Annotated in this window: 204 protein-coding genes and 5 tRNA genes (2 of these 209 only partly in view); 126 read left to right on the top strand and 83 right to left on the bottom strand. The window is 47.7% G+C overall.

From position 1 onward, the window contains the following. From DS731_RS10695 to DS731_RS10705, 3 genes are all read left to right on the top strand, one after another. On the top strand, positions 1 to 1,248 hold the 3' portion of the coding sequence (locus DS731_RS10695; RefSeq protein ID WP_119501316.1) for a fumarate hydratase. The gene continues 282 nt to the left of window position 1, outside the view; the window shows 1,248 of its 1,530 coding nt (coding positions 283-1,530); its start codon lies beyond the left edge, outside the window; it ends in the stop codon at positions 1,246 to 1,248. A 92-nt stretch (positions 1,249 to 1,340) separates the two neighbouring features. Continuing rightward, positions 1,341 to 2,774, top strand: a complete 1,434-nt coding sequence (gene rmuC, locus DS731_RS10700; protein WP_119501317.1) for a DNA recombination protein RmuC — start codon at positions 1,341 to 1,343, stop codon at positions 2,772 to 2,774. 242 nt (positions 2,775 to 3,016) lie between these two features. Further along, positions 3,017 to 3,394 (top strand): hypothetical protein, encoded by a 378-nt coding sequence (locus DS731_RS10705; protein WP_119501318.1) that lies wholly within the window; start codon positions 3,017 to 3,019, stop codon positions 3,392 to 3,394. 423 nt (positions 3,395 to 3,817) lie between these two features. Here the strand turns inward: DS731_RS10705 and DS731_RS10710 are convergent, their stop codons facing one another. Beyond that, the gene (locus DS731_RS10710; RefSeq protein ID WP_119501319.1) at positions 3,818 to 4,972 is read right to left on the bottom strand and encodes an IS110 family transposase; all 1,155 of its coding nucleotides are present in this window, start codon (positions 4,970 to 4,972) and stop codon (positions 3,818 to 3,820) included. A 247-nt stretch (positions 4,973 to 5,219) separates the two neighbouring features. On the opposite strand from DS731_RS10710, the gene DS731_RS10715 reads away from it, so the two are divergent. The 15 genes from DS731_RS10715 (at position 5,220) to DS731_RS10785 (ending at position 14,164) form a co-directional block, all read left to right on the top strand. Then, complete coding sequence (locus DS731_RS10715) at positions 5,220 to 5,882, top strand: hypothetical protein (protein ID WP_150154275.1); 663 nt, start codon at positions 5,220 to 5,222, stop codon at positions 5,880 to 5,882. A gap of 212 nt (positions 5,883 to 6,094) precedes the next feature. After that, positions 6,095 to 6,544, top strand: a complete 450-nt coding sequence (locus tag DS731_RS10720) for a hypothetical protein (protein WP_119501321.1) — start codon at positions 6,095 to 6,097, stop codon at positions 6,542 to 6,544. Positions 6,545 to 6,742: 198 nt separating this feature from the next. After that, complete coding sequence (locus DS731_RS10725; RefSeq protein ID WP_119501322.1) at positions 6,743 to 7,180, top strand: GNAT family N-acetyltransferase; 438 nt, start codon at positions 6,743 to 6,745, stop codon at positions 7,178 to 7,180. A gap of 276 nt (positions 7,181 to 7,456) precedes the next feature. Continuing rightward, positions 7,457 to 7,648, top strand: a complete 192-nt coding sequence (locus DS731_RS22155; RefSeq protein ID WP_202980720.1) for a hypothetical protein — start codon at positions 7,457 to 7,459, stop codon at positions 7,646 to 7,648. A 211-nt stretch (positions 7,649 to 7,859) separates the two neighbouring features. Next, positions 7,860 to 8,147 (top strand): hypothetical protein, encoded by a 288-nt coding sequence (locus DS731_RS10735; protein ID WP_119501323.1) that lies wholly within the window; start codon positions 7,860 to 7,862, stop codon positions 8,145 to 8,147. A gap of 91 nt (positions 8,148 to 8,238) precedes the next feature. After that, the gene (locus tag DS731_RS10740; RefSeq protein ID WP_119501324.1) at positions 8,239 to 8,772 is read left to right on the top strand and encodes a hypothetical protein; all 534 of its coding nucleotides are present in this window, start codon (positions 8,239 to 8,241) and stop codon (positions 8,770 to 8,772) included. Positions 8,773 to 8,856: 84 nt separating this feature from the next. Next, on the top strand, positions 8,857 to 9,237 hold the full coding sequence (locus DS731_RS10745) for a VOC family protein (RefSeq protein ID WP_119501325.1): 381 nt from the start codon (positions 8,857 to 8,859) through the stop codon (positions 9,235 to 9,237). 124 nt (positions 9,238 to 9,361) lie between these two features. After that, a complete protein-coding gene (locus DS731_RS10750) occupies positions 9,362 to 10,066 on the top strand; it encodes a hypothetical protein (RefSeq protein ID WP_119501326.1) in 705 nt (234 codons plus the stop codon). Positions 10,067 to 10,213: 147 nt separating this feature from the next. Then, positions 10,214 to 10,411 (top strand): hypothetical protein, encoded by a 198-nt coding sequence (locus DS731_RS10755; protein WP_119501327.1) that lies wholly within the window; start codon positions 10,214 to 10,216, stop codon positions 10,409 to 10,411. 130 nt (positions 10,412 to 10,541) lie between these two features. Then, positions 10,542 to 10,976 carry a GNAT family N-acetyltransferase gene (locus DS731_RS10760; protein WP_119501328.1) on the top strand — a complete coding sequence of 145 codons (435 nt, stop codon included), beginning with the start codon at positions 10,542 to 10,544 and terminating at the stop codon, positions 10,974 to 10,976. A gap of 161 nt (positions 10,977 to 11,137) precedes the next feature. Further along, the gene (locus DS731_RS10765) at positions 11,138 to 11,476 is read left to right on the top strand and encodes a hypothetical protein (protein ID WP_119501329.1); all 339 of its coding nucleotides are present in this window, start codon (positions 11,138 to 11,140) and stop codon (positions 11,474 to 11,476) included. Between the two features lie 70 nt (positions 11,477 to 11,546). Further along, a complete protein-coding gene (locus DS731_RS10770; protein WP_119501330.1) occupies positions 11,547 to 11,948 on the top strand; it encodes a GFA family protein in 402 nt (133 codons plus the stop codon). Between the two features lie 103 nt (positions 11,949 to 12,051). Beyond that, entirely contained in the window at positions 12,052 to 13,011 is a 960-nt protein-coding gene (locus tag DS731_RS10775; protein ID WP_232373525.1) for an acyl-CoA thioester hydrolase/BAAT C-terminal domain-containing protein, read from the top strand. A gap of 45 nt (positions 13,012 to 13,056) precedes the next feature. Further along, positions 13,057 to 13,494, top strand: a complete 438-nt coding sequence (locus DS731_RS10780) for an energy transducer TonB (RefSeq protein ID WP_119501332.1) — start codon at positions 13,057 to 13,059, stop codon at positions 13,492 to 13,494. Positions 13,495 to 13,525: 31 nt separating this feature from the next. Further along, positions 13,526 to 14,164, top strand: a complete 639-nt coding sequence (locus DS731_RS10785; protein ID WP_119501333.1) for a Vat family streptogramin A O-acetyltransferase — start codon at positions 13,526 to 13,528, stop codon at positions 14,162 to 14,164. Here DS731_RS10785 and DS731_RS10790 read toward each other — a convergent pair. From DS731_RS10790 to DS731_RS10805, 4 genes are all read right to left on the bottom strand, one after another. Further along, positions 14,159 to 15,349, bottom strand: a complete 1,191-nt coding sequence (locus DS731_RS10790; RefSeq protein ID WP_232373558.1) for an NRAMP family divalent metal transporter — start codon at positions 15,347 to 15,349, stop codon at positions 14,159 to 14,161. The genes DS731_RS10785 and DS731_RS10790 overlap by 6 nt on opposite strands. A 145-nt stretch (positions 15,350 to 15,494) precedes the next feature. Next, entirely contained in the window at positions 15,495 to 15,968 is a 474-nt protein-coding gene (locus DS731_RS10795) for a hypothetical protein (RefSeq protein ID WP_119501335.1), read from the bottom strand. A gap of 1 nt (position 15,969) precedes the next feature. After that, positions 15,970 to 17,121: a PepSY-associated TM helix domain-containing protein gene (locus DS731_RS10800; protein WP_119501336.1), complete on the bottom strand. Its 1,152-nt coding sequence runs from the start codon at positions 17,119 to 17,121 to the stop codon at positions 15,970 to 15,972. 86 nt (positions 17,122 to 17,207) lie between these two features. Beyond that, positions 17,208 to 21,284, bottom strand: a complete 4,077-nt coding sequence (locus tag DS731_RS10805; RefSeq protein ID WP_119501337.1) for a S8 family serine peptidase — start codon at positions 21,282 to 21,284, stop codon at positions 17,208 to 17,210. 385 nt (positions 21,285 to 21,669) lie between these two features. On the opposite strand from DS731_RS10805, the gene DS731_RS10810 reads away from it, so the two are divergent. The 7 genes from DS731_RS10810 (at position 21,670) to DS731_RS10840 (ending at position 30,737) form a co-directional block, all read left to right on the top strand. Beyond that, positions 21,670 to 22,857, top strand: coding sequence for a thiamine pyrophosphate-dependent dehydrogenase E1 component subunit alpha (locus DS731_RS10810; protein ID WP_119501339.1), 1,188 nt, complete (start codon positions 21,670 to 21,672; stop codon positions 22,855 to 22,857). Continuing rightward, positions 22,857 to 23,834, top strand: coding sequence for an alpha-ketoacid dehydrogenase subunit beta (locus DS731_RS10815; RefSeq protein ID WP_119501340.1), 978 nt, complete (start codon positions 22,857 to 22,859; stop codon positions 23,832 to 23,834). The genes DS731_RS10810 and DS731_RS10815 overlap by 1 nt, the downstream gene beginning before the upstream one ends. A 12-nt stretch (positions 23,835 to 23,846) precedes the next feature. Next, the gene (locus tag DS731_RS10820; protein ID WP_119501341.1) at positions 23,847 to 25,472 is read left to right on the top strand and encodes a dihydrolipoyllysine-residue acetyltransferase; all 1,626 of its coding nucleotides are present in this window, start codon (positions 23,847 to 23,849) and stop codon (positions 25,470 to 25,472) included. Positions 25,473 to 25,567: 95 nt separating this feature from the next. Continuing rightward, positions 25,568 to 26,425: a 23S rRNA (adenine(2030)-N(6))-methyltransferase RlmJ gene (locus DS731_RS10825; RefSeq protein WP_119501342.1), complete on the top strand. Its 858-nt coding sequence runs from the start codon at positions 25,568 to 25,570 to the stop codon at positions 26,423 to 26,425. Next, a complete protein-coding gene (locus DS731_RS10830; protein ID WP_119501343.1) occupies positions 26,422 to 28,278 on the top strand; it encodes a protein kinase domain-containing protein in 1,857 nt (618 codons plus the stop codon). The genes DS731_RS10825 and DS731_RS10830 overlap by 4 nt, the downstream gene beginning before the upstream one ends. Further along, the gene (locus DS731_RS10835) at positions 28,271 to 29,131 is read left to right on the top strand and encodes an acyl-CoA thioesterase (protein WP_119501344.1); all 861 of its coding nucleotides are present in this window, start codon (positions 28,271 to 28,273) and stop codon (positions 29,129 to 29,131) included. The genes DS731_RS10830 and DS731_RS10835 overlap by 8 nt, the downstream gene beginning before the upstream one ends. A 484-nt stretch (positions 29,132 to 29,615) precedes the next feature. Continuing rightward, positions 29,616 to 30,737 carry a pyridoxal-phosphate-dependent aminotransferase family protein gene (locus DS731_RS10840; RefSeq protein ID WP_232373526.1) on the top strand — a complete coding sequence of 374 codons (1,122 nt, stop codon included), beginning with the start codon at positions 29,616 to 29,618 and terminating at the stop codon, positions 30,735 to 30,737. Positions 30,738 to 30,764: 27 nt separating this feature from the next. Here DS731_RS10840 and DS731_RS10845 read toward each other — a convergent pair whose 3' ends face one another. Further along, complete coding sequence (locus tag DS731_RS10845) at positions 30,765 to 31,502, bottom strand: DUF3307 domain-containing protein (protein ID WP_119501345.1); 738 nt, start codon at positions 31,500 to 31,502, stop codon at positions 30,765 to 30,767. Beyond that, positions 31,499 to 32,125 (bottom strand): hypothetical protein, encoded by a 627-nt coding sequence (locus DS731_RS10850; RefSeq protein WP_119501346.1) that lies wholly within the window; start codon positions 32,123 to 32,125, stop codon positions 31,499 to 31,501. The genes DS731_RS10845 and DS731_RS10850 overlap by 4 nt, the downstream gene beginning before the upstream one ends. A gap of 242 nt (positions 32,126 to 32,367) precedes the next feature. Between DS731_RS10850 and DS731_RS10855 the strand changes: the two genes are divergently transcribed. The 21 genes from DS731_RS10855 (at position 32,368) to rmf (ending at position 63,371) form a co-directional block, all read left to right on the top strand. Beyond that, a complete protein-coding gene (locus DS731_RS10855) occupies positions 32,368 to 33,597 on the top strand; it encodes a nucleoside recognition domain-containing protein (RefSeq protein WP_119501347.1) in 1,230 nt (409 codons plus the stop codon). 69 nt (positions 33,598 to 33,666) lie between these two features. Beyond that, positions 33,667 to 34,356 carry an SIMPL domain-containing protein gene (locus tag DS731_RS10860; protein WP_119501348.1) on the top strand — a complete coding sequence of 230 codons (690 nt, stop codon included), beginning with the start codon at positions 33,667 to 33,669 and terminating at the stop codon, positions 34,354 to 34,356. Next, positions 34,349 to 34,825, top strand: a complete 477-nt coding sequence (locus DS731_RS10865) for a GAF domain-containing protein (RefSeq protein WP_119501349.1) — start codon at positions 34,349 to 34,351, stop codon at positions 34,823 to 34,825. Before DS731_RS10860 ends, DS731_RS10865 begins: the two co-directional genes overlap by 8 nt. Then, positions 34,822 to 35,112 carry a hypothetical protein gene (locus DS731_RS10870; RefSeq protein WP_119501350.1) on the top strand — a complete coding sequence of 97 codons (291 nt, stop codon included), beginning with the start codon at positions 34,822 to 34,824 and terminating at the stop codon, positions 35,110 to 35,112. The genes DS731_RS10865 and DS731_RS10870 overlap by 4 nt, the downstream gene beginning before the upstream one ends. 17 nt (positions 35,113 to 35,129) lie before the next feature. Then, entirely contained in the window at positions 35,130 to 35,789 is a 660-nt protein-coding gene (gene proQ / locus DS731_RS10875; protein ID WP_119501351.1) for an RNA chaperone ProQ, read from the top strand. 1 nt (position 35,790) lies between these two features. Next, the gene (gene prc, locus DS731_RS10880; protein WP_119501352.1) at positions 35,791 to 37,830 is read left to right on the top strand and encodes a carboxy terminal-processing peptidase; all 2,040 of its coding nucleotides are present in this window, start codon (positions 35,791 to 35,793) and stop codon (positions 37,828 to 37,830) included. 104 nt (positions 37,831 to 37,934) lie between these two features. After that, complete coding sequence (locus DS731_RS10885; RefSeq protein WP_119501353.1) at positions 37,935 to 39,269, top strand: sodium-dependent transporter; 1,335 nt, start codon at positions 37,935 to 37,937, stop codon at positions 39,267 to 39,269. Positions 39,270 to 39,283: 14 nt separating this feature from the next. Beyond that, the gene (gene nhaC / locus DS731_RS10890) at positions 39,284 to 40,759 is read left to right on the top strand and encodes a Na+/H+ antiporter NhaC (RefSeq protein WP_119501354.1); all 1,476 of its coding nucleotides are present in this window, start codon (positions 39,284 to 39,286) and stop codon (positions 40,757 to 40,759) included. 22 nt (positions 40,760 to 40,781) lie between these two features. Then, on the top strand, positions 40,782 to 43,376 hold the full coding sequence (gene pepN, locus DS731_RS10895) for an aminopeptidase N (protein WP_119501355.1): 2,595 nt from the start codon (positions 40,782 to 40,784) through the stop codon (positions 43,374 to 43,376). After that, positions 43,369 to 43,596, top strand: coding sequence for a DUF2835 family protein (locus DS731_RS10900; RefSeq protein ID WP_119501356.1), 228 nt, complete (start codon positions 43,369 to 43,371; stop codon positions 43,594 to 43,596). Before pepN ends, DS731_RS10900 begins: the two co-directional genes overlap by 8 nt. A gap of 202 nt (positions 43,597 to 43,798) precedes the next feature. Further along, on the top strand, positions 43,799 to 45,859 hold the full coding sequence (locus tag DS731_RS10905; protein ID WP_119501357.1) for a DUF1302 domain-containing protein: 2,061 nt from the start codon (positions 43,799 to 43,801) through the stop codon (positions 45,857 to 45,859). A 10-nt stretch (positions 45,860 to 45,869) separates the two neighbouring features. Beyond that, a complete protein-coding gene (locus DS731_RS10910; protein ID WP_119501358.1) occupies positions 45,870 to 47,231 on the top strand; it encodes a DUF1329 domain-containing protein in 1,362 nt (453 codons plus the stop codon). A gap of 72 nt (positions 47,232 to 47,303) precedes the next feature. After that, a complete protein-coding gene (locus tag DS731_RS10915; RefSeq protein WP_119501359.1) occupies positions 47,304 to 48,335 on the top strand; it encodes a WD40/YVTN/BNR-like repeat-containing protein in 1,032 nt (343 codons plus the stop codon). Positions 48,336 to 48,344: 9 nt separating this feature from the next. Then, the gene (locus DS731_RS10920) at positions 48,345 to 50,672 is read left to right on the top strand and encodes an efflux RND transporter permease subunit (protein WP_119501360.1); all 2,328 of its coding nucleotides are present in this window, start codon (positions 48,345 to 48,347) and stop codon (positions 50,670 to 50,672) included. 174 nt (positions 50,673 to 50,846) lie between these two features. Further along, complete coding sequence (locus tag DS731_RS10925; protein WP_119501361.1) at positions 50,847 to 55,685, top strand: NAD-glutamate dehydrogenase; 4,839 nt, start codon at positions 50,847 to 50,849, stop codon at positions 55,683 to 55,685. A 62-nt stretch (positions 55,686 to 55,747) separates the two neighbouring features. Then, positions 55,748 to 56,755, top strand: coding sequence for a quinone-dependent dihydroorotate dehydrogenase (gene pyrD / locus DS731_RS10930; RefSeq protein WP_119501362.1), 1,008 nt, complete (start codon positions 55,748 to 55,750; stop codon positions 56,753 to 56,755). Positions 56,756 to 56,824: 69 nt separating this feature from the next. Continuing rightward, positions 56,825 to 58,924 carry a bifunctional 23S rRNA (guanine(2069)-N(7))-methyltransferase RlmK/23S rRNA (guanine(2445)-N(2))-methyltransferase RlmL gene (gene rlmKL, locus DS731_RS10935; protein WP_119503390.1) on the top strand — a complete coding sequence of 700 codons (2,100 nt, stop codon included), beginning with the start codon at positions 56,825 to 56,827 and terminating at the stop codon, positions 58,922 to 58,924. After that, a complete protein-coding gene (locus DS731_RS10940; protein WP_119503391.1) occupies positions 58,921 to 59,154 on the top strand; it encodes a glutaredoxin family protein in 234 nt (77 codons plus the stop codon). The genes rlmKL and DS731_RS10940 overlap by 4 nt, the downstream gene beginning before the upstream one ends. After that, positions 59,151 to 61,076 carry an ATP-binding cassette ATPase Uup gene (uup, locus tag DS731_RS10945; protein WP_119501363.1) on the top strand — a complete coding sequence of 642 codons (1,926 nt, stop codon included), beginning with the start codon at positions 59,151 to 59,153 and terminating at the stop codon, positions 61,074 to 61,076. The genes DS731_RS10940 and uup overlap by 4 nt, the downstream gene beginning before the upstream one ends. Before the next feature lie 12 nt (positions 61,077 to 61,088). Next, entirely contained in the window at positions 61,089 to 62,849 is a 1,761-nt protein-coding gene (locus tag DS731_RS10950; protein ID WP_119501364.1) for a DUF3466 family protein, read from the top strand. A 345-nt stretch (positions 62,850 to 63,194) separates the two neighbouring features. Continuing rightward, positions 63,195 to 63,371, top strand: a complete 177-nt coding sequence (gene rmf / locus DS731_RS10955) for a ribosome modulation factor (protein WP_070124638.1) — start codon at positions 63,195 to 63,197, stop codon at positions 63,369 to 63,371. 60 nt (positions 63,372 to 63,431) lie between these two features. Here the strand turns inward: rmf and fabA are convergent, their stop codons facing one another. Beyond that, on the bottom strand, positions 63,432 to 63,950 hold the full coding sequence (gene fabA / locus DS731_RS10960) for a 3-hydroxyacyl-[acyl-carrier-protein] dehydratase FabA (RefSeq protein ID WP_119501365.1): 519 nt from the start codon (positions 63,948 to 63,950) through the stop codon (positions 63,432 to 63,434). Between the two features lie 131 nt (positions 63,951 to 64,081). Between fabA and DS731_RS10965 the strand changes: the two genes are divergently transcribed. After that, positions 64,082 to 64,342 carry a hypothetical protein gene (locus DS731_RS10965; RefSeq protein ID WP_119501366.1) on the top strand — a complete coding sequence of 87 codons (261 nt, stop codon included), beginning with the start codon at positions 64,082 to 64,084 and terminating at the stop codon, positions 64,340 to 64,342. Here the strand turns inward: DS731_RS10965 and DS731_RS10970 are convergent. Further along, positions 64,323 to 65,864 (bottom strand): cryptochrome/deoxyribodipyrimidine photo-lyase family protein, encoded by a 1,542-nt coding sequence (locus DS731_RS10970; RefSeq protein WP_119501367.1) that lies wholly within the window; start codon positions 65,862 to 65,864, stop codon positions 64,323 to 64,325. The two genes, DS731_RS10965 and DS731_RS10970, sit on opposite strands and share 20 nt — an antisense overlap. Continuing rightward, entirely contained in the window at positions 65,852 to 67,150 is a 1,299-nt protein-coding gene (locus DS731_RS10975; protein ID WP_119501368.1) for a DASH family cryptochrome, read from the bottom strand. Before DS731_RS10975 ends, DS731_RS10970 begins: the two co-directional genes overlap by 13 nt. Positions 67,151 to 67,237: 87 nt before the next feature. Between DS731_RS10975 and DS731_RS10980 the strand changes: the two genes are divergently transcribed. Genes DS731_RS10980 through DS731_RS10990 form a run of 3 tightly spaced genes read left to right on the top strand, consistent with a single transcriptional unit; the run spans position 67,238 to position 70,339 of the window. After that, a complete protein-coding gene (locus tag DS731_RS10980; RefSeq protein ID WP_119501369.1) occupies positions 67,238 to 68,662 on the top strand; it encodes a cryptochrome/photolyase family protein in 1,425 nt (474 codons plus the stop codon). Positions 68,663 to 68,664: 2 nt separating this feature from the next. Continuing rightward, complete coding sequence (locus DS731_RS10985; protein WP_119501370.1) at positions 68,665 to 70,206, top strand: cryptochrome/photolyase family protein; 1,542 nt, start codon at positions 68,665 to 68,667, stop codon at positions 70,204 to 70,206. Further along, positions 70,193 to 70,339, top strand: coding sequence for a DUF2256 domain-containing protein (locus DS731_RS10990; RefSeq protein WP_119501371.1), 147 nt, complete (start codon positions 70,193 to 70,195; stop codon positions 70,337 to 70,339). The genes DS731_RS10985 and DS731_RS10990 overlap by 14 nt, the downstream gene beginning before the upstream one ends. 2 nt (positions 70,340 to 70,341) lie before the next feature. Here DS731_RS10990 and DS731_RS10995 read toward each other — a convergent pair whose 3' ends face one another. Beyond that, positions 70,342 to 70,692 (bottom strand): DUF4870 family protein, encoded by a 351-nt coding sequence (locus DS731_RS10995; protein WP_119501372.1) that lies wholly within the window; start codon positions 70,690 to 70,692, stop codon positions 70,342 to 70,344. 262 nt (positions 70,693 to 70,954) lie between these two features. Between DS731_RS10995 and DS731_RS11000 the strand changes: the two genes are divergently transcribed. The 4 genes from DS731_RS11000 to DS731_RS11015 all read left to right on the top strand — a co-directional run bounded on the left by DS731_RS11000 (position 70,955) and on the right by DS731_RS11015 (position 77,585). Beyond that, complete coding sequence (locus DS731_RS11000) at positions 70,955 to 71,749, top strand: 3-keto-disaccharide hydrolase (RefSeq protein WP_119503392.1); 795 nt, start codon at positions 70,955 to 70,957, stop codon at positions 71,747 to 71,749. Between the two features lie 240 nt (positions 71,750 to 71,989). After that, positions 71,990 to 74,689: a TonB-dependent receptor gene (locus tag DS731_RS11005; protein WP_119501373.1), complete on the top strand. Its 2,700-nt coding sequence runs from the start codon at positions 71,990 to 71,992 to the stop codon at positions 74,687 to 74,689. Between the two features lie 78 nt (positions 74,690 to 74,767). Continuing rightward, the gene (locus DS731_RS11010) at positions 74,768 to 77,182 is read left to right on the top strand and encodes a glycosyl hydrolase 115 family protein (protein ID WP_119501374.1); all 2,415 of its coding nucleotides are present in this window, start codon (positions 74,768 to 74,770) and stop codon (positions 77,180 to 77,182) included. Between the two features lie 49 nt (positions 77,183 to 77,231). Further along, on the top strand, positions 77,232 to 77,585 hold the full coding sequence (locus tag DS731_RS11015) for a HopJ type III effector protein (protein WP_119501375.1): 354 nt from the start codon (positions 77,232 to 77,234) through the stop codon (positions 77,583 to 77,585). A 14-nt stretch (positions 77,586 to 77,599) separates the two neighbouring features. On the opposite strand, the gene DS731_RS11020 is transcribed toward DS731_RS11015, so the two are convergent. Together DS731_RS11020 and DS731_RS11025 are read right to left on the bottom strand one after the other, a co-directional pair. Further along, positions 77,600 to 78,661: a tyrosine-type recombinase/integrase gene (locus tag DS731_RS11020; RefSeq protein WP_119501376.1), complete on the bottom strand. Its 1,062-nt coding sequence runs from the start codon at positions 78,659 to 78,661 to the stop codon at positions 77,600 to 77,602. Between the two features lie 148 nt (positions 78,662 to 78,809). Next, on the bottom strand, positions 78,810 to 81,617 hold the full coding sequence (locus DS731_RS11025) for a glycine betaine ABC transporter substrate-binding protein (RefSeq protein ID WP_150154277.1): 2,808 nt from the start codon (positions 81,615 to 81,617) through the stop codon (positions 78,810 to 78,812). A 1,963-nt stretch (positions 81,618 to 83,580) separates the two neighbouring features. On the opposite strand from DS731_RS11025, the gene DS731_RS11030 reads away from it, so the two are divergent. The 5 genes from DS731_RS11030 to DS731_RS11050 all read left to right on the top strand — a co-directional run bounded on the left by DS731_RS11030 (position 83,581) and on the right by DS731_RS11050 (position 88,507). Further along, the gene (locus DS731_RS11030; protein ID WP_119501379.1) at positions 83,581 to 83,835 is read left to right on the top strand and encodes an AbrB/MazE/SpoVT family DNA-binding domain-containing protein; all 255 of its coding nucleotides are present in this window, start codon (positions 83,581 to 83,583) and stop codon (positions 83,833 to 83,835) included. Beyond that, positions 83,835 to 84,188: a type II toxin-antitoxin system PemK/MazF family toxin gene (locus DS731_RS11035; protein WP_119501380.1), complete on the top strand. Its 354-nt coding sequence runs from the start codon at positions 83,835 to 83,837 to the stop codon at positions 84,186 to 84,188. The genes DS731_RS11030 and DS731_RS11035 overlap by 1 nt, the downstream gene beginning before the upstream one ends. A gap of 127 nt (positions 84,189 to 84,315) precedes the next feature. Beyond that, positions 84,316 to 86,382: a S9 family peptidase gene (locus DS731_RS11040; protein ID WP_119501381.1), complete on the top strand. Its 2,067-nt coding sequence runs from the start codon at positions 84,316 to 84,318 to the stop codon at positions 86,380 to 86,382. Between the two features lie 119 nt (positions 86,383 to 86,501). Next, positions 86,502 to 86,870, top strand: a complete 369-nt coding sequence (locus DS731_RS11045) for a hypothetical protein (protein ID WP_119501382.1) — start codon at positions 86,502 to 86,504, stop codon at positions 86,868 to 86,870. Between the two features lie 122 nt (positions 86,871 to 86,992). Next, on the top strand, positions 86,993 to 88,507 hold the full coding sequence (locus tag DS731_RS11050; RefSeq protein WP_119501383.1) for a M20/M25/M40 family metallo-hydrolase: 1,515 nt from the start codon (positions 86,993 to 86,995) through the stop codon (positions 88,505 to 88,507). A 63-nt stretch (positions 88,508 to 88,570) separates the two neighbouring features. Here DS731_RS11050 and DS731_RS11055 read toward each other — a convergent pair whose 3' ends face one another. Then, on the bottom strand, positions 88,571 to 91,555 hold the full coding sequence (locus DS731_RS11055; protein WP_119501384.1) for a TonB-dependent receptor: 2,985 nt from the start codon (positions 91,553 to 91,555) through the stop codon (positions 88,571 to 88,573). 472 nt (positions 91,556 to 92,027) lie between these two features. Between DS731_RS11055 and DS731_RS11060 the strand changes: the two genes are divergently transcribed. Then, positions 92,028 to 92,384 (top strand): hypothetical protein, encoded by a 357-nt coding sequence (locus DS731_RS11060; protein ID WP_119501385.1) that lies wholly within the window; start codon positions 92,028 to 92,030, stop codon positions 92,382 to 92,384. A gap of 20 nt (positions 92,385 to 92,404) precedes the next feature. On the opposite strand, the gene DS731_RS11065 is transcribed toward DS731_RS11060, so the two are convergent. Together DS731_RS11065 and DS731_RS11070 are read right to left on the bottom strand one after the other, a co-directional pair. Then, entirely contained in the window at positions 92,405 to 92,827 is a 423-nt protein-coding gene (locus DS731_RS11065; protein ID WP_119501386.1) for a universal stress protein, read from the bottom strand. Between the two features lie 65 nt (positions 92,828 to 92,892). Continuing rightward, complete coding sequence (locus DS731_RS11070; protein WP_119501387.1) at positions 92,893 to 94,521, bottom strand: FMN-binding glutamate synthase family protein; 1,629 nt, start codon at positions 94,519 to 94,521, stop codon at positions 92,893 to 92,895. Between the two features lie 247 nt (positions 94,522 to 94,768). Here DS731_RS11070 and DS731_RS11075 point away from each other — a divergent pair, with 247 nt between their 5' ends. From DS731_RS11075 to bfr (DS731_RS11085), 3 genes are all read left to right on the top strand, one after another. Then, a complete protein-coding gene (locus DS731_RS11075; protein ID WP_119501388.1) occupies positions 94,769 to 96,346 on the top strand; it encodes a cation:proton antiporter family protein in 1,578 nt (525 codons plus the stop codon). Between the two features lie 128 nt (positions 96,347 to 96,474). Continuing rightward, positions 96,475 to 96,951, top strand: coding sequence for a bacterioferritin (gene bfr / locus DS731_RS11080; RefSeq protein WP_119501389.1), 477 nt, complete (start codon positions 96,475 to 96,477; stop codon positions 96,949 to 96,951). Beyond that, a complete protein-coding gene (bfr, locus tag DS731_RS11085; RefSeq protein WP_119501390.1) occupies positions 96,951 to 97,418 on the top strand; it encodes a bacterioferritin in 468 nt (155 codons plus the stop codon). The genes bfr (DS731_RS11080) and bfr (DS731_RS11085) overlap by 1 nt, the downstream gene beginning before the upstream one ends. 32 nt (positions 97,419 to 97,450) lie before the next feature. Here the strand turns inward: bfr (DS731_RS11085) and DS731_RS11090 are convergent, their stop codons facing one another. Then, positions 97,451 to 97,903: a hypothetical protein gene (locus DS731_RS11090; protein ID WP_119501391.1), complete on the bottom strand. Its 453-nt coding sequence runs from the start codon at positions 97,901 to 97,903 to the stop codon at positions 97,451 to 97,453. 230 nt (positions 97,904 to 98,133) lie between these two features. Between DS731_RS11090 and ccoN the strand changes: the two genes are divergently transcribed. The 12 genes from ccoN (at position 98,134) to rssA (ending at position 108,950) form a co-directional block, all read left to right on the top strand. Next, positions 98,134 to 99,567 (top strand): cytochrome-c oxidase, cbb3-type subunit I, encoded by a 1,434-nt coding sequence (gene ccoN, locus DS731_RS11095; protein ID WP_119503393.1) that lies wholly within the window; start codon positions 98,134 to 98,136, stop codon positions 99,565 to 99,567. A 12-nt stretch (positions 99,568 to 99,579) separates the two neighbouring features. After that, positions 99,580 to 100,185, top strand: a complete 606-nt coding sequence (gene ccoO, locus DS731_RS11100) for a cytochrome-c oxidase, cbb3-type subunit II (RefSeq protein ID WP_119501392.1) — start codon at positions 99,580 to 99,582, stop codon at positions 100,183 to 100,185. A gap of 1 nt (position 100,186) precedes the next feature. Beyond that, positions 100,187 to 100,360, top strand: a complete 174-nt coding sequence (locus DS731_RS11105) for a cbb3-type cytochrome oxidase subunit 3 (protein ID WP_119501393.1) — start codon at positions 100,187 to 100,189, stop codon at positions 100,358 to 100,360. A 4-nt stretch (positions 100,361 to 100,364) separates the two neighbouring features. Continuing rightward, on the top strand, positions 100,365 to 101,324 hold the full coding sequence (ccoP, locus tag DS731_RS11110) for a cytochrome-c oxidase, cbb3-type subunit III (protein WP_119501394.1): 960 nt from the start codon (positions 100,365 to 100,367) through the stop codon (positions 101,322 to 101,324). A 153-nt stretch (positions 101,325 to 101,477) separates the two neighbouring features. Further along, positions 101,478 to 101,957, top strand: coding sequence for a FixH family protein (locus DS731_RS11115; RefSeq protein ID WP_119501395.1), 480 nt, complete (start codon positions 101,478 to 101,480; stop codon positions 101,955 to 101,957). Further along, on the top strand, positions 101,954 to 104,335 hold the full coding sequence (locus DS731_RS11120) for a heavy metal translocating P-type ATPase (protein ID WP_119501396.1): 2,382 nt from the start codon (positions 101,954 to 101,956) through the stop codon (positions 104,333 to 104,335). The genes DS731_RS11115 and DS731_RS11120 overlap by 4 nt, the downstream gene beginning before the upstream one ends. Before the next feature lie 4 nt (positions 104,336 to 104,339). Then, positions 104,340 to 104,531 (top strand): cbb3-type cytochrome oxidase assembly protein CcoS, encoded by a 192-nt coding sequence (ccoS, locus tag DS731_RS11125; RefSeq protein ID WP_119501397.1) that lies wholly within the window; start codon positions 104,340 to 104,342, stop codon positions 104,529 to 104,531. Beyond that, positions 104,524 to 105,192 carry a sulfite exporter TauE/SafE family protein gene (locus DS731_RS11130; protein WP_119501398.1) on the top strand — a complete coding sequence of 223 codons (669 nt, stop codon included), beginning with the start codon at positions 104,524 to 104,526 and terminating at the stop codon, positions 105,190 to 105,192. The genes ccoS and DS731_RS11130 overlap by 8 nt, the downstream gene beginning before the upstream one ends. A gap of 27 nt (positions 105,193 to 105,219) precedes the next feature. Beyond that, the gene (gene fnr, locus DS731_RS11135; RefSeq protein ID WP_119501399.1) at positions 105,220 to 105,957 is read left to right on the top strand and encodes a fumarate/nitrate reduction transcriptional regulator Fnr; all 738 of its coding nucleotides are present in this window, start codon (positions 105,220 to 105,222) and stop codon (positions 105,955 to 105,957) included. A gap of 103 nt (positions 105,958 to 106,060) precedes the next feature. Continuing rightward, complete coding sequence (gene uspE / locus DS731_RS11140; RefSeq protein ID WP_119501400.1) at positions 106,061 to 106,981, top strand: universal stress protein UspE; 921 nt, start codon at positions 106,061 to 106,063, stop codon at positions 106,979 to 106,981. Positions 106,982 to 107,072: 91 nt separating this feature from the next. Further along, entirely contained in the window at positions 107,073 to 108,011 is a 939-nt protein-coding gene (gene ttcA / locus DS731_RS11145) for a tRNA 2-thiocytidine(32) synthetase TtcA (protein WP_119501401.1), read from the top strand. Between the two features lie 3 nt (positions 108,012 to 108,014). Further along, a complete protein-coding gene (gene rssA, locus DS731_RS11150) occupies positions 108,015 to 108,950 on the top strand; it encodes a patatin-like phospholipase RssA (RefSeq protein WP_119501402.1) in 936 nt (311 codons plus the stop codon). Between the two features lie 33 nt (positions 108,951 to 108,983). On the opposite strand, the gene DS731_RS11155 is transcribed toward rssA, so the two are convergent. From DS731_RS11155 to DS731_RS11235, 17 genes are all read right to left on the bottom strand, one after another. Beyond that, positions 108,984 to 109,622: a DUF2987 domain-containing protein gene (locus DS731_RS11155; protein WP_232373347.1), complete on the bottom strand. Its 639-nt coding sequence runs from the start codon at positions 109,620 to 109,622 to the stop codon at positions 108,984 to 108,986. Then, entirely contained in the window at positions 109,622 to 110,407 is a 786-nt protein-coding gene (locus tag DS731_RS11160) for a glucosaminidase domain-containing protein (RefSeq protein WP_119501403.1), read from the bottom strand. Before DS731_RS11160 ends, DS731_RS11155 begins: the two co-directional genes overlap by 1 nt. Next, positions 110,400 to 111,149, bottom strand: a complete 750-nt coding sequence (locus tag DS731_RS11165) for a hypothetical protein (RefSeq protein ID WP_119501404.1) — start codon at positions 111,147 to 111,149, stop codon at positions 110,400 to 110,402. The genes DS731_RS11160 and DS731_RS11165 overlap by 8 nt, the downstream gene beginning before the upstream one ends. Positions 111,150 to 111,210: 61 nt before the next feature. Further along, positions 111,211 to 111,846, bottom strand: coding sequence for a LysE family translocator (locus DS731_RS11170; RefSeq protein ID WP_119501405.1), 636 nt, complete (start codon positions 111,844 to 111,846; stop codon positions 111,211 to 111,213). Beyond that, the gene (gene cobB / locus DS731_RS11175) at positions 111,847 to 112,581 is read right to left on the bottom strand and encodes a Sir2 family NAD+-dependent deacetylase (RefSeq protein ID WP_119501406.1); all 735 of its coding nucleotides are present in this window, start codon (positions 112,579 to 112,581) and stop codon (positions 111,847 to 111,849) included. Next, positions 112,578 to 113,411 carry a sulfurtransferase gene (locus tag DS731_RS11180; protein ID WP_119501407.1) on the bottom strand — a complete coding sequence of 278 codons (834 nt, stop codon included), beginning with the start codon at positions 113,409 to 113,411 and terminating at the stop codon, positions 112,578 to 112,580. Before DS731_RS11180 ends, cobB begins: the two co-directional genes overlap by 4 nt. Before the next feature lie 154 nt (positions 113,412 to 113,565). After that, a tRNA-Leu gene (locus tag DS731_RS11185) sits at positions 113,566 to 113,652 on the bottom strand. Positions 113,653 to 113,706: 54 nt separating this feature from the next. Continuing rightward, positions 113,707 to 113,780, bottom strand: a tRNA-Cys gene (locus DS731_RS11190). A gap of 4 nt (positions 113,781 to 113,784) precedes the next feature. Then, positions 113,785 to 113,860: transfer RNA gene (locus DS731_RS11195), tRNA-Gly, on the bottom strand. A 166-nt stretch (positions 113,861 to 114,026) separates the two neighbouring features. Then, complete coding sequence (gene pgsA, locus DS731_RS11200) at positions 114,027 to 114,599, bottom strand: CDP-diacylglycerol--glycerol-3-phosphate 3-phosphatidyltransferase (protein WP_119501408.1); 573 nt, start codon at positions 114,597 to 114,599, stop codon at positions 114,027 to 114,029. A 74-nt stretch (positions 114,600 to 114,673) separates the two neighbouring features. Beyond that, the gene (gene uvrC, locus DS731_RS11205) at positions 114,674 to 116,491 is read right to left on the bottom strand and encodes an excinuclease ABC subunit UvrC (protein ID WP_119501409.1); all 1,818 of its coding nucleotides are present in this window, start codon (positions 116,489 to 116,491) and stop codon (positions 114,674 to 114,676) included. A gap of 5 nt (positions 116,492 to 116,496) precedes the next feature. Continuing rightward, complete coding sequence (uvrY, locus tag DS731_RS11210; RefSeq protein ID WP_119501410.1) at positions 116,497 to 117,141, bottom strand: UvrY/SirA/GacA family response regulator transcription factor; 645 nt, start codon at positions 117,139 to 117,141, stop codon at positions 116,497 to 116,499. A 115-nt stretch (positions 117,142 to 117,256) separates the two neighbouring features. Continuing rightward, a complete protein-coding gene (locus tag DS731_RS11215) occupies positions 117,257 to 117,949 on the bottom strand; it encodes a pirin family protein (RefSeq protein ID WP_119501411.1) in 693 nt (230 codons plus the stop codon). An 82-nt stretch (positions 117,950 to 118,031) separates the two neighbouring features. Next, positions 118,032 to 119,171: an aminotransferase class I/II-fold pyridoxal phosphate-dependent enzyme gene (locus tag DS731_RS11220; RefSeq protein ID WP_119501412.1), complete on the bottom strand. Its 1,140-nt coding sequence runs from the start codon at positions 119,169 to 119,171 to the stop codon at positions 118,032 to 118,034. Then, a complete protein-coding gene (ovoA, locus tag DS731_RS11225; protein WP_119501413.1) occupies positions 119,171 to 121,270 on the bottom strand; it encodes a 5-histidylcysteine sulfoxide synthase in 2,100 nt (699 codons plus the stop codon). The genes DS731_RS11220 and ovoA overlap by 1 nt, the downstream gene beginning before the upstream one ends. A gap of 276 nt (positions 121,271 to 121,546) precedes the next feature. Then, positions 121,547 to 121,638, bottom strand: a tRNA-Ser gene (locus tag DS731_RS11230). A gap of 227 nt (positions 121,639 to 121,865) precedes the next feature. Continuing rightward, positions 121,866 to 121,957, bottom strand: a tRNA-Ser gene (locus tag DS731_RS11235). Positions 121,958 to 122,208: 251 nt separating this feature from the next. On the opposite strand from DS731_RS11235, the gene DS731_RS11240 reads away from it, so the two are divergent. From DS731_RS11240 to DS731_RS11260, 5 genes are read left to right on the top strand one after another with little or no spacing between them, the layout of a single operon-like run. Continuing rightward, positions 122,209 to 122,874 (top strand): Bax inhibitor-1/YccA family protein, encoded by a 666-nt coding sequence (locus DS731_RS11240; RefSeq protein ID WP_119501414.1) that lies wholly within the window; start codon positions 122,209 to 122,211, stop codon positions 122,872 to 122,874. A gap of 55 nt (positions 122,875 to 122,929) precedes the next feature. Beyond that, the gene (tusD, locus tag DS731_RS11245) at positions 122,930 to 123,286 is read left to right on the top strand and encodes a sulfurtransferase complex subunit TusD (protein ID WP_119501415.1); all 357 of its coding nucleotides are present in this window, start codon (positions 122,930 to 122,932) and stop codon (positions 123,284 to 123,286) included. Continuing rightward, positions 123,286 to 123,639, top strand: a complete 354-nt coding sequence (locus tag DS731_RS11250) for a DsrE family protein (RefSeq protein ID WP_119501416.1) — start codon at positions 123,286 to 123,288, stop codon at positions 123,637 to 123,639. The genes tusD and DS731_RS11250 overlap by 1 nt, the downstream gene beginning before the upstream one ends. After that, positions 123,639 to 123,899 (top strand): hypothetical protein, encoded by a 261-nt coding sequence (locus DS731_RS11255; RefSeq protein ID WP_119501417.1) that lies wholly within the window; start codon positions 123,639 to 123,641, stop codon positions 123,897 to 123,899. The genes DS731_RS11250 and DS731_RS11255 overlap by 1 nt, the downstream gene beginning before the upstream one ends. Beyond that, positions 123,899 to 124,243 (top strand): TusE/DsrC/DsvC family sulfur relay protein, encoded by a 345-nt coding sequence (locus DS731_RS11260; RefSeq protein WP_119501418.1) that lies wholly within the window; start codon positions 123,899 to 123,901, stop codon positions 124,241 to 124,243. Before DS731_RS11255 ends, DS731_RS11260 begins: the two co-directional genes overlap by 1 nt. 50 nt (positions 124,244 to 124,293) lie before the next feature. Here the strand turns inward: DS731_RS11260 and serS are convergent, their stop codons facing one another. From serS to lrp, 6 genes are all read right to left on the bottom strand, one after another. Further along, complete coding sequence (gene serS, locus DS731_RS11265; protein WP_119501419.1) at positions 124,294 to 125,589, bottom strand: serine--tRNA ligase; 1,296 nt, start codon at positions 125,587 to 125,589, stop codon at positions 124,294 to 124,296. A 10-nt stretch (positions 125,590 to 125,599) separates the two neighbouring features. Next, on the bottom strand, positions 125,600 to 125,983 hold the full coding sequence (gene crcB / locus DS731_RS11270; RefSeq protein WP_119501420.1) for a fluoride efflux transporter CrcB: 384 nt from the start codon (positions 125,981 to 125,983) through the stop codon (positions 125,600 to 125,602). Between the two features lie 2 nt (positions 125,984 to 125,985). After that, a complete protein-coding gene (locus DS731_RS11275) occupies positions 125,986 to 127,254 on the bottom strand; it encodes a replication-associated recombination protein A (protein WP_119503395.1) in 1,269 nt (422 codons plus the stop codon). Between the two features lie 41 nt (positions 127,255 to 127,295). Then, a complete protein-coding gene (gene lolA / locus DS731_RS11280) occupies positions 127,296 to 127,916 on the bottom strand; it encodes an outer membrane lipoprotein chaperone LolA (protein ID WP_161599146.1) in 621 nt (206 codons plus the stop codon). Positions 127,917 to 127,920: 4 nt separating this feature from the next. Continuing rightward, a complete protein-coding gene (locus DS731_RS11285) occupies positions 127,921 to 130,542 on the bottom strand; it encodes a DNA translocase FtsK (protein ID WP_119501422.1) in 2,622 nt (873 codons plus the stop codon). Between the two features lie 264 nt (positions 130,543 to 130,806). Beyond that, positions 130,807 to 131,292, bottom strand: coding sequence for a leucine-responsive transcriptional regulator Lrp (gene lrp, locus DS731_RS11290; protein ID WP_119501423.1), 486 nt, complete (start codon positions 131,290 to 131,292; stop codon positions 130,807 to 130,809). A gap of 135 nt (positions 131,293 to 131,427) precedes the next feature. On the opposite strand from lrp, the gene ald reads away from it, so the two are divergent. Continuing rightward, positions 131,428 to 132,555: an alanine dehydrogenase gene (gene ald, locus DS731_RS11295; RefSeq protein ID WP_119501424.1), complete on the top strand. Its 1,128-nt coding sequence runs from the start codon at positions 131,428 to 131,430 to the stop codon at positions 132,553 to 132,555. A 65-nt stretch (positions 132,556 to 132,620) separates the two neighbouring features. On the opposite strand, the gene pyrF is transcribed toward ald, so the two are convergent. From pyrF to gyrA, 10 genes are all read right to left on the bottom strand, one after another. Next, on the bottom strand, positions 132,621 to 133,313 hold the full coding sequence (gene pyrF / locus DS731_RS11300; protein ID WP_119501425.1) for an orotidine-5'-phosphate decarboxylase: 693 nt from the start codon (positions 133,311 to 133,313) through the stop codon (positions 132,621 to 132,623). Positions 133,314 to 133,320: 7 nt separating this feature from the next. Then, the gene (lapB, locus tag DS731_RS11305) at positions 133,321 to 134,490 is read right to left on the bottom strand and encodes a lipopolysaccharide assembly protein LapB (RefSeq protein WP_119501426.1); all 1,170 of its coding nucleotides are present in this window, start codon (positions 134,488 to 134,490) and stop codon (positions 133,321 to 133,323) included. Positions 134,491 to 134,493: 3 nt separating this feature from the next. Continuing rightward, positions 134,494 to 134,751, bottom strand: coding sequence for a lipopolysaccharide assembly protein LapA domain-containing protein (locus tag DS731_RS11310; RefSeq protein ID WP_232373348.1), 258 nt, complete (start codon positions 134,749 to 134,751; stop codon positions 134,494 to 134,496). Between the two features lie 80 nt (positions 134,752 to 134,831). Then, a complete protein-coding gene (locus DS731_RS11315; protein ID WP_119501428.1) occupies positions 134,832 to 137,171 on the bottom strand; it encodes a PilZ domain-containing protein in 2,340 nt (779 codons plus the stop codon). Between the two features lie 177 nt (positions 137,172 to 137,348). Then, a complete protein-coding gene (ihfB, locus tag DS731_RS11320; protein ID WP_119501429.1) occupies positions 137,349 to 137,636 on the bottom strand; it encodes an integration host factor subunit beta in 288 nt (95 codons plus the stop codon). Positions 137,637 to 137,712: 76 nt separating this feature from the next. Then, positions 137,713 to 139,383 (bottom strand): 30S ribosomal protein S1, encoded by a 1,671-nt coding sequence (gene rpsA, locus DS731_RS11325; protein WP_119501430.1) that lies wholly within the window; start codon positions 139,381 to 139,383, stop codon positions 137,713 to 137,715. 128 nt (positions 139,384 to 139,511) lie between these two features. Then, on the bottom strand, positions 139,512 to 140,186 hold the full coding sequence (gene cmk, locus DS731_RS11330; protein ID WP_119501431.1) for a (d)CMP kinase: 675 nt from the start codon (positions 140,184 to 140,186) through the stop codon (positions 139,512 to 139,514). Positions 140,187 to 140,324: 138 nt separating this feature from the next. Continuing rightward, a complete protein-coding gene (gene aroA / locus DS731_RS11335; RefSeq protein WP_119503396.1) occupies positions 140,325 to 141,605 on the bottom strand; it encodes a 3-phosphoshikimate 1-carboxyvinyltransferase in 1,281 nt (426 codons plus the stop codon). Between the two features lie 4 nt (positions 141,606 to 141,609). Then, positions 141,610 to 142,695 carry a 3-phosphoserine/phosphohydroxythreonine transaminase gene (serC, locus tag DS731_RS11340; protein ID WP_119501432.1) on the bottom strand — a complete coding sequence of 362 codons (1,086 nt, stop codon included), beginning with the start codon at positions 142,693 to 142,695 and terminating at the stop codon, positions 141,610 to 141,612. Positions 142,696 to 142,785: 90 nt separating this feature from the next. Then, positions 142,786 to 145,479, bottom strand: a complete 2,694-nt coding sequence (gene gyrA, locus DS731_RS11345; RefSeq protein ID WP_119501433.1) for a DNA topoisomerase (ATP-hydrolyzing) subunit A — start codon at positions 145,477 to 145,479, stop codon at positions 142,786 to 142,788. Between the two features lie 290 nt (positions 145,480 to 145,769). On the opposite strand from gyrA, the gene ubiG reads away from it, so the two are divergent. The 4 genes from ubiG to yfaE all read left to right on the top strand — a co-directional run bounded on the left by ubiG (position 145,770) and on the right by yfaE (position 150,719). Beyond that, positions 145,770 to 146,474 (top strand): bifunctional 2-polyprenyl-6-hydroxyphenol methylase/3-demethylubiquinol 3-O-methyltransferase UbiG, encoded by a 705-nt coding sequence (ubiG, locus tag DS731_RS11350; RefSeq protein WP_119501434.1) that lies wholly within the window; start codon positions 145,770 to 145,772, stop codon positions 146,472 to 146,474. 424 nt (positions 146,475 to 146,898) lie between these two features. Then, positions 146,899 to 149,226 (top strand): class 1a ribonucleoside-diphosphate reductase subunit alpha, encoded by a 2,328-nt coding sequence (nrdA, locus tag DS731_RS11355; RefSeq protein ID WP_119501435.1) that lies wholly within the window; start codon positions 146,899 to 146,901, stop codon positions 149,224 to 149,226. A 71-nt stretch (positions 149,227 to 149,297) separates the two neighbouring features. Further along, positions 149,298 to 150,428, top strand: a complete 1,131-nt coding sequence (gene nrdB / locus DS731_RS11360; RefSeq protein WP_119503397.1) for a class Ia ribonucleoside-diphosphate reductase subunit beta — start codon at positions 149,298 to 149,300, stop codon at positions 150,426 to 150,428. 18 nt (positions 150,429 to 150,446) lie between these two features. Continuing rightward, positions 150,447 to 150,719 (top strand): class I ribonucleotide reductase maintenance protein YfaE, encoded by a 273-nt coding sequence (gene yfaE, locus DS731_RS11365; RefSeq protein ID WP_119501436.1) that lies wholly within the window; start codon positions 150,447 to 150,449, stop codon positions 150,717 to 150,719. 35 nt (positions 150,720 to 150,754) lie between these two features. On the opposite strand, the gene DS731_RS11370 is transcribed toward yfaE, so the two are convergent. Both DS731_RS11370 and efpL read right to left on the bottom strand, forming a co-directional pair. Beyond that, positions 150,755 to 151,090: a YtxH domain-containing protein gene (locus DS731_RS11370; RefSeq protein WP_119501437.1), complete on the bottom strand. Its 336-nt coding sequence runs from the start codon at positions 151,088 to 151,090 to the stop codon at positions 150,755 to 150,757. Between the two features lie 141 nt (positions 151,091 to 151,231). Then, positions 151,232 to 151,807 carry an elongation factor P-like protein EfpL gene (efpL, locus tag DS731_RS11375; protein ID WP_119501438.1) on the bottom strand — a complete coding sequence of 192 codons (576 nt, stop codon included), beginning with the start codon at positions 151,805 to 151,807 and terminating at the stop codon, positions 151,232 to 151,234. 291 nt (positions 151,808 to 152,098) lie between these two features. On the opposite strand from efpL, the gene DS731_RS22360 reads away from it, so the two are divergent. Beyond that, a complete protein-coding gene (locus DS731_RS22360; RefSeq protein ID WP_181013626.1) occupies positions 152,099 to 152,650 on the top strand; it encodes a type II secretion system protein in 552 nt (183 codons plus the stop codon). 10 nt (positions 152,651 to 152,660) lie between these two features. On the opposite strand, the gene DS731_RS11385 is transcribed toward DS731_RS22360, so the two are convergent. From DS731_RS11385 to dapA, 4 genes are all read right to left on the bottom strand, one after another. After that, positions 152,661 to 153,506, bottom strand: coding sequence for a DMT family transporter (locus tag DS731_RS11385; RefSeq protein WP_119501439.1), 846 nt, complete (start codon positions 153,504 to 153,506; stop codon positions 152,661 to 152,663). A 137-nt stretch (positions 153,507 to 153,643) separates the two neighbouring features. Beyond that, positions 153,644 to 154,360, bottom strand: a complete 717-nt coding sequence (purC, locus tag DS731_RS11390) for a phosphoribosylaminoimidazolesuccinocarboxamide synthase (RefSeq protein ID WP_119503399.1) — start codon at positions 154,358 to 154,360, stop codon at positions 153,644 to 153,646. 15 nt (positions 154,361 to 154,375) lie between these two features. Continuing rightward, positions 154,376 to 155,491, bottom strand: a complete 1,116-nt coding sequence (bamC, locus tag DS731_RS11395; RefSeq protein ID WP_119501440.1) for an outer membrane protein assembly factor BamC — start codon at positions 155,489 to 155,491, stop codon at positions 154,376 to 154,378. A gap of 12 nt (positions 155,492 to 155,503) precedes the next feature. Further along, positions 155,504 to 156,388, bottom strand: a complete 885-nt coding sequence (gene dapA, locus DS731_RS11400) for a 4-hydroxy-tetrahydrodipicolinate synthase (protein ID WP_119501441.1) — start codon at positions 156,386 to 156,388, stop codon at positions 155,504 to 155,506. A gap of 260 nt (positions 156,389 to 156,648) precedes the next feature. Here dapA and DS731_RS11405 point away from each other — a divergent pair, with 260 nt between their 5' ends. Beyond that, a complete protein-coding gene (locus DS731_RS11405; protein ID WP_119501442.1) occupies positions 156,649 to 157,188 on the top strand; it encodes a glycine cleavage system protein R in 540 nt (179 codons plus the stop codon). Continuing rightward, complete coding sequence (gene bcp, locus DS731_RS11410; protein WP_119501443.1) at positions 157,185 to 157,655, top strand: thioredoxin-dependent thiol peroxidase; 471 nt, start codon at positions 157,185 to 157,187, stop codon at positions 157,653 to 157,655. Before DS731_RS11405 ends, bcp begins: the two co-directional genes overlap by 4 nt. An 84-nt stretch (positions 157,656 to 157,739) precedes the next feature. Here the strand turns inward: bcp and DS731_RS11415 are convergent, their stop codons facing one another. Continuing rightward, complete coding sequence (locus DS731_RS11415) at positions 157,740 to 158,819, bottom strand: AI-2E family transporter (protein WP_119501444.1); 1,080 nt, start codon at positions 158,817 to 158,819, stop codon at positions 157,740 to 157,742. A 247-nt stretch (positions 158,820 to 159,066) separates the two neighbouring features. On the opposite strand from DS731_RS11415, the gene DS731_RS11420 reads away from it, so the two are divergent. Further along, entirely contained in the window at positions 159,067 to 160,530 is a 1,464-nt protein-coding gene (locus tag DS731_RS11420) for a M48 family metalloprotease (protein ID WP_119501445.1), read from the top strand. A 22-nt stretch (positions 160,531 to 160,552) separates the two neighbouring features. Here DS731_RS11420 and DS731_RS11425 read toward each other — a convergent pair whose 3' ends face one another. After that, entirely contained in the window at positions 160,553 to 161,038 is a 486-nt protein-coding gene (locus tag DS731_RS11425; protein WP_119501446.1) for a TlpA family protein disulfide reductase, read from the bottom strand. A gap of 89 nt (positions 161,039 to 161,127) precedes the next feature. On the opposite strand from DS731_RS11425, the gene arsC reads away from it, so the two are divergent. The 3 genes from arsC to DS731_RS11440 are packed head-to-tail and all read left to right on the top strand — an operon-like array spanning position 161,128 to position 162,499. After that, complete coding sequence (gene arsC, locus DS731_RS11430; protein WP_119501447.1) at positions 161,128 to 161,481, top strand: arsenate reductase (glutaredoxin); 354 nt, start codon at positions 161,128 to 161,130, stop codon at positions 161,479 to 161,481. Then, positions 161,481 to 162,074 carry an NAD(P)H:quinone oxidoreductase gene (gene wrbA, locus DS731_RS11435; protein WP_119501448.1) on the top strand — a complete coding sequence of 198 codons (594 nt, stop codon included), beginning with the start codon at positions 161,481 to 161,483 and terminating at the stop codon, positions 162,072 to 162,074. Before arsC ends, wrbA begins: the two co-directional genes overlap by 1 nt. 5 nt (positions 162,075 to 162,079) lie before the next feature. Further along, entirely contained in the window at positions 162,080 to 162,499 is a 420-nt protein-coding gene (locus DS731_RS11440; RefSeq protein WP_119503400.1) for a DUF2069 domain-containing protein, read from the top strand. Between the two features lie 23 nt (positions 162,500 to 162,522). Here the strand turns inward: DS731_RS11440 and hda are convergent, their stop codons facing one another. Together hda and DS731_RS11450 are read right to left on the bottom strand one after the other, a co-directional pair. After that, positions 162,523 to 163,260 carry a DnaA regulatory inactivator Hda gene (gene hda / locus DS731_RS11445; RefSeq protein WP_119501449.1) on the bottom strand — a complete coding sequence of 246 codons (738 nt, stop codon included), beginning with the start codon at positions 163,258 to 163,260 and terminating at the stop codon, positions 162,523 to 162,525. A gap of 10 nt (positions 163,261 to 163,270) precedes the next feature. Next, positions 163,271 to 164,542, bottom strand: a complete 1,272-nt coding sequence (locus tag DS731_RS11450; RefSeq protein WP_119501450.1) for a DUF2066 domain-containing protein — start codon at positions 164,540 to 164,542, stop codon at positions 163,271 to 163,273. A 207-nt stretch (positions 164,543 to 164,749) separates the two neighbouring features. Between DS731_RS11450 and purM the strand changes: the two genes are divergently transcribed. The 4 genes from purM to fadE all read left to right on the top strand — a co-directional run bounded on the left by purM (position 164,750) and on the right by fadE (position 169,714). Next, a complete protein-coding gene (purM, locus tag DS731_RS11455) occupies positions 164,750 to 165,790 on the top strand; it encodes a phosphoribosylformylglycinamidine cyclo-ligase (protein WP_119501451.1) in 1,041 nt (346 codons plus the stop codon). Further along, positions 165,790 to 166,440 (top strand): phosphoribosylglycinamide formyltransferase, encoded by a 651-nt coding sequence (purN, locus tag DS731_RS11460; protein WP_119501452.1) that lies wholly within the window; start codon positions 165,790 to 165,792, stop codon positions 166,438 to 166,440. Before purM ends, purN begins: the two co-directional genes overlap by 1 nt. Continuing rightward, positions 166,400 to 167,143 carry a DUF3108 domain-containing protein gene (locus DS731_RS11465; RefSeq protein WP_119501453.1) on the top strand — a complete coding sequence of 248 codons (744 nt, stop codon included), beginning with the start codon at positions 166,400 to 166,402 and terminating at the stop codon, positions 167,141 to 167,143. Before purN ends, DS731_RS11465 begins: the two co-directional genes overlap by 41 nt. Before the next feature lie 138 nt (positions 167,144 to 167,281). After that, the gene (gene fadE, locus DS731_RS11470; protein WP_119501454.1) at positions 167,282 to 169,714 is read left to right on the top strand and encodes an acyl-CoA dehydrogenase FadE; all 2,433 of its coding nucleotides are present in this window, start codon (positions 167,282 to 167,284) and stop codon (positions 169,712 to 169,714) included. Between the two features lie 62 nt (positions 169,715 to 169,776). On the opposite strand, the gene DS731_RS11475 is transcribed toward fadE, so the two are convergent. Then, a complete protein-coding gene (locus DS731_RS11475) occupies positions 169,777 to 170,412 on the bottom strand; it encodes a response regulator transcription factor (RefSeq protein WP_119501455.1) in 636 nt (211 codons plus the stop codon). Between the two features lie 183 nt (positions 170,413 to 170,595). Here DS731_RS11475 and cmoA point away from each other — a divergent pair, with 183 nt between their 5' ends. The 8 genes from cmoA (at position 170,596) to DS731_RS11515 (ending at position 179,881) form a co-directional block, all read left to right on the top strand. Continuing rightward, positions 170,596 to 171,342 (top strand): carboxy-S-adenosyl-L-methionine synthase CmoA, encoded by a 747-nt coding sequence (gene cmoA / locus DS731_RS11480; RefSeq protein WP_119501456.1) that lies wholly within the window; start codon positions 170,596 to 170,598, stop codon positions 171,340 to 171,342. Positions 171,343 to 171,350: 8 nt separating this feature from the next. Continuing rightward, positions 171,351 to 172,325: a tRNA 5-methoxyuridine(34)/uridine 5-oxyacetic acid(34) synthase CmoB gene (gene cmoB / locus DS731_RS11485; protein WP_181013671.1), complete on the top strand. Its 975-nt coding sequence runs from the start codon at positions 171,351 to 171,353 to the stop codon at positions 172,323 to 172,325. Between the two features lie 137 nt (positions 172,326 to 172,462). Further along, the gene (locus DS731_RS11490; RefSeq protein WP_119501458.1) at positions 172,463 to 173,332 is read left to right on the top strand and encodes a kinase; all 870 of its coding nucleotides are present in this window, start codon (positions 172,463 to 172,465) and stop codon (positions 173,330 to 173,332) included. 2 nt (positions 173,333 to 173,334) lie between these two features. Next, positions 173,335 to 174,150: an HAD-IIB family hydrolase gene (locus DS731_RS11495; protein ID WP_119501459.1), complete on the top strand. Its 816-nt coding sequence runs from the start codon at positions 173,335 to 173,337 to the stop codon at positions 174,148 to 174,150. Positions 174,151 to 174,167: 17 nt separating this feature from the next. After that, positions 174,168 to 175,391 (top strand): glycosyl transferase, encoded by a 1,224-nt coding sequence (locus tag DS731_RS11500; RefSeq protein ID WP_119501460.1) that lies wholly within the window; start codon positions 174,168 to 174,170, stop codon positions 175,389 to 175,391. Positions 175,392 to 175,394: 3 nt separating this feature from the next. After that, the gene (locus DS731_RS11505) at positions 175,395 to 177,155 is read left to right on the top strand and encodes a sugar phosphorylase (RefSeq protein WP_119501461.1); all 1,761 of its coding nucleotides are present in this window, start codon (positions 175,395 to 175,397) and stop codon (positions 177,153 to 177,155) included. 97 nt (positions 177,156 to 177,252) lie between these two features. Beyond that, positions 177,253 to 178,500 carry a molybdopterin molybdotransferase MoeA gene (gene moeA, locus DS731_RS11510; RefSeq protein WP_119503401.1) on the top strand — a complete coding sequence of 416 codons (1,248 nt, stop codon included), beginning with the start codon at positions 177,253 to 177,255 and terminating at the stop codon, positions 178,498 to 178,500. A gap of 7 nt (positions 178,501 to 178,507) precedes the next feature. Continuing rightward, positions 178,508 to 179,881 carry an MATE family efflux transporter gene (locus DS731_RS11515; protein WP_119501462.1) on the top strand — a complete coding sequence of 458 codons (1,374 nt, stop codon included), beginning with the start codon at positions 178,508 to 178,510 and terminating at the stop codon, positions 179,879 to 179,881. Here DS731_RS11515 and DS731_RS11520 read toward each other — a convergent pair. Genes DS731_RS11520 through DS731_RS11530 form a run of 3 tightly spaced genes read right to left on the bottom strand, consistent with a single transcriptional unit; the run spans position 179,847 to position 182,177 of the window. Beyond that, positions 179,847 to 180,539, bottom strand: coding sequence for a rhomboid family intramembrane serine protease (locus tag DS731_RS11520; RefSeq protein WP_119501463.1), 693 nt, complete (start codon positions 180,537 to 180,539; stop codon positions 179,847 to 179,849). The two genes, DS731_RS11515 and DS731_RS11520, sit on opposite strands and share 35 nt — an antisense overlap. Before the next feature lie 43 nt (positions 180,540 to 180,582). Beyond that, positions 180,583 to 181,206, bottom strand: coding sequence for a nucleotidyltransferase family protein (locus tag DS731_RS11525; protein ID WP_119501464.1), 624 nt, complete (start codon positions 181,204 to 181,206; stop codon positions 180,583 to 180,585). Next, positions 181,191 to 182,177, bottom strand: coding sequence for an XdhC family protein (locus DS731_RS11530; RefSeq protein WP_119501465.1), 987 nt, complete (start codon positions 182,175 to 182,177; stop codon positions 181,191 to 181,193). Before DS731_RS11530 ends, DS731_RS11525 begins: the two co-directional genes overlap by 16 nt. A 395-nt stretch (positions 182,178 to 182,572) precedes the next feature. Between DS731_RS11530 and cysK the strand changes: the two genes are divergently transcribed. Next, the gene (cysK, locus tag DS731_RS11535) at positions 182,573 to 183,538 is read left to right on the top strand and encodes a cysteine synthase A (protein WP_119501466.1); all 966 of its coding nucleotides are present in this window, start codon (positions 182,573 to 182,575) and stop codon (positions 183,536 to 183,538) included. A 105-nt stretch (positions 183,539 to 183,643) separates the two neighbouring features. Continuing rightward, a complete protein-coding gene (locus tag DS731_RS11540) occupies positions 183,644 to 184,108 on the top strand; it encodes a hypothetical protein (RefSeq protein ID WP_119501467.1) in 465 nt (154 codons plus the stop codon). Between the two features lie 17 nt (positions 184,109 to 184,125). On the opposite strand, the gene ggt is transcribed toward DS731_RS11540, so the two are convergent. Both ggt and DS731_RS11550 read right to left on the bottom strand, forming a co-directional pair. Then, entirely contained in the window at positions 184,126 to 185,856 is a 1,731-nt protein-coding gene (ggt, locus tag DS731_RS11545; RefSeq protein WP_442858462.1) for a gamma-glutamyltransferase, read from the bottom strand. A gap of 39 nt (positions 185,857 to 185,895) precedes the next feature. After that, on the bottom strand, positions 185,896 to 186,660 hold the full coding sequence (locus DS731_RS11550; RefSeq protein ID WP_119501468.1) for an enoyl-CoA hydratase: 765 nt from the start codon (positions 186,658 to 186,660) through the stop codon (positions 185,896 to 185,898). 83 nt (positions 186,661 to 186,743) lie between these two features. Here DS731_RS11550 and rrtA point away from each other — a divergent pair, with 83 nt between their 5' ends. Next, positions 186,744 to 187,349, top strand: a complete 606-nt coding sequence (gene rrtA / locus DS731_RS11555; RefSeq protein ID WP_119501469.1) for a rhombosortase — start codon at positions 186,744 to 186,746, stop codon at positions 187,347 to 187,349. A gap of 20 nt (positions 187,350 to 187,369) precedes the next feature. Here the strand turns inward: rrtA and DS731_RS11560 are convergent, their stop codons facing one another. The 4 genes from DS731_RS11560 to DS731_RS11575 all read right to left on the bottom strand — a co-directional run bounded on the left by DS731_RS11560 (position 187,370) and on the right by DS731_RS11575 (position 193,089). After that, positions 187,370 to 188,125 (bottom strand): gluconate 2-dehydrogenase subunit 3 family protein, encoded by a 756-nt coding sequence (locus DS731_RS11560; RefSeq protein ID WP_119501470.1) that lies wholly within the window; start codon positions 188,123 to 188,125, stop codon positions 187,370 to 187,372. Positions 188,126 to 188,127: 2 nt separating this feature from the next. Then, a complete protein-coding gene (locus DS731_RS11565; protein WP_119501471.1) occupies positions 188,128 to 189,807 on the bottom strand; it encodes a GMC family oxidoreductase in 1,680 nt (559 codons plus the stop codon). Between the two features lies 1 nt (position 189,808). After that, the gene (locus DS731_RS11570; RefSeq protein ID WP_119501472.1) at positions 189,809 to 190,507 is read right to left on the bottom strand and encodes a 3-keto-disaccharide hydrolase; all 699 of its coding nucleotides are present in this window, start codon (positions 190,505 to 190,507) and stop codon (positions 189,809 to 189,811) included. A 92-nt stretch (positions 190,508 to 190,599) separates the two neighbouring features. After that, on the bottom strand, positions 190,600 to 193,089 hold the full coding sequence (locus tag DS731_RS11575; protein WP_119501473.1) for a prolyl oligopeptidase family serine peptidase: 2,490 nt from the start codon (positions 193,087 to 193,089) through the stop codon (positions 190,600 to 190,602). Between the two features lie 201 nt (positions 193,090 to 193,290). Between DS731_RS11575 and DS731_RS11580 the strand changes: the two genes are divergently transcribed. Next, a complete protein-coding gene (locus tag DS731_RS11580) occupies positions 193,291 to 193,830 on the top strand; it encodes a glutathione peroxidase (protein WP_119501474.1) in 540 nt (179 codons plus the stop codon). A 441-nt stretch (positions 193,831 to 194,271) separates the two neighbouring features. Here the strand turns inward: DS731_RS11580 and DS731_RS11585 are convergent, their stop codons facing one another. Beyond that, complete coding sequence (locus tag DS731_RS11585; protein ID WP_119503403.1) at positions 194,272 to 195,516, bottom strand: cystathionine gamma-synthase family protein; 1,245 nt, start codon at positions 195,514 to 195,516, stop codon at positions 194,272 to 194,274. Between the two features lie 348 nt (positions 195,517 to 195,864). Here DS731_RS11585 and DS731_RS11590 point away from each other — a divergent pair, with 348 nt between their 5' ends. After that, positions 195,865 to 197,055 (top strand): amino acid aminotransferase, encoded by a 1,191-nt coding sequence (locus DS731_RS11590; protein ID WP_119501476.1) that lies wholly within the window; start codon positions 195,865 to 195,867, stop codon positions 197,053 to 197,055. Positions 197,056 to 197,104: 49 nt separating this feature from the next. Here the strand turns inward: DS731_RS11590 and DS731_RS11595 are convergent, their stop codons facing one another. From DS731_RS11595 to DS731_RS11610, 4 genes are all read right to left on the bottom strand, one after another. After that, a complete protein-coding gene (locus tag DS731_RS11595; RefSeq protein WP_161599147.1) occupies positions 197,105 to 198,268 on the bottom strand; it encodes a response regulator in 1,164 nt (387 codons plus the stop codon). Between the two features lie 180 nt (positions 198,269 to 198,448). After that, positions 198,449 to 198,826 carry a hypothetical protein gene (locus tag DS731_RS11600; protein WP_119501478.1) on the bottom strand — a complete coding sequence of 126 codons (378 nt, stop codon included), beginning with the start codon at positions 198,824 to 198,826 and terminating at the stop codon, positions 198,449 to 198,451. Between the two features lie 95 nt (positions 198,827 to 198,921). Next, positions 198,922 to 202,077, bottom strand: a complete 3,156-nt coding sequence (locus tag DS731_RS11605) for an efflux RND transporter permease subunit (RefSeq protein WP_119501479.1) — start codon at positions 202,075 to 202,077, stop codon at positions 198,922 to 198,924. Next, a complete protein-coding gene (locus tag DS731_RS11610) occupies positions 202,070 to 203,290 on the bottom strand; it encodes an efflux RND transporter periplasmic adaptor subunit (protein ID WP_119501480.1) in 1,221 nt (406 codons plus the stop codon). The genes DS731_RS11605 and DS731_RS11610 overlap by 8 nt, the downstream gene beginning before the upstream one ends. Before the next feature lie 299 nt (positions 203,291 to 203,589). On the opposite strand from DS731_RS11610, the gene DS731_RS11615 reads away from it, so the two are divergent. Further along, positions 203,590 to 203,898, top strand: coding sequence for an isoamylase early set domain-containing protein (locus tag DS731_RS11615; RefSeq protein WP_119501481.1), 309 nt, complete (start codon positions 203,590 to 203,592; stop codon positions 203,896 to 203,898). 44 nt (positions 203,899 to 203,942) lie between these two features. Here DS731_RS11615 and DS731_RS11620 read toward each other — a convergent pair whose 3' ends face one another. Both DS731_RS11620 and DS731_RS11625 read right to left on the bottom strand, forming a co-directional pair. Further along, positions 203,943 to 204,869, bottom strand: a complete 927-nt coding sequence (locus tag DS731_RS11620) for an electron transfer flavoprotein subunit alpha/FixB family protein (protein ID WP_119501482.1) — start codon at positions 204,867 to 204,869, stop codon at positions 203,943 to 203,945. Continuing rightward, positions 204,866 to 205,618, bottom strand: a complete 753-nt coding sequence (locus DS731_RS11625) for an electron transfer flavoprotein subunit beta/FixA family protein (protein ID WP_119501483.1) — start codon at positions 205,616 to 205,618, stop codon at positions 204,866 to 204,868. The genes DS731_RS11620 and DS731_RS11625 overlap by 4 nt, the downstream gene beginning before the upstream one ends. 249 nt (positions 205,619 to 205,867) lie before the next feature. On the opposite strand from DS731_RS11625, the gene DS731_RS11630 reads away from it, so the two are divergent. The 5 genes from DS731_RS11630 (at position 205,868) to fldA (ending at position 209,733) form a co-directional block, all read left to right on the top strand. Then, complete coding sequence (locus DS731_RS11630; protein ID WP_119501484.1) at positions 205,868 to 207,511, top strand: electron transfer flavoprotein-ubiquinone oxidoreductase; 1,644 nt, start codon at positions 205,868 to 205,870, stop codon at positions 207,509 to 207,511. Between the two features lie 128 nt (positions 207,512 to 207,639). Beyond that, positions 207,640 to 208,032: an H-NS histone family protein gene (locus DS731_RS11635; protein ID WP_119501485.1), complete on the top strand. Its 393-nt coding sequence runs from the start codon at positions 207,640 to 207,642 to the stop codon at positions 208,030 to 208,032. 48 nt (positions 208,033 to 208,080) lie between these two features. Next, entirely contained in the window at positions 208,081 to 208,872 is a 792-nt protein-coding gene (locus DS731_RS11640; protein WP_119501486.1) for an alpha/beta fold hydrolase, read from the top strand. Between the two features lie 86 nt (positions 208,873 to 208,958). Next, positions 208,959 to 209,177, top strand: coding sequence for a DUF2788 domain-containing protein (locus DS731_RS11645; protein WP_119501487.1), 219 nt, complete (start codon positions 208,959 to 208,961; stop codon positions 209,175 to 209,177). Between the two features lie 31 nt (positions 209,178 to 209,208). Continuing rightward, positions 209,209 to 209,733, top strand: coding sequence for a flavodoxin FldA (gene fldA / locus DS731_RS11650; protein WP_119501488.1), 525 nt, complete (start codon positions 209,209 to 209,211; stop codon positions 209,731 to 209,733). 37 nt (positions 209,734 to 209,770) lie between these two features. Here the strand turns inward: fldA and DS731_RS11655 are convergent, their stop codons facing one another. Further along, on the bottom strand, positions 209,771 to 211,777 hold the full coding sequence (locus tag DS731_RS11655; RefSeq protein WP_119501489.1) for a HAMP domain-containing methyl-accepting chemotaxis protein: 2,007 nt from the start codon (positions 211,775 to 211,777) through the stop codon (positions 209,771 to 209,773). A 443-nt stretch (positions 211,778 to 212,220) separates the two neighbouring features. On the opposite strand from DS731_RS11655, the gene fur reads away from it, so the two are divergent. Next, positions 212,221 to 212,649 (top strand): ferric iron uptake transcriptional regulator, encoded by a 429-nt coding sequence (gene fur, locus DS731_RS11660; RefSeq protein ID WP_119501490.1) that lies wholly within the window; start codon positions 212,221 to 212,223, stop codon positions 212,647 to 212,649. Between the two features lie 48 nt (positions 212,650 to 212,697). On the opposite strand, the gene DS731_RS11665 is transcribed toward fur, so the two are convergent. Genes DS731_RS11665 through DS731_RS11680 form a run of 4 tightly spaced genes read right to left on the bottom strand, consistent with a single transcriptional unit; the run spans position 212,698 to position 215,925 of the window. Continuing rightward, a complete protein-coding gene (locus tag DS731_RS11665; protein WP_119501491.1) occupies positions 212,698 to 213,564 on the bottom strand; it encodes a D-amino acid aminotransferase in 867 nt (288 codons plus the stop codon). A 6-nt stretch (positions 213,565 to 213,570) separates the two neighbouring features. Further along, positions 213,571 to 214,512, bottom strand: coding sequence for a biotin-dependent carboxyltransferase family protein (locus DS731_RS11670; RefSeq protein ID WP_119501492.1), 942 nt, complete (start codon positions 214,510 to 214,512; stop codon positions 213,571 to 213,573). Beyond that, complete coding sequence (gene pxpB, locus DS731_RS11675) at positions 214,509 to 215,198, bottom strand: 5-oxoprolinase subunit PxpB (RefSeq protein WP_119501493.1); 690 nt, start codon at positions 215,196 to 215,198, stop codon at positions 214,509 to 214,511. Before pxpB ends, DS731_RS11670 begins: the two co-directional genes overlap by 4 nt. Further along, positions 215,185 to 215,925 (bottom strand): 5-oxoprolinase subunit PxpA, encoded by a 741-nt coding sequence (locus tag DS731_RS11680; RefSeq protein ID WP_119501494.1) that lies wholly within the window; start codon positions 215,923 to 215,925, stop codon positions 215,185 to 215,187. The genes pxpB and DS731_RS11680 overlap by 14 nt, the downstream gene beginning before the upstream one ends. Positions 215,926 to 215,991: 66 nt before the next feature. On the opposite strand from DS731_RS11680, the gene DS731_RS11685 reads away from it, so the two are divergent. From DS731_RS11685 to DS731_RS11710, 6 genes are all read left to right on the top strand, one after another. Then, positions 215,992 to 216,837: a CvfB family protein gene (locus DS731_RS11685; RefSeq protein WP_119501495.1), complete on the top strand. Its 846-nt coding sequence runs from the start codon at positions 215,992 to 215,994 to the stop codon at positions 216,835 to 216,837. A 10-nt stretch (positions 216,838 to 216,847) separates the two neighbouring features. Beyond that, on the top strand, positions 216,848 to 217,240 hold the full coding sequence (locus DS731_RS11690; RefSeq protein ID WP_119501496.1) for an OsmC family protein: 393 nt from the start codon (positions 216,848 to 216,850) through the stop codon (positions 217,238 to 217,240). Next, the gene (locus DS731_RS11695) at positions 217,237 to 218,112 is read left to right on the top strand and encodes an EamA family transporter (RefSeq protein ID WP_119501497.1); all 876 of its coding nucleotides are present in this window, start codon (positions 217,237 to 217,239) and stop codon (positions 218,110 to 218,112) included. The genes DS731_RS11690 and DS731_RS11695 overlap by 4 nt, the downstream gene beginning before the upstream one ends. A gap of 257 nt (positions 218,113 to 218,369) precedes the next feature. Then, complete coding sequence (locus tag DS731_RS11700; protein WP_119501498.1) at positions 218,370 to 219,437, top strand: efflux RND transporter periplasmic adaptor subunit; 1,068 nt, start codon at positions 218,370 to 218,372, stop codon at positions 219,435 to 219,437. Between the two features lie 23 nt (positions 219,438 to 219,460). Further along, the gene (locus DS731_RS11705; RefSeq protein WP_119501499.1) at positions 219,461 to 222,757 is read left to right on the top strand and encodes an efflux RND transporter permease subunit; all 3,297 of its coding nucleotides are present in this window, start codon (positions 219,461 to 219,463) and stop codon (positions 222,755 to 222,757) included. Next, complete coding sequence (locus DS731_RS11710; RefSeq protein ID WP_119501500.1) at positions 222,750 to 225,824, top strand: efflux RND transporter permease subunit; 3,075 nt, start codon at positions 222,750 to 222,752, stop codon at positions 225,822 to 225,824. The genes DS731_RS11705 and DS731_RS11710 overlap by 8 nt, the downstream gene beginning before the upstream one ends. Positions 225,825 to 225,897: 73 nt before the next feature. Here the strand turns inward: DS731_RS11710 and DS731_RS11715 are convergent, their stop codons facing one another. Beyond that, the gene (locus DS731_RS11715; RefSeq protein WP_119501501.1) at positions 225,898 to 226,218 is read right to left on the bottom strand and encodes a DUF3718 domain-containing protein; all 321 of its coding nucleotides are present in this window, start codon (positions 226,216 to 226,218) and stop codon (positions 225,898 to 225,900) included. Positions 226,219 to 226,927: 709 nt separating this feature from the next. Here DS731_RS11715 and DS731_RS11720 point away from each other — a divergent pair. The 4 genes from DS731_RS11720 to msrP all read left to right on the top strand — a co-directional run. Continuing rightward, entirely contained in the window at positions 226,928 to 228,160 is a 1,233-nt protein-coding gene (locus DS731_RS11720; protein WP_119501502.1) for a pyridoxal phosphate-dependent aminotransferase, read from the top strand. Beyond that, positions 228,160 to 228,765, top strand: a complete 606-nt coding sequence (yfbR, locus tag DS731_RS11725) for a 5'-deoxynucleotidase (RefSeq protein ID WP_119501503.1) — start codon at positions 228,160 to 228,162, stop codon at positions 228,763 to 228,765. Before DS731_RS11720 ends, yfbR begins: the two co-directional genes overlap by 1 nt. A gap of 85 nt (positions 228,766 to 228,850) precedes the next feature. Then, positions 228,851 to 230,191 (top strand): anti-phage deoxyguanosine triphosphatase, encoded by a 1,341-nt coding sequence (locus DS731_RS11730; RefSeq protein ID WP_119501504.1) that lies wholly within the window; start codon positions 228,851 to 228,853, stop codon positions 230,189 to 230,191. Between the two features lie 107 nt (positions 230,192 to 230,298). Beyond that, positions 230,299 to 230,686 carry the 5' portion of a protein-methionine-sulfoxide reductase catalytic subunit MsrP gene (gene msrP / locus DS731_RS11735; RefSeq protein WP_119501505.1) on the top strand. 620 nt of this gene lie beyond the right edge of the window, so only the first 388 of its 1,008 coding nucleotides appear in the window; the start codon lies at positions 230,299 to 230,301; the stop codon falls past the right edge of the window.

Here is a 230,686-nt window from a genome sequence, read left to right on the forward strand (position 1 = left end):
GTTGATGAAGGCACACGCCGTGCGTATACCAATCCGGATAACCCACTGCGGGCATCTATTGTTGCAGACCCGGCCGGTGCACGTAAAAACACCAAAGACAACACGCCGTCTGTAGTGCATATCGATATGGTGCCCGGTGAGAAAATCGAAGTGATGATTGCCGCAAAAGGTGGTGGCTCCGAGAACAAATCTAAGATGGTCATGTTAAACCCGTCTGACGATATCGTAGAGTGGGTTGTTAAGACGCTGCCAACCATGGGGGCAGGCTGGTGTCCGCCCGGTATGCTGGGTCTGGGTATTGGCGGTACGGCTGAGAAAGCCGCAGTACTGGCAAAAGAAAGTTTAATGGACCCTGTAGATATTCAGGAACTCATCGAACGCGGTCCTGAAACCACTGACGAGAAACTGCGTGTTGATATTTTCAATGCAGTGAACAAGTTAGGTATCGGCGCACAGGGCCTCGGCGGTTTAACCACGGTTGTTGATGTGAAAATCAAATCAGTAGCCACCCACGCCGCCTCCAAGCCGGTTGCCATGATCCCTAACTGTGCGGCTACCCGTCACGCGCACTTCTACCTTGATGGCAGCGGTCCTGCTGATCTGAAGGCACCTAAGCTGGAAGAGTGGCCGGAAGTGACCTGGGAAGTGGGTGAGAATACCCGCCGTGTGAACATGGATGAAGTCACCAAAGAAGACATTCAGGAATGGAAAGTTGGCGAGACTGTTTTGCTGTCAGGCAAAATGCTGACAGGCCGTGATGCGGCGCACAAGCGCATTCAAACCATGCTCGAGAACGGTGAAGGTTTACCGGAAGGCGTTGATTTAAATGGTAAGTTCATTTATTACGTAGGTCCGGTTGATGCGGTAGGTGATGAAGTGGTAGGCCCTGCTGGCCCGACTACCGCTACCCGTATGGATAAATTCACCGATATGATGCTGGAAAAAACCGGTATTGCCGGCATGATTGGTAAAGCTGAGCGTGGCCCTGCAACTGTAGACTCCATTGCCAAACACAAATCAGTGTATCTGATGGCTGTTGGCGGCGCGGCCTACCTGGTTTCCAAAGCTATTAAGAAAGCCCGTGTAGTTGCTTTCGAAGACTTGGGGATGGAAGCGATTTACGAATTTGAAGTTGAAGATATGCCGGTTACCGTTGCTGTAGACAGCACCGGTGCAAACGCGCACAAAACGGGTCCGGCGATCTGGAAAGCGAAAATTGAAGAGCTGGACAAAGAACTGGCTAAATAAACAGTATTTTTTACTGTAAACGGGTACCTTCGGGTACCCGTTTTTGTTTGTGAGTGGCACAATAGACATTCAATAAAAATGAGAATGACACTATGGACGCGCTACTTTCCTCAACCTACTTCCCCGTTTTTGCTGCCGTAATCGCTGCGGGTATTACCTGGCTCCTGGCGGCTATGCGCTCAAACCAGCGCCGGTTACAGGATGATCTTCAGATTAAGCAACTGCAGGACAAACTGGAAGAAAAGCAGCAACAGTGTGAGCAACTTGATGACGAGCTGGCTGAATACCGTGAAAGGCTGTTTAATAATCAGGCGCAACTGGGGGAGCTTAGTCAGAAGGCAGCACTGCTGGCACCTTTGAGAGATGAAATTAGTGAACTTAAGTTGCAGTGCCGTGAAGAACAGCGAACCAATGCCGCGCTGACAGCGCAATTGCAATCACAGCAGGCACAGTTTGATGAGGCCAGTAAAGCCAGTACAGAAAAATTAGCTTTAATGGAAGCGGCAGAGAAAAGACTGCAGGCGCAATTCGAAAATTTAGCCAACCGTATCTTCGAACAAAAAAGTGAGCGTTTTACACAAATTAACCAGACCGGCATGAATGCGCTACTGGAACCTCTGAAGCAGCAAATCGATACGTTCCGCAAGCAGATGGGCGAACAGCACAGCCGTGAAGGGCAGGAGAGAGCATCCCTTAAAACTGAAATTCTCACACTGAAAGAACTGAACAAGCGCATTACTGAAGAAGCGGCAGCGCTGACCAAAGCGCTGAAAGGTGACAATAAGCAGCAGGGAAACTGGGGTGAGGTGGTACTGGAACGTATCTTAAAGGAATCCGGTTTACGTGAGGGCCATGAGTTTGAAACTCAGGTGTCGGCAAAGGATGCGAATGGCAAATTGCAGCAGCCGGACGTTGTGGTGCATTTACCGAATGAAAAAGATGTCATCATCGATTCCAAAGTGAGCCTGCGCGCCTACGAGCAATTTTTCAACTGTGATGACGAAGTACTGCGGGCACGCTTTCTTACTGAGCACGTGAATTCACTGAAATCTCACATTAAAGGCCTGGGGAATAAGCGCTATCAGGATTTAAAGTCGTTGCGCACGCTGGATTACGTGCTCATGTTTATTCCTGTTGAGCCTGCATTTTTACTTGCCGTTCAGGAAGACCCGTCACTGGTGTCGCTGGCACTGGACAATAACATACTATTAGTCAGCCCCACCAATCTGCTGGTGGCGCTGAGGACTATCAACAACATCTGGCAATACGAATACCAGCATCAGAATGCTCAGCACATTGCCGAACATGCGGGTAAGCTGTACGACAAATTCGTCGGCTTTACGGGTGATCTGGAAAAAATTGGTAAAAGTGTCGAGAGCACCCAAAAGGCCTACGAATCGGCGATGAATAAACTCACCGAAGGGCGGGGCAATCTGGTACGTCAGGTAGAATACTTCAGAGAACTCGGCGTACAGCCTCAGAAGAAGCTGTCTGCCGGGTTAATGGCTGATGGTGAAAGTGAATAATTTTTTTATTTTTTGCTTTTGAGCAGTGATATTAGCGGGTGAAATACACCATTTTTGAGACCGGGCCGAATTGTCGATTTTTATCCACGCTCATAAACCCGGATAACGACTAACAGATGGATTTGGTTGAATTTTTGGCTTAGTCTTGGTGTTATAGAACGCAAAAAATACCCCAAACTGGTGTGTTTAAAACAGACTGTTTGGGATCTAAATAGTAGTTATGTACTCAAAGGAATTGAACCATGGTTTACAAGCTTGAACTGCCTATTAAGTTAATCAGTCTACTTGCACCATTTGTAGTTTTCTTATTTCCGTCAGGCCCATTTAATTCTGAAAGCCCTTTAGCTCTTTTAGTATGCGCTTTTCCTTACTTAGTTATCTTTGCGTTTACCCATTTCGTCAAACAAAAAAGCCGTAAATTATTGATTGCCACCGCAACACTACTAGTACTTCTAGTACTTTCTAGCCTTTCAATGATTTTCGGAACAGGATCCGATCCTCAGTCATCTATCGGTCTGTTCTTTGTCTACATCGCACAAGTTTTGGCAGCGCTTCTATTTGTTAGTGTATTCTCAGTTATTCGCGCAATTAAAGGCAACGTACATAACAAACCGCTATAGTCGCTCGCAGGCTCGCAGGCTCGCAGGCTCGCTGGGACAGTAACACGTGGGCTCTGTCGCTTCGCTCGGATTTTAGCCCACGTGTTACTGCCCCTTATGTGGGTGTTGGTATGACTCCCTTTGTCAACCCCGAACGAGCGCTTCCCTGACACTCTTTCAGTCCATAAGCAGTTGTATTTCTCATTAAAATTAAATGAGCTAACGCACCGGATGAGGCAGTAAATTCGTCGGTTGGTATGCTGGTATTCGTAGGTTACTTATTCGAGGAATAAGCAGAGCTGACCTTACTCAATCCGCCGTGGCACCTTCTCATCAGTCTATGCGCGTGGGTCAATCACGGCTAAGTGATTGCCATCATAACACCCTCGTAGGTTGTGCCACTTTCCGCGGCCCGATCCGAATGCGTTAGCTCAAACTCGTTTATCATGTGGGTACTCTGCTTAATCTGAGTTTTGGATTAACCGGTGTGAGTACCACTTCTTTTGCGATTGCCCAGATGTAGGCAGCCATTTCTCTGGCTATCGCGGTAATAATCAGATTGTAGTGTTTGCCTCTTTTAATCATGCGCTGGTAGCGTTTGCACAGGCGAAGCTGGGCCTTCCAGGCAATATCAACGATGTCTTTGGGTAAGCCTTCCTGCCTTAATTGTAATTCGGTGGAGATGTTCGCTGGGTATCGGTAACTGTGTGCACCTTCAATCAACAGGCGTCTGGCCCTGCCATTCCCGGCTTTCGTAATGGCCCCCAGGCGACGCTTGCCCCCGGAGGATTGTTCACCGGGGACTAACCCCAAATACGCCATGAGTTTTCTGGGATGATCGAAGCGTTGTAAATCGCCAAGTTCTGCTACCACGCCCACCGCCACCAACAACCTGACACCCCGCATGGCCTGAATAGCTTTCACTACCGGATAGTAACGCCACTGGTGAACGTGATGGGTCAATTCATTATCCAGCCTTTCTAACCGTCGAATGCGTTCGTCAATGGTCTGAAGTTGTTCCTGCAAAACTATCTGCTGGGCCGGATGGGGTAATATCAGTTCGGTCAGCCAGCGTAAGTGTTTCTTAGACCAGTTGGCCGTTCCTTCATAACGAATATTGTTGCGAAGTAGCAAGGCTTTCAGCTGATATTTAGCTTCTTTTAAATCTTTCATTGCTGCTTCGCGGGCGCGGGCTAAATCACGAATTGCTTCATCTTCCGGTTCAGGCACATAGACAGGGGTGAGATCTTCAGACTTTAGTGACCTGACAAGTTTAAGCGCATCCCGACGGTCAGTTTTAATATGCTCACCGGGTTTCTTAGGAATGAGGGAAGGGGCGACAACATAGCAGCAATGACCCAGACTGGTGATGAGACGGTAAATCCAGTAACCACAGGGACCGGCTTCATAAACAACGTGAAGTGTGGCACCGGGGTATTTCGATTCGAACTGACGGAGCAGCTTCTTAACGCTAACTTTGGAAGAGGGTATGCGGCCAAAGTGAACAGGACTCGCCCCGCGTTGTTCTTCACAATAAGCTACTTCATGGAATTCTTTGTGCGTATCCAAGCCGATAAAAATCATGCTATGTTTATTCATGCTAGCCTCCAAATGAATTAGTCTTAAGCAAACTAATTATGGCACTGGCTTTCAGCTAACCCACGAAAATGCGGAGGCTAGCATTTCACAGGGAGTCATTGTGTCTATGCGCCATTTCCGCTGCCACTGAGACTCGCGGCTTGGTCGATTATTGACATGGAGTCACTTATTTGTGAATAGGAATTCGAAAAAGTTGTCGTCCTCTGAATCTAAGTTCTACTTACCGTTCTCACTTTTCATAACTATCGTGGTTATCGGTGGTTTTGCTCTTAATTGGAGCGTTAATCCGTCCAGTTTGGATAGAGTCACAATTTGGATAGGTTTACATGGAGCCTTTAGTACTGCATGGTATTTGTTGCTTATCAATCAAATTAGATTATCGAATATCGGCAAGTATTCTACCCATAAAACATTAGGGAAACTTAGCGTTTTTATTGTTATCGGAATTCTTGTCACAGGTTCTGTAATGGTTTTCGAATTCTATCATCGTATGGCAGGATTCGGCGTGTTCAATCCCGAGGATGCCGAAGCAAGGATTCGTGCAGGTAGTTTCCTTGGCGGCGTTTTTCTTCAATGGTTAATTTTTTCGACCCTTTATATTTTGGGCATTTTAAATATAAAGAACCAAGCGCACCATAAACGATTCATGATAGCGGCAGCGATTCAAATGATGCCTGAAGGGCTTAATCGGGCTGTGCACATTTTAACTCTACCAAGTTATTCTATGTACATTTTCATATCTTTCGTTTACGCCGTACTAATTTTATATGATTGGAAAACTAAAAAACGTTTATACATAAGTACATTTTCGTCCGTCGCATTGTTTTGCGTGTTGGTCGTGGCTATGAATACTCTTTTTAAATCGCAAGCCTGGGGAGATTTTGCTGTAAAGTTAATCAGTACTTTATAGTGAATGGCGCATAACAATCACATTAAGTCGCCCGCAGGCTCCCTGGGACAGTAACACGTGGGCTCTGTCGCTTCGCCCGGATTTTAGCCCATATGGTGTCGCCTTTAATGTGGGAGCTATTTCGCGAAGGTACATTCCGGCAATTTCTTCACGCTTGAAAATTAATCAATAGACCGCATTAATGACTCAACGTTTATTTCAAGGAAGAAGAAATGTCTCAGGCAAACAGTGTGTTTAAAGAGAAATCTGTAGTCATAGTTCTGGCCTTATGCGTTTTCACTTTTGGGCTTTACGTCATTTTTCGTCTGTGGCAACTGACTAAAATATTCAATTCAAAAACGGAAAGTTATATTTCAAAGGCTTTCACAACAACTGCAATTTCTATTTATTTAGTTTCTCTACTTGGTCTCATCTACTATTTTCTTTTCCCTGCACCAGTAGCACTATTGATTACGGCTAAACTTCTTCATCTGCTGTCGGCAATATTTCATATCGTATGGATTATCAAAGTCAGAAATAGGATCAACAGAATAAATAACGTCTCAAAAGGCAATGCGTTGTGGCTGGGCCCTTTCCTTAGCAGCTTCTTTCATGTCATTTACTTTCAACACAAAATAAACCAATCTATAGGTTCTGAGGCTGCTGACAAACTCGCGATATAACAATCACGCAGCCAAACTCCGGGCCTCACGTTACTCATTTTTGAAGAAGTTGTGGGGAAATTAGGGAAGAATTATCCATATAAATACTTAGTCGCTCGCGGGCCCGCCGGGACACAAACATGGCGGCTGTGTCACGCCGTTCCGGTTATAGCCGCCATGTTTGCGGCCCTGAACAGGGCGTCATAATTCAGGATGAACATGCAAATTTCATTGGAAGAAATAAACAAGAATAATTATGAGACAGTGTGTGACCTCGATGTCACTGAAGCACAGGAAGGCTATGTCGCGTGCAACATGTGGTCATTAGTTGAGTCATTTTATAACGAAGGTCATACTTGTAAGGCTATCTGTTTCGACAGCAAACCCGTCGGTTTCTTCATGTGGGTTAAAGAATCAGTGTCAAAAGTTTCAATTTGGCGTTTTATGGTTGATAAAAACTATCAAAACCAGGGAATAGGAAGAGTAGCTTTAACGTTGGCACTCGAATCCATAAAAGAAACACCGGACATCCGGGAAATCGAAATATGCTATAACCCAGGAAACCCGGTAGCCAGGGATTTTTATTCAAGCTTCGGGTTTCAAGAAATAGGCATGGATGAAGATGGTGACGACATGCTGGCTCTTATTAAGCTGTGAATTATAGCGATCTGGTGTAGTAGCAAGCAGGGCCGCCAGGACGTTTACGCATGACCTGCGTCACTTCGCTCCTGATTGTAGCCCATGTGTTATCGCCCCTTAGTGGGGATTAACCACCTAGGATAGTCAAAATTTTTAAAATTTCTTTGGCACGCTGGTGCCGCGATATTTTGGGCAGGGTTAATTCTTTCCAAACCTTTTTGGTTACTTGGATATCTAGTGGCAAGTGGCTGCTCGTTTGACGAATACGAAGAACTATATTCCCCTGATCAAACTATGCGCGCTGTAGTTGTAAACGCTGATTGCGGAGCAACAACAAACTGGCAAACTCAAGTATATGTTGAAAAAGTCGATGGAAGTCGGAAAACTGATATTTTAATTCGTTTAGATGGTCCCCCCGGGGATATGAAATACAAAATATCCTGGCTAAATGACGACGAGTTTTTAATTTCAGAGTTTGATTTTTGATAAGATGCTGGGGTTTAACAATCAAAGCTGGGGAGCAGATTTTGTTCGTGTCCGCTTTAAGGTAAGAGGTAGCTAACAAGTGCATGAACACTCGCTGCGCTCGCCGGGACTCTAACGCCTCGAACCCATGCGCTTCGCTTGATATTGTAGTCCAAATGTTTTGCACGCTTTGTGTCGGTCATAATCTAGCAGAAATTTAAGGACTAATTGAATGGAAAGTTCAGAGATAAAGGACTACGTCAAAGCCAAAAAAGGCGTGGCAATTGCTAAAATCACATCATTATTTTTATTGCTTTTCGTTTTTGCATTCCCTTTTTATGACGGCCTGGGGATTACAAACTATTTACCATATCTTGCACCGGTATTTGCCATGACGTTGGTAGGGTATATATGGTTCGGGTTTTTTGGTGTCTCTGAGCAGGCGTTGCTAAACATAATCGAGCGTCAAATTGCAAAAGACCCGGAAGCTATTCAGAAGTTGTTAAATCATGAAGCATGACAAATGAGTGACCACTCTGTATGTATTACCCATATTTCAATGTTATGTTTTCCGAAAGTTAAACAAAGATTTTAAAAGGGATTTTAGTTGTATGAAGTTTCTAAAATATTCAGCGCTAATATTGGTTTTTTTAATTATCGGCGCAGCAATTTTTCATCAGAAAATTATTTCGGGCATATTAATACCACAATATGTTGACTGGGCTTATGAAACAGAAAAAAGAGGCTTAGAGTCAGGAGCTCCGTTGAATTTACGGGAGTTAGCTTTGGCAGCCGAAATAGGAATTCAAAAACCAGAGAAAGTCAGGATTGTACATGTTGATGAAGTTCCGTTTCCATACGAAAATTTCGCTTTAAAAACACTTGGTGAAGCATTAGGCTTTATCGGCGAAGGCATCACCAATAATGCTCAGGCCTTCGGCTATTCCATTTATGTTCGTAATGGATATGAACTTAACAGACCAAAATTGGCTCACGAATTGGTTCATGTACTTCAAATCGAAAGAACTAGTCTTGATCACGTGATAACTCAGCACTTCTCTGACATAGCTGAATTTGGCTATGATAAAGCACCTTTAGAAATCGAGGCTTTCAAAGCAAATAAACACTATGCAGATGCCTGGTAACTAATCGTAATTTTTTCAAAAATAAAGAATCGTATTGGAACGCTCGCAGGCACTTTATGTGGTTGTTATATTTCCGGAGTTTAAATGGAACTTAATCAAATTACTTTACCAGTAAAAGATATGGATGCTGCCGTTAACTTTTATCTGAAGCTCGGTTTTACTCAAATTGTCGATACACCGCATTATTCCAGATTTTCTTGCCCGGAAGGTAACTCGACTTTCTCCTTATCACTCGAAACTGAAGAGTTTGAAAACAGATCTGTAATCTACTTCGAGCACGAAGAACTTGATGAACTGTGTGCTGATTTGTCCCGGAGAGGTATTCAATTTGAACAACTACCAACAGAACAAAGGTACCTATGGAAAGAGGCTATTCTTAAAGATCCTTCTGGTAATAAAATCAAACTTTACCGGGCAGGTAAGAACCGTTTAAATCCTCCCTGGAAAGTTGAAAAACGCTTATAATAAGCCACTCAATACATTCACAGGTTTACCGGAACAGTACTACCCTGGCAGAGTCACTTCGTTCCACATTTTAGCCCATGCAATCCGCCATTAAGTGAGGCGTTAAATCACACAAGGAAGTAGCATGTTTAAACAATTATGGTCTTTCATTTTAATCATTCCTATATCATGCGTGTCAGCACAAGGTGATGATACAACAGTTTCATTGCATGAAAACGCGGTAATATATCGCGGTAAGTTATCGCCATCAGCGAATCAGAAGCTGCTTTCAATACTTAAAAACGGCGAGAGTAAAATTGAATGGCTGTCGATAACGTCTGAAGGGGGCGAAATCAATCATGGTATGGATCTTGGTGATATCGTTCATGACTATGATTTGAAGATTGAGGTAAATGACTATTGTCTTTCTTCATGCGCTAACTACGTTTTTTCTGCTGCAAAACATCACAGAATATCGAATCACGCAGTAATTGGATTCCACGGCGGAACAACCGGGATGGAGAAAGAAATAACCTCGTTTATCAAGGCTCTTCCTGAGAAGGAACAGGAATCAACAAAGCAAAATTTAGAAAAGTATATGAAGTCAGCTGTGATACGCGAGCGTGAGTTCTTCGAAAAAATTGGTGTGGATCAGCAAATAACAACACTTGGACAATCTTCCGAATACAAAGCGATTGGCGGGAAAGAAGAGTTTACCGGCTGGTACTATTCGCTCGAAGGGCTTGCGAAACTTGGCGTATCCAACGTTGAAGTAGTTGATCCTCCCTGGGTTTATCAACATTTGAGTGACAAAACTAAGTTCTTCAAAGTCAGAGTAGACGGTGTCTGACAATGACGCCAAGTCTCTCCTTAACTCACAAATAGGCTGCGTCGTTCTTCAACTATTTTTAGCCTGTGTGTTTATGCCCCTAAGTGTAGTGTTCATAAAAACAGCACGATAAACAGTGATTCGATATGAATAAACAAGGAAAGTTTAATGCGAAAAATAGTGCACTTTTCAAAGAAGAAGAACTGGTTTCTTACGGAGCCAGATTTAGATTTATTAAACCAACAAATCGCAGAAATTGAAGGTGATGGCTGGAACATTATATCCGTTCAGTCTAACTGTAATTTTGCCGGCGTTGTCAGCTCTTATACACTTTTGATTGAGCATGAGGCAGAAAGTGCGATCTAAAAACGGCATTATTATTCGCAACTACAGGGAACAAAAACATCCGGGTACTTTGTGCCTCGCCTGTCACTGTCACAGGGGTATATTTGCAGCGTCGTGCGGTTTTTTTTACTCTTCAAAGGAATTCATTCAGTTGAACAGATTTAAAATTTCTACGAACTTTGAAGACCTTGATATTAATCTCGTATATTCATTTATCTCCAATTCATATTGGGCTAAAAATATTCCATTTGAGGTTTTTGAAAGGTCTCTCAAAAATTCACTCGTGTTTGGTGCTTATGGCAGTAATGATGAACAAGCAGGTTTTGCCCGTGTTATTACTGATAAAGCCACATTTGCATATTTGAGCGACGTTTTCGTGCTTGAAAACTATCGTGGGCTTGGCACCAGTAAACTGCTTATGGAAGCAATATGTCAACACGGGGACCTTCAGGGTTTACGGCGCTTTATGCTGGCAACCAGCGATGCGCATGGCTTGTACGCAAAATTTGGCTTTGAGTCAGTTGCCAATCCGGAAATTTTGATGCAGGTATGGCAACCCTCTGTCTACGAACAGACATGTAAATAACAATTTATTCAAGGATTTCGTATCGCTCGCGGGGACCATAACGCATAAGCTCTGACGTTTTCACGAGCACATGGCTGACAGGCCTGCGGTTTTTAAGCTAAAACTTAATGCTCCTATTGCCGGGGCTATGTAGTTGAAGAAACTTTATCCAGGGAGGATTTTTGGAAAAATTTATAAAGCAGGCATGCCTTATTGCCCCATTCATATTTATCATTCTGCTTTCCCCGTCGAGGGGGGATCTGGCAGGGTTAGTTCTTATTTTTATTCCTTATGTGATCGTATTCCTGCTCGTTCACTTCGTCAAAAACAAAAGCCGGACATTCCTCATCGCGAATACGGGACTGGTGTTGCTCCTCATGCTGTCCAGCATGGTGATGTTTTTTGGCGTGGGATCAGATCCACAATCAGCAGTCGGTGTTTTTATTGTCTTTGTCGCACAGGTTCTTCTAAGTGCATTGTTTGTAAGCGTTTATTTTGTCATTCGCGCTTTTAAAAATTAACGCAGTGAAAATCAAATGCATTAGCATGGGATTACGAACCCGTGATATTAAGGCAATAAGAGGAGACTTTATGACTAAGTATTATGGTTCTTGTTTGTGCGGCACCGTAAAATTCGAGGTGCAAGGGGATTTTGATTGCTTTTATTTGTGTCACTGCCAGTATTGCCAAAAAGACACGGGCTCTGCTCATGCGGCAAATCTTTTCTCAAGCTCAGCTAAATTAGTCTGGCTGTCCGGTCCGGATGTGGTCACTACCTTTACGCTGCCGGGCACTCGTCACAGCAAAAGCTTTTGTATGCGGTGTGGCTCGGCATTACCTAACACTCAGATAGCAGACTTACTTGTTGTTCCGGCAGGGTGTCTGGATACTGATATATCTATATTACCAACTGCACACATCTTCATATCCGGCAAAGCTGCGTGGAATAAGACGTTAGAAGACGTACCAAAGTTCGGTGGCCTGCCAGAGTGATACACGAACCATACGATCCCACAAACCCGCTCGCGACCCGCTATAGCGCAGCAAATCAGCTGTGCTCTGAGATATTTGTTACCTCACAAAGGAGTGTTTTTTAGTGAAATTTAAAAGAAGCGTGTTGTTACTTTTTTTGTCATGTTGTTTTCATGCTCTCGCATCAGGGACTGACGTTCAAAAACTCAACATTGAAGAAAATGGCTTTGTCGGACACTACTATGAGCCTTCAGTCAGTTCTGCCGGTTCAGCCAGACAGCCTGTTATTGTGTTGGGTGGCTCAGAAGGCGGTATTCCTTCCAGACTTGCAGACGTTATAGCCGCTGATGGGTTTCCTGTTCTGGCTGTTGCTTATTTTAAGGAAGAATCACTGCCTGATGAACTGGAAAAAATACCGTTAGAGTATTTTGAGAAAGCTAAAAAATGGCTCCTTCATAAGCATCCTGAAAACGAGAACCTGACCGTGGCCGGATGGTCGAAAGGGGCTGAATTATCGCTGTTGCTGGCTTCAAAAGATGCCACATTTAACCGTGTTATCGCGATTGCACCAAGTGCGGTAGTTTGGGCTGGTATTCTGAATAACTGGCAAAAAACACCCGGTTCAAGCTGGACCTCCGGGCAAAAGGAGCTGGATTACGTCCAATTTAATCCGACGGGGGCCGTCAGTGGTTTACTCGATCTTTATTCCCAGTCATTAGCCAACAGACAAGATGGTGGTAAAGCGTCAATCAAAGCAGAAGAAATACTAGGAAGCGTGTATTTGTTTTCCGGTGGAAAAGATGAAATCTGGCCATCTGTTTCAATGGCTAAAAGTATTTGTGAAAGGATGAGGCAAAATGAATCATCCTCGTGTACACACTTTTCTTATCCGGAACTGGATCATTTGTTGGACTATAAAATGCTGGACGCTTCTGAAGAACTGAATCGTGTGTTTTTAGATAGTGTCAGTGTTCCGCCAGATCTTGAGAAAATTAACTTATCGATACTTCTGAGACTGGACAGTACTGAAGATTTCGTACCCATTTTTGAGGATGCTGCCCTCGACATCAAGCGTGACGATTAAGAGGCTATTTTTACCGCTTGTTTTTCATTCACAAAGGGAAGGTTTATGAAATACAGAAATATATTTTTAGCACTGCAGTTCTTGCTACCCGCCGCCGGGGTGGCCGCGGCCAATTATGCGTCAGTGGAATTAACGCACATTGAACCAATAAAGACGGAGGCCACCTGGCTGAGGGATAAGCAATTTATGCCTCGTTATCCCATTGAAATGGCAATGGAAGGGCTTGCCGGCTGCGGAATATTTAAAGTCAGTGTTGATAAAAACGGTACAACTAACAGTATCACGCTTGTCAGTTCAGTACCCGAGAAAGGTATTGCCGGGCCGGCAACCGGAGTTATAAAAGAGTGGAACTGGACCCTGGCAAACGGTAAGTCGCCGGCTGGTGAAGAAAAGTTGATAAGGCTGGATTTCTGCATGGGAGGAAGCTCTCAGGACGAATCTGTTTCAAAGTGCCAGCAGCAGGCATCCATGTTGTGTGAATAACCTCCGGTTTTCATCGAATGAAGGACAAGCAATGAACGGCCCCAATCCTGACAACAAAGCGCCCATGGCGGGGTTCCCGCAAGTGGGATATTTGAAGAACTTTATTACTTCTGAAAATATTATTGTAGGCGATTATACCTACTATGATGACCCGGACGGTCCTGAGCGCTTTGAGAGTAATGTGCTTTACCATTTTCCCTTTATTGGCGATAAGCTGATTATCGGAAAATTTTGTGCCATTGCCAAAGACGTGAAATTCATTATGAACGGAGCCAATCATAAAATTTCAGGCTTCTCTACGTATCCGTTTCAAATTTTTGGAAACGGATGGGAGAGAGTGATGCCAGGCGATGGAGAGCTACCCTATAAGGGGGACACTGAAATTGGCAATGACGTATGGATTGGTTACGAGGCTTTGGTAATGCCCGGGGTAAAAATAGGTAACGGGGCAGTCATTGCCAGCAAATCCGTTGTCACTGCAGATGTGCCTGCTTACAGCGTGGTGGGGGGCAATCCTGCGAAAGTCATTAAATACCGTTTTGAGGAAAGTATTATCGAAACATTGGAGTCTGTTGCCTGGTGGAACTGGAGTGCAGAGAAAATCACCGCCAATCTGGAAGCGATAGTGGGGGCGGACATTCATGCACTCCGCACAGCCGGCGGTTTATAAAAACCATTTCCATGCAATGAACAACGCCAGGAACCCGAACAGATAAATCAGACCACCATAACTTAACAGCGTTACCAGCGGGCTGGCTTTTACGTCGTCATTTAGTGCAGCCTGTTTTACCAGTTTATGGTTTAACAGAGCAAACATCGGCGTGGTCATGAAGGCCAGTGTCATAGCAAATCCAAGCATGGCGAGCAGGGCAGATTTAAAGAACAACACAATAGCAAAACTGATTACAGCAACAGCACTCAGCACGACAATAAAGATACTTTCCGGCGTATCTTTTTGCCCTTTAAGCAGCATGGCGGCCTCTGCTACAGCCCGCGAATAGCCGTCGTATACCGTAAGGGCGGAGCCGAAAATACACAAAAATGCCACTACGGCTATTAACCAGCGGGCCCACTCACCGATAGTACCGGCATATAAATCCACCAGTTGCTTTGAAAAGCCAATACCTCCAGAGGCCAGCGTGTTGTCAGCGCCGTGTAACACCAGGGCACCCAGTGCCAGAAACACCAGCGCCAGTAACATAGTAGTAAAATAGCCCAGATTAAAATCGAACAGCGCAGACTGCGGGGTGACTGATTGCTCCTGCTTTTGTTTTTTAAGCCACAGCGATGTGATACCGGAGATCTCTATAGGGGCAGGCATCCATCCCATGGTCACTACCAGAAATCCGACTGCTGCCATTGTCCAGGGCGAAGGGGAAACAAAATCATCAGGCGCCACAGTACCATTTTGCCAGGCCATAAAGGTGGCACCCAGCGTGGCTATCACCAGTGTCACCATAATGACTTTGGAAACTTTGTCTAAGGCTGAATAATGTCCGGCAATCAATATGAACAATATGGCAGCCAGAACAATACCACTTAACACAGGAATACTGGTTGTAAAGGGTACAAAGTAGCCGAGCAGGCTGGCTGCAAACATCAGCAGAGCAGCGGCATTCACAACCGATGAAATGACATTCAGTAACAGGGCGGTGATCAGATAGCCTTTGCCCATTTGCAGGTAGCCATGTTGCAGGGTTTCACCGGTACTGATGGTATAGCTGACCCCGGCCCTGAAAAAAGGATATTTGAGTATGTTGACTGCCAGCACCAGCAGTGCTAGTTGCCAGCCGTAATTTGCACCGGCCTGTGTGGATGCAACGAGGTGGCTGCCACCTATGGCAGCGGTTGCCATCAGTACGCCGGGGCCGAGAAGCTGTGTAAGATGCCGCAAACCGGCAAGGGAAAAGGTGGAATGTGCCAACTCTGTGTTCCTGCTACAGAAGAATTAATTCAGATGAGTTGGCACAGTGTACAACAAACTGCTTTGAGATCAGAGATTAAACGTCACTGATAAGATGTGCGGGGATCTCCCATGAGCCCTGATGAATTTCACCATCCCAGGTTTGCAGTGTTACCCAAATTTTCTGGCCGGAAGTGATGCGTTCCTGAGCCAGACCGTGCACATGCTGTCCGTGTCGTGTGCCATGTAAAATACCGAGTTCATGCTGCTGTGCTTCTTCAATTGACAATGGTTTGTCACCGATATTTAAAAAGCCCTGTCTGATTTCATCAACACCACCGTCCTGAAACATCACCAGAAAATCTTTCACGTAGAGACCGTCATGCTGGTAGGGTTTGTCCTCATCATAAGGCATTGCCGTCAGCGTGAAATCACCGGCTTGGGTTTCGGGCAGACTGGCGGGAAATTCAGGATTAAATGACTGATAGATAAACACGACCGGCAATATCAGCAACAGTGCATTTAACCAGTAGCGTTTTGACGCCGTTTTTTTATTCTTTAAGCGGGCCATGTTAAGCCTCCTGTAAACGTGCAGCTGTTGCTTTCCGGCTGGCTGTTCGTGCTTTTGCCAGACGTAAATACCACATAATGAAACCCGAAACAGACATACCGGAGAGGATTAGACCGAAAACAAACCACAGCAGTTTTGTCCATATTCCGCCGATAGTCCCGAAATGCAACGGGTCAGCGATGTGCATAATGGTTTGCAGGGCATCCATATTTTGCGGGGTAATGGTTTGTGTGATCTCGCCGTTCCACGGGTTAACTGCCAGTTGGAAACTGGCACCATCGTAAAAGGGGTTATTGCCGCCCCCGTACAATTTGTAGGTGTCGCGGTTATGTTCCGGCATCATGATATAACTGGTCTGAAAATTGTCGAAGGTATTCTCTGCCTTTGTAATGGCCTGAGCCAGAGATACCGGCATTGTTGGCGTATTCTGAGAGGATACCGGAAGCGATTGTGCGTCAAGCTGCGCCGGCCAGGGATCCACTTCAATATCTGCATGCCACATGACAGACTGAATAAGATACCAAAGTCCAGTTGCGCTCATGATCACCATGAACCAGATGGACCATACTCCGGCAAGTTTGTGTAAGTCTGCGGTCAGTGTACGCGGTCCCTGATGGCTGCGAATTTTGGGGTTACGGTATGCCTGCCAGAATTTCTTGAAGACGAGTAATCCGGTTATCAACGCCCCGAGCATGACCACAGACATTAAAGAAACCAGATAGTAGCCAAGACTGTAACTGCCATGCCACGGGAAATACAGCCATCCGTGCAACGTACGCATGAAACCGATAAAGGTGACACCATCGTTTACTTCCTGGATAGCACCGCTGTAAGGATTAACATATGCAATGGCAAAGGGTTTGCCTGTAGCGGTAAACATGACTTCGTGAGCCATGTAGCTTTCCCGTACGCTGACGCCGGTAACATCTGCATCCGGAAAGGTCTTTTTGACGGTGGTGACAGACTCTGCAACAGGTTGTGCCGGTCGGTTATCAGGGTTTACTGCACGGATATTTTCGTTTGTCAGCCAGGCAAATTCATGGCTCATGACCGCCACAGTACCTGTCAGGCATACAAAACTGAATAACACCCAAACGGGGAGTGAAAACCAGCCGTGGAGTTGAAAGAGAAAGCGATTAGACACACGCGCCATGCAAAACCTGTCCGAAAGTATAATTTCATTACCGGTTGCAGATTCTAGCGAATATCGCTTTCAATAGAAATGATATTAATTCTTTTTTACATACGCCGCCACCTGCGGAATACGATAACCGGCACCAGCAGCAGAGCCAGAATTCCGGTACTGCCGCCGCCACCTGAGCTTTGACGTTCAGTCACGGCAACACTCACGGCAACACTCACGGTATTGATGCCATCACTCACGGTTACGGTGTAAGAGACTGACGATCCTGCTGCAGAATCCGGGGCCTGAGTACTGTAAACGGAACCTGCTACACCATCTATGGTAAATGAGAGTGTGTCGTTTTCCGGATCGGTAGCGGTTGCCCTGATGGTGATTGTGCTGCCAGCACTGACACTGGCAGGAGATGTAACAGATAAAACCGGGGGCTGATTCGGCGAAATGGTGACGGTGACAGATGCCACAGACTGATTGCCTGAAGGATCAGTTGCGGTTACCTGCAGTACAGCGGTTGTGTCACTTTGTACGGAAGGCGCAGAAATCGTTACTGTCGCAGTATTCGTACCGTTTAAAGTTAATGCCGGACCGGATAACTGCTCCCACGACCAGGTTACCGCATCGCCATTAGGCTCGTCAGCTTCTGCTGTTACAGACAGGCTGTTGCCTGATGACACGACTGCTGTGGCTGTTGAACCGCCGGCAATCGTGACTACCGGTGCGCCTTCGACCTGTACGTCACTGAATACGGCTGCATTCTCAGAGCCTGCGCCCGGTATATTTGTTACCACTGAGGATGCCTGCAGAGATAGCGGACCTGTAGATGCACTGTCTTCCACTGTGACCGCAAACGATAAGGTTGCAGCAGCTGATGTTTGTGCATCAGCGCCGGTGCTTTCGCTGTCTGGTTGAGTGACTTCCCAGTACACACGGTTACCGGTGACACTGCCATTATCAGATACGGAACCGGCAACCAGTGAAACCGTATCAGGCAGGGTAACGCCTACGGTGTAATCACGAGCTTCTCCGGTTGTATTGCTGATAATATTTACGTTGAAGGTCTGCTGGCCACCTTTATTCACACGGCCATCATCAGGCGCCGACATATAGACATCATTTTCTTCCCGCTCTATGACAACATGGGTTACGCCAACATTACTGTTTTCGCTGCTGCTGGTACCCAGCGCGAAAGCACCAAAGAATTTATCTCCTTCGCTGCTGTCTCCAAGATCCCATAAAATACGTAAATCAAAGGGCGAGAGGGCCGCATTAGTTTGCGGACCGGAAACGGTGAGGTTGCCTTCGTCATCAGCATCCACCAGCACATAATCCATCATATAACTGTCGGAGGAGGCTGAAGAGCCTTCCCAGTTCTGTACCACGATAAACCAGGTGCCGGCTTCAGGATTCAGCCGGTCGACGACTTCATCGGCTTCAAGAGAACTGCTTTCTTCGCGGATCTCATCATCTGAAGGGTTGCCATCGCCATCAGCGTCATAAACAAGGAACAAATCCAGGTCACTGGCGGTGGCATCATAAATTTCTGCATATAAACGTAGCGCACCTTCTTCTACGTTGATTTCTGTGATCACAGTACCGCTGGCAGAATCAAACAGTTCGTCAGGTGTCGGATCTTCACTGACTGTCTCAACCACGGTGGTTACCTGTGTTAATCCGTAAGACTCAAAGTTAAAAGACTCAATTTCTGCTGTCGTAACATCCTTAAGTAAACGGCTGTCTTCATTCCGGTGGGCTGTCAGATCAACAAATTGAGGAATACTGCCATTTGAAGCGTACACTGCAACGGGGATGTGTAAATCAGGTGAGGTACTGCTGGTGAGATTTACACTGCCATATGCCCAGGCGTAGTTAGTGGTTCCGAGGGTATCCATGGTAAACGTGAGGGTCTGCGACTGTCCGCTTGCCAGCGAGAAAGAGGAGGGCGAAACCGTTGTGCTTAATCCGGACGTCACTGCTGTTGCAGTCACTTGCCAGCTTCCTGACCGTGTTGCCGTAACTGTACGGGTCCAGCTGCATGAGGTGACGCAATTTTCATCCACTACGGCGGGCACGTTAAGAGAACGCGGTTCGCCGCCTTCCTGCGGATTAGCAGCGGAATAGTTCGCCGCGGTTTCCTGCATGATAAGCCCGGTTTGCGTGGCCGCGTCTACCTGCAGACGACCAGCGCCCATTTCAAACCAGTTGGCCGCAACATCTGTGCCTGAAAGCGCCACACCGGTATTGGCAGTCATCATCATGGCTGAGCGGATGTTATCAGGTGTCCAGGACGGATGATCCTGCTTGAGCAGTAAAGCCGCGCCCGCCACATGGGGACTTGCCATCGATGTACCTGATGAGTACGCATAGTCTGCTGGGGCCGGTCCGGACTCTTCATGGCCATAGTGTTCATCTGCCCACGCAGCATAAATTTCTACGCCGGGAGCAGAAATTACAGGCGACAATGTACTGATTGAACTGTTCGGTCCCCTGGAAGAGAAGTCAGCCAGTTTATCTGCGGTTGTTTCATCAGTGACAACCTCAGCGGTTGCCTCAGTGATGGTGACACGGTGGCCGGAACCGGAAGCCAGCCATTGTTTCAGTGCATCGCCGGCATCAGCATCTATATGAATACCCGGCACTACGTAGGCATCGTTAGCCAGAAAGTTTTCACCGCTCTGCACATTAGCCAGCACGAAACCTGCGGCACCGCCTTCAACAACGTTCTTTGCTTTCTGGATCCGCGCAATATCACCACGGTCACAAACGACAATTTGTCCGCTGAATGTACCGGCAGGATAGGGCTCCAGACACTGACCGGGATCGCCGGATGGATCGTTGCCGTTGGGGAAGTCGCCGGCGTACACGATGTCAGCGGTAATTGAACCGGTGTTACTGAAACCCTGCATTGCGGCAGGGGTGTAACTGCCACCGGAAAAGTTTGTGATGGATTTTTCATACGACACTGAGATGCCGTGGGAAGTAGCAGCAACAGCGGTCATCCAGGGGGCATGCTTGTCGGTCGTTGCATCATCGGGGCCGTCATTGCCCGCAGACTGGGCAACAAAAATTCCGGCATTATGGGCATTCAGCCACGCACGGTTTAATGGTCCGTCCCAGGGGAAGTCGCCACCGGAAATCGACATGTTCACGGCATCCACAATACCGCTGTCAATAATGTCTTCAACGGCATCCAGCATGACAGATTCAAGACAGCCGGTATAAGTGTCGTCATCTTCACCGGGATAGCATACCTGATAAGAAATAATATTCGCATGAGGTGCAACGCCGGAGACTTCTTCAAAAATATAACCGGTCTCCACACCGTCACTGACAGTTTGATCGTAGTCGGGGATCACTTCCGCAACATTATAAAGAATATTCCCTGCAGCGGTTGCTGCTACATGAGAGCCGTGACCGTTGTAATCTTCACCGTTTTCGGGGAGGCCTGAAGGAAAAATATCAGTGTCGGAATAGGCATTAACAATCGCCGGATAACTGTATACGCCGATGAGCTTGTCGTTACACAAAGCAGGATAGCTTCCTGCACAGTCTCCGAGGTAATTTCCGCTACCCAGCGGATTGGTGTGAGCATAACCATCGTCACCGGTGGCCGCAAAAGACGGGTGATCTGTGTTGATGCCGGTATCCAGAACCGCAACCACCATGCCTTCACCTAACACATCAGAGCCGGACGAGGTTTCTGTACCGTCCCACATCTGCGGGGCGCCGATAGTGGCCGGTCCCACATAGGCATTCAGTTTGTGTAACGTGTCACGGCGTACTTTTTTAACCCCTTCTGTTTGTGACAAGGTTTTCGCCTGCGCCGGGGTGAGCTTTGCAGCAAAACCGTTAAAGGCCAGTTGATACTGTGCAAGGGCTTTTGGTGTGTCTGTGCCATCAGCGATGGCTGACAATACAGTTGACTGGCGGTTCTTAAGGTGACGGCGGTACTGAACGACTGCATCAGAGCGTGTATTTAACTTATTGCGTCTTTTTTCTGATGACGTCGCGGTAAAACCTTGCACACCTCCTTCATAGGTGGCCACAGGACTTTCATCCAGTTCAACAATATAAACGGATTTACCGGATTTATGTTTTGCCGTATCCGCCATCAGCGGTGATGAAATAATGCTGCTACTCAGCGCAAATGAAACCGCTAAGGCGATTCGACAATTCATACACTTCTCCCGTTGCCGCGCGCGTTTTTACTTTTTCAGTTAAAAGCTTATACCAGATTTTATAAATCACAGGCGAGTTTTACACTCAGGCTGCCTGAACATCAGTACGTAAAAGTATACCTTCTTAAATATGAACGGCTTATGAACCATTGTATTTCATTAAACTTTTTATACGGGATGGCTTATGTAAAGTTAAGTGTGACCTTATTTTAAATCAATGTTAAAACCGTAGGATGAAATGACCACATGAAACCTGTTGAGGCGGATAACCATTTTCCCTTATTGATGTGGCCACCTGTATTTAGCAACACGTATTTTGAGATTTCACACTAGCATTATCACTATCGATATTGCCGTTGTGGCACCACTCAATGAGGGCTTAGTTGTGCAGGACAGAAATCATCTCGCCAGCGTGAAAACCACCCGTCAGGTAAAAATAATAGAAAATGGCCTGATAGACATCCCTATGCTGCAAATTCTGCAGCTGGACGGTACGGTACACCCGGACGCTGAAGAACCGGACATCACCCGTGATACCGCAGAAAAAATGCTGGAAGTGATGCAGTTTATCCGCATTCTTGATGAACGGATGGTGGCGGCGCAGCGTCAGGGCAGAATCAGTTTTTATCTGGCTTCTACCGGTGAAGAAGCGGCTGCTGTTGCCAGCGCAGCAGCATTAACTAATGATGACATGATCATGTCGCAGTACCGCGAACAGGGCGCACTGGCATGGCGGGGATATAAAACTGAGCAGTTTATGAATCAAATGTTCAGTAATGAAAAGGATCCGAATAAAGGGCGTCAGATGCCCATCCATTATGGTGATAAAGCGCTTAATTTTATGACCATCTCTTCTCCCTTAGGTACACAGATCCCCCAGGCATCAGGCTATGCCTATGGCCAGAAAATGGCCGGCAAAAAGGCGCTGACGATTTGCTATTTTGGTGAAGGGGCGGCATCAGAAGGTGATTTTCATGCCGGCCTGAATATGGCTGCGGTACTGCGCTGTCCGGTAATCTTCTTTTGCCGTAATAACGGCTATGCCATTTCAACCCCCGCTGAAGAGCAGTTCGCCGGTGACGGTATTGCCAGCCGGGGTATCGGCTACGGGGTGAAAACAATCCGGGTGGACGGTAATGATCCCTTGGCTGTCTATGCCGCCACCAGACAAGCAAAGGAAATTGCGCTTAAAGAAGCGTGTCCTGTGCTAATTGAAGCGATGACTTACCGTCTGGCTGCTCATTCCACCTCCGATGATCCCAGTGGTTACCGGTCTAAAGATGAAGAAGAAAAATGGCGTCAGAAGGATCCGGTATTGCGTTTAAGTGAGTGGCTCAAATCAAAAGGGTGGTTTGACGCGGAAGCTGCAGAAAAGCGTAAAACAGCGACCCGCGAGTCGGTGTTAGCGGCCCTTAAAGAAGCCGAAAAAGTACCGGTCAACCCCATCGACGATATTGTGACAGATGTATACGACCACGTTCCCCGGCATCTCAACGATCAGCTTCAGGCACTTAAGCAACACATCGCCCGTTATCCGCAGGCGTATCCGAAAACAGCAGGGAGAATAAAATAATGGCAAAAATGAATCTGCTGCAGGCAATTAACAATGCGCTTATCACTGTCATGACAGAAGACGAGCGTGTGATGGTATTCGGTGAAGATGTGGGTCACTTTGGCGGTGTATTCCGTGCCACCAGTCATTTACAGGAGAAATTTGGTAAAGGCCGCTGTTTTAATACGCCGCTTACGGAGCAGGGCATAATCGGCTTTGCCAACGGTCTTGCTGCGCAGGGTTCAGTGCCGGTAGCTGAAATCCAGTTTGGTGATTACATTTTTCCGGCCTTTGACCAGATTGTTAACGAGACGGCGAAATTCCGTTACCGCTCCGGCGGACAATTTAGTTGCGGCACACTGACCATCCGCACACCGTACGGCGGCGGCATTGCCGGCGGACACTATCACAGCCAGTCTCCGGAAGCCTTCTTTGCCCATTGTCCGGGCCTTCGGATTGTGGTGCCGCGTAACCCATATCAGGCAAAAGGCTTGCTGCTGGCCTCTATCCGCGACGACAACCCGGTGTTATTCATGGAGCCGAAACGCCTTTACCGGGCATCAGTAAGCGATGTGCCTGAAGAGGACTATGAATTGCCGCTGGGAAAAGCGGATGTCGTGCAGGAAGGAAAAGATATCACCCTGGTCGGCTGGGGTGCCCAGATTGAAATTCTGCAAAAGGCCGCCGAAAAAGCGCTGGATGATGGCATTAACTGCGAAATTATTGATTTGCGCAGTATTGCCCCCTGGGATGCGCAAACAGTCGCTGAGTCCGTGATGAAAACAGGCCGCTTACTTATCAATCATGAAGCGCCGCTGACCGGGGGCTTTGCCAGTGAGATTGCAGCAACTATTCAGGAGCAGTGTTTCCTGTACCTGGAAGCGCCGGTTGCCAGAGTTTGCGGTCTGGATACGCCGTATCCGCTTTCTCATGAAAAAGAGTACATGCCGGATGAACTTAAAACTTACGAAGCCATTCTCCGTACAATGCATTACTAAGGGCAAACGACAATGACGACAGAATTTATATTGCCTGATATCGGCGAAGGTATCGTGGAATGTGAGCTCCTTGAGTGGCTGGTAGCCGAAGGGGACGTGATAGAAGAAGATCAGCCCGTTGCTGAGGTGATGACAGACAAAGCCACTGTACAAATTCCTGCCATGCATGCAGGTAGGGTAATGAAACTGCACTATCAACCGGGTGACATCGCTAAAGTGCATGTGCCCCTGTTCGCCATGGCTACGTCAGAACAGGTTACAAAGCAGGAACCTGAAGCTGAAAGTGTTGCTTCACAAGATCATCCGGCCAGTACAAGTACCACTACTACTACCAGCGCCGGCGCAGGTGAAGACTTTTTACTGCCGGATATTGGTGAAGGCATTGTTGAATGTGAGATTGTGAAATGGCAGGTCACTGAGGGTCAGTCTGTTGAAGAAGACCAGGTGGTCGTTGAAGTCATGACTGATAAAGCCGTGGTGGAAATCCCCGCCAAACACGCCGGCGTGATCACAAAGCTTTATTACGGTGAAGGTGATATTGCAAAAGTGCATGCACCTTTGTTTGCTCTGGATCATAACGATAGTGCCGGTACGTCTTCGCAAAGCGGGCCCGCTCATACACAGGCTGAAGCCACGGCTTCTCAAACAGCAACTTCTGAAGCGGCAATCTCTGAGAGCGCCGCACGGGAAGGCAGTTTTGAGCCGCCGGTGGCTATTCCCGGAAAAGTACTGGCCAGTCCGGCCGTCCGCCGTATCGCCAGAGAGCACAATATCGATCTCAAATCGGTGCAGGCTTCGGGTAAAAAAGGCAGAGTACTGAAACAGGATGTCTATCGTGCAGCAGAGTCGTTAACTACAAATAATGAACTTAACGATGCCTCAAAGCAGACAAAAACGGCATCAGAAGATACCAGACGACCTGTTGAGTCCGGTGGCAAACGTACAGAGAAGGTACGGGGATTACAGGCTGCGATGGCAAAACAAATGCAATTGTCAGTGCAAACTATTCCGCATTTCACGGTAAGTGATGAACTGATGATGGATAAGCTCATTGCACTGCGTGCTGAGCTTAAACCTGCCTTCGAAGCGAAAGGCGTTAAACTCAGTTTTATGCCGTTTTTCATTAAAGCACTGTCTCTTGCATTAAAAGAATTTCCGGTGATCAACAGCCAGATGTCTGATGATGGTGAATATTTGCATTATTTTGACGATCATAACGTCGGCTTTGCCGTAGACAGTAAAATTGGCCTGCTGGTGCCGAATATTAAACGGGTTCAGGATTTAAGCCTGTTTGATATAGCTTCACAGATGCAAACCATCATTGAGCAGGCCAGAGAAGGTAAGGTGCCGGCAAGTGCATTGAAGGGCGGTACCGTGTCGGTTTCCAATATTGGTGCACTGGGTGGTATCACTGCCACGCCGGTAATCAATAAACCGGAAGCGGCTATCGTTGCGCTGGGTAAAACGCAAAAACTGCCCCGGTTCGATGATAACGGGAATGTGACGGCGCAGCATATCATGCATGTAAACTGGTCCGGCGACCACCGCATTATAGATGGTGCAACCATGGTGAAGTTTAATAACCTGTGGTGCCATTATTTGCAGAACCCGTCAGCTATGCTGATGCATCTGGCCTGATAAACGGATGTGGAGTAAAGAGCCGGCTTATGGCTCTTTCTCTGCAAAATAACGTGTTACAATAACGTTCTTAATTCATGCGGAACGGATTGTTTGTGTTAAGTTATAAACATGCCTTTCATGCCGGTAACCATGCGGATGTGATCAAACATTTGTGCTGGACCGGTGTCATTCAATACCTGAAGAAAAAAGAGAAGCCTTTCACGCTTTTCGATACCCATGCCGGGGCCGGTTGCTACCCTTTGAACAGTGAGCAAACTCAGAAAAACCGTGAGTTTGAGTCTGGTTTTGACCCGTTGTCCGGTGTCAGTGCAACATCGCCGTTGCTTGCATCTTACTTAAGTGCCATGAACGTTTACTGGCAACAACAACAGTATCCGGGGTCGCCGCTCATTGCTGCCAGAGGCTTACGTTTGCAGGATACCGCGCACCTTATGGAACTGCATCCGGCAGAGGCGGGGATTTTGTCTGAGGTTATCAGAGGCGTGGGTGCCGGTAATGCCCATGTGCATCACCGTGACGGGCTGGAAGGACTGATAGCGATGACGCCGCCGAACCCTAACCGTGGTGCGGTGCTTATTGATCCACCTTATGAACGCTTTGAAGAATATGCGGATGTTACACGCACGGTAACTAAACTGTTCCGTCGCTGGCAGAATGCGCAGGTTGTTCTGTGGTATCCGTTGTTATCGGCACGGGCGGGTAAAAAGTCCGGTGCCAGCGAGAACATGGTCGATGACTTAAAAGACATTGCAAAAACCGCTTTTGTGGCAGAACTGCATGTAGCGTCGCCCGATGACGATACCGGTATGTACGGTTCCGGCGTACTGGTGATGAATCCTCCCTGGCAACTGGATGAACAACTCCGTGAAGCGCTGGATGAAGTGTGTTCTCACCTCGGCGCTGACAGTCATGCCAGTGTGACCTGGCTTAAACAGGAAGCTGACGATTGACACAACCCCGCGGGCTTAAACATTTTTATATTCCGGAAGATCAGTCTGTCTATCTTCTGGCACATAAAGATGCCGTCAAGCTCAGGAACTGGGTTGAGTTATGTAATCAGCAGCTACGGCAACTGGGTTACACGCAAACGGGACTGATCGGTAAAGGTGCATTCGGCTTTGTATTCGCCGGCGTGTCACCCGGCGGTGAGCATCGTGTTTTCAAATTCTCACGGATCAACCTGCCACAGCATGTTCAGGACCGGCTGGAGGAAGAAGCCTTCATGCTGGCGCAGATCAAGCATCCTCTGGTTCCCGCATTATGTGAATTCCAGCAAATAGGTAAACAGGCCATTCTGGTCATGCAGCGTGCTGCCGGTGCCGATATGGAACAGGTGAGTTTACGAAAAGGTATGTTACCGCCACGGTTGATAGTGCGTCTGGCGGTACAGATGGGGGAAGTGCTGCTGGCGCTTCGCCGTCATCAGGTAAATCACGCTCCCCGTCCCGTGGTGCACGGCGACATTAAGCCATCGAATCTGGTGTGGGAAGACGACACTGAAACCGCCCGTTTAATTGACTGGGGTTCATCAGTGTTTGCCCAGCTGGATGAAAATGGTCAGCATACCGGCAACAATGTGATGGATTTGATGTCCGGTGATATGCAGCAAACGAATGCACGTCTGGGTGATGTGTACTTTATCGGTGATGAACAGCTGAACGGGGCATTATCATCTCCGCGTTTTGACGAACAGGGCCTTGCCAGCACGTTGTATGCGCTGGCTTCAGGTCAGTCAAGCCGTTATGGCCGCAAGGTGATTACGCCGCTGTCGCTGGGTTTACCCAAAATGCTGGCAAACATTTTAGATTACATGCTGAGTGATGATTTAGCTAAACAACGTCAGGGCGGTGATTACTTCTTTAATCACCTGCATGTACTTCGCAGCATGGTATTCACAGAAGATAAACCGGCGGAATACAAAGCCATGATCCCGTGCTGGTGCGCCCCGCAGGAGAAAGACATTGAAACGGTAGTGTACAGCTCCCGTAAATCATTTCTCCGTGAAGCGGCGCTGGTGAATGATGCTGAACTGAAATACATCAACGATGCTCAGTTTGACCGCTATTACAAAAACTATCTTCAGGGGATGGGGGAAACTGAAAAAGGTTTCATCTCTGCTGTCAGCCGGCTGGGCCGTTTTCCGGTAGTGGGTGGTATAGCAATCCGCTGGATGCCCGACGGCATTTATGTGGATTCAAGTCTGAATCTGTACGATGAAAGTCTGAAAGTCTCCTTTGAACAGTCGGTGAACAACGTGATCACGCTGGCAAGAGCTATCCACCGTAAAGGGATATTCAAGTGCTGTCTGTTTAATGCCAAAGACACCCTGCACATTGAAAGGCAGGATGAGTCAGAGCCTTTTATTCCCGGCAGTGAGTGCGTGATCCCTTTTGAGCTGTCCAGAGCGCCTGTTGTGCAGGATAACAGCCGGACGCACTCTTATTTTGAAGACGGTGATGACCCGGATGAACTATTACGTCTGCCAGCCAGTATTATGTCGGTACTGGAAGAACTGAACACAATTCACCATACCGGATGCGTGATATTTGAAGCATTGCCGGCGCATCTGAAAATCCACAGTTACTATACGCTGCTTGATCACAGTCAGCGGGAACGCTTCACTGCGTTACTGGCGGCGCTGGTTCAGGCAGTACCTGATATCAGGGGGATAGGCATTTCCGGCTTTATGAAATTGCCGTATAAAGATACCCGTTACTTTGAGCATTGTGCTCAGTTGCCTGAAAAGTATTACCCCCGTAACCCGAAACAAGCGAATATGGAGACAATAAACGCACATGGCTGAAGTTAAACTCGCTTCACTGATGGAGCTGGAGACTATCGAGCAGGGGATCTACCGCGCACAAAGCTGGGATCTCGGATTTCGTGCACTGTTTGGTGGTCAGGTGTTAGGTCAGGCCCTCTCGGCGGCCTACAAGACCGTAGACGGCGGATTTACTGCCCATTCATTCCACAGCTATTTTCTGTTACCCGGCGATGCCAAAAAGCCGGTCATGTATGATGTGGAAATTGTCCGCGACGGTCGCAGTTTCTGTACCCGTCGGGTGAAAGCCATTCAGGAAGGACGAAATATTTTTTATATGACGGCGTCTTTTCAGTTACCCGAAGACGGGATGGAGCATCAGTTTGCCGTCATGCCCGACGTACCACCGCCGCAGGATATCACGCCCGATATCGCTTTCTATGAAGCCAATTACGAAAAGCTTGCCCGTCCGATGCAGGAAGCACTGAGTTATCATAAGCCGGTTGATATCCGTACGGTTGACGCAGTGAATTCATTTTCTGCAAAGAAACGTGATCCGCTACGTTATATCTGGTTGCGTGCGCAGGAAGAAATGGGCACTGATGCACAAATTAATCAGGCGTCGCTGGCCTATGCGTCTGACTATCATTTTTTAAGTACAGCATTGCAACCCCACGGTGTCTCTATGGCCGACCGTGCATTGCGTATTGCCACTATTGACCATGCTATGTGGTTCCACAAACCGGTGAATTTTAATGAATGGCTGTTATATGTGGCAGAAAGCCCGTTTAGCGGTAATGCCCGTGGCATTGTGAAAGGCCAGATATTCAATCGCCAGGGTGAGCTGGTGGCTTCCACCATGCAGGAAGGATTGATGCGTAAAATTGACCGGTAGGGTGAATAACTGTGCCGGCTATTCTTTGGCGGTAACTGGCAGGTGAATACTTTTTTCGCAGAATAAAAAATGCCCGGAATTTTCATCCGGGCCTAGGGGAATGGCTCATTGCTGAGCCGTGCGCTAACTTTTACAAGGGAGAAGTTTTGTGAACTTATTCACAACGGATCGTAACTATAGAACAAAACCGCTCACTTTATAAACAAATTTTTGAAAAAATTTATCGATACATTATCAGAGACTTATTCTCAGTTCCATCCCTGTTTAAAAAACAACAGCTTATTTCTGCTCTGACCAGCCACCAGGTTGAACAAAAATTACCCACAGGTTGGTCACATTTTATTCAGCAAAACAAATCTAAATCCCGGTGAATGATTAACCGCCATAGCCATTCATCTTATTTATACCGGGAATGTGCAATTGTCCGTAAGCGTTGATAGTGCCACAATAGTTTTACATTTAAATTGCAGTCTGAGGCACGATTATGACAACACCATCAACTTTTATTCCGCCAGAGCGTACCTTAATGGGGCCTGGTCCTTCTGATGTTTCTCCCCGTGTACTTAATGCGATGTGCCGGTCTACCCTGGGGCACCTTGATCCGCTGTTTGTTCAGCTTATGGATGAAACAAAGGCGTTACTTCAATTTGCATTTAAAACGACCAATGCGCTGACCATGCCGGTTTCTGCACCGGGGTCGGCGGGTATGGAAGCCTGCTTTGTTAACCTGGTAGAACCTGGCGATAAAGTCATCGTCTGCATTAATGGCGTATTTGGTAACCGCATGGTGGAGAACGTAGTCCGCTGTGGTGGTGAGGCCATTAAGGTTGAAGATGAATGGGGACATCAGTCTGATCTCAACAAAGTAGAATCAGCACTGAAAGCCCATCCTGATGCCAAAATTCTGGCTTTCGTGCATGCAGAAACCTCTACCGGCGTGCGTAACGACGCTCAGGCCCTGTGTAAACTGGCACAGCAATACGATTGCCTGACCATTGTGGATGCCGTTACCTCGCTGGGCGGTATTGAAGTTGATGTGGACGGCTGGGGCATAGATGCCATTTATTCCGGTTCGCAAAAATGTTTAAGTTGCGTGCCGGGTTTATCTCCTGTGTCTTTCAGCGACCGTGCAGTTGACGTTATCAAAGGCCGTACCACGCCGGTTCAGAGCTGGTTCCTCGATATGAATCTTATCGTCGGATACTGGGGGCAGGGCGGCAAACGGGCTTATCATCATACCGCGCCGGTTAACAGTATTTATGCCCTGCACGAATCACTGGTAATGCTGAAAGAAGAAGGTCTTGAGCAGGCATGGCAACGCCATGAGCAGGGTCATGCAAAGCTGGTGGCTGGTCTTGATAAACTGGGTCTGTCTATGGCTGTGGATGAGGCATACCGGTTGCCTCAGCTGAATGCTGTTGTTATTCCTGACGGTGTGGACGATGCACAGGTGCGTAGTCAGTTGCTGAATGATTTTAATCTGGAAATCGGTGCCGGTCTTGGTGCGCTGGCCGGAAAAGTCTGGCGTATCGGTCTTATGGGATATGCGTGTAAAGATCGCAATATCGACCATTGTCTGGCCAGCCTTGAAAAGGCGATCCGCTAGTAAGAATCACTGAGCCGGATATCCGGCTCAGGGTTTTAATGCCAGTACCAGCCAGCCCGTTATCAGCGCTATGGCAAAACTCATCAGCGTGCCCAGCATCATGTATTCTGTCAGTCTCATATCCCGCTCCCGGGAAAGATCACCTACGCGGAACACGGTTTTAGTTGCCACCAGAAAACCCAGCCCTGTGTATTCATCGACAAGAATAAAAGACAGCGCCAGTAATCTTTCAACATAACCAATCCAGCGCCCGGCATTGCCCAGGCTTTTTCCTTCTTCTTCACCCTGCGTTTTCTTCAGTTGTTCAGCATGTTGTGACAACAGTTGCCCGATAAGAATACTGGCCGGTTTAAAAATAATGATGTAACCGGTGAGGTAGAGCAGGTTTTCACGGGTCAGCCAGATGTTTTTACTGGTCAGCAGCGAAGCAATATCGATTTTGGTGAATGACAGGGCGACCAGCGCAGTAACGAGAAAGTGAGCAAGCTGGTCCAGTGCAAAGGCAAGATGACTTTTGTGTCCTGCTTTCGCCCAGTCGATGAGAAAATGACTGACAGTAATGACGCCGGCTGCTGCCAGTCCCTGCCATAATCCCGCATCAGCCAGCCACAGCGCCACAAGGGCAAGGACCGCATGTACACCGGCATGAAGAAACAGTGACGGTGATTGCAACCCTTTATCGTGACGGCACTGGATCCATTTAGCCGGTTGCAGGTAAAAATCGCCGATAAAATGGGCGCTCAGCAAAAGCAGAAAGAGTGTCATCCGGCATCGTCCTTTAAGTTGGTGACATAATCGATAAATGGCTCCAGTAAATCCCCGCCGGCCGCTTTTAAGCGTTCGCTGATATTTTGCCGTGAGGTTTGCTGTTGTTCTGCCAGAACCTGGTGTAACGGAAACCCCAGATGAATGTAATGGTACAGCAAATCAGCCTGTTTTTTACTGAGCCGGTTCAGTATGTAGCTTAACTGTGTGCAGATGATACCGGTAGCTATTTGCTGTTCTGCCAGCGGAGTGCGTACAACGATTTCTCCGCTGCGGGCTTCGTCCAGTGCGCGGCCTGATTCAACAAATACCTTGCCGGAAGATGTACCGGGCGTGGCTTTTATCACGGCATCACTGCCCGTTGCCAGCGCCTGGGTGCAATTTACCTGCAACCCGTCTATCTGACTGTTGAGATAGAGCTTGAGTTCAAGCATGGCGGTAACGGCGTCCACCGGTTTTTCGAAAACAAACTGAAAGCCGTCGCCGCGGAATATTTCGAATAAACAGCCTGTACGCGCTTTTATTGCCTCACACTGGCGGGTGAGCGCCGACATGGTGTGCTGGTAATCAGAGGACGTTAAGGCGGTGGATTTGACCAGATCGCCGGTAAGGACCGCAGCCATAGTGGGTTATCCCTGGTTATTGAGTTACTAAGCAAGACTAAATCCTTGCTTTTTGATATGCAAGCCCTGAGTCTTGCTTTTCCTTTTGCAAGGACAGGATATTGCATTGGAAATGACGCTGAATACCAAATGCTATCACCGGCTTTATCGTACAGAGTTCTCCGTTTGTCATAAATAACATGCGGGCAGAAATAAATCCGGTAGACTACGACGCATAACAATAACAGAGAAAATAACGGATTATGCTGCATCGTATTTGGTTATCATTCATTGTTCTCGCCTTTCTGGCCACCGTCTGGCAGGCCTTCTTTGGCGCCTCACCGGGTGGCTTTCAGGATGTGATGCAATCTGTCACCAGCATGGCACAACTCAGCGTGGATATCGCTATTGGTCTGATAGGGGTACTGGCATTCTGGCTGGGTATATTCGAAGTTGCCGAAAAATCAGGCATGATAGAAAAGTTTTCAAGGGTACTGGCACCATTTCTGTGCCGGATCATGCCCGATATTCCCCGCAATCATCCTGCACTTGGCAGCATTACCATGAATATGTCGGCGAACGTACTCGGGCTGGATAACGCTGCTACGCCTTTCGGCATAAAAGCGATGCAGGATATGCAAACTCTGGCAACAGATAAAGAAACCCTCACCAACAGTCAGATCCTGTTTCTGGTACTGAACACGTCTTCAGTGACATTGTTTCCCATTGCGGTTTTTCTCTACCGGGCAGAGCAGGGCGCGGCACAGCCTACTGACGTATTTATTCCTATCTTACTGGCAACCAGCGCTTCTACCATGGCGGGGCTCATCATTACCTGTCTGGTGCAGAGGGTGAACCTGTTTAACCGTGTGGTGGTTTTGTATCTGGCCGGTATTTTTGGTCTGCTGGGTGCAGTGATTGTGTATTTTTCCCATCTGGCAGCAAAAGAGCTGGCAGAGCAGTCTGCCATTGTGGCGAACTTTTTGTTGTTCTCGTTTATTGTTGCGGTACTCGTCACCGGCTGGCGGCGAAAACTCGACACCTATGAATTATTTATAGACGGCGCTAAGAAAGGCTTTAATGTGGCGGTTTCGCTGATCCCGTTTTTATTAGCCATGCTGGTTGCTATTGGGATGCTGAGAGCCAGTGGCATTATGGATATGGTGGTTAACGGCATCGGCTACCTGGTGACCGCTGCAGGCGGCGATCCCCGGTTTGTGGACGGCTTACCTACCGCTATTATGAAACCTCTCAGTGGCAGCGGCGCCAGAGCACTTATGATAGAAACGATGCAACATCACGGCGCAGACTCTTTCGCCGGCAGACTGGCCTCGGTCCTTCAGGGATCGACAGAAACCACGTTCTACGTTATTGCCGTTTATCTCGGGGCCGTGGGGATCAAGCACTCCCGTTATGCCGTAGCATGTTGTCTGGCGGCAGACTTTGCAGGAATTTTTGCTGCAATTTTAGTCAGTTACTGGTTTTTTGGTTAAGTCTTTGTTCACCTGCCGTTCAGTTGACGTAAGCATAATCAGGTCTGACATTTAAATAAGGTGACAGAAATGAATTTAAAACAAATCAGTGCCGCAGTAATCTTCGCAGCGATGCCCGTTCTGGCCAGTGCCCAGGCCATGGAACCGGTTATTCAGGTGAGTGGCAAAGGCTCTTTCTCCGTTGTACCCGATGCCTATACGCTGACATTTGTGATGGAAGAAAAAGGCGAAACTGTGTCAAAACTGAATACACAGATGCAGTCAGACATGAAGTCTGTGCTTAAATTTCTGCTCGACAACGGTATTGAAGAAAAGCACGTGCAGTCCATGCAGGTGAATTTAAACCCGTATTACGAATCTACTCCTCAGGGCCGTGAACAACGGGGATTTGTACTCAGCAGAGAAATTCAGGTAACGGATACGGATATAAATAACTATGACCGTATCATTGACGGCGCTTTATCCCGCGGTATAGATCGTATACAAGGGTTTCAGTTTATTGCCAGTGAGCAGAATAATGCTTACGAAAAGGCCTTGATAAATGCAGTTAAAGACGCCAAATTACGCGCCGGACTGTTAGCAGAAGAACTGGGCGTAAAAACAGGTAAGGTAATTGCAGTGTCAGAGAGCGGCAACAGTTACCCCATGCCGGTGATGAGAATGGAAATGTCCGCGAAGGCTGACAGCTTTTCATCAGCCATGCCCGGTGAACAAGTCGTGGAAGCACGGGTGAACGTCAGCTTCGCGATAGATGAATGAGATTGAGGGTAAGTTGAAAAACGAGTTTTACAAAGATTTACTGACGCAGGCGAAGGGTTTAATGAGCGGTGAGAGCGATCTCATCGCCAACATGGCGAACCTGAGCGCGTTAATGTTTAACCGCATGGAAAAGGTAAACTGGGCCGGATTCTATTTATATAAAGAGGATCAACTTGTGCTCGGGCCTTTTCAGGGCCAGCCCGCCTGCATTCGCATTCCGGTGGGCCGCGGTGTATGCGGCACTGCGGCACAAAGCCTGCAAACTCAACTGGTAGAAGATGTCCACGCGTTTGAAGGCCACATTGCCTGTGACGCCGCATCCAATTCTGAGATCGTTATTCCGCTGGTACTGAACGGCAAATTACTGGGCGTACTGGACATCGACAGTCCCGAATACAGCCGGTTTGACGAAGAAGATAAGGCCGGTCTGGAAGCGCTGGCAGAGGCTTTACTGGATTCTCAGCGATGAAAGAATATGTTGATATCCATGTTGTGCTGGCAACACCGGCCGACATGGAAGACAATTTTGACGAACCCGAAGAGGCAGCAGAGCGGATAAATTTCATTCTGCATTGCATTTACGACAGAGCCGATGAAGATGCAGATACGCACTGGCTTGAGCGTTTATTGCACTATACCTGGGAAACATGGCATCAAACACGCAATTTATTGGACATAGACGACGATGAATTGCTTGATTGGGTTGACCACACGCTGGCAACTTGGGATGATGCTGACAATGAAGATTATTATTAACCACACGTAAAGTATAGATGGAATCACCAGAGAAGTTTTCAAACAGTAAAGAAGTCATCGCCTTTTTGGCAGAAACCTTTCCAAACTGTTTTTCCACCGAGGGCGAAGCACAGCCTCTGAAAATTGGCATTTTTCAGGATCTGGCTCAGCGTTTAGAAAATGAAGAACGGGTTAGCAAAACCTTACTGCGTTCAACATTAAGACATTACACCAACAGCTGGCGTTACCTGCACAGCATCAAAGAAGGCGCTCACCGCGTTGACTTAGATGGTAATCAGGATGCTCAAATTGAAAAAGAGCATGCTGACCACGCAAAGCAGCAGTTGGATGAAAGCAAAGCGAAAGCGGCTGAAAAGCGCAAAGCGAAGCAAAAGACCACTGGCGAAAAGCGTCCCCCCCAACGCAAACCACGCAGCGAAAATGGTGAAAAACCTCAGCAGCGCGGGAAAAAGGGAACTAAATTTAATTCTGAAAGACCAAATAAAACACCACCGGCCAAACTTACCGATGCCGATTGCCAGCCAGGCACATCCGTCACAGTGAAGTTGGGTAAAGCCCCGATGCATGCGGTTATTACTGAAGTCGCTAAAGACGGTATTCACGTGCAACTTGATTCGGGCATGGTGGTAAAAGTCAACGCAGACGCTTTACGTTTGGCGAATTCCAAGAGGTCGTAATATGAAAGAAATCCTTCGCATTTCCATTGCCAGTGCATTTTTAACCGTTGGCATTGGCGCCGGTGCAACTACTACCACTGAACAGGTAGAAGATTTACCCGTTCTGCAGCAGGAAACACAACACAGTGTGGCTGCAAAAAGGGTAAGTGCTTTGTTCACCAGAGCGCACTACAAGGAAATTGCGTTGGATGACGCGTTGTCGGAAAAAATCTACGACCGTTTTCTCCGCTCTCTCGATAACAACAAACAGGTTTTGTTGAAGTCAGATGTGGATGGTTTCGAAAAGTACCGTGATTCTTTTGATGAAGCGTTAAGTCGCGGCAACTTGTCTATCGCTTATGATATGTATAATCAAAGTGCAAAACGTCGTGTTGAGCGCTTTGAGTTTGCGTTAAGCCTGTTAGACAAGCCTTTCAATTTTGAAAAAGCTGACGACAAATTCTACTACGATCGTGAAGACGCAGCATGGCCAACCACAGAAGCAGAGCTGGATGAATTGTGGCGTCAGCGGGTTAAATACGATGCGCTTAATCTGATTATGGCGGATAAAACCTGGGAAGAAGCAAAAGACTTACTGACCAAGCGTTATACCCGTGCCATTAAGCGACTGAAGCAAGCTGAGAGTGAAGACGTTTTCCAGACGGTTATGAACTCTTTTGCCCGCAGCGTTGAAGCGCATACCAGTTACCTGTCTCCCCGAAATGCCGACCGTTTCCAGATGGAAATGAACCTGTCATTTGAAGGCATTGGTGCTGTACTGCAAGCTGAAGATGACTTCACCGTAATCAAAAGTATTGTACCGGGCGGTCCTGCTGATAAATCCAATGCGCTGAAACCGGAAGATAAAATTATTGGTGTGGCGCAGGACGATGAAGAGTTCGTGGATGTTGTAGGCTGGCGTCTGGATGAGGTTGTTGATCTCATTAAAGGACCCAAAGGCAGTACCGTACGCTTACAGGTACAAAAAGGCACGTCAGATACCAAAGCCATGTCTGTGGTCAGTCTGACCCGTGACAAAATCAAGCTGGAAGACCGCGCCGCGAAATCTGAGGTTTATGAGCCGGAAACCGGCCCGTATGCCGGTGAGAAATTAGGCGTTATCACAATTCCCAGTTTCTATAACAACCTGCATGCTGACGTGAAAAAAGAACTGGATTCACTGAAAGCTCAGGACGTCAAAGGCATCATTGTGGATTTACGTGGTAACGGCGGTGGTTCGCTGACAGAAGCGACGTTGCTCACCGGACTGTTCATTGAAAAAGGTCCGGTAGTACAAATTCGCTATGGCGAAGGCAAGGTGAGTGTTAACCGTGATACTGACGGTGTAGTGACTTACGATGGTCCGTTAACAGTACTGGTTGACCGTTACAGTGCGTCTGCATCTGAAATCTTTGCGGCTGCGATGCAGGATTACAGCCGTGCTTTGATTGTGGGTGAGCAAACCTTTGGTAAAGGTACCGTTCAACAGCACCGCGGACTTGGCCGGATTTACGACCTGTATGACAACCCGCTGGGCAGTGTGCAGTTTACCATTGCGAAATTCTACCGTATCGACGGTGGCAGCACCCAGCACAAAGGTGTCGTACCGGACATTAAGTATCCGTCGCCCATTGATCCGGCAGACTGGGGTGAAAGCCAGGAAGAAAATGCATTACCCTGGGACAGCATTGATCGTGCAAACTACACCACTTTTGGTGACAGTCAGAGTGCACTGGATGTGCTGGCAGCCAAGCACAATGCCCGGGTATTGAAAGATCCTGAGTTTATGTATCTCGCCGAAGATATTGACGAGTACAAAAAGAATAAAGACAAAAAATATGTGTCACTGGTGAAATCAGAACGGGAATCAAAGAAAGAAGAATCCCGCGAGAATGATCTGAAACGGGCCAATGAGCGCCTGGCACGTATGGGCAAGGAGCCGGTTGAATCGCTTGACGATTTACCGGATGAGCTTGAAGAGCTGGATCCTTTCCTGGATGAAGCGGCTAACATCACTTTCGACATGTTAGACACCGGTAAATACGCAATACATCAACAATAAAATAAATACTACAGGGGCTGGTGCCGGGCCAGCCCCTTTTTTGTACCTATAATAAAAATCACACGACAACAAACGATTAAAACAATAATAAAGGGAATACATCCATGGCAATGCGAGGTGAATTTTCATCACGGATCGGATTCATACTGGCTGCTGCCGGTTCCGCCGTCGGTCTCGGAAATATCTGGGGCTTTCCCACGCAGGTCGCCACAAACGGCGGCGCAGCATTTGTACTTGTTTATCTTCTTTTAGCGTTCGTACTGGCTTACCCGGTATTGATGGCTGAACTCATTATTGGCCGTTCTAACCGTGCGAACATGGTGGACGCGCTGACGAATATCTCAGGTAATGTTTCCGGTACGCTTACCGGCCTCTGGGGCTGTGTCACTGTATCCATGATTCTGGCGTTCTACGGCATAGTCGGTGGCTGGATGCTGGCTTATTTCGCTGATGGCATTGTGCAAACCGCTGGTCTTGAAGAGACTTCAGCCTGGCTGATGGGGTTCTCAGACAGCCGCAATATGATTTTTTGCGGCCTGTTTATGTTACTGACCGCTTCTATTGTACTGGGCGGGGTAAAGTCAGGTATCGAAAAATGGTCAGTGCGTTTAATGCCGACATTGGTTGTGATCATCCTGGCATTGATTGTCTATGTAAGCTTTCAACCCGGGGCCGGTGAAGGCTGGGCAGCCTATCTCTTACCTGATTTCTCACGCATTCTCGATCCGGACTTATTAATCAGCGCCATGGGGCAGGCCTTTTTCTCTATGTCTTTAGGGGTCGGTACAATGCTGGTTTACGGTTCTTATCTGTCTAAGCAGGAAAATCTGCCCTCAATAGGTGCATGGGTTGCACTGGTTGATATCGGTGTAGCAATTATTGCCGGTATGCTCATCATTCCCGCTATGTATGTGGCGCTGAATAATGGCGTAGAAATTTTTACTGAAACCGGTGCGTTAATGGACGGGGACCAATTGATATTCAATGTATTGCCGGCCCTGTTTGAGTCTATCGGCCCTGTCGGTGTACTGGTGTCCGTGGCGTTCTTTGCTCTGATGGTTATTGCTTCTGTGACGTCTTCAATTTCTATGCTGGAAGTACCTGTTGCTTATCTGGTTGAGAACCGCAAACAGCCCCGAAGCCGTGCTGTATGGATCATGGCTGCACTGATTTTTGCTGCCAGTTGTATCATCATTCTTAATTTTGAAAGTCTGTTTGGCCTGGTCATTGCTGCGACTACCCAGTACAGTCAGCCTCTACTCGGATTTGCATTGTGTCTGTTTGCCGGATGGGTCTGGCGCAGAGATGCAATTCTGGCGGAACTGAAAGAAGGTTTTGCTGATGCAGAACACAGTCTGTTCTGGAAAATCTGGCCCTGGTATGTGAAATTTGTTTGTCCGGTAGTCATCCTGCTGATGTTCGTCCGTTCTGTCTTATAAGAGTAATAACTACAATGAATAAAACGATTAAAGACCCGTCACTGACGGATGCGCTTATTCCTATTGTTGCACTGGTCATTATGATGGGCAGTGCGGTTTATCTGTTCTCCGACAATTCATCTTTTGGTCCTAACCAGATTGCTCTGTTACTGGGTACCGGCCTTGCTGCTATCATCGGCATGAAAAATGGCCATAGCTGGAAGGAAATCGAAGCAGGCATCGTTAAAGGGATCTCCATGTCACTGGGCGCCTGCCTGATTTTGCTGGCAGTAGGCTCGCTGATCGGCACCTGGATGCTGGCCGGTACCGTTCCCACACTCATTTATTACGGGCTTGAGTTACTTAACCCGTCTTTCTTCTATGCAGCAAGCTGTCTGATTTGTGCTGTAGTGGCAATGAGTATCGGCAGTTCGTGGACCACAGCGGCCACCGTCGGTGTTGCCCTGATGGGGGTGGCATCCGGAATGGATATGTCGGCAGCAATTACAGCAGGCGCTGTTGTTTCCGGCGCGTATTTTGGCGATAAAATTTCACCTCTTTCAGAAACAACGAATCTGGCACCGGCAGTGGCGGGCACGGATTTATTTGAACATATCCGCTACATGCTCTGGACAACGATCCCCAGCTTTATTATTGCTTTAATCCTGTTTGTTATTCTTGGCTTCAGTGAGTCCGATGCAGCTTCTCTTGAGCGCATCGAGCAAATGCAGACATTACTGGGTGAATCATTCTCTCTGGGCTGGTATCTGCTCATTCCGCTGGTCGTGTTACTGACGCTGGCGGTGAAGAAAATGCCGGCATTTCCGGCGGTATCCATCGGTGCGCTGCTTGGTGGTATCTGGGCCGTGGTGTTTCAGGGCGATGTGGTCGCCGGCATGGCGGACGCGCAGGATTCTCCGGCCATCGGTACGCTGAAAGTGGTGTGGACTGCATTGTTCGACGGCGTCAGTTTTTCCACGCCGGATGAAAACTTAAATGCACTGCTAAGCCGCGGTGGTATGTCATCAATGCTGAATACTATCTGGCTGATTATCTGCGCGATGTCATTTGGTGCCGTACTTGAGCGGGTTGGCCTGCTTAAGCGGGCAGTGAGTGCAATTCTTCATGGTGCGAAGTCTGCCGGTGACATGATCAGCCGGACGATTCTTACCTGCCTGGGTACAAATCTGGTAACGGCTGATCAGTATATGTCGATTGTTATGCCCGGCCGTATGTACAAACAGGAATTTGAAAAGCGCGGACTGAACCAGCTTAACCTGTCCCGCAGCCTTGAAGACGGCGGCACACTGACCTCACCGTTAATTCCCTGGAACACCTGTGGTGCTTATATGCAGGGCGTATTAATGGTGCATCCGTTTGAATACATCTTCTATACTTTCTTTAACGTAATTAATCCTGTCCTCGCGATTATTTATGCGTATCTGGGCATCAAAATTCTTCGCCTGGACCCTCCCTTCGAGCGCAAAGAGGACGACGGGGAGCGCGCATAACTTTCTTTTTTAAGGAGTACTTATGAGCGTCAATGCAAAACGCCGGCTGGACTACCAGCCGCCGCTTTTTACCATTTCACGGGTAATCATGGATGTAAAACTGCATCCGGTCGCCACACGTATTACAACGAAATCCACAGTAGAAAGAGCAGGGAATCACAATGAACCTCTGTTCCTTGATGGCGAAAAACTCACTTTACATTCTGTAAGCGTCAACGGGCAGCCTTATACCGCCTATGATTTACAGGATGCCGGATTACTACTGAAAGACGTACCTGACAGTTTTGAACTGGTCATCGAGACAGAAACAGACCCGCAAAACAATCAGGCACTGGAAGGCCTGTATCTTTCTGATGGCGTATTTTGTACACAGTGCGAGGCAGAAGGCTTCCGCCGCATTACTTATTTCACTGACCGCCCCGATGTACTGGCGAAATATACCGTCACTGTCAGCGGCGATAAAAAGCAATATCCCACGTTACTGGCAAATGGTAATCCTGTGGATTCAGGGGAAGAAGCCGACGGGACTCACTGGGTTACCTGGGAAGATCCTCATCCTAAACCCAGCTATCTGTTTGCGTTAGTTGCCGGTGATTTTGATTTGCTGGAAGACACTTACCGGACCACCAGCGGCCGCGACGTTAAGCTTGAGCTGTATGTGGATAAAGGTAAGCGTGAACGGGGTCATTTTGCTCTGGAATCTCTGAAACGGGCTATGAAGTGGGACGAAGACACGTTTGGTCTGGAATACGATCTCGATATCTACATGATTGTCGCCGTGGATTTCTTCAATATGGGCGCCATGGAAAACAAAGGCCTGAATATCTTCAACAGCAAATTTGTACTGGCGGATCAGGACAGTGCCACTGATGACGACTTTTTCAACGTAGAATCCGTCATCGCCCACGAGTATTTCCACAACTGGACCGGCAACCGCGTTACCTGCCGCGACTGGTTCCAGCTGAGCCTGAAAGAAGGTCTCACTGTTTTCCGTGATCAGCAATTCAGCGCCGACATGACTTCAGCGCTAAGCAACCGGATAAAGCATGTACGTGTGATGCGGGAACATCAGTTTGCTGAAGATGCCAGTGCGATGAGCCATCCTATCCGTCCTGATGAAGTGATTGAAATGAATAACTTCTACACAGTGACGGTATACGATAAAGGTGCTGAAGTGATCCGCATGTTCCATACGCTTCTCGGCCCTGAGGGCTTCCGCAGAGGCATGGATGAGTATTTCCGGCGTCACGATGGTCAGGCAGTTACCTGCGACGATTTTGTTGCGGCTATGCAGACCGCAACAGAAAAAGATCTCAGTCATTTCGCCCGCTGGTACAGTCAGTCCGGTACACCGGTACTGGCCGTTGAAAGGGTTTATGACAAACAGAAACGTACTTTGCACATTACGCTGTCACAGCACACACCGCCGACGGCAGATCAGGCAGAAAAACAGCCCCTGTATATTCCTGTGGCGTTTGAATGTATTGACGACAATGGTCATCACTACAGCGATGATGAAAGCCTGGTACAGAATGGCCTGGTGATCGTGGACAAGCCATCAGTGTCTCTGACTTTTTCGGATGTTCCTGAGTCCTGTTTACCCGTTGTGCTGGGGAATTTCTCAGCGCCTGTGCGGGTAGATAACCCTTTATCTGCCAGAGAATTACTGCAAATTTTCCGTTTTGCTGATGATCCGTTTAATCGCTGGGATGCCATGCAGTCGCTTTACGACTGGTGTATCGGTGAAATAGAGCAGGGCGCAGCCATCCCCGATACGGTTTGGGATTATCTGCGTGAAGTGTTACATGACGAAAAAGCTAATCATGAGCTGCTTGGCGAGTGTTTATCGGTGCCCAGCTTTGAAACCTTGTGTCAGAGCCGCAGCCAGATAAACGTTAAGGCACTGTGTGCAGCCAGAGAAGCATTCTGCCAGCAGTTTGCTGACGCGTTACATGACGGACTGATTGCTGTGTGGCAGGCTATCGAAACCACGGACTACATCTACGATCAGCGTAATGTGAATGCCCGCCGTTGCAAGAATGTAGTACTCGGCCATCTTGCCCGCACATCTCATGGCACTTCGCTTATACGGGCACAATACGACAGTGCCGACAATATGACTGATGCTCTGGCATCGTTAAAGGCTGCGCAAATCTGTGACAGGGAACTCTTCAGTGACTTAATGACCCGGTTCGGTCAGCGCTGGGAGAAAGAACCTCTGGTGTTGGACAAATGGTTCGCTTTGCACGCTACCACTGAGCGGGAAGATATTCTGGCACACATCACCATGCTGAAGTCGCACCCTCAGTTCAGTATCGGTAATCCGAACCGGGTGCGTGCGCTTATCGGTAGTTTTGCTTTTTACAATTCCACCGGTTTTCACGCTGAAGACGGCAGCGGTTATGAATACGTAACCAGTTATCTGATTGAACTTGATAAACAGAACCCTCAGGTGGCTTCACGCATCGTTACACCACTTACACAGTGGCAAAATTATGCGCCGGTGCACCAGCAACTCATGAAAGCCCAGTTGCAACGGTTGCTGAACCATGAAGGTTTAAGTAAAGACGTGTTTGAAAAAGTCAGTAAGAGTCTGGCCTACGAAAAACGTGACTGATACTACCTATTTTTTTACTCTCTCCTTATCTTACAGCCGGTGTCAGGCGCTTTATGAAAGCGCCGGCGCCTCTGCTGTACTCACTTCAGAATCCGGCAAAAGGGTACAAATACCTGTAAGCCGGCTTCGTCCCTTCGTTGACAGCCGCGGTCTTACCGGCCGGTTTCGGCTCCTCGTCAGCCCCGAAAATAAAATAAAATCCTTCGAGCGATTAAGATAATTTCAGCTAAAAACTGGCGATTTTGCCACTTTTGTTCAATAACTAGTTGAAAGGAAAAATGTTATTACTAGTGTTAACTGGTACGATTAGTTCTTGCGAAACAGGGAAAATGATGTAATCATTTTGTTAACTACCTTGGTTGGTCACACGTCTGCGCGTCGCTACCTGTTATCGTATGCGCTGGATCAGGAGAATAAAAACTATGACAATTAGGCATAGCACATTTAAAAAGACACCAGTTGCCGCTGGTATCATTGCCTTACTTGGTGCCGCCTCTCCGGCTTTAGCCGCAAACTGGCAATTTGGAGATGTTTCAGTATCACTGGATTCCACGTTTACGCTGGCGACCAGTATCCGTGCTGAAGACAGAGACTATAAATTAATCGGTAACAGCAACCATCCCCAGTTTGACTGGTCCGGTTATAACGCTGCAACGAATGTGATTTATCAGCCTGCTGATGTCTGGGCGCAGGCGAACGGTGATTATTCATCAAATAATGACCAGGGAGATTTGTCCTGGGATCCGGGTAAAGCCTTTTCTACCCAGATCTCCGGTAACCACGATTTAGACATTAACATGGGTGACTGGGGTTTCTTTACCCGTGCTTTCTGGTTCTATGACTTTGTTCAGAACGATAACGACAACGTCGCCGCGAACCCCATCACCGGCAGAACACCCGATTTATGTGCAGCCCCGGAAGCTGATGATTTACTGTGTAAAGATTTCCGTATTTTGGATGCGTATTTCTACGGTGATTTCTGGATTGATGATAAACCATTCTCTATCCGTGTAGGTGATCAGGTGATCAGCTGGGGTGAGAGTACGTTTATCCAGCACGGTATCAATACCACTAACCCTGTGGATGTAAACCGTGCCCGTGCTCCGGGTGCTGAATTAAAAGAAGTGTTTATTCCTGTGGGTATGGTGTATGCCTCTCTGGGTTTGACTGACACGGTCAGTTTGTCGGCCTATTACCAGTATCGCTGGGAGCGTAGCTGGTTACCGGTTGCCGGCAGCTATTTCGCAACAAACGATTTTGCCGGTGAGGGTGGTCAGGCAAACAATATTCAGCTCGGCTTTACCGGTAACCCTGATATAGACCTGGATTTCCTGTTGAGCTCATTAAACGGCCTGGGTTCTGCTTTACGTGCAGGTGCTGATGCTTCAACAATCGGGCAGGCATATCTGGCTTATCCCACAAAAGTGGCGGTTCGCGGTTATTCAGACGCTGCTCATGAAGATGCAGATGATCAGGGCCAATACGGTATTCGTCTGACTTGGTTCTCAGAACTGCTGAACGACAGTGAACTCAGTTTCTACCACATTAATTATCACAGTCAGCGTCCGCTGATTTCCGGTATTACGTCTGATTTCTCGCAGGAAGGTATTGCGTCAGATCTGGCTATGCTGGCGACCACAGAAATCACTAAAGATAACATTACTCAGCTGGAAGCGTTCACTGAAGCGAAGTTCTATTATCCCGAAGACATTCAATTGTACGGCTTCAGCTTCAACACCAACATTGAGAGCTGGGCTCTGGCCGGTGAATTTGCTTACCGTGTTGATGAACCGTTACAAATCGACGATGTTGAATTGCTCTACATGGGTATGCCGGAACAGCTTGCTAACACAGGCTACCGTCCTGATTTATCCGGTATTTCTCAGTTAAACAATATCGGCCGGGCAGTGGGACCGGGTGAAACAGCAGAAGGTTTCGTATTTTCAGATACCTGGCAGGCTCAGTTTACCTTGTCTCAGGTATTTGGTCCGGCACTGGGTACAGATAACCTGATTGTTCTGGGTGAAGTTGGCTATGTAAATATCGTCGATTTTCCGGACCCTTCAGTATTGCGTCTGAACGCTCCGGGTACTGGCAGAACGCCGTCTCTTGAACCTACGGAAGACGGCAATCCACGTGTTGGTTTACACACAGGTTTGTCAAACGGACCTGAAACAAATCCGTTTGCTACAGATGATGCCTGGGGCTACCGTTTACTGGCCGTTGCTGATTTCAACAACGTGTTCTCAGGCGTAAATATGCAAACCCGTGCAACGTTCTCACATGATGTGAAAGGGACAACACCCGATCCGTTGTATGTTTTCCTCGAAGATTCAAAATCAGCCAGTCTGGCATTTACCTTTAATTATCTGAGCAGCTGGTCAGCCACTGCATCTTACAGTGCATTCTGGGGTGGCGTGGGTACAACAAACCAGCTGTCAGATCGTGATTTTGTATCTTTCAACATCAAGTATTCGATTTAAGGGGTATCGTATGTTAAGAAAAGCAGGTCTTATTGCTGCTGCGTTATCGGTAGCGCTGTCATCTACAGCCATGGCGGCAGTGTCTCAGGCAGAAGCCGATAAATTGGGTAACAGCCTGACACCACTGGGTGGTGAGGCTGCTGCCAATGCTGATGGCAGCATTCCGGCTTATACCGGCGGGATAACATCCGCACCGGCCGGTTACTCTGCTGGTGACCATCATCCGGACCCTTATCCGGGTGATCAGGTCTTGTTTGAGATCACAGGTCAAAATTATAAAGAGTATGCGGACTTTCTGTCTGACGGTCAGAAAAAGCTGTTCGAAACCTATCCGGATACATATCGTATGCCGGTTTATGAAAGCCGCCGCTCAGCGTCTAACCCTCAGTTTGTTTATGATGCGACCAAAGCAAACGCAACCCGTGCATCACTGATTGAATCCGGAAACGGTATCAAAGGTGCGGCAACGGGCATTCCGTTCCCTGTACCGCAAAATGGTCTGGAAGCAATCTGGAATCACATTCTGCGTTATCGCGGTCAGGCTGTTCAGCGTTTTGGCGGTCAGGCTGCTGTAACGTCATCCGGTGATTACAATCTCATTGGTTTTGACGAGAAACTGCTGATCAAGTATTCCAATGAGAATGCGAAGCCGGAAGAACTTGAAGAAGATAACATTCTTTTCTTCTTCAAACAGAAAATCACTGAGCCAGCCCGCCTTGCCGGCGATATTCTTCTGGTTAAGGAAACCGTTGACCAGGTGAAAGAGCCCCGTGAAGCGTGGAAGTATAATACGGGTCGTAAACGTCTGAACCGTGTTCCGCAAATTGCTTATGACACACCGGGAACCGAGGCCGATGGTCTGCGTACTACAGACGACTTCGATATGTACAATGGTTCTCCTGACCGTTACAACTGGGAGCTGAAAGGCAAAAAAGAAATGTATGTTGCCTACAACAACTACAAGTTGCACAGCGACCAGGTGAAGTATGAAGACATTCTGCAACCTAATCACATCAATCCGGATCTGACCCGCTGGGAAAAGCACCGTGTATGGGTGGTTGAGGCAACCTTAAAAGAGGGCTTGCGTCACATTTACCAGAAACGTGTTTTCTTCCTTGATGAAGACAGCTGGCAGATTCAGGAAGCAGACATGTACGACAAGAATGGTGAGTTGTACCGCGTCGCTATGACGTACGGTGTGAACTACTATGATGTGCCGACCCAATGGTCTACACTGGATGTGTATCATGATTTGAATTCCCGTCGTTACCTGGCAATTGGTCTGGATAACGAAGAAAAAATGTATGATTTCACTATCCAGCCACGTGAAGCCGAATTCACATCTCAGGCTCTCAGACGGGAAGGCCGTTAATTCTACAGAATCAAACGGTTGGCAGTGCCAACCGTTTTTGTATTGTTCTGCGCTATTAGGATAATAAGACTTATGAAAAGCACTCTGGCGGCGATTATCGCGTTGTCGGCACTGTTTTCTGTCCATGCTCAGGAAGCTTATCAGGCTCCGCTGGTAACGAAATCAGTACTGCTCGATATCGATACCGCAGACTACGTTGTTGTGGCCGGGGAAAGAGGCCATGTTCTGACGTCATCAGACGGCGAGAACTTTGTTCAGCAGGCCGTACCTGTCAATGCCACCCTGACAGCGGTGGATATTGTTGGCGACGATGTATGGGTGGCCGGGCATGATGCAACCATATTGCATTCATCCGACCGTGGCACTACGTGGACAGTGCAAATGTCTGCCCCTGAACTGGAAAAGCCCTTTCTCGATATACTCTTTTTTGATCATCAGCATGGCGTCGCTGCGGGGGCTTACGGTTTATTCTTCCGCACCCGTGATGGCGGTAAAACCTGGAACCGGGAGCTGCACGCTACTTTACTCAATCCCTACGATCAGGAATATCTTGATGAAGTAAAGCGTGATACACCGGAATACTACGAAGAGGAACTCCGCGCCATTTTGCCTCACCTGAATAAACTGGAGCAGGTGGGAGAAACCCTTTACCTGGTCGGTGAAGCAGGTCTGGTCGCCATGAGTGACAATATGGGAGAAACATGGACCCGTATGGATACCACCTATGAAGGGTCTTTTCTGGACGTTGCTGAGACAGCAGATGACACCATCGTCATCGCCGGCCTGCGGGGACACACCTTTGTCCGTCGCGGGACAGGTGAGTGGGAAAACGTACCGACCTGTCTGTCAGGCTCGCTGAATAAGATTTTACCGGCCGGTGATCGTGTACGCCTGTTCGGCAATAACGGGATGATGATTTCAGTACCGGCATCGCTGGAAACAAGCGAGTTCGATCCCTGGGGTCCTGCAGACAGTTGTGAGCCGGTTGACGGTCTCAGCCGCGAACAACTTAAGGACAAAGCCAGTATCGTCAGCGTTGCACGATTTAACGGTCATCTTATCGCTGTCACGGCGAATGGTATCAAACAACTGGATATGGATTAAAACACTGACATGGCAAGTTTTACCTCGCTTTTAGAAAGACTAATTTTCGGATACCGGAAAGTTGTAGTCGGGCTCTTTCTGCTGGCCACAGTGTACCTTGGCTATCAGGCGTCGATGATGCATCTGGACGCCGGTTTCGAAAAAAATGTGCCGCTTAATCATGAATACATGAAAACCTACATGGCTCACCGTAGTGATTTTGGCGGAGCCAACAGCGTACTGGTTTCTGTGTGTGATACCAGCGGGAATATTTATAACCAGCAGTTTATGGACACATTGCAACAAGTCCATGATGCGTTGTTTTTTATCAACGGTGTGGACCGTTCGCTGGTTGTCAGCCTGTTTGCCCCGTCTACCCGTTTTACCGAAATCGTAGAAGGGGGCTTTTCCGGCGGACCGGTTATCCCTGCGGATTTCGACTCATCACGGCCGGCAGCACTGGAGCAGGTCGCTACCAATGTGGAAAAGGCTAAAATTGTTGGCCGCCAGGTATCCAACGATTACAGTTGTGCCATGGTGACTGCGCAGTTACTTGATCTCGACCCGAAAACCGGCGCTCCGCTGGATATGCTCAAAGTCGCAGATGACCTGGAACAACAGGTCAGAGGCCAGTTTGAATCGGATAAGGTCAGCATCCATATCATCGGCTTCTCGAAAATGATTGGTGATGTGGCAAATGGCGCAAAAGACGTGGTGCTTTTCTTCGCCATAGCCCTGGCTATCACTGCTGTAATGGTTTACTTCTTCTCCCGCAGTATCATGATGACGTTGTTGCCCTTAATTTGCTCTGTAGTCGCTGTTGTCTGGCAGTTGGGCTTACTGACGGTGCTGGGATTCGGTCTTGACCCTATGTCAATTCTGGTGCCTTTCCTGGTATTTGCCATTGGTGTCAGTCACGGCGTGCAGATGATTAACGCTGTTGAGAAAAAGGTGGTTGCGGGCATGGGCGCGCAACATGCAGCCATGAGTGCGTTCCGTGCTTTACTCGTGCCCGGCGGCATTGCTCTGCTTTCCGATACAGTCGGTTTCATGACTTTACTGGTTATTGATATCGGTATTATCCGGGAACTGGCCATTACTGCCAGCATGGGTGTCGCCGTTATAATCCTGACCAACCTCATTTTGCTGCCGGTACTGATGAGCTTCCTGAAGCTGGATGACAAATATGTTCAGCAGTTCAATAAAAAAGAACAACGGAACACTGCTTTCTGGAATGCGATTGCAGCTTGCACTCACAAAAAACCGGCCATTATCATCATGGCTGTCACGACTGCCTTATTTATTTTCGGCTTGATACAATCCCAGCAAATGAAGATAGGTGATTTACATGCCGGTGCGCCGTCTTTACAGGAGAGTTCCCGCTATAACCAGGACACTTTCCTGATCACCGACAAATACTCGGTGACCGTGGACTATCTGTCGGTGGTAGTAGAAACCACGGCGGAAGCCTGCACATCGTACGGTGTCATGCGTGCAATGGACGACTTTCAGTGGAAGATGACTAACGTTGAGGGTGTGCAATCGGCTGTCTCGCTGGCGTCAGTGGCAAAAGGCGTCAATGCCGGTTACAACGAGGGCAATATCAAATGGCAGGTGCTGCCACGGAATCAGCAGACTCTGGCGCAGGATATTTCGCTGGTACCCACTTCGTCCGGTTTATTAAACGGAGACTGTTCGGTAATGCCGGTCATTTTGTTTATGGAAGATCACAAAGCTGAGACCATTTCCCATGTGGTTGATGCTGTGAAAGCATTCCGTAAAGAATATGAAACCGACGACATGAAGTTCAAACTGGCCTCCGGACCTGTGGGCGTAATGGCGGCGACCAATGAAGCCGTGGAAGCGGCCCAGGGCCCGATGATGGTATACGTGTTTGGTGCGGTCATTGTACTTTGTCTTATCAGCTTCCGTTCTGTCAGAGCGACTTTGTCAGTCGTACTGCCACTTTATGTGGTGTCGGTGCTGGCACAGGCGCTGATGACTTTTCTGCAAATCGGGCTGACCGTGTCTACACTACCAGTAATCGCACTGGGTGTTGGCATTGGCGTAGATTATGGTATCTACATACTTTCTACCATGAGTCATAAACTCAAATCCGGTGAGACAGTGCAACAGGCTTACCTGGATGCATTGAAAGAGCGGGGAAGTGCAGTACTCTTCACCGGGATCACACTGGCAGTTGGTGTGAGCACCTGGGTGTTTTCCTCACTGAAATTCCAGATGGATATGGGTATTTTGCTGACATTTATGTTCCTTGTGAACATGCTGGGCGCGATTATTGTGCTGCCGGCACTGTCCAGATTCCTCTGGTTAAGTAAAAACGACCCTGATGCATAAAATATTTTTGCATAAGTAACTACAAAAAAGGGCCGTTTGGCCCTTTTTTTTATGCGTTTTCTGCATAGTTATCTATGCTGTTAATAAAGCGTTAAAACTCCTCTTTCAATAAGGCCGGAGATTAGCGAAAATAGGTAAGGATTCTGTGTACTTACGACTAATAAAGGTTCAACCATGACAGTCACCTCACAGCGGCAGTCGGTGCTGCTTGATAATGTTTTCTCACTCATCGAAAAGAAAGTCGATGCGCAGCAAAATGCGCTGGTTAAACAATTCGGCCAACATCTTTTCCAGACAATTTCTAATGATGACCTGGAAGATCGCAATGACAGCGACCTCTACGGGGCAACATTAAGTTTGTGGAACGAGTTTTCCTCGTTCGATCCGTCGTCACCGTATATCCGGGTTTTCAATCCTGAAATCGCCAAACATGGCTGGCATTCAAGCCATACCATCGTTGAAATTATCGTGCGGGACATGCCTTTCCTGGTTGATTCCGTGCGCATGTCGCTGAACCGCCTGAATATTACTTCTCATCTCATGTTGCACAGCCCCATCTGGCTGAAACGTGGTGATAAAGGGCAGGTGGAAGCCTTTTACGAAAGCGGCAGGAAAACCAAAGCGGCCGTCAAAGAAACCGTACTGCTGATTGAAATCGACAGACAGACCGCGAAAAAAGATATTGATAAACTTACCAAAGAACTTCGTTCAGTAGTTGACGAAGTCTCCCTTGCGGTTGAAGACTGGCAGTCCATGTCGGGTAAGCTGGAAACCGTTATTAAAGATGCTGACAAACACAACTGGCCGGTAGATGCCGATAAGAAAGCCCAGACTCTGCAGTTTTTAAGCTGGCTGGCTGATCATAATTTCACCATGATGGGCTACCGTTATTACGACGCCCGTGCCATTGAAGGTGATTACCGCTGGATCCCTGATAATGACAGCAGCCTGGGGCTGATGAAAAAGTCTGTCAGCGATCGTGAGCGTCTGATTTCTAATTTACCGTCGTCTGCGCGGGCTGAAGCTCTGAGTCAGAATCCGCTGATGTTGACTAAAACCAATTCACGCTCACGGGTACACCGTCCTGCCTATATGGACTATGTGGGTGTGAAGGTATTCAACAGCGATGGTGCTGTTGTCGGCGAACACCGTTTCCTGGGTCTGTTCAGTGCTTCTTTCTACAACTCAAGTGCCACTGAAGTGCCGGTGCTGGCGTCAAAAATTAAAGAAATCTGTACGTTATCCGGCTATGAGCCGGGTACCCACGCGTACAAAGCGTTCGTGAATATTATTGAAACTTATCCACGGGATGAGTTGTTGCAAACACCTGCTGCGGAAATGGCTCAAATCATCATGGGTATTTTCCAGATGCAGGAGCGGGGCATTACCCGGTTGTTCGTTCGCAAGGATGTATTTGGCCGCTTTATTTCCTGTATGGTGTTTGTGCCCAGAGAGCGCTACAACACCCAGTTGCGTAAAGATACCCAGAACCTGCTGCAGCGCTCATTTGGTACTGATGAAGAAATCGAATTTACGACGTTCTTCTCTGAATCTGTGTATGCAAGAACGCACTATATCGCCCGCGTCAAAAACAACAATGTGGAATACGATGTGAAGGAAATCGAGCAAAACATCATTGAGCTCACCAAAACCTGGAATGACCGTCTGGCATCTGCCATAAAGGCAGCCCATGGTGAAGCATCAGGAAAAGCACTGGAACGTAAGTATACCAACGCTTTTTCCCGCAGTTATATGGAGCAGAACCTGCCCAGCGCTGCCCTGATTGATATGGAAAAGCTCGAATTACTGAGTGATGATCATACGCTGGATATGTTGTTTTACCGTCCGCAGGAAGAAAGTGCTGACAGTCAGGTTGTTAAACTGAAACTGTTCCACCGTGCAGAGCCTATTCACCTTTCTGACGTGTTACCTATGCTGGAAAACTTCGGCTTGCGCGTTATCGATGAAAGTCCGTACAAAGTCAATTGCGCCGATTCGTCGCTGAACTGGGTAATGGACTTCACCATGCTTCATAAGTCCGGTAAAGACCTGGACATGGAGCAGGCACAGGCGCTGTTTCAGGATGCGTTTGCCAAAGTGTGGGCAAACACACTGGAAGATGATGCCTTTAACCGCCTGATCCTGGGTGCCGGCATGACCGGTCGTAAAGTGACCATTCTCCGTGCCTACGCAAAATATATGCGTCAGACAGGCAGCTCTTTCAGCCGCGATTACATTGCCAATACGCTGTCTGCCTATCCTGACATTGCCAAGAAACTGGTGGAATTTTTCGACTTACGTTTCGACCCGTTTAAAAAGCGCAGCAAGAAAAAAGAAGATGCGCTGCTTGATTCAATCAAAGTAGCGCTGGATAACGTCAGCAACCTGGACGACGACCGGATCATCCGCCGTTATCTGGATATGATGCTGGCGACACTGCGCACCAACTTCTACCAGAGCGACGATGCCGGCAACGAAAAGCCATATGTATCGTTCAAGATGATGCCGGAAATGATTCCGGAAATGCCGCTGCCATTGCCTAAATTTGAAATCTTTGTGTACAGCCCCCGTGTGGAAGGTGTGCATTTACGTGGCGGCAAAGTGGCGCGGGGTGGTCTGCGTTGGTCTGACCGTCAGGAAGATTTCCGCACTGAGATCCTTGGCCTGGTGAAAGCTCAGCAAGTTAAAAATACTGTTATTGTGCCTGTAGGTGCAAAAGGTGGTTTTGTCTGCAAAAAACTGCCAACAACAGGCGGAAGAGCGGCATTCCAGGCAGAAGGTCAGGCGTGCTACCGTACGTTTATCCGCAGCCTGCTGGATATCACAGATAACATTGTAAATGGCGAAGTTGTGCCACCAAAAGATGTGGTACGCCTGGACGAAGACGATCCGTATCTGGTTGTTGCTGCAGATAAAGGCACGGCCACGTTCTCAGACATCGCAAACGGCATTTCTGAAGAATATAACTTCTGGCTGGGTGACGCTTTTGCTTCCGGTGGCAGCGTGGGCTACGACCATAAGAAAATGGGGATTACGGCCCGTGGTGCATGGGAATCGGTTAAGCGCCATTTCCGTGAAGTGGGTATCGACTGTCAGACGACAGATTTCACTGCGGTGGGTGTAGGTGATATGGCCGGTGATGTTTTCGGTAACGGTATGTTGCTGTCAAAACACACCCGGTTAATTGCTGCGTTTAACCACCTGCACATTTTCTTCGATCCTGATCCGGATGCAGCTTCAACCTGGGAAGAGCGTAAGCGCCTGTTTGAAAACCCGGGATTAAGCTGGGAAGACTATGACAGTAAGCTGATTTCTAAAGGCGGTGGTATTTTCAGCCGTGCGAGTAAGTCCATTAAGCTTACACCGGAAATGAAAAAATGGCTGGGTACCCGTCAGGTGACGATGACGCCGAACGAGCTTATTCATAATATCCTCAAAATGCCTGTCGATTTGATCTGGAACGGTGGTATCGGTACTTATATTAAAAGTACTAAAGAGTCTCATGCTGAAGTGGGCGACCGCGCCAATGATGATTTACGTGTTAACGGTAAAGACGTTAAGGCGAAAATTGTGGGTGAGGGCGGTAACCTGGGTCTTACGCAGCTTGGCCGTGTGGAATATGCCGCAAACGGCGGCCGCGTAAATACCGACTTTATTGATAACGTGGGCGGTGTGGACTGCTCGGACAATGAAGTTAACATTAAAATTCTGCTTAACAGCCTGGTGAGTAACGGTGATTTAACCGTTAAACAGCGAAACAAATTGCTGTACGACATGACCGATGATGTGGCCAAAATCGTGCTGGAAGATTGCTACCGTCAGACCCAGTCGATTTCCATTACAGAACGGGCAGGTGTATCGCAACTTAAAGAACAGCTGCGGTTCATCCATGGTCTGGAGCGTGAAGGACGTCTTAACCGGGAACTGGAATTTATTCCTACCGATGATGAAATTTCAGATCGCGTGGCGAAAGACCGGGGACTTACCCGTCCGGAACTGAGTGTGCTGATTGCTTACGGCAAAATGGTACTCAAAGACGCATTTAATATTCCGGAGATCACAGAGAATCCGTATCACGGTAAACTGCTGGTCAATGCTTTCCCGCCGGTACTGCGTGACAAGTATCCGGAGCAGATGGAACAGCATCCGCTGCGTGGCGAAATTATCGCAACCAAGTTAACCAATAACATTGTTAACGATATGGGCCTGAATTTCGTGTTCCGTATGCAGGAAGAAACCGGTGCAACGGTGGATGAAATCGCTGATGCTTACGCGGTGGTGAAAGGTATTTTCAATATCGATCCGCTCTGGCGCAAAGTTGAAGCGCTGGACAATGTCATCGACGCTGATCTGCAACTGAGAATTCTGGAGAGTGCCCGTCGTATTATGCGCCGCACTGCGCGCTGGTATATCCGTCACGGCAATAAATCTCTGGGTATTCATTCTGCGATTGAAGCTTACCGCGCTACCTTTGATAACCTTGCCAGTAACATGCAAAATTATCTGGTCGCTGATGAATATGCTTCCTTGCAGAAAGAGGCGGCGAAACTGGTTGATAAAGGTGTACCGGAAGATATTGCCACACAAGTGTCCAGTTTCTCGAATCTGTTCTCCAGTCTCGACCTGGCGCAAATTGATGAAACAGACAGCCATGATACGTCTGTCATCGCCAAGCTGTACTTCCAGTTGGGCGCGAAACTGGAACTGCACTGGTTCCTGGCGCAAATAACCAACCAGAACGTCAGTAACCACTGGCAGGCCCTTGCAAGAGCGTCCTACCGTGAAGAGCTTGACTGGCAACAGCGCTCCATTACGCTGAACTTGTTACAGTCGCGCCCTGACAGCAAAGATGCCGACGAAATTCTGCAAAGCTGGATGGACAATAATCAGGCTCTGCTGAAACGCTGGTACCACATGATGTCAGAGTTCAAAACCAGCTCTACACATGAATTTGCGAAATTTTCTGTGGCTTTACGTGAATTGATGCTTTTAAGCGCCAAGTCTAGCCATTAGAATACGCCTATTCAGAAACGACGAAGCCCTGTTTTGACAGGGCTTTTTCTTAGAGAAAGACCATGCAATCCATCGCCCAGAAAATTTTGCTCCAGTGCGAGCCCGAAAAAAGCCACGATTTTGCCATCAAGTGGCTGCACAGAACCCAGCATACGCCGCTGAAATTACTGTACAGTAATGAAACTATCAGTAAGCCGGTAAAAGTTGCCGGGATCACATTTCCAAATGCGGTAGGTCTGGCTGCCGGTCTGGATAAAAACGGCGAATGTATTGATGCCTTTGGCAGCATGGGCTTCGGATTCGTAGAAGTCGGTACAGTAACACCCCGTCCCCAACCGGGTAACCCCAAGCCCCGTATTTTCCGCCTGCCGGAAAAGCACGCTATCATTAACCGCATGGGTTTTAATAATCACGGTGTGGATCATCTGGTCAGTCAGGTAAAAGCGTCCCGTTTCGAAGGGCCGGTGGGAATTAACATCGGTAAAAACAAGGATACTGAAGAAGCTAACGCCATTGATGATTACCTCATTTGTCTGAACAAAGTGTATCCTTACGCCAGCTACGTGACAGTGAATATTTCATCTCCCAATACGCCGGGACTGCGTAATCTTCAGTATGGTGAAGCACTGGATAAACTGCTTAACGGTCTGAAAGATGCACAGGAAAAACTGTGTCAGTCACACGGTAAATATGTGCCCCTGTTCATTAAAATCGCGCCGGATTTGGCGGATAATGAAATTGAAAGCATCGCCCGTTCACTGATCAACAGTAAAATGGACGGAGTGATTGCTACAAATACCACGCTAAGCCGTGACAGTGTTCAGGGACTGAAACACGCTGATGAAGCCGGCGGTTTAAGTGGCGATGTTCTGACGGAAATGAGTCTGGATGTGACACGCAAATTGTCTGCTGCACTGGATCGTGCAATTCCAATCATCGGCGTGGGTGGTATTCATGACGCGCAGACTGCAAAAGACCGGCTCGCCGCCGGCGCTTCACTGGTACAGGTATATTCGGCGTTTATCTATCAGGGGCCGTCACTAGTGAAAAACATCGTAAAGGCGCTGTAAAAGCCCTTTTACTTCGATTATTTTTAATCACTGCGCGGGTGCAGAACGTGTGCAGTTTCTATGAGTGTTATGAATCAAATTATTGTTACAACCAGCCGTGGTCTGGATGAGCTGTTAAAAGCTGAAATTGAAGCGCTTTGTCCTGATACTGCTTGTCGCTTATCGCCCGGCACAGTAACGTTTACCGGCACCCTTGAACAGGCCTATACCGTTTGTTTATGGTCCAGGCTGGCGAACCGTGTTATCTGGGTGCTGGCCGAAGGAAAGTGTGACACAGCAGAATCGTTGTACGATACCGCTTCATCCGTTGACTGGCAGCAACACCTGCGGGCCAGTGACACGTTGAGTGTACAGTTCAACGGCACCAACCATGCCATTAAAAATTCTCAGTTCGGTGCTGTGCGGATAAAAGACGCCATTGTTGATCAGTTTATGGAAGAGTTAGATCAACGGCCGTCTGTAGAAAAGAAATTTTCAGATTTTCCTATCTGGGCCCGAGTACACCGGGACAATGTGGTTATCGGCCTGGATATGTCCGGAAACAGTCTTCACCAGAGAGCTTACCGTTCGAAAACCGGTGAGGCACCGTTAAAAGAACACGTGGCATGCGCCATGCTAATCCGCTCAGGCTGGACAGCAAATACAGATAAACCACTCACGGATCTGTTCTGCGGTTCGGGCACCATCGCTATTGAAGCCGCGTACATTGCCAGAAATATTGCTCCCGGCATCAAACGCAGTTACTGGGGCTTCAGTCGCTGGTTGCAACATAACCAGCCGCTGTGGGACAAGATTAACGATGATGCTCTGGCAGCACAAAAGCCCTGTGATATTCGTATCACAGCTACAGATATTGACCGGAAGCTCATCAATATTGCACGGACGAATGCCGATCAGGCCGGTGTATTTAAAGACATTCATTTTGATAGCTGCGATGCGCTGAAAGCTGAACCTCAGGTTAAAGAAGCCGGTTATCTGGTCAGTAACCCGCCTTATGGCGAGCGGCTCGGCGAACTCACCGACCTTATCCCGACCTTTTCAGAACTGGGTAAGCAGTTAAAAGCGGCCTGGTCAGGCTGGCATGTATCTCTGCTCAGCAGTAACCGCGATTTATTGCGAATGATGAAACTGCGCTCGTCAAAAGACTACGGCATGAATAACGGTAAGCTGGAATGCCGGCTGGTTAATTATGTCATGGACGAAGACAACTGCCGGCAATTTGGCTCAGACGGGGTGAATCACGAATTCGCTAACCGGCTGAAGAAGAATCTTAAAAAGCTGAAAAGCTGGGTAAAACAACAGGACACCAACTGTTACCGTATTTATGACGCCGATTTGCCTGATTACAATGTGGCTATTGATGTGTATGGTGACTGGCTTGTTGTGCAGGAATATGCGCCACCGAAAACCATTTCTGAAGACAAAGCGCGTCGCCGCTTACAGGAAGTGCTGTTGCATTTGCCGGCAGTAACCGGCACAAACCCGAAGCAAATTGCGTTAAAAGTGCGCAGCCAGCAAAAGGGTAAAAACCAGTACGAAAAAATGGATCAGAAAGGTGATCGGCTGACTGTTTACGAAAACGGTGCGAAACTGCTGGTTAACCTGACAGATTATCTTGATACAGGATTATTTCTCGATCACCGTGACACCCGTAAACTGGTGTCACAACGGGTGAAAAATAAAGATGTTCTGAACCTGTTTTCATATACTGGCAGTGTCTCTGTGCACGCTGCATTGGGTGGTGCCCGTTCTGTGACTACTGTCGATATGTCGAAAACCTATCTGGACTGGGCGAAAGACAACATGACACTGAATAAAGTGAAAGGCGCCAATGCCTTTATTCAGGCTGATTGTACGACGTGGCTAAAAACGCACCCAGGCAAATACGATTTTATTTTTATCGACCCGCCGTCGTTTTCAAATTCAAAACGTATGCAGGACACCTTTGATGTTCAGCGTGACCACGTTGCTTTGCTGAAAGATGCGTTCCGTTGTCTGAATGACGGCGGCGAAGTGATGTTTTCGAATAACCGCCGGGGCTTCAAGCTTGATGCTGATGCGTTAGCCGGAGCCGGATATAAAGACATTGAAGATATTACCGCAAAAACTATTCCGGAAGATTTCGCCCGGCATGCAAATATTCACCAATGCTGGACGTTGAAGAAGTGAAATTAGCGTTTTATACAGGACCGGGTTGTCATTTATGTGATCTTGCCAGTGATGTGCTGGCACAAACTCACCAGGCGCCGTTGCTGGACATTACAAAATGTAACATCCGCGACGACGCAAACCTGTATCATCTGTATGCAGTCCGTATTCCTGTGATCAAACGCATGGATACCGGTGCCGAACTTGGCTGGCCTTTTGACGTAGAACAGGCAGAATCCTTTTTATCATGAGTGTAATTCAGTTAAAAAACATCACCGTTATCTACGGTAATCCGCCATTACTTGATGGCGTTGAATTAGTGGTTCAACCCGGTGAACGGGTGTGCCTGGTCGGACGAAATGGCAGTGGAAAATCCACGCTTATGAAAGTGCTGGCCGGAGACATTATCGCTGACGACGGGCAGCGTATTATCGACAGTAAAACCATTGTTGCGAGACTGGAACAGGATCCTCCGCAAACTGTTGATATCTCACTGTTTGACTATGTGGCCGAAGGGCTTGCCGATGTGGGCGATATTCTTAAGCAGTATTTTCATCAGACCCGTAAGGTGTCGGAAGATCCTTCCGAAGCCAACCTGAATAAACTGCAACACCTGCAGGAAGCGCTTGAGAGCCGCGATGCATGGCAGTTCGAGCAGCAAATAGAACAAACCCTTACCATGCTGAAACTGGATGCGGACATGTCTTTGTCCACGCTGTCCGGTGGCTGGAGAAGAAAAGCGGCACTGGCCAGAGCGCTGGTGCGTCAGCCCGACTTATTACTTCTTGATGAGCCGACTAACCACCTTGATATTGAAATGATTCGCTGGCTGGAACAAAGCTTAACGGCGTTCCGCGGTGCAATCGTTTTTATCAGTCACGACCGTGCATTCATTCGCAACATGGCAACCCGTATTGTGGATCTCGACCGTGGTTCGCTGACCAGTTACCCCGGTAACTACGCCACCTACCTGGAAAAGAAACAACAGGATCTGGATATCGAGGCTGCCCAGAATGCAGAGTTTGATAAGAAACTGGCTCAGGAAGAAGTGTGGATCCGTCAGGGCATTAAAGCCCGCAGGACCCGTAATGAGGGCAGGGTAAGGGCACTTAAAAAGCTTCGTGAAACCCGCAAAGCCCGTCGCGAAACCCAGGGCAATGCCGTTGTGGCACAACATGCCGGCTCCCGCTCAGGTAAAATGGTGTTTGAGGTAACTGATGCCAGTTACAGCTACGGCGAGAAAGCCATTGTGAAACACCTTAACCTTAACCTGTTAAGGGGCGATAAACTTGCGCTCATCGGCCCGAACGGTAGCGGTAAATCTACCCTTATCAAGTTATTACTGGGTGAACTGGCTCCGCAATCCGGTAACGTCCGCCAGGGCGTTAATCTGGAAGTCGCGTATTTTGATCAGCATCGCCACGGCCTGGAACTTGAGAAGTCAGTCATTGACGCTGTCGGTGACGGAAAGCGTGATTTGATGGTAAATGGCCACCCCAGACATGTGATCAGTTATCTGCAGGACTATTTATTTACCCCGGAGCGTGTGAATGCCCCGGTAAAATCCCTGTCAGGTGGTGAGAAAAACCGTCTGATGCTGGCAAAGCTGATGCTGAAACCCAGCAACTTACTGGTGCTCGACGAACCGACCAACGACCTGGACGTTGAGACGCTGGAAATGCTGGAAACCTTGCTGAATGAATATGAAGGCACGGTATTACTTGTCAGCCACGACCGTGAGTTTGTGGATAACGTCGCTAACAGTTGCCTGGTGTTTGAAGGCGAGGGTGAGCTCAAAGAATTTATCGGCGGCTTCACAGATGTGGAGAGCTGGTATAAGCAAAATGCAGCACAGAAAACTGCAGAGGCAAAGGTAAAAGATGAAACTAAACTGGTTTCTGACAGTCCTAAGCCAAAGTCTTCAGTACGCAAGACGAAAAAGTTATCATATAAAGATCAACGTGAACTGGATTCTCTGCCTGCAGAGATAGAAACGCTGGAAACCGCGTTAGCAGAATTACAGGAACAAGTGAATGATCCTGAGTTTTTTAAACAAACTGCCGACAGCACAGCCGCAACTCTGGCCACGTTATCAGAAACAGAAGAAACCCTATCCCGGAAATATGCGCGCTGGGATGAACTGGAAAGCATGCTGGAAGACACTCAGCAGTAATTAGGATTATAAATGAAATTAACACAGCTTGCCGCTGCCATGGCAATGACCACTGCGTCAGCTTCTGCCCTGGCCGCCACCTATACAGTCACACCTGTACCAGTCAGGGATATCAGTATTAACAATTTTGCCCAGTCTATCGACGAGTCCGGCTTCACGGTGACGATGACATCAGCAGAATTTAATCCACCCATCGACCTCGATTTTCTGGAAGAATCCGGATTTATCGACAACAACGCATCGACTTTCGAAAGTGAAGACGACGTCAGACAGGGCATTTTCTCAGATGTGGATTACACCACGATTGTTACCGGTTTACTGTCTCACAGCACGACTGCCCGGAATGCATTTGTTTACCAGCATCTGACGCCTTACCGCTCGTATATCACTGATACGACAGATGCCGATCTCATCCCAGGTCTGGATGCGTGGTCGGAACTGTTTGATGATTACGCCCATGCGGTTACAACCTATGCACGTGACAGTCTGAACGGTGATTATGTTACCGGCTCAACTGAAGGCCCGTACTACGAGCTGGATTATGAAGATGAAGACGGCAACGATACCACTTATGTACTTAACGACATCAAGTCTACGGCCTTTGTCAGTGTAAATGGTGAAACCAAACTGCTGGCTTCTGAAGACGATACGTTAAACGGTCTCAGTCAGGCGTTTGCCATTAACAATAATCTTCAGGTTGTGGGCAACAGCATGGTTGACCACATTGAAGGCATTGATGACGCCATTGAAGCCTGTGAAGAAGAAGAAACCCGTGGTGACATTCCTGTAGAATATTGCTACCGCAGTATCCGTGTAGACGCATCTTCAGATACATCCACCTACGGCTTCCGTTTACCGGCTGTGGGCGACCGTTCAACGCCGGGTGTGCACATCCGTGCCACTGTCTGGCAGTTAGATGCTAACGGCAACACGATTACTACCGATACTTATCCGCTGGTGTTTGAACCTGATGCCGATGATGAGTCTGCATACTGGTCGCTGGCGCAGGATATTAATGATCAGGGTATCGCTGTAGGTGCGTCATCTCTTGACGAAATTGCTTACATCCGCCGTCCTTCCGGTTATAGCTATGAACGCCTGAATGTTGCAGTGAGTTATGCAGAGGGCGAAACAACCGAAATGTTACCCCGTGACGAAAATATCATGTCCGAAGCAGTTGCCATCAACAATGACAACTGGGTAACAGGTTACGTACTACGTGCCCCTAACGATACTGCCCGTAATCGTGTGTTCGTTTACAACCTGGACACAGGTGAAGCACTGTATCCGGAAGGCTTCTTTACCAATGCCGGCGCAGAAGGTAAGGGCATCAACAATAACAACATTGTGGTTGGCTCGTCAGAATACGACTCCACTGTTGATACAAACCGTGAAACCCACGGCTTCATGTACGACATTGAAGCGAAAGAAATGACGGATCTGAACGATCTGTTACCTTGTGACAGTGTTTACACCATTGTCGATGCCATTGATATCAATGACAGCAATGAGATTATTGCAAATGCCCGCTACCGTACCGGTGAACGTTATGTAACGGGTGTGGAAGTGATTGACGATGAAGGTGAAACGCCCATCGACGATACCATTATTGCAGTGAAACTCACGCCGCTGGAAAACGGAGAAGTGGAGACCTGTGACATTCCTGAAGATGAAATTGACGATGTGGCTTACGAGCGTAAAGGTGCGGCAATTTCTCCATGGTGGCTGTTATTAACAGGCGGCTTACTCGCGTTCAGACGACGTAAACAGTAATGTGAAATGAGCACTGTTTAGCCGCTGAAGAGCACGTAAACTGTGCTAAATATGTACAGCGAGTCTATCAAAAACCGCACCAATGTGCGGTTTTTTTGTACATATAGTTTGACGTTTTAAAAAACGTAATATTTATGACAAAAAAATGTAACATTAAATTAGACAAATTTTCATTAACTTACTATTTGTCAATACCAAAAAAAATTTAATTAAGTTGAACCAAGCCTGCCTCTGCACTATCACATATGTGTGCGTGAAAAAACTTGAAGGCGCCATCAACCCATACTGACAGGAGAGCCCGATAGTCAATCACGGCACAGTTAAATAATCAAAAGAGGCTTATCAATGAAACGACAAAAAAGAGATAAATTGACGCGTGCACACGCAAAAGGGTATCAAGCTGGTATCAGCGGTCGTTCAAAGGAGAACTGTCCATTTCAGGCTTTTGACGCCAGGTCACAATGGCTCGGAGGCTGGAGGGAAGCCGTTGAAGACAGACAATTAGGATTCAACGTGCGTTAAGCATCTCTTTCAGTATAGGTAAGCCCCGATTTCACGGGGCTTTTTTATACCTGAAATAAATCAGAATTTAGACGTGTCCTGGAACAGACCGACTTTCAAATCTTTTGCGGTATAAATAACACGGCCGTCTACTTCAACCTGGCCATCAGCCAGACCCATAAACAGTTTACGTTTAACTACACGCTTCATGTTGATGCGGTAGGTTACTTTTTTAGCCGTAGGCAAAATTTGACCGGTAAATTTCACTTCACCTACGCCAAGAGCACGACCTTTACCGGGGCCACCGCTCCAGCCAAGGAAGAAACCCACCAGCTGCCACATGGCATCCAGACCCAGACAGCCGGGCATTACAGGGTCACCCGGGAAGTGGCAGTCAAAGAACCACAGATCAGGCGTGATATCCAGTTCGGCAATAATTTCGCCTTTATCGTACTCACCGCCTTCTTCACTGATATGACTGATACGGTCCATCATCAGCATATTAGGAGCCGGTAATTGACTATTACCCGGCCCGAACATTTCACCGCGGCTACAGGCCAGCAAGTCTTCACGGTTAAAACTATTTTGTTTGTCGGACATGATATCCCTTTGTTGTTAGATTTTCAGCGTGGTAATTTAGCGAACACTTGTACGCTAAACAACTCTGAACAGTCATTTATTGTGAAAATTTACATGTTACACTGTGCACGTAACCACGAGATGACAACGGTATGACTGAAAAGAAAAAAGCCAATCCTTCCGCCAATGCTGAAAAACAGCGTCGTTTCCGCGAAAGACAAAAAGCAGCAGGAAAAAAAATGGTTCGTGGCTATGTCAGCCCCGAAGCCATGCAGTGCTATAAAGAAATCAGCGATAAAACCGGATGGAGTGACAGTGAAGTACTGTCCAATGCGTTACGCATAACCTATGCAGCCTACAAGTGTGGTCAAATCCGTCTTTTGAATCAGTGGCTTAAAGATCAGAAGCGCTAGCCTTGGATTTTAACCAGCGCCGGGAAGGACTCGCGGATGTCGTGTGCTTTCTGACGATCCGGGCTGACTCTCTGAGCACCTCTTCTCTTTCCCTGTAAGACCACAGCCGCTCTGCGGTTTGTTTATTGTGCTGTCTGATATCAATCACCGGCAGCATGTAATCCCGTTGTATATCAAAATCCAGCATCGCTGCTTCCAGCGGCGGAATATCTGCCGGATTATGACACAGCGCTGCCGGCAGATTTTTTAGTTCCGGTACCCATTTTTTTATAAACACGGCTTCAGGATCGAGCCTGGCCGACTGGGTTGCAGGATTATATAACCTGACGGTGTGTATACCGGTAATACTGGCCTGCATCTGAATCTGCGGAAAATGAATACCGGGCTCAAAATCAAGAAAAGCACGGGCAAGGTATTCTGCCGCGTGCCGCCAGTGCACGTTCATATGGTGACAAAGGAAACTGGTTACCATGGCACGCATGCGGAAATTGAGGTAGCCGGTGGCGGCGAGCGCCCGCATACAGGCATCCACCAGCGGGTAACCTGTTTTCCCGTTTATCCAAAACCAGGTGCGTCTGCTGGCCTCCGGTCCGTCGATGTAAGGAAAGCTTGCATATCCCGCATTTTGTGCCCGCCACTCCATTTCATGTTCGCTTTCAAATTTCTGAATAAAATGGCAGTGCCAGTGGATACGGGACATCAGTGCATTCAAAGCCTTTTTCCAGAGCGCTCCGTTGATGCCTCGCTGATGAATGAGTTCAGGCTTACGGTATTCAATATACTGAAAGACCTGTTTCACTGACAGATTACCCCATGCAAGATAAGGACTGAGCCGTGAGCAGGTGATACGTGCATCCGCCGGCCTGGATATGCCCTGATGGTATCGCTTGCCACGATCTGCAAGAAAGTGTTTTAAAACCTGCCATCCACGACGTTCGCCGCCGGGTTGCATGAGTGCACAATGCGGATAAGAGGGCGAGCCTGCGATACTTTCCAGCGGTGATTTCGTCCATTGCCACCAGTTCACTGTGGTTAAGGCAATGTCGTCAACGGGCTGTGACATTACCGTTTTCCAGTGCCTTTCCCAGTTCCGGCGGTTTATCAGTCCCCGGCTCACAGCGCCGCTGGCAAATTCAATATGGCGTATTTGCCGTGCCTGAAACCAGGTCTGCATGTGCAAGTCACGATCGAAGGTAATTTTAATCCCGGTTTCCTGATAGCTGTACACTTCCCGGACTGTACAGTGCGTTGCTATTTCGCTGAACGTCGCTTCAACTGTACGGGTTGTAGTCAGCACTGCGGCAGAGCCCGGCAACTGGTCGTTTATATCGGTGATACTCTGACAGATGAAGCGCCAGTGTCTGTCGCTCATGTGCGGATCCTGCATGAGTTCCGGCTCATAACAGAATACTAACAGCACCGGCAAGCCGCTCCGGGCGGCTTCTTTCAGGGGGGCATGATCGCGCAGACGTAAATCCCGCTTGAGCCATACCACCGCAATATCGGGCTTCAGCTCAGCCATTTGTTGATAAATGTCCGGTCCGGATCATACATATTCGTCTGCTTTTCAAGGTCAAACTGGCGGTGGCCACGGGGATCATGACCCACTCCGCCAAGGTAGAGCCAGTTACCCCAGTTACTGCCGGGGTCGTAATCTACCAGACATTGTTCAAACCAGGCCGCCCCGTATTGCCAGTTTTGTCCCAGTTCATGGACCAGACAACTGGCAACCAGTTGTCTGCCCCGGTTAGACATGAAACCGGTTTGTTTAAGTTGCCGCATGCAGGCATCTACAATCAGATAGCCGGTTCTTCCTTGTTGCCAACGGATTATTTTGTCCGCATCGTAGTGACATGGACGTTTTTTATCCCGCAGTCCTGCTTGCAGATACCATTTTTTTCCGGGCCTGAGCTGGGCAAAATGAAAAAACTCCCGCCACAATAATTCAAAATAAACCCAGTATGTGGACTCATTGGCTTCCACTTCATCTTCAAAACGCCTGAGCTCAAGATATACACGCCGGGGAGACAAGGCGCCTGCCGCAAGCCAGGGTGAGAAACGTGTACTGGCCGTATCGTCATCCAGCGCATTTCTGGTTTCTTTATAGCGCAGCACATGCCGGTGTTTGAAAAAGTACTCATTCAGCCGTTCCAGCGCAGCACTTTCTCCGTCACGAAAAAGAGGAGGTGTTTTGCTTTTCTCATGTACAGCCGTCACAGATTGCACTTCGGTGGCGAAGGGCGGTGGGTATGATACCGGAGGATCTAATGGTAACTCCGGTATTGTGTTCCTCTCTGCTTGCTTGCGGAATTGTGTAAATTGCCCGGGCATTTCGTTAAGAGAAAAGGGGAGCGAAGACTGATTAAACAGGGAGCCGGCTTCTTTATACACCGTATTAATACCGTCACAGGCATCAACCACATGTTGCCAGTCCTGCAATTCGTAAAAACCCGGATTCACATGTGCGCCAAGCCAGCTTACATCGTATTTTTTTATCAGTTTTGCAATGATAACAGCCGGGTTACCTTCAAGGATAAGTAACCTCTGGCCGAGAGGTACCAGGGCATCATCCAGTTCATCCAGACATTCAGCGATAAACTGTTCCCTGATTGCGCCGGTGCGTTGCGTGCCGAAAGGTGTGGTTTCTGACAGCCGGCTATCTCTGACATACACCAGCAGCAACTCCGTGACGTTCTGACACATCGCTTCCAGTGCCGGCATATCGTCAAGCCGTAAATCCTGACGGAACCAGAAAATGCCCCTCACACGGGCCGGATATCTGCTTTTTGTATAGTGCGATGTTTTCATTACAAAACCTTAATTTTCACCCGTTTGTAATCAGATTTATTACAATGCCGTATCTATTGCATCATTCTGAATAAAAAGGATAACAACGTGCCGGTACCCGTCAGCATTATGTGGTTCCGCCAGGACTTGCGCGTGAAAGATAATCCCGCGCTGAACGCCGCCTGCGACCTTGGTAAAATCATCCCTGTATACATTGCAGATACGTCTGTACCGGAAAAACGACTCCCCGGTAGTGTAACTAAATGGTGGTTACATCAATCATTAAACTCCCTTAATGATCGCCTTAACGGCCATTTGCAGGTATTCAGCGGCGATCCGGCAGACCTCATTCCTGAACTCATGGCACGGTTTGATGTGCAGCATATTTTCTGGAACCGGTTGTATGAGCCATGGCATGTGGCCAGAGACAAAAAACTGAAGCAGGCCCTGAAAGATGACGGCAAAACGGTGAAGAGTTTCAATGGTTCGTTGTTGTGGGAGCCCTGGGACATTGAGAATAAATCAGGTTCACCCTATAAGGTATTTACGCCGTTTTACCGTAAAGGCTGCTTACAGGCTGCTGAGCCACGTTTTCCCCAGGCGCCGGTAGCCAGAATCACTTACGCGGATGTGGACAATGCAGGTATGTCAATTGATGATCTCGGGTTGATGCCTAATATTCAGTGGTACGATGGCATCGAAAAAATGTGGACACCGGGAGAAGACGGAGCAGCAGACCGGCTTGCTACCTTCATAGACGAAGCCGCAGCGAATTATAAAACCGACCGGGATATTCCGGCTGTGCAGGGTACATCGTTGCTCAGCCCGCATCTTCATGCCGGAGAAATATCTCCTAATCAAATCTGGTATGCCATTAAGGATGCGTTTGGCAACAGTGATGATAAGAATATCGATACCTATCTGAGTGAACTGGGATGGCGGGAATTTGCCCATCACCTTATCTATCATTTTCCTGACTTCCCCGATAAGAACTTCAATGAGAAGTTTGATAAATTTCCATGGCGCCGGAGCCAGAAAGATTTGCAAGCCTGGCAGAAGGGCCGCACGGGTATCCCTATTGTCGATGCAGGCATGCGGGAATTATGGCACACCGGCTATATGCACAACCGCGTACGGATGATTACCGGTTCATTTCTGGTGAAGAACTTACTTACCGACTGGCGTGAGGGAGAAGCCTGGTTCTGGGATTGTCTGGTTGACGCTGACGGTGCGAATAATACCGCCGGATGGCAGTGGGTGGCGGGGTCGGGTGCCGACGCCGCGCCTTATTTTCGGGTATTTAACCCGGTGTTGCAAGGGGAGAAATTCGACAAGCAGGGCGAATACGTACGTACCTGGTGTCCCGAACTGAAAAAATTGCCCAACAAATATATTCATAAGCCCTGGGAGGCGGACAAAGCAACGCTCAAACAGGCTGGTATCGTGCTCGGAGAGCAATATCCTGAACCTCTGGTGGATCTAAAAGCGTCACGACAACGGGCACTGGACGCCTTTAATGAAATTAAGGGGTAACCATGGGCTGTACTCTGCGATTGATACTTGGCGACCAGCTCACCGCCACTTTACCGGTGATCACTGACGCGGTGAAAACCCGCGATATTTTGTTGATGGCAGAGGTGAAAGAAGAAGCCACTTATGTGAAGCACCATAAGAAGAAGATTGCATTTCTATTTTCAGCTATGCGGCATTTCGCAGAAGAACTGAAAGACGACGGCTTCAAAGTAAATTACAGAAAGTACGATGACCCTGACAATCAGGGTAGCTTGCTGAATGAAGTAAAAGCGCTGGTGAGCACACACGATGTTGATAATATCGTTGTCACTGAACCGGGTGAATACCGTTTACTGAAGAGTATGCAGCAATGGGAAAGTCAGCTCGGTGTGCCTGTGGATCTGTTACCCGACGAACGGTTCTATGCCAGTAAAGCCAGGTTTGCTGAATGGGCTGAAGGACGGAAAACCCTTCGTATGGAATTCTGGTACCGGGAAATGCGCAAAGAAACCGGCATTCTTATGGAAAATGGTGCGCCGGCGGGGGGAGACTGGAACTACGATGCGAAAAACCGTGAGTCCATGCCCGCCAGTGTCACTCCACCACCACCGGTAAAATTTGAGCCCGATGAGATAACCCGGGACGTGATCAGTCTGGTTGAAAAAGAGTTCGGTGATCACTTCGGTGAATTAGATGATTTTCATTATGCTATCGATCGTGCCGGTGCACTTGAGGTATTAAACCGCTTTATTGACGAACGGCTACCGGACTTTGGCCGCTATCAGGACGCCATGCGTCATAACATGCCCTGGTTGTTTCATTCCCATCTGTCCTTTTACATCAATTGTGGTTTGCTCAGTCCCCGGGAGGTGGTTCAGCAGGCAGAAGCCGCCTGGCATGCCGGTGAAGCACCACTGAATTCCGTAGAAGGTTTCATCCGGCAGATCATTGGCTGGCGTGAATTTGTGCGGGGATTTTACTGGCATTACATGCCGGGGTTACAGACAGATAATTATTTCAATGCAAAAAGAACCTTGCCGGACTTTTTCTGGGACGGCTACACCAATATGAATTGTCTGCGTCAGTGCATTACTGACACTAAAAAACATGCCTACGCACACCATATTCAGCGTTTGATGGTGTTAGGTAATTTTTCATTATTGTGTGAGTTATCTCCCGCTGAAGTGCAGGAGTGGTACCTGCTGGTGTACGCAGACGCCTACGAGTGGGTCGAATTACCTAATGTCTCGGGCATGATTTTATTCGCCGACGGCGGCAATCTCGCTAGCAAACCCTACGTAGCAAGTGGCAGCTACATCAATAAGATGTCTGATTACTGCAAGCATTGTGGTTACAGTGTATCGAAAAAAAGCGGAGAAGGAGCCTGTCCGTTCAACTACCTGTACTGGCGCTTCCTCGATGCCCATCAGGACAAGTTACGGAAGAACCCGAGAATGGCGCTTGTCTATAAAAGCTACGACAGAATGGCGGAAGAGAAAATCGCAGCGATGCGGGAAGACGGTCAGCGTTTTCTGACAAAACTGAGTAAAAATGAAGAAGTCTGACTTACCGCAGAAGATGTGTCCGGTTTGCCAGCGGCCATTTACATGGCGCAAAAAGTGGGAACGGAACTGGGAAGCGGTAAAATATTGCTCTAAGAGATGTGCCGGCAATAAACAAAGCCGGCACGACCGTTGATATCAGAACATCCAGCCCGCAGGATCCGGGTGGGCTTGATTGTTATCAAGATACTTCATGCCTTTCACACAACGAACAATCAGCCAGACAACCCAGAACAGAATAACCAGCCAGCCTATCAGCACAATTGACAGAATAGAGCCGATCACCAGGTAGAGGAAACCTATCCAGAAAGTACGGATTTGGAAACGGTAGTGGCTTTGCAGCCATTCCGGTGCATCTGATTTATTTATGTAGGCCATCACAACCCCCACAAGGCCGGTGATACCAAATAATATGCCTACCAGATACAGGATATAGACAATCTTCGCAGTGCTGCCTGATGCATTGGTGTTCGCGGGAATTTCGCTCATTTTATTTATCCTTTTTAAAGTTATTTTTCCATACTATTTTCAGTCGGTTAGAAAGGCGGCTTGATAAATAGTCATGAAATAGTGCGATGAAACCGGACAAAATGCAATGCTCTGAAGAGATTGATGGCAAGCTCCTGTGATTAAGTTTTGCTTTTGTTGAGTTTTACAATTGAAACTTATTACAGAAAAACTGCGGTTTAGATTGGCTGTGTACCGGGACAGTGATAGACAAGTCAGTTCAACCGACAATACTGATATCCCTATGATTACAAAACTATCCGTTTCTCATTTTGCTATTTTGCTTAGTAGCTTGCTGACGCTTTCTGCCTGCTCAACGACTCAAAACAACGATGATGGCTGGCAAAATTTACTGTCTCCGGCAGAACAGAAAAACTGGACTGCAAAAATTAATCATCATCCTTCCGGGCAAAACTTTGCCAACACATTCCGGTTCTCAGAAGATATACTGCTTGTACGTTATGATGGTTATGATGACTTCAACGAACAATTCGGCCATCTTTTCTATGAAGCTGAATTAACCAACTTTCATCTCAAATTTGAGTACCGCTTTACCGGAGACTTTCTTGAAAGCGCCCCGCGCTACGCACGATTAAACAGTGGTGTAATGTTTGCCAGTCAGTCTGCTGATTCCATCCTCACGGATCAAAACTGGCCGGTTTCGGTGGAAATGCAGCTGTTGGCTGAGCGTGAAGCCGGTGTAGCAAGACCTACAGGAAATATGTGTTCGCCCGGTACTGAAATTTACTATCAGGGTGACATTTATCCTGAGCACTGCCTTAACTCGTCATCGCCAACGTTCCCCGCCGGTGAATGGGTGAGGGGCGAACTGATCGTTAAAGACGGACACGTTACTCAACTTATCAATAATGATGTGGTCCTTGAATATGATTTAGCTCTCGCTAAAAAGGACGATCTGGTCACCGGTGAAAACCCGGCGACATGGGAACAGATGAAAAACCTGAAGTCAGGTTATATTGCATTTCAAAGTGAAGGGCAGCCCATTGATTTTAAAAATGTTTACTTAAAAATACTGTGAATGGTCAGCCTCTTCGAAGCAGAGTTTCCCCGGTCACTACCTGAAGCGCTTCCTCTGTTGTAAAAAGTTTTGTCACCGGGAAATTATCCATAATTGAAACCCGGTGACACAAAATGACGCCATATAATTGATTTTGATTGACCCTGAATATCTTCAAATTTAACGTGAATTTATTGTAAATAAATGGTGAAAAGTCATGCGGTTTGAATGCGTGACGTTTCACTCTTCAAAGGATCCGTTATGAAATTGAAGAAACTGTCACTCTCCATTATTACCGTATTGCATGCCGGCTTAACTACAAATGCGCTCGCTCAGGACAACACACAGGAGAGCGCTACCGGTGATCAGTTGGAAGTTATCGAAGTAAAAGGCTTTCGAAGCTCACTGAACAAATCCCTGCTGACAAAACGCGCTAACGTGAATTCCATGGAGTCCATATCCGCCGAAGATATTGGTAAGTTTCCAGATCTAAACTTAGCTGAATCGCTACAACGTATTTCAGGTGTCTCAATCAGCCGCGAAGGCGGCGAGGGCAGACGTATCACACTGCGGGGCCTCGGCCCGGATTTTACCCGTGCAACACTGAACGGTATGGAAATACCGGCGGAAACCGATCAACTGGACTCGTCAATTTCCGCTCTGAGCGGCGGGCGTGCATTTGACTTCAATGTATTTGCGTCTGAATTATTTAATCGTGTGGACGTACAAAAATCTCCAACGGCATCAATGGAAGAAGGTGGTATCGCGGGTTCTGTTAATCTGTATACCGCCAAGCCTTTTGATAATCCCGGGTTTCATTATGCCGGTTCAGCGCAGGCGAACTACAACGATGTCTCTGAGGAGACCAACCCCCGCACGGCGGTAATGGTGAGCAATACCTTTGACGATGATAAGTTTGGTGTCCTTTTCTCACTGGCTTATTCGACCCGGAACGTTAACCAGCAAGGCTTCGGAACCGTAGGCTGGCAAACGCCGGTTAACAATAATATGACTTACGCGGATACCAGCAGTACAAACGTTACCGGGTCGCCGTCCGGTGCTGATTGTCAGTTAAATGGTGCAGATGTTGACGCCATCAATTGTTTATATGCCCCCCGGATCCCGCGGCCGGATTATTTCGGTAACGAACAGACCCGCCTGGGTATTACTTCTTCATTTCAGTATGCGCCGTCTGATAATGTGTTACTTACCTTCGACTACTTACATTCACAACTGGAAAATGAACGCTCGTACTATCACATGTACGCTATGTTCAGAAATTACTTCAATCAAATCACACCAACATCGGTTACTGTAGCGCCCAATGGCCAGCAAATTATTGCCGGCGAATTTGATGGCATAACTAACCGGGTTGAGAGCCGTGAGACCACCAGTGATACGGCATTTAACCAGTATGTGTTATCGGGAGAGTTTGGCTTAACAGACCGTCTCATCGTGGATGCCATGGTGGGGTATGCAGAAATCGATTTTTCCCGTGATGAATTTCGTCACATTATGGACAGTACAGAACCGCATAGTTTCGGTTTCGATTTTACGGGTAACCCCAATGCTGCGTTGCTCGACTTCCAGTTCGATTATAACGATCCTGCCTTGTACAACTTGTCCTCTTATGATTTACAGGATCAGACTGATAAAGAAAACCTGACCGCTAAATTTGATGGAAAATATGTGGCGGATATGGTCGAAGTTAAGGCCGGTGTGGCGTACAACAACCGCAAAGTCTCCCGCCAATATTTCGGTCTGCCAACCTTTTCTACGGGATCCGCAGAAGGCTTAACGGAAATGTTGCCTATCAGTAATTTTGGCGACGGTTTTGACGGTAATTTGTTTCCTTTTGTAGTGGCTGATTTTGATGCAGTAAAAGACGCTATCGGCCCCCTAAACTGGCAATCTCAGGATCAGAAAAACACGCAGGTAGAAGAAGAGACCATGGCCGTTTATCTGGAGTTTAATACGGACTTCGATATCGCTGATATGATTTTGCGTACCAACTTTGGTATGCGTTATGTGGATACCACCGCCACGTCAACGGGATATATCCGGCTGGAAAATTCTGTAGAAACCATCGTGGCTGAACATGATTATAAGAACTTTTTACCGGCTCTGAACCTGGCACTGGAGCCTGCAGATGATCTCATCGTGCGTTTAGGACTGACGCGGTCAATGACACGCCCCAGCTTAAATACGCTGAACCCGGGCAATCCTGCTTTTCGCTACATCGAAGGATTCGTGACGGTGGGTAATCCGTACCTTGACCCCTATGTGTCTAACAATGTGGACTTTGGCGTAGAGTGGTATTTTGACGAAGAGTCGTTATTGTCTGCCACACTGTTTTATAAAGACATAGAAACCTACATTCGCAGCACACAGGAAGAAAAACTGGTCGACAGTATTTATTACACGGCAATCAATAACGACCCGGTTTATGATCCCGCGATAACGGTTAATCCGTTCAGCGAACCTTATACCCATTATTCCTATGACAATGGCGACGGTACAACCATAAACGGCTTTGAAATCAGCTACCAGCAGCCATTTAACTTCCTGCCCGCGCCGTTTGATAATTTTGGGACAGTGGCAAACTACACCCGGGTCAGTTCCGGGGAAATCGTGGGTGTTTCCGAGAATTCTTATAACTTCACCTTGTACTACGAAACAGAAAAGTATGGTGCCCGCCTGTCGGCAAACAGCAGGGATGACTACTTTATCGAAGTCCCCGGCATCACCGGCAATGCGGAAAATGGAGTGACGGGTCCCACTAATATCGACTTTTCCTCATTCTATAACTGGTCGGATAATTTGACGTTCTCCTTTGAAGTCATCAACCTGACTGATGAGTATTCACGGCTTTTCGTCACCGGCGACGGTTCGCTGGACATGGTGCGGGAATATAACAACACAGGAAGACAGTTCTTCCTTGGCGTGCGCTATCACAACTAGGCAGCTTTACGTTACAGGGTCATAAGTTCTTATGACCCTGTCCTTATCCCGCAACACTTTATTCAGGCCAGGCTCACTATGCTCACACGTTGCTTTCTCTTCGCTGTTCTGTTGTCTGCATCACACGCCGTATTTTCTTCCGGAGAGCGATTCACTATTTCGGTCGATGAACCGTCTGTGCGTTTTATTGTTGTACAAAGCCGTGATCCGCTCATTGAATGGGCCGCCAAAGATGTGGCGGATGATTTATCTGCCCGCACCGGTTCGACTTTTGTTGTGGTCAAAAGCGATGACGAGGCAGCTTCAACACCATTTATTCACATAAACGTTGATGGCTCATTACCGCTACTCAATGCCAGTGCATTTCCTCATGGAAATCATGAAGCATTTGCTATTCATACAAGGCAGGACACTCTGGTGATCACCGGTGCTGATGTTAGGGGCACAGTATACGGGCTTTTTACGTTAGCCGAAAAAATGGGCATTTCACCTTGGCAATGGTGGGCGGATGTGCCGGTGAAAAAAGCCAGCGTGCCGCTAACGCTGGACAAGTTACCGGTTGTTGAAGGTCCTGCTGTGAAGTACCGCGGTATTTTCATTAACGATGAAGACTGGGGCTTGCTTCCCTGGGCGTCTCATACATTCGAGCCGGATACTGCCAATATAGGGCCCCGGACTTATGAAAAAATTTTTCAGTTACTGCTCAGATTAAAAGCCAACACCATCTGGCCTGCTATGCATCCGGGTACCCGTGCTTTCTTCACTGTGCCGGGCAACAAGGAGATGGCGCACCGCTACCACATTCATGTGGGCAGTTCTCATGCCGAACCCATGTTGAGAAACAATGTGGATGAATGGGACAAGCAGCAATCGGGTGATTTCAATTACACGAATAATGCCGCCAGGGTAAATGAATACTGGCGAAACCGTGTTGAACAGGTCAGTGATATGTCTGATCTGGCGATGTTTACCCTGGGTATGCGCGGCATTCATGACAGCGGAATGGAAGGTATACATTCCCAGCAGCAAGCCAAAGACACTTTACAGCAGGCTATCAATACCCAGCGTGCACAACTTGAAGCGGTTTTTGGAAAGCCCGCAGAAACGCTTACGCAAATGTTTACACCCTATAAAGAAGTACTCTCACTGTACGAAATGGGATTGTCTGTGCCTGACGATGTCACACTGGTGTGGCCTGATGATAACTACGGTTATATCCGCCGGCACAGTAATCGTGCTGAACAAAAACGGTCAGGCGGAGCAGGGGTGTATTATCATTTAAGCTACTGGGGCAGACCCCATGATTACCTGTGGCTGAGCAGTACCCACCCCGCGTTAATACAGTTTGAAATGCAACGTGCATTTGAAAATGGTGCTGACCGTATCTGGATAGCCAATGTGGGTGACATCAAACCCCTTGAATACAATATGGAATGGTTCTTACATCTCGGGTGGTACGGGCCGGATAAAGTGTCTGACGCAAAGACGTTCGCAACTTATCAATTGGATAGAGATTTTGCGATTTCTGACCCACAAAGCGCTGCAGATCTGTTATTTGACTATTACCATCTGGCTTTTATCCGTCGCCCGGAATTCATGGGGTGGAGTCAAACTGAGCCAACGACACAAACCCGGTTAGCCGGCTGGAACGGCGAAACCATTGAAAACCGTCTTCAGCAATACCAAAAGCTTGAGACATCCATTTTTGAACTTAGTAAAGGCATTCAACCAAAAGAGCAATCAGCCTGGTTTCAACTTATGAGCTATCCGGTGCAGGCGTCCTCAGAAATGAATAAAAAGTGGCTGTTCAGGCACAAAGCTGCTTTTGCAGTTTCACATTCAGTAGCTGATAAGCTGATGGAAAAGGCACTGGATGCACATAACACTATCAACGGGCTAACTCAGCAATATAACGGATTATCTGAAGGCAAATGGGCCGGCATGATGGATGCTGCACCGCGCAAGCTGCCGGTTTTTAACAAGCCGGCAATGATTACATTGACGGATGACGAAAAGCAAAAGCGTAATAGAGTTAACGACGGGGCCCAAAGTAAGCAAATTAAACCGGCATCAGTAAAGTTCATTTCACCTGAGGGTTACAGCTGGCAGGAAGTGAGAGACCTGGGCTATTCTGGCAAAGCATTAACACTTTATCCGCTGAAGCTACAATACTTCTCAGAAAAGGCCGCTGTTACCTACCAGTTTACTCTTGATGTTGCTCAGCATGTAACGTTAAACGTTGCCACGTTACCTGTGCATTCCAATGATTTTTCTCATGAGATCGCAATATCTCTGGCACAAAAACCAATCACAATATTTACGCTAAACACCAAAGGACGAAGCGAGCAATGGAAGCAGGGCGTATTGAATAACCGCATTCACAATAGTGTAGATCTGGGAAGGCTGAGTAAGGGAACACACAATGTGACCCTTTCAGTAAATCAAAACGGTATTGTCATTGATGAGGTCTGGCTGTCTGAACATGGTTCTTAGCAAGAGAATAGGGCACAATGCCGGCTGTTTTATAGATAACGGAGTTCTTATGTCTTTCAGTAATGTTGAAGCGTTAACCTCTCAACTGGCAAGCGCCCCGGATGAAATTGTATTCAGCGATGTGATTTCATTTGTTGACGATAACTACATTTTTACGCCTTCCGCTTTCAGCAATGGCGCAGTAAACAATGAGGCGAATCAAAATAACGGGTCTTGTAAACTGTTGGCCCTCGGCCAGCTACTAGGGTTAACACAGGCGCAGACACTCGCACTTTTTGGCAGTTATTACCGTGATGATGTGCTTAAGCATCCTGAAGGAACCGATCATGCAAATATTCGCAATTTCATGGTCTCAGGATTCGACGGTTTGCAGTTTGATACGTTTCCCTTAGCGGAAAAATAAAGCGCCTGTTTTATTTAACCCCGGCGCTTTTGTCCCTTGGTTAATCTGGCCATGCCGCCTTGTTTAACAGCCGCCTGCTGGCCATAGTGACCGGGCATTTCCGGAGAGCGCCAGCCTCCGGCAAGCTGCATTTCAGGTAGCGTGGCGCCATTTTCTGCCAGTGAAACAGTCGCCCCCACACGACCGCTGTGAGGGGTGATATTTTCCTGAATACCAGCAAGTGCAGCAATGCGTTTCCAGGTGCGATAAATGCTCGAGTATTCCAGCTTCGGGGCCTGTTTGAAATTCGCACTTTCATCATAAGGCAACAGAGCGTGGCCTCTGTTTGAGACGCGGCGGAACAGCACGCCTTTGTTTATCCTTCGCGGATCATCTTCACTTCGCTCAACTTTTTGTTGAGGGTCGTAATTCGCTTCAGCAACATACTCGTCAATCATATCCAGCGTATTGGGAGAAATGTACCTGTACTGGCCTTTGCCGGTCTGGTCACTTTTTGATGTTAAGACGAGCAGGGCGTTAGTGCGTTTATTAATGTCAGACAAACAAACTCGTACTACTTCGTCGGCTCTGAGCAGCGCGTCGAACATCAGATTAATCATGGCGAGGTCGCGCATTTCCAGCAGCGTGTCTGGGATCACACGCTCATTAATTTTTTCCAGTAAATCCAGTGTCAGCGGTACTGCCTGATGATGACTGAACTGGTATTTTTCATTCTCAGCCAGCGATAGCCGGATGAAGTCTTTAAGATAGACAGACTGCACAATGGGGTTCGGCAATTTGGCAATACCCAGGAATTTACTCAACGCGCTGAGCCTGCGTTTGATGGTGCGGTAAGCCAGAGGCGATTGACATAACATCTCTACATAACGTTTGACACAGAGTTCGTTATTTTCAAATGAGGCATTGAATCCGCTCAATCCGGATTGCTCGCAGAATATAACAAACTCGTTGAAATCGCTGATGTAGGCACGCTGCGTGTTACGGGGTAATCGTGAGAAAATATCATTGAAGTACTGATTCACCGCATCGCGGTAACAGTCTGTAAACTGTAACTGCTGAGATGCCGGCAACTTCATGTCAGATCCTTAGAAAATACAGGTATTCAAACGGGTGTCACGCATGAAGGGGAAAGCCGGCATACGTGGGAGTACGATGCCGGCAGTATATCTAAATTGACATTGACTGTATATAAATACAGTTGTTGTGTATGTCGGGCAGGGAAGCCTATTCAGTATTATCCCGTAAAGTAAAACCCGTCAGCCATTCAAGGATCAAATCTTTATGGTTGTCTGCCCATTGTTGAGACACGGTTTCAATATCCTCACCATTTTCTACTGCGGAGAGCATTGCTACCAGTTCTGCGTCATCAATCACAAACCGGTTTAACAGCTTCAGCAACTCGGGGGAACGCGCTTCCAGTTGCGAACGGAAACCCAGTTTGATTTCACTTTGCGGCCAGGAGGTACCTGTGCTGAGTTTATTGAGTCCCTGAGCTTTGAAAATGGCTTGCCATATTGCGGCGTCATGTGCAGGCTCTTCAACGAAATGCACATGGCGGTTTCCAAACAATGCATCAGGGTAATAGCAGAAGAATAAGCCAGGCTGTTCATTCTGATTGTTGCGGTTAATCAGTTGCTCCAGCAAGTCCAGGTCAAACACGTGATAGTCATAATACGCATCCAGACCATAGGCGTTAAGACGTCGCTTCTCAATTGCCACTGATGCCCAGCCTTTGGCACCAACCCAAATATCACCACGACCATTACCGGACATGTCAAAACGAGATGCATTTTCCGGAGTAACCAGATCGTTTACTGCTAACGTCGCCGGCGCTGTAAAATCGGTATAACAGAGACCTTGTTTTCCCGTACCGGCGCTTTCACCCAACTTAACTGTTTCGAACGCCCGCACATACCGGCGGATCAAGTCAGCATTGTTAGCCAGCCAGATATCCGGATGCACATCAATGTCGCCGTCGTGCTGGCCCATCTGTTTGAAGGCTTGCTCATGAGTAACGTTGACGAGCTGTGCCCGCGACTCTGTGTGTTCATTAATTATCGTGGCAAGAATATGCGCCTTTATTTGAGCGGTCGGCCAGTCCAGTAAGGCAATATTCAGTTCGGCATTATTTAAATCACGCTTCGACAGAATGGGCGCTGACTCATCCCGCTTCACATCATCCAGCGTTTCATATAAAAAGCCGTAGCCGAACCCACAAAATAAAAACACAAAAATACTGAAAATCCAGTAACTGTGACTCACGGTTTCGGGTCCGACCGTTTTCAGGCTCAGGCTACGCTCAACAGCGTCATACTGTCCGACAAAATCTTGCGAGCCTGATTTCTGCTTAAATTCGTCTGCATATTCCAGTAAGTCACGGCACACCAGCGCGTGATCGTGGCGGATCTGGATATACTGATTCCGTTCATTAATAACCAGAATGAGAAATATAACCGAAGTAGCCAGAATGAGCGCAAACAAGGCCGTGGAGAAACTTTCAGGACGGAAAATGAGTGAGAAGAAAACGTTCGTTGCGCCAAGCAAGATGAGAATGACCAGTTCTTCCGGTGGAATTCTGTCACTTTCCATGGTCATCAGTTTTTGACCCACCTGGAAATTATCCAGCAAACGCTCTCGATATATCGGAGTATTTTCAGTACCGGCAATCAGCACTTTCTTAATGTCCTGAATTTCCAGCTGAGCATTGCGCATATCCTTTGCGCCGTTAAAAGCCCGTAAGAACACGTATAAATGTTTAACGATATAATTATTTATCAGTGCTTTGTACTTCTCAGCAGATACGCCGCCGGCCGGTGCAGAGGAGGGGAGTTGCATCACCGAATCATTAAACTCTACCAGCAAACGTTCCCGTTCCCGGTTAAGGGATGTTGTCCGCTCAAGAGCAAAGGTACCCAACAGGACAAAAAAGACCGTGGATACAGCGAGCAAATCGTAATACGAGTCAATGGGATAAGTTGGCGCGAATAACACCCATATCCCCACCATACATACGGTACTGAAAAGAATGAGCAGCGATGAACGCAGAGGAAAGCGCAGCCCGAGAAAAATATTGGCCGACACAATAAGAACGGATGCAACCGCTTCATATTGATTGAGTAATCTGCCCTGTAACAGAGCGAGGATCACTACCGCGCCGACAGGCATGAAATACCAGAACACGCTGACAGACGCATTCGTCGCTGAAAATACGGATAAATCGTAGAGCAAACTTCCCAGCGCCAGAATAGCGATACCGGCAAAGGCCACCAGCGCATAATCCATATAATCAAACTGATTTGCTGTATCGCCAAACAAAAACAGGATGGCGAGCATACCGGGAGCAGCCACACAACGAACACCTGATTCCGTCAGTAAAGCTTTATTCAATGAGCTGAGGTTGAGAGCATTTTTATCTGAGATAGCAGACCAGGCATCCATGCATTTCATGCGCATATAGCAATTAATTGCCATAGCAAGCCCGCCTGATGCCGCCAGCAAAATGGTATTTATCATCGGACTTTCCAGCAGCAGCCAGTCTGCAATATCCAGATTCGGGCTCATCAAAACGATGAAGCCGGCAAACGCTGCTGCGGAGAAAATATAATCGTTCGCCGTGGTAGTTCTGTGCTTTTTACGCAATGTGCTGTCTATGTAGAAAAATACAATCGGCCAGGCTTCGAATATGAGAATGGCAATAACATCAAATTCCTGCGACATGTTCAGTGCAGCATACAAAAGCAGATGGTTTGCGCAGATAAGGGCACCGGAAAACAGCGTGGGGACAAGCAGCGCCGGTGTTTTGAAATGGGCTGCGATACCGGAGAAAAAGGCTTGTTGCCGCTTTGCAAACATGACCATGACGACTACAAGCGTAGAAATAGCAGCCAGCGTATGCGAAGTAGCAGCGACAAAGATTGGACTGGAGCGGTCTATCAGGTAGTTAACCACCGGCGGATAAAGCATCCACAACAGAATAGAGGCGCACATTAACACTATGGGTGAACGCATAAATTGAATGACGAGATGCTGCAAGAAGATAGCTCCTTTATCCTGTATTTTAGCGGCGGGAGATAGACGTTTATCTACTCAATGACCTTTTAATCTGTTGAATAGTATCATGTTTTGCTTTTGTTTATTTTCTAATTTCTTTGAGTTGGAGGTATATGTGTATGCTCAAAACGGGGCTAAGGACTTTATGGATTCACAGAACTAAAACTCACTGGATCAGAGAACTAACGTACTTGGCACAATTTAAACAAAGCATGCTGGAATATTATAACTAACTGAATATCACATACATTTTCATTAATCACGCATGATAACTGGAATTATCATGCGTGATGAATTCATAGATGAAGTATCTGTTTGCAAGGCGCCTGTATATCTATCCAGTGTCGCGGAAATATTTGAATATCTCTAACTTCAGGCTTCGTAAAAACGTTCATGTGTCTGGAGAATGATTCAATAAAGAACTTCTGAAACAAGTAAATCAGGCCATCATACGCAAAACATCAGCTTTACAGTAATTTCCTCATAACACCATTTTGCCGATATAAAGACGCAGCTACAGTTTATCGTTTTGGTCAGATTCGCATATATGGGGTTTTCTGTGTATGAGTCCGGTAATGCCCGGAAAGCTCTTATAAGCATTAACCAGGTACAACTTTTAAATTCAGCTAAGAAGATTCTGACAAGCTGTTGGAAATATATCCTTCAAAAGTCATGTTTAACGCCTGAAAACTAATCGTGCGCTACGTGAAATCTGCAAGGTCAGAGGTCACAATTTTTCTCAGATTTTACGTAGCGTCGCGTAATAATCTGGCACCTTGATAACCAAAATCCAAATATGCGGAGAGTATCAATTTAGATAAGCTGCATGCTGAATAATAGAAGGATTTCAGTGAATCAAAAGAACGCTGATGTCTGGTGTCAGATGTTTCATTTATCGTGGACAACGGTTACGGCAATGGTAATGGAACTAAGCCACTGTAAGTCGCTAGTACAAGCGAAAGGAACATGTGGAGCATTCATTCCACATGTTTTTTGCTGGCGTGCATGATTCCGGCAGATATATGAACCGCATCGAAAGGCCAACGAGCTCAGAGCTACAAAACTGTGTATTAGCGAATATCTCAACAGCCGGAAGCGACACAGTGACGCCACAATCCTTATTAATACTTAATTGCGCATAATGTATATTATGTTAAATTAAGTGTGGAAATACTATTGTTAATCAATCCCTTTTGAATACTGCCACATATAATGAGATTTTCTGCCAGCGTGAGATTTTTGTGTGACTACCACATGCCTTACTTGTGTTTTTTAAGCATTGTCATCGTCACCTTAATAAGAATTCTTACTGCGACCTGTTGTTCTATCAGAAGTATCTAGAAGCAAATCCTATAGCCGGAACATCAGGCTGTGAAAAATAAATCTCGTTTTGAGTGACAGTGAATTTCCAGAGAATTTATAACTCATTGATGCGTTGAAGTTGTCGCTGGCAGAGATTCTCAAATTAAGCGGCAGCCGCCACTTGTGTTGTGTCGTATCCATTGCCGTTATTGAATAGCTTTCCAACAAACCTGGAATTACTAGTTATTTTAGAGCTGCGCTATTGCCTACTTTCTGTGTGCCCGGAAAACATAAGTCCCTAGTAGATAGTTGTTTTGCGTTTCTCAGCGACCAGTTCATGGACATAGAATTCGCCGCCGTTTATCCACTGGTTTAACCCTTTAATGGTCAAGATACTTTTACAGCATGCCTGGCCACATTGGCTGCGCTGGAAATTTGCACGTATCAGGTACAGTTTATTATTACGCTCTACCAGGCTTACAATCACTCTCGTACTTTGCTTACCCTTTCAAGTGCCAACTTCCCGGCCCCCGTATCGATGATTCGTGTCGTGTCTCTGGTTAGTTATAACAAAGTTGACACTAAAGGAAGGTGGCGTACAATAAAAAATGTTATAACAATGTACCTACACTAGAGGTAGAACATGCGCACTCAAGTTCGAAAAATTGGTAATAGTTTGGGCAATATAATCCCTGCCGCTTTCATCAAGCAACTCGGCTTAGTCGAAGGGTCTGACATTGAGGTCAAAGCTGATGGAAATAAAATCATCATAGAACCAATCAAACGTCAGAAAAATCGCTTTCCGTTCAGTGAAAGAGAGCTATTAAATGGTTTGGATGCTCATACTTCTCATGCAGACGAACTGGCTTCAGTATCGGGTAAAGAGTTGGGTGAGTAATGGCTCAATATGTACCTGAACGCAACGAAATTATTTGGCTGGATTTTGAGCCGGTTAAAGGTAAAGAAATCGGAAAGTATCGCCCTGCATTAGTCCTATCAAGCAAAGAATACAATCAGCAAACGGGATTGCTGATTTGCTGCCCGGTTAGTACCAGTATTAGAGGTCAAGCGACCGAAGTTCCGGTAAATAACCTCGATAAACCAAGTGTTGTAGCTTCAAGTTTGATCCAAACTCTTTCGTGGAAAGACCGCAGTGCGAAGAAAATTACCACTGCTGAACATGGTGTAATGGAAGATGTTTTACTACGGGTTGTTCCGTTGATTGGAGCTGAATCGTTATTCGACGAATAATAATGGCCATCTGACTTCTGCCATTTATCCTGTTTAACCGGTGATGATCGTAAAGCCGCTGATGCCTTTGCTGCTTTGCGTTACAAAAGCGATACAGCTAACAAATAATAAAAGGCACACAACAACAATGAAACTTCGCCACCTCTGTTCTCTTGTCAGTTTACTCAGTTGCAGCGCATTAGCAGCCGGCACCACTGAGTCTGCCAAACCTGCATTTTCGGATATGGATGTTTTCGAGCTTGAATGGGCTTCTGCACCTGAGATATCGCCTGACGGCAAGCATATCGTTTACCGCCGTAATGGTATGGATGTAATGTCCGATGCACGTACCGGTAATCTGTGGATGATGAATGCTGACGGCTCTGAGCACATGAAGCTGACAACGGATGATATCAGTGAAGGTAATGCAGTATGGTCGCCTGATGGCTCACGGATTGCGTACACCAGAAAAGGTCAAAACGGCGCTGAGATTTTTGTTTATCGCGTCAGGGATGGCAAAGTTGCAAGATTAACCGAACTTGAGCGTGCCCCGTCCGGTTTAAGCTGGTCTCCGGACGGTAAAACGATTGCGTTTTCGATGCTGGTGCCGTCTGCACCGCCGGTCATGGTTAAAATGCCGGCCAAACCTGAAGGTGCCAAATGGGCGGCTAATCCGCGTATTACTGACCGTCTGAAGTACGAACAGGACGGTCGGGGTTACATTGAGCCCGGATTTTCACATTTATTTGTGGTGCCGGCTGATGGTGGCACTCCAAGGCAAATCACCTCCGGCGATTTTCAGCATCGTGGTCAGCCTCAATGGACGCCTGATGGTCGGACTCTGGTTTTCTCAGCAAACAGACAACCGGATGCAGAGCATAATTTCCGCAATACCGATATCTATTCTGTAGAAATAGAGAGCGGCACTATAAAGCAGCTAACCACACAAACCGGTCCAGATCACCACCCTGTCCTTTCGCCTGACGGCAAAAAAATTGCCTGGCTTGGCTATCCTGATAAATTGATGGCTTATCAGACAACCCGTTTATACGTAATGGATGTTGACGGTTCTGATAAAAAAGAAATTGATTTAAAGCTGGATCGCTCTGTCAGCAATCCGGTCTGGAATAAGCAAGGGATCTATTTTCAGTATGATGATCATGGCAACACGAAAATTGCTGTTACCGGATTAAACGGCAAAGTTAAAAAACTGGCTGACAATGTGGGTGGAACCACCGTGGCAAGACCATATGGCGGCGGCAGTTTTAGCGTAAATAACAAGGGTGTCATTGCCTATACCCACACTACCCCTTACCGTCCTGCTGATGTTGCCGTGCTGGCTAAGAACGATGCAAAGCCTGAACTGGTGACCGGATTAAATGAAGATATTCTGGCCTACCGTAATCTGGGCCGCACAGAAACCGTATGGTACAAGTCTACCGCCGATGGCCGTGACATTCAGGGATGGGTGACGTTTCCGCCTGACTATGAAGAAGGTAAAACCTATCCGTTGATTGTTGAAAATCACGGTGGCCCTATCTCAAATTACGGTGATCGTTTTTCTCCGGAAATTCAGCTCTATGCGTCAGCAGGCTACGTCGTGTTTTATCCGAATCCCCGTGGCAGCACCAGCTATGGTGAAGAGTTCGGAAACCTGCTGTTTAATAACTATCCCGGTGAAGATTATCAGGATGTCATGGACGGCGTTGATGAAATGATTAAGCGCGGTTATACCAGTGAAGATCAGTTGTACGTTACCGGAGGCAGTGCCGGTGGCATTATGTCAGCCTGGATGATTGGTAAGAATAACCGCTTTGAAGCTGCTGCAGTCGTGAAGCCGGTGATGAACTGGATAAGTAAGTTGCTCACGGCAGATAACTATTATGGTTATGCTGATTACCGCTATCCGGGTCAGGTGTGGGAAAATCCCGAAACTTACTGGAAGTTCTCGCCGGTTTCTCTGGTCGGAAATATTCAGACACCGACGCTGGTAATGGTTGGTGATGCGGATATGCGTACACCGTTGTCTGAAGCTAAACAGTTATACAGCGCCCTGATTTTACGGAAGATTGATACCGCGCTGGTTGAAATGCCGGGGGCTTATCACTTCATTTCAAACCGTCCGAGTCAGATGATCAGTAAAGTAAAACATGTACTGGCCTGGTTCGAAAAATACCCCGCGGAAGCGGAGGCACCTGTTAAGCAGGAAAAATAATCCTAAATTGTTCCATTAACAGGCCGTTTGCTTCAGAGGCGCGGCCTTTTTCTTATTCTGCATTGACTCCCCGCTGACTTCTTCGCATTATAGCCGCCTGATTGTCCATTGATGTTGCTATGAAAAAGTTTCTTTCTCTGTTAACGCCTGTTTTTTTATTTGCCTGCCAGCCTGAAAATAATATGGCCGGTTTAGACCGCGTTTATGTTACGCCAGTCACACTGTCCTGTGTGGCGGAAACCATTCAAAGTGAACCTTTTGTATCCGGGTTTAAAGCCACTGATGATGTGTTCCATTTTAATATTGATGGCTACGAAACCCGTATGCTGAATAAAACGCTGGGCGGCAAAATTTCCGGCTATGCCATGACAATAAATGGCATGCACAAGGGAGACGAACCCAATGCGTTCTATAAAATAGTGCGGGAATTTGAAACGCAAATCTATACCCATATTACAGAGCGTTGTTACGGAAAATCAAAGTCGTAAGGTTAGGATAAATATCCTTTTTATAGCCAAAAACACAGATAATCCGGTCAGGATACCTTTTAACATGGTGTAATTCTGTTCAGAATGGTATTTCACACACGCATTCAACCCGGAATTTCATCATGGACAGACCTTTTTCTTTTCTGCGTAAGTCGCTGCTCAGTGCGGCCATTGTCAGTATTTTCTCAGCGCCGGTATCTGCCGGCACCGAAGATGCTGTAAAACACATTCTTCCTGAATACCTTAAATACCTGACATTACCCAATGTAGCGAAAGAATCGCCGTCTGATATTAAAGCGGTGGCTGAATGGACCCGCGATACTTACCGGAAACACGGACTGAATGCCAAGCTTCTTCCTGATGGCCAGACACCTATGGTATATGCCGAATACATGGAAGCAGGTGAAGATGCGCCGGTCGTCCTGTTCTATGCACATATGGACGGACAGCCGGTAAATCCGGAACAATGGGACCAGGAAAGTCCGTGGCGGCCAGTGCTTAAAACCCTTGAAGGTGACAGCTGGCAAAGTAAACCTATGACTGCCCTCACCTTCACAACGGATCCTGAGTGGCGTATTTTTGCCCGTTCAGCCTCTGACGATAAAGCGCCCATCATGATGTTGCTGGCTGCTATTGATACATTGAAAGCGGAAAACAAAAAGCCGGCTGTGAATATCAAAGTGCTGCTTGATTCACATGAAGAAGGCGGGCCTCCTACCCTAATCGACGTGATTAACCGCAATAAAAACCAGCTTCAGGCCGATGGAGTCGTTATGCTGGACGGACCGATGCATCCGTCAAACAAACCTACACTGGTTTTTGGTCACCGTGGTGCATCTATGGTGAGACTGACTGTATTTGGTCCGGCATCCGACAGCCATAGCGGCCATTATGGTAACTACGCTGCCAATCCGGCTTTCCTGCTGGCTGATTTGCTTGGCAGGATGAAAGATGATGATGGCCGGGTGACGATTCCCGGCTACTATGATGCAGTTAAATTTGATGATGATTATGCCACCGCACTGGATGCCGTACCCGCAGATGAAGCGGCTTTAATGAAGCGGTTGGGCATTGCAACAACAGAGAAAGTGGCCGGAAACTACCAGCGGGCAATTAACTACCCGTCTTTAAATATTAACGGGCTTTCTGCTGCCAGCACGGAAGCGACCCGTACCATTATTCCCGCTACAGCAACGGTGACAATGGATATCCGCACAACAAAAACGGCGACAGCTGAACGTCAGATAAAACTGGTTAAAGATTTTGTCATTGCACAGGGCTATCATCTGGTTGAAGATGCGCCTACAGCTAAAGAACGGGCGGAATATCCCCGTATAGCCCGCTTTATCTCGCATACCGGCACGGCTGCATTGCAAACGCCCCTGGATGAACCATTGGGACAATGGGCATTAACAGCCTTGTCTCATGTCAGTGATTCTGAACCGGTTATTATTCCCATGATGGGAGGCACTGTACCTACCTCACCGCTGGTATCCGGCTTGCAAAAACCGGTCATTCTGCTTCCCCTTGTGAATGCAGACAACAACCAGCATGCACCGAATGAAAACCTCAGGCTGGGCAACTTCTTCAGCGGCACCGAAACTCTGTATCAAATGTTCACAACGCCGTTGACGTAGGATTAACAGATAAAAAAAGACCGCCTTCCGGCGGTCTTACTTTCTGTCGTTGTTAACGGTAGATCAGAATTGCACGGTGACTGACAATTGCAGTCTGCGCGGATTGTAATAGTCTCTTGGCTGACCGAACTCCTCAGACGTTACGTACGGGTTATAGTTGTAACCGGTTTGCTTATTAAACACGTTGAACAGATCTGCACGGAACTTCACGGTATAGTCGCTCACATCCCAGTTTTGTGTATAGTTCATATCCAGCTGCCAGTGGCTTGCACCACGGCGGCTTCCCGCAGGTTCTGCATAACGGCTGACCCCTGATGTATAACCGTAAGGTGTGCCATCCCATGCTGTCCAGGCTTCACCGGACTGGAAGATAAAGTAAGCACCGATATTGGCATCCCAGTCAGTGGTGTAATAACCGAACACTTTTACTTTATGGGGTTTGTCGCCTATCAGCTTACCGTAGCGGTTGTCCCATGGCATACGGCCTACACCGTCACCGTAGTACGAAGAACCGATGAAGTTGTTCGCATCGTTAGTCGTTGTGGTGCTGTCCTGGTCGAAGTTACCATAGTAATGACTCCAGGTATAAGACGCATTCAGGTAAGTACGTTCACCGTACCATTCCGCTTCAGTACTCCATTCCCAGTATTTTGTCTGGCCACCGTCTACTTCAGCTACCACATAAGAAGAGCCGCCGACTTCTGCACGCAACTCATCCAGATTGTCGATATAAAGCCCTTTCGCGGCGATATCCTCAGGTACCGCGCCACCTTCATATTCACCAAACAGGCGGGCATTGTTGGGCATGTCTTCCCAGAAATGGCTGCCGTAACGGAAACGTACGTGTGAACGCAACATCAGATTATTGCTCACAGCACGGGTCGTTCCCACGGTGTACTCATCAATTCTGCGGGGACGCATGTTATCGGCAAAGAACTTACCGGATGAGCCGGCTTTGTTACCTGATGTCAGATAATCGCCATTTTCATCAAACTGAACCTCAACCGTTGCACGGGAATTTCTGTCCCAGGACGCGGCACGGGCCAGGGAGCTGGCATTGGGGTTATAACTGGCGTAGTTGGCGAAAACCGTGCTTTCATCTTCGTACTCCCAGGTTACGCCTAACCGGGGCTGCACCATGTCTTTCCAGTCTACAGTGTACATTTTATAAGGGTTTCCGGGCGCAACTTCATATCCGGAAATACTCTCACTGTTTTCAGCCAGGCCCTGTCCGTACAGTACATCTTTTGACACCAGTAAGCCCACGTTATACGTAAAATCACCGTGTTCAATGGTATCGTTGATCTCAAAATTGAAGGACTCTGCTGAAGACAGAATTGACGGTGTAACGGAACCATCTACCGCAAGACTCATCTGCTGAACCTGCGCAACGTAGTAGGCGCCGGGATACTCGGCATCTATACCGCCAACGTACTCTATGAAACCCCAGCCATTAGATAACCTTGCCAGATCTTCGGAAATTTCTTCCCATTTAAAGCCGGCATGAATGGTGTGATAAGTGTTTCCGAACATGCTCTCAGTATCGAAAGCAAGCTCAAAACTTTCACGTTCGAAAGACTGCCGGTTATACTGTGAATAGGCACCGACACCGCCGCCACCTGTCATTTCACCATCGTCGCCCACGTAGCCGTATTGTTGCACCAGTGGTAACGCACCAGTATTAAACTGAATATCATCAGCAGTCAGGTCGCCAGTCCGGATACTGGGTACGCTGAAATACCCCATTTCATCCAGTGCACTAATATCAATAGAGTCGCCGATAACCGGTGTAACTCCGGTTAGTTCTGTGTCCGGCGTGTCGATGAAGTCTTCTTTATATTTACCGTATTTAAAGGAAATGCTGGAATCACCAATCAGCCAGGAGCCGTCCAGCGAGTAGATACTCAGGTTAGAGTCTGAACCCACAGATACGCTGTCTGCTTCGAACTCACCAATTGACGAGCCGGACACGTTCCTTTCAGAATCACGGATACTGGCATTTAACAGCACATCCGCGGTAGGTGCCCAGGTGAGCTTACCAAAATATTCATTCCGCTCACTTTTATAATCTTTTGTGGCGCCGTAGGCTGTTTCTTTGCTGCTGCCGTCGACAACCGGACGGTAAAAAGAACCGTAGAAATATAACTCATCTTCAATCAGCGGTCCGCTCACAGAAGCAACAATCCAGCTGCTGTCCGTGTCTTCAATAACACCGTCTTTGGGCGTTGCTGAAAACGAAGAAGGCTGAATCCGGTATTCCACACTGCCGTGAAATTCGTTTGTCCCTGATTTGGATACCGAGTTAACTGCGAAACCGCCTGAACGGTTAAAGCCGACAGCTTTTGCGCCCCCGCGATCTACCGATACGCTGGCAATATCATGGGTTGAAGGTTCTGACGACAAGTTCCCGAACATGGGCATTGAAAGGTCGACACCATCAAAGCCATAACTGTTATCAACACCGGAGCCACCCGCAGACGGACCGAGGGTACCGTTTTCAGAATACTCCACGCCGGGCAGAATTTTCAACATGTCACGGTATGTCTGACCGGTAGGCAGAGACTGAATGACTTCTGCACCAAAGGAGTTGGTGAGGGATGAATCGCCGGTAGTCACAAAGGGACTGCCGGTAATGGTGATCACCTCTGTGTTGTCCGGCGAATAAACGAAGTTGATTGCTGAAGCCTGCTCAAGCAAAACCCTGGTGCTGAACTGCCGGGTATCGCCATTGGGAAGCGTAAATGTGACTTCGTACTCTCCCGGTACAAGAAATGGCATCGTAAATGTACCGTCTTCCCGCGTTGTGGCAGAGCGGTCTTTTGGCATGACGGGGCTGCTGGCTACTACCTGAATACCCGCGACGCTGGTACTGCCGTCGCCGGCGGTCACCTGCCCCTTAATGCTACCTGTTTGTTGTTGCGCTAAAGCGGGTGAAGATACGGCGGCTACAGCAAGACATAAAGGCGCGGCGAAAGATGCGGTCTTCCATGTTTGCCGGATTTGTCTGGTGAGATAGCGTGCCGCGAAACGTGCTTTTTCCTTTTTCATAGTGACACCTGTTGTAATGTGTGAATTATTATTACCGGAACGTTACGTTTTTATTATGACTGAACATTTAACAGACAGGATTGCGCCCAGTCAAGAATACTTTGTTCAGAAATATTTATTATGCAGTAATAATTTATCACGATAATTCAAATGTCAGATATGAAACGAAGGGCAAGAAAAATCAGAAGCCGCCGGCATATCCATAGCCAACACGCCATTTTAAGGCTGTTTAAGCATTAAACAGCGTTTTAGGTAATGAAAGAAGCCGGTCATGAATCATAACCTGAGGTTATAGACTTTAGAATGAAATGAATATCTGTATAAATGGGAAGTACGCTGGTATTTTTTTATTCCTTAAGTCCGGCAATATTCATAACGTAATTATTCAAAGAGAATAGCAAATGCAGCAAGAAATCAATCTGTTTTCGTTATCATGCCGTAGCAAAAGTAACTGCAAACAGGAGCTATTACTATGTCATCGGAAATCAAAGAAAAACACGCTAAGTTGCTTGCTGAAGTCATTACTCAGTCGTCACACTGGAAGCTTCAACCTGAGAAAAAGTCCCCTTTCCATTCTGCTGAGGAGGCATTCAAGTACATTGAATCCCATAATGAACCGCTCTACGTCGTAGTGCCGGTGAACGGTGACGATAATGACGTACTGGTAAAAGTGTCGAGTGAAGAAGACGATGTGGTGTTTGAGACCGTGTCTAATGAAGACAAAAAGCAGGCGAAAGTGCATCACTCCCATCTTAAGCTTATTGAAAGCACAGTTACAGAACTGGTTAACAGCCAGTTGGAAGAAGGAAAGAAGGCGGCGTCAATGTGACACCGCCCGGTGTCCTGACGTTAAACTTTAACAGCCAGCACATCTGTTTTCACGCCGTGCAACACCGCATTCGCGGTGGATCCCAACAGTAACCGCATGCCGCTGCGACCGTGGGTACCGATGACAATTAAGTCACTTCCCAGTTTCTCCGCTGCGGCATGAATTTCATCGGCTGCAGCCCCTACAACCACATGAGTGTGAGAAACCGGAATGTTGTGCCGGTGCGCGATCCCTTCAAGTTTCTCTTTTGCCTGCTGGCAGATCTCATCAGAAAAATCACTTTCGAGAAACAGCCCGTAAGGCTCGATACTGGTTTGGGGATAGACAACATAAAGCAGGTTCAGCTTCACGTTGTTACCCGCCAGTTGCATAGCCCGGTGAACCACGCCTTCATAATCAGAATAAATATCGATAGCAACAAGTATTGAGTCGTAAGCAGCCATAAATGTCTCCGGTTTTTCTTTCACTATAGAGCATAGTCAGACAACAATCTTGATACGCATCAATTTTAAACCGCTTTGGTGTCTTCTTCTATTTTTGCCAGATGACTCACAGGCATAAAACTCATAGGGCTGGCTTCTGCCACATGCAGTTTGAATGCATCAGCAATTTTATCCGTTAAAAAACTGCCCCGTTTTACCAGCGGAAAAATCTCGTCGTAACGCATAACTTGTGTCTGGTTAACCCTGCGGAAAATATGCGTGCGGTTCAACGACGAATGAGACTGATGACCGGTGGAAGACAGAATATCCATAAAAGCAGTAACCGTCTTTTTATGAAAGCGGTACACGCGCTCGTATTTGTCTTCAACAACCAGCCCTCTTGCCAGTTTCGGATCCTGTGTGGCTACGCCGGTAGGACACTTATTCGTATTACAGGACAAACTTTGCACACAACCAAGAGACAACATCATTCCACGGGCACTGTTACATAAATCTGCTCCCAGGCTCAGGTTTTTGACCAAATCAAATGCAGTAATTATTTTCCCTGAGGCAATGAGTTTAATTTCCCGTCTTAAATCAAATCCGGTGAGACAGTCATCCACGAATGCCAGTGCTTCACGCAGCGGAAAGCCGATAGAGTTGGCATATTCCAGCGGCGCTGCACCCGTCCCGCCTTCACCGCCGTCTACAGTGATAAAATCCGGACATATACCGGTTTCCACCATAGCCTTACAAATGGCGATAAACTCGCTCTTTCGTCCCAGTGACAGCTTAAACCCCACCGGCTTACCCTCTGACATATCCCGTAAATCGCGGATAAAATGCATCATTTCAAGAGGGGTTGAGAATGCGGTATGTCTTGGCGGCGAGTCTACCTGAGTGCCGGGTTCAACACCTCTGACTCGGGCAATTTCCGGAGTATTCTTATGTGCAGGCAATATTCCGCCATGGCCCGGTTTAGCCCCCTGAGACAGTTTTATTTCTATCATTTTTACATTCGGGTGACGGGCTTTCTCTTCAAATAATTTCGCATTAAAGGAACCGTCGTCATTACGGCAACCAAAATATCCTGTACCGATTTGCCATACCACATCACCACCATTGTCCAGATGGTACGGTGTCAGACCGCCCTCACCTGTGTTATGGCTGAAACCACCTTTGGCCGCACCTTTGTTCAGCGCCTGCACGGCGTTCGCACTGAGTGCGCCAAAACTCATGGCTGAAATATTCAGCACACTGGATGCATAGGGTTGTTTACAGGCTGAAGAGCCGATTGTTACCCTGGGATCCTCTTCCATTTCATCAATTTCCATTGCTGAAAGAGAATGCCCAATCCATTCATACCCATTTTCATAAGTGTCCAGCTGGGTACCGAATGGCGAACTGTCTGTAGCATTCTTTGCCCGCTGATACACAATTGAGCGGTGCATGCGACTGATGGGCGTACCGTCAGTTTCAGACTCAAGCAAATATTGCTGGATGAAGGGACGTAAGCCTTCTACCAGCCAGCGGCCTCTGCCGATAAAAGGAAAATTCCGCAAAATTGAATGGTGATTCTGCGTAAGGTCATAAAGTGCAATGAGAAGACAAAGTCCGGTGAGAGGAAGCAACCACAAGAGATAATGCCAGACCACTGCCAGAGCGGCATTTATCAAAAAGATAAGGGTTAAACTTACAATAATTCGTTTGTGCATAGTGCTTGTTCCGGTAATAACTGCGCCGTATTACGCTTTTAAGCGTAAGACCATAACAAAGATCATGAAAAGAAAGGCATTTTTTCGCTCACAGGGTATTTCTGATATGTCGCCATCTTAACGTAAAGAACCCTCGTTATTGTTGAGACAGATCAGATAAATAAGCACAATCAAAGATTTACAAAATGATGCTGTTATCGCATCCTTTTATCAGGCTTTTTTAAACCGGAATAGATCAGCGGGTTTCATGGAATATACATTTCTTCTCTTTGCTTTCGTGTGTGGACTCTCAGTGAAAATGATAGGCATACCACCTCTGGTAGGATATCTGGTTGCCGGTTTCGCGCTGAATGCTGCAGGACAACAAATGACCGGTGAGCTGCAACATATTGCAGATCTCGGGATCACCATCATGTTGTTTACCATTGGCCTGAAGCTTAATGTCCGCGATCTCAGCAAACGTGAAGTCTGGGCCGGTAGTATCGCCCATACCCTTATCTGGGTTGGTATTGTTGCCGGAGCGCTCTACATACTGGCTGCTGTTGCAGCATTCTGGTTTGGTGACATATCTTTTGAATCAGCTCTACTGATTGCCTTTGCGTTAAGTTTCAGCAGTACCGTTTGTGTGATAAAAGTCCTGGAAGAAAGCGGAGAAAGCAAAACCCGCCACGGAAAACTGGCCATCGGCATACTGGTTATGCAGGATGTGTTTGCAGTGGTGTTCCTTGTCGCTGCAACGGGTAAACTGCCGTCTGTTTATGCGCTGGGCTTGCTGGCTGTATTCCCGCTGATGCCGCTGCTTAACCGTATTATCGATAAATCAGGTCACGGCGAGTTACTGCCTCTTACCGGGTTTGTGCTCGCGCTGGGCGGATACCACCTGTTTGACCTGGTGAATATTAAAGGTGATCTCGGCGCCCTGCTCACCGGAATCATTCTGGCTAAACACCCCAAAGCCACAGAGCTGTCTAAATCATTGCTGGCTTTTAAGGATTTATTTCTCATCGGCTTCTTTCTGTCTATCGGCCTGACAGCCCTGCCGGATTTCAATATGATCATGGCTGCACTTATTCTGTGTGTATTCCTTGCCGTTAAAGCCACGCTTTTCTTCGGTTTATTCACCTGGCTGCGCTTACGGGCGAGAACCAGCTATCTCACTTCACTGGTGCTGGGGAACTACAGTGAATTCGGCCTCATAGTCGCCGCATTAGCAGTAAGTCTGGGAATGCTGAGCGAAAGCTGGCTGGTCATTATTGCGCTGGCCGTTTCTATTTCATTTGTAATTACCAGCATCATGTACCGGAACAGTCACGGCCGTTATCTGCGTATCAAAAACGGCATTCAGAAATTCGAAAGTCCTGTCCGCCTCAAAGAAGACATTTATCCGGTGGTCACCAATGCCGAGTTCCTTGTTATCGGGATGGGCCGTGTAGGTCTGGGTGCATTTAACTCTCTGCATAAACTGGCCGACTCTGCTGTATGGGGAATGGATGCCGACAGAGTAAAAATAAACCGCCTGCAACAGGAAGGACTCAATGTTATCTGCGGAGACGGTGAAGACGTGGACTTGTGGGAAAACCTCGATACCTCCAACGTAAAACTGATCCTGCTTGCTTTACCCTCTATTGAGGACGCGGTGAATATTACCCGACAGCTTCAGTTCTCGGGATACACTGGCAAGATCGCTGCCATCGCCCGCTATGAAGATGAGGTGGAAACCTTATTAAGTAAAGGTGTAGACAAGGTATTTAACTTTTTCACCGAGGCAGGCCTGGGTTTTGCTGAAGAATCATTGGCTTATGTTAATGATTCATCTGCTAAATAGAGGACTAATAAGAACACAGGACGACATGGAAATTGTTATCATTTACATATCATTGATTTATAAAGATTTTTTTGATTTAACGCAAAGGTTGCCATATACTGTGTGCAGTTAATTTAAGGAATACCGTTATGAAAGGCGATAAACAAGTCATCGCGAAACTCAACGAAGTATTGACCAGTGAACTGACGTCCATTAATCAGTATTTTCTGCATGCACGGATGTTTAAAAACTGGGGCTTCGGCGAGCTCAACGAAAAGAATTACAAGAAGTCCATCAAAGACATGAAGCAGGCCGATGCTATCATCGAGCGTGTTCTGTTTTTAGAAGGACTTCCGAACCTGCAGGCACTGGGCAAGCTGTATATCGGTGAAGACACCGTAGAGATGCTTAAGTGTGACAGCCGTTTTCAGTTGGAACAAATTCCCCTGCTGAAAGACGCCATCAAGCTTTGCGAAGAAAAGCAGGATTACGTAAGCCGTGACCTGCTGGAAGATATTCTGGAGTACGAAGAAGAGCATCTCGACTGGATTGAAACCCAGGAATATCAGATTGATGCAATGGGTCTTGAAACGTACCTGCTAAAACAGATTGAGGGAGATGACTAATGAAAGGTAACGCGAAAATCAATGACGCGCTGAATGAGCTGTTGTCTTATGAACTGGCAGCAATGGATCAGTATTTCATTCACTCTCAGATGTATCTGGACTGGGGCCTGAACAAGCTTTACGAGCGCATCAACCATGAGTTTGATGACGAAAAAGGCCATGCCACAAAACTGATTGAACGCATGCTGTTTTTAGAAGGCACGCCTGACATGGTTACCCGTACCGGCTATAAGGTTGGTCACGACGTACCGTCAATGCTGGAAAGTGACTTACGCGTTGAATACGAAGTCGATGCTAAACTGAAAGAAGTTATCGCCTTGTGTGAACAGGAAAATGACTACGTTACCCGTGATATCCTGGTTGAATTACTTGACGACACGGAAGTAGATCACGCTCACTGGCTGGAACAGCAACTGGGCCTGATTAAGCGCCTGGGTCTGCAGCTTTACATGCACTCACAGATGTAAGCCGGATTGTTTCGATAAATGCCCTGACCTGTTCAGGGCATTTTTGTTTCGAAGAACATCACGTAGGGGTCCGGTTTATCTTTTACATGGATCAACATTTTCCAGCGCATTTGTGGCTCAGAACAACTCCCCAGCATAAACCATCCGGACCAGCTGCCTTCTTTTATCCGTTCTGCCAGCACCGGCACCTTGCCCATATACATGTTTACCCCTTCAATCCAAACACTCTCAATTTGTTGAGAAAAGGGTAAAGAAAAGTTAACTGTTATCGATTCTTCTGCCTCCGGTATACTTTCAAACGTGGCAGAAACCTTATTTTGTTCATGGCCAATTTCACAGGTCAAATTGACAAATGTACACGGATTGCCTAAACCGTTATCTATGTCAGTTGTTGTTACCTGTTGCTTTGAAAGATACACACCCAGCGCCAAGATCAGAATGAGTGTGGGAATGATGAATTTTTGCGCTTTTTTTGTTGTTTTCATGTGAAAATTATACTGTAAATAGCGACGGTTTATTACTACCTTTGACGGAGATCAACCCCGACTAGTTTATGGTATCTTTTTGTAAATAAAAATCTTATTATCCGCGTACCAGCTGACCTGTCTATAATTACAACAGAATTAAAAAGGTCAAGCGTTAAGCCTGCAACTTGCGCAAAACCGGAATCCGGCAGTTGGAAACCCATTTACCATTGAAGTGGAATATCAATCAAATGAGTGAAATAAGCCAAGCACAACCTGATTACAACTATAAAGTAGTCAGGCAATTTACCATCATGACAATCGTCTGGGGTATTATCGGCATGGGGCTGGGAGTATTTATTGCTGCGCAATTGTTTGCTCCTGCACTTAACTTCGATACACCCTGGCTGACGTTTTCCCGATTAAGACCGTTACATACCAACGCAGTCATTTTCGCTTTCGGCGGATGTGCACTGTTTGCAACGTCTTATTATATTGTTCAGCGTACCAGTCAGGTACGTTTATTCAGCGACAAACTTGCTGCCTTTACCTTTTGGGGCTGGCAGGCCGTTATCGTTCTTGCTGTTGTCACTTTGCCCTTCGGCATTACTTCCAGCAAGGAATACGCTGAACTTGAATGGCCTATCGATATCCTTATCGCGCTGGTCTGGATTGCTTACATCATAAATTTTTTCGGTACCATCATCATTCGTAAGGTATCGCACATTTATGTAGCAAACTGGTTCCTCGGCGCGTTTATGCTTACCGTAGCAGTGCTCCACATCGGTAACAGTATGGCGATTCCGGTTTCCTTCACGAAATCTTATTCACTGTATGCAGGTGCGGTGGATGCCATGATGCAGTGGTGGTATGGACACAATGCGGTTGGCTTTTTCCTGACAGCGGGTTTCCTTGGCATGATGTACTACTTCGTGCCTAAACAGGCGGGACGCCCGGTGTACTCTTACCGCTTATCCATTATTCACTTCTGGGCTCTGATTTCACTATACATCTGGGCCGGTCCTCACCACCTTCACTTCACGGCGCTGCCAGACTGGACGCAGTCCCTGGGTATGGTGATGTCGGTTATTCTGTTCGTGCCCTCCTGGGGCGGCATGATCAACGGGATCATGACATTGTCAGGTGCATGGCACAAGCTGCGTACGGACCCGGTGCTGCGTTTCCTGATTGTTTCATTGTCTTTCTACGGCATGTCGACCTTTGAAGGCCCGATGATGGCCATCAAAACCGTCAATGCGCTGTCTCACTACACCGACTGGACTATCGGTCACGTTCACTCAGGCGCACTGGGCTGGGTAGCCATGGTGTCCATCGGCTCTGTATATCACCTCATTCCTGTATTGTTCGGACAACGTGCAATGTACTCCACCAAACTGGTGAACGTGCACTTCTGGCTGGCTACTATTGGAGTGGTGCTTTACATCGTTGCCATGTGGATGTCCGGTGTACTGCAAGGTCTCATGTGGCGAGCAGTGAACGCCGACGGAACGCTGACCTACAGCTTCGTTGAGTCACTGGAAGCCTCCAAACCCTTCTATGTTGTGCGCTTTATCGGTGGTGTGTTTGTGGTTGCCGGCATGCTGGTGATGGCCTACAACACCTGGAAAACTGTACGTGCGCCCAAGGGCAGCATTGCAGCTGAACCCGCCGCGCAGGCAGCATAAGGAGTCGTTGTTGTGAAGAATCCACATGAAATAATTGAGAAAAACATTGGCCTGATGACTGTGCTTATTCTGATTGCTATCAGTTTTGGTGCTTTAGTTCAAATTTTGCCGCTGATGTTTCAGCAACAGGTACTTGAACCGGTTAAGGGATTAAAACCCTATACAGCACTGCAACTGGAAGGTCGCGATATCTACATCCGTGAAGGGTGTGTTGGCTGTCACAGCCAGATGATTCGTCCGTTCCGTGCCGAAACAGAACGTTACGGCCACTATTCAGTTGCCGGTGAGTCGGTATGGGAGCATCCCTTCCTGTGGGGGTCAAAACGTACCGGTCCTGACCTGGCGCGTGTTGGTGGCCGCTACAGTGACGAATGGCACCGTGTTCACCTGATTAATCCCCGCAACGTGGTACCGGAGTCTAACATGCCCGGTTTCCCGTGGCTGGCAGAGAATACGCTCAGCGGTGAAGATACCGCGAAGAAAATGGAAGTGTTCCGCGGCTTTGGTGTGCCTTACACCGATGATGATATCGCCGGTGCACAGGCGGCAGTAAAGGGTAAAACAGAAATGCAGGCCCTGATTGCTTACCTTCAATCCCTCGGCACATATCTGAACTGATATGGATCAGGGAATAGCGGGCAGCATTTTTACTGTCGTAGTGTTTGTTTGCTTCATTGGTGTGGTCTGGTGGGCGTTCAGCGGTCGCAATAAAAAGCGATTCGACGAAGCGGCCAACCTGCCCTTTGCCGACGAAGTGAAAGAGAAATCTCAAAAGAATAAGCAGGAGTCTTGAACTCATGAGCACGTTTTGGACAATTTGGATCTCAGTGATCACGCTGGGTACCATTATCGGCTGCTTCATCCTGTTACGCTGGGCACTGGCTAATAAAACCGGTGTAGCAGAAGGTGAAGGCATGGGGCACGTCTTCGATGGTATCGAAGAAATTAATAACCAGTTACCCCGCTGGTGGACTATTTTATTTTACGTTTGTATCGTCTGGGGCTTTGTGTACCTCGCTTTGTTCCCGGGATTAGGTGCATGGCAGGGTTTCCTTGGCTGGAAAAGTTCGAACCAGAACATCCAGTCACTGGAAGAATCTGCTCAGGCCCGTGCTGATGCGAAAGAGAACGGATTACTGGTTAAGTACGACCGCGAGCTGGATCAGGCTGCGGAATTGTATGACCCGATTTTCAAAAAATACGCGGCAGTACCGGTTGAAGAACTGGCCAATGATCCTGAAGCAGTCAAAGTAGGACAACGTTTGTTTTTACAAAACTGTTCCCAGTGTCACGGTTCTGATGCAAGAGGCGCCAATGTGGGCTTCCCTAACCTCACCGACGACGACTGGCTTTACGGAGGCAGCGGCGCAAAAATTGTTGAAACCCTTACTCTGGGTCGTCAGGCCGCTATGCCTGCATGGATTGCTTCCATGGGTGAGCAAGGTATCAAAGAGACGGTTGCCTATGTACTCAGTTTGAGTGGCCGGGAACAGGGGCCTGAAATGACTGCGCTGATTGATGACGGAAAAGCCCGCTTTATGGTGTGTGCTGCCTGTCACGGCATGGACGGTAAAGGTAACCAGTTACTCGGGGCGCCGAATCTGACTGATAATATCTGGCTGTACGGTTCTTCTGAACAATCGGTCACTGAAACGCTCACTTACGGCCGGAATGGCGTGATGCCTTCATTCAAGAAAACCCTGGGTGATGACAAAATTCACGTTGTGGCCGCCTACGTGTACAGCCTGTCTAACTGACCCCGGTTAATTACACTGCTGTCATTCAAAAAGCCCTGTTTTCAGGGCTTTTTTGTGTGAAAATACAAACAGAACTTGATGGAAATCATCATAGTAAGTTTCATTTCCTGTAATCTTGCACCTTCAGTTGTGCGCAGTTAAATAAGTGGTGATATGCAGACGCCCTGGTATAAACAATTCTGGCCCTGGTTCCTGATCACGGTACCTGTGCTGACAGTCATTATGAGTGGTTTTCTCATCCATTTTGCCACTTCCGGTGAAGACAGCCTGGTCATTGACGACTATTACAAAGAAGGAAAAGCCATCAATGTGCGTCTGGACAAAGTCGAACGGGCGAAAAAGCTGAATATCACCACCGATCTCACCATTGAAGGAAACCGCGTTGCGCTGAAGTTTCATTCCGGCATTCCCCAATCCGGTGCCGCACTGAAACTGACCTTTTTCCACGTAACCCTGGAATCACTGGATACCGAATTATTACTTACCCGCGATGCCGGTGGTGTGTACCGCGGCACAACAGATACCGTTTTGTCGGGTAAGTGGCGCGTTTCACTCACGCCGCTGGATGAAGAGTGGAAAATCCAGAATACACTCCAATTACCGGCCTCCGGTATCATTAAGTTTAATCCGTGAGCGACGACTTTCTTTGTTACCACTGTGGCGAGCCTAATATACCCGGCAAGCCATTTACTGCATTCGTACTGGAGCAGGAACGCCATTTTTGCTGTCCGGGATGTCAGGCCGTGGCTCAGGCCATTACCGGAAACGGACTGGAAGACTATTACCGCTTCCGCACTGAACCGGCCTCTAAAGGTGATTCAGCATTAAGCGAAACACTGGATAAACTGTCTGTCTATGACGAGCCTGCCTTACAGGAAGAGTTCGTCGTTGATAACGGTAATAACAAGCATATTGAGCTAACCCTTGAAGGCATTACCTGTGCGGCCTGCGGCTGGCTGATTGAAAAGCAATTGTCGCGGATCACCGGTGTCAGCCAGATTGCGGTGAATGTAGCACAGCGACGCGCAGTGGTTATATGGCAACCTGAGGCAGTATCGCTCAGTAGCATCATGGCTACGCTACGGCGTATTGGCTACCCGGCGCTGCCGTTTCAACCGGATCAACATGAAGCATCATACAAAGCGGAAGATAAGCGCTTTTTGAAAAAACTCGGCCTTGCAGGTTTGATGACCATGCAGGTCATGATGCTGGCGGCAGCCCTGTATTTTGATTTGTTCGATGCGATGGATGCACATACACGGTCTTATTTTCACTGGATAGCGCTGGTTCTGACCACACCGGTGGTGCTGTATTCCGGCAGTACGTTTTACGTTGGCGCGCTAAAGGCTTTGTCGACCCGGACCGTGAATATGGATGTACCGGTGAGTATTGCGGTGTTGGGCACCTGGCTGTCCGGTCTGTTTGCAACGGTTACCGGTCGCGGCGAAGTGTATTTTGAATCAGTTTGCATGTTTATTTTCCTGCTTTTACTGAGTCGTTTTCTCGAACACCGGAGCAGGCACCGCGCCGCGCAGATCTCAGCGAATATGTTGCAATATATACCGGTAACCGCTAATCAGGTGGCTGCAGATAACACCGTTACCCAGGTGCTGGCAAAATCGCTCAAAACCGGTGATGCTGTTGTGGTCAAAGCCGGAGAGACCATTCCCGTAGACGGCATTGTGACTGAAGGTGCCAGTGAAACCGATGAATCGATGCTTACCGGCGAGTTTAATCCGGTGCGCAAACAAACCGGCGATACGGTATTCGGGGGTACGGTAAACCGTACCGGCGTAATAACGGTAACTGTCACCAGGGCGTTAAAATTTGCGCTGGTAAATCAGATCATTCGTTTGCAATCCACCGCTATGGCTGCAAAGCCCCGGGTCGCTCTAATGGCTGACCGCTTTTCCAGTTATTTTGTCGCCGTAGTACTGATTACGGCTGCATCCTCATGGGCTTACTGGCACTGGCAGGGTAATGACAATGCATTTTGGATTAGCATCGCGGTACTGGTAGCAACCTGTCCCTGTGCGCTGGGGCTGGCTACGCCATCTGCCCTCACCTGCGCAATGGCAAACCTTAACCGGCATGGCATTTTATTGAAAAGAGCCGATGCACTGGAGCAAATCAACCACGTAGATACCCTGGTGCTGGATAAAACCGGAACGCTGACCGAAGGAAAGTTTGCTCAGATAAACAGCTGGTTTGCTGATCCGGCACGGGAAAGTGAAATCCGGGCTTTAATGGGGGCAATAGAGTCCCGTTCAGAACATCCGGTTGCCGCAGCCTTTGTTTCTGATAACAATCATGCATTAATTCTGAGCCATGTTGACGTTGTGGCAGGTATGGGGATCGGCGCACAATGCAATGGCCGCAGTTATAAAGCCGGTTCAGCGTCTTTCACCGGTATAAATGCCGGCATATCGCCCTTTCCCGCTAACGTGTTTCTCACCGAAAACGATGTGCCCGTAGCCGCTTTTCGTGTAGCAGATAAAATTAAAGCGGATGCCGCAGACAGTCTGAGCAAACTGTCGCAACTGGAGCGGATAATTCTGAGTGGCGATATTCAGCAAAATGTTGACGACATTGCAGCGAATTTACCCGTAGACAAAGCCACAGGCGGGAACAGCCCTGAAGATAAATTAAACGCTGTGACAGCCCTTCAGCGGCAGGGCCGTCATGTCATGATGCTGGGTGATGGGATTAACGACGCACCGGTGATGGCAGCGGCTGATGTTGGCATTGCAGTGGGTAATGCCACGGATATCGCAAAAAGTGCCGCGGATGTGATTTTATTAAATGATAAGCTGGCTGTACTCGGGCACCTCACTCATATGGCCAGAAGAGTAAAAGCGACTGTCAGGCAGAATATGGGATGGGCCATAGGCTACAATCTGGTTATCCTGCCGTTTGCAGTGTCCGGCATTTTGACGCCGTGGATGGCGGTGATAGGTATGAGCCTGAGTAGTATTCTGGTAGTCACTAATTCGACGAGACTGTTAAAGTAACGCTATGAGTATAATTTACGTCCTTATTCCCCTTGCTGTGATCATTGTGGCCATTGCCATCGGCGTATTTTTTTGGGCAGTAAAATCGAACCAGTTTGAAGACCTGGATCGCCAGGGCTACAGTATTCTTTTCGATGATGATTTATCTCCTGAAGAAAAAAAGCTGGCCGAAGAACGAAAAAAACTCAATGAGTGATCTGTCGTTTTTATCTGCCTTGCTGGTCGGGCTGGGCGGAGGCGTTCATTGTGTGGGAATGTGCGGCGGCGTATCGCTGGCACTGTCTGCCGCCACGCCGGCAGGATCATCCCCTTTACCCTATACGCTTAGCTACAACTTTGGTCGTATATTCAGCTACATAGTTGCCGGCGCTGTTACCGGCGGCATCGGGCAGATAGCAAAAGATGCTGTACCGGTGACCGGCCCCGTACTCGCCGTCTTCAGTGGCATCATGCTGATTGCCATGGCCTGTTATCTGGGTAACTGGTGGCGTGGCCTGACCGCTGTTGAAGCTCTCGGCAGTAAACTCTGGCAGAGAATTCAGCCGCTGTCGAAACGGTTTTTACCTTTCAGGTCTCCTATTAGCGCCTTTCCCTATGGTATGATTTGGGGATGGTTGCCCTGTGGACTGGTTTATTCCACCCTGACGTGGGCACTGGCTTCAGGGACGGCAATATCCGGTGCAGTAATCATGGCCGGTTTTGGTTTAGGAACGCTACCGGCGTTGCTGGCTGTCCGGGCTGGTGCAGACTGGCTTTCCTCAGGTTTCAGACAACCCGTAGTTCGTCAGATCATTGCTTTGAGTTTGCTGTTTTACGCATTATTGCTGTTGTGGCGGGCTTTAAGTACTATACAGTAGAATTATCGCAAACAGCGGAAAGTGAGCATGCAAAAACGTTCGGATTTTTCTATACACTGCCAGAATTGCAGTTTCAGCCATCTGTGTCTGCCCTTGGCTCTCAACAAAACTGAGATTGAGTCACTGGATGACATCATTGAACGCAAAAAGCCTTTGCATAAACACGATACCCTGGTAGAAGCCGGTGATAAATTTACCTCTCTGTACGCTGTACGGGCAGGTTCATTTAAGTCTTTTGTCACCGATAAAGAAGGTGAAGAGCAAATTATCAGTTTCCACTTCCCGGGCGATATTATCGGTTTTGACGGTTTACGTGACGACACTCACCAGAGTTACACTCAGGCGCTGGAAACGGCCATGGTGTGTGAACTTCCCTACTCCACTCTTGAAAAAATGTCTGAGCAATTCCCGAAATTGCGCCATCAGATCATGCGCTTTATGAGTGCTGAAATTAAGCAGGATCACGAAATGATGATGCTGCTGAATAAACGGACGGCAGAAGAACGTCTGATTTATTTTATCGCCCATCTGTCCGGTCGGTTTGAAGAACGAGGTTTTTCTCACCGTCAGTTCAATCTGAGTATGACCCGCAACGAAATCGGTAATTATCTCGGTTTAACGGTAGAAACGATCAGCCGCTTGCTGACCCGCTTCCAGAAAGAAGGCATTATCAAAGTAGACGGGAAACTCATTACTGTTCTGGATTTTGCGGCTATGGATAAAAAGCTGCACTCTATGGACATTCCTACCCTTTGCGTGGATTAAGATCCCGTTGAAATATTGATCTGAAACAACGTCTCTCCTGCTGTAAGTCTTATACTAAAGATGAAGGCAGTATTTATTGTCTGCATCAATAAGGAGAGACGCCATGATCACCTGCAAACGTATTCTCGCCGTCGTTCAGGCTGACAAGCCTGAACAACCTGCCCTTTCAAGAGCCATCGAAATTGCCCGTAAAACCGGTGCAGAGGTACACGCACTGCTTGTTGTATACGACTTTTCTTATGACATGACAACAATGCTCACCCGCAGTGAGCGTGAAGCCATGCGTGATGCGGTAACCAAAGACCGCATTGCCTGGGCAGAAAAAAACCTGACCCGCTACGATGATTATGATGTAAAGGTTGCTGTTGAGTGGAGTGATAAACGTTACGAAGCCATTACCCGCTACACCATTAACCGTCAGATTGACCTGGTCGTTAAAGCTACCCGCAAACACGATGATTTTGCATCAGTGCTCTTTACACCAACAGACTGGCACTTACTGAGAAAATGTCCGGCTCCGGTTTTACTTGTCAAAGCCCATGCCTGGCCTGAACACGGTAATATTGTTGCGGCAGTCAATGTGGGTACAGAAGACAAAGAACATGCACAACTGAATGACAAGTTGACCGGTATTGCAAAGGATTATGCAGAGTTACTGAGTGGTCAGGTACATCTGGTTAATGCCTATCCTTCTGCACCACTGAATATTGCCATTGAGATCCCCGATTTCAATCCTGAGACGTATCATAACGCTGTGCGAAACCATCATGTTCAGGAAATGGAAAACCACAGCGCTAAATTTGGGATCGGCGTAGCAAATTGCCATGTTGTTGAGGGATTACCCGATATAGCCATCCCGAAAGTGACTGAACAGCTGGATGCAGAACTCGTCGTAATCGGTACTGTGGGACGTACAGGCTTATCAGCCGCCTTTTTGGGCAATACTGCAGAGCATGTTATTGATAACCTGAATTGCGATGTGCTGGCGGTTAAACCTGACGGGTTTACGTCTCCGGTTAAGTAAATGGGCGATAACGGAATGCTGCTTGTGTAGCAGCATTCCGTCTGCTTTTGTATAATGTTACTTTTATTTTTCCAGCCAATTCTGAAGTGCCATGAATCAAGTAACATCTACGCCATCTGACAACGCCAGTCACAGTGCGCAAAGTAAACAAAAATACAACTTTAACAAGTTGCAGAAAAGACTGCGCAGACATGTTGGCAAAGCCATCGAAGACTTCAATATGATTGAAGACGGCGACAAGGTCATGGTGTGCTTATCCGGCGGAAAAGACAGCTATACGCTGCTGGATATCCTGCTATTTTTACGCAAAATTGCACCGGTCAATTTTGATATCGTCGCGGTTAACCTCGATCAGAAGCAGCCGGGTTTTCCGGAACATGTGTTGCCTGAATACCTGGATTCACTGGGTATTGACTACAAAATTGTGGAAGAAGATACCTATTCCATCGTTAAAGATAAAATCCCTGAAGGGAAAACCACCTGTTCACTGTGTTCCAGATTAAGACGCGGGATCCTGTACCGTACGGCAAAGGAACTCGGCGCAACAAAAATAGCCCTCGGTCATCATCGTGATGATATGCTGGAAACATTGTTTCTGAACATGTTCCATGGCGGAAAACTAAAAGCTATGCCGCCCAAACTGGTAAGTGATAACGGTGAACACATTGTTATTCGCCCGCTGGCTTATTGCAGTGAGAAAGACATTCAGAAATACGCTGACGCCACTGAATTCCCGATCATCCCCTGTAATCTTTGCGGTTCTCAGGAGAATCTGCAGAGGCAGAATATTAAAATGATGCTGCAGGACTGGAATAAGCGTTTTCCGGGTCGCATTGAGTCTATGTTCCGTGCAATTCAGAACGTTGCCCCATCACACCTCGCTGATGGCAATTTGTATGACTTTAAACAAATCAAGGCCACAGGCGCACCGGTAGAAGACGGTGATACAGCCTTCGACAAGCCGGATTTTACCAGTGCGGTCAGTGATGATGCACAATCCCCTGTTCAAATTGTTAATCTGACGGAATAGACCATGAAAATCGGACTCGCACTCGGTGCCGGCGCTGCAAGGGGCTGGACTCATATTGGCATCATTGAAGCACTTGAACGGCTGGGCGTTAAGATAGATGTAGTCGCGGGTTGTTCGATTGGTGCTTACGTGGGCGCTGCCTATGCAAGTGGTAAGCTTGAGCCCCTCAAAGAGTGGGCTTGTTCGTTAACAGAATGGCAAATCCTGTCTTTAATGGGTGTTGGCATCCGCAAAGGTGGCATTGCCAGCGGACAAAAAGTATTTACCAAACTGGCGGAAGAATTTTGCGCCCCGTCTTTTGAAGAGATGAATAAACCCTTTGCTGTGGTTGCCACGGATTTATACTCCGGCCGCGAAGTCATGTTCAACCAGGGGCCCGTTGATAATTGTATTCAGGCATCCTGCGCAATTCCTGCCCTGTTCAGTCCGGTTGAATATAATGGCCGGTGGCTGGTGGATGGTGCTGTCGTCAATCCTGTACCTGTAAACCTTTGCCGTCAACTGGGCGCAGATTTTGTGATTGCGGTGAACCTCAACGCTGATTTCAAGCCTCAGCGCCTGGAAAGACCAGCCGCAGAACATGAAAAAATCCAGAAAAAAACCGACGACTTTTTCTCTAAAGGTTCAAATATTGTCAGGCAGTGGTTTTCACCGGAATCCAGGTCTGACAAACCGGAACCGCCCGGGATCCTGAGTGTCATGAGTAGTTCTCTGGAAATACTGCAAGCCCGCGTGACCCGCTCCAGACTGGCCGGAGATCCGCCTGACGTACTGATAGAACCTCATCTGTCAGATGTAGGACTGATGGAATTTCACCGTGCAGGTGAATTATGTCTGGAAGGGGAAAAAACAGTTAACCGGCTGGCGGAAGAAATTAAATATCAGTTGGTTATTGAAGATAATATCGAAGAAAACACGACAATCGGTACCGCTTCATAGGAAGCGGCTCCTTTACTTTTTCTGCTTTCCGGCTCAGCGCACGGCTTTTGCTGTAATCCGCATTGGCACATCCGGCAAAGTCAGTCCTTTACTTTGTTCTATCCAGTCAGCAGGTAATGTCACGATGCCCATATTGATTGAAGGCGCATCTTTAAGAGGCATGCTGATGTTATCATCGGCAAACTGAATATTCAGGCCGTCGACGGTAGGCATCATGAATGACAGAAAACTGCCCATAGCATTGAAGAATGACTTGTATTGCTCGAGCAGAAATACCAGTTCTTCTTTCGTGTAGGTTTTAGAAAGATAAGCCGGCTTCGTCTCGAGCTGAACAGACATATCACACAGGTTCGCCGCTTCCGCCAAATCAATTTCAACCACTGCTTCTGCCATTTTCAGGATCTTGTCATCAGGGACGGTGAACCGGTTTTCCGGCGAAACAGTGAGTGGCATCACCTGTTTTTCTGTGATGATTTTCGCATCGTTAATACCACACAGATACCCTTCCCCTACACGCACAAAACCAAATGCAAACTGCAGAGCTTGCGTATCTTCACCATCGAGCTTTTTAACATGACTATAGAAACGGCTGTACTCCACCTGAATGGTTTCAGCCGACACCTGAAACATGTTCAGACAAAGAAAGCTTGCTGCCAGTAAAGCCTTTTTCACTACATATAATCCTTGTTATAACGGATCATCGCCTGTAATTCCTCAACATAAGCGACCCCGCGTTCCGAGTAATTCATCAGTCCTTCAGCCAGCGCAACGCCGGTAACAGGAAGCTGATTGCTGCGCAGTGTATTTCGAATATCGCGCAGTTCTTTGTAGGCATAGTGGCGGTTTATATTTCGCATATAGGTATAAGTGGCTTTCGACAGATTCGGGAACCTGGCCACTTCATGATCGAGTCCGTCACTCCGCCGTGACGGGACAAAACCGCATCCTTTTCTGAAACACCACAGTCCGAAGAAGTTATATCCTTCTGTAGCAAAGCGGCTGGTTCCCCATGCAGATTCATTTGCTGCCTGAGCAAGAACCAGTGACACCGGTAAAATATCTACACGACGCATCAGTACCTGAAGTTGATCTGTTAAATCTGCGCCTTCGTCCACTTTATACTCATTGACCAGCCATGCTATACGGTTGGTGTCGTCTTCACTTAACGTTTCACCTAACGATAACTGTCGCTGCAATGTTTGAATATAATGTCGCAAAGATAAAAGATATTCGTTTTGCTTCTCGACTTCAGGCTTGAGATACGAGAAGAATGCTTCCTTTTTTTCCTGAACATTTTCAATCTCTTTGAAGTCCGGTACCGGCTTTCTTGCCTGTTCTGTCACCGGAATGTCCAGAATATCCGGCTCCCGTGAGGACATGATCCAGGCATTGATAACAATTACCAGTAATACGGCAACTGTGATCAGTACAATTTTCATGGTTTCTCTTTTATGCATCGAACGTCGACTCCTGTCCCGCTGATTCGTTAACCTGATGATTTTCCGTAGTATCAAACAGTGTGGTATACAGCATACCAGTCACCACAAAATATAGCGGCATAATCACTAAAAAGGCTAACCCGAATGTAAAAATGCTTAACAGGAACAGTACGAGAAAAATAACAAAAAGAACAATAAACGATAGTATAAATTGATTCACTGCTTTGCAGGATGTGATGATGGCCTGCAATACCCCCAGCTTCTTATCTGCAATCAGAGGTAAGGTAAATGTAGTGGCTACGAAGAGGTACAAACCGGGCAGGATAAGCACTGTCAGTCCTATTTGTACCAGAATTGTGACCAGCAGCTGTGCCAGAGCCAGCGGCAAAACCCAGGATAAATAACGAAATACATCACTGGTTTTAATTCTGTTACCCCTGGCGATATTAACTCCCATCAGTGACAACCCGGCTGACAACGGCGCAACAATCAGGATCATCGCGATATCAAGAATACCCTGTTGTTCAGCGGGCATTGCAGTAAGTTGCTCTATGGGATAGATGCCGGAGATCACCATGGCAAACGCAAACACGACCAGTATGATAAGCGCGCACGCCTGAAAAATCGGCCAGAAGTTACTTTTCAGCAGGTTTACTGATATGGAGGCCAGCTTTCTGAAATCAAATAACCCTTTGCCGTTCAACAGGTTAAAACGGTCATTGTACAAGGCTTTTTTGTTGTCAGGTTGCATATCAGGCACTCAGATACTTCTTTAATTCAATAAGTTGTGGCGATTATACCCCAATGGGCCAGATTGCCTACTACGCTAAGACTAACTTCACAGCCAGCCCGATGAGTAAAACGCCCATGGCCCGGTCGAGCCAGTAGCCTTTTGACCGGATAGCACCTGCAACACGACTGGTGCTGAGCAAATAGGAAAGCAGACAAAACCACACCCCCGTCGCGAACGACAGGTAAAGCCCGTACATTAACCGGATATCTGAAGGCGTTTGTGAGTCAATGATGACAGTAAACAGTGACAGGAAAAATAAAGTGGCCTTAGGGTTAAGGCCATTGGTAAGAAATCCCTGAATGAACGCTTTTTTAGCACTGATAGCCGGCTGTTTAGCGGCGATTTCAGCACCTGCTTCATTGTTTGTCTGTGCAGGACCGCTTCTTAGCGCTCCCGAAGCGAGATATAACAGGTAGGCTGCGGCAATATAGGTAAACGCGGTATACAGCCAGGGGGTGGTTTTCAGAAGTACGCTAATTCCGACGAGTGAGTAAGCCACATGGACCAGAATTGCCAGGCCAATCCCCACACTGGTGAACATGGCTGTCCTGCGACCGTAAGCAACACTGTTACGTACCACTACAGCAAAATCAGGCCCCGGGCTGGCTACTGCCAGCAGGTGTACCAGAGCGATAGTAATAAATTCATCGAAATACGGCGACATTTACAACGTGGCGGTCAGTGATAACTCTTCAAGCAGACTGTCGACAAAGTTAGGAACAACTTTAGACGCCGGGCCGTGGTAAGACTCATCGAACATGTCGCAGCGATCACTGGGTTGAAGATTCAGCTCCACAGTTCTGGCTCCGCTGTCCTTCGCAACCTGCACAAAGCCGGCTGCCGGATAAACCTGACCTGATGTCCCCACTGAGATAAACAAATCCGCTTTAGTCAAAGCCAGGATTATATCGTCCATTTGCAGCGGCATCTCACCAAACCACACAATGTCAGGACGAAGACCTGCAGCAGGTGTGCAACACGGGCAAGGAGTTTGATCATCAAAAGACTCATCCCAGGAGTGAGACTGGCCGGAAACAGTGCAACGGGCTGAGAGTAACTTTCCGTGCATGTGAATCATGCGCTGACTGCCGGCACGCTCGTGAAGGTCGTCCACGTTCTGGGTTACAAGCAGAAAGTCTTTACCAAGCTGCTTTTCAAGCCTGGCCAGTGCACTGTGTGCCGCATTGGGTAACACACCGGGTTCCTGCAGTTGTGCCCGCCGTGCATTATAAAAGCGGTAAACCAGTTCAGGATTTGCGGCAAATGCCTCAGGCGTCGCAACATCCTCAACTTTATGGTTTTCCCATAAGCCATTGCTGTCGCGGAATGTCTTCAAACCGGATTCCGCTGAAATACCTGCCCCGGTTAACACGACGACACGTGGTTTATTGCTCATCATTTAACCTCCACAGGAAAGTGTGAATTTGCTCCCCACTCTGCCCATGCGCCATCATAAACGGATACGTCAGTGGCACCACATAACAGAGCGGCCATGCCGGTAATACATGCTGTAACTCCAGAGCCACAACTGCAGATGATTGGTTTATCAAGGTCGATCCCTTTGTCTGCAAAAATCTGTCTGATTGCTTCCGGTGATTTAAAACGTCCGTTGTCTAATACACATTGAAAAGGCAAATTAAACGCGCCGGGCATGTGACCCCGACGTAGTCCTTGTCTGGGCTCTTCTACTTCGCCATAAAAGCGGGCTTCGCTTCTGGCGTCGATAATCTGGATATCTTGTGAAAGTGCGTTGCTGACTTCTTCAGCATTAACAAACCATTTGCGGGAAGGTGAAGACGGATTGTAAAGTGCATTCCCGCTGTGCGGAGCCGCTCCGGAATCGGGATAGCCCGCTGCTTGCCAGGCTGGCCAGCCGCCGTCTAATACAGTCACTTTATCATGGCCGGCTGCTTTTAGCATCCACCAAAGCCGTGGTGCCGTAAACATGCCACGATTATCATAAACCACAACATCACTATTTTCGGTAATGCCTAAGCTTCCCAGTAATACCGCCAGCGCATCAGGAGAGAGATTTGTATGCGGCAAATCTCCTGTATGGTCACTGCCTTCTTCATCAAGATTAATATCAAGGGCGCCGGGTATAATTTGTGAACCGGTAATATCAGCAGTACCGTTTACAGGATCCGACATAATGGCACGGAGTACGCAAATGGCATTTTCATCAAGAGTTTGCCGAAGTGTACCGGCTGAGATTAAGAATCGATTCATTACGTCCCTGCTTAGAACGGCTGTAAATAAAACTGCACGATTGAATCACTATACGAAGATTCATCCTAAAAATACAGCCAATTATCGTCACAAATTTGAAAATTTACGGATTTAAACTAAGGATGATTGCTAAGAATATGAAGTCATTAAAAAATGGTGCCCGGGGCCGGACTTGAACCGGCACGCTGTTACCAGCGAGGGATTTTAAATCCCTTGTGTCTACCAATTTCACCACCCGGGCCTGGGTTGTCTTTCGACTGGTACAGGTTGGAACCTGCTATCGCTAATGCGATGATGGAGGCGGAACCCGGAGTCGAACCGAGATCCACGGATTTGCAATCCGCTGCATAGCCATTCTGCCATTCCGCCAATTTGGAGCGGGAAACGAGATTCGAACTCGCGACCCCGACCTTGGCAAGGTCGTGCTCTACCAACTGAGCTATTCCCGCATTTTTGCTACAGTTTCAGTTCGCTGCTGCTCTCTGAAACGTGGGGTGCATTCTACCTGCACGGACAAAACTGTCAACAGCAAAAACCATCAAAATACACCTAAATACTTAATTTGCTGTCTGTTTGCTTTTTTTTTATTCGTATTGCACAACATCCAGCCAACCCTTATGGCTTATGACGTCCGGAGAGATGCTTCCAGGCCGCGCCGGTATATACAAGCATGGACCAGACAGACAAAACTGCCGCTATATAAAGCAGAATATGCCCCAGTGTTACCCAATAAATGGGGAAGCCCATAAACGTTTCCAGGCCTGATAACAATCCGATTAATGCCAGCATCTGCGCCATGGTTTTCGCTTTACCGATAAAGCTGACCTTTACCGTATCGCTGTATCCCCGCTGTGCCATCCATTCACGTAACGCAGAAATATAAATTTCGCGCACCATCAAAGCGATAGCCGGCAACGTGATCCACAAAGAACCATAGGTATGGGTAATCATGATCAATGCCGTTGCAACAATGAGCTTATCTGCCACAGGGTCAAGGAAAGCACCGAACGGTGTTGACTGTTTCAGCTTTCTTGCCAGATAACCGTCAAACCAGTCAGTTATGGCCGCGAGCCAGAATACAAATGCACCGGCTTCTTTTGCCCAGCGCCAGTCAAGAAAATACACCACCACGAATACAGGAATAAGCACAACACGAAAAAGCGTGATGATATTTGGTACAGTCCACATATTATTACTTCTCAATTTTCATCAATGACATCACACAGGTAAGCATGGTAACACGTCCCTGATTATTCACCTGCTTAAAGATGCAGATGATCGTAAATGGTTTCCGCCAGCTCAGCACTGATCCCGGGGACGTTTGCAATCTCGTCTTTGCTGGCTTTTTTCAAACCCTGCAGACCGCCCATGTATTTAAGCAGGCTTTGTCTGCGCCTCGCTCCGATACCGGGAATCGATTCAAGACTGGAGGTCGTTTTAACTTTTTGCCGGCGGTTTCTGTGCCCGGTAATGGCAAACCGGTGAGACTCATCCCTGATGTGCTGTATAAGATGCAGCGCAGGTGAGTGACTTTCCATAGGAATGGTTTCATGAGAACCGGCCAGGATAAGCGTCTCCAGTCCGGGTTTCCGGGTTGTGCCTTTCGCCACACCGATAAGCATGGGCTTTTTATCTTCAGGCCAGTCTCCAAAAAATGACTCAGCCTGTGCCAGTTGCCCTTTACCGCCATCAATAAAAAGGATGTCAGGAATTTTACTGACTTCTTTGACGTTCTTATAGCGGCGTCTCAGCGCCTGAGCCATCGCAGCGTAATCGTCACCCGGCGTTATACCTTCAATATTGTACCGGCGATAGTCGCTTTTATGGGGCCCTTCACGGTTAAACACCACACAGGACGCCACGGTTTGCTGACCGGATGTATGACTGATGTCGAAACATTCCATACGCTGTACCGGCGTATCAAGTTCAAGAATATCCTCCAGGTCCAGGTACCTGGCATGCACAGACTTCTGCTGACTGTACTGGGCATCCAGTGCGTTTACTGCATTGGTTTGAGCCAGTTTCAGATACCGGCGCTTTTCTTCCCGTGCACCTTTAAATATCTTAACTTTGCGTTTTGCTTCTTCGCATAACACATCAAGAATACTGTCTTCTTCGGTTAATGCACGTGGCAACACAATTTGTTTAGGAATAATTTTATTGCCTGAAAGATAAAACTGCAGAAAGAAGGACTCAAAGATTTCATCTTCACTGGCAGATGCAGGCACTTTAGGGAAATAGGCTTTCGAGCCCAGCAACTGACTGTCGCGGATAAACATAACCTGAATGCACGCCATATTCCCCCGCACTGCGAAGCCGAAAACATCCATTTCATCCTGTGTACCGGACACCCATTGCTGTTCCTGCACTTTACGCAGTACATTTATCTGGTCACGGTAACGTGCAGCAGCTTCGAAATTCAGTTGCTCACTGGCCTTTTCCATTTTATCAACCAGCGTGCCGATGACCTGCTGATTTTTCCCGTTCAGAAATAAGCGCGCAAGCTGGACCTGCTCCTGATATTCCTCATCACTGACATAGCCTTCCACACAAGGGGCGCTGCAACGCTGCATTTGATATTGCAGGCAGGGACGGCTGCGGGAACGGTAATAACTGTCTTCGCACTGTCTTACCGGGAAAATCTTTTGCATGGTACGCAGGCTTTCGCGAACAGCCCATGCACTGGGATAAGGGCCGAAATATTCACCTTTCTTTTTTTGCGGGCCCCGGTGAAAAGACAACCTGGGATGCTCGTGGGCAGAGAGGAAAATAAACGGATAAGACTTATCATCCCGCATGACCACGTTATAACGGGGTTTGTACTTCTTAATGAAGTTATTTTCCAGCAGAAACGCTTCGGTTTCACTGTTCACCACAGTGACGTCCATTGAGGCAATGTTCGCCACCAGAGAACGGGTTTTAGCGTTATCTACGTTTTTGCGGAAATAACTGGATACGCGGTTTTTAAGATTCTTTGCTTTACCGACATAAATCACATCGCCCAGCTCGTTGTACATCCGGTAGACACCGGGCTGACTGGTCAGGTTTTTAAGAAACGCGTTGTGATCAAATGCCGGCATTGAAATTAAAGCAAATTAGAATCGATGAGTTTGTGTCGTAGCGCCAGGTGAGTCAGTTCCACATCAGTAGATACCCCCAGCTTTTCAAACATCCGGTAGCGGTAACTGTTAACAGTTTTCGGGTTAATACAAAGTTCGCTGGCGATTTCAGGTACCTTCTGACCTTTGGTCAGACGCATAGCAATATTCAGCTCACGGGTAGAAAGCGAATCGAAAGGATTGTCGCTTTCCGGAGTAATACGCCGCATAGCAATACTTTCAGCGATGTCCGCAGGCAGATACTTCTGACCGGAATGTACCTTGTAGATAGCCCGGATCATCTCTTCCGGATCAGCGTCTTTGGTTAAAAATCCGAATGCACCAAGTTGCATAACCTGCGTGGGAATGGGGTGTTCTGTATGCATAGACAAACAAATCACCCGCGTATTCTCAGACATTCGTACAATTTTTTTAGTGGCTTCCAGTCCGCCCATGCCGGGCATATTGACGTCCATCAGGACAATGTCGGGCGCATCAGTTCTGCAATGTTTAACAGCGTCTTCCCCGTTTTTCGACTCGGCTACGACTTTAAAGTCGGATACATCGTCCAGAATACGTCGAATCCCTGTTCTGACCAGTTCATGGTCATCTGCCAGGATAATCTTAATCACGTTTTTTTGCTCACTGAATCATCGTTATTATTGATTTGATTAGCGGTCTGTTTACCACCACGGGCATAATAACATGATATCTGCGGCTGTGAACATGCTGCCGTCAGAAAGGCGATCAAAGCTGTGGTAAATCAAACCACAATGCTTCTGTGTCAGTCCCGGCAGTGAGTTTAAGCATGTCATTCTGATAGACGCCGATGCCGTCACCGGCTGAAAATTCATCACCTTCCAGTGTCAGGTCACCTTTAATCAGATGCAGATAGCCAAGCCGGCTGCCTGTTGACAATGTAATGCCCTCACCTTCTTTTAATATTAAGCGGTGTAACGACATGTCCTGATGTACCTTTACTGTACCGTCAGCACCGTCCGGTGTCACCAGAGCTGTGAGCGCCCCTTCCTGAGCGATGGTTTTCTGTTCATAACCCGGCGCGATACCTGTTTCTGCAGGCTGCACCCAAATTTGTAAAAAGTGTACCGGGTCAGTTTGCGACGCATTGTATTCGGAATGCCGGATCCCTGTACCGGCAGACATGCGTTGAATGTCTCCGGCCGGAATCGTATCACTGTTCCCTGTACTGTCTTTATGTGCCAGCGCACCACGGGTTACATAAGAAATAATTTCCATATCGCGGTGACCATGTGTATCGAAACCGCGTCCCGGCGCGACGCTATCGTCATTAATGACTCTGAGTACCGAAATTCCCATGTGCTCAGCATCATAGTAGCGGCCAAAGGAAAAGGTATGTTTTGATTGCAGCCAGCCAAAATCAGCTTTGCCTCTGGCATCTGCTCTGCGAATGTAACGCATACTAATACTCCGGAAAAATTGGACAGGCCTAGTGTAGTCCTGTTAACCGGGATTAATACTCCATTATCTACAACGAAATGTTCTATTTATTAGAACTAATAGTGAGCAGCAATTCGCCAACATGCTTTATCACCTCGCCTGAGGTGGCAAAATTAAGCCGGACAAAACCGGGAGAACGAAAGTCGGCCCCGTCATTGGCAGCAATGCCGGTACGTTTGAACAGGTAGTCAGCGGCAACGCCCGGAGCAACATGATTCAGATAATCGCGAAGATCCAGCCAAAGAAAAAAGGTCGACTGAGGTATGCAGGCGAGTAACGATGAGTTGTGCAGTAGTCTGGTCAGAAGAGCGCGGTTTTCACTGATCTTTTCTTCCATAGTCTGCAGCCACAAATCGTTAAGCTCGTCGTATGCCAGAATTAGTGCCTGTCTTGCCAGTGCGCCTGCAAACAAGTGGGAACGGGTGATCGATGCGCGGATCGTATCCCGCCATTGCTGATTAACAATGATGGCGTAGGCTGCCGCCGGAACATGGGCGAGATTGTAGGATTTAGATGGCGATTGCAGCACAATGATATTGTTTTGAAATGCTTCCCCGATACTGGCCAGAGAAACAAATTCGTTTCCTTCAGCAATAAAACCGCGGTGCACCTCGTCACAAATTAGCGGAATGTTTCTTTGAGTACACCACTCAGCCAGCGCCTCCAGTTCGTCCCGTTGCCAGAGCCGGCCGGTTGGATTATGGGGATTACAGAACAATACAGCAGATAAGTCATCCGGTAGTGACGATAAATCCATGTGAACATTGCCGTCGCTGATATCCAACGTCAGCGGGCAAATTTTGCGTTGTGTTTTTTCTGTCACGGCGAAAAACGGCCCGTAAGAGGGTATGAATATACCTACCTTATCGCCGGGCCGCGTCAGAGATTCCAGTGCAATACCCATTGCAGCGATAATACTGCAGCAATCGACAATGGAAGATTCATCTATATATTCCCCTCTCCGCCAGTGCCACTGACTGACAGCAGCAGTAACAGCAAGTTGCTGATAACCAAAATGTGACGACAGGAAGTGGGAAAGGCCATGGTTTACCATCTCCGGTGGCGGAAAATCCGTATCCGCCACCCACATGGGAAATACCGGTCTATCAGACGCGCCATAACGGTTTGTCACATCATCAAATTTAAGCGAACCACTGTTAAACCGCTGCTGAAATTCCTGCACTATCTTATCCGTTCAAAGACATTAAATTCAGATAATGAATGCTGGTATTTTCTCTTTGTTTCTCTTATCACAAAGGGAATATCCTGCGGGGCAGCCACACGACGGAAATCATCACCTAAGGCTTGCTCCAGTGCCATCGTCGACGTGAGTGTTTCACCATTCGCGTCTTTATAGCCACCGAGCCAGTTTTCTCTTGCAGTGTATTCTTCTAACCAGGTAAACGGCGATGCAATGATCAGCAATCCTCCCGGGTTTAACCGTTCACGAATGCTTTCGAGTAACCGGGCCGGTTCGTAAACACGGTCAATAAGATTGCTCATAAGGATAAGATCATAACCGGTAAACTGAGGCTTCAGGTTACAGGCATCGCCCTGTGCAAAATGCACTCTGTCTTTATTTTCGGCGAGGCCCAGGTCTGCCAGTTTTGCCACTTTAAATTCAGTCAACTCGCCTTCTTCAATCAGGTTGTAACGGATCTCACCGTGTTCCTGCATGGCAAAAGCGGTCTTAATAAAGCGTGCAGAAAAATCGATACCGTCAACATGATCGAAGTACTTAGCCAGCTCAAATGAAGCGCGGCCTGTTGCACATCCCAAATCTAACGCTCTGGCTTTGGGTTTTGCACCGGTAAACTGCATGGCAAAAGCTACAGATGCGGCACCAAAATTTGGTACACCGTAATACGTACTGCCATAGTGGAATTCACTGTACTGTGATACCTGCGTGTCACTCTCGTAATCGAGATCGTTCACTTTACTTACCTCGGTAGATTCAACATAACGGAAACCCGCGTGCTGGAAAAAATGGCGACGGAAGGCATAACGACTGTGTGCCATGGCTTCATTTCCCGTCGAAATCCATGAACCACCTTTAAATAAATTGTGTTTATTGTCAAAAGTCGGCGTGGTGAAATCATCATACAGAGGATGCACCTTAAAACCGTCGAAGGGATAGATGGGCGTTTCTGTCCACTGCCACACATTGCCCGCTATATCGTAAAAACCACCCAGTGAGAACAGGTTCACCGGTGTTGATGATGCACCATGATGCAGACCTGTGTTCCACTCTTCGCGCCATAATGACTCTTTCATCCCTGCGTGTTCGCATAAACGCAGCCACTCATCTTCTACCGGTAACTGAATATGCTTGCCTGTGCGCTTTGACAGCCAGTTACAAAAGGCCTTAGCCTCATGGTAATTAACGTCTACAGGCCAGTCTTCCGGCAACGGAATTTCTGTTGCCAGCGTGCGGTAAACATAGCTATTTCCCTGTTCCCGCCAGAATACAGGGTGTCTGGCGCCAGTATAGGACAGCCATTGCCTGCCTTCCTCTTCCCACAATTGGGGCTGAGCGTAACCACCATCTTTCACAAACGCGAGAAATTCACCGTTACTGACCAGATACTGTGACGCAGAAAAAGGTTTTACTTCTGCACTGTGCTCACCGTATTCGTTGTCCCAGCCATAGTAGTCTGCGTTAAATGGTTTACCTGCTGAGACGTTTCCGCCGGGCACGGGAAGCAAAGTATTCTCAGGAGCTTCACCGGACTCCGGATACGGTGCCCATTCCGGTTGGGGTTGTACGAATCGCAGGGGTAACTGGCGAATGAGAACAGAAGACGTTTCAAGGTGAATGCCTTCATGCTCAATGCCCATCAGTACAGGCCACATGGGGCTTTCCCAGTCTATGGGTAATGAAAAATCCATCGTCAGAATCAAGTCGCTGACCAGGCGTCTTACCTGAGCGCGGTAGGCAGTGACTTCTTCAACGGCAGGCCAGTCGTAATGAGCGTCATTGAGGTCATCCCAACTCATCTCATCGACACCGATGGCGAACAAAGATTCAAAATCAGGATTGATACGGTCATTAATAAGTTTCGCCAGTACCAGTTTATTAATGAAAAACGTGGCAGTATGACCGTAATAGAAAATAAGCGGGTGACGTAATTTTTCCGGCCGCTGATAGTAAGCGTCGTCTGATTTTAATAACGAGAAAAGACTTTCGTAACGGTCAAAAGACTGTTGAAAATAAGCCAAGATTTCTTTTCTTTTTTCTTCAACAGTTCCCTGTTTCAGATGTGGTGTATGAAGAGCGTTCATGAAAACCCCGGATGGTGAATTTTTATTAGGTGTATCTCTGTTATGATTTCTTTGTTTAGCATCGAGGCCGGTACCTGACAACACTGGCGGGAGCCATCTGATCTTTTGTACAGAAAACAGTAACAGAATTCCAGACCTTACCGTGGGAATACGGAAAGAGCACCACTGAGATCAATGAATTAAATGTAATGGAATTGTGTGACCGGAAAGTTGCAACCGTTTAAACAGTGCGAAAAGTAAAAAGGCCCGCTTAAATTAGCGGGCCTTTTTGGAATGTGGCGGAGAGAGAGGGATTCGAACCCCCGGAAGGTTTGACCCTTCGCCTGATTTCAAGTCAGGTGCATTCAGCCGGACTCTGCCATCTCTCCGTTAAGTGGTGCGTATCATAATGATTTTATCGTGATTGAAAAGCACTATTTCAAATAAAATCAATCAAGTGCGCAATATGCAAACAATCTGCTCAGAATTTGACATCACTCTGGCTAAAGCGATTATTTCCTGAACAGGCTGATATCTTTATGCGATTGCACATGGAACAATGACCGCCATTTAAAAGCAAAAAAGCCCGCTTAGATAAGCGGGCTTTTTCTGAATATGGCGGAGAGAGAGGGATTCGAACCCCCGGAAGGTTTGACCCTTCGCCTGATTTCAAGTCAGGTGCATTCAGCCGGACTCTGCCATCTCTCCGAGAAGTGATGCGTATCTTAATGATATTTTTTTGCCTGTAAAGCGTTAATTTTAAAAAAGCCTTTAACCGGTTAGCTTTTAATCAACATATTAATAAATAACAGGCTGTTGATGATTAATGCAGCACAGTGACATGTCTGTTTACAGTTTGGGTTTGAAAGCACTTGAAAAATGGAACCAAAACCCATACAAATGACCTAAGATAATGTTACCAGGCTTTTCTGGTGTTTACAGTCCTATTGGAGGAAACAATGGATCAACGTTCGATGTATGCAGGTGCATCTCAACAGTCAGTACTGCAAACAAATAAGGTATTGCGCAATACTTATATGTTGCTGGCTATGACACTGGCATTTAGTGCAGTGTGTGCCGGTATCGCTATGGCGGTTGGCATCTCTCCTATGATGTCGTTAGTCATGACCATCGGTGCGTTTATTACCTTATTCGTGGTTCAGCGTAAGGCTGAATCTGCATCCGGTATCTACTGGGTGTTTGCTTTTACCGGTTTGATGGGTGCATCACTGGGTTATACTCTTAACTTTTATTTAGGTGTAGCGGGTCCCGGCCTTATTATGCAGGCATTAGGTGCAACAGCTCTGGTATTCTTTGCATTGTCAGGTTATGCACTTACCACTAAGAAAGATTTTTCTTTCCTTGGCGGATTCCTGCTGGTAGGTCTGGTGGTTGCTGTAGTCGCCGGTATTGCGAATATCTTCTTCATGGTACCTGCGGTATCACTGGCAATCAGTGCTGCTATCGTGTTCATCATGTCTGGTTTCATCCTGTTTGATACCAGCCGCATTGTTAACGGTGGTGAGACAAACTACATCCGAGCAACCGTTGCAATGTACCTGAACATCTACAACCTGTTCACTTCTATCCTGCACTTACTGGGTGCGTTTGGTGGTGATGATTAATTAAAAGGCTTATTGCCTGAGGAAAACACCCCGCAAGGGGTGTTTTTTTATTTCTATGTCCCGTTATTCAGTACTTGTCACATCACCGCCCTACGACAACGACAGAGCCTCACGCGCTCTGGCCTTCTGCCATCACTTACTTGCTGACGGTCAGGAAATTGAACAGATATTTTTTTATCAGGCCGGCATTTATAATGCGATGCCGCAAATGAACCCGCCTAATGACGAAGTGAATATCTATCAGGCATGGTGTGATTTGAAATTAAAAGCACAAACTTCACTACGGGTTTGCATGACCGCGGGAGACAAACGGGGTGTAACCGGCACCGGCGAAGATAAGGCTTTCGAACATACCGGCCTCAGTGATTTTTTCACTTCACTTCATCAGTGTGAGCACCTGGTACAATTCTGATGGCACATTTACTTATTCGTTTTACAACCGCCCCCTACTCTGTCAGTCAGGCATCCGACGGGCTGGACTTTGCCATGGCAGCAACGAACTACGGCCACGAAGTATCAATTTTGTTTGAAGGTGACGGCATTTACCAGTTAACAGAACAGGCCCCGCAACAGCAAGGGGTGAAAAATCACTTTAAAAGGCTTAAAGCGCTGCCATTCTTTGACATTGAAGACTGTTACTACGTGCAGTCCGATTATGCTACCAGAAGAATTACCGGGCGGGATGTATTAAAAACTGTTAAGGCGTTAACTGATGATGAGGTGCCGGCGCTGATTGAACGGGTTGATCATGTGGTGACGTTCTGATGATAATATTTATTACTACCTCAAAGAGTAATGATGTGCAGCAACGCTATCTCCGGAATGCTGAAACCTTGAACATACCCGTCATTCTTCGGGGAAACGGCGTCTATCAATATAGTGAACTGCAAAATGGTGATTTTCCGCTTTACGTACTCGCTGACGATGCTGTATGCCGCGGAGTAAACTGTGACGAGAGTGACCTTATCTCACACATCGACGTTATTCGTTTTACACAACAATATGGTAAGTGGATAGTATTATAATGGCCGGCAATACAAGCTTTGAATGGCAAGGCAAAGAGATAGAAACTGATAAGAACGGTTACCTGCTGGATTACACGCAGTGGGACGAGAGCATGGTGCCTGTACTGGCGGAGCAGGAAAACATTTCGCTGACAGAAGAACATTGGGAAGTGGTTCGTTTTGTCAGAAATTTTTATCTGGAATATGAAACCAGTCCTGCGGTACGGGCACTGGTGAAAGCAATGGCGGCCGAATACGGTCCGGAAAAAGGTAACAGCCGTTATCTTCAGCGGTTATTTAAAAAAGGGCCGGCCAAACAGGCAACAAAACTGGCGGGATTGCCTAAACCCGCTAAGTGTCTGTAATACAAAAATGGCGTCTGATGAAGACGCCATTTTAGTGTATACCGGTGTGATTAAGCCGGTTTAATTTCAGTCACACCACCCATGTAACTTACCAGCGCTTCCGGCACTTTTACGCTGCCATCAGCCTGCTGATAATTTTCAAGAATAGCCACTAAAGTACGGCCTACAGCCAGACCTGAACCATTCAGCGTGTGTAATAATTCAGGTTTATTCGTTTCCGGGTTACGGTAACGGGCCTGCATCCGGCGCGCCTGGAAATCAAGCATGTTAGAACATGAAGAAATTTCCCGGTAAGTATTTTGCGCCGGTAACCAGACTTCCAAATCGTATGTTTTACAGGAACCAAAGCCCATATCACCGGTACACAGCAACATTTTGCGGTAAGGTAAGTTCAGCTTCTGTAAGATCACTTCCGCATGACCGGTCAGTGCTTCCAGCGCATCAAAGGAATCTTCAGGTTTAACCAGCTGAACCAGCTCAACTTTATCAAACTGATGCTGACGGATAAGACCCCGGGTATCACGACCGTAAGAACCCGCTTCACTCCGGAAGCAAGGTGTATGGGAAGTCATTTTCACCGGCAGGGATTTGGCATCAAAAATCTCGTCACGAGCCAGGTTGGTCAGCGGAACTTCAGCAGTTGGGATCAGCGATAACCCCTGACCTTCTTCGGTGGCAGGCTGAGTATGGAACAGATCTTCACCGAACTTAGGCAACTGACCGGTACCATACAGGCTGTCATGATTGACCAGATAAGGTACGTACATTTCCTGGTAACCGTGTTCTGCAGTATGCACATCCAGCATGAACTGAGCGAGTGCACGGTGCATGCGGGCAATGTGGCCGCGCATTACAACGAAACGACTACCGGTTAACTTCGTCGCAGCAGCGAAATCCAGCCCTTTATCTAAAGCTTCAGCAACATCTACGTGATCTTTTACTTCGAAATCAAATTCAGCAGGTGTGCCCCACTTACTGATTTCCACATTCTGGTTTTCGTCTTCACCCACCGGCACAGATTCGTGGGGAAGATTCGGGATCCCCTGAGTAAGTGCAGTGATTTCAGCCAGCAATGCATCAAGTTCATTTTTTGCTGCGTCAAGATCGTCGCCAAGCTGGCCAACCTCGGCCAGTAATGGCGCAATGTCCTGGCCCTGCGCTTTTGCTTTACCAATGGACTTACTACGGACATTACGTTCATTCTGTAATTCCTGCGTTTTTGTCTGCAGGGATTTGCGCTTTTCTTCCAGCGCATTAAAAGCGTCTGCATCCAGTGTAAAGCCCCGGTCGGCAAGGCGTTTAGCAGTGTTCTCAATGTCTGCCCGAAGTAACTTTGGATCTAACATGTAATTCTTTTTATCCTTTCATCATTGCTATTGCTGCCCATCCTGCCAGCAGGCACAGGCACACATTTAATAACACATTGGCTATGGCTTTCATTATCAGGCCATTTTCCAGTAATGTCAGTGTTTCGATAGAGAACGTGGAAAAGGTGGTAAAAGCCCCTAAAAGGCCGACACCTATCAGAGCACGATAGGGAGAATCCATCAATTCATGCCGCTCTATGAATCCGTATAACAGTGCAAGGCTGAACGAGCCTAATACGTTCACTGTCAGTGTACCAAAGGGCAGCGCTTTTCCAAACCAGGAATCGATATTTGATGTGACAAAAAAGCGCAGACACGCGCCTATTGCGCCGCCTGCTGCGATATAACAGTACAAGACAATTCCTGTTGGCATGACTATCCCTTTTTATCCATAGCCTGTTGATTTAGTGTGTCGAGAAAATCCCGTTTTGCTTTGAGTTTTTGTTCCAGTCCGCGTTCTGTGGGCTCATAAAAGCGGGTACCGGCAATCTCTGGCGGCAGATACACCTCGCCCGCTGCAAAAGCATGGGGCTCGTTATGAGCATAACGGTATTCATCGCCGTGCCCGAGCTCTTTAAGTAGCGCCGTCGGGGCGTTCCTTAAATGCACCGGAACGGGATAATCCGGCGCTTTAGCTGCCATCTGTTTTGCCTGACTGAAGGCCATATAAACGGCATTACTTTTTGGCGCAAGTGCACAATATACAGCCGCTTGCGCAATGGCCCTTTCCCCTTCTGCCGGTCCGACACGATGATAACAATCCCAGGCGTTCACACTCAGTTGCATGGCTCTGGGATCGGCATTGCCAATGTCTTCAGACGCGATGGCCAGCAGACGTCTGGCTACGTACAGCGCATCACCACCGCCGTTCAGTATTCTTGCATACCAATAAAGCGCCGCGTCAGGATCTGAACCACGCACTGACTTGTGAAAAGCGGAAATTAAATCGTAAAACGTATCGCCACGTTTGTCATAAGCAGCCACTTTTTCACCGGTTGCCTGCTCAACATCGCTGAGTGTAATGACGTCGCCCTCAGCGAAATCCCCGGCCAGTTCGAGATAAGTCAATAACCTGCGGGCATCACCGGCACACAAGCCAAGAAGCGCCTTTCTGGCATCATCTTTCAGCTCAAAACCCCGTTTGCCAAGCCCTTTATCTTTATCTGATAACGCCCTGTTCAGCACTCCGTTAAGCGCATTGTCGTCCAGCGACTGCAACACATAAACCCTGACCCGAGACAGCAATGCATTATTAAGCTCAAAAGAGGGGTTTTCTGTGGTGGCACCGATAAAGGTAACCGTACCGGATTCCACAAAGGGCAAGAATGCATCCTGCTGACTTTTATTAAACCGGTGAACCTCATCAACAAACAATAGTGTACGCTGACCATGACGCTGATCTATTTCAGCCTGCTCCATCGCAGCCCGGACGTCTTTTACACCGGCGGTGACTGCGGACAGACGCACTACCTTTGCCTGCGTATACGCAGCAATCATTTCTGCCAGTGTGGTTTTGCCTGTACCGGGAGGTCCCCACAAAATCATTGAATGGCAATGACCGGCTTCCAGCATTTTTCTTAATGGCTTCCCTTCGCCCAGTAAATGAGTCTGACCGGCATAATCATCGATATCGGCCGGCCGCATACGGGCAGCCAGCGGGGCGTAATCGTCCTGCGAAAACAAACTCACCGCTGATCGTCTACCATAAATTGATCAGAAATATCTGCCTGAAATGTATCAGCAGCCATAGGAAAGCGGGTACTGCTTTGAGAGAACAGAATGGTGCTGGTTTGTTCCTGTGCATCCAGTGTAGACAAACCTGTAAGGCTGTTGCCATTAAACAACAGGGTCAGTTCACGGATCTGACCTTCACCGTTTTTAGGGGTAACGATATATTCAGATGCATTGTCGTCAGCAGCACGGATAACGAATTTCGACCAGACAGAATCATCATCAGAGGTTAGTAACATGAACGGATTATCTTTTACCTGACCTTTCTGATCCATCACGGTAACCTGCATGGCAAAGGGGTCGATATTCCAGACCGTTTCGCCATCAGCAATAAGCACGTTGTCATCCGGTGCGTAAGTTTCCCAGCGCAGCTTGTCCGGACGGGCCAACACCACTTCGCCTTTGGTTTCGTGAACAATATTATTACCGCTATCAGTAATAACCTGCGCATACTGCGCTTTGAACTGATTAATAACGGACAACAAAGATTTTAACTTTGCACCGGCGGCGTCATCCGCCTGCGCGGAAAATGCGAAAATACCGGATAAAACGATGGCGTAAATAAAGCGGTTCAATGTACTACTCCTTGGGTACAGGGGGCGCAAGCACTTCCCTGTTACCGTTATGGCCTGGTGAAGATACGACACCGTTTGCTTCCATTTGTTCTACCAGTCTGGCCGCACGATTGTAACCAATTCTGAATTTACGCTGCACGGAAGATACACTGGCCCGTCGCGTTTCAGTTACAAATGCCACGGCCTCATCGAAGAAGGCATCATATTCCTCGTCACCGTTTTCTGCTGCTTCTCCCGGCAGTAAGACTTCTGCAGTGGCTTCACCGTTAAGAATTTCATCAATGTAATCAGGCTTGCCCCGTTTCTGCCAGTCACTAACTACCGCATGCACTTCATGGTCATCCACAAAGGCACCGTGTACGCGCGTCGGTACCGGACTGCCGGGCGGCAAATACAGCATATCACCCATACCAAGCAGCGCTTCTGCGCCCTGTTGATCCAATATTGTTCTGGAATCGATTTTACTGGATACCTGGAAAGCGATACGGGTGGGTATGTTGGCTTTGATCAGACCGGTGATAACATCTACAGACGGGCGCTGCGTGGCCAGAATAAGATGGATACCGGCGGCACGGGCCTTTTGCGCAATCCGTGCTATCAATTCTTCTACTTTCTTACCCACAATCATCATCATGTCGGCAAATTCGTCAACAACCACAACGATGGCCGGTAATTTTTGTAAGTCCGGCGCTTCTTCTTCCATGCTGTCTTCAGTGCGCCACAACGGGTCTTTAATCGGCTCGCCGTCTTCGATGGCCTGTAACACCTTGGCATTATAGCCTTTCAGGTTTCTGACCCCGAGAGCAGACATTAATTTATAGCGGCGTTCCATTTCACCTACACACCAACGCAGCGCGTTAGCGGCTTCCTTCATATCGGTGACTACTTCTGCCAGCAAATGAGGGATCCCTTCATATACTGAAAGTTCCAGCATTTTCGGGTCGATCATGATCATGCGGACATCTTCCGGCTTGGACTTATACAGCAAGCTCAATATCATGACATTCACCCCGACAGATTTACCGGCACCGGTAGTACCGGCCACCAGTAGGTGAGGCATTTTGGCAAGATCAACCACTACCGGTTTACCGCTGATATCTGCTCCTAATACCATGGTCAGAGCAGACTTGTTGCTCTGAAAGGCGTCACAGGTGATCACTTCACTCAGACGAACCATTTCACGTTTTTTGTTAGGCAGCTCAAGACCAATGACAGACTTGCCGGGAATAACTTCCACAACACGCACTGACATTGCAGACATAGCACGGGCTAAATCTTTTGAAAGACCGGTAATTTTGCTTACCTTCACGCCGGGCGCCAGATCAAGCTCGAAGCGGGTGATAACGGGACCGGGATAGACGCCTACCACACTGGCTTCAATGTTAAAATCTGCCAGTTTGTCTTCCACCAGGCGGGACACCATATCCATCTCTTCCTGAGTGATAGGGTTTTCTTTACGGTCGGGGCGTTCCAGCAAGTCGAAGGATGGCATTGGGCCTAATGCTGCAATTTCGGCCTTCTCAGCCTCTTTTGCAGCCACCGCTTCAGCCAGAGTTGTCGGCGCTTTTGGTTTTGCAGCGGGTTGTGACGGCGGCTTCGCAGCCACAGGCTGTTCTGTAACCGCTGAAGTTTCAATGCTTTGTGGTTCGTCATCCGGATCATCTGATGCATCATCCGTACTGAAAACCGGTTCAGATTTTTCAGCCGGTGCCGCATCTTTATCTTTAGACGGCATCACTTTTTCTTTAAAGCTACTGAAAGAGAACCCGGACTTCTTGTCCGCTTCAATGGTTACCGGTTCATCAACTTCAAAAGGTGGTTCATCATCGTCATTGCCGAATACTTCATCAGGAATACCAAATGAAGGCTCGTCCCGCTGACTCCCTGACCAGGGAGAAGACGTTGTTTTATTATTCTGGGGCGGTGCATCTTCAGGTGGTGGCGCAGCTCTCAGTGTCGTTACCTCTACGGTATCGCCACTCCCCTGCCCTGCAGATTTTTCTGAAGATAAAGCCAGCTTTGGCATATCAAGACCGATAAGCTGTTGCGGGACCGAAATGGTTTTTCGGCCGAACCAGATGGTTGCACTGCCCATACTGTCGATAATATCCAGCCAGCTGATACCGGTAAGTAATGTAAAACCGGTGCAGGAAAAACAGAGCAACAACAGAATTGTGCCGGCAGTATTAAAATAAGGAATGAGTGCAGAACTGATTACATCACCGACAAAACCGCCTGCGGAAAAATTATACAAATCGTTAAAATTGATACTTGCGATGCCGGTAACACCCAGCGCAATCAGTAATCCGCCGATGATTCTCAGGCCGATAGTCAGATAATCAAATTCATCGAGATCTTTGACGTGCTGAAATAAGAACCAGCCAATAAAGGCAAAGCAAAACGGTAAAAGATAGGCCAGCCAGCCAAAACTGAAAAGTAATAAGTCTGCGACCCAGGCGCCTGTTGCCCCCACCCAGTTATGCACATCGAGTTGTAAGCCTGCCTGGCTCCACCCGGGATCACCGGGATGAAAAGAAGCCAGTGCCAGTAAAATAAAGAATGCGAAAACACAGGCGACCATCATGCCTGCTTCAAGTAATCGCTGGATACCTGTTAAACGCGCCATAAACCCTTAATCATCTTTATCCGTCACCGTAAGTGCAGAAGCCTTTCCATGCACACAGAAAACAACGGTGACTTGTTTTAACACACTTTTATTATTTTAATATTTCTACAGCCGTGATGAATACTGGCTGAACAGCGACTGAAAATACAGAAACTGTAATATTAAAGACTACCACAAAGGGAAAACGGATACCTAGTTTAATATACAGTGGTTTTAACCGTTTCCACCCTTCTGCAGCACTGGCAACCACGCCAGTTTTAGCCGTCATTTCATATTGATGCGTACTGCCGTGGTACTTTTTACTTCTTCCATCACCACATAGGTTCTCGATTCACTCACACCGGGTAAACGGAGTAAGGTATCTCCCAGTAATTTCCGGTAGCTGGACATATCCGCCACTCTTGCCTTCAGCAGAAAATCGAAATCTCCGGACACGAGGTGACATTCCTGAATATCTTCCTGATCCTGCACTGCAGCAGAAAATTCTGCGAAGATATCCACCGATGTTTTCGTTAATGTAATTTCAACGAAAACCAGCATGGCAGCGCCCAGTTTCTCGGGATCAAGTGTAGCATGATATCCGGTAACATAACCCTGAGCCTCGAGGCGCTTGACTCTTTCAAGACAGGGACTGGGACTCAACCCCACTGCTTTAGCCAATTCAACATTCGATATCCGCCCGTCTTTTTGCAGTTGTGTGAGGATATTTCTGTCTATCCGGTCAAGGTGTTTTGGTGTTTTTACCAGCATATTAAATTCTGCACTTTCTTGGTTTTACAAAATATAGCACGGCATCCTGAAAATCTTCAGCACATACTTCGTTTTTTTCTCACGTATACTGCCGCCATCTGAAACAAACAAAAAACAACAATTATTGAGGGTTCTATGTTAGTTGGTGTACCAAAAGAGATTAAAAACCATGAATACCGCGTTGGTCTGACGCCTGCAGCAGTTAAAGAATTTGTTACCCATGGTCACGATGTGGTTGTGGAAACTCATGCAGGGACTGCCATTGGCTTCACTGATGACATGTATGTGTCTGCAGGTGCCCGCATCTCACAAACGGCTGAGCAGATTTTTGCTGAAGCGGACATGATTGTTAAAGTAAAAGAGCCTCAGCCCAATGAATGCAAAATGCTGAGAAAAGGTCAGACACTGTACACGTATCTGCACCTTGCTCCGGACCCTGTCCAGACTGAATTGCTTATCGCATCAGGCGCCACTTGTATTGCTTATGAAACGGTAACAGACGACCGTGGTGGCTTACCTCTGCTTGCTCCGATGAGCGAAGTTGCCGGACGCATGTCAGTTCAGGCCGGCGCACACTATCTTGAAAAAGCCCACGGCGGCAGCGGCACTCTGCTTGGTGGCGTACCGGGTGTAGCACCGGGTAAAGTACTGGTAATTGGTGGCGGTGTTGTAGGTATCAACGCGGCTAAAATGGCTGTTGGTATGGGTGCTGATGTAACCATTCTTGATCGCTCTCTGCCACGTCTTCGTCAGATTGATGATATCTTCAATGGTCAGGTTAAAACAGTATTCTCAACGGTAGATGCTATTGAACAGTATTCATCAAAAGCAGATCTGGTTGTCGGTGCGGTCCTTATTCCCGGTGCGGCAGCGCCGAAACTGTTGAACGAAGACCACATTAAAGCGATGAAGCCGGGTTCAGTTGTGGTGGATGTGGCTATTGACCAGGGCGGTTGTTTTGCTACTTCAAAAGCGACAACTCACCAGGATCCTGTTTATATTATTGATGACGTGGTTCACTACTGTGTTGCCAATATGCCGGGCGGTGTTGCACGCACCTCTACCATGGCACTGAACAATGCAACATTACCATTTGGTCTGGCGCTGGCTAATAAAGGCCCGAAACAGGCTATGCTTGATGACAAACACCTGCTGAACGGTCTTAACGTTCACGAAGGAAAAGTAACATATAAAGCGGTAGTCGATGCACTTGGTGAAAAACTGGGTCTGACGTATACACCGGCTGAAGAAGCACTGAAGTAATCAGTAAAGATAATAAAAAGCCCCGTTCTGTTCATACAGGACGGGGCTTTTTTGTATAACTTACCTCACAGAGAGGCATTCACTTCTTTGAGGACGCTGAGCGGATCAGCAGCCTGCGTAATGGGGCGCCCCATTACCAGATAGCTGACGCCGGCGTTCATCGCATCGACCGGTGTCATCACACGCTTCTGATCTCCAACGTCACTGCCCGCCGGACGAATACCCGGTGTCACCAGCAAGAATGGCGCCTTCATGGTTTTACGAAGCAATACCGCTTCCTGCGCTGAACATACAACACCGTCCAAACCAGCTTCAAAAGTCAATGCAGCCAGCTTCTCTACCTGTTGCGCCGGCGTCACACCGGGAACAACCCGTTGTAACTGAGCTTCGTCCATGCTGGTCAGCACGGTAACGGCAATCAGCTTTGTTTCCGGATGTGAACTGGACTCAATAGCCAGTTTCGCTGCCTTCATCATTTCTGCGCCGCCGGAAGCATGAACGTTCACCATCCACACACCCAGCTCAGCAGCCGCTTTACAGGCTTTCGCTACGGTATTGGGTATATCGTGAAACTTGAGGTCGAGAAAAATATCAAACCCCATATTAACCAGTGTCTTAACAAACTCAGGCCCGAACAGGGTGAACATTTCTTTTCCGACTTTCAGGCGGCATATTGCAGGGTCTAGCTGCGAAACAAACGCCAGAGCGGTGTCTTTGTTATCGTAATCCAGGGCAACAATGACTTTAGGATCTTGCATGAGGAATTTATTCTCCGTCTAAGCCTTTAATGGGTTTAACAACATTCCATTTTTTACAGGATGGACATAGCCAGTACAGTTTTCTTCCGGAAAACCCGCAACTGGTACAACGGTATTTCGGACGCTGCTTCATTTGCTCTTCAACAAGTCCTTTCAGTAACCGCAGACTGTTTGCAGATGCTTCATCGTTAAGCTGGTCAATGTACAAGCCCATGAGCGTCTTAAAGCCTTTCATGGTCGGGCGTTTGCGCAACTGATCGAGCAGGTAATCGGCAGCTTCCGTAGTTTTTCCCTGATGAATTTTTATATCTACCATAGCAAGATACGATGTGGCGCACTCCTGCCAGTGAGAAGACAACGCTTCTTCAAAGCCGTCCCAGTCTCCGGTTTCCTGTGCAATTGCTTCAAGTGCGGGGACCGCTTCACTGAACCAGTTGAGGTCGTGCTCTGCCACCTGTACAAAATACGCTTTCGCATCACCGAATCGCTTCTGGTCAAAAGCAATATGGCCAAGCATTAACCACGGGCGGACAGCATGCTCATCGGCATTAACCGCTTTTTGCAACAGAATGAGTGCTTCACCCTGCTGTCCGTTATCCTGCTCCAGTTGGGCCTGTTCACAGTAAAAATGAGCCAGACGCTCGCTAACATCATCGCTGTCACCATGACATTCAACCATCTTTTCAGCCAGTTCGATGGCCCGTTCCCACTCTTTCGTGGTTTGATAGATGCTGAACAACTGTTGCTGGGCAACGAGATAATGCCTGTCACTGTTCATCAATTGCAAATAGGCACCTTCAGCCCGCTCCAGAAACCCTGCCTGCATATAATCGCGCCCGAGTTCTTTTAAGGCGTTTTCCTGCTGGTTAGATTGAATTTCCTCTCTGGAAACCAGGTTCTGGTGGATCTTGATAGCGCGGTCAATTTCTCCCCGGTGGCGGAAGAAATTCCCCATGGCAATATGGGTTTCAACCGTATCACTGTTCAGATTAATCATCTTAATCAGTGTATCAACGGCTTTATCAGGTTGATCGCTTAACAGGAAGTTAAGGCCGCGGTAATAGTGCCTGGACAGAATACTCGATTGTTTCCGTTGTGCCTGACGCACACTGTTACGGCCCATTATCCAGCCGTATCCGGCTGCCACAGGCAAAAGTAGAAACAACAGTTCGAGCATAAATTATTCTTTGATGGCTTTGCGTAAACGACTGCGGGTTGCAACCAGCTGTACGCGCAGACTTAACCAGCTCAACAACATGATGAGCAATCCGATGATAATACCGATACAGAGCGTAACAGCAATCAACGTAGACATGCGTATTTCTGCCTGTGCAATCAGGTAATTTACTGTCACTGATGCATCATTCTGCGACCCGATAGCAAAAGCCAGTACGAGGAGAAACACAATAACAAGTAAGGTAACTATTCCTTTCAACACAAAGACCTTTGTTCTTTAACTCTCTGAGAGGATAGCAAATTGTGTGAAAACATTACATCAGAATCAGCAAAAAAGCCTTATCAGGCTGATTCGGCCTGGCTGGCCTTTGCTGTTTGTGGTTTTACCGGCCTGAGCCGGGCTCTCAGCACCGTCTGTTGCAGGACAGACTCACTGGTGAGATATAACACATGAGAATACGATGATTGCATGACATTAAAACGGTCATACATGGGTTTATCAATGCGCGATAGTTGTGCCAGACGCTTTTTCGTCATTGGTGATGACTCTGACTGACAACGGACAACATCAATTTTGGTTACGCATAACTCAACTTTATCTTCCTGAATATGGTTATGCACATGCTTACGCATTGTTCCGTATAAGAAATCCGTTTCCGGAAGGTAAACGAGTTTGTTGTCTGACTTACGTACACAATGGACAACCGATACACCGGTAACAGCACCATGAAACATATCAACCAGCAATTTCGACTTCGGTTTTTGCGCATCTTTGTCGGCAAAGAAACCATGCATCGGGACCACATTTTCAATAGATGAAAACGGGTAGAGATCATCGCAGGCCGGGGTCTGATAAACCGTCTTTAACCGGTTAAGTAAATATCGGTTAGTAATACACAAAATACTCGCTGAAGGATGATGCCGCACCGCCAGTTCCCACAAGAACCGGTGAGTATTACGGTGTAAAAGATTGGTGTCTTTGTTTTTGAACCAGGCATAATTTTTATGCACAAATTGCAAAATGCCCGCTGCAATCGCATCCCGTTTTGAAGGCAACCGCAGTCTTACCTCTCTGGTCGCAGCAGAATATCCCACAATGTCATATTTTTGATTTTTAATCTTCAGCTCGGGGACAGAAACTTTAATTTCTTTTTCCGGCTTACTGAAAGGCTCAGACAAAACTATACGCATCCCCCTGGAAGAAATATCTTTCACCAGCACGGGACTTGAACTCAGCAAGCCACTTTTTACCGCCCCTTCTTTGTCGATAATATACCGTGCCTCGCTTCTGCGGTTCATGTCTTCATCAAATACCAGACTGAAGGAGTATTGGGCAGTATCTTCAAGTAATTCTTCAGGAATCGCCGGCATCGGACGTCTTTCCGTTACGGCAAGACCATGCAGTGAGGCGGACACATTCTTGCAAAAAAGAATGTGAGAAATGCCGTCGAGTTCTTCGTAATCAGTCTGGATGAGGTCGTGAATGGCATAAGCCTTTTGCCTGTCATCGCGGGCGACTTCTGACAAGCGGCATTGCAGACAAAACAAACTTTCGTTTTTATTGAGCAAGTGAATGACCGGTGCCAGTAAATCGGCTGATTCAAGCTCTCTTAACGTAGCCAGAATTCTGAACTCGCCCTTTTTCGTTTCAATAACGCCTGAAACAACAAAGGTTTCTTTGTATTTAAACAATTCTTTTAATACGCGCGGAAACAGCTTCATGCTGGTCAACTGACGGATATTGGCAATACCGCCTGAATTTGATTCATTCACAGCGGTAAACAAGGCTGACTGCGGCTTAACGCCGTTATCGACCTTTTGAATAAACAAAGGTACCCAGGGACTGTTGTCAAGAACCCTGTCCCGTTCAAGATCCTGCATGGCTCTTTCACTTTCCAGTTCCCGCTGTAAAGGCTGCTGGAAAGATGCCATATCGATGTATTTCTGCAGGATTTTCGCTAAACGGGGATCGGTAGAAGGATGGAGCCTGAATTGTGTTTCGTATTTTTCAGTTTGCTTATTAAATTTGATGCCGCTGACAACGTATTTGATTGCCATGCCTTTGGGTAGCCCGGGCACTTCCGGAAACTGAAAATTAAACACTTCCTTTGCTGAGACTTTTGGGGGCCGCTTACTTTCCAGCGACATTGACTTATAACCCAAAGAAGAAATAGTACAGGTTTTGCCCTTTTCGAACTCCAGAGACGAGACCGGGAAATTGGGTGCGATAGCTAAATCATTACCAAAATGAATATCGTCAAGAGACTGGGTTTCTACCGTAAATGCATCAACAATCTTTTTATAGTTTTCTTTCTTTAAATGGGCCTGGTAGAAATCAGAATTCGTGATGGTTTCAAATACACCAACAGTATATCTGTCCTGATAAAGCTGGGATTCAGTTTGCAGAATCCGTGCGCCAACTTTATCCAGACGCATTTCAACACCGAAATGAGAAAATTTGAAAACAGGGAATTCTGCGAAGGCGGAGTTATCAGCGGGCGCATCAGTGATGCACGTAAGCCTCATGACTTCGTCCTTGATGATCTTCCTGACATTGCCGGGCACCCTGCCCGTGAACTTGTTTAACCCTTCAAGCAAGCGGTTATCCTGCTCGTAAGGGATCAAAGCCCGTATCAATGGTTGATATTGTTTTATTATTTGTTGTTCTGTCGAGGCTGACATGATCTCAGCACATAGTATTAGTTAGCGCTTCACTAATATATAGGATATGTAAAGATGGTCAAGAATTAATCTCAGTGATTGGACTTCTTAGAATTTATGGTCTACGGGCTGTAAAATTGAGGGTGAAAAAGCAGTAAATGCGGACAGAAAAAAAGCCGCTGATGCGGCTTTTTAAAATTAGTTTACGGCGCTGTCTACCCTTTCCCGTAATTCTTTACCGGGCTTAAAGTGAGGGACGTATTTACCGTCCAGCTTCACAGTATCACCTGTCTTGGGATTACGCCCGACACGTGGTGCACGGTAGTGAAGAGAAAAGCTACCAAAACCCCGGATTTCAATACGTTCACCCTTTTGAAGGGTTTGCGCCATCTGTTCCAGGATTTCCTTTATCGCCAGCTCAAGATCTTTTGCCGGGATATGTCGCGCCTGATCCGCGAGCCGTTCAATTAGTTCCGACTTGGTCATTTAAAACCTCTCTCGTAAAAACGTTATTTTACAGCTACTACGGAACGGGTGTGGGTTTAGCACACCCGTATTTGCATTATTCGCCTTTAGCAGCTTTAAATGCTTCTGCCATCGCGTTAGCGAAGCCAGCGTCTTCCTGCTGGTTAACTTTGTCGATAGCTTCTTTTTCGTCAGCCTGATCTTTCGCTTTAACAGACAGGTTAACAGTGCGATTCTTACGGTCTACGCCCATAAATTTCGCTTCGATGCTTTCGCCAACGTTAACAACTTCAGAAGCGTCTTCTACGCGGTCACGTGACAAGTCAGCAACGCGGATGTAGCCTTCAACTTCTTCAGCCAGGTTAACAGTAACGCCTTTTGCGTCAACAGCAGTAACTGTACCGTTAACGATAGCACCTTTCTTGTTATCTGTCAGATACTTGTTGAAAGGATCTTCTTCGATTTGCTTAACGCCAAGAGAGATACGCTCACGCTCAGGGTCGACTTGCAGAACAACGGCAGAGATTTCGTCACCTTTTTTGTAGTCACGAACTGCGTCTTCGCCAGTTTTGTTCCAGCTGATGTCAGACAGGTGAACCAGACCGTCGATGCCACCGTCAAGGCCGATGAAGATACCGAAGTCAGTGATTGACTTGATCTTACCAGATACTTTGTCGCCTTTTTCGTGTGACTTCGCGAACTCTTCCCAAGGATTAGCAATGCACTGCTTCAGACCCAGAGAAATACGACGACGTTCTTCGTCGATTTCCAGAACCATAACTTCAACAGTGTCACCTAAGCTAACAACTTTAGATGGGTGGATGTTCTTGTTAGTCCAGTCCATTTCAGAAACGTGTACCAGACCTTCAACGCCGTCTTCGATTTCAACGAAGCAACCGTAGTCTGTCAGGTTAGTTACCTGACCAGAGATCTTAGTACCTTCAGGGTAACGCTGGGAAATGTCATGCCATGGATCGTTGCCCATTTGCTTCATGCCCAGAGAAACACGCTGCTTGTCTTTGTCGAACTTCAGAACTTTAACGTTGATTTCGTCACCAACATTAACGATTTCGCTTGGGTGCTTAACGCGCTTCCAGGCCATATCAGTGATGTGCAGAAGACCGTCTACGCCACCCAGATCAACGAACGCACCGTAATCAGTCAGGTTCTTAACGATACCCTTGATTTCGTGGCCTTCTTCCAGGTTAGCCAGCAGAGTTTCACGTTCTGCACTGCTTTCGGCTTCGATAACCGCACGACGTGAAACAACAACGTTGTTACGCTTAGCATCCAGCTTGATTACTTTAAACTCAAGCTCTTTGCCTTCCAGGTGCGTAGTGTCGCGTACTGGACGTACGTCAACCAGAGAACCTGGCAGGAACGCGCGTACACTGTTAACTTCAACAGTGAAACCGCCTTTAACTTTACCGTTGATAACGCCTTTGATAGTGACTTTATCTTCGTAAGCTTTTTCCAGCTCAACCCATGCTTCGTGGCGCTTAGCTTTTTCACGTGACAGGATAGTTTCACCGAAACCATCTTCAACAGCGTCAAGTGCTACGTCTACAGAGTCGCCAACAGCGATTTCTAATTCGCCTTCAGCATTTTTGAATTGATCAGCTGGGATAGCACTTTCTGATTTCAAGCCTGCATCAACAAGAACGATGTCTTTGTCGATAGAAACAACGGTACCTTTTACAATTGAACCAGGGCGTGTTTCCAGTTCTTGTAAGCTTTCTTCAAAAAGTTGTGCAAAATTTTCAGTCATAAGTTCAGTAAATTTTAAAAGTTGACATCCACATTACAGTCCGGCTAACGTGGGGTTGCTAACAAAAGTCGTCACGTCCTGTGTCGACATATCAAAATAATGGAACGAAAAAAGAGGCTGCGCTTAAATCAGCGAACCTTCGATCTCACAACTTCCATCGCTTTTTCAAACACCTGCGTAATATCCAGGTGAGTAGAATCTATTACTACCGCATCTTCAGCCGGTACCAGAGGGGCAACTGCCCGCTGCGTATCACGTTCATCACGTGCTTTGATATCGGTTAAAAGGCGCGCAATATTAACATCCATGCCCTTCTCTTTCAACTGGGCATATCGCCGTTCAGCTCTGGCTTCAGCGCTGGCTGTTAAAAACAGTTTTACAACCGCATCAGGAAACACCACCGTGCCCATGTCGCGGCCGTCAGCAACCAGGCCGGGCGCCTGCTGAAAGGCTCGCTGGCGACGCAATAATGCTTCACGGACCCTGGGTAACGCGGCTACCTGTGAGGCTACAGCGCCTACCTGTTCAGTGCGGATGTCATCAGTCACATCTTCGCCTTCCAGAATAATGCGGTTAGCTTCGCCGTTTGTTTCAAAGCTGACATCCAGACCAGTTGCCAGCGGCACAACAGAGGCTTCATCATCCACGGGTAAATCGTGGTGTAATGCTGCAACAGCCAGGACGCGGTATATTGCGCCACTATCCAGAAAATGCCATTGAAGTTCTTTTGCAAGTAAACTGCTCAGGGTTCCTTTACCAGCTCCACTTGGTCCGTCAACCGTGACGACGGGGATCAGTTGCATACCTGCTCCACTTGTTAAAAGGTTATTAAATCGCGCGCAATTATACGCACCTTGGCATGATAAGCAATGCTGCCTGTAAGAACAGGCAGCATTGTTTTCACTTAGAAAGCTGTCATTTTCCTGACAGTTAGCGACAAATTAGTGACAGATTGTCGCGAAACGGGTGAAGTAGTCCGGGAAGGTTTTGGCTGTACAGCGTGGATCGTTAATAGTGACAGGCGTATCGCTAAGTGCGATAAGGGAGAAGCACATTGCTACACGGTGATCATTATACGTATCGATTTCAGCATGCTTCAGTGATTTCAAAGGTTGCACGGTGATGTAATCGTGTCCTTCGTCCACTTCGGCGCCCAATTTGCGTAACTCGGTAGCCATTGCATGCAGGCGATCCGTTTCTTTAACCCGCCAGTTGTAGATATTCCGGATAGACGTCGGCCCTTCAGCAAACAGCGCCGTGGTAGCAATAGTCATGGCCGCATCAGGAATATGATTCATATCCATATCCACACCTTTTAACGGTGCACCGGTAACGGTCACTGACTCATCCGCCCATTCAACTTTCGCACCCATCGCTTCAAGTACATCAGCAAAACGTACGTCACCCTGAATACTTTTACTACCGATGCCGGTAACCTTCACCGTGCCGCCTTTAATTGCAGCAGCAGCCAGGAAGTAAGAGGCCGAAGACGCATCACCTTCAACCATGAAACGACCCGGAGAAGTGTAAGTTTGATTTCCCCTAACCTCGAAGCTGGCGTAATCATTGTTGGTGACGACAATACCGAATTTGGCCATGGTATCCAGCGTAATATCGATATAGGGTTTAGAAACCAGCTCACCCTTGATTTTTATCAGCGTATCAGAAGCGAATAACGGCGCAGCCATTAATATTGCGGTCAGGAACTGACTGGATACGCTCCCATCCACGTTAACTTCTTTTGCCGACAACGGTTTACCGGCAATTTTAAGCGGCGGATAACCGGCATTTTTAAGATAGGTGACATCAGCACCGGCTTCCAGCAAGGCATCAACCAGATCGCCGATTGGACGCTCTTCCATACGTGGTTCGCCGGTCAGTGTAACCAGCACATCACTGGCAGCAAGGACAGCACACAACGGGCGCATTGCCGTTCCTGCATTGCCAAGAAATAATTCGGTTTCACCGGCAACGTTGAATTTTCCGCCAATACCGGTAACCGTACATTCAGTTTTATCTTCACTCAGCGTGTAAGTCACACCCAGCTTTTCAAGGGCTACCAGCATGTGGCGGATATCATCACTGTCCAGCAAATTGGTCAGTGTTGTCTCACCTTTTGCCAGCGCTGCAAGTAACAGAGCACGGTTAGATAAACTCTTAGATCCCGGTACGTTGACTTCTCCGTCTACACGGGAAATTGGTTGTAATGTTAACTGCTCCACTGACTCACCCGTTTTGCTTTTCAAATTGCTGCATAAATTCAACCAGTGCCACAACACCTTCAACCGGCATTGCATTGTAGATACTGGCGCGCATCCCGCCCACAGAGCGGTGCCCTTTCAACGCTTTCAGTCCGGCAGCTTCAGCCTGTTCTAAAAATGCCTGATTCAAGCCGTCATCTGCCAGATGAAAAGGCACATTCATTTTAGAACGGTTGTCAGGATGCACCGGGTTTGAGTAGAAATCACTGTTATCGATAGCACTGTACAGTAACGCCGCTTTCTCATCGTTGCGTTTTTGCATGGCGCTCAGGCCACCATTGTTCTTCAGCCATTTGAACACGAGACCCGCCAGATACCATGAGAAAGTGGGCGGAGTGTTATACATTGAATCGTGATTAGCCATCAATTCAAAATCGAAAATGGACGGGGTTTCTTTACGCGCTTTACCGATAAGGTCGTCACGAACAATTAATACCGATAAACCGGAAGGACCGATATTTTTCTGTGCGCCGGCATAAATGATGCCGTGTGCCGCCACATCCAGTGGTTGCGACAAAATACAAGAAGACATATCAGATACCAGCGGTACCTTACCAGCCTCTGGTAACCAGTCAAAAGCAATACCATCAACGGTTTCATTAGGGCAAAAATGCAGGTAAGCCGCATTCTGGTCAACATCGCCGGCATTGACTCTTGCGACTGATTTCAGTCCGTCAATGTCAATGGTTTCACCAATCACTTTGGCATTATTGTATTTAGATGCCTCAGCAACGGCCCCTTTCGACCAGGAGCCGGTAACCATGTGCAAAGATATGTCACCGGTTTGAGAGATGTTCAGCGGCACAGAAGCAAACTGTCCGCGGCCACCACCATGGGCAAAAAGCACTTTGTAATTGTCCGGTACGGCCAGTAAGTCGCGCAGGTCCTGCTCTGCTGTAGCGGCAACTTCAATAAAATCTTTGCCACGATGGCTGACTTCCATGACAGAGCAGCCTGAATCACGCCAGTTCAGAAATTCCGCCTGTGCCTGCTGCATGACCTCTGCAGGTAACATTGCAGGTCCTGCACTGAAGTTAAATACATTACTCATAGATTATTTCAACACCTGTAAACACAACAAGCGGCAAAAGCCGCTTGTTGAATAAGAGTTAAAACGCGCTGCAGTTAACAGCGCGCCGGCTTATTCTTCTGTCGTTGGCTTATCGCTGTCTGAGACAGCGGCATCATTGTTAGCAGATACTTCTTCAGCGGTGTTTTCCCCGCCTTCTTCCAGTTCAAGTTCTTCGTCGATCACTTCTTCGATACGTTGAAGACCTACTACTTTCTCATCATCAGCAGTTCTGATAAGACGTACACCCTGGGTGTTACGGCCAACCGTAGACACTTCACCGACACGGGTACGTACAAGTGTGCCCATGTTGCTGATAAGCATGATTTCATCGGTTTCATCAACCTGTACAGCGCCGACAACTTTACCGTTACGTTCTGACACTTTGATAGACACCACGCCCTGAGTCGCACGACTCTTAGCCGGGTAATCTTCAAGCGGCGTACGTTTACCATAACCATTTTCAGTCGCAGTAAGGATGGCGCCGTCACCACGGGGAACAATCAGAGATACTACACGCTGACCTTCCTGCAGTTTAATACCGCGAACACCCGTTGCTGTTCTGCCCATAGGACGCAGAGCCTGCAACTCTTCGCCGGTTTCCGGATCACGTTTCACTTCACCTGTTTCTGAGTCGCGCAGTTTTTCGTTAAAACGAACCACTTTACCTTCGTCAGAGAACAGCATGATGTCGTCATCACCGTGGGTGATTGATACGCCAATCAGTTCATCGCCTTCATTAAGGTTGACGGCAATAATACCACTGGAGCGCGGTCTGGAGTACAGACTCAAATCAGTCTTTTTCACCGTACCGTTGGCTGTCGCCATGAGTACAAACTTGCCTTCTTCAAATTCTTTGATAGGTAGAATGGCAGTGATCCGCTCATCATTTTCCAGCGGCAGAATATTCACAATAGGTTTACCACGGGCGTTCCGGCTGGCAAATGGTAACTGATAAACCTTCAACCAGTACAGACGGCCACGGGTAGAGAAACACAGGATGTGGTCATGGGTATTCGCAACCAGCAGACGCTCAATGAAATCTTCATCTTTCATCTTCGTCGCTGACTTACCTTTACCACCACGGCGCTGTGCTTCATATTCAGTCAGTTTCTGATATTTCACATAGCCTTCGCGGGACAGCGTCACAACAACGTCTTCCTGCTCAATCAAATCTTCAATATCAATGTCATGACTTGCAGCCGTGATTTCTGTGCGACGTTCATCACCAAATTCATCACGCACTTTTTCGAGCTCTTCGCGAATCACTTCCATCAGACGCTCAGGGCTACGCAGAATGTGCAGTAACTCAGCGATGATGGCCAGTAGCTCTTTGTACTCATCAAGGATCTTTTCGTGCTCAAGACCTGTCAGTTTATGAAGACGCAGATCAAGGATGGCCTGTGCCTGTTGTTCTGTCAGGTAGTACTTGCCGTCACGGATACCAAATTCCGGCGTCAGCCAGTCCGGACGGGCTGCATCATCACCGGCACGCTCAAGCATGTCAGCAACATCACCCAGGTTCCAGCCCTGAGCAACCAAAGCTTTCTTAGCTTCAGAAGGACTCGGCGAAGCTTTAATAAGCTCAATGATAGGATCGATGTTGGTCAGTGCAATGGCAAGACCTTCAAGGATATGGGCACGGTCCCGCGCTTTACGCAGTTCGTATACCGTACGGCGGGTAACCACTTCACGACGGTGAAGGATAAACGCCTCTAGCATTTCCTTGAGGTTAAATACTTTAGGCTGACCGTTATCCAGTGCCACCATATTAATACCGAATACTGTTTGTAGCTGGGTATTGGCATACAGGTGGTTAAGCAGTACTTCCGCCGACTCGTTGCGTTTTACTTCAACAACAATGCGCATACCGTCTTTGTCAGACTCATCACGCAGGGCAGAAATACCTTCGATACGTTTTTCTTTTACCAGTTCAGCGATCTTTTCAATCAGGCGGGCTTTGTTTACCTGATAAGGGATCTCGTTAACAATAATGGTTTCTTTACCATTACTGTCAGTTTCGATTTCCGCCTTGGCACGCAGATAGATTTTGCCACGACCGGTACGGTAAGCATCATCAATACCCTTACGTCCACTGATCATCGCCGCAGTAGGGAAATCCGGACCCGGAATATACTGCATCAGCTCTTCAACGGTAACGGCAGGATTCTCTATCATTGCGATACAGCCGTTAACCACTTCAGTGAGGTTGTGGGGCGGAATGTTTGTTGCCATACCAACGGCAATACCGGAAGAGCCGTTTACCAGCAGGTTCGGCACCTTAGTAGGTAGAACCTCAGGGATTTGCTCTGTACCGTCATAGTTAGGTACAAAATCTACGGTTTCTTTATCAAGATCCGCCAGTAACTCATGGGCAATTTTTGCCATACGTACTTCGGTATAACGCATGGCCGCGGCAGAGTCGCCGTCTACAGAACCGAAGTTACCCTGCCCGTCTACCAGCATGTAGCGCAAAGAGAATGGCTGTGCCATACGTACGATGGTGTCGTATACCGCACTGTCACCATGAGGGTGATATTTACCGATAACATCACCCACCACACGGGCCGATTTCTTATACGGTTTATTGAAGTCGTTTTTGAGTTCGTTCATCGCGAAGAGTACGCGGCGGTGAACCGGCTTGAGGCCGTCCCTTACGTCAGGCAATGCGCGCCCGACAATAACGCTCATCGCATAATCAAGGTAGGAGTTTTTAAGCTCTTCCTCGATATTTATGGGGAGAATTTCTTTAGCGTTATCAGTCATAAACTGCTATGTCCCTTGATTCAAGTTCAAGCGTATCCAATGTCACGCACTTTTAAATGCAGCTAAGAACAGCGCTTTCTTATTATGGGTTTTACAAGTAATCATTGAGTGTATCACCGGATGACAGATTTATGTAGCGCTTAATACCCGCAAATGGGGCTGTTATTACCAACCGATTACTTTTCACGCAATTAATCCACTTTAATACACAAATCGTCCCTTTTACTGCTTTGATCATGTATCGTATTTATCAAAATCAATCTCCTCTATCTGATAATACGAGCACCAGTATGTCGAATGTCGATGAACAAGAAATTGCCAAATTCAGTGAACTGGCCTCCCGTTGGTGGGATACCGAAAGTGAATTCAAACCTCTGCATTTAATTAATCCGTTAAGGCTTGATTTTGTACAGCAGCACTGTGATGGTCTGTTTGAAAAGAAAGTGTTGGATATTGGTTGTGGCGGCGGCATTCTTGCAGAATCCATGGCTAAACTGGGTGCTGATGTGACCGGTATTGATTTGGCGTCTGCTTCTTTAGAGGTTGCTAAACTTCATGGTCTCGAATCCGGTGTAAAAGTTGATTATCAGTGTGTTTCTGCAGAAGCCTTTGCAGAACAAAGACCCGGAGAGTTTGATGTGGTGACCTGTATGGAAATGCTCGAGCACGTTCCTGATCCGGCATCGATCATCGCAGCCTGCGCCAGGCTGGTTAAGCCAAGTGGTCATGTATTTCTGTCTACTTTAAACAGAAATGTGAAATCCTGGCTGATGGGCATCGTTGGCGCCGAGTATATCCTCAAGCTGGTACCAAAAGGTACACATCAGCATGCCCGTTTTATTAAGCCTTCAGAATTAATGGCAATGACCGATAAGGTTGATCTGTTTGCCAGAAACACCACAGGTCTGCATATGGATCCGCTAAGCCGCCAGTTCTACTTATCGGACAAAAACATCGATGTTAACTACATCGTCCATACGCAAAAAAGCCTGTAGAAAACACTATATATAGTATTTAAGAATAAATATTACGCTATATGTCGTATTTGTAACCAACCCGCTTTAAGCGATTAAAACTTTTTAACCGGCGATCAAAAAAAGTAAAAAATGGTTGCATCTGTCTGATTTGGCTTAGTCATGCCGCTCATAGGTGAGTTACCACTAACCTTTTTCAGGGACCGTTTTGATCGCTGGATAAACCACCAGATATTGGGTTGCAAAACCACGCAAACCTCACTATCTTGTGTCTTGTCCGACGGGTGTTTTAGAACAATAAAGTAGTAAAAAAACACGGGATCCCGCCAGGCAGTAAGGGATCTCTGCTGGATCAAGCTTTCAAGGCTTAGCAAATTCAATTTTATAAAGATGAAAAGGGTGCCAACTCTTGCTTCATGCGCTAACAAACTAACGGCCAGTACAAATGAACAACAACTTGTATGTCACTAAACGCAATGGCGAAAAAGAAGTCATTGAGTTAGATAAGATCCATAAAGTGATCACGTGGGCAGCAGAAGGGTTAAATAACGTTTCTGTTTCTCAGGTAGAAATCAAAGCTCAGATCCAATTTTACGATGGTATCAAGACCGGCGAAATCCACGAGACATTGATCAAGTCTGCAGCCGATCTTATTTCAACAGATGCGCCTGATTATCAGTATCTTGCAGCCCGTCTGGCTATCTTCCACCTGCGTAAAAAAGCATATGGTCAGTTTGAGCCGCCTAAATTGTTTGATCATGTTAAAAAGATGGTTGAACAGGGTAAGTATGACGAGCACCTGTTGTCTGACTACACGCAAGCTGAATTTGAGGCGATGGATGATTTCATCGATCACTGGCGTGATATGACCTTCAGTTATGCTGCTGTTAAGCAGCTTGAAGGTAAGTATCTGGTACAAAACCGTGTTACCGGCGACATCTATGAAAGTGCCCAGTTCCTGTATGTTCTGGTAGCAGCCTGCCTGTTTGCTGACTACCCGAAAGAAACCCGTCTTGACTATGTTCGTCGTTTTTACGATGCAACATCGACTTTCAAGATTTCTCTGCCTACACCGATTATGTCCGGTGTGCGTACCCCTACCCGTCAGTTCAGTTCATGCGTACTGATTGAAACCGGTGATAGTCTGGATTCTATCAACGCCACCGCCAGCGCCATCGTAAAATACGTGAGTCAGCGTGCCGGTATTGGTGTAAACGCTGGTCGCATTCGTGCACTGGGTAGTCCAATCCGTGGTGGTGAAGCTTTCCACACCGGTTGTATTCCTTTCTACAAGTACTTCCAGACTGCAGTAAAAAGCTGCTCTCAGGGCGGTGTTCGTGGTGGTGCAGCGACGTTGTTCTACCCGCTGTGGCACATGGAAGTTGAATCACTGCTGGTATTGAAAAATAACCGTGGTGTTGAAGAAAACCGCGTACGTCATCTCGACTACGGCGTGCAATTCAACAAGCTGATGTATCAGCGTATGATGAAAGACGGCTACATCACACTGTTCAGCCCGTCTGATGTACCCGGTCTGTACGATGCTTTCTTTGCTGATCAGAACAAGTTCGAAGAGCTGTATGTGAAATACGAACAGGATGACTCCATTCGTAAGAAGCAAATTAAAGCTATGGAACTGTTCAGTCTGTTTATGCAGGAACGTGCTTCAACCGGCCGCATCTACCTGCAAAACGTTGACCACTGTAATACTCACAGCCCGTTTGACCCGGCTGTCGCTCCTGTCCGTCAGAGCAACCTGTGTCTTGAAATCGCGCTGCCGACCAAGCCGCTGGAGCACGTAAACGACGAAAATGGCGAAATTGCACTGTGTACGCTGTCAGCATTTAACTTAGGCGCGATCAAATCTCTGGATGAATTTGAAGAATTATCCGACCTGGCTGTGCGTGCACTGGACAGCCTGCTGGATTATCAGGATTACCCGGTTCCGGCGGCATACCATGCCACTATGAATCGTCGTACGCTGGGTATAGGTGTTATCAACTTCGCTTATTATCTTGCGAAGAATGGCGTTAAGTATTCTGACTTCAGCGCAAACCCGCTTATTCACCGTACGTTTGAAGCGATGCAGTACCATTTATTAAAAGCGTCTGTGAATCTGGCAAAAGAGAAAGGTGCGTGTCCTAAATTTAATGAGACCACCTACTCTAAAGGTATTCTGCCTATCGATACCTACAAAAAAGATTTGGACGCCATTTGTAACGAACCTTTACACATGGACTGGGAAGGCCTGCGCGCTGAAATGATGGAGCACGGGCTACGTAATTCTACGCTGTCTGCACTGATGCCGTCTGAAACGTCTTCGCAGATTTCCAATGCAACCAATGGTATCGAGCCGCCCCGTGGTCATATCAGCATTAAATCAAGTAAAGATGGTGTACTGAAGCAAGTTGTCCCTGAATATGAAAATCTTAAAGATGCCTATGAACTGCTGTGGGATATTCCGTCCAATGACGGTTACCTGCAACTGGTTGGCATTATGCAGAAATTCGTTGACCAGACTATTTCTGCTAACACCAGTTACGATCCGGGCAAATATGAAAGCGGTAAGGTACCGATGAAGTTGCTGCTCAAAGATCTGCTGACCTCATACAAGCTGGGTGTGAAGACACTGTATTATCATAACACCCGTGACGGTAACACCGACACCAGCTCTATGGAAGTCAAACAAGGCCAGGCGAAACCTCAACCACAAGCGCAAACCGCTGTGATTGAAGAAGACGACGACTGTGCCGGCGGTGCATGTAAAATTTAACGATAAACCAGGGCTTGCCCTGGTTTCTTCCGTTTTTAACTGATAAATCTGTTCTGAGTACTATCGTAGTTATGAAATACACAACGTTTAATCAACAAAGCGTCAATCCTCTCGTCGAGCCTATGTTTTTCGGTAATCCTGTTAACGTAGCCCGTTACGATCAGCAGAAGCACAGCATTTTCGAAAAACTCATTGAAAAACAAATCAGTTTCTTCTGGCGACCGGAAGAAGTTGACGTTACGCGTGACCGTGTAGACTTCCAGAAACTCACAGAGCCTGAGCAGCACATTTTTATTTCTAACCTGAAATATCAAACCTTGCTGGATTCCGTTCAGGGCCGCAGTCCGAATATTGCATTCCTGCCCATCGTGTCATTACCGGAACTGGAAACCTGGATTGAAACCTGGTCTTTCTTTGAGACGATTCACTCCCGTTCTTACACTCATATTCTTCGTAACCTGTTTTCCGATCCAAGTGCAATTTTTGAAGACATCGTGGTTAACGAGCAAATCAAGCGCCGTGCTGCTGATATTTCCAGATACTACGATGATCTGATTTTCCACACACAGTTGTGGCAGACACAAGGTGAAGGCGTTCATACCGTTGACGGCGAAGTATACGAAGTGAACATGCGTGTTCTGAAGAAGAAAATGTACTTGTGCATGAATTCAGTTAATGCCCTGGAAGCGGTTCGCTTCTATGTGTCCTTTGCCTGCACCTTCGCGTTTGCTGAGCGTGAGCTGATGGAAGGTAACGCAAAAATTATCCGTCTGATTGCCCGTGATGAAAACCTGCACCTGTCCTCTACTCAGCACGTGCTGAACCTGTGGGCCAGAGGCAAGGACGATCCTGAGATGGCAGAAATCGCCGCGGAGTGCCATGAAGAGGCACGCCAGATCTTCATCAGCGCTGTTGAGCAGGAGAAGGAATGGGCTGATTACCTGTTCAAGAACGGCTCAATGATCGGTATGAATAAGGAAATTCTGTGTCAGTACGTGGAATACATCGCGAATCAGCGTATGACCGCTATTGGCTTTGACGCACCATACGAAGTAAAAAGTAATCCACTGCCGTGGATGAACAACTACCTGAACTCAGACAACGTACAGGTTGCGCCTCAGGAATCAGAGATCAGTTCCTATCTGGTAGGTCAGATTGACTCTTCAGTCAGCGAAGATGACTTCGCCGATTTTGAATTGTAATTCCTACCTTCCCCGTTAATGGGAAAACCTGAATCCACACTTCGTATCGATATTGTCGATGCGGAGTGTGTTGATGCCGTACCGGATAAAACACTGCTGGAATCTTTGGAATCCGCAGGTGTGGCTTGTCATTATCATTGCCGCGACGGTTTCTGCGGAGCCTGCCGGACTAAATTAATAGAAGGGTCAGTGGAATATACCACAGACCCCCTCGCCTTTATTGACGACGATGAAATACTGCCCTGTTGCTGTAAGCCGGTAACAAACATCAAAATAGATGTTCCGCTTTAACTCACCTGACTTTACGCATTATCAGGAATGGATCTTTAGCAATCCTTATCTTCCAGATCCATTTTATCTTTCATTTTCTCACAGCCGTCTTCAATAGCATTACCGGCATCGTCGGCCCACTCTTCTGCTTTATCTTTAGCATCGTCAGTCCAGTCTTCCGCCTTATCAGCTGCATCTTCAGCAAATTCCTCTGTCTTATCTGCCAGATCAGATGCTGCATTTTTTGCATCATCAAATGCACTGCTGGCGGCACTTTTGGCTTTAGTCATTGAGTCTTCAGCCTGTTCCTGTTTTTCTTCGCTACATGCGCCAAGCACGCAGGTAAACAGACCAATGCAGAGTAATGATGAGAGTTGTTTTGTCATTTTCATATGTCTTTCCTTTTACGCAGTTGAGTGTGTACTGATGTTAATCCTGCGGGCAATCAATACCTGCAGGACTGGTTAAAAATAACACAATATTACAAGGTAACAACAGCCACCTGAGTTTTATGGCTGCTGAACCGTATGCTGTCAGTGCTTATCGGCACGGCTCTGAAACTTACGTTCTTCCGTGTTGATTTTGATCCACTCGCCGGTACTGATGTACTCCGGCACCTGAACAACCAGACCGGTAGACAAAGTAGCGGGTTTGGTACGGGACGTCGCAGAGGCTCCCTTAATGGAAGGGTCAGTTTCTACCACTTCCAGTTCAACACTCATGGGTAAATCAAGAGCTACCGGCACTTCGCTCACTACCAGAACCTGAATACCGTCAGTTTCTTCGTTAATGAACAAAGCTTCATCAGCAATACTGTCTTTATTCAGATGGTAAGGCGTATAATCTTCCTTATCCATGAATACATATTCATCGCCGTCGATGTAAGAGAACATTGCTGGACGGCGCACTAAATCGGCCATTTCCAGCATGTCAGAGTCCTTAAATGTTTCATCATATTTTGCACCGCTTACCACATCGTACATACGCATACGATAAATGCTGCCGCCTGCACGGCCCTGTGGTACAGAACGATCAATATCTCTGACAATACATGTCTTACCGTCAAAAATGATGGTGTTATTCTTTTTAATTTCACTTGCCTTAGGCATGGCGGTTCCCTGTATTAGTAAATCAGACCAGCGGGTCCAATCAGAAGTGGAAAGTCTCTATTTTCCGCGATTTTTCGTCGGTTAGAAAGCGTTTTGAATGCCTGTTTTTCCGAAACAAGCGGGATAAGAGAGCCCGGATCCAGATTCCTGGTTGCAGTGTAAAAATCATTCTATGCTTATTCGATTAAATACCGGCATGCCTTACAGCATAACCGTGAATATAAGAAATTTATTGCCGGATAAAACTCTTTCATCCAGGATTACCCTGACGAAATAACCGTAGCAAAGAACATGTTGAAATCTAACCTGAATACAAAGGGATTTACCCTGATTGAGCTGGTCATCGTAATTGTGATCTTAGGTATACTTGCGGTCACTGCGGCCCCCCGCTTTATTGACCTTTCCGGTGATGCTGATGACGCTGTCACCCACTCCATGATGGGTGATTTTAAATCAGGCCTGACACTGTTACATACCAAATATCAGATAAGACAAACATCCCCTATTTCCATAAACGGACAATCAGTCACATTTAATTCTGAGGGCTGGCCGACAGGTTCAACCAGCAACAGCGCGGGATGCGCCGAAGTGTGGAATCAGATTTTTTCTGACCCTCAGCCAGTCAATGTGATGAATGATTTCAACTCACCTCTCGCAAAAGGCTGGAACACGGTTTACTACGCTGACGCCAGTGCTGAAGTATGTGCGTATCTCAAAAGCAGTGCGGCAGGAAATCTGTCCGGATATACCGACCCCTACTTCGTTTATTTCATCGGCGATACAAATTATGCAACGTATGGCTACACCGGCTCACCGGGCGATGTGAAGATGTATAATTTATAAAACCTGCCGGTCAGCGCCATTTTCTTATTACCAGTACAATGCCACCAATGATTGCAGCACTGGCAATAATGATTCTTGTGTTAAGGCTTTCAGATAAAAATACCCAGCCCATCAAGATGGCAATTACCGGTACACTGAGTTGTAAAGTGGCGGCATTAGTCGCCGCTATTTTAGGGAGTACGGCGTACCACAAGGCATAACCCAAACCCGATGCGATGGCACCGGACAATACGCCATAGATGATACCGTAGCGGATCGTTGTTTCTGAAAGTGAAAGTGGCTCATCAACAAAAATAAACAGCGCGACAATAAACGGCGTCGTACGGACAAAGTTGCCTGCCGTCATTAAAAGTGGCGATGCTACGCCTTTGCCTAACAGTGAATACACTCCCCAACTGATACCGGCAGTAATCATCAGCAATGCAGCGGGCAGCGGCGGGGCTGTGACGCCGGGCAGTACCAGATAAACTAAACCTGCAAAAGCTACTACAAAGCCGGCTGTCTGAATAAAACTGAACCGTTCCCCTCTGAAAAAACCGATGCTGATCATTGAAATTTGTACAGCACCAAACAGCAACAGAGCGCCGGTGCCTGTCGTTACGCTTTGATAGGCAAAAGAGAAACCTGCTGCATAGCAGAATAATGCGATAGCCCCTGCCCAACTTCCCTGTTTCGCAGGATGATGCCCTTTCAATTGGATAAGCAAACTCAGCACCACAGCACCGCTGAGTAACCTCACTAGTGTGAAAGAAGCTGGCCCGATATCAGTCTCTACCAGCGCCATCCGGCACAAAAGTGAATTAGCAGCAAAAGCCACCATGGCTAAGCAGGCGTACAACAACGTAGATACAGGCATGAATCGCTCCTTTTATTTTGTTCACCTTCCCACGACAAAGGAGCAATTACAATGGTACTTGAGATCCGGTTACTCCGGTGCGGTAAACACCGGACACAAAAAAAGCACCCGCAGGTGCTTTCCAAAAAGAGATGACTTTAGAGCTTTAGGCCCAAACGGTCAGCTACTTCAATGTATGTTTCTACTACAGAACCTAAGCCCTGACGGAAACGGTCTTTATCCATTTTCTTACGGGTTTCTTTGTCCCACAAGCGACAGCCGTCAGGACTGAATTCATCACCCAGAATAATATTGCCATCACTGTCCAGACCAAATTCCAGTTTATAATCCACCAGAATCATACCGCCTTTATCAAACAGATCTTTGAGTACATCGTTAACGGCAAAAGTCAGACGTTTCATCTCTGCAATTTGCGCTTCAGTCGCCCAGCCAAATGCAGTGATGTGATAGTCATTAACCATAGGATCATGCAGCGCATCATTTTTGAGGAAGAATTCAAAAATGGGAGAATCGTTAAGCATCAAACCTTCTTCAACGCCCAGACGACGAACCAGTGAACCTGCAGCAACGTTACGAACGACGCACTCTACCGGAATCATATCCAACTTTTTCACCAGAGAATCGGTGTCTGACAGCAACGCCTCAACTTGTGTGGCAATGCCGGCTTCTTCCAGCTTTGTCATAATGAAATGATTGAACTTGTTATTCACTTCACCTTTACGGTCAAGCTGTTCAATTTTTTCACCGTCAAATGCAGACGTATCATTTCTGAACTCAAGGATGAGTTTTTCGCTGTCATCAGTGAGGTATACAGTTTTGGCTTTACCGCGGTAAAGTTCTTCGCGCTTTTCCATCATCAGTCTCAAAAATTAGATATCCAGATTGTCCTGAGTCATGACACGGGCAAATTGCTCGTACATGTCGGCAACCTGATTAGGTTCAAACGGCTGACTCTCATTATCCATGAAGGTCACACTCGTTCTGTTTTCGCCGGCCGGCACCACTTTCAAACGATAATCACCTTTTTCAAGAAGGGATTCACCGTCAGAAAACAGGCTGCCCCACCACCCATTATCCTCACCATTATAGGTGACAAATAACAGGCCTGTGGTTCTGTCTAAATCTTTTACGTCAAAGCCAAGGTTGCGTAACACCAGAAGCATTCTTGGCCATACAATATCGTGTCTGGCATCAACCACGTAGGCTGCATCACCGTTAGCGTCAAAACCCATTTCCAAATTAAGACCACTGCGGATTTCAGCAATACGTTTACTCTCGTCGAGCCTGATTTGGTATTCGTAATGCGTCAGTACTTCGTTCAAGATGCCGATTTCTTCTCTGCGTTCTTTTATCGCATCAATGGAATCCATGGTGACGGTTTCACCATCTGCACCATTAAATTTGAAATCCTGCAATTTTGCGCGTAACGCTGCAGTCCGGCCGTGAGGCTTTAGTTCCATGGTGAAAACAAAGCGACGTGAAACCTCTGACGTTTCATCCTCAGTCCAGTCGTACCAGGCTGACTCTTCGGTCGTCTTTTCAACGGCCCAGTCAGTAACAAGACGGCCATTTTCTTTATCGAAGCTGTCTACACCGATGTGATTTTGCTCAAGAAAGCTCAGCACCGTATCCCAGATAGCGGTATTCAGCGGCTTGCTGTCATCTACCTGATCGAACCAGACCGTTGCTTCCTGTTTGCCTTCTTCAACATGTGAACCCGCCACAAGGGGCAGGACAAGCGCCGGCGACTGAATCGTCAGTTTGCGGCCGGTAAGACGGGTGTCTGCATTCTGACTTAATTCCGGAAGATCATAATCAGATGTAAATTCAGGCGAATCTAAACCTTCAGGCACTTTCACAGAGGCCCGCTGGGAAACTTCAAGGTAGTCATAACTGCCCGATGCAGTTTCATAATCCTGTTGGCTTGAACAACCTGTCAGGGCTATTACAGATAAGCCACTGAGCAAAGCCAGAGTGTTTTTCATCGGTGTTCCTTATTAACCAGAAATCAAAGCGTGTTTTTGTAATAGTTCTTCGAGTGCTTTTTGGCTCGCAAGTTCCGGTAAAACCATCGGTAATCGTAATTCGGCACTGTTAATCAGCCCCATACGGTATAACGCCCACTTTGGCATTACCGGATTTGGCTCAATAAACATGCCGTTATGCAGGGTTTCAATAGTAGCATTAATACGGCGACATTCCTCAGCGTTGCCGGCCAGGCCTGCTTCGCACATTTTGGAAATTGCGCCGGGAACCACGTTGGCCGTTACTGAAATAACGCCGTGTCCGCCCTGACATAAAAATTCTGCACTGGTACCGTCGTCACCGCTAAGCAACAGAAAATCTTCAGGCACCAGCTTTTGTGTAGCTTTGAGACGTTCAATACTGCCGGTAGCATCTTTCAGACCGACAATGTTTGTATGTGTGGCCAGTTCTGCCACTGTCTCAGGTAACATATCCGCAACGGTTCTGCCGGGTACATTATAAAGCAGAACAGGTAAATCAGTCGCATCAGCTACTGCTTTAAAGTGTGCAACCATACCCCGTTGTTGCGGCTTGTTGTAATACGGTACGACGCTGAGAAAACCATCGATACCTAAACCCGCCATCTGTTCACTGAGGAAGATGGCTTCATCCGTTGCGTTTGCGCCGCTTCCGGCAATCACAGGAATACGCCCTGCTGTCATAGCAACGGTTTGTTTGACCACTTCAATATGTTCTTCAAAAGGCAATGTGGCGGATTCACCGGTTGTTCCTACAGAAACAATACCGTGTGTGCCCTGCTCTATGTGAAACTCAATAAGTTTCTCTAGTGCAGGGTAATCAATGTCACCCGCGTTGGTCATGGGTGTGACAAGTGCAACGTAACTGCCTTTAAACATATTATCTCCCGCGTTTTGTGAGCGCACATGGTAATGAGGTACAGCCCTAAAAACAAGTTATCACAAGGGCTTTTTAGACGTTAATCGACAACCTTATTCTAAATAATCACTATTCCGTCAAAAATTGGGGATAAAACCCTTACATCAGACTGTTTTTCGAACTGGCACGGTGCTGAAGCTCACTTTATGTTGCCGGAACGTGGCATCAAAAAATCCTGATGTGTTAGTATAAATGTGGCTCCGGTTTTATAAGTAACGACATGAATCATCAGTTAATAGTCACGATTTTGGGTACCGACAAGAGCGGCATGCTGAGCGAAATCGCCGGCACCGTGTCGGAAGCGCAGTGCAATATTCTCGACAGCAGGCAGGCGATATACGGGAAAGAATTTTCCCTGACAATGATCATCGAAGGTTCCCATCAGGCAATCACACGGGCGGAGCTGGCTATTCCCCCCATGTGTCAGAAGTTCGGCCTGCTTTCTATGATGAAGCGAACCAGCCATCATGAGAAACAAAATTTAGATTATCTTTACGATGTGGAGTTCAGCGGCGAAGACAGTCATGGCCTGCTGAAGTCGGTAACCGGCTTTTTTGCGAAACGGCATGTCTCCATCAGTGCGTTTCGTCAGCGTACCTTTAAAGATAAAAAAACCGGTAAAGAAATGATGCGCTGCAAATTTGTTGTCAGTACGCCTGATTCCGTTGATATCACGCAGCTTCGTTCTGAGGCTGATGCCCTGTTCGGTTCCCTGAATCTGAGTGGCAAGATTATAGACAAAAATAAAGGAGAATTATGAACACCTTAAAAGCAGGTGATAAAGCACCGGCATTTACCCTGCCGGATCAAAGTGGCGAAGCCGTTAATCTGGCAGATTATGCCGGCAAGAAAGTGCTGGTGTATTTTTACCCTAAAGCAATGACACCGGGTTGTACCGTGCAGGCACAAAACCTTCGCGACAGTAAAACTTCACTGGATGATCGCAATGTTGTGGTACTGGGGATCAGTCCGGACGCAGTTAAACGCCTGCCAAAGTTCATTGAGAAAGAAAACCTGAACTTCACCCTGCTCTCGGACGAAGACCACGCTGTAGCTGATGCTTTTGGCGTCTGGGGTCCGAAAAAATTCATGGGCAAAGAATACGACGGCATTCATCGTTTAAGCTTCCTTATTGATGAAAACGGTACTGTTGAACACGTGTTTAATAAGTTTAAAACCAAAGACCATCATCAGGTTGTACTGGATTATCTGAATCAGGCTGGTTGATAACCCGGTTTACCCCGCCGTTTACAAAGCAAAAAGCCCTGTCATAACAGGGCTTTTTCATACAGATGTACCGTCAATAAGTGATTAAGTGTTACAGGGCGGCGGTTCATCCGGTCCGCCGGACCATGCTGTTATCAGCGCTTTGACAAGTGTAGCCAGCGGTATGGCGAAAAACACTCCCCAGAACCCCCACAATCCGCCGAAGAACAGTACCGCCACGATAATATAAAGAGGATGTAAGCTCACCGCTTCGGAGAACAAAAGTGGTACCAGTAAGTTACCGTCCAGAGCCTGGATAATGCCGTAGGCAATCATCAGATACCAGAAATCAGGGGTCAGACCCCACTGAAACAATGCCACAACAGCCACCGGTATGGTGACAACGGCGGCACCGATGTAGGGGATAAGCACGGACAAGCCAACCAGTACCCCGAGCAGAATGGCATAACGTAAGTCCATCAGGGCAAAAACAACGCAGGATACCGATCCCACAATCAGAATTTCGATAACTTTGCCGCGGATATAGTTTGCTATCTGGGTATTCATTTCATGCCCGACCTGCGTAATCAACCGGCGCTCTTTCGGTAACAATGACGAAATGCCATCAAGAAAAAACAATTTGTCTTTCAGCATGAAGAACACCATCAACGGCACCAGAATCATATATACCAGTAACGCTGCAACATTACCGATTGAACTGACAGATGCTGACAAAAGTTGCTGTCCCAGATCCACCAGATGGTCATTGAGACTCTCCATCATTTGCTGAATTTGATAAACCTGTACATAGTCAGGATACTTATCCGGTAACCTCAGGATCCAGTCCTGTGCGTTTTGCCAGATTAACGGCGTTTCCTGAATCAGATTCACACTCTGACGGCTCACTGTAGGTAATAATCCGACAATCATCAGTATGGTGACAGCAACGAACGCCAGCATCACAACGCTGCAGGAAATGGTCCTGCTGACACCAATATTTACCAGCCGGTTCACCGGCCAGTCCAGCAGATAAGCAATCACTGCAGCCACCAGAACAGGCATGATAAGCCCGCCCCAGAAGACGAACACGGTTGCCGTCAACAGGATTAAGATCAGCAACATGGCTGCATCTGGGTCAGAGAACTTCCGGCGGTACCAGCGGCCGAATACACTGATTAAACTCATAAATTCTGCTCAGTCGGAACGGAAAAAAATGCATCATAGGAGAATCACTGACTGCTCTGCAACCCGGATTCCGCGGTATTACAGGCTAAATGAAAACTTCCGGGCTACATTATGCATGAAGCGATATAGCAATCACCTGTATTGTACGGCACAATGCTAAAATAATGCGATGGAAAAATGAAACTAATCATGGAGTTTGCCACTCTATTTGTAAACGCTTCAGTGGTACTCAACAGTAACAGGTTCAATGAGATATTTAGCGCGAAACGGAATTAAAATAGGCTTGTGTTTGCTGGCAATGAGCTTTTCTGCCATCGCACAAACCAGTAAATACAGCGATCGTAATACGTTACCGGAAATTGGTGTGGTAGCGTCTGACGCCCTTTCTCTTGATAAAGAGATGCTGATTGGCGATGCCGTTATGCGGCAAATGCGCGGTGGGGCCCCGATTATCGGCGACCCGGTGCTGGATGAGTATTTACAGGACCTTGGTAACCGCCTTGTTGTTCACGCCGACAACACCAAATTTCCTTTTGAATTCTTTTGGGTCAACAACGATGCCATCAACGCCTTTGCCTTCTTTGGCGGACACATTGGTGTGCATACCGGCCTTATTCATAATGCAAAAAATGAAAGTGAGCTTGCGTCAGTACTGGCCCACGAAATTTCCCACGTCACCCAGCGTCACCTTGCACGGCATATGCAGGCTCAACAGCGTGCTACACCACTGGCCATTGCCAGTATATTAGGCGGTGTTTTACTGGCGATGGCTGATCCTCAGGCCGGAATGGCAGCCATTTCCGCCGGTCAGGCTGCATCAGCGCAAATGCAGATTGACTACACCCGTTCAAATGAACAGGAAGCTGACCGTATCGGGATTGGTATGTTATACCGCGCCGGATTTGATCCGGACGCAGCAGCCAGCTTCTTCTCAACCTTGCTGGAGCAATATCGTATGGTGTCCCGTCCGCCTGCAAGATTGCTTTCTCACCCGTTAACGGAAACGCGTGTTGCCGATGCCCGCGCCAGAGCCGGTGATTTTCCACCTGTGCGGTTAAGAGAAAGTATTTCTTTTCATCTGGCAAAGGCCAGAGTGATGTCCCGGTACACGTTCAGTAAAAAATACAGCCTGGAATACTACCAGGATGCAGTGGACCGTAAGAATTATGTAGTCCGTGAAGCAGCAATGTATGGTCTTGCGCTGGCACTCATGCGCAATGAGAAAGTTGCGGAAGCTGCCAAAGTAATTGATACATTACTCAATGAAGACCCGGATAATCTATTTTACCTTGATGCAGCTACTGACCTCTCTCTGGCAATGGGTAAACCGCAGGAAGCAACAGAACGTCTGGCACCGCACCTGCAGTTAACACCACGCAACCAGGTACTGGCATTGAATCAGGCCAATGCGCTTATTGCCGCCAATGAAAATGACAAAGCTGTTCAGCTACTGAAGGACTTGTTGCTGGTACATCCTGATTATGAAATCGCCTGGCAGTTACTCACAGAAGCATATAAAAACAACAAAGATTTTCAGGGCATGCATCAAAGTAAAGCAGAAGTGATGGCACTGAACGGTGCTTACCGCCGCGCTGTGGATGAATTACAGTTTGCTTATAACTTTACTGCCGACAAGCACCTTGACAAGCAGCGGATCCGCGCAAGGATCAAACAACTGCGGGACGAGGAAGAGCGCTTGAAACGACTGTAAAGTAAGAGATAATTTTCTGAGCTCAGTGAGTTGAAGTCTCCGCCCCCGTAAACCCGATTAATGTATCAATCGACCGGTCGTCCTGCTCACCATACAACATTTTAATCACTTTACCCTGTGGCGAAATCAAATACGTTGCAGGCAGGTATTCAGGAAATGGCATGGGAAAAACCGTTTCCCTCGCCGTATTCATCACAGCAAATTCAATACCCAACTGTTTTTTTAATGCCCGCAGCTCTTCTTCATTTTTATTATCAAAACTTACACCAGTAATTTTCACATGAGCAGGAAGCCGTTTATTTACTCTGTTTAATGCCGGGATCTCCCGTAAACAGGGAGAACACCAGGGGGCGAAAAAGTTGATGATATGCCATTCTCCGCCATTGTCTGCCCAGCGAACCGGCTGTCCCGAAAGTGTAACGCCATCTGCGCGGGTATATTGCTGAAGTTGCCAGCCGGCAATCAGTGCAACCACAGCCGCACTGACAATCATTAATGATTTTTTCATGATTAATTGCGTCCGGTCATATTATTCTTACATTAATACTTGTTAGAATTTATCTCAGTGAAATTTATAACACATTGAATAAAAAGCCTATGTCTTCAGTACAAATACTTCATAATCCCCGTTGCTCCAAAAGTCGCCAGACCCTCACTTTATTACAGGAAAAGGGTATTGATGTTGAAGTCACCGAATACCTTAAACACCCGTTAACCCGGGAACAGCTTGAAGCCATTGCTACAAAGCTGGGTGTTTCGTCCCCCCGTAGCATGATGCGGACAAAAGAAGCTGAATATAAAGAGCTGGCATTAGGTGAAAGCTCTGTTACCGACGAACAATTATTCGATGCAATGGTTTCTACACCAAAGTTAATCGAACGCCCGGTAGTGATTAAAGGCGATAAGGCCCGCATTGGCCGACCACCTGAAAGTGTTCTGGACATACTCTGATGTCGCCGGTACTGGTGTTGTATTACTCAAGAAACGGGACAACCCGGCAACTGGCAACACATATCGCCAGAGGCATTGAAAGTACAGGAGCCGAAGCACGGGTGCGTACCGTGCCGGCTATACCTGAATATATGACACCCTGGCCGGATGTTCCCGAAGCAGGCGCGCCCTTCGTTACCCGTTCTGATCTGACAGAATGTTCCGGTCTGGCACTGGGGAGTCCGGTCAGGTTCGGAAATATGGCCGCTCCGCTTAAACATTTCCTCGACAGTACTTCTCAGGAATGGCTGAAAGGCGTACTGATTGATAAACCTGCCTGTGTATTCACCTCCGGCGGCAGCATGCATGGCGGACAGGAGTCTACCCTGCTCACCATGATGCTGCCCCTGCTCCACCATGGCATGGTGCTGTGTGGTATTCCTTACACTGAATCACAATTACACGATACTACTTCCGGTGGCTCGCCTTATGGCGCCGGACATGTGTCAGGCCACAGTGACGGTAAACTGACTGCTGATGAATCAGCGCTGGCTTTTGCTCAGGGAAAGCGTCTCGGGGAACTGGCACGGCAATTAGCACGGAAGGCATCATGACAGAAATGGCACCGGCAACTAAAAAAGCACGCTGGCTGGCGTTACTCAGTTATCTCGGATTACTCGCCTGGGTAACCTTGTGGCAATTTGTATTGGTTGAAGAAAGGGTCTACGGCACGCTCTTCATCGCCATAATTTATATTTTGCCTTTACTCCTGCCACTTCGCGGCATCATTGCAGGCAAGCCCTATACCCACGCCTGGGCAAACTTTGTTGTACTGTTTTACGTGATCCACGGCATTACAGCCGGTTACGCGGCACCGCAGGAACTGGGTTATGCCATAACAGAACTGATACTCGCCACGGGCATGTTTGCCGGTTGCAGCCTGTTTGCCAGACTACGGGGTCGGGAATTAGGTCTCGGACTTAAAAAACTGAAAGATGTCATGAAGGAAGAGAAGCAACGCTTCGAAGAAACGGAATAAAGACACCATGACACACAGAAAGGTTATTCTTTTTCCAGTTCCCGCTTAATCATGGCCACAGACAGTTTCTTCTGTTCCTGCAAAGAGCGGGTGTCCAGCCGGTCGAGCATAGCGAGCAACGCCGGTAAATCACGGTCACAATGGGTGAGTAAAAATGCCAGAGCCTGTTCGGAAAAACGCATACCCCGTTGCGCCGCACGCTTTTTCAGTACATTCAGACGTTCATTATCAGTCAGGCCGGCCAGTTGCCAGGTTATGCCCCAGCTCAGACGTGAACGTAAGTCAGGCAATTTGAAAGCGGGATGGTTCGGGCCGATGGAAGACGTCCAGATAAATATGGACGTATGATTGTCTACCACCCGGTTAATAAAATGAAAAAGCGCCTCTTCCCACTCATCAATGCCGGCAATGGCATCTATATTGTCCAGACACACATAAGGCAGGCGCTCCAGGCCATCAAAGATCACCGGTGTCCAGTCAGCATATTCCCGTAAGTTTAAATAAATATGCCTTGTCTGGTGAAAGGCAAGTTGGTGGCATACGGCATAAAGTAAATGACTCTTGCCCCGCCCCGCAGCACCGGTAATACCGACACCCGCCAGCGGACTGTTGTCCAGCGAACTGAATGCCGTGTTATCCCGCCAGCGGCTGCCACTCTGGCTCAGTGCAGAGAGAAAGTCTGCAAGGCCGCTGTTTTCACCTGCCTCAAAGCTTGCGAAGGTTTCATCATCAGGTAACGATACCGCCAGAGGTAACTGCATAGGCGCTGTGTTATTCGTTCCAGTAAAAGTTCAGTCCGTCAAGGGGGTTACCTGACACGTCAGACACCGGCTTGAGTTTTGAATCCAGGCTCACCAGTTTGAAAAAGTCACTGGTTTGCGACAACAGCGACAGCGAGAACGTCGCCACAGACCCTTTCTGACTCACCAGCGACACATGACTCACCATGCTCATCTGTTCCATGTATTCTCTGGCATGCACGTACTTTTCCAGCGAATCCACATTGGCAACTGAAATAAAAATATTATTCACTTCTGTTTGTTCATCACCGCTGCTGACTGAAAAATGCTGACCAAGATAATCGCTGTATTCTTCAAAAAACAGCGCGGTAAGGCTGTCTTCATTTTCTGCGTATAGGGTACCGAACTGAATGTCGTTATTTTTGATCACTACCCAGTCAAGGGCCCAGTCACCTTGCGTATGCTTTTGTGACATTGCTTCGAATTCACTGCGGGTGAACGCCGGAGAACGGGCTTCTTCCACAAGATCATCCACCAGGTAGGTATTCAAATCCTGTAAACCATTATTTGAAAACGCCGGCCGGTAGGTGTCATAGCGAAATGCTGATGCCTGCTCCCGGGTTTGCTGTTCCTCTTCAATGTCGGGCACAGCATTCATTTTTACTTTGTATAACCGCGCGCCGACAATGTAATCAGGCTGATATCTGACAGAAGCAGTCTGCAACGTTCTGGCAAACCGTCCCCAAACATCAAAAACGGAAATATTCACGCTGTCATCTAAATCCATCAGCGGAAACACTACGGGCACGCCTCTTTCAACAGCCAGTTCACGTAGACGGCTGCTTACAGGTCCTTTAGCACCGTCGTCGATGATCTGGCGGTTTCCATTTTCATCTTCGGTGGCAAGCCACAGTAAAGTATCCGGTCTGCGCTGCCCCCAGACTGGTAATCCGGCATCCCTGATCACCTTTATAACTGTTTGGGAATCAAACTCAGCGACATAAGACAACTGACCGTTAACCACATCAAAGCGGTACGCCCGCAAATACCGTTCAGGTTGAGACAACATGGCCCTTACTGCACTGTTTGAAGTAGCAGAACGCTGACCGGTAATTTTTATGACTACCTGTTCCAGTGCCTGACGGGCCGCTTTCTTCTGGGTCGATGATGACTGATCGGACACAGCCACACTGGCCTCGTTAACTGATACCACTGTACTGGCCTGAACAGATCCTGAGAAAGCTCCGGCAAACAGAGAAACTACAATGAACAATAAAGAAAAGGAAGATAATTGAAAAAGCATGAAGAATTAACGCCGCTCCGTGAAACCCGTACCTGGACTATGCGAAAACGTATTGTGTGTTATTTACCGGAATATTTCACCACTAAAATGTAAAAGATTAGCATCAGGACAGATCAGCAGCCGAATTCCCGCCTGCGCCCTGTTGGACTTACTGCAACTTACTGGTAGAATCCGCGTCTTTCCAATCACCGCACCAGGGCCATACTCGTGAGCGAAAACAAACAGTCACTTAGTTATAAAGATGCAGGCGTAGACATTGATGCCGGAAATCAGCTGGTTGAACGTATTAAATCTGTTACTAAAAAAACAACCCGTCCCGAAGTCCGTGGTGGCCTTGGTGGTTTCGGTGCGTTATGTGAACTGCCTGCGAAATATAAACGCCCGTTACTGGTTTCCGGTACCGACGGTGTAGGGACTAAACTGCGCGTAGCGATGGATGCCAACCGTCACGACAGCGTAGGCATCGACCTGGTTGCAATGTGCGTTAACGATCTGATTGTTCAGGGCGCTGAACCGTTATTCTTCCTTGACTATTACGCCACCGGTAAACTGGACGTAGATGTAGCTGCAGACGTAGTTACCGGTATCGGTGAAGGCTGCGAACAGGCTGGCTGTGCACTCATTGGCGGTGAAACAGCGGAAATGCCCGGCATGTACCACGACGGCGATTACGATATTGCCGGATTCTGCGTTGGTGTTGTAGAAGCTGACAAAGTGATTGACGGCAGCGGTGTAAAAGCCGGTCAGAAAATTATTGCTCTGGCTTCGTCCGGCCCCCATTCAAACGGTTACTCACTGGTCCGTAAAATCGTTGAAGTCAGCAAAGCAGACGTGAATGCAGACCTTGATGGTAAGCCGCTTATCGATCATCTTCTTGCGCCAACCCGCATTTATGTGAAGCCGGTACTGGCACTGCTGGAAAAAGTAAAGGTAGAGGCCATCTCTCACATCACCGGTGGCGGTTTCTGGGAAAATATTCCCCGTGTGCTGCCTGAAAACGCTAAAGTTGTAGTAGATGAATCAAGCTGGCAATGGCCTGTCGTATTTAACTGGTTGCAGGAAAACGGTAACGTTACGCAACATGAAATGTACCGTACCTTCAACTGTGGCGTTGGTTTGATCCTCGTTGTTGATGAAAACGATGCAGATGAAGCCGTCCGTATTCTGAATGAAGGCGGAGAACAAGCCTGGTTGCTGGGTCATATTGAAGATCGCAACGGCGATGAAGAACAGGTAGAAATTAAGTAATGACTACCGCTAAACCCCGCTTATGCGTACTGATTTCCGGTAACGGGTCTAATTTGCAGGCTATGATCGACAGTATCGAAGCCGGTCAGTTGCAAGCTGAAATTGTGGCGGTGATCTCAAACCGCCCGGGTGTATTCGGCCTTGAAAGAGCTATAAAAGCCGGCATCCCTGCACATTGCCTGGATCATAAAGATTTTTCAGACCGCGATGAGTTTGACGCAAAATTGCAATCTTTGATTGATAGTTTTAGCCCGGACGGCGTAGTACTGGCCGGATTCATGCGTATTCTTACGCCTGAATTTGTTGAACATTTTTCCGGTAAATTATTGAACATCCACCCGTCTTTGTTGCCAAAGTACAAAGGGTTACATACCCATCAACGTGCGATTGATAACGGCGACAAAGAACACGGTGTCAGTGTGCATTTTGTGACTCCTGAACTGGACGGTGGTCCGGTAATCATCCAGAGTCGTGTACCGGTATTTGAAGATGATACCGCGGATGAACTGGCTGAACGGGTTCAGGAACAGGAACGCCGGATTTATCCGTTGGTGTTGAAATGGTTTGTCGCCGGTCGTCTGACAATGAAAGATAATAAGGCTGTGCTTGATGATAAAATTCTTCCGCCGGAAGGTTACGCCAACGACTAAACCGGCAGGGTTTCTGCTGTCACTTTTGTTGATGCTGGTTTCTGTACCGGCATCAGCAGAAGACAAACCCGTTATAACTTCTTTTGAAGCGCAATATACCGCTTATAAATGGGGAGATGATGTGGGTGAAGCTAAAATCAAGCTTGAGTATCTGAGCGACGAACAATACTCCCTCACCTATTCTTCAGACGTTTCCAAATTCTTTTTATCTGACGAACGTTTTGAACACTCCGTGTTTTTTGCCTCGGAAGATACAATTCTGCCTTTCTCTTACTACTACAAGCGCACGGGTACCGGACCCGATAAACAGCTTTCGGTTAAGTTTGCCAGTTTCCCTGACAAGCAGATAGAAATCGAAGGTGGTGAGACTCTGCCATGGCAGGGAGAAACCGATAATCAACTCTACCGTATTGATCTCGCCAGACAACTGGCCGCAGGGAAAACAACCCTGTCTTATGATTTCATTAACTACCGTGGCGAACGGAAAAATTATGGGATTGAAGTCACCGGTGAAGAAAAACTGTCACTGCCTTACGGCGAACTTGACACTATTAAGGTGAAAATTCTTCGCGACAATAATAGCAGCCGGGAAACATTTGCCTGGTTTGCCCCCGCTCTGGATTATAACCTGGTCCGCCTGCAGCAATTTAAAGATGGTGATGAGCAAGGGGATATCAAGCTCAGTGCATACCGTCATCTTTAATCTACGTTAAGTTGTAAAATTTTTGTGTTCTCTTTCTTGACCTTTGATGTGACAGACATTAGTTTTAGCATCATACTCTGGTCTGACCTCAGTCCAACTTACTGATTCAGCTTATTTCATACTGTTAAGGAGCAATGTATGGGTGAACTCGCGTGGTTTATCATATTCATGGTGGCCGTTTGTGTAGCCGCGTATAAGCGTATGAGCTTAACATCTACCGTGTCTTTACTGGCAGGCATTATGGTGCTTGGCACAATCACCGGAAGCATCGGTTTCTTCAGCTGGCTACTCTTCCTCATCATTGCTGTTCCGCTGTCTATGCCGGATGTACGCAGAAAATTCATTTCATCACGCCTGCTCGCTTTTTACAAAAAAGTCAGTCCGGAAATGTCCGCAACTGAACAGGAAGCCATTGATGCCGGTACAGTCTGGTGGGACGGCGAGTTGTTCTCCGGCAAACCTGACTGGAACAAACTCCATGCAATTCCAAAAGGCCGTCTGACCGCGGAAGAAAAGGCATTTCTTGATGGTCCGGTAGACCGTGTATGCCATATGGTTGATGAGTGGCAAATTAATCATCAGAACGCTGATCTGCCGCCGGAAATCTGGGCCTATCTGAAAGAGCATAAATTCTTCGCCATGATCATTAAGAAAAAATATGGCGGTTTGCAATTTTCAGCCTACGCGCAATCGAGAGTATTGCAGAAACTGGCGGGTTGCTCTGCCGTGTTATCCAGTACGGTAGGCGTTCCGAATTCTCTTGGTCCCGGCGAATTGCTGCAACATTACGGCACTAAAGAACAGCAGGATTATTATCTGCCCCGTCTGGCTAACGGAGAAGAAATTCCCTGTTTTGCACTTACCGGCCCTGAAGCAGGTTCCGATGCCGGCGCCATCCCCGATACCGGCGTCGTTTGCCGTGGTGAATGGGAAGGAAAAGAAATTCTGGGCATGCGTCTTTATTTTAATAAGCGCTATATCACTCTCGCACCGGTGGCAACAGTTATCGGACTGGCATTTAAGCTGGAAGATCCTGAAGGGCTGTTGGAGGGTCAGACAACCGCAGGCATTACCTGTGCCCTGATCCCAAGAGACACGAAAGGACTGGAAATTGGCCGTCGTCATTTCCCGCTGAATACCCCCTTTCAGAACGGGCCGCTTAAAGGTGAAGACGTATTTGTGCCTCTGGACTTCATTATCGGTGGACCGAAAATGGCGGGCAAAGGCTGGCGCATGCTGATGGAGTGTTTATCAGTGGGTCGTTGCATTACCCTGCCCTCTACCGGCGCAGGCGGTGCAAAATCAGTGGCACTGGCAACCGGCGCCTATGCACGTATACGCCGTCAGTTCCGTATTCCTGTTGGTCATATGGAAGGCGTGGAAGAAATGCTTGCCCGTATTGGTGGTAATGCTTACCTGATGGATGCCGTCACACGGTTCTCCACGGTAGGTGTGGATTTAGGCGAAAAGCCGTCCGTGATATCCGCCATCAGCAAATATCATCTGACGGAGAAAATGCGCCAGGTCATAAACGACGCCATGGATATTCACGGTGGTAAGGGCATTATGCTCGGGCCAAATAATTATCTTGGCCGCGGTTACCAGGGCGCGCCGATTTCCATTACCGTGGAAGGTGCCAATATCCTTACCCGCAATATGATGATTTTCGGTCAGGGCGCTATGCGTTGTCACCCGTATGTGCTGTCTGAGATCCAGGCTGCGGCAATGACGGATAAATCTGAACAACTCCGGGAATTTGATAAAGCGGTATTTGGTCACCTGGGTTTCGCCGCAGCAAATAAAGTAAGAAGCCTGTGGTTCTCACTCACCGGTGGTTTATTTCACCGCACGCCGTTTAACGATGACACCGGCCGGTATTACCAGTTGCTCCAGGGTTACAGTGCTAACCTGGCATTTCTGACTGACGTGTCAATGGGTCTCCTTGGTGGTGAACTGAAACGTAAAGAGCGTTTATCTGCACGACTGGGGGATATTCTCAGTGGCTTATATCTGGCAAGCGCAACGTTGAAACGTTTTGATGAAGAAGGCCGGTTACAGGAAGATGCTCCGCTGATGCACTGGGCACTGCAAAACACATTGTTCGACATCGAAGAAGCACTGGATACTTTTATCAGTAACTTCCCGAACAAAGCAATGGCAGTGGCATTAAGAGTATTGATTTTACCCTTCGGCCGCCGTTGTAAACGTCCCGATGACAAACTGGAACACCAGATCGCAACCATCCTGCAAACCCCCGGCACAGTACGTACACGACTTGGTGACGGTCAGTACCTTACCCGGGAGGAAGGCAGTCTGTTCGGCGATCTGGAGCAAACACTGGATGATGTGCTGGCTGCTGAGCCGGTATTCGATAAAATTTGTAAGGCCAGAAAAGCCCGTTTTCCCTTTACCGGTCTGGATAAACTGGCTGATGCAGCATTGTCAGACGGTATTATTGACGAAGAAGAAGCTGAGTTACTTACCAGAGCCGAAGCCGGCCGTCTGCGTACTATCAATGTAGATGATTTCGACAACGAAGAACTCATTGCAAAAGTGAATACAATGGCTTAAATGCTGATTGAAACTAAAAGGCCGCATCATAATGATGCGGCCTTTTTTATTTTTTGGAAGAATTAACTGAACTGCAATTTGTCCATCAGCAGTACAGCCTGAGTCCGGGTATTAATTTCAAGCTTACGCAAAATTGCGCTGATATGTGCCTTGATAGTCGCTTCGGTCACATTCATTTCGTGGGCAATTTGCTTGTTCATTAAACCTGCCCGCAGGAAGCTCAGCACCTGAATTTGTTTCGGCGTCAGTTCACGGAAACGTTTCAACAGTTGAGTGAGTTCTTCATCAACGTTCTCCAGGTCCGCTTTCATCTCTTCCGGAACCCAGTTTTCACCGCCTTTGATGGTCACGATTGCTTCAGCAATTTGTTTTGTGGGCGATGATTTGGGAATAAAGCCCTGTGCACCCAGACCCATGACCTGAGCAACAACATCAATACTTTCATTGGCAGAAATAACCGCGACGGGTAATTCCGGATAAACATCTTTAACGGAAATAAGACCGTTGAAGTATTCGCCTCCCGGCATATTTAAATCTAATAACAGTAAATCAATGTGGTGATTTTCAGTTAACACGGTCATCATGGATTCAAGACTGTCCGCTTCAAGAATTTCAGCGTCCTTGAAATACGGTTCCAGTGCAGCACTTAATGCTTCCCTGAACAGTGGATGATCATCTGCAACTAATATACGAGTCATATAATGCGGTGCCCGAACAATGTAATTTTTCCTGTTACTATAGGGTAATACTTTAGGCTAACGATATAAAGTCAAATTAACTTAAGGCGCTTTATAATCAAGAAATTTTTCCTTTTAAATGAAAAAAACGTGGCAATCCTTTAAAATCTGCCCCGTTTTTTAGCTAATCAGTAAGGTCTTTCAGTGCAAAAGCCGGATAATATTTTTGCCAGCCATATGACAACCGTCAGTGATTTCCGATTTGATGAACACGTAGCTGACGTATTTCCCGATATGATTCAACGTTCAGTCCCGGGTTATCAGACGATTCTGCATACCATCGGAGAACTGGCCAGGGCCAGAGTCACTGAAGGCAGCAATGTGTATGATCTCGGCTGTTCTCTGGGTGCTGCCAGTCTTTCTGTTGCACGCAACACAGATCATTTATCCTGTAAGATCACCGGTATTGATAATTCCCCGGCAATGATTGAGCGCTGTGAACGGGTAATTTCCAGTTTTCATTTACCCAACCCTGTCACACTCCATTGTGAATCTGCTCTGGACACCAAAATAGAAAATGCATCCATGGTGATCATGAACTTCACCTTGCAGTTTATTCCCCCGGAGCAAAGAGAAACGCTGCTGAGCAAAATTTTCAACGGTCTGAATCCGGGTGGGATCCTTGTTTTATCAGAGAAAATTCAGCATCCCAGTGAACAGGGAAATCATCTTCTTATCGACCTGCATCATCAGTTTAAGCGCAATAATGGTTACAGTGAGCTGGAAGTCAGCCAGAAACGGGCAGCGCTTGAAAATGTGATGCTCACCGACACCTATCAGACTCATGAAAGCCGCTTGAAAAAGGTAGGGTTTGAAGATGTGGTGATGTGGTTCAAATGCTATAACTTTACCTCAATGGTGGCCATTAAGGCTGGTGGAGACAATGCCTGATGCGACGTATTTCTGACCCCTGGTTCACTGAATGTTACCGTCAGTTGCTGGACACGCCTCTGGCACACTGGCTTGAAACGCTGCCGGCACAAATCAGCGAATGGCAACGGGAACACCTTCACGGTGAATTCAGTAAATGGTGTAAATTGCTGGAAAAACTTCCTGAGACCACTGTCAGTTCAAAAGAACTGAAACACAGTGTTACTGCGGGTAGCGCCGCTGACATCAGCGAATATCAGCAGAAACAGATAGAAGGTCTGCTGAAACAGTTTATGCCCTGGCGAAAAGGCCCCTATCACATTCACGGCATTCATATTGATACAGAATGGCGGTCAGACTGGAAATGGGATCGGGTACTGCCTCATATCAGCCCGCTTGCAAACCGTCATGTTCTGGATGTGGGTTGTGGCAGTGGCTATCACATGTGGCGTATGCTGGGAGAAGATGCTGCCGGCGTCTATGGCATCGATCCAACTCAGCTGTTTTTAATTCAGTTTCAGGCTATCAGGCATTTTATTCCTGCCGCTAATATCCATTTCTTACCGCTGGGCATTGAGCAGATGCCGGCATTAAAAGCATTTGATACCGTGTTCTCAATGGGTGTGCTATACCATAGAAAAGATCCGGTACAGTTTCTCACCCAACTGAAAGATCAGTTACGTAAAGGTGGTGAGCTGGTGCTTGAAACACTGGTAGTGGAAGGCGATGAGCAAACCGTACTGATGGCAGGCGAACGTTATGCACAGATGCGTAACGTCTGGTTTCTGCCAAGTGTAAAGGCACTCACTGTATGGCTGAGCAGGCTGGGTTTTGAAAATATTAAGGTTGCTGATATCAACACCACGTCTCTGGATGAGCAGCGCACCACAGAATGGATGACGTCTCAGTCTTTGAAGGATTTTCTTGATCCTGATGACATCAGCAAAACCATTGAAGGTTATCCTGCACCACAACGTGCAGTACTGATAGCCACGAAAAAGTAACTTTATGTCCAGTTCGTTTGCAGACTGTTGCCGGATCTGAGCACCGGTCTGCGAGCATTCCTGACCCGGATTGGCATAATTGTTGTAGTTACTACTTTATAAACTGTGCTGAAACAGCACGTCACACAGGTAGTAACATGGATATTACGGGCTTTCTGAACGAGCACCAGTTACCGGACACTTACCAGGCCGTTGCACAAGAATGGTTCATACCGTTAGCAGAAGAAATCCTCTCGCACAAAAATAGTGCAGAAGGGCCATTTTTCGTCGGTGTTAATGGCTGCCAGGGATCTGGGAAATCCACACTATGCGATTTTCTTATCCACTACTTCACCCACCAGCACGGGCTGTCTGCCGTCACTATCTCCCTTGACGATTTCTATCTCTCCCGTGCGAGACGACAAGAACTTGCTGCCAACGTACATCCTCTGCTTTGCACCAGAGGTGTACCCGGTACGCACAATACGGTTCTGGCTGATAACACTTTCACGGCGTTAAAATCGGCAGGCAGCGTTGCTCTGCCCCGCTTTAATAAAGCCACCGATGATCCTTTTGAACAATCTGCATGGCCGGTAATCACCTCTCCACCTGATATTGTATTAATTGAAGGCTGGTGTTGGGGCGTGTCAGCGCAATCTGAAGACGCACTTGAAGAGCCGGTTAATGATTTAGAGCGCAGCGAAGACCCGGATGGCACATGGCGGCGGTATGTGAATGATAAAATTGCTGCAGAATATGAATCTTTATACGACGAAATGCAGTATTGGGTAATGTTAAAAGGTCCGTCTTTTGAGCATGTTTACAAATGGCGGTGTGAACAGGAACACAAACTGGCCGCAAAAACCGGAAAAACCGGAAGCGGTATAATGAGCGATGAACAAATCCTTCGTTTCATACAACATTATCAGAGACTCACAGAACATGCGTTTAATTCCCTGCCTGCAAAGTGTAATCAGGTATTTGAGTTAGATGAAAACAGAGTCATTAAAAACGTCATCAGGAAGTAGTCATGGACACAGCGAATACACTCATTTTCACTGACATGGACGGTACGTTGCTTGACCACCATACATACAGTTTTGAAGCAGCAAAGCCTACGCTAACCTCACTGGCAGAGCGAAATATTCCCGTCATTCCTACCACCAGCAAAACCTTTGTTGAATTGCTTGAATTGCGGGAAACCATTGGCCTGACCGGCCCGTTTATCGTAGAAAACGGCGCTGCAGCATACATTCCTCATGGTTTTTTCGCGAAAAAGCCAGCCGGTACCGTGTGGCAGGATGGTTTCTGGTGTAAATCTTTCACCTCATCGAAAATGTACTGGCTGAAATTACTCGAAAAGGTCAAACCGGATTTTGCCGGTGAATTCACCCATTTCAGCGAGATGTCCAATGAGGACATCTGTGAAGCCACCGGGTTATCACCCGCAGAAGCTGCACTGGCTTCACAACGACAATTCGGTGAGCCGGTCTTGTGGCAAGGCACTGAGGAGAGAAAAGAGGCGTTTATCCGGTCTGTGACAGACAGAGGCGCCTACCCCCTGGAAGGCGGCCGTTTTATTCATATCTCCGGCGACTGTAATAAGGGCGCAGCCCTCCAATGGTTTGTCGAAGAATTTATCCGTCAACATGACGAACCGGTGACCAGTATTGCGCTGGGTGACGGTAAAAACGATATTGCAATGCTTGAGGCGGCGGATATTGCCGTTCGGATCGCCTCCCCGAGCCATCAACCCCCTACACTAAAAAAAGAAGAAAATGTATACACCAGTACCCTGCACGGCCCGCAAGGCTGGACTGAAGTACTGACCCGATTACTTTTTTAACAGGACATGGAGAACACATGGCTGATTTTTATCAAAATGGCGTAGTGACAACGTTACACAACTTATCAAGACGCCCCACAGAAGAGCTTGAAGCTGAACTGTTACGATTTTCTCAGAAACGTCCGATGGCGCTGATCCTGCCGTCTTTGTATTCAGAACTGGAAGGCGAAGCCCTGCCGCACATCGTCGACGAACTCACCCACGTCCCCTATCTGTCTGAAATCGTCATTGGCCTTGACCGTGCAGATAAAGAGCAATACAAATCTGCATTAAAATTTTTCGAAAAGCTGCCGCAACACCATCGCGTTTTGTGGAACGACGGCCCCCGTCTTAAAGCCATTGACGAAGAACTATCGGCTCTGAATCTCGCGCCTAAGGAACTGGGTAAGGGCCGCAACGTCTGGTACTGCATGGGGTATATTCTGGCATCAAACCGTGCCGAGTCCGTTGCCCTCCACGATTGCGATATCGTTACCTACAACCGCGACCTGCTGGCCCGCCTAATCTATCCGGTCGCGAATCCTCAGTTCAACTACGAATTCTGTAAAGGTTATTACGCCCGTGTAGCCAACGGAAAAATCAATGGCCGGGTTTCCCGTTTGCTGGTTACCCCGTTGCTGCGCGCATTGAAACGCACGCTGGGTGATAACGAATATCTGGAATTCATGGATAGCTTCCGTTATCCGCTGGCCGGCGAATTCTCTTTCCGTCGTGATGTGCTGAACGATATCCGTATCCCCAGTGACTGGGGCCTTGAGGTGGGCGTGCTGTCTGAAATGCACCGCAACTACAATCACAACCGCCTGTGTCAGGCCGATATTGCAGATAATTACGATCATAAGCACCAGGACTTGTCGTTCAATAATGACCAGGGCGGTTTGTCGAAGATGTCTATCGACATTACCAAGGCTCTGTTCAGAAAGCTGGCGACTCAGGGATTTACTTTCAGCAACGAAATGTTCCGTTCCATTAAAGCAACCTATTACCGTATTGCGCTGGATTTTGTTGAAACCTATCACAACGATGCAGTGATGAATGGCCTGACATTAGACATTCACAATGAAGAAAAAGCCGTTGAACTGTTTGCCAGCAATATTATGAAAGCGGGTAACAGCTTCCTCGACAATCCGATGGAAACACCGTTTATTCCAAGCTGGAACAGGGTCACCAGTGCAGTACCGGACATTCTTGACCGCCTGCTGGAGGCCGTTGAAGCAGACACAGCAGAATTATTAGGGTAACGCATGACGAGTTGGGAACAATTACACGAAAAAGTCAGTCATCACTTGCAGTCGATTTATGCTGATGTGGTTCTGGATATCCCTGTGGGAGATCTTGCCACTCAGCTGATGCAGACGATGCGTCTTGAAGGAGATAAAGACGTTGTTCAACCAACGCCGCACTGCAATTACTGGGATGAAGAAGATATTATCATGATCACTTACGGCGACAGTGTGATCAGTGATGATGAGCAGCCATTGTTTACCCTTGACCGTTTTCTGCACACCTACTGTAAGAACACGATCAACAAAGTACACATGCTGCCCTTCTTTCCTTACAGCTCAGACGATGGCTTTTCCGTCATCGACTATTCCAGTGTGAATGAATCACTGGGAGACTGGCCTGATATTGAACGGCTGTCAAAGCACTACGGACTGATGTTTGATCTTGTTATCAACCATTGTTCTGCCCGTAGTGCGTGGTTTGACAATTTTCAGAAAGGCGAAGGCACTGGCAGTGATTTCTTTTTTACTGCCGATCCGTCCGATGATTTATCTATGGTCACCCGTCCGCGGGTGTCTCCCCTGCTGCGGGAAACTGAAACCGCCACCGGCACGAAACATGTCTGGTGTACGTTCAGTCACGACCAGGTGGATTTTGATTTCCGCAATCCGAAAGTACTGCTGGCTTTTGTGGAAATTATCCGCCTGTATCTGGACAAAGGTGCTAAGTTGTTCCGTCTGGATGCAGTGGCGTTTTTATGGAAAATCATCGGTACCAGTTGTATCAATCTGGCACAGACCCACGAAGTTATCCGTTTGCTCCGTACACTGATTGAACACACTGATCCTACTGTCATTATTATTACTGAAACCAACATCCCTAACCGGGAGAATCTGACGTATTTCGGTAATGCCAATGAAGCCCATGCTATCTATAACTTCTCACTCCCCCCATTGCTGGTAAATACCCTCGTTACCGGCAACTGTGGCTATCTGAAGAACTGGATGATGAGTATGCCGCCTGCCCAGAACGGCACGACATATTTTAACTTCATTGCATCCCATGACGGGATCGGTCTGCGCCCGGCTGAAGGCTTACTTGACGATGAAGAAATTTCTACACTGGTGCATACCATGCAGAATTTCGGCGGTAAGGTCTCCTGGCGGGCGTCTGATCACGGTCAGCAGAAGCCGTATGAAATCAACATTACTTTGTTTGACGCACTGCAGGGAACCACAGCGGGCCCGGATAAGTATCAGGTAGACCGCTTCATTTGTGCTCATGCCATTATGCTGGGTATGGAAGGTATCCCGGGTCTGTACATCCATAGCTTACTGGGTACCAGTAATGACTATGAAAAAGTGGCTAACACCGGTCAGAACCGCTCTATCAACCGGCACAGATGGAACTTTGAGGAACTGGCAGCCCTGCTGGACTCGCCGTTTTCACAACATCATAAAGTGCTAACCCGGTTGTCCCAGCTTATCCGTATCAGAAAAGCACAACCGGCTTTTCACCCCAATGCCACACAGTTTACCCTGCAACTGGGTGACACCTTGTTTGGCTACTGGCGGCAAAGTCTCGACAGACGCCAGAGCGTGTTCTGCGTCAGCAATGTCACGAATGAAGAACAGTCTATCCTGCTTTCCAGTATCAATCTGATTGGTACAGATAAATGGATGGACCTCATTACCCGTGATGAAATTGAAGACGTGGGCGGATTCATGCAGTTAAAGCCGTACCAGACTGTGTGGATCAGCAATATGGAGTTTGAAGACTGACACGCTTATCAACACCTGCGGAATTCTGGCCGCAGGTGTTGGTTTTCTTATACCAATCAGTAATAATTCCCTTCTTAATTCGCCTGCGCTAATAAATATGACCAATTCTGCTTCCACTCCCTCCGGCTGGCTTCAACTGGACGAGGCCCTGAGCCGTGCTCTTGCCGCTGTTACTCCTGTTACAGAAACTGAAAACGTTGCAGTATCTGATGCGCTGTACCGGATTACCGGCGAAGACATTGTTTCACAGACAGATGTACCACCGGCTGATAATTCTGCGATGGACGGTTACGCTCTTTATGCAGCCGATACCGCCGGCGAACCCGTCACGGTATCCGGTACGCAGTTTGCGGGCATGGCGTTGCCGGAAGAAAAAATGCAGCGGGGTACTGCTGTTCGGATCATGACCGGTGCGCTTATCCCTCCCGGTGCAGAATGCGTGGTTATGCAGGAAAATACACGCAGGGAAGATGACATTATCACAGTGACCAAACCCGCTATTGCCGGTGAAAATATTCGCCGCGCCGGCGGAGATATCGCTAAAGGCGCACAGGTCATTAAACGGGGCACCCGCCTGGAACCCGGTCATCTGGTACTGCTTGCCTCAATGGGGATCAGTTCAGTGAATGTTTTCCGCAAACTGAAAGTGGGGATCATGGCTACCGGCGATGAACTGGTAGAGGCGGGATTACCTTTACAGTCAGGTCAGATTTACGAATCAAACCGTACCGGCACACGGGCCTTACTCGCACATGAGCCGGTCACAATCACTGACTATGGCATTATTCCTGATGACAAAGCCGCTCTGGAAACGGTGTTTAAAGAGGCGTCTGTATCTCAGGATGTCATTATATCCAGCGGTGGTGTTTCCGTAGGTGATGCCGATTTTGTTAAAGAGCTGGTTGCCAGGCTTGGTGAAATTGCGTTCTGGAAAATTGCCATTAAACCAGGCAAACCCTTCGCATTCGGTTCTCTGGGAAATGCACTCTTCTGTGGTGTACCGGGCAATCCGGTGTCGGCCTGGGTCACCACACAGCAACTGGTGTTACCGATGCTCAAACGGTTGAGCGGTATTGAAACCGGCGGGACAGGCAAGCCTCTCACCATTAATGCCACACTGACCGCCGGTATAAAACGTAAAGCCGGCAGACAAGAATTTATGCGGGCGGTTATGGTTGTGCAGGAGGATGGCAGCTATAACGTCACTCCGTCAGGTAAACAAAGTTCCGGTGTGATGACCACCGTAACAGAGGCCAATTGTTACATTATCGTTCCGTCTGACTGTAAAATGCTCAGTGCCGGTGACACGGTAAAAGTGCAGCCATTTTCAGTTAACGGAGCATAATTTACCCATGGCGGCATTCATTTCTCCGCGCTTTGCCGTGGAAAGTAAACGTTTGATCACCCTTGCCTGGCCTCTGTTGATTGCCCAGATAACTCAGATGATGATGGGTGTTATTGATACCATTATGGCCGGTCATTACAGCGCTACGGATATGGCCGCTGTGGCACTGGGTTTCAGTATCATTGTACCGTTGCAGTGTTTTATTCAGGGCCTGGGCCTTGCTATGCCCCCTATCCTGTCGAGATTACACGGGAAGGGTAATACATCTGACGTTGCCTCTGCGGCCTGGCAGGCCGGATACCTGCTACTGACAATCAGTTTACTGGTTCTGCTTATCTGGCCCTTTACCGGTCACCTGGTGGCACTGTTCCCTATGGAGCCTGCACTCTACGATATTACCGTGGACTATGTGCAGTTTGTGTTGCTTTCCATGCCGGCATTTGCCGGTTACCAGTGGTTGCGTAACTTCTGTGAAGGCCTTGGCACCACCAAACCCACCATGGCCATTACGTTGATCGGATTAATGTGTAACGTCGCGGGCAATTACATATTCATTTATGGCGCAGGGCCGGTTCCTGCATTCGGTGGCGCGGGTTGTGGTATCGCCACGGCCATTGTTATATACACGATGTTTTTCGCTACCATGGCTTACGTTTTGTTGTCTGACAGACTGAAAAAGTACAACCTGTTCGGCCACATTTATCGCCCGGATTTGCGCATGATCCTGCGAACATTCAAACTCGGATTTCCGGTGGCCATGACGCTTCTGTTTGAGGTTACCCTGTTTGCCGTCGTTGCCCTGATGCTGGCCCCTTTCGGACCCGGCACCGTAGCGGCTCACCAGGTTGCACTCAATTTCAGTGCAATCATGTTCATGTTTCCCCTGAGCTTAGGCATGGCGCTGTCAATCCGGGTAGGTTACCGGATTGGCCAGAACAATCCTGCACAAGCCCGCATGGTAGTAAAAAGCGGTATTACCATCGGCATGTGTATTGCCACGTTAACCGCCAGCTTCACGTTACTGGCCAAGGGTGCCATCATCAGCCTGTATACGCAGGATGAAACGGTTTTTGCACTGGCTAACTCTTTGCTGATTTACGCCGCGCTTTTCCAGTTCTCTGATGCAATTCAGGTGTTATCGGCCAATGCGTTACGGGGATATAAAGACACCACGGCTATGTTTATCATCACTTTCATTGCCTACTGGCTAATCGGTCTTCCCACCGGGCTTATTCTGGGTCGTACAGACTGGATAACCAGTGAGCCCATGTCCGCTGCCGGTTTCTGGATAGGTTTTATTGTGGGGTTAAGCAGCGCTGCCGTAATGTTAGGCAGCCGCGTTATGATTATTCAGCGCCGCCAACGCGTTCAGACGGCTTAGGCGGCTCTTCCGGCCCGGTGGATTGCCACTGATCACCAATCACCGGGTCTTCTTCATCCTGCGATTCCCAGTAATAGCGCTTCCTCAGCGGTTTGGGATCCTGTTTACCAAACAGCAGTGCTGCAATAACCCCTCCTGCTGCACCGAAGAAATGCGCCTCGTAAGAAATTTGCGGGTCGCGGGGAAAAATAGACATCATCATGCCGCCATACAGAAAGAACGCGATCATCATCAGGCCCGTTGAGCGGTTATCTCTGCGCAGAATGGCAATAACAAACAGATAAAAAAACAATCCGTGTGCAACACCGCTTGCCCCCAGATGCACAGACGGCCTGCCAAATAACCATACGCCAATACCTGAACCCAGCCATGCGAATGCCAGCGCTTTGCCTCTCGTAGCCGGATAGCCATAATACAGGGCGGAACCAAGAATGATCAGTGGCAATGTATTATGGAATAAATGCTCATAAGAACTGTGTACCAGAGGGGCAGTAATAATGCCGTGAAGTCCTGCCAGGGACAAAGGCACAATACCCAGTGTATTTAAGGGTAAATGGAACAACACACCGGCGGACTGGATGACCCAGAGCACAGTGACACACAGAACACTGAGCCATACCGATCGCAGCAGGATATCGCGTTTATTTGAATGCTTCATAATCCCGATATTGGGACAATATCGGGAATTACCAGACAGCGGCTTAATTACGGTTTAATTTATGCCAGTCATCCGGCGTATCGATATCCAGCGCAGCTTGCGGGTGAGGTACGGCAAAACACTCAGGGGCAGCAGCGTTGAGCAGTTTTGCTGCCCCCTTCTGACCATTCAGAGACAAAAGCAATGCTTCATCAGAGTAAGGAAAGATAGCCGGAGACATGCGTTTACCTTCAGCCAGGCTGGCAATGCGGCTGGCAGGAAAAATCCCTGCTTTTTCCGCGAGTGCGCGAAGGGAATCTGTAGTGACAGACGGCGTATCACCCAATCCGATAAAAAAATGATCCGGCGACAATGTGCCGGTTTCCTCACAATAATGCAGCACGGCTTTAACACCGGTAGCAATACTGCCGCCCATCCCCTGCTGCCAGTCGTCATTGTGGGTGAAAGATACCTCTGGCAATACCGGACTACCAACCAGACATTCTGCAACCGCCTCACGGTAACAACCGGTCACCACAAATACGGGCAAATCCGTAAAGGGTGCATATTGCTGTACAACATACTCCAGCAATGTGTCACCTTGCGGATGGGCAGTAAGTAATTTGTTGTCGCCATACCGGCTGGCCTCACCGGCAGCCAGTATAATAACCGCTATTCTGCCTGACATGGCTTCCCCTTCAGTGAACGGGCTGACTTGCCATGTACCACAGCGTGTGCCTGTGCAAGCATGGATAATGCAATTGACTCAGGTAGTTCACCTCCGATTGCGATACCGGCAGGTGCATGAAGTGGCAGGGGTAACTGAGATTCATCAATGCCGGCTTCTTCCAGCACACGCTCAGCGCGATGTGAGGGACCCAGCAAGGCAATATATTGTAAAGACTGCGGCGGTACAGAGACCATGGCCGCGAGCGCCTCACCGTCCATACGCACCTGATGATGCATAACAATGACTGCGTTCATCTGGTGATACCAGTCTGTGCCGCTAATGTCACCCGCAGGCTGTTCGTCTGTCACTGTGGCAGTGGTAAAGTCTGCAGGCCGCGCATAACGCGCTCTGCTGTCATTAACAATAACCCGCCAGCCGAGCCTTGAAGCCATATCGCATAACGGCAGTGCATCAACCCCACCACCTAAAATGCCCAGCGTGGGAGGTGGCGTGAGTGTGGCTGTAAACAGTGCTTTGTCGCCGGGATCAGATGCCGCCGCAGACCCCGACGGAATGCCCGGTGTGACCGGCTGTGAAAAATAAACGGTTTGCTGCCGGCTGAGCGCATCAAGCACATCTGTCAGCCCCAGCCAGTTGTTTTGTGCACTCACAGGTTGTAACAGAAGCGTCACTTCACCGCCGCAACCAATGCCCAGCCGCCAGGCAACATCACCTTCTTCCTGCATATCATAGGTCACAATACGACTGTTACCTGTTTCCCAGCAACGCCGTGACTGATGCAACAAATCACTTTCCAGACATCCGCCGGAAACAACACCCAGCTGACTGCCAAATTCACTGAACAGCATCATTGCACCGGCTTTGCGGTAAGAAGAGCCTTCGGTATTGATGATGGTTGCCAGCAACCAGTTACCTGCATCGCGCTGAGGGAACCAGTCCGACAACACATGGTAAATATGATGATTCATTTTTCCCCGCCTGAACGACCATGAACAGCCTGTACGCTATACGCAGAACCAGTTCACAGTTTTATATTTCTTAAGCCGGTATCACCGGCAAATTTACCGCTAATATATAACAAAGTATCACCGCATCCGTGACGTCTGTCGTAAATCCTGTACCACTGCACCTGTCATCCCGGCTGAACGCTGTTTGTAATTGCGGTGAATTTGACTGTAACGACCCCCCGTTTGCCTGCTTTTTAACCCTCATCGCAAATCAAAATAAGTTATATCGAAAAAGCACTTTTCATTTTACGAAATGACACCAATTATATAACCGTACACAAATACCTGTGTGGTTCTGTTCATTTGACAGACTACATCATTGTCTGCAGGTATTTTTAACCAGGTAAGGAATAATAATGCAAGTATTTGACGACAACTCATTATCTATTGGCCGCACACCGCTGGTAAAACTCAACCGCGTTACCGGTGGCAATGTGTATGCAAAAATTGAATCACGCAACCCGAGCTTCAGTGTGAAATGCCGTATCGGCGCAAACATGATCTGGGATGCAGAAAAGCGTGGTGTTCTGGGCCCGGGTAAAGAGATTGTTGAACCGACCAGTGGTAATACAGGTATTGCACTGGCATTTGTTGCAGCTTCCCGTGGTTACAAGCTGACATTGACTATGCCAAGCAGCATGAGTCTTGAGCGCAGAAAATTACTCAAGGCACTGGGTGCAAATCTGGTGCTGACTGAAGCGCCTAAAGGTATGAAAGGTGCCGTTGCAGCCGCTCAGGAAATCGTTGCTTCTGATCCTGAAAAATTCGTTCTGCTGCAACAGTTTGATAACCCTGCTAACCCGGCAATCCACGAAAAAACAACCGGCCCTGAAATTTGGGAAGCCACTGACGGTAAGGTTGATGCCTTTGTTGCCGGTGTCGGTACCGGCGGTACGATTACCGGTGTTAGCCGTTACCTTAAGAATACCAAAGGTAAAGCAATTACTTCTGTCGCCGTAGAACCGACAGATTCACCTGTAATCACCCAGGCCAAGAACGGTGAAGAACTGACACCGGGTCCTCACAAAATTCAGGGGATTGGTGCCGGTTTCATTCCGGGTAACCTTGATCTCGACCTGGTAGATGAAGTTGAACAGGTAACTAACGACGAGAGTATGGAAATGACTCACCGTCTGATGAAGGAAGAAGGTATCCTTGCCGGTATTTCTTCCGGTGCAGCAGTTGTCGCAGCCAAGCGTTTTGCTGAGCGTCCGGAAAACAAAGATAAAATCGTTGTTGTTCTGCTTGCCAGTGGTACAGAACGTTACCTGAGCAGTCCGCTGTTTGCCGGTGAATTCGGTGAACAGGAAGAAGTTCAGTAAGCGTTAAAGATATAAAATCAGAAAGCGGGGTATGATTACTCCGCTTTTTTTTTGCCTGTAAAATCTGCTATTTTCATAACAGTTTAGCCGTCCGGAATAAATATTATGAATTACCCTTCCCGTCACCTCATTTCCCTTTTCATCGCTTTATGTCTGATTTTGATATCCGGCTGTAAAGAAAAGGAAGAAGGGCTCGGGCGCTACGGAATGATGGACGAAAATACGCCGGACTACGCTGCTGTGGCATTTATGAAAAGTATTTATGAAGACAAGAACATAAACCGTGCAGTAGAACTGAGTTCTGACAGCATGGCAAGAATGCTTAAGCGTTACCATACTAACCGTAACGTACAGAGACACATTGTTAATTTGCGTTACGATACAGTAACCATTACACCTCAGGGATCTAACCGTGTGGGACGTAATGAGTTTGCAGAAAATGCCACCGTCACTTTATTTTTCAGCGGCCAGTATAATGATGACAAAGTGGAAGATTTAAGAACGGTACAAATGATCCGCGACGACGGGCTGTGGAAAGTTGACCGCATCGACCCGGACCATTTTATGTAAACCGGTAAGCGGGGCTTTTACTGCCCCACTGCTACCCCTTCACGGCGGGGATCGGCACCGCCAATCAACTTACCGTTTTTCACTTGTACGCCATGTAAACCTGAGTTCAGATCCATCACTTTGACATCATGACCCAGTGCTTCAAGTGCAGGTTTCAGCGCCTCAGCGGACGTACCGGCCTCCAACGCAGTATAATCATTTCTGTTGGTCATTCTGGGCAGATTAATGGCCTGCTGCACATCAAGGTTAAAGTCGAGAATACCAAACAGGGTCTGCGCGACATAATCGATAATACGACTGCCACCCGGTGAGCCGATGACCAGTTCAAGATCACCTTTATCATCAAACACCATGGTCGGGCTCATGGCACTGCGCGGGCGCTTACCCGGTTCCACACGGTTAACCACAGGCCAGCCGTTAATATCCGGATTAAATGAGAAATCCGTAAGCTGGTTATTCAGCAGGAAACCGTCGACCATTAAACCGGAACCGAACATAAACTCAATGCTGGTCGTGATAGACACCGCGTTCCCTTCTTTATCCACAATTGAGAAGTGGCTGGTGTTAGGCTGCTCCAGATTCATCCCAAGGTGAACTTTAGCATCGGTGTAAGGCTTGCCGGCCTTTGCTTTATGCCATTTTTCATTTATGCCAATCGTCTCTGCACGGCGTTTCAGGTAAGGCGCGTTGATCAATGCCGCAAAGGGTAAATCGGTAAAGTCGCTGTCGGCAATATACATTTCCCGGTCAGCAAAACTGAGGGCACTGGCCTGTGCAAATAAATGGGCAAACTCAGCACTGTCAGGCTTCAATGAAGCAATGTCCTGACCTTCCAGCAGTTTCATTATCTGGAATACATTGATCCCCCCGGAACTGGGCGGTGCCATGCCACAAATTTTATGTTCGCGGTAATCGCCGCACACAGGTTTTTTCTTTAATGCTTCGTATCCGGCAATATCAGCCGTGGTAATTTGTCCCGGGTTAATAGATGCCCCGTTTACTGCCTTAACAATTTTCTCAGCCACAGGGCCTTTGTAGAAATAGTCAGTACCGTCACTGGCAATATGGCGCAGGGTATCTGCAAGCGCTTTATTCTTTTTAACCGTTCCTTCCTTCAGCGGTGCTCCGGCAGGATAAAAATAGGTAGCGCTGGATGGAAACTCTTTCAGACCCGGGTGTTTATTCAGCGAGACCAGGTGCGCCAGACGGGCTGATACCCTGAACCCTTCAGCGCTGGTGTTAATAGCATCGTCAAACAGGTCTTCCCATTTCAGCTTGCCGAATTCCTGCTGCGCAGTTTCCAGTGCTTTTAATGCGCCGGGAACACCCACAGATTTACCACCAACCACAGCTTCAAGCCAGTTCATCTGGTTTTTACCTTTGAAGAACCAGTAAGGTGTTACGGCAGCCGGTGCGGTTTCCCGCCCGTCAAATGTATGCAGAGTCTTCGTTTTATTATCCCAGTAAAGGATAAAGGCACCACCACCGATCCCGGAGGACTGGGGCTCAACCAGTGTCAGCATTGCCTGAACAGCCACAGCGGCATCGATGGCTGAACCACCTTTTTCAATAATGTTTTTACCCGCCCATGAGGCGTACGGGTTTGCAGCCACAACCATATAATCTTTGGCTATACGGGCTTTTTTATTTTCAAAACCGGTAGCCGCTTCGGGCTCAAAACGTTCAACAGCTTGAGTGGCGGACACCAGTGTGACCGATAAACAAACGACTTTAACAGCCGTTGCCAGAATTCCCTGACTGAACTTCAATGTATCGCTTCCTCTGAATTACTTAAATTTATCCCGGTTTAACGGGCGCTTGTTGATGAATGCATCGAATGCTTCTTTGGCTGCCGGTGTAGACAGCGCTTCAAGAAAGATATCCAGTTCAGCACTGATTTGTTGTTGTATGGCATCCTGCTCATTATTCATCAATGCTTTTGTCTGGTTCAGCGCGAATGCGGGCTTCTGTGCCAGTTTACGGCACACTGCCTCAACATGTTCGCTTAGCTTTTCTGCCGCGATGATAGCGGTAACGACACCAAACTGCTGTGCTTCCTCTGCGCCAAAGGTTTCGCCCAGCATCAGCCATTCACTGGCCTTGCGGCGACCGGCCAGTCTGGGTAACAGATAGCTTGACGCATATTCGGGTACGAGGCCCAGGTTAATGAAAGGCATACAAAAAACGCTGTCCGGTGCACAGTACACCAGATCACAATGTAACAATAAGGTCGTCCCGATGCCAACGGCAACGCCATGAACCTGCGCGACAACAGGACTAGTACACTGAGTCAGAGCATTCATGAAGGCAACAATCTCAGCAACGTTATCGCCCTCCTCCCTGTGTGCAAAGTCTGCAATATCGTTACCGGCCGTAAACGCACTGCCTTCCCCTTTGAGCAGGATAACCTTCACTTCCGGATCAAGGCTCGCCGTATTAATTGCATCCGCCATTAACTGATACATTTCACGGGTTAACGCATTTTTCTTATCCGCGCGGTTCAGGCTGATGGTCAGAACGTGGTTTTCTATCTGTGTAGTCACAGTGCTCATGACAAAATCCTCACAAAATTACAGGCAAATTCTTATCAGTTTTCTGTATCATAGCGATTTAACAGCAAAAACTACAAAATTTCATGTCATCTGATTTCACCAAATTTGCCGGACCTTATGGCGGGCCCCTGCTACTGACACTCTGTGTGTTACTGGCCTGCGTCTTCGAACCTGCGTCAGGGGAATGGCTGGCATATGACCGTTATGCCATAGAGGGCTTTGAAACCTGGCGTTTACTGACAGCCAATATTGTTCACACCAATGGCTGGCACGCTTTACTGAATCTGGCCGGACTGACTTTACTCACATTTCTGCATAGCGACCATTATCGTTTCATGCGGTTTATTAAATTATTTCTCTGGTGCAGTTTACTGACCAGTGCAGGTATTTATTACTTTTCACCGCAACTCATATGGTATGCGGGCTTGTCCGGCGCATTACACGGCGTGTTTTTGTGGGGTGCCTGCATGGATATCCGTGCAGGCTTAAAGTCAGGCTGGTTACTGGCCTGCGGTGTTGTCGCTAAAATTGTATATGAACAAATCAATGGCGGTTCTGCTGATGTGGAGGCACTGATTGGCGCTGCGGTTGCAACAGATGCCCACCTTTACGGCGCGGTAGCGGGTCTTTTAATGTTTCTGCTGATGATTATTCCGGTGAACAAACGCCGTCCGGCAGTGCAGCACTGACAGACGGCTTCATTCAATTATCAGCTTTTAAGCGCGTACGCCGACAAACCTAACTCACTGATAACACGGTTAATGTGCGTCATAGCCTCATCCGTGGGTCCGGGATAGTCTCCGGCAATGGCAACGTTCCCCTGATAGCCAATATCTCTGGTGCCTTCCGGCGAACTGAAATAGGCAGCCAGAACCAACCCACGAAGACGGGAAAAAGCCTCAGCCGGACGCAGATATGCATCACCGGTATTGTCGTCCACCGTCGCTATATCATCCAGGATGGCTTTCTGCCGGGCTTCTGTCAGGTCCGTGAACGTCATGTCATGACGCAATGCAGCTTCGTCATTCAACCATACCAGAAGTGGCATGATGAATTTGCGGTCGTTTTGCTGCCGCTCATAGGGTGCACTTATCCACTCGTCAATGACATCCGGTACATTAACCCCGGTGGCAGAAGGGTATTCCCCTTCCTGAGGGACAATAAGATCGCTGATGTCAGCAACCAGTTGCAGCTCTTTTTGTGACAGGAGCCGCGGCCAGGGTGATTCAGGCGGCATGATAAGATCAGGATCTTTCCCGTAACCGGCGGCATTCACCGGCTTCAGTGTGAGTTCAGGCCAGTGCCCCTCACCCGCTCCTGCCGTGGCCTTAGCGCTTTTATCCGGCTCGCCTGAACATGCTGTTAATGCAGGAAATGCCGCAGTGGCTGCCAGAGCACTCAGCCATTTTAACGATTCGCGGCGTGTTAACCTTGGCACATAAACGGAAGATTTTACATCTCTCATGGCTACAGGCTCCCTTGTTGAATTTGTCCTGCCAGCCAGCTTGAATTGCGCATGGCCAGTGTCAGAATGGTCAGAGTACAGTTTTTATGAGGATTAGAGGCGAACACGCCGCCATCCATGATAAACAGATTTTTACAATCCCAGGTTTGTCCCCATTCATTGGTCACAGAGGTACCGGGATCGTCTCCCATCCGGGTTGTGCCCACCTCATGAATAATTTCGCCGCCTTTGAGAATAGCCTCTTCAGGAGAAGGTAATTCCCCCGGGTCAGCGCCCATATTGGCAAAAATTTTCTTCGCGGTTTCAAGGCCGTGCCTGACCTGGTTGAGTTCATTTTCCGACCATTTCCAGTGAAACTTCGCAACAGGTATACCCCATTTGTCTTTCACGTCTTTATCAATTTCCATATAACAATGTTCATTCGGCACCATTTCCCCACGCAGCGCGAAGCCAATGTAACTGCCATAGGCAGAACGGGCCTCCGCTTTTACAGCTTCACCGTAGCCCTGAAAATCACCGGCTACCCAACTGCCGGGTTCACGGAAACCACTGCCGATTTCAAAGTGATAACCTCTCGGAAAGTCCAGTTCCCCTTTTTCCTGCGCCTCGTGGCCCCACCAGGGAATGAACAAATGGTTCGATGTATGACCATCTTCGTTATACCGTGGCCGGTCCCGCAGTGCCGGCACGTAGGCACCGATGTTCGCCCCGGTGGAATCCATCAGATTGCGACCTACCTGTCCGCTGGAATTAGCCAGTCCGGCAGGATGTTGTTCTGATGCTGAATTCAGCAGGATCCGCGCCGACTCACAGGCACTGGCGGCCAGAATAACCACGGGAGCATCAAGGTCGGTATCCTTACCTGTTTTCTTATCCACGTAGGTCACCCCTGTGGCTTTACCGTTCACATCTGTACGGACAGCTTTAACCATTGCATCTGTAATCACAGTCAGGTTTCCGGTGGCTCTGGCCATAGGAATTAATGATGTGGTGGTCTGAAAAGCCGCACCGATAGAACAGCCATGGCCACAGGGCGTGGCATAAAAACACTTCTGGCGGATATCCTGCGAGCGTGTCAGCACTGCACGGTGCATAGGCGCGGTTCGTATGCCTTCTTTACCGGCGGCAGCAGCCACCAGTAATTCAGTGACTCTGGGGGCCGGAGGTGGCTGTAATACACCTTCAGAAGAGTCAGGCATATCTTCATGACCTGTATTCTCCCCGCACACGCCGACAAGGGTTTCTGTTTTATCATACCAGGGCGCAATGTCATCATATTCAAATGGCCAGTCAGCGCCATGACCGTCACGGGTCTTACCTTTAAAATCATGATGAGAAAAGCGCAGGGAATAACGGCCCCAGTGATTAGTCCGGCCACCCAGCATCCGCGCCCGCCACCAGAGAAATTCGGTATCATCTGCAGTCGTGTACGGCTCGTCAGGTACGGTCCAGCCACCGTCTACGGTAGCGTCGTAGTAGCCAAAATCTTTATCCACATTCCCCGAGCCCATCAAAGGCGCATCACCGGGTCTTTTAAACATGGGGGTTTCTGTACGGGGGTCATAATCACGGCCAGCCTCAAGCAGCAACACTTTGATGCCCTGCCGGGTTAACTCGTAAGCAGCCATAGCACCGCCGGCACCGGAGCCGACTACCAGTACCTGAAAATCAGTGTTATCCATTTCACAGTTCCTTTATTTTTATATTTTTGAACCAGACCGTGTTGCCGTGATCCTGCAATCCAAGATGACCGGAAGAGTTAGCTGCAAAGCCTTCCCAGTCAGCAAATTTGCTCGCCGCCACCAGATTCTTCCAGGTTGATGTACCGATAACCACGTTGGTCGTCATCACACCGTTCTGCCACACCTGTAACAAATTATCGTTCAGTTTTATGCGGGTTGTATTCCACTCTCCGGCGGGTTTTGAAGCAGAGGAATGCACTGCCACCATGTCATATAGTGAACCGGCAAGGTGAGTATCTGTTTTGTTGTCGTGCGCTTTTTCGTTGTCGAGGATCTGAATCTCAGGTGCATGGGAATAAATATATTTTCCGGTCTCATCGGCGAGAATAAAAATACCGCTGTTTCCTGCTTCTGAGATCTTCCAGTCAATGAGAAAATCGAAGTTCTCCCAGGTCTTGTCAGAAATCAGATCGCCACCACCAGCCTTAGCCAGCTTCATGGCACCCTCTTCGATAGTCCAGCCGTCACCCACCTGTTTTTCACGGTAATTACGCCAGCCTGTAAAAGATTGCCCGTCAAAAAGTAACTGCCATCCGGCGGCAGATTCCTCTGCGGTCAGTGTATTGTCCTGTGCAGCCTGTACTGTGGTGGTACCGGCCAGATAGATCGTTGCGGCGATTGTCGTAAGCGCTTTCATCATATTTCCTGCCTGTTGTTGGTGTTATCGTTCTTGTTGTATGCCGTCTCCGGCGGATAAAAAAAGGCAGTGATGGTCAGTCACTGCCTGCTTTATTAAAGGTTTGTATCAAACAATTTGTAGATCCTGCGGTACTCATCCAGCCAGGAACTGGGCTGAACGAATCCGTGAGGTTCAACCGGATATATCGCCGTTTCGAAATCGGTTTTCTCAAGTTCGATGAGGCGCTGAACCAGTCTCACTGAGTCCTGGAAGAACACGTTGTCGTCAACCATGGGAGCAATGATAAGTAATGGTTTTTCCAGACCTTCTGCAAAGTAAATAGGCGAACTGCGCTCAAATGCGATGGGATCCACATCCGGCGTATTCAGAATATTAGATGTATAAGGCGCATTGTAATGCGCCCAGTCGGTTACCGGACGTAATGCTGCGCCGGCTGCGAACAGATCCGGTGCGGTAAACATAGACATGAAAGTCAGGAAACCACCGTAAGAGCCGCCGTAGGTGCCGATACGTGCCGGGTCAACATTCGCATTTTCTGTCAGCCAGTTCACTCCGTCCCGTAAATCTTCTACTTCAGGTGTGCCCATCTGACGGTAAATGGCAGTACGCCAGTCGCGGCCGTAGCCTTTTGATGCGCGGTAATCCATGTCCATCACCACATAACCCTGCTGCACCAGCATACTGTTGAACATGTATTCACGGAAATACCCTGACCAGCCAAGGTGCGCATTCTGTAAATATCCGGCGCCGTGGTTAAAGACCACCGCTTTACGCTTTTCACCCTCGTTGTAGCCTTCAGGTAAATACACACGGGCATAAACAGGCTGACTGGTATGAGATGATGGCATCGCTACCACCTGAGGTACGGCCCAGGGCATTGACAGGAATGCATCACTGACAGTATCTGTGATCTTCTGTGCTGCGCCACTGTCACCGGCTTTTTTAATGTAAAGCTCAGGCGGTCGGTTTACTTTGCTGTGAGTTAACAACAGTGTGTTGTTATCAGGACTGAGTACAAAGTCCGTTATGCCGTTCAAATCGGTCATGGCTTCACTGGCACCGGTAGCGGTATTCACCCGGTAAACTTCATAAATGCCGGGGTGCTTTTTATTGGCCTGATAGTATATGAACTTATCATCGCTGGTGAGTGCCGGCTCTTCCGTGACAAACTGACCACGAGTAAGTTGCTGGGGACTCTCACCGGGTACCTGCAAATAAAGATGGGAGTAACCGTCTTTTTCTGACTGATAGAAAAGTGTTTCGCTGTTATTGAGCCAGCCAAACTGGTTATGGCTGTAATTCACCCATGCATCATCGTGTAACCGCTCCTGAGTTTCAAACCGGCCTTTTTCAAAGTCAACAGTTACAATCCAGCGATCCTTGTTGTCCCATGCTTCCAGCATCAGGGCAAGAGCCCCGCCATTTTTGTGCCAGCGAACAGACGGATTGTTCCGGTCCCAGCTGCTGAACAGGGTTATGTCTCTGGGCAGGCGGTTAACCACATACTTGTCGCCGCGGGCAGCTGCATTTTCAGATTTCACGTCTGCAAGTACATCGTCGTTGTAGCCGGGCAAGCTCATGTAGGATAATTTTGATTTCTCACCGGTTTGCAGATTAACCAGCCAGGCATCGTGATTCACCGGCTCTGCATCAGCAACACGGCTTCTCACCCGCATAGGCAAGATCCGCGCATCTTCCTGAATGAAATGCGGCATGATGTCAGAGTCGTCTCTGGACTTCACATCAGCGGTAGTCACGACAAGTGCAAATTTACCATTCGGAGATACCGAAGCGGTGACCAGTCTGTCACCCTTATCGAACCAGACCTTATCCTGAACGTAGGCCGGACTTACCGTTTTCAGTTTTTCATTACGGTCAGCACTTTGCTGGCTCTGTCTGCGTTTTTTGTCGATATATTTGATTAATTTTATCTGTTCACCGGCAATATAGTCTTCCGGTTCGCTTACTGCTTCAGGCTTGTCCCCGAATGCCCAACTGAACAGTTGCTCACGTCTGCCATTATTCACGTCGATAGCAACGATACGGTTACCTGTGGTCACCATCAGCCTGCCGTCGGTCATAAAAGACAATCCGTGTACCGGAGCTCCGCCACGGATGAGTTGTTCGGCCGGCTGACTTTTGTGTTTTATAAAAACACTCTCTCCGGCGAGAAATGCCATTGTCTGGCCATCAACACTTTGTGCTTTTTCGCTGTAGCGGTACAGGTACTGTTCGGATAGCGGGATACGCTCTGCATTGGCAGGCATGTTGACCGGAGCGGCAAATACATCACGGAGATGACTGTTCTCCCGTTCCTGCTCATACACCAGCATGCTGCCGTCAAGGCTCCAGCCGGGGCGTACCGGAGAACGACCTATCCACTGTGGATCGGCCATAATTTGTTTCAGTGTAATCGTGTCTGATGACACTGGTTGAGTGACTGTTTCCGGTGTTACCACAGCAGGTGGTGCAGTGACCGGTACCGGCGTTGAGGAAGTAACGGGATCAGCAGCTGTAGAGACACAAGCGGAAAGTGACGTGCCTAACGCAGCAGCAATAACGAGGCTTAACATTTTTTTCATTATGGTTCTGTCTTAAGTGTGTTATTTATAAGCATGTTAATTATACGCAACAAGGTAATTCCGACAGCCGTTTTCATCGGGTTAACTTGTCGGATTATCCCAGCCTAACGGTGACTGACCGGTGTCGTCAACCGCGCAACTGTTTCTCTGCGCAGATTACTGTTAAGGTTGAGACAAACTCTTCCACATCTTGAGGCCATTATGAAAAAAACGCTTTTGCTTGCGACACTTACTCTGTTCAGCAGTGCTACTTTCGCTGCTGAAAACTGCCCTTCTGTCCTGAAATTTGTTAAACGTAAACTGAATTCCCAGGAAACAGTGAACCTGTGCGAAGCATACCAGGGAAAGGCTCTGCTGATCGTGAATACAGCAAGCTATTGCGGATTCACGCCGCAATTTGAAGGACTGGAAGCCATGTATGAAGAATACAAAGATCAAAACTTCACCATTCTTGGTTTTCCTGCCCACGACTTTAATCAGGAAGCAAAAGATGAAGGTAAAACGGCGGAATTATGTGAGCTGACCTACGGCGTAAAATTCCCGATGTTTGAACCTACTGTGGTTACCGGTGATGATCAGGACCCTCTGTACCGCATGCTCACCCGCGCCACCGGCGAAGAGCCTTCATGGAACTTCAATAAATACCTGGTGGATAAAGACGGTAACATCGTCAAGCACTACGGAAGCCGCGTTAAGCCCTCAGATGAAGACCTGCGCGCAGATATTAAAGCAGCCATGTAACTGGCTTTTCTACCACACTCTCAGTCATAAACAGACATAAAAAAGCCCCGCACATGGCGGGGCAATCAAGCACACTCAACTTGGAACACACTTTAGCGGTAACGATTAAGCACAAGTCCTGGCTTAAACCGTTAATTGCTAACTGCATAGATTTAGTCATTACTATTAGTCTTTAGTTCAAATTATTTTTTGATAAATTATCTGAATGTTAAAAAAGTGAGATAAATCTGTAACTTCAGATAGAAAAATAGTGGGAAAAATTTGAGATAAAGGTGAGGAGAATGGAGCAAGTAGCGGAAATTCAAGCATCACCCGGTTCGAAGTTCGCCAAAACACCCTACGAGAAAAGAAAGCCCGCTTACTTGCTGAAAATTATCATAACAGGGTTGTTGCAGAATTGCTTCTAAAATAACCCTGTCTTTACAAAAATTCTAAACGGTGTCAGTTAAACTGTCCGAAAGCCTGCGTAAAATCAGCTACCAGGTCGTCAGTATCTTCAATACCTACTGATAATCTGATCATACCTTCTGAAATCCCCATTTTCTGTCTTTCTTCCAGTCCGTTTTCAAAGAAAATGGTTGAGGCAACAGGCAGCGCCAGGGTGCGGTTGTCACCAAGATGTGTTGCACAAATGACCAGCTCCAGAGCATTTAAAAAGTCCCGTGGACTGATGCGGTCTACCAGATCAAGACTCAAAATGGCACCATAGCCACCTGACAGCATTTCTCTGGCAGTATAATGCTGAGGGTGCTCAGCAAGACCCGGATAATACACCTTTTCTACCAGCGGATGACTGTCCAGCCAGGTAGCCAGTTTCATCGCATTCTCACAATTACGCTGCATACGAAGGGAAAGGGTTTCAAGACCGGTAGCAATTGCATGGGCAGAACCCGGGGCTAATGTTGCCCCCATGTCACGTAGCCCCTTCTTCTTGACCTGAGTAATTCCCCACTGCCCCTTGTCAGCGACCTGGTAGCCGGGTTTGATATTCGGGTAAGTTGTCCAGTCGAACGTACCAAGATCGACCATCACACCACCCAGCACATTGCCATGACCGGACACGTATTTGGTCAGCGAGGAAATAACAATAGAAGCACCGGCAGCTTTAGCATCGAAAAGCGGCGGCGGTGTCATTGTGTTATCGATAATAAATAATAGTGATTTTTCACGGCAGAACTGGCTGATAGCCTGAACATCTGCGACCTGAGTAGCCGGATTCGCAACGGTTTCAGAAAACACAATGCGGGTATTCGGCTGATAAAGTGCCTGTACATCCTCTATTGATGTCACATCGGCGAAACTGACCTGAATACCCAGATCCGCCAGCGTATCCACGAAGCAACGGGTATTACCGAATAAATACTGACTGACAATAATATGGTCGCCCGCTTTAAGCAGTGATAAAAGCGTGCTGCTGATTGCAGCCATGCCTGTGGCAAAGCACAAAGCCCCTGCGCCACCTTCAAGTTCGTTAAGGATATTCTGCAACGCGGCAATCGAGCCTGACGAAGAGCGTGAATACACATGACCGGCTTTCTTACCCTGGAAGACATCGATAATACCTTGTGCATCCTCAAAGGCATAAAGCACAGAATTGGTCGTCCCTGTATGCACAGCGCCGTGCTCAGGTTGATTCAAAAGGCGGTCTGCATGTACCTGACGGGTAGTGAATCCCTTGTTATTCACGCTGAAACTCCACGTTTGATAAAAAATGTAGGAAGCAAAATCAGGCCGCACAGAGAGTGCCGGCTGTCTGTAACGCTAAAATAAAGCGGATTTGAGTTTGCCTGTGGAAGCGGATATTACCGCAAACCAGCGTTTACGCCCAGTCCCAATTGCCGGTGAGGTGACAAATCATTCGTTCGGATCCGGTTTAAAACCCCATGATGAACTATGTATTTTACAACCCGCAGCATCCGGCAATGATTTATTCCAATTTAACCTGAAGAAAATTGCATTTTAAGTCTCGTAATTTGCGTGAGCAGTGGCATAATGCCGACCTCGCTTAATTATCACGCAACGTGAGGAAAAATCGTGTTTGAAGTATTACCACAACTAGCTCCGGATCCAATTCTGGGATTGTCTGCATCATTTCGGGAAGATACCAATCCGGCTAAAATTGATTTAGGTGTTGGTGTTTATAAAGATGAGCAGGGTAATACGCCGATCATGACGTCGGTGGCTAAAGCTCAGCAAATTTTGCTGGAAAGAGAAACCTCAAAAACTTACATCACCCCGCAGGGTCATCAGGGTTATATTGATGGCATGCTGAAATTATTGCTGGGTGAAAACAGCAAAGTCATGCTGGCTGATCGCGTCGCTGCGGTTCAGGCGCCGGGTGGCTGCGGTGCGCTGCGTATTTTATCTGAATTACTTGCACGTTGCGGCGACAACCTGAAAGTGTGGGTAAGCGACCCTACGTGGGCGAATCACATCCCGTTAATCGGTTCTGCCGGTCTGCAAATCGAAACGTATCCGTACTTCGATAAAGCTGCTGCGGGCATTAATTTCGATGCGATGATGGAAACGCTTAAGCAAACCGGTAAAGGCGACATCGTGTTGCTGCACGGTTGTTGTCACAACCCTACCGGTGCAGATTTAACCAACGCACAGTGGGATGAAGTACTTAAATTGGCTCAGGAAAAAGGTTTCCTGCCATTTATCGATGTGGCTTATCTGGGTTTCGGTGACGGTCTGGAAGAAGATGCTTACGGCATCCGTTTACTGGCTGAAAACCTGCCTGAAGTGATTATTGCGGCTTCCTGTTCTAAGAACTTTGGTCTGTACCGTGAGCGCACCGGTCTGGCTGCAATTGTCACGAATGACAGTGCTACCCGTAAAATTGCCCAGGGGCAGATTCAGTCTGTTGCCCGTGGTATTTACTCTATGCCACCAAGCTGGGGCGGCGCATTAGTTGATATCATTTTGTCTGACACCGCGCTGAAGGACGAATGGACAACTGAAGTGAATGAAATGCGTAACCGCATGTCTGATTTGCGTACAATGTTAGTTAACAAACTGGCAGAGAATGGCGCCCAGAAAGATTTCAGCTTCCTGAACACCCAAAAAGGGATGTTTTCGTTCCTGTGTATTACACCGGAGCAGGTTCGTGAAGTGCGTGCAAAACACAGCGTATACTTCGTGGATTCAAGCCGCGTTAACGTTGCCGGTATCAACCAGCAGAACGTTGATGCCCTGGCTAAGGCTCTGGTTTCAGTGCTTTAACCTTCGTAAGACAAATGATAAAAGGTGGCTGATTGCCACCTTTTTTGTTTCAGAAATATTCCAGCCCTCTTAATTCGTCATCCAGATCGTCATCCTCTCCGGAAATTTCCCTGACAGATAAATCCACCAGCCGGCTATGCATCCTGGCGGCAATGCCTGCAAGTAACGCATCTGCATTAATCAGTTCTTCGTCATTTAACGTGCTGTCTGTCGCCTGTTGTAATAGCCGGACCAGAGCTTCTTTGTCAGTGTCTTTCAGAGACCCTGTGCTTTTGTCCTCCATGACCACATTACGCACTCTGGAAGAGAATTTATGTTTTTGATCCCTGCGGTCAATAAGCACATCGTGAAGCTTGTTCACCAACTTGTTGACATCGTTACCGGCATCATACAAGGCCTGCTCCTGCAATAATGCGACATAACGCATGTTTAGCAGGGGCATGAATTTCGTGCCTAAATCTGTGAGGACTGATTGCAACGGAATGGTGAGGTTATCAGTTTGTTTCAACAGCATAGAGACGTGCTCAGCATTCAGCATGAGTCGTTGTCCGAAAGAAAAATACTCTCCCTGCTTGCGAAGGGTTGTAAACACTTTAACGGTAGTTTCATCACAGGAGTCTGACTTACCGTCAAAATAAAGAGGCCGGTTATTATGCCTGAACTCAAGAGCAGCATGGATCCCCTGCTCTTTTAATGCTGTGAGAGTAATATGAGCGATATCGGCAACACTTTTGGCATCATTCAGTTTGCCCAGGGTTTCCAACCCTAAACGGTATATTGCCGCTCTGTTTACTGCCTGTTCAGAGGCAATCACCGATTGCTTTTTATCGTGTTCAAGTTGCTGCAGCGCTTCAATCTGATCCTGAATGGCCAGTAAAGTTTCATAGAACGGTACGATGGTATAAGGCTTGGTGAAATAATAAGAAATCCCGCCGTTGTATGCCTCAACCATGGTTTCTTCTTCAGCATGATGACTGACAACAACGATAACCGGTGACGCCGCATAATCCGGCTTATAACTGGCGTGGGTAAGGCAGGATGCCTTCTCTCCCTCAATTTCCCATTCACACACTACCAGCTGATAATATTTGTCTCTCATCATGATGCGGGCATTTTCAAAAGAGTCAGCTACATCGACAAAAAAAGCTTCAGCAAGAGACAACTGATAAATTTCAGCCTGAATATCATCCGGCTCGACGACCAGTAAATTCAAAATTACCTCCAGTGTAAGAATCTTAGCAGTGACTGCCTGACCATATACATTATCCGGCGCAGAGATACACAACGGACAGCACATGACCGGGCAGGGTCACAATTACTAAGTTATAGACACTGTCAGCACATCTTGCACGGATTCCACCTGAATTTATAATTAAAACAGTCTGTTCTTACACTAAGCGGCCATTTTCGCCGTCATTTCATATTGACTGCGGTGTGCCTGCTCCACCATTTTTTGAAGCTTTCTTGCTGCATTCACGTGTTTTGTATCGCGCTGAAAATAGACCTGCTCCACAATACGACCTTCTTCGTCTATGAGAAAACAGGCAAGCTTTGCCCCTTTATGGGGTAAATACCACTGGTGAAAACGCAGTGAACGGTTTTGCGGTAATGACAGTATTTTCTGCATCATACAAAAAGGAATGCGCATAGAGGCCAGACGTTCATCAGCAGATGACAGAGTGACCAGCGATTGTGATTTATCAGCGCCATTTCTGGTGCGTATACCAAACGTGCGGATTAAATTATCAACTGTTTTCAGACCTGTATTCATAAGTCCTCCATATACTGTATACATAAACAGTACTGTATATTTGGACACTTATCAAGCATATTGGTCAAAAAAGCCCCGCAAGCGGGGCTGCTGAATTAATCAGTGGTAGATTCTGCTTCTCCGTAAATCCGGACTTTCTCATCACGCCGGCTTCTGAACAGTTTGCGTACATCGTGCATCATCAGGTACAGACAAGGCACCAGCAGAAGGGTGATCACCGTGGCGAAAAGAATACCGAAAGCCAGTGATACAGCCATGGGTATCACAATCTGAGCCTGCAAACTCTTTTCTGCTACGATGGGCATCAGCCCCATAAAGGTTGTCAGTGAGGTCAGAATGATGGCTCTGAAGCGTTGGGTACCGGCGAGAATAGCGGCATCAATTAACTTGTGTCCTTCCTGTCTGGCACGGTTAACGAAATCCACCATGATTAAGCTGTCATTTACCACCACCCCGGATAACGCAATGATGCCGCAAATTGACAGCACGCTCACAGCAAGTCCCAGCACAAGATGGCCAAATATGGCCCCGACTACACCAAACGGGATCACAGACATAATGATCAGCGGTTGACTGTATGAGCGAAGCGGAATGGCCAGTAGTGCATAGATGGCGAATAAAGCAAAGAGCAGCCCTTTAACCAGCCCCATCATTGCATCGGCTTCTTCTTTGGAGTTGCCCTGCAGTTTAAAGTGCACCTTCGGATACTGTTTGAGTAATTCAGGCACGATTTTCATGACCACTTCTTTGGTAATTTCACCGGGATCCAACATATCCTTGTCGACCTTTGCGGTTACCGTCACCGAACGGCTGCCGTCTACACGGATAATAGAGTCATAGCCTTTGCCTAATGTGATTTCACCCACTTCTTCAAACGGAATATCATCGCCATTAGGCGCCCTTACCCGCATTTCCTGCAAATGAGAAACCGATGAGCGTTCCTCTTTGGGATATCGCACCATGACTTTGACTTCTTCATCGTCACGCTGCACCCGTTGTACTTCAGCACCATAGAAACCATACCGTACCTGTTGGCCGAGCTGCTGAAGTGAGATCCCCAGCGCCTCTGCCTGCGTGGTCAGAGAAAGCTGAATTTCATCGCTGCCACCGGCAAACGTATCATTGATATCTGTCACCCCGTCAAAAGACGATAATCTGGTTTTTAATGCTTCACTGACAGATTGTAAAGCGGCAATATCTGATGAACTGAATTCAAAACTGAGATCAGCCCCGCTCCCCATTCCCCCAGGCGCGCCGATATTGAAGGATTTTACGCCGGGAATTTCAGGCATTTCATCCCGCCAGCGCTGGTGGATCTCAAAGTCTTTCATTTCACGGCTTTCGCCTTTTGTCATTTCCACGAAGACTTCACCGCCCGTAGTACCGCTGTCAAAAGCAATGGCGTGTTTAATGATGCCGGCACCGGTTTCATCTGTGACATTTTTATCCATGCGGTACATGGCATCCAGCATTGTCGCGAGGGTCTGATCCCGCTGTTGCAGCGAAGAACCCGGCTCAAGTTCGAAAGATGCCATCATGAAGTCACTGGGAATATTCGGAAAGAATACGAAGCGTACTATACCGCCCATAAACAGTCCGATAGTCAGGATCATCATGGCCAGAAATATCGACAAAGTCAGATAACGCATGTGAATGGCTTTGCGTAAAAACGGGGCGTACACCTTATCGATAAAGGTTTTGATACCTTCACTGAAAAAATCCCGGAAGCGCTGGAAGCGATTGGCTTTTGCCGGGTCATAGGGCTTTAATTTCATATGAGCCAGGTGGGCAGGCAGAATGAGCTTTGACTCCAGCAGGGAGAACAGCAGACAGATGATTACAACCCAGCCGATTGTCTTCCAGATCACGCCGAAGGGCCCTGAAACCATTAGCATAGGTGTAAAGGCAGCAACGGTAGTCAGCACACCAAAGGTAGCCGGCATTGCCACTTTCTTAACACCAATAATGACATTTTCTGTACTGTGCCCTTTTTTATCGATTTCAGAGTATGCCGACTCGCCCATAATAATGGCGTCATCCACCACGATGCCCAGCACCAGAATAAAGGCAAACAGGCTTAGCATGTTGATAGACACATCAACCGCTTCCATGGGCATTACCAGTAACGTGCCCAGAAAACACACCGGTAACCCCCAGATAACCCAGAAAGCGAGTTTAATTTTCAGGAACAGAGACAGAACAATAAAAACCAGCAGAGCACCGAAAAACATGTTTGAAAGCATCATGTTCAGGCGATCGGCCAGGTAAAATGAGCTGTCTCCCCAGGTATCGGCAGTAATATTTCCCGGGAAGTCTTCTTTGTTTTTCTCAATGTACTGATTAACCTGATCAGAAATATCCAGCGCATTCTGATCACCCACAGCACGGACCCGCAGGTTTACAGCAGGTTTACCGTCGAATTCTGAAAACTGATTATCTTCAACAAAGCCGTCTTTTATGGCCGCCACATCACCCAGTGTAACGCGGGTGCCGTTGTTGTCTGTCAGCAGTACAATGCGGGCAAAATCATCTCCCCGGTATGCCTGACCTTTGGTACGTAAAAGAATATCGCCGTTTTCCGTTTTTATCGCACCGCCGGGCAAATCCACACTGGACTGGCGGACAACATCCACCACTTCTGAAAAAGTCAGGTTGTATTTCTGCAGCGCCATTTCAGACAGTTCTATGGCGACTTCGTAGTCTCTTGCACCCACAACGGAAACACTGGAAATTCCGGGCAGATTGGCAATCTCATCCCGCATGTTTTTGGCGAATTCTTTCAGTTCCCGTTCAGTCGCTTCGCCATAGACTGAGATCCAGATAACATCCTGCTGAATTTTCTGGCGGTATACCACCGGCTTCTCGGTGTTACCGGGAAATGTCGGAATGGCATCAACCTGCACTTTTACTTCATCAAGTACTTCCTGCACATCGTAGTCTTCATCGACTTCAATGCTGACGGTGCCCATGCCTTCTACAGCGGTTGAGGTAATTTGTTTAATACCGTCGAGATCTTTAACCGCCTCTTCAATTTTCAGTATAACGCCCTCTTCCACCTCCTGAGGCGCAGCACCCAGATAAGGCACCCTCACATTGATCACATCAATATCAAAAGCCGGAAATACCTGTTTCTGAATCGAGAATGCAGAGAACAGACCGCCAACAAGCAATATTATCATCAGCAGGTTGGCAGCCACACTGTTACGGGCAAACCAGGCAATAATGCCCTTATGAGTATCGATTTTACTCATTGTCTGCTCCCGGGATTTTCAGCTCGTCGCTGTCATTTCCAGTAGCATCTTCCGTTATCAACTCTTCACCGGAAATGCGTACCTTCATTCCTTCATAGGGGTTGGGCACAACACTGAAGACTACCTTAGGATTTTCCGGCAAGCCTGAGCGCACATATACCTGCTTTGCTGTCGCCCGCGCCACATCTACCTGGTTAATTTGCAAGGTATTGTCTTTTGAAACAGTAAGAATGGTATTATCCAGCCGTAACACACTGCGCGGTAACACATACAGTTCTTCGAGATCCGAGCCGGTGATATCAGCTTCTGCAAACTGACCAAACCGCAAAACGGCTCCATCCCTTTTGCCATTCAGGTTGTAAGGGTCTTCCACTCTGGCTACGGCATATAGTACGCGGCTACCGGCATCCATTACCCCTTCAGTTCTGACCAGCTCAGCATCCCAATATTGAAGTGTTCCGGCGACTTTAGCTTTCAGCCGCACCGATGTTTTACTTCTCAGATCACCCTGCAGGTCAATATAAGCCAGTTCAGATTCAGTTACTGGCAAGCGGATTTCGGCTGTATCAGTAGAGTAGATCGTGCCTGTTTCACTGCCCGCTGAAACGTACTGCCCGAGATCAATATTCCGGTTTATCACAATGCCATTATAAGGGGCTTTGATCTCAGTTCTGGCGAGGTTGCGCTTAGCTCTTTCCAGTTTCGCTTCTGCCGCTTTCACATTGGCCTGCTCACGGGCAAGCTGTGGTTTTCGTAATCCCAGTTCAGGTGGCACGACTGAGTTCACAGAACGCCATTCCTTTTCCGCCACTTTTCCTCTGGCAATTTCTTCCTGTAATGTTGCCTGTGCCTGCGCCAGTTCAGCTTCTGCCAGTTTCACTTCAGTCTGATAGTCCTGCTGCTCCAGCACAGCAAGTACATCACCTTTCCTGAATGTGCCCCCTACTTCAAACTGTTCTGATATTGCCATCACCTGACCATTTACCTGAACACTGATACGGGTTTGATTTTTAGGCACTACATTCCCCTGAGAATGCACCACAAAAGCGGTTTGTTGTTTCTCAGCGAGCCTTGCTTCAACCAGAAAATCTTTAGATTCTGGTACTTTTTGTTCAGGCGGTGCTTTCGATGAAATGAGAATGATTGCCAGCACGACCGCAATGACAATGACGATGACAGGACCGAGTGTTTTGACCCAACCACTTTTAGACATGAATATTCCTTTAAGGCGCAATGTAATAACAGCTGCCGGGGAAAACTGCCCCTGATGGATTAACGGGTACAGGCATTCCGGGCGCTGTTTTAACGGTATTATTATTTTTACATCTTTAGTGTAAACCTGTTGTCTGATGCTGGCTGCTTTTAGATTGTTAAATTTTATTTCTGTTTGTTTATATTTTTACTAAAGCAGCAACAGCTCACTGGCTGATTTTTAACACGAAATCCCTTGAACTGATTGAAAATTAGTCTTAACTTGGTGATGAATCATACGCATTTTGCACGAGGGATCTCATGAGTCTTAAAAAACAGTATTTAAAAACTAAACCTGCCTGTAAGGTCACATTCCGTTTAAATGCCAACGAGGCTGGTGAAGCTGCCACAGCAAAACTGGTGGGCGACTTTAATGCCTGGGATACGGATGTCACACCAATGAAAAAACTTAAGAATGGTGATTTCACACAAACTGTAACGCTGGATGCTGATGCCGAATACCAGTTCCGTTATTTATTGAATGACGATGTGTGGGAGAATGACTGGGAAGCTGACGGTTATATGCCCTCGCCGGTGAGTCTGGAAGATAACTCGGTTGTAAGGGTATAGAAATTGAAAGAAGGCGCTGGTAAAGCGCCTTCTTTGCTTTATAGCTACAGGGCCTTTTCAAGTTCCGGCAGGATATCAAATAAGTCACCCACCAGACCATAATCTGCCACCTGAAAAATCGGAGCTTCTTCGTCTTTATTAATCGCGACAATCACTTTTGAATCTTTCATGCCGGCAAGATGCTGAATTGCACCGGAAATCCCTACTGCTATATACAAATCAGGGGCAACAATTTTACCTGTCTGACCTACCTGCATATCATTGGGAACAAATCCCGCATCCACTGCCGCTCTGGACGCACCAATTGCTGCCCCCAGTTTATCGGCTATTCCCTCAAGCAAACTGAAGTTTTCACCGTTTTGCATGCCACGTCCACCGGAGATCACCACGTTCGCCGCAGTCAGCTCAGGGCGTTCGGACTCAGTGAGCTGTGCACGGGTAAAGGATGATTTTTCCGACGGAAATTCTGCATCGATCTGTTCAACCGTTGCGTTATTGCCATCAGAGACACTGTCAAAGGCGGACGTTCGTACAGTAATAACATGTACTGTCTCTTCAGATTCGACAGTGGCAATAGCATTACCCGCATAGACCGGTCTGATGAAACGGTTATCAGCCTCAATGCCGGTTATGTCAGAGATTTGCGCGACATCCAGTAAGGCCGCCACACGAGGCATAAAATTTTTGCCTGTGGTTGTGGCAGCGGTAAGAATATGAGAATAGTCCGCGGCCAGAGATACCACCAGGGCTGAAACACTTTCTGCCATCTGATGTGCATAATGGGTACTGTCGGCACATTTGACCAGCGACACACCGCTTAACGCTGCGGCCTGCTCTGCCACGGCGTTGCAATCTTCCCCGGCAACCAGTACGTGAATGTCTCCGCTCAGCTTTGACGCCGCCTGTAACACTTTCGCCGTCTCCGGTTTCAACTGGTCATTGTCATGTTCTGCGATTACAAGAATACTCATGATATTACTTTCGCCTCGCTTTTCAGTTTTTCGACAAGTTCAGCCACATCTGCCACTTTCACGCCTCCGCTTCGCTGAGCCGGAGCCGTCACTTTGATCACCTTCACTTTTGACGTCATATCGACGCCGAAATCCGCAGCAACCTTTACATCAAGAGGCTTACGTTTTGCTTTCATAATGTTAGGCAACGACGCATAGCGGGGTTCATTCAGTCGTAAGTCTGTGGTTACTACAGCAGGTAAGCTTAGTGACACAGTTTGCAGACCGCCGTCTACTTCTCTGGTGACCTCCACCGTGCCGTCTTTCACATCAACAGCTGAAGCAAAGGTACCCTGTGGCATGCCGGTCAATGCTGACAACATTTGTCCGGTTTGATTATTATCGGAGTCGATACTCTGTTTGCCCAGAATCACAAGCCCGGGTTGCTCCTGCTCAACGACTTTACTTAACAGCTTTGCTACCTGCAAAGAGTCCGGCGAACTATCCGCTTCTATGTGCAAACCGCGGTCAGCACCCAGTGCCAGTGCCGTACGGATTTGTTCCTGACACGCTTTATCGCCGACAGACACAACGACGATTTCTGTCGCAATACCTTTTTCTTTCAGGCGGATCGCCTCTTCTACTGCAATTTCACAAAAAGGATTTAACGCCATTTTTGCATTAGTCAGATCCACACCTGACTCATCAGCTTTCACGCGTACCTTTACGTTGTAATCGATAACGCGTTTTACCGGGACAAGTACTTTCATTCTTTACCTCAGTTGGCCGGGAATAAGAGTTTGATTAATTACAGTTAACGTCTAAACATTCATTGCCGGTGTTAAAAACAAAAAACCGGAGACGATGCTCCTGTTAAATAAAGCATCAGATTTCTCAGTTTACAAAGATGTTACAATTAACACCTGACTTTATCTTTACGTTAACGTAAACTTACCATGCAATTTACTTACTGTTGACGTAAACGTCAACCTGATTGACAAAACTTACCGGAGGCAACCATGGAACGTGAATCGATGGAATTTGATGTAGTGATTGTCGGTGCAGGCCCTGCCGGGCTGTCAGCGGCATGCAGGCTAATGCAACAGGCTCAGGCCGCTTCCCTCGAGTTGATGGTCTGTGTTGTTGAAAAAGGTTCTGAAGTAGGTGCACATATTTTATCCGGCGCGGTATTCGAAACCACTTCACTGGATGAATTGTTTCCGGACTGGAAAAATGAAGGCGCTCCCCTGAATACCCCTGTGCTGAGGGACGACATTTATTACCTGACTGACGGTCAGCATGCCCGTAAACTTCCTCAGGCTCTGGTACCCGATACCATGCACAACGATGGCAATTATATTGTCAGTATGGGCAATGTTTGCCGCTGGCTGGCTGAAAAGGCGGAGAGCCTTGGTGTTGAGATTTTTCCCGGATTTGCAGCATCTGAAGTTTTTTATAACGAAGACGGCTCAGCCGGTGGTGTCATTACCGGCGACATGGGCGTAGCAGAAGACGGCAGCCAAAAGGACGGCTACATGCCGGGCATGATTTTAAAAGCCCGTTACACTATATTTGCCGAAGGTTGCCGCGGACATCTGGGTAAACAACTAATTTCCAAATTTAATCTGGATGAAAATACCGCCCCTCAACATTATGCCATCGGATTTAAAGAAATCTGGGATATTGACCCCGCCCTGCATGAACCCGGTCTGGTGGTTCACACAGCCGGATGGCCGCTGACAGATTCAACGGGCGGTGGCTTTCTTTACCATGCAGAAAACAATCAGGTATTTGCCGGTCTTATTATCGATTTAAATTACGACAACCCGTACTTAAGTCCATTTGATGAATTTCAGCAAATGAAACATCATCCGGTTTTCAGGCAATATCTGGAAAATGGAAAAAGAGTCTCCTACGGTGCCAGAGCAATTGCAAAAGGCGGACTGAATTCATTACCTGACATGACTTTTCCCGGCGGCATGATCATAGGATGTAATGCGGGTACGCTGAATTTTGCTAAAATTAAAGGTAATCACACAGCGATGAAGTCTGGTATTTTAGCGGCAGACAGCATTATTAACGAGTTAAAATCAGAAACACCTGATCCTGCATTAACGAATTTTAATCAGGCTTTTAAATCATCGTGGTTATATTTTGAACTGAACAGCAGTAAAAATTTTGGTGCCGCTATTCACCAGTTCGGCACGTTTTGGGGTGGCGTTTACAATACTGTTGACCAAAAAATATTCAAAGGTAAATTACCCTTCTCCATTAAAGACGATCGTAAAGATTATTTACAATTAAAAGATAAGAAAGATGCCACTAAAAAGGTGTATCCAAAACCCGATGGTATTTTGAGTTTCGATAAACTCTCTTCTGTCTTTTTGTCGAACACCAATCATGAAGAAAATCAGCCTTGCCACCTGAAATTAAAAGACCCTGAGATACCACTGAAAGTTAATCTGTCAAAGTACGATGAGCCCGCACAGCGTTATTGTCCGGCCGGTGTATACGAAATAATTGAAGAACACAACACGCTGCGATTTCAAATCAATGCGCAAAATTGTATTCACTGTAAAACCTGCGACATTAAGGATCCGTCACAGAATATTCAATGGGTTGTCCCTGAAGGTGCAGGCGGACCGAATTATCCGAATATGTGATCCAAATCCTGTCAATTAGCTATTTATTACAATTTTAAGAAAAAGCAGTGTTAAGCTGCTTTTTTTTAGATTAAAATTTGACTATCCTTTTTAAATACACAGTTTTTTAACTAACACAAGGTTGATGAATGAACGACTTTTTAGAAATACTGACGCATGGAAGACGTTTGCAAGGTGCCGTAAAGGATTTAAGCACAGCTGAATTAGAATCTGTACAAGAAAAGTTAGCCAACATCATCGAGAAAAGAAAAGAAAAAGATCTCGAAGAAGAAAAAACTAAACAGGAAAAGCTGCAGAAAATTGCTGATATCCAAAAGCAACTTGAAGAAGCCGGTCTTGATGTCAGTGATCTGGAGTCGACGACTGTTGAAAAGAAATCTACCGGAAAAAAACGTCCGGTAAAATACGAATTAAAAGATGGTGAAGGTAAAGTACACCAGTGGACAGGTATCGGAAGAATGCCACGGGTCTACAAAGATGCGTTAGACAGCGGCAAATCGCTGGAAGATTTCGCAATTTAAAAAATTCCATTCAAAGGCGACATCAGTCGCCTTTTTTTCAGGTCGATCATGCAATCCACGTTACATTATTCTTTTTCAGAAAATGCTGATTCTGATTATTTACTTGTTATTATTCACGGTTTATTCGGAACAGCTGACAATTTATCTGTCGTAAAGCGGCATTTCGCGCCCAAAGTGAATGTGCTCAGTGTAGATTTACCGGACCACGGTCAATCAGCCCATCTGGAGCATTTTTCCATAGAGGCAGCAGCAGAACAGTTATACGCATTAATCAATCAGTTTAAGAAAGCCCGCACAGGCATACTTGGCCATTCGCTGGGTGGAAAGGTGGCGATGCGACTCGCACTCACCCATCCCCAATTTCTTGACGATCTCATCGTTGCGGATATTGCACCGGTAAGTTATCCGTCCCGCCATGATGCGATAATCAGTGCATTAAAGTCGGTAGACCTTAATTCCATCAACAGCCGTTCTGATGCGGATAAAAGTTTACAAAGTGTTATTCCGGAAGCCGGAGTACGCCAGTTTCTGTTAAAAAGTTTATATCAGGATGCCGGTAAACAATGGCACTGGCGCTTTAATCTGAATGGTCTGGCAAACAGTTACGAAGCGATTAAAGGATGGCAAAGCAGCGATGCTCAATTCTCTGAGCCTGTACTTTTCATCAAGGGTGGTAATTCCGATTACATCACGGCGTCCATGCAGAGCGAAATATTGCAGTATTTTCCTGCTGCCCGCGCCCATGTTATTGAAGGAGCCGGACACTGGTTACATGCAGAAAAGCCTGACGCCTTCAACCGCGTGGTTGAAAAACACATATTTCGCCCGCATCAGGCATGATATAGCGCAAAAAATTACGTGGTTTTCACTGCGAGGCAGCTGATTTCTGTGCTATAGTTTGCGCCGATTTTGGACTAAGTAAAACTATGCTTGCTGAAAATTACGAAACCATTGAATCCATCATGTTTTATCTTGGGCTTACCGGCCTGTTTGTCCTGATGGGTTATGCCGTACATGATGTTCTCAAAAGTAACGATGTACCGCTTATCGGACGGGTAGTTGCCTATGGCGTACTCGGAATGGGAGCGCTGGGTTTTATTGCCAAAGGATTGATAGAACTTATTTGGTTAAGTACCGGCGTGTAATTTCAGAAGATGTATCGAACAGAGGGTTATTATGGCAAGTGTTGGCTTGTTTTTCGGTAGTGACACAGGAAATACCGAACATGTTGCAAAGATGATTCAAAAGGAATTGGGCAAAAACCTGATTGATGTACAGGACATTGCCAAGAGTACCAAAGAACAGATCGCTGAATTTGATCTTCTGATATTCGGGATCCCTACCTGGTACTACGGTGAAGCACAATGTGACTGGGATGACTTCTTCCCTGAACTGGAAGAAATTGATTTCAATGACAAGCTGGTTGCAATTTTCGGTTGCGGCGATCAGGAAGATTACGCTGAATATTTCCTGGATGCCATGGGCATGGTTCGCGATATCGTAGAACCCCGCGGTGCAATTCTTGTCGGTCAGTGGTCTACAGACGGCTACGACTTTGAAGCCTCTAAAGGCATGGCTGATGATAACCACTTTGTTGGTCTGGGCATTGACGAAGACCGCCAGCCGGAATTAACCGAAGAGCGTGTACGTGCCTGGTGTAAGCAGTTACACGAAGAATTATGTCTGGCAGAACTTGCCTGATATTGAATTAAAGAAAACGGGCGCCCAGCCCGTTTTTTTATAATCTGAAGCGCTCAACCACTTTCCGTAATCCTTCCATTTGCTCATCCACCCTGGCACTGGATTCATTTGCCAGACGGGTACTCTCTGCACTTGCATCAGCCAGCGTCACGATTGCGTTAAGATTATCATCAATACCCGCAAGTACTTTATCCTGAGCTTTAGTGTCTTTCACAAAGCCGGCATTAAACGCCTGTAGCTTCACAATGACCTCACTGATCCCATTGACCTGCTCATAGACTTTTTCACTGATAGCAACGCCCTGCTCCGCCTTTTCCATACTCAGGTTGATGGCTTCCACAGCTTGCTGTGCATCTCGTTGCAAACTGCCAATCATCGATTCAATTTCTTCAGTGGAGTTATGCGTGCGGTTAGCCAGCGTTCTTACCTCATCGGCGACAACGGCAAATCCGCGGCCCTGATCACCGGCACGGGCAGCCTCTATCGCAGCATTGAGCGCCAGTAAGTTTGTTTGTTCCGCGATGGTTTTAATGACGTCAAGGATACTGCCGATATTGCGGCTGTTCTCATCCAGCCGGTTTATAATACTGGCCGATGCCGATGCCTGGCCTGATTGTTCTGCAACCTGTTGCCGGTTTTGTGCAACCAGTTCAGATGTTTGCTGCGTCTGACTGGCGACCCGGTCAAGTTCATCTACCGATTGCTGAATCATTGCGAGGTTTTTTTCACTGGTGCTTCTTACACTGGCAGTATCTGAGGAGGTTTTACGGACCCGGTCGCGCTGCTGGGCCACCTGCTCCAGACTACGTTCCCCCATTTCAACACTTTCTCTGGCCACATCCAGCAGCGTTCGTTCCTGTTGCTGAATGTTACCGATAAGATCTCTGAGAGCTTCAGTTAAACTGTTCACCTTTACCGACAAATCGGCAAATTCATCATTGCCCTGTGTCTTCAGACGATACGATAAATCCCCTTCACTGATCCGGCCCAGACCACGGGTGATATTTTGCAGCGGCCCGGCAATGCTTTTACGCACAGTGAGAGTGAGTGCAACTGCAGCCACCAGACCAATAAACGACACCACCAGCGTATCAACAAGGCTGTCCTGCACAGTGTCCAGAATCAGGTTTTGCCCTTTCAGGGTTTCTTCAGTGACTTCTTCGTAAAGGTTATTGATTGTAGTGGTAGCCTGCGCCAGCGATGTGTTGGCACGCTGACGGCTTTCTGTGGCATGGGCGATGTGTGATAACTTCTGTTTCTGGCCCGCCATCAGACCGGATTCACCGGTGAGAATAGCCAGCATGGCATCATACTGCTGCTGAAAATTGCTGATGATACCGTCGGTATTCAGGCCACTGGCAGACCGGAACAGATACTCGGTGTCTACCGCCAGATTGCTCAGCTGATAGTCCAGGTCATCCAGAATCATCAGTGAATCTTCAGGATCTTCAGACTTAACCAGCTCGGTGACTACCGAACTCAAAGTAAGCAATTTATTGTCTATATTCGCACCGAGGCCGGCCAGCGCATCGATACCGGGCTGTCCGTTATCCAGAAAGCTTAAATCCATCATCAGCGCTCCGGCTTCATCAATATGAGAGATAGCTTCTTCCCGCTGCTTTGCCAGAGACAATTGTATTTGTTTGCTGCTGATAAGCGCTTCGTACATCGTCGCGCTCTCACGAATAAATGTATTACCCGCCTCTACGGCCTGTTTTGATTCTGTGTGATTACCAAAGGTGGTATCGAAAATAGCGAGATCTTCAGAAAATACTTCACTCAGTGCCTCAAACTCAGCTTTGTTGTTATTCAGTGCTGAAAGCTCATCCATGTAGTAACCGTTTGCCGTTACGGTCGCCAGAGACAATGCATCTGACTTCAGGGACATCATTTTTGTCTGAACCGGCATTTTCTCGGTGGCCACCGTTTCAGCAGAACGGCGGATGTCGCTGAGTCCCAGATAAGCAAGTAAACTGGTGATCAGCAATAAACAGCCGAACAGGGCAAAACCAAGGGTTATTTTTTGTACAACAGTCAGGCGCATCTTCTTATCCCAATCTTCGGTTTTATTTCCGTAACATGGTTATCATTGATTTTAATATAAGTTTTCCGGCCTTGCCGTTTTTTGGCCCGGAAATATGTCTGCGCACAGTGTTCCGTAATTGCCGGCAAAGTAAATAATGTTCAAAACATCCCGGAAAAGTCGCTATTTTGCAGCGAAAAAGGCATAGCTTTCATTGAACTTATCGGTAGAAACTTCACAATGCTTTAGTTCGTTGAGAGGGTAAATCCTGAATAACTCTCTGCATACCGCCTGCAGGCTCCGGTTAGCTGCACAAAGTCCTTAAAAAACGTATGGATAAATGACAGGGATCAATGATTTAATCTGCAGATTAATGTTGAAGATATCCGCGCTTTTACTTTTAAAACCTGGCAAAGTACCTATAATGAGCGTTAAATCAGAAGAGCTTCCAGAAGTGATTATTTATGGATCAAAATAAAGAACTAAAAAAAGCGGGTTTGAAAGTTACACTTCCCCGTTTAAAAATTCTGCAGATCCTGCAGGAACCTGCCAACCAGCATATCAGTGCTGAAGATGTGTATAAAATTCTGATCGATCAGGGTGAGGAAATTGGTCTTGCGACGGTATACCGTGTGCTTAACCAGTTCGATGACGCTGGTATTTTGAACCGTCACCATTTTGAAGGTGGCAAGTCAGTATTTGAAATTAGTCATAAAGAGCACCACGACCATCTGGTGTGTCTGAAATGTGGCAAAGTCATCGAGTTTGAAGATGACGTGATTGAACAACGTCAAATTGAAATTGCCGAACGCAATAACATCAAACTGACACATCACAGCCTGTATCTTTACGGTGAATGTAAAGACGGTACCTGTGATAAAACCGACGACTGAGTCGCCGGTCGTTAAGATTAAATAAACCTGCACAGCGTGCAGGTTTTTTTATAACGTAAACTTGTGTTTGTTGAAAGCTGTGATGGCTTTAAGCCATACATCACCGGCCTGCCCGTTCCCCACGGGTTTATCATCCACCGAGGTAACAGGGCTGATTTCCTTACTGGAGCTGGTTAGCCACACTTCATCAGCACTGAACAATACTTCTGCTGTAACCGGTACTTCCTGCACCTCAACGCCTTCTGCTGCAAGACTTTCAATGACCAGCTTCCGGGTAATTCCCGGCAGGATTTGATGATCCAGCGGTGGTGTCATGATAATACCGTCTTTCACAACGAACACGTTGCATGAACTGGCCTCAGTCACTTCCCCGTGGCTGTTCAACAGAATGATTTCCTGTTTACCGGCCTGCCGGCCCTGCTGATAATGCATCACATTGCCGAGCAGCGAAGTGGATTTGATGTTACAACGCTGCCAGCGCTTATCTTCACCACTTGCGACATCAAAGGTTACGACTGCGGCCTTATCCGGCACCGGCGGCGCGGCGGAAGCAAATGCAAAAGCGAACACAGTGGGAGGAATATTGTCAGGATAACCATGAGCACGTTTCATCTCAGTACCCCGTGATACCTGAATATACACACCCACTGACGCAGAATTCAGCGCCCGGGTATTTTTCGTCACCAGTTCACTGACCAGCTCTGTCCATTGTGCCTTTGTTTTCGGATTTGTAATTGCCAGCTCATCGAGCCCGTTTTGTAACCGGTCGAGGTGGGCGTTCATACCAACAGCTTTACCGTGCAAGGTAGGGATCACCTCGTAAATACCGTCGCCGAACAGAAAACCTCTGTCCATCGGTGAAATACGTGCTTCTTCAAGAGGTAAAAACTGGTCATTTAAAAACGCGATTGTCATCAGATATCAATTGTTCCTGAAAAAATTGTCAATACGGGCTTGCCTTAACAGCCATGTTCCACGGGCATTTTCCGGATCCACCGGATTAAACGTTAACGTTGTGCCGGGAACAGACTGCGCTACCCTCGGAAGATCATACGGCGCTATTACGCCGATTTTGGGATAACCGCCCAGAGTTTGTCTGTCAGCCAGCATTATAATCGGCTGACCGTCTGCAGGCACCTGCACAGAACCGCAATTAATCCCTTCTGAGCGCATAGCTTCAAACCCCGACGAAATGGCAGGACCACTAATGCGATAACCCATGCGGTCACTTTGCGGTGTCACACTGTAGGCTGAGGAATAAAACGTTGCCCGGACTCTGCTGCTGAACATGTCATGCTGATAAGCCGGAATAATATCAACCGGTGCATCACTATCATAGGGAGCAAGCATGGAAGCAGGCAATATGCGGCTTATGTTTTCCTGTGCTGCAGGTACGACTTGAATTGTGTCACCGGCGTGAAGAGGCTTTCCGTCACCGGCAAGTCCGCCCAGCTTTTCCCGCATCACGGTGCACACAGAACCGGCTATTTCAGGTACCTGCCAGGCGCCCTGAACAGCGAAATAGCAACGTTGACCTGCAAGCTGCTGCGAAACCTGAACCTCATCTCCGGCGCTGAGGTTAGCTGTGGCCAGTTCAGATGCAGGTTCACCGTTTACGGCAAGTGAAACAGCAGGGCCGCAAACAGCGATAGTGGCTGAATGCTCAAATCTGATGTGCACATCACCTGCAATTTCAATACAAGGATTGCCTTCAGGGTTGCCACAAAGCCAGTTTGCAAAGTTAAAAGCTTCGACGTCTAAAGGCCCTGAGCCGCTAAAACCCTGCTCCTGCATCCCTGTTCTGCCGGCATCAACGATTAAACTGATGAATCCCGGATTGATCATCGTAAAGGATATTGTCATGCCTTCACCTGCTCCAGGTATTCCCGCTCATCAATTTCATAGAACTCTACTGCATCGCCGGCCTGTAACAGGGCCGGCTGCGCACTGGCAGGATCAAATAGAGTTAACGGACTGAGTCCCAGTAACTGCCAGCCGCCGGGCGACATTTGCGGATACACTGCTGCCTGACGGTCGGCCAGTGCAACCGCACCGGCGGGCACTTTTGTCCTCGGTGTTTTGCGGCGCGGTACCGACAGACGTTCCGGACTTTCCCCCAGATAAGCGAAACCGGGTGCAAACCCTACTGCAAATACGCGGTACACTGTTGCTGTATGCAATGCAATTATCTCACTGACCGCCAGGCCGGTGTGAGAAGCGACTTCATCAAGATCGTTCGCTTCCGGGGCACCATACCAGACAGGGATCCGGTGTCGTCGAAGGCTTTTTCCGGCTGACATCTGCGGTTGCAGTTGCCGCAATAAATGATATACACCATGGCTGTCAGTTATCTTTGCATCGAACAAAATCAGCAGGGAGTCATAGGACGGGATGGCTTCTTTTAACCAGATTGGTGGATTCGCCTTCAACGCAAGATGATAAGCGGAAACCGCAGCGTTCATTTGCGTGACATCTTTGCCACCGAAGTACAATATGAGACCGTCCATACCGGCAAACGCAATGTGACGGACATTGTCAAAGGGTTGCATGATTCAACATTTCTCTGAACGATTTTGCCATCGCCACTGCGCCGGGCGAATCGCCGTGCACACAAATTGTATCTACCTGCAACATCAGCGTTTTACCGCCACTGGTTATAATCGTACCGTGTTCCAGTAATCCCTGTACCTGCGCAGTGGCCTGCTCATGATTCAGCACCGCACCGGCATGTTGCCTCGACATTAAATAGCCGTCATCGGTGTACCGGCGATCAGCAAAGGCTTCAAATTGCAATTGGAGCCCGTAAACCTCAGCTTCTGCAATGAGTTTGTCGCTGTCAGGATGAGCCTGAATCATCAGACTGAGCGCTCCCTGCCCCGCTTCTGCCACGGCTTTCATGACGGTCTGGCGCAGCGCCCTGTCCTGCATTAAATCGTTATACAATGCACCGTGAGGTTTAACGTAGGACACCTCTACCTGCTGAATACGGGCAACACCGCTCAGTGCTGCAATCTGGTATTGCAGGCAGGCTGTCAGCTCATCATCCGCCATTTTCATTGAACGCCGGCCGAAGCCCTGCAGATCCGGATAAGACGGATGAGCCCCCGTGGCCACACCCGCTGCTTTAGCCAGTGTGACAGCTTTACGCATTACCAGCGGATCACCGGCGTGAAAGCCACAGGCAATGTTCGCCTGATCGATATACTGCATAATGTCGCCGTCGACAGGCATATGCCAGGCACCGAAACTTTCACCAAGATCACAATTCAACTTCATAATGGTTTAGCTCATTCTCACAATTGGTTATCATGTTACCTGTATTTACTTTCACAGTCAGTCCTGATGATACACATTGGCAAAATCAATACCCTTCAAGTCGGTGAATCACTGCCTTTTGGCTTTCACCTCTCCAGTGGCGATGATAACGATCCGCTGGTACTGCTAACCCACGAAAATATGGCCACGATGCCGGAAAAAGTGAAAACCGGAGATACGCTGGATATTTTTGTCGGCATCGATGAAACCGGAAATCTTGAAGCCTGGCCCCAAACACCGGTAGCGCAGGCTGGTGATACCGTGGTGCTTAAAGCAACCGGCGCAACAAATTTCGGTGCATTTTTTGACTGGGGTGGTCAACGTGATCTGCTTGTCCCTGCGGACATGCAGGACGGACCGGTCAATGAAGGCATGCGTTATGTTGTTCATATTTATCACGATGAAAGTACCGGCCGCATCCTGGGCGCCACCCGGCTTCACCGTTTCATTAAGGAATCGTCAGAAACGTTAAAAGCTGGCGACGGGGTTGAATGCCTGGTGTATTCAAAAACGGAACTGGGTTTTAAAGTCGTCATTAATGGTGAGGCACTGGGACTGATTTTTCACAGTGATGCATTTAAGCCTTTAAAAACCGGTCAGCGACTGGATGCTGTCATTAAGACCATCCGCGAGGACGGCAAAATTGATGTGGCCCTTCAACGTACCGACAAGACCGGCCGGAAAACACTGGAAGAAGCTATTCTGGAAGATCTGGAAGCACATGGCGGTGTTTCGATCTTAACCGACAAAAGTAAACCGGAAGATATTTACGCCCACTTTAATGTCAGTAAAGCGGCATACAAAAAAGCATTGGGTGCGCTATATAAACAACGCAAAATTACCATCACCAAAGATGCAGTAAAACTGAATTAACAGGAATAACATGAAAGCAAAAGTTGTATGGGATAACGATCTCACTTTTACCGGTACCACAGATTCCGGCTACAAAACCGTGATGGACGGCAACGGACAGGCTATTTCTCCCATGGAATCGGTGCTGATTGCAGCCGGTAGTTGCTCCAGTATCGATGTGGTGGATATTTTGAAGAAGGGCCGGTTCGACATTTCCCATTGTGAATGTGAACTGGTGGCAGAGCGCGCAGAAAACCCGCCCAGAGTTTTCACTAAAATCATTGCCTGTTATAAAGTAAAAGGCGAAGGCTTATCTGAAAAAGCCGTTGCCAGAGCCGTACAACTGTCAGCAGAAAAATATTGTTCAGTGATGTTAATGCTGGCAGGTAACGTAGAGATCGAAACCCGCTTCGAAATTCTGTGACCTGGGTATTCTTTACCGTCGGCGCGGTAATACTGCAAACATTCAGAAACGCCTTTCAAAGTAAACTTAGCCAGCACGTCAACACCTCAGGTGTGACGCTGGCCCGTTTTCTTTTTGCTCCGCCAATCGCCCTCGCCTATCTGATTACGCTTTATCAGTTTTATCCTGTAGGCATACCGGCATTTGACGGCACTTTTATCGCCTACATTCTGGTGTCCGCAGTCATGCAAATTGTGGCCACATCCCTTATGGTGGTGTTGTTTAAGCAAAAAAATTTTGCTGTGGGCGCCGGACTGGCAAAAAGCGAAGCGCTGGTTGCCGCGGTATTAGGCACCCTGTTCTTCGGCAGTCAGTTGACCTCTTTAGGCTGGCTGGGGATCATTATCGGGGCTGTTGCGGTATTTGTTCTCAGTGGTGCAACCCGTAAGGGCCAACTCAGCCTGAAAACCATACTGACCGGTCTCGCCTGCGGTGGCAGTTTTGCACTGACCTCGCTGTTTATCCGTGAGGCGGCCAATCAGCTTTCTGTTCCCTTCCCGGTGAATACTGCCTGGGGACTGCTTTGGGTTCTGTGCATTCAGACACTGATCCTGAGTGTTTATATATCTATAAAAGAGCCCTACGTGTTCCGGCAACTTCGCTGTCAGCCTGCTCTGACGCTGGCTGCCAGTACCACCAGCTGTTTTGGTTCAGTTTGCTGGTTCAGTGCTATGACTATTCAGTATGTGGCCTATGTGAAAACACTGGGACAGATAGAAGTGCTGACCACCATGGTCATTTCGGCGGTGATGCTGAAAACACCGGTCAAACGTCATGAAGTGGCTGGACTGGTGCTTATTGCTATAGCCGCAATATGTGTGATGTGGAGCTGACAACCGGCTTCATTCTTCTCTTTTGAAGCCCGGATGTCAGGCCGTTCAGTAGCCTCTTAATAATTTTGCTTAACAGTGATTTTAACACCAGTAATTAGTGGTTTTGACTAATACTTGTGTATCTCGCCAACTCCCCTCCTCTCACCAAAAACACTAACCTTTTGAAAATAATAATAATTATACGAAAGTTGTAGAGTGGCATGGTCAATGCTGTTACGGGGTATAACTTATAACAGTACTCACTACGGGCTTTGACCATGGAAAACAGAACACCTTTATTACTCGCAGCAACCTTTTCACTAGGCTTACTCAGCACGACCCTTACGGGTTGCGGCAATGCCGGCGCCACGGATGAAGAAAAGGAAGAGGCCGTTATCATTACCATTCCTGTTGAGGCGACAACCATTCAGCGGGGGGAAATTTCGTCAAATTATGCAACCACTGCTATTTTAGAAGCACAGGAAGAAGCGTTCGTTGTCGCCAGAGCATCCGGCATAATCGAACATATCCTGGTTGAAGAAGGTGACTATGTTGAAAAAGGTCAAATCCTGGCGCAACTTGATAAACGACGTTATGAACTGAACCTGCAAAAAGCCAGAGCTGACTTAGCCGGCATTGAGCAGGAACTGGCGAAAATGAATAAGGTGTATTCCCGTAAACTGATCAGTGACGATGCGTTTGAGAAGCTGACCGCTCAGTTTGAGTCTGTACAGGCGAATGTTGAACTGGCCGAACTGGATCTGAAAGAGACCACCATCACCGCCCCAATCAGTGGCTATATTGCAGAACGTAATGCCAAAGTCGGTAACCTGACTGAATCCTTCCAGCGCGAACGTATGTTTCATATTGTTCAGCAAAAATCCCTGCAAGGCATTGTCTATCTCCCCGAGAGCGAACTCTCTCAAATCCGCAATAATCAGCAGGCTACACTGACTATCCCCGCACTGAACCACCGCAAGGTTACTGCCCGTGTGGCACGGATAAGCCCGGTCATTGATGCCACAACCGGCACATTTAAAGTGACTCTGAACGTCCCCAATGACGAAGAAACACTGAAAGCCGGTATGTTCAGTGAAGTTGCCCTGAATTATGACACCCACAGTGATACACCGCTTCTGCCGCGCTCTGCACTGGTGAGTATTGACAATGAGAGTAACGTATTTGTTGTCCGTGACGGAAAAGCATTAAAAGTGCCTGTGACATTAGGGTTTGAAGATGCCGGCATGGTGGAAATTATCAGCGGCCTCACCGGTAACGAAACCGTTGTCACCGTTGGCCACCAGAATCTTAAAGATCAAACCCCTGTAGACGTTGTTAACAGCTGATTTTACGCGCAAAGGAACTGACAATGAGTATTGTAAAATTAGCGGTCAAACGTCCGGTTGCCATCGCCATGTTTACTGCTGCCATCCTGCTTTTTGGTATGGTGTCACTGAGCAGACTGTCGGTAAATCTGTTACCTGAACTGTCCTACCCGACACTTACAATCCGCACTGACTACGAAGGTGCTGCGCCTGCGGAACTCGAACAACTGGTGAGTAAGCCGGTAGAGGAAGCGGTAGGTGTGGTAAAAGGCGTCAAAAGCGTTAAATCAATTTCCAGAGCTGGTCAGTCTGATGTGGTACTGCAGTTTGCCTGGGGAACTGACATGGACTTTGCCAGCCTGGAAGTACGGGAAAAGCTGGATATTCTGCAACTGCCACTGGATGTGGACAAACCCCGGCTTTTAAAGTTTAACCCCTCTATGGATCCGGTGATGAAACTGGGCCTGTCGCTGACACCGGACGCCCTCTCAAGTGATCCCCGCCTGGCAGCGGAACAAATGAAGACACTGCGCTTATTTGCAGAAGAGCAGATAAAGCGCAAACTGGAGTCTGTTGAAGGTGTCGCCTCTGTGCGGCTGGGCGGCGGACTTGAAAACGAAATTCAGGTGCTGGTTGATCCCCGGAAAGCCAGTCAGCTGGGTGTCAGTATGAGCACCATAATCACCCGTTTACAGGAAGAGAATGTCAATGCCGCAGGGGGCCGGCTGGATGACGGCACGCAGGCATTTCTGGTACGCACACTCAACGAATTTGAATCCCTGAAAGATATCGAAGATGTGTATATCAGCCGGTTTGAAGGCAAAAATGTTCAGTTAAAAGACGTGGCCAGTGTCAGTAACCTGTACAAAGAAAGAGATGCTGTCACACGTTTTAACGGCACGGAAGGCACAGAGATCGCCATCTATAAAGAAGGCGATGCAAACTCTGTGGATGTGGCAACACGGGTTCTGACCGAAATTGATGCGTTGTCCGGAGCGCTGCCCGCACAATATCATCTTGAAACTATTTACAACCAGAGCACCTTTATTAAGCAGGCCATCGACGATGTTAAAACGTCAGCGATGATCGGCGGCTTGTTGGCAATGCTGGTGATTTACCTGTTTCTGCGGGATTTCCGCACTACGCTAATCATCTCGGTTTCCATTCCGGTTTCCGTCATAGCCACCTTTAATCTGATGTATGGTAATGACATCAGCCTGAATATCATGAGTTTAGGTGGTATTGCGCTGGCAGTAGGTCTGCTTGTGGATAACAGCATTGTGGTGCTGGAAAATATCGACAGACACCGCAAACTCACGAACGGTAATAAAGCCCTGGCGGCAGAGCGTGGTACAGAAGAAGTGACCGGTGCGATTATTGCCTCCACACTCACCACGATGGCAGTGTTTGTGCCTCTGATATTTGTTGAAGGTATCGCCGGGCAGTTGTTCCGTGATCAGGCGATGACAGTGTCATTTGCCCTCGCGGCTTCACTGGTCGTGGCTCTGACACTGATCCCGGCTCTTGCAGCACGCAGCCGCCGCACAGAACCTGCTCACACGGAGACTTTCAGCCGGCCCGTCGTGCCCTCATCTGCACATCCGGCCCTGCGCGGTCTTAAAGCAATTCTCACATTTCCGTTCCGGTTGCTGTTTATTTACTTACCTCAGGCATTATTCACTGTTATTTTTGCTCTGTGGAAGGCTTTATCAGTATGCTTTGGCGTGCTGTTCCGTCCGCTCACCGCACTGGTATCAGCAGGCTTCAGTTTGCTGGAAAAAGGCTATGATAAAGCCATTCGCGGAGCCCTTTCACAACGGGCCATGGTCCTTGCTATAGCCCTTATCGTTACTGCCAGTTCTGTACTGTTATTGCCACGCCTTGGAATGGAACTTATTCCGAAACTCACTCAGGGAGAGTTTTACGTCGAAGTCATCCTGCCGGCGGGTACCCGTGTTCAGCATACTGACGCCTTACTGGCCCGGCTGGCTGAGGTCACCAATGCTCAGCCCGGCGTGGAACGAAGCTATTCACTTGCCGGAACCGGCAGTCTACTCAGCGCAGCCCCGGGACAGGGTGGTGATCACTGGGGTCAGTTAAACGTTGTTATGAAGCCCGGTGCAGGCACTGATGACATGGAAGAAGTAAAAACAGCCATGCGGCAGTTTCTGTCATCGCAGGCAGGCGTACAAAGTCAGTTTGGCGAACCTGAGTTATTCAGTTTTGCAGCCCCGTTGCAGATCCAGTTGCAGGGCTACGATTTAAACCAGTTACAACAATACAGCCGGGCAATTATGGCAAAGCTTGAGCAAAACCGGCGCTTTACTGACATCACCACGACTCTGCAGGCCGGTAATCCTGAGCTTAAAATCTCCTTTAATAATGCCGCACTTGCCAGACTGGACCTGGACGCAAAGCAGGTTTCGGATGTTGTTGCAGCACAAGTTGGCGGTAAGGTCGCAACTCAATACTCTATGGATGACAGAAAAGTCGACATACTGGTACGTAACCAGTTGCAACAACGGGATAATGTTAACGACGTCAGACAAATAATCGTCAATCCGGACAGTAATTTCCCTGTCCCACTATCCGCGGTTGCTGATGTGTTTATGAGTACGGGACCGTCTGAAATTACCCGCGAAGACCAGCAACGTGTGGTGCTTATTAACGCTAACCTTGCTTACGGCGATTTGGCTGAGGCCGTGGAAGAAGCGCAGGCAGCACTGGCATCAATCCGTTTTCCCCTGTCATTGAAAGCCGTTGTAGCCGGGCAGAGCGAAGATATGCAGGAAAGCTTTGCGTCACTGCAGTTTGCTTTAGCCCTTGCTGTTTTTATGGTTTATCTGGTCATGGCGTCTCAGTTTGAGTCACTTTTACATCCCCTGCTTATTTTGTTTGCCGTGCCACTTGCCGGTGCAGGCTCTGTGTTCGGGCTCTGGCTCACTGACACACATATTTCTGTAGTGGTATTTATCGGCCTTATCATGTTGTGCGGGATTGTTGTGAATAATGCCATTGTGCTTATCGACCGCATTAATCAGCTCAGGGCTGCCGGCATGGAAAAAAATGCAGCGATTATCGATGCAGGGAAAAGCCGTTTACGCCCGATTGTGATGACAACCCTTACCACTATTCTTGGCCTGTTACCCATGGCAATTGGTTTCGGCGATGGCGCAGAAGTGCGTACGCCCATGGCTGTCACCGTGATATCAGGATTAACCTTTGCCACTCTGCTGACACTGGTACTTATCCCGGTACTTTACAGCTTATTTGATACGAAAGAATTTGCGGCAAGTCCGGCACTTTCAGAGGAAGAAAACGGAGAACGCACTTATGGATAATCACGCTTCTGCCGGTGCTGCCCGTCTGGCCCGGTTTGCTTTGACCCACCCGGTTACCGTTTGCATGTGTTTTTTGTCCATGTTGCTGTTCGGCGTTATGGCATCCCGGTTATTACCCCTGGAGAAATTTCCCGGAATCGATATTCCTGAGATAGTGGTTGAAGTGCCATACCGTGACGCTACGCCATCTGAAGTTGAGCGCATGATAACCCGTCCGGTAGAAGAAGTACTCGCTACCATGTCAGGAATCAAACGCCTGCAGGCCACATCCATGGAAGACCGGGCGCAAATTTTCATCGAGTTTGACTGGGATGAAAATATTAAAGCCAAGAGTATTGAAGCCAGGGAAAAAATCGACGCTATCCGCCACGAATTACCGGATGATGTTGAACGGGTGCTGGTTTACAAATTCAATACCAACGACATGCCGGTATTTCAGTTAAGGGTATCCAGTGCACGGGATTTAAGTAACGCTTATGACTTACTGGAAAGAAACCTTAAGCGCCCGCTGGAACGGGTACCGGGCGTCTCGAAAGTGGAACTTTACGGCGTGTTGAAAAAGCAGATTGTCATCCGCTTAGATCCGCAACAACTCAGTGCACTTAAAATCGATACCGCCAAACTGAGTCAGCGGCTGAGACAAGCTAATTTTTCAGCGTCGGCGGGAGAACTTGGTACTGAAAATAAAATAATCATCAATCCGGACGGAGAATTCACTGATATTACCGACTTTGAAAATCTGATTGTAAGGCCCGGGATCCGGCTGAAAGACATTGCTACCGTGAGCTGGGAAAGCCCGGAACGCAATGAAGGCCGTCATCTGGACCGTACTTACGCGGTTGGCTTCAATGTATTTCGTGAATCAGGCAGTAATCTGGTTGAAGTAGCAGACAAGGTCATGGCGGTAATTAAAAAAGCAGAGTCAGACCCTGAGTTTAACGGTATCAACCTGTTTGTGATGGATGACACCGCGAAAAGTGTCAGTTCGTCGCTGGGCGATCTGATCATGGCAGGTTTACTTGGGGCGCTATTGTCTGTGGCTGTGCTTTATGTATTTTTACGTCAATTATCCACCACTTTCATTGTTGTCCTCTCGGTGCCCTTCTCTATTTGTATTACCCTTGGCGTCATGTACCTGATGGGTTATTCCCTGAACATCCTGTCCCTGATGGGCCTGATGCTGGCGGTAGGCATGCTGGTGGATAACGCGGTGGTTGTTACAGAAAGTATTTTTCAGGCCCGTCAGAATGACAGCAACGCGGTGCGTGCCACACAGACTGGCATCAATAAAGTAAGCCTTGCGGTTATAGCCGGCACGGCCACAACAGCCATCGTGTTTCTGCCTAACATTGTGGGCGTCAAAATTGATATCACTGTATTTCTGGAGCACGTGGCCATTGCCATCTGTATTTCACTGTTTGCCTCTTTGCTGCTGTCGCAGACGTTAATCCCCTTGCTGGTTTCAAAAGTGAAAGTACCGGTGGAAAAGACGTTAATCCAACCCGGCTATATTGCCCGCTACGGACGGTTACTTAACTGGTCACTGGCTCATCAGAAAACAACCGGTTTTCTGGCGTTACTGATATTACTCAGCGCAGCCATACCACTGAGCCAGATCAGCGGAGATGATGAAGGGAATAATGATAATGAGCGTATCTGGCTTGAATACCACATCACGCAAAATTACAGCCTTGAAGAGGTGGAATCTACCGTCAATAAAATGGAAGCATTTCTGTATGAAAATCAGCAGGCTTTTCATATTAAACAGGTTTATACCTATTTCGAAGCCGGTCATGCGGTATCAGGGATCACATTGAATGACGAACTACCTGTACCGGTGTCAGATATAAAAGAGGCAATCCGCGAAAAAATGCCACAATTTGCCAGAGCCCGTCCATCGTTCCAGTGGGACAGTGGTAACGGCGGTGGTGTCCGTCTGACACTACTGGGAGAGTCTTCTACCCGCCTTCGGGAACTCGCTGATGCACTGGTGCCGGTTCTGGCCAGCATCGACGGACTGGAGGACGTAAAAGCCGACGTGGGCAGTGAAAAACAGGAATTTCAGATCACTATTGATCGTGAAAAGGCCTGGCGGGCCGGAATCAGACCTGACGACATTGCCGGCCTGGTAGGCACTGCGCTGCGGGGCATAAATCTGCGCACGTTCCGCTACGGTGATTCCGGCGAAACCGGTGTGAGACTGCTGTATGGCGAAACTGAACAGGCATCACTGCAAACCCTTAAAAGTCTGGTTGTGAGTCATGTTGATAACCGCCCTGTTACCTTAGATATGATTGCCGGTATTATGGTAAAACCTCAGTTGTCCGAAATTCGCCGGTTCTACCGTCAGACCGCACTGTCTGTGGGAGCTAACCTCACTGAAGATGTGACCGTGGAACAGGCAAGAGAACGGATAGAAAATGCCATGGCCTATGTTGCTTTACCAGAAGGCTACCAGTGGACTCTGGATGGCAGTTTCCGCAGGCAGGATGAAGCATTCGCGGTCATGCAGATGAATATGTTGCTGGCTGTCTGTATGATTTATATCGTCATGGCTGCTCTGTTTGAATCACTGTTATTGCCTGCCGCAGTGATCACATCACTCTTATTCTCGTTCACCGGCGTATTCTGGGCGTTTTTTGTGACCGGTACGTCGATGTCGGTAATGGGGATGATAGGCATGTTGATCCTGATGGGGATAGTGGTCAACAATGGCATTGTACTGGTCGACAGGATCAATCAGCTGGTAAATGAAAATGTCCCGTTGTACCGTGCAGTAACAGAAGGGTGTATGTCACGCATCAGGCCGGTGCTTATGACCGTGGCAACAACCGTACTGGGGTTGGTGCCTCTGGCTGCAGGCAGCACAAAAATAGGCGGAGACGGGCCGGCATATTCACCTATGGCCATTGCGATAATCGGAGGACTGCTATTCTCAACACTGACCAGCCTGGTACTGGTACCTATGGCTTACGTGGCGTTACTGAGATTACGGTTTAACGTGGTAAAAATGATGACGAAAAGCAGGGAAATAGTGAATCGTCGTTTTCAGGCAGGAAGAGAATAACGGTAGCCATTGATCAGGGTGGGAGCATCCATAATTGCTATGGCGTCCACCCTGTTCTTTAGCCAACCCACGCTTAGCTGCGAGAAGTCAGGAATTCATGTACGTCTGATGCTTCACGTTGTACAGAGAAGTCAATCAGAGTAGAACCGTTGCAAGTCAAACCGTCTTCAGCAGTCAGCATACGCAGAACTTCACGCTCAGTAGCAGCAATACGACCAACGTTACGGCTCAGGTTAACACGCAGTGCACGTACATCGTCAGTAGCAACAGCTTTACAGAAACCGGCGAATTGAGTGTCACCGATAAAGCGGTATTCTTTATCAGCAGCAAAAGCAGGTGCAGAAACAGCAGCAACGCTCAGTACAGCAGCAAGAGTTTTAGTGATAGCTTTCATAATTCATTTCCTCAAAGTTTGGCGAACTTATTGTTTTTGTCTTCAGAACCCTGTGCCCTGTCGACGTATATATTTATCCTACAAAATCCGCGTAAATGCTGTTGTATTATTGTTTCAGGTGGGTAACAGTTTAGTAAAAGGCAATGAATCAGCTTTATTACATTTGCAAAGTATTGATTTTCATTGATTATTCCATATTGCATATTTCATTATGGAATAATAAATAATTATATAATGAGATATAAGTCTAAAAAATAAACTTGGAACAGCGAAATTTAAAGCACTTTTTCTGAAAGTTTAACAAAATTTCACATATAAAAGACGATTTACCGGCACAAAACAGCCTCATTTCTGTAATTAAATTACATTTCAACCCCTACTTTTGACTACAAACGCCAGGAAAAATGTTCATTATTTACGCATAAAAATTTATAAAGCCGGCTAAATATTTACAGTTATCTGCCAACTGCCGCCACTAGCCGGCATTAAAAATACAGTAGCAACATGTGCTTTTTAAAAAATACTCATCATAAGATGAGTAAAAGAATGCAACGGATCGCGAAGAAACCTCTCATTTGTTGAGAATACCGGAACGACTTCCTCCCTTATCACCATAAAATGATGATAAAGATAACAAAATCCTCTTAACAGACACCCAGCCGATGCGATACTCTGTCAGCCCTTTTACGCTGATAGATTAGAAGAACTGATGAAACCTGTAGAACGCTCTCACAAACTGGATAATGTATGTTACGACATCCGGGGTCCTATTGCGGCGCAAGCGCGCAAGATGGAAGATGAGGGACATCGAATTCTGAAACTGAATATCGGGAATCCCGCGCCGTTCGGCTTTGAAGCGCCTGACGATATTCTGAAAGATGTTATTTATAATCTGCCCACTTCCCAGGGGTATTCAGAATCTGCAGGTATCTATGCGGCCCGTGTTGCCGTGATGCAGTACTACCAGCAAATGAACATTCCGGACATCCGCATTAATGACATCTTTATTGGCAATGGCGTCAGTGAAATGATCATGATGGCAATGCAGGCATTGCTGAATACCGGCGACGAAGTGTTGATTCCAAGTCCTGATTATCCATTGTGGACAGCCGCAGTAAGCCTGTCTTCAGGAACACCTGTGCATTATCGTTGTGATGAAGAGGCTGACTGGTTTCCAGATATTGACGATATTAAAAGTAAAATCACCAGCCGCACCCGGGCAATTGTCTTAATTAATCCGAACAACCCTACCGGTGCCGTATACGACAAAACCTTGTTACAACAGGTTGTCGATGTAGCCAAAGAACACGGCCTCGTTATTTTCTCTGATGAGATCTATGACAAAATTCTCTACGACGGTCATAAGCATACCTGCATTGCTTCCCTGACTGATGAAGTGTTCTGTGTAACGCTGGGCGGTTTGTCTAAAAATTACCGTGTGGCAGGTTTCCGTGCCGGCTGGCTGGTGGTCAGCGGTAACAAGCGTATTGCTAAAGATTATATAGAAGGGATCAACATGCTTGCATCCATGCGGATGTGTGCCAATGTGCCCTGCCAGAGCGCGATTCAGACAGCGCTGGGTGGATATCAGAGCATTAACGATCTGGTTCACGATGGTGGTCGCCTCAAAATCCAGCGGGATGTGGCTGCAGATATGCTGAACAGTATTCCCGGCATCCACTGTGTAAAACCTAAAGGCGCAATGTATTGCTTCGCCCGGGTCGACGCGAAAAAATTCAATATCAGCAATGACGAGCAGATGATTTTTGATTTGCTGAATGAAGAGAAAATTCTTCTTGTCCACGGCCGGGCATTTAACCTTCAGGAAGGCTGTTATTTCAGACTGGTATTTTTACCCCATGCTGACATCCTTAAACCTGCACTTACCCGCATCGGTTCGTTCTTCAAACATTACCGTCAACACGGACCGGAAGTAATCTAATGTCAAAGCAAAGCACGTTTTTAGCCTGGATCCTGCGTATGCCCCTGATCAAACGCTGGTCTCTGATGCATACCGTCAAAGGGGAAAATATTGCTGAGCATTCCCATCAGGTTGCGGTTATTGCTCACCTGCTTGCAGTCATCCGTAAAGAACATTTTGGCGGTACGCTCAGCCCTGAACGTGCCGCGACCATTGCGCTTTACCATGAGGTCTCTGAAACGAAACTGTCAGATATTAATCATGTCACCAAATATCATAATCCCCGCATCACAAGGGAATTTAAGAAATTAGAAGACGCTTCTGAAAAAGAATGTGTCGCTTCTTTGCCTCTGGCATTACAAAAGCATTTCTCAGATCTGGTGGTACAGGCCAGTGTGGATCCTGAATATAAAACGTTGGTGAAAGCCGCCGATCTTATCTCCGCCTGGTTAAAAGCCTGCGATGAAATTGCTTTCGGTAACCGCGAGTTTATTCCCGTCCGTGACCGCCTCGACGGCATGCTTGCCCATTTTAAAGAAAAGCTGCCGGAAGTCCGTTATCTGTTCGACACCTTCACAGACAATTGTCTGGTAAGCGTTGATGAACTGTCACAACAGGATATCTGACTCCCTCAGCCCTTTGTAATTCAAGGGTTTGATGCTATGTTGAACACTGAATCAACACGCATAAATGTGAGAGAGTAACTGCAGTATGCCGGATTTTTCGTCAAAGTGGTGTGAGAGACGTTTGCCACGCAGTCAATCCCGGGACGGTGATCACAGAAACCCGTGGCAACGGGACAAAGCCAGAGTGCTGCATTCCGCCGCTTTCAGGCGGTTGCAGTCGAAAACACAGGTGCTGGGGGCCGGACTCAGCGACTTTTACCGCACCCGTCTTACCCACTCACTGGAAGCCGCTCAAATCGGCACCGGCATTACCGCTCAGTTACAGGGCAAGTTTCCCGGCGAAACCCGCGAGTTGCATCTCGACAGCAGCCTGATTGAAACCCTCTGTCTGGCTCATGACATTGGTCATCCTCCCTTCGGGCATGGTGGTGAAATTGCGCTGAATTATATGATGCATGATCACGGCGGCTTTGAAGGAAACGGACAGACCTTCCGCATTATATGCCAGCTGGAACCCTATACCGAAGAGCACGGCATGAACCTTTGCCGCCGCAGTATTCTGGGGCTGGTAAAATATCCCAATTTTATCGACACCCTTACAAACCCTGCCTGTCTCGGTACCCGGCCGGGTTCATTGAGGCAGCTTCAGGCCTCGCACTGGCACCCTCCCAAAGGGCTTTACCGTTCTGATGAAGCATTGTTTGACTGGCTGCTCGACCCTCTGGGCGATGACGAAAAAGACCGGTTCATGGCATATGAGCACAATGAAGACAGACATGGGAAAACCCGTTACAAATCTTTTGATTGTTCCATTATGGAACTGGCGGATGATATCGCATACGGGATCCATGATCTCGAAGATGCCATCGTAATGAAAATGGTCTCGGTCAGCGCCTTTACTGAAGCCGTAACCAAACCTCTTGCAGAAATGGATGTCCCGTGGCTGTCTGCAGAGATCACATCACTCACAAAACGCCTGTTCAGTGAGCGCCATCACGAACGGAAAAATGCCATCGGTGCGCTGGTAAACAGCTTTATTACCGCAATTGTGATTGAAGAAAATGCTGTATTCAGCCATCCCCTGCTCCGGTATCAGGCCGTTATGCCTGAGCGGCACTTCAACGCCCTGACTTTATTCAAGGATTTTGTATTTCAGAAGGTCATCAGGAAAACCGAAGTTCAGTTACTGGAGTACAAAGGTCAGCAAACCGTAATGGAACTGTTTGAAGCATTCAGTTCAGAACCGGAACGGCTGTTACCGGATAACACACGCAGCCGCTGGCTGAAGGCGCAGGAACAGGAACAGGATAACGGTCACAGAGTCATTTCTGATTACATATCAGGCATGACAGATGAATTTGCCGCAAGGCTGTATGCGAGTTTGTTTTTACCTAAACAAACTGCACAATTCGACGGCTTCAGTTGAATTCCGGGAGTCGCAACAACGTACAGCCTGTAAATGAACAATATTTAATTGAAATAAAATCTCTGTGATACCGGTCTTACAGATGTGTTTTTATAAAAAGGGTAGTTATGGCTCACCGCTTCAAACCATCTCAGACATTCAAAGATTGTGACGTTACTGATGAATCTGTTTACCGCGACCGCCGCAATGTGATCAAATCATTAGGCTTTGCCGGGTTGGGTGCGCTCATGTCACAACCTGCATCAGCCTTTGGCTGGTTCAGTGATGATGAAGAGAAAAAAGACACGTTCCGCACACGTCCTCTCGAATTTTCCGTGAATGAAAACTTTAAACCGGATGAGGCGCTCACACCGGAAGCAAAAGTAACGTCCTACAATAATTTTTACGAATTCGGCACAGACAAAAGCGATCCTGTCAATAACGCGCAGCAATTCAGCACCGAACCCTGGACGTTGAAAGTAGACGGTCTGGTCGAAAAACCTCTCACTCTCAATT

It is taken from the genome of Alteromonas sp. RKMC-009 (genome assembly GCF_003584565.2).
Lineage (GTDB): Bacteria > Pseudomonadota > Gammaproteobacteria > Enterobacterales > Alteromonadaceae > Alteromonas.

Bases quoted from the DNA above. Each gene is read 5' to 3' on its own strand.
- rmuC (WP_119501317.1), top strand. From the start codon at position 1,341: ATGGACGCGCTACTTTCCTCAACCTACTTCCCCGTTTTTGCTGCCGTA.
- DS731_RS10705 (WP_119501318.1), top strand. From the start codon at position 3,017: ATGGTTTACAAGCTTGAACTGCCTATTAAGTTAATCAGTCTACTTGCA.
- DS731_RS10710 (WP_119501319.1), bottom strand. From the start codon at position 4,972: ATGAATAAACATAGCATGATTTTTATCGGCTTGGATACGCACAAAGAA.
- DS731_RS10720 (WP_119501321.1), top strand. From the start codon at position 6,095: ATGTCTCAGGCAAACAGTGTGTTTAAAGAGAAATCTGTAGTCATAGTT.
- DS731_RS10725 (WP_119501322.1), top strand. From the start codon at position 6,743: ATGCAAATTTCATTGGAAGAAATAAACAAGAATAATTATGAGACAGTG.
- DS731_RS22155 (WP_202980720.1), top strand. From the start codon at position 7,457: ATGCGCGCTGTAGTTGTAAACGCTGATTGCGGAGCAACAACAAACTGG.
- DS731_RS10735 (WP_119501323.1), top strand. From the start codon at position 7,860: ATGGAAAGTTCAGAGATAAAGGACTACGTCAAAGCCAAAAAAGGCGTG.
- DS731_RS10740 (WP_119501324.1), top strand. From the start codon at position 8,239: ATGAAGTTTCTAAAATATTCAGCGCTAATATTGGTTTTTTTAATTATC.
- DS731_RS10745 (WP_119501325.1), top strand. From the start codon at position 8,857: ATGGAACTTAATCAAATTACTTTACCAGTAAAAGATATGGATGCTGCC.
- DS731_RS10750 (WP_119501326.1), top strand. From the start codon at position 9,362: ATGTTTAAACAATTATGGTCTTTCATTTTAATCATTCCTATATCATGC.
- DS731_RS10755 (WP_119501327.1), top strand. From the start codon at position 10,214: ATGCGAAAAATAGTGCACTTTTCAAAGAAGAAGAACTGGTTTCTTACG.
- DS731_RS10770 (WP_119501330.1), top strand. From the start codon at position 11,547: ATGACTAAGTATTATGGTTCTTGTTTGTGCGGCACCGTAAAATTCGAG.
- DS731_RS10780 (WP_119501332.1), top strand. From the start codon at position 13,057: ATGAAATACAGAAATATATTTTTAGCACTGCAGTTCTTGCTACCCGCC.
- DS731_RS10785 (WP_119501333.1), top strand. From the start codon at position 13,526: ATGAACGGCCCCAATCCTGACAACAAAGCGCCCATGGCGGGGTTCCCG.
- DS731_RS10790 (WP_232373558.1), bottom strand. From the start codon at position 15,349: ATGGCAACCGCTGCCATAGGTGGCAGCCACCTCGTTGCATCCACACAG.
- DS731_RS10795 (WP_119501335.1), bottom strand. From the start codon at position 15,968: ATGGCCCGCTTAAAGAATAAAAAAACGGCGTCAAAACGCTACTGGTTA.
- DS731_RS10800 (WP_119501336.1), bottom strand. From the start codon at position 17,121: ATGGCGCGTGTGTCTAATCGCTTTCTCTTTCAACTCCACGGCTGGTTT.
- DS731_RS10805 (WP_119501337.1), bottom strand. From the start codon at position 21,284: ATGAATTGTCGAATCGCCTTAGCGGTTTCATTTGCGCTGAGTAGCAGC.
- DS731_RS10815 (WP_119501340.1), top strand. From the start codon at position 22,857: ATGGCAAAAATGAATCTGCTGCAGGCAATTAACAATGCGCTTATCACT.
- DS731_RS10820 (WP_119501341.1), top strand. From the start codon at position 23,847: ATGACGACAGAATTTATATTGCCTGATATCGGCGAAGGTATCGTGGAA.
- DS731_RS10835 (WP_119501344.1), top strand. From the start codon at position 28,271: ATGGCTGAAGTTAAACTCGCTTCACTGATGGAGCTGGAGACTATCGAG.
- DS731_RS10840 (WP_232373526.1), top strand. From the start codon at position 29,616: ATGACAACACCATCAACTTTTATTCCGCCAGAGCGTACCTTAATGGGG.
- DS731_RS10845 (WP_119501345.1), bottom strand. From the start codon at position 31,502: ATGACACTCTTTCTGCTTTTGCTGAGCGCCCATTTTATCGGCGATTTT.
- DS731_RS10850 (WP_119501346.1), bottom strand. From the start codon at position 32,125: ATGGCTGCGGTCCTTACCGGCGATCTGGTCAAATCCACCGCCTTAACG.
- DS731_RS10855 (WP_119501347.1), top strand. From the start codon at position 32,368: ATGCTGCATCGTATTTGGTTATCATTCATTGTTCTCGCCTTTCTGGCC.
- DS731_RS10860 (WP_119501348.1), top strand. From the start codon at position 33,667: ATGAATTTAAAACAAATCAGTGCCGCAGTAATCTTCGCAGCGATGCCC.
- DS731_RS10865 (WP_119501349.1), top strand. From the start codon at position 34,349: ATGAATGAGATTGAGGGTAAGTTGAAAAACGAGTTTTACAAAGATTTA.
- DS731_RS10870 (WP_119501350.1), top strand. From the start codon at position 34,822: ATGAAAGAATATGTTGATATCCATGTTGTGCTGGCAACACCGGCCGAC.
- proQ (WP_119501351.1), top strand. From the start codon at position 35,130: ATGGAATCACCAGAGAAGTTTTCAAACAGTAAAGAAGTCATCGCCTTT.
- prc (WP_119501352.1), top strand. From the start codon at position 35,791: ATGAAAGAAATCCTTCGCATTTCCATTGCCAGTGCATTTTTAACCGTT.
- DS731_RS10885 (WP_119501353.1), top strand. From the start codon at position 37,935: ATGGCAATGCGAGGTGAATTTTCATCACGGATCGGATTCATACTGGCT.
- nhaC (WP_119501354.1), top strand. From the start codon at position 39,284: ATGAATAAAACGATTAAAGACCCGTCACTGACGGATGCGCTTATTCCT.
- pepN (WP_119501355.1), top strand. From the start codon at position 40,782: ATGAGCGTCAATGCAAAACGCCGGCTGGACTACCAGCCGCCGCTTTTT.
- DS731_RS10905 (WP_119501357.1), top strand. From the start codon at position 43,799: ATGACAATTAGGCATAGCACATTTAAAAAGACACCAGTTGCCGCTGGT.
- DS731_RS10910 (WP_119501358.1), top strand. From the start codon at position 45,870: ATGTTAAGAAAAGCAGGTCTTATTGCTGCTGCGTTATCGGTAGCGCTG.
- DS731_RS10915 (WP_119501359.1), top strand. From the start codon at position 47,304: ATGAAAAGCACTCTGGCGGCGATTATCGCGTTGTCGGCACTGTTTTCT.
- DS731_RS10920 (WP_119501360.1), top strand. From the start codon at position 48,345: ATGGCAAGTTTTACCTCGCTTTTAGAAAGACTAATTTTCGGATACCGG.
- DS731_RS10925 (WP_119501361.1), top strand. From the start codon at position 50,847: ATGACAGTCACCTCACAGCGGCAGTCGGTGCTGCTTGATAATGTTTTC.
- pyrD (WP_119501362.1), top strand. From the start codon at position 55,748: ATGCAATCCATCGCCCAGAAAATTTTGCTCCAGTGCGAGCCCGAAAAA.
- rlmKL (WP_119503390.1), top strand. From the start codon at position 56,825: ATGAATCAAATTATTGTTACAACCAGCCGTGGTCTGGATGAGCTGTTA.
- uup (WP_119501363.1), top strand. From the start codon at position 59,151: ATGAGTGTAATTCAGTTAAAAAACATCACCGTTATCTACGGTAATCCG.
- DS731_RS10950 (WP_119501364.1), top strand. From the start codon at position 61,089: ATGAAATTAACACAGCTTGCCGCTGCCATGGCAATGACCACTGCGTCA.
- rmf (WP_070124638.1), top strand. From the start codon at position 63,195: ATGAAACGACAAAAAAGAGATAAATTGACGCGTGCACACGCAAAAGGG.
- fabA (WP_119501365.1), bottom strand. From the start codon at position 63,950: ATGTCCGACAAACAAAATAGTTTTAACCGTGAAGACTTGCTGGCCTGT.
- DS731_RS10965 (WP_119501366.1), top strand. From the start codon at position 64,082: ATGACTGAAAAGAAAAAAGCCAATCCTTCCGCCAATGCTGAAAAACAG.
- DS731_RS10970 (WP_119501367.1), bottom strand. From the start codon at position 65,864: ATGGCTGAGCTGAAGCCCGATATTGCGGTGGTATGGCTCAAGCGGGAT.
- DS731_RS10975 (WP_119501368.1), bottom strand. From the start codon at position 67,150: ATGAAAACATCGCACTATACAAAAAGCAGATATCCGGCCCGTGTGAGG.
- DS731_RS10985 (WP_119501370.1), top strand. From the start codon at position 68,665: ATGGGCTGTACTCTGCGATTGATACTTGGCGACCAGCTCACCGCCACT.
- DS731_RS10990 (WP_119501371.1), top strand. From the start codon at position 70,193: ATGAAGAAGTCTGACTTACCGCAGAAGATGTGTCCGGTTTGCCAGCGG.
- DS731_RS10995 (WP_119501372.1), bottom strand. From the start codon at position 70,692: ATGAGCGAAATTCCCGCGAACACCAATGCATCAGGCAGCACTGCGAAG.
- DS731_RS11000 (WP_119503392.1), top strand. From the start codon at position 70,955: ATGATTACAAAACTATCCGTTTCTCATTTTGCTATTTTGCTTAGTAGC.
- DS731_RS11005 (WP_119501373.1), top strand. From the start codon at position 71,990: ATGAAATTGAAGAAACTGTCACTCTCCATTATTACCGTATTGCATGCC.
- DS731_RS11010 (WP_119501374.1), top strand. From the start codon at position 74,768: ATGCTCACACGTTGCTTTCTCTTCGCTGTTCTGTTGTCTGCATCACAC.
- DS731_RS11015 (WP_119501375.1), top strand. From the start codon at position 77,232: ATGTCTTTCAGTAATGTTGAAGCGTTAACCTCTCAACTGGCAAGCGCC.
- DS731_RS11020 (WP_119501376.1), bottom strand. From the start codon at position 78,661: ATGAAGTTGCCGGCATCTCAGCAGTTACAGTTTACAGACTGTTACCGC.
- DS731_RS11030 (WP_119501379.1), top strand. From the start codon at position 83,581: ATGCGCACTCAAGTTCGAAAAATTGGTAATAGTTTGGGCAATATAATC.
- DS731_RS11035 (WP_119501380.1), top strand. From the start codon at position 83,835: ATGGCTCAATATGTACCTGAACGCAACGAAATTATTTGGCTGGATTTT.
- DS731_RS11040 (WP_119501381.1), top strand. From the start codon at position 84,316: ATGAAACTTCGCCACCTCTGTTCTCTTGTCAGTTTACTCAGTTGCAGC.
- DS731_RS11045 (WP_119501382.1), top strand. From the start codon at position 86,502: ATGAAAAAGTTTCTTTCTCTGTTAACGCCTGTTTTTTTATTTGCCTGC.
- DS731_RS11050 (WP_119501383.1), top strand. From the start codon at position 86,993: ATGGACAGACCTTTTTCTTTTCTGCGTAAGTCGCTGCTCAGTGCGGCC.
- DS731_RS11055 (WP_119501384.1), bottom strand. From the start codon at position 91,555: ATGAAAAAGGAAAAAGCACGTTTCGCGGCACGCTATCTCACCAGACAA.
- DS731_RS11060 (WP_119501385.1), top strand. From the start codon at position 92,028: ATGTCATCGGAAATCAAAGAAAAACACGCTAAGTTGCTTGCTGAAGTC.
- DS731_RS11065 (WP_119501386.1), bottom strand. From the start codon at position 92,827: ATGGCTGCTTACGACTCAATACTTGTTGCTATCGATATTTATTCTGAT.
- DS731_RS11070 (WP_119501387.1), bottom strand. From the start codon at position 94,521: ATGCACAAACGAATTATTGTAAGTTTAACCCTTATCTTTTTGATAAAT.
- DS731_RS11075 (WP_119501388.1), top strand. From the start codon at position 94,769: ATGGAATATACATTTCTTCTCTTTGCTTTCGTGTGTGGACTCTCAGTG.
- bfr (WP_119501389.1), top strand. From the start codon at position 96,475: ATGAAAGGCGATAAACAAGTCATCGCGAAACTCAACGAAGTATTGACC.
- bfr (WP_119501390.1), top strand. From the start codon at position 96,951: ATGAAAGGTAACGCGAAAATCAATGACGCGCTGAATGAGCTGTTGTCT.
- DS731_RS11090 (WP_119501391.1), bottom strand. From the start codon at position 97,903: ATGAAAACAACAAAAAAAGCGCAAAAATTCATCATTCCCACACTCATT.
- ccoN (WP_119503393.1), top strand. From the start codon at position 98,134: ATGAGTGAAATAAGCCAAGCACAACCTGATTACAACTATAAAGTAGTC.
- DS731_RS11105 (WP_119501393.1), top strand. From the start codon at position 100,187: ATGGATCAGGGAATAGCGGGCAGCATTTTTACTGTCGTAGTGTTTGTT.
- ccoP (WP_119501394.1), top strand. From the start codon at position 100,365: ATGAGCACGTTTTGGACAATTTGGATCTCAGTGATCACGCTGGGTACC.
- DS731_RS11115 (WP_119501395.1), top strand. From the start codon at position 101,478: ATGCAGACGCCCTGGTATAAACAATTCTGGCCCTGGTTCCTGATCACG.
- ccoS (WP_119501397.1), top strand. From the start codon at position 104,340: ATGAGTATAATTTACGTCCTTATTCCCCTTGCTGTGATCATTGTGGCC.
- DS731_RS11130 (WP_119501398.1), top strand. From the start codon at position 104,524: ATGAGTGATCTGTCGTTTTTATCTGCCTTGCTGGTCGGGCTGGGCGGA.
- fnr (WP_119501399.1), top strand. From the start codon at position 105,220: ATGCAAAAACGTTCGGATTTTTCTATACACTGCCAGAATTGCAGTTTC.
- uspE (WP_119501400.1), top strand. From the start codon at position 106,061: ATGATCACCTGCAAACGTATTCTCGCCGTCGTTCAGGCTGACAAGCCT.
- ttcA (WP_119501401.1), top strand. From the start codon at position 107,073: ATGAATCAAGTAACATCTACGCCATCTGACAACGCCAGTCACAGTGCG.
- rssA (WP_119501402.1), top strand. From the start codon at position 108,015: ATGAAAATCGGACTCGCACTCGGTGCCGGCGCTGCAAGGGGCTGGACT.
- DS731_RS11160 (WP_119501403.1), bottom strand. From the start codon at position 110,407: ATGCATAAAAGAGAAACCATGAAAATTGTACTGATCACAGTTGCCGTA.
- DS731_RS11170 (WP_119501405.1), bottom strand. From the start codon at position 111,846: ATGTCGCCGTATTTCGATGAATTTATTACTATCGCTCTGGTACACCTG.
- cobB (WP_119501406.1), bottom strand. From the start codon at position 112,581: ATGATGAGCAATAAACCACGTGTCGTCGTGTTAACCGGGGCAGGTATT.
- DS731_RS11180 (WP_119501407.1), bottom strand. From the start codon at position 113,411: ATGAATCGATTCTTAATCTCAGCCGGTACACTTCGGCAAACTCTTGAT.
- pgsA (WP_119501408.1), bottom strand. From the start codon at position 114,599: ATGTGGACTGTACCAAATATCATCACGCTTTTTCGTGTTGTGCTTATT.
- uvrC (WP_119501409.1), bottom strand. From the start codon at position 116,491: ATGCCGGCATTTGATCACAACGCGTTTCTTAAAAACCTGACCAGTCAG.
- DS731_RS11215 (WP_119501411.1), bottom strand. From the start codon at position 117,949: ATGCGTTACATTCGCAGAGCAGATGCCAGAGGCAAAGCTGATTTTGGC.
- ovoA (WP_119501413.1), bottom strand. From the start codon at position 121,270: ATGAACGCTCTTCATACACCACATCTGAAACAGGGAACTGTTGAAGAA.
- DS731_RS11240 (WP_119501414.1), top strand. From the start codon at position 122,209: ATGGATCAACGTTCGATGTATGCAGGTGCATCTCAACAGTCAGTACTG.
- tusD (WP_119501415.1), top strand. From the start codon at position 122,930: ATGTCCCGTTATTCAGTACTTGTCACATCACCGCCCTACGACAACGAC.
- DS731_RS11250 (WP_119501416.1), top strand. From the start codon at position 123,286: ATGGCACATTTACTTATTCGTTTTACAACCGCCCCCTACTCTGTCAGT.
- DS731_RS11255 (WP_119501417.1), top strand. From the start codon at position 123,639: ATGATAATATTTATTACTACCTCAAAGAGTAATGATGTGCAGCAACGC.
- DS731_RS11260 (WP_119501418.1), top strand. From the start codon at position 123,899: ATGGCCGGCAATACAAGCTTTGAATGGCAAGGCAAAGAGATAGAAACT.
- serS (WP_119501419.1), bottom strand. From the start codon at position 125,589: ATGTTAGATCCAAAGTTACTTCGGGCAGACATTGAGAACACTGCTAAA.
- crcB (WP_119501420.1), bottom strand. From the start codon at position 125,983: ATGCCAACAGGAATTGTCTTGTACTGTTATATCGCAGCAGGCGGCGCA.
- DS731_RS11275 (WP_119503395.1), bottom strand. From the start codon at position 127,254: ATGCGGCCGGCCGATATCGATGATTATGCCGGTCAGACTCATTTACTG.
- DS731_RS11285 (WP_119501422.1), bottom strand. From the start codon at position 130,542: ATGGCGCGTTTAACAGGTATCCAGCGATTACTTGAAGCAGGCATGATG.
- lrp (WP_119501423.1), bottom strand. From the start codon at position 131,292: ATGCTGGTAAAAACACCAAAACACCTTGACCGGATAGACAGAAATATC.
- ald (WP_119501424.1), top strand. From the start codon at position 131,428: ATGTTAGTTGGTGTACCAAAAGAGATTAAAAACCATGAATACCGCGTT.
- pyrF (WP_119501425.1), bottom strand. From the start codon at position 133,313: ATGCAAGATCCTAAAGTCATTGTTGCCCTGGATTACGATAACAAAGAC.
- lapB (WP_119501426.1), bottom strand. From the start codon at position 134,490: ATGCTCGAACTGTTGTTTCTACTTTTGCCTGTGGCAGCCGGATACGGC.
- DS731_RS11315 (WP_119501428.1), bottom strand. From the start codon at position 137,171: ATGTCAGCCTCGACAGAACAACAAATAATAAAACAATATCAACCATTG.
- ihfB (WP_119501429.1), bottom strand. From the start codon at position 137,636: ATGACCAAGTCGGAACTAATTGAACGGCTCGCGGATCAGGCGCGACAT.
- rpsA (WP_119501430.1), bottom strand. From the start codon at position 139,383: ATGACTGAAAATTTTGCACAACTTTTTGAAGAAAGCTTACAAGAACTG.
- cmk (WP_119501431.1), bottom strand. From the start codon at position 140,186: ATGCAACTGATCCCCGTCGTCACGGTTGACGGACCAAGTGGAGCTGGT.
- serC (WP_119501432.1), bottom strand. From the start codon at position 142,695: ATGAGTAATGTATTTAACTTCAGTGCAGGACCTGCAATGTTACCTGCA.
- gyrA (WP_119501433.1), bottom strand. From the start codon at position 145,479: ATGACTGATAACGCTAAAGAAATTCTCCCCATAAATATCGAGGAAGAG.
- ubiG (WP_119501434.1), top strand. From the start codon at position 145,770: ATGTCGAATGTCGATGAACAAGAAATTGCCAAATTCAGTGAACTGGCC.
- nrdA (WP_119501435.1), top strand. From the start codon at position 146,899: ATGAACAACAACTTGTATGTCACTAAACGCAATGGCGAAAAAGAAGTC.
- nrdB (WP_119503397.1), top strand. From the start codon at position 149,298: ATGAAATACACAACGTTTAATCAACAAAGCGTCAATCCTCTCGTCGAG.
- yfaE (WP_119501436.1), top strand. From the start codon at position 150,447: ATGGGAAAACCTGAATCCACACTTCGTATCGATATTGTCGATGCGGAG.
- DS731_RS11370 (WP_119501437.1), bottom strand. From the start codon at position 151,090: ATGAAAATGACAAAACAACTCTCATCATTACTCTGCATTGGTCTGTTT.
- efpL (WP_119501438.1), bottom strand. From the start codon at position 151,807: ATGCCTAAGGCAAGTGAAATTAAAAAGAATAACACCATCATTTTTGAC.
- DS731_RS22360 (WP_181013626.1), top strand. From the start codon at position 152,099: ATGTTGAAATCTAACCTGAATACAAAGGGATTTACCCTGATTGAGCTG.
- DS731_RS11385 (WP_119501439.1), bottom strand. From the start codon at position 153,506: ATGCCTGTATCTACGTTGTTGTACGCCTGCTTAGCCATGGTGGCTTTT.
- purC (WP_119503399.1), bottom strand. From the start codon at position 154,360: ATGGAAAAGCGCGAAGAACTTTACCGCGGTAAAGCCAAAACTGTATAC.
- bamC (WP_119501440.1), bottom strand. From the start codon at position 155,491: ATGAAAAACACTCTGGCTTTGCTCAGTGGCTTATCTGTAATAGCCCTG.
- dapA (WP_119501441.1), bottom strand. From the start codon at position 156,388: ATGTTTAAAGGCAGTTACGTTGCACTTGTCACACCCATGACCAACGCG.
- DS731_RS11405 (WP_119501442.1), top strand. From the start codon at position 156,649: ATGAATCATCAGTTAATAGTCACGATTTTGGGTACCGACAAGAGCGGC.
- bcp (WP_119501443.1), top strand. From the start codon at position 157,185: ATGAACACCTTAAAAGCAGGTGATAAAGCACCGGCATTTACCCTGCCG.
- DS731_RS11415 (WP_119501444.1), bottom strand. From the start codon at position 158,819: ATGAGTTTAATCAGTGTATTCGGCCGCTGGTACCGCCGGAAGTTCTCT.
- DS731_RS11420 (WP_119501445.1), top strand. From the start codon at position 159,067: ATGAGATATTTAGCGCGAAACGGAATTAAAATAGGCTTGTGTTTGCTG.
- DS731_RS11425 (WP_119501446.1), bottom strand. From the start codon at position 161,038: ATGAAAAAATCATTAATGATTGTCAGTGCGGCTGTGGTTGCACTGATT.
- arsC (WP_119501447.1), top strand. From the start codon at position 161,128: ATGTCTTCAGTACAAATACTTCATAATCCCCGTTGCTCCAAAAGTCGC.
- wrbA (WP_119501448.1), top strand. From the start codon at position 161,481: ATGTCGCCGGTACTGGTGTTGTATTACTCAAGAAACGGGACAACCCGG.
- DS731_RS11440 (WP_119503400.1), top strand. From the start codon at position 162,080: ATGGCACCGGCAACTAAAAAAGCACGCTGGCTGGCGTTACTCAGTTAT.
- hda (WP_119501449.1), bottom strand. From the start codon at position 163,260: ATGCAGTTACCTCTGGCGGTATCGTTACCTGATGATGAAACCTTCGCA.
- DS731_RS11450 (WP_119501450.1), bottom strand. From the start codon at position 164,542: ATGCTTTTTCAATTATCTTCCTTTTCTTTATTGTTCATTGTAGTTTCT.
- purN (WP_119501452.1), top strand. From the start codon at position 165,790: ATGACTACCGCTAAACCCCGCTTATGCGTACTGATTTCCGGTAACGGG.
- DS731_RS11465 (WP_119501453.1), top strand. From the start codon at position 166,400: ATGATAAAATTCTTCCGCCGGAAGGTTACGCCAACGACTAAACCGGCA.
- fadE (WP_119501454.1), top strand. From the start codon at position 167,282: ATGGGTGAACTCGCGTGGTTTATCATATTCATGGTGGCCGTTTGTGTA.
- DS731_RS11475 (WP_119501455.1), bottom strand. From the start codon at position 170,412: ATGACTCGTATATTAGTTGCAGATGATCATCCACTGTTCAGGGAAGCA.
- DS731_RS11490 (WP_119501458.1), top strand. From the start codon at position 172,463: ATGGATATTACGGGCTTTCTGAACGAGCACCAGTTACCGGACACTTAC.
- DS731_RS11495 (WP_119501459.1), top strand. From the start codon at position 173,335: ATGGACACAGCGAATACACTCATTTTCACTGACATGGACGGTACGTTG.
- DS731_RS11500 (WP_119501460.1), top strand. From the start codon at position 174,168: ATGGCTGATTTTTATCAAAATGGCGTAGTGACAACGTTACACAACTTA.
- DS731_RS11505 (WP_119501461.1), top strand. From the start codon at position 175,395: ATGACGAGTTGGGAACAATTACACGAAAAAGTCAGTCATCACTTGCAG.
- moeA (WP_119503401.1), top strand. From the start codon at position 177,253: ATGACCAATTCTGCTTCCACTCCCTCCGGCTGGCTTCAACTGGACGAG.
- DS731_RS11515 (WP_119501462.1), top strand. From the start codon at position 178,508: ATGGCGGCATTCATTTCTCCGCGCTTTGCCGTGGAAAGTAAACGTTTG.
- DS731_RS11520 (WP_119501463.1), bottom strand. From the start codon at position 180,539: ATGAAGCATTCAAATAAACGCGATATCCTGCTGCGATCGGTATGGCTC.
- DS731_RS11525 (WP_119501464.1), bottom strand. From the start codon at position 181,206: ATGTCAGGCAGAATAGCGGTTATTATACTGGCTGCCGGTGAGGCCAGC.
- DS731_RS11530 (WP_119501465.1), bottom strand. From the start codon at position 182,177: ATGAATCATCATATTTACCATGTGTTGTCGGACTGGTTCCCTCAGCGC.
- cysK (WP_119501466.1), top strand. From the start codon at position 182,573: ATGCAAGTATTTGACGACAACTCATTATCTATTGGCCGCACACCGCTG.
- DS731_RS11540 (WP_119501467.1), top strand. From the start codon at position 183,644: ATGAATTACCCTTCCCGTCACCTCATTTCCCTTTTCATCGCTTTATGT.
- DS731_RS11550 (WP_119501468.1), bottom strand. From the start codon at position 186,660: ATGAGCACTGTGACTACACAGATAGAAAACCACGTTCTGACCATCAGC.
- rrtA (WP_119501469.1), top strand. From the start codon at position 186,744: ATGTCATCTGATTTCACCAAATTTGCCGGACCTTATGGCGGGCCCCTG.
- DS731_RS11560 (WP_119501470.1), bottom strand. From the start codon at position 188,125: ATGAGAGATGTAAAATCTTCCGTTTATGTGCCAAGGTTAACACGCCGC.
- DS731_RS11565 (WP_119501471.1), bottom strand. From the start codon at position 189,807: ATGGATAACACTGATTTTCAGGTACTGGTAGTCGGCTCCGGTGCCGGC.
- DS731_RS11570 (WP_119501472.1), bottom strand. From the start codon at position 190,507: ATGATGAAAGCGCTTACGACAATCGCCGCAACGATCTATCTGGCCGGT.
- DS731_RS11575 (WP_119501473.1), bottom strand. From the start codon at position 193,089: ATGAAAAAAATGTTAAGCCTCGTTATTGCTGCTGCGTTAGGCACGTCA.
- DS731_RS11580 (WP_119501474.1), top strand. From the start codon at position 193,291: ATGAAAAAAACGCTTTTGCTTGCGACACTTACTCTGTTCAGCAGTGCT.
- DS731_RS11600 (WP_119501478.1), bottom strand. From the start codon at position 198,826: ATGAATACAGGTCTGAAAACAGTTGATAATTTAATCCGCACGTTTGGT.
- DS731_RS11605 (WP_119501479.1), bottom strand. From the start codon at position 202,077: ATGAGTAAAATCGATACTCATAAGGGCATTATTGCCTGGTTTGCCCGT.
- DS731_RS11610 (WP_119501480.1), bottom strand. From the start codon at position 203,290: ATGTCTAAAAGTGGTTGGGTCAAAACACTCGGTCCTGTCATCGTCATT.
- DS731_RS11615 (WP_119501481.1), top strand. From the start codon at position 203,590: ATGAGTCTTAAAAAACAGTATTTAAAAACTAAACCTGCCTGTAAGGTC.
- DS731_RS11620 (WP_119501482.1), bottom strand. From the start codon at position 204,869: ATGAGTATTCTTGTAATCGCAGAACATGACAATGACCAGTTGAAACCG.
- DS731_RS11625 (WP_119501483.1), bottom strand. From the start codon at position 205,618: ATGAAAGTACTTGTCCCGGTAAAACGCGTTATCGATTACAACGTAAAG.
- DS731_RS11630 (WP_119501484.1), top strand. From the start codon at position 205,868: ATGGAACGTGAATCGATGGAATTTGATGTAGTGATTGTCGGTGCAGGC.
- DS731_RS11635 (WP_119501485.1), top strand. From the start codon at position 207,640: ATGAACGACTTTTTAGAAATACTGACGCATGGAAGACGTTTGCAAGGT.
- DS731_RS11640 (WP_119501486.1), top strand. From the start codon at position 208,081: ATGCAATCCACGTTACATTATTCTTTTTCAGAAAATGCTGATTCTGAT.
- DS731_RS11645 (WP_119501487.1), top strand. From the start codon at position 208,959: ATGCTTGCTGAAAATTACGAAACCATTGAATCCATCATGTTTTATCTT.
- fldA (WP_119501488.1), top strand. From the start codon at position 209,209: ATGGCAAGTGTTGGCTTGTTTTTCGGTAGTGACACAGGAAATACCGAA.
- DS731_RS11655 (WP_119501489.1), bottom strand. From the start codon at position 211,777: ATGCGCCTGACTGTTGTACAAAAAATAACCCTTGGTTTTGCCCTGTTC.
- fur (WP_119501490.1), top strand. From the start codon at position 212,221: ATGGATCAAAATAAAGAACTAAAAAAAGCGGGTTTGAAAGTTACACTT.
- DS731_RS11665 (WP_119501491.1), bottom strand. From the start codon at position 213,564: ATGACAATCGCGTTTTTAAATGACCAGTTTTTACCTCTTGAAGAAGCA.
- DS731_RS11670 (WP_119501492.1), bottom strand. From the start codon at position 214,512: ATGACAATATCCTTTACGATGATCAATCCGGGATTCATCAGTTTAATC.
- pxpB (WP_119501493.1), bottom strand. From the start codon at position 215,198: ATGCAACCCTTTGACAATGTCCGTCACATTGCGTTTGCCGGTATGGAC.
- DS731_RS11680 (WP_119501494.1), bottom strand. From the start codon at position 215,925: ATGAAGTTGAATTGTGATCTTGGTGAAAGTTTCGGTGCCTGGCATATG.
- DS731_RS11685 (WP_119501495.1), top strand. From the start codon at position 215,992: ATGATACACATTGGCAAAATCAATACCCTTCAAGTCGGTGAATCACTG.
- DS731_RS11690 (WP_119501496.1), top strand. From the start codon at position 216,848: ATGAAAGCAAAAGTTGTATGGGATAACGATCTCACTTTTACCGGTACC.
- DS731_RS11700 (WP_119501498.1), top strand. From the start codon at position 218,370: ATGGAAAACAGAACACCTTTATTACTCGCAGCAACCTTTTCACTAGGC.
- DS731_RS11705 (WP_119501499.1), top strand. From the start codon at position 219,461: ATGAGTATTGTAAAATTAGCGGTCAAACGTCCGGTTGCCATCGCCATG.
- DS731_RS11710 (WP_119501500.1), top strand. From the start codon at position 222,750: ATGGATAATCACGCTTCTGCCGGTGCTGCCCGTCTGGCCCGGTTTGCT.
- DS731_RS11715 (WP_119501501.1), bottom strand. From the start codon at position 226,218: ATGAAAGCTATCACTAAAACTCTTGCTGCTGTACTGAGCGTTGCTGCT.
- DS731_RS11720 (WP_119501502.1), top strand. From the start codon at position 226,928: ATGAAACCTGTAGAACGCTCTCACAAACTGGATAATGTATGTTACGAC.
- yfbR (WP_119501503.1), top strand. From the start codon at position 228,160: ATGTCAAAGCAAAGCACGTTTTTAGCCTGGATCCTGCGTATGCCCCTG.
- DS731_RS11730 (WP_119501504.1), top strand. From the start codon at position 228,851: ATGCCGGATTTTTCGTCAAAGTGGTGTGAGAGACGTTTGCCACGCAGT.